General features: G+C 64.1%; 178 protein-coding genes, 4 tRNA genes and 2 pseudogenes. 129 read left to right on the top strand and 55 right to left on the bottom strand.

Going from position 1 to position 188,031, the window contains the following annotated elements; all coding sequences use genetic code 11:
* Nucleotides 1-39 precede the first annotated feature (39 nt).
* From E3U47_RS03320 to E3U47_RS03240, 17 genes are all read left to right on the top strand, one after another.
* On the top strand, nucleotides 40-1,146 hold the full coding sequence (locus E3U47_RS03320; RefSeq protein WP_134689583.1) for an NADH:flavin oxidoreductase/NADH oxidase: 1,107 nt from the start codon (nucleotides 40-42) through the stop codon (nucleotides 1,144-1,146).
* Between the two features lie 117 nt (nucleotides 1,147-1,263).
* Entirely contained in the window at nucleotides 1,264-1,947 is a 684-nt protein-coding gene (locus tag E3U47_RS03315; protein ID WP_134689582.1) for a tellurite resistance TerB family protein, read from the top strand.
* Nucleotides 1,948-2,075: 128 nt separating this feature from the next.
* Complete coding sequence (locus E3U47_RS03310) at nucleotides 2,076-3,698, top strand: methyl-accepting chemotaxis protein (protein ID WP_134689581.1); 1,623 nt, start codon at nucleotides 2,076-2,078, stop codon at nucleotides 3,696-3,698.
* 5 nt (nucleotides 3,699-3,703) lie between these two features.
* Nucleotides 3,704-4,225, top strand: a complete 522-nt coding sequence (locus E3U47_RS03305) for a chemotaxis protein CheW (protein WP_134689580.1) — start codon at nucleotides 3,704-3,706, stop codon at nucleotides 4,223-4,225.
* Nucleotides 4,222-5,469, top strand: coding sequence for a protein-glutamate O-methyltransferase CheR (locus E3U47_RS03300; protein ID WP_134689579.1), 1,248 nt, complete (start codon nucleotides 4,222-4,224; stop codon nucleotides 5,467-5,469). Before E3U47_RS03305 ends, E3U47_RS03300 begins: the two co-directional genes overlap by 4 nt.
* A complete protein-coding gene (locus tag E3U47_RS03295; RefSeq protein ID WP_256591220.1) occupies nucleotides 5,466-6,131 on the top strand; it encodes a chemotaxis protein CheW in 666 nt (221 codons plus the stop codon). The genes E3U47_RS03300 and E3U47_RS03295 overlap by 4 nt, the downstream gene beginning before the upstream one ends.
* Entirely contained in the window at nucleotides 6,128-8,428 is a 2,301-nt protein-coding gene (locus tag E3U47_RS03290) for a hybrid sensor histidine kinase/response regulator (RefSeq protein WP_134689578.1), read from the top strand. Before E3U47_RS03295 ends, E3U47_RS03290 begins: the two co-directional genes overlap by 4 nt.
* The gene (locus tag E3U47_RS03285) at nucleotides 8,425-9,438 is read left to right on the top strand and encodes a chemotaxis response regulator protein-glutamate methylesterase (RefSeq protein WP_134689577.1); all 1,014 of its coding nucleotides are present in this window, start codon (nucleotides 8,425-8,427) and stop codon (nucleotides 9,436-9,438) included. Before E3U47_RS03290 ends, E3U47_RS03285 begins: the two co-directional genes overlap by 4 nt.
* Before the next feature lie 51 nt (nucleotides 9,439-9,489).
* A complete protein-coding gene (locus E3U47_RS03280; RefSeq protein WP_134689576.1) occupies nucleotides 9,490-10,494 on the top strand; it encodes a PleD family two-component system response regulator in 1,005 nt (334 codons plus the stop codon).
* A gap of 319 nt (nucleotides 10,495-10,813) precedes the next feature.
* Complete coding sequence (locus E3U47_RS24865) at nucleotides 10,814-11,227, top strand: hypothetical protein (RefSeq protein ID WP_167659420.1); 414 nt, start codon at nucleotides 10,814-10,816, stop codon at nucleotides 11,225-11,227.
* A protein-coding gene (gene prfB, locus E3U47_RS03270; RefSeq protein WP_134689589.1) for a peptide chain release factor 2 occupies nucleotides 11,153-12,248 on the top strand; the annotation gives its coding sequence in 2 pieces (ribosomal slippage) (nucleotides 11,153-11,224 and nucleotides 11,226-12,248; 1,095 coding nt in all). The genes E3U47_RS24865 and prfB overlap by 75 nt, the downstream gene beginning before the upstream one ends.
* A gap of 92 nt (nucleotides 12,249-12,340) precedes the next feature.
* Complete coding sequence (lysS, locus tag E3U47_RS03265; RefSeq protein WP_134689574.1) at nucleotides 12,341-13,843, top strand: lysine--tRNA ligase; 1,503 nt, start codon at nucleotides 12,341-12,343, stop codon at nucleotides 13,841-13,843.
* 209 nt (nucleotides 13,844-14,052) lie between these two features.
* Nucleotides 14,053-14,757 (top strand): TetR/AcrR family transcriptional regulator, encoded by a 705-nt coding sequence (locus E3U47_RS03260; RefSeq protein WP_134689573.1) that lies wholly within the window; start codon nucleotides 14,053-14,055, stop codon nucleotides 14,755-14,757.
* Between the two features lie 29 nt (nucleotides 14,758-14,786).
* A complete protein-coding gene (locus E3U47_RS03255) occupies nucleotides 14,787-15,335 on the top strand; it encodes a hypothetical protein (RefSeq protein ID WP_134689572.1) in 549 nt (182 codons plus the stop codon).
* Between the two features lie 61 nt (nucleotides 15,336-15,396).
* On the top strand, nucleotides 15,397-16,674 hold the full coding sequence (locus E3U47_RS03250) for a flavohemoglobin expression-modulating QEGLA motif protein (protein ID WP_134689571.1): 1,278 nt from the start codon (nucleotides 15,397-15,399) through the stop codon (nucleotides 16,672-16,674).
* Entirely contained in the window at nucleotides 16,646-17,569 is a 924-nt protein-coding gene (locus E3U47_RS03245; protein WP_134689570.1) for an alpha/beta hydrolase, read from the top strand. Before E3U47_RS03250 ends, E3U47_RS03245 begins: the two co-directional genes overlap by 29 nt.
* Nucleotides 17,566-17,892 (top strand): hypothetical protein, encoded by a 327-nt coding sequence (locus E3U47_RS03240; RefSeq protein WP_134689569.1) that lies wholly within the window; start codon nucleotides 17,566-17,568, stop codon nucleotides 17,890-17,892. Before E3U47_RS03245 ends, E3U47_RS03240 begins: the two co-directional genes overlap by 4 nt.
* A 129-nt stretch (nucleotides 17,893-18,021) precedes the next feature.
* Here the strand turns inward: E3U47_RS03240 and E3U47_RS03235 are convergent, their stop codons facing one another.
* From E3U47_RS03235 to E3U47_RS03225, 3 genes are all read right to left on the bottom strand, one after another.
* Complete coding sequence (locus tag E3U47_RS03235; RefSeq protein WP_134689568.1) at nucleotides 18,022-18,810, bottom strand: OmpA family protein; 789 nt, start codon at nucleotides 18,808-18,810, stop codon at nucleotides 18,022-18,024.
* Nucleotides 18,811-18,858: 48 nt separating this feature from the next.
* Nucleotides 18,859-19,272 (bottom strand): DUF4398 domain-containing protein, encoded by a 414-nt coding sequence (locus E3U47_RS03230; protein WP_134689567.1) that lies wholly within the window; start codon nucleotides 19,270-19,272, stop codon nucleotides 18,859-18,861.
* Between the two features lie 255 nt (nucleotides 19,273-19,527).
* Complete coding sequence (locus tag E3U47_RS03225; RefSeq protein WP_134689566.1) at nucleotides 19,528-19,872, bottom strand: pilin assembly protein; 345 nt, start codon at nucleotides 19,870-19,872, stop codon at nucleotides 19,528-19,530.
* 144 nt (nucleotides 19,873-20,016) lie between these two features.
* Here E3U47_RS03225 and ppc point away from each other — a divergent pair, with 144 nt between their 5' ends.
* The 7 genes from ppc to E3U47_RS03190 all read left to right on the top strand — a co-directional run bounded on the left by ppc (nucleotide 20,017) and on the right by E3U47_RS03190 (nucleotide 27,161).
* Nucleotides 20,017-22,644 carry a phosphoenolpyruvate carboxylase gene (ppc, locus tag E3U47_RS03220; protein WP_134689565.1) on the top strand — a complete coding sequence of 876 codons (2,628 nt, stop codon included), beginning with the start codon at nucleotides 20,017-20,019 and terminating at the stop codon, nucleotides 22,642-22,644.
* Nucleotides 22,645-22,902: 258 nt separating this feature from the next.
* Nucleotides 22,903-23,553, top strand: a complete 651-nt coding sequence (gene adk / locus E3U47_RS03215) for an adenylate kinase (protein WP_134689564.1) — start codon at nucleotides 22,903-22,905, stop codon at nucleotides 23,551-23,553.
* Between the two features lie 88 nt (nucleotides 23,554-23,641).
* Nucleotides 23,642-24,316, top strand: coding sequence for a tRNA (adenosine(37)-N6)-threonylcarbamoyltransferase complex dimerization subunit type 1 TsaB (gene tsaB, locus E3U47_RS03210; RefSeq protein ID WP_134689563.1), 675 nt, complete (start codon nucleotides 23,642-23,644; stop codon nucleotides 24,314-24,316).
* Nucleotides 24,317-24,448: 132 nt separating this feature from the next.
* Entirely contained in the window at nucleotides 24,449-24,739 is a 291-nt protein-coding gene (locus E3U47_RS03205) for a hypothetical protein (protein WP_134689562.1), read from the top strand.
* Between the two features lie 3 nt (nucleotides 24,740-24,742).
* Nucleotides 24,743-25,612: a DUF72 domain-containing protein gene (locus tag E3U47_RS03200; protein WP_134689561.1), complete on the top strand. Its 870-nt coding sequence runs from the start codon at nucleotides 24,743-24,745 to the stop codon at nucleotides 25,610-25,612.
* Between the two features lie 22 nt (nucleotides 25,613-25,634).
* A complete protein-coding gene (locus E3U47_RS03195; protein WP_134689560.1) occupies nucleotides 25,635-26,465 on the top strand; it encodes an oxaloacetate decarboxylase in 831 nt (276 codons plus the stop codon).
* 6 nt (nucleotides 26,466-26,471) lie between these two features.
* Nucleotides 26,472-27,161, top strand: a complete 690-nt coding sequence (locus E3U47_RS03190) for an extensin family protein (protein ID WP_134689559.1) — start codon at nucleotides 26,472-26,474, stop codon at nucleotides 27,159-27,161.
* 2 nt (nucleotides 27,162-27,163) lie between these two features.
* On the opposite strand, the gene E3U47_RS03185 is transcribed toward E3U47_RS03190, so the two are convergent.
* Nucleotides 27,164-27,781, bottom strand: coding sequence for an energy transducer TonB (locus E3U47_RS03185; RefSeq protein ID WP_134689558.1), 618 nt, complete (start codon nucleotides 27,779-27,781; stop codon nucleotides 27,164-27,166).
* Between the two features lie 98 nt (nucleotides 27,782-27,879).
* Between E3U47_RS03185 and E3U47_RS03180 the strand changes: the two genes are divergently transcribed.
* Nucleotides 27,880-28,662: a class I SAM-dependent methyltransferase gene (locus tag E3U47_RS03180; protein ID WP_134689557.1), complete on the top strand. Its 783-nt coding sequence runs from the start codon at nucleotides 27,880-27,882 to the stop codon at nucleotides 28,660-28,662.
* Between the two features lie 12 nt (nucleotides 28,663-28,674).
* Here E3U47_RS03180 and E3U47_RS03175 read toward each other — a convergent pair whose 3' ends face one another.
* On the bottom strand, nucleotides 28,675-29,304 hold the full coding sequence (locus E3U47_RS03175; protein ID WP_167659424.1) for a TetR/AcrR family transcriptional regulator: 630 nt from the start codon (nucleotides 29,302-29,304) through the stop codon (nucleotides 28,675-28,677).
* A gap of 182 nt (nucleotides 29,305-29,486) precedes the next feature.
* On the opposite strand from E3U47_RS03175, the gene E3U47_RS03170 reads away from it, so the two are divergent.
* Together E3U47_RS03170 and E3U47_RS03165 are read left to right on the top strand one after the other, a co-directional pair.
* Nucleotides 29,487-30,584 carry an efflux RND transporter periplasmic adaptor subunit gene (locus tag E3U47_RS03170; RefSeq protein ID WP_134689555.1) on the top strand — a complete coding sequence of 366 codons (1,098 nt, stop codon included), beginning with the start codon at nucleotides 29,487-29,489 and terminating at the stop codon, nucleotides 30,582-30,584.
* 6 nt (nucleotides 30,585-30,590) lie between these two features.
* The gene (locus E3U47_RS03165; protein ID WP_134689554.1) at nucleotides 30,591-33,647 is read left to right on the top strand and encodes an efflux RND transporter permease subunit; all 3,057 of its coding nucleotides are present in this window, start codon (nucleotides 30,591-30,593) and stop codon (nucleotides 33,645-33,647) included.
* 89 nt (nucleotides 33,648-33,736) lie between these two features.
* Here the strand turns inward: E3U47_RS03165 and E3U47_RS03160 are convergent, their stop codons facing one another.
* From E3U47_RS03160 to plsB, 4 genes are all read right to left on the bottom strand, one after another.
* Nucleotides 33,737-34,423: a DUF4197 domain-containing protein gene (locus tag E3U47_RS03160; RefSeq protein ID WP_134689553.1), complete on the bottom strand. Its 687-nt coding sequence runs from the start codon at nucleotides 34,421-34,423 to the stop codon at nucleotides 33,737-33,739.
* Between the two features lie 38 nt (nucleotides 34,424-34,461).
* Nucleotides 34,462-34,860: a YbaY family lipoprotein gene (locus E3U47_RS03155; protein ID WP_134689552.1), complete on the bottom strand. Its 399-nt coding sequence runs from the start codon at nucleotides 34,858-34,860 to the stop codon at nucleotides 34,462-34,464.
* A gap of 89 nt (nucleotides 34,861-34,949) precedes the next feature.
* On the bottom strand, nucleotides 34,950-35,645 hold the full coding sequence (locus E3U47_RS03150; protein ID WP_134689551.1) for a hypothetical protein: 696 nt from the start codon (nucleotides 35,643-35,645) through the stop codon (nucleotides 34,950-34,952).
* A gap of 138 nt (nucleotides 35,646-35,783) precedes the next feature.
* The gene (plsB, locus tag E3U47_RS03145) at nucleotides 35,784-38,270 is read right to left on the bottom strand and encodes a glycerol-3-phosphate 1-O-acyltransferase PlsB (protein ID WP_134689550.1); all 2,487 of its coding nucleotides are present in this window, start codon (nucleotides 38,268-38,270) and stop codon (nucleotides 35,784-35,786) included.
* Nucleotides 38,271-38,498: 228 nt separating this feature from the next.
* Here plsB and E3U47_RS03140 point away from each other — a divergent pair, with 228 nt between their 5' ends.
* On the top strand, nucleotides 38,499-38,708 hold the full coding sequence (locus E3U47_RS03140; RefSeq protein ID WP_011535295.1) for a cold-shock protein: 210 nt from the start codon (nucleotides 38,499-38,501) through the stop codon (nucleotides 38,706-38,708).
* A gap of 64 nt (nucleotides 38,709-38,772) precedes the next feature.
* On the opposite strand, the gene E3U47_RS03135 is transcribed toward E3U47_RS03140, so the two are convergent.
* The 4 genes from E3U47_RS03135 to E3U47_RS03120 all read right to left on the bottom strand — a co-directional run bounded on the left by E3U47_RS03135 (nucleotide 38,773) and on the right by E3U47_RS03120 (nucleotide 43,897).
* The gene (locus E3U47_RS03135) at nucleotides 38,773-39,150 is read right to left on the bottom strand and encodes a hypothetical protein (RefSeq protein ID WP_134689549.1); all 378 of its coding nucleotides are present in this window, start codon (nucleotides 39,148-39,150) and stop codon (nucleotides 38,773-38,775) included.
* Between the two features lie 19 nt (nucleotides 39,151-39,169).
* Entirely contained in the window at nucleotides 39,170-39,982 is an 813-nt protein-coding gene (locus E3U47_RS03130; protein ID WP_134689548.1) for a putative RNA methyltransferase, read from the bottom strand.
* A complete protein-coding gene (dapE, locus tag E3U47_RS03125) occupies nucleotides 39,982-41,133 on the bottom strand; it encodes a succinyl-diaminopimelate desuccinylase (protein ID WP_134689547.1) in 1,152 nt (383 codons plus the stop codon). The genes E3U47_RS03130 and dapE overlap by 1 nt, the downstream gene beginning before the upstream one ends.
* A 172-nt stretch (nucleotides 41,134-41,305) precedes the next feature.
* Nucleotides 41,306-43,897, bottom strand: coding sequence for a glycosyltransferase (locus E3U47_RS03120; RefSeq protein ID WP_134689546.1), 2,592 nt, complete (start codon nucleotides 43,895-43,897; stop codon nucleotides 41,306-41,308).
* Nucleotides 43,898-44,138: 241 nt separating this feature from the next.
* On the opposite strand from E3U47_RS03120, the gene tcdA reads away from it, so the two are divergent.
* Complete coding sequence (tcdA, locus tag E3U47_RS03115; protein WP_134689545.1) at nucleotides 44,139-44,948, top strand: tRNA cyclic N6-threonylcarbamoyladenosine(37) synthase TcdA; 810 nt, start codon at nucleotides 44,139-44,141, stop codon at nucleotides 44,946-44,948.
* A 14-nt stretch (nucleotides 44,949-44,962) separates the two neighbouring features.
* On the opposite strand, the gene E3U47_RS03110 is transcribed toward tcdA, so the two are convergent.
* From E3U47_RS03110 to E3U47_RS03095, 4 genes are all read right to left on the bottom strand, one after another.
* Nucleotides 44,963-45,373, bottom strand: a complete 411-nt coding sequence (locus E3U47_RS03110; protein ID WP_134689544.1) for a SufE family protein — start codon at nucleotides 45,371-45,373, stop codon at nucleotides 44,963-44,965.
* Complete coding sequence (locus E3U47_RS03105; RefSeq protein WP_134689543.1) at nucleotides 45,370-46,575, bottom strand: cysteine desulfurase; 1,206 nt, start codon at nucleotides 46,573-46,575, stop codon at nucleotides 45,370-45,372. The genes E3U47_RS03110 and E3U47_RS03105 overlap by 4 nt, the downstream gene beginning before the upstream one ends.
* Before the next feature lie 77 nt (nucleotides 46,576-46,652).
* The gene (gene dapD, locus E3U47_RS03100; RefSeq protein ID WP_134689542.1) at nucleotides 46,653-47,687 is read right to left on the bottom strand and encodes a 2,3,4,5-tetrahydropyridine-2,6-dicarboxylate N-succinyltransferase; all 1,035 of its coding nucleotides are present in this window, start codon (nucleotides 47,685-47,687) and stop codon (nucleotides 46,653-46,655) included.
* Between the two features lie 42 nt (nucleotides 47,688-47,729).
* On the bottom strand, nucleotides 47,730-48,077 hold the full coding sequence (locus E3U47_RS03095) for an ArsC family reductase (protein WP_134689541.1): 348 nt from the start codon (nucleotides 48,075-48,077) through the stop codon (nucleotides 47,730-47,732).
* 272 nt (nucleotides 48,078-48,349) lie between these two features.
* Between E3U47_RS03095 and E3U47_RS03090 the strand changes: the two genes are divergently transcribed.
* A complete protein-coding gene (locus E3U47_RS03090; protein ID WP_134689540.1) occupies nucleotides 48,350-49,996 on the top strand; it encodes a Na+/H+ antiporter in 1,647 nt (548 codons plus the stop codon).
* 7 nt (nucleotides 49,997-50,003) lie between these two features.
* Here E3U47_RS03090 and E3U47_RS03085 read toward each other — a convergent pair whose 3' ends face one another.
* The 4 genes from E3U47_RS03085 to map form a co-directional block, all read right to left on the bottom strand.
* Nucleotides 50,004-50,726: a M12 family metallopeptidase gene (locus E3U47_RS03085; RefSeq protein WP_167659423.1), complete on the bottom strand. Its 723-nt coding sequence runs from the start codon at nucleotides 50,724-50,726 to the stop codon at nucleotides 50,004-50,006.
* Between the two features lie 166 nt (nucleotides 50,727-50,892).
* Complete coding sequence (gene dapC / locus E3U47_RS03080) at nucleotides 50,893-52,086, bottom strand: succinyldiaminopimelate transaminase (protein ID WP_134689538.1); 1,194 nt, start codon at nucleotides 52,084-52,086, stop codon at nucleotides 50,893-50,895.
* Between the two features lie 21 nt (nucleotides 52,087-52,107).
* Complete coding sequence (locus E3U47_RS03075; RefSeq protein WP_134689537.1) at nucleotides 52,108-54,807, bottom strand: [protein-PII] uridylyltransferase; 2,700 nt, start codon at nucleotides 54,805-54,807, stop codon at nucleotides 52,108-52,110.
* A gap of 25 nt (nucleotides 54,808-54,832) precedes the next feature.
* Nucleotides 54,833-55,615, bottom strand: a complete 783-nt coding sequence (map, locus tag E3U47_RS03070) for a type I methionyl aminopeptidase (protein WP_134689536.1) — start codon at nucleotides 55,613-55,615, stop codon at nucleotides 54,833-54,835.
* 356 nt (nucleotides 55,616-55,971) lie between these two features.
* Here map and rpsB point away from each other — a divergent pair, with 356 nt between their 5' ends.
* The 23 genes from rpsB to ispD all read left to right on the top strand — a co-directional run bounded on the left by rpsB (nucleotide 55,972) and on the right by ispD (nucleotide 82,017).
* Nucleotides 55,972-56,709 (top strand): 30S ribosomal protein S2, encoded by a 738-nt coding sequence (gene rpsB, locus E3U47_RS03065; RefSeq protein WP_028690678.1) that lies wholly within the window; start codon nucleotides 55,972-55,974, stop codon nucleotides 56,707-56,709.
* A gap of 185 nt (nucleotides 56,710-56,894) precedes the next feature.
* On the top strand, nucleotides 56,895-57,758 hold the full coding sequence (gene tsf, locus E3U47_RS03060) for a translation elongation factor Ts (protein WP_050704410.1): 864 nt from the start codon (nucleotides 56,895-56,897) through the stop codon (nucleotides 57,756-57,758).
* A 177-nt stretch (nucleotides 57,759-57,935) separates the two neighbouring features.
* Nucleotides 57,936-58,679 (top strand): UMP kinase, encoded by a 744-nt coding sequence (pyrH, locus tag E3U47_RS03055; RefSeq protein ID WP_134689535.1) that lies wholly within the window; start codon nucleotides 57,936-57,938, stop codon nucleotides 58,677-58,679.
* Nucleotides 58,676-59,233: a ribosome recycling factor gene (gene frr / locus E3U47_RS03050; protein ID WP_134689534.1), complete on the top strand. Its 558-nt coding sequence runs from the start codon at nucleotides 58,676-58,678 to the stop codon at nucleotides 59,231-59,233. The genes pyrH and frr overlap by 4 nt, the downstream gene beginning before the upstream one ends.
* An 18-nt stretch (nucleotides 59,234-59,251) precedes the next feature.
* Nucleotides 59,252-60,007 carry a polyprenyl diphosphate synthase gene (gene uppS, locus E3U47_RS03045; protein WP_134689533.1) on the top strand — a complete coding sequence of 252 codons (756 nt, stop codon included), beginning with the start codon at nucleotides 59,252-59,254 and terminating at the stop codon, nucleotides 60,005-60,007.
* Nucleotides 60,007-60,822: a phosphatidate cytidylyltransferase gene (locus E3U47_RS03040; RefSeq protein WP_134689532.1), complete on the top strand. Its 816-nt coding sequence runs from the start codon at nucleotides 60,007-60,009 to the stop codon at nucleotides 60,820-60,822. The genes uppS and E3U47_RS03040 overlap by 1 nt, the downstream gene beginning before the upstream one ends.
* Nucleotides 60,819-62,009, top strand: a complete 1,191-nt coding sequence (gene ispC, locus E3U47_RS03035; protein WP_134689531.1) for a 1-deoxy-D-xylulose-5-phosphate reductoisomerase — start codon at nucleotides 60,819-60,821, stop codon at nucleotides 62,007-62,009. The genes E3U47_RS03040 and ispC overlap by 4 nt, the downstream gene beginning before the upstream one ends.
* 42 nt (nucleotides 62,010-62,051) lie before the next feature.
* Nucleotides 62,052-63,404 (top strand): sigma E protease regulator RseP, encoded by a 1,353-nt coding sequence (gene rseP, locus E3U47_RS03030; RefSeq protein WP_134689530.1) that lies wholly within the window; start codon nucleotides 62,052-62,054, stop codon nucleotides 63,402-63,404.
* A gap of 77 nt (nucleotides 63,405-63,481) precedes the next feature.
* Entirely contained in the window at nucleotides 63,482-65,842 is a 2,361-nt protein-coding gene (gene bamA / locus E3U47_RS03025; RefSeq protein WP_134689529.1) for an outer membrane protein assembly factor BamA, read from the top strand.
* A 44-nt stretch (nucleotides 65,843-65,886) separates the two neighbouring features.
* Complete coding sequence (locus tag E3U47_RS03020) at nucleotides 65,887-66,390, top strand: OmpH family outer membrane protein (protein WP_023629834.1); 504 nt, start codon at nucleotides 65,887-65,889, stop codon at nucleotides 66,388-66,390.
* Nucleotide 66,391: 1 nt separating this feature from the next.
* Nucleotides 66,392-67,447, top strand: coding sequence for a UDP-3-O-(3-hydroxymyristoyl)glucosamine N-acyltransferase (gene lpxD / locus E3U47_RS03015; RefSeq protein WP_134689528.1), 1,056 nt, complete (start codon nucleotides 66,392-66,394; stop codon nucleotides 67,445-67,447).
* Nucleotides 67,448-67,561: 114 nt separating this feature from the next.
* The gene (gene fabZ, locus E3U47_RS03010; RefSeq protein ID WP_003252314.1) at nucleotides 67,562-68,002 is read left to right on the top strand and encodes a 3-hydroxyacyl-ACP dehydratase FabZ; all 441 of its coding nucleotides are present in this window, start codon (nucleotides 67,562-67,564) and stop codon (nucleotides 68,000-68,002) included.
* Nucleotides 67,999-68,775, top strand: a complete 777-nt coding sequence (gene lpxA / locus E3U47_RS03005; RefSeq protein ID WP_134689527.1) for an acyl-ACP--UDP-N-acetylglucosamine O-acyltransferase — start codon at nucleotides 67,999-68,001, stop codon at nucleotides 68,773-68,775. The genes fabZ and lpxA overlap by 4 nt, the downstream gene beginning before the upstream one ends.
* 1 nt (nucleotide 68,776) lies before the next feature.
* Nucleotides 68,777-69,904: a lipid-A-disaccharide synthase gene (gene lpxB / locus E3U47_RS03000; RefSeq protein WP_134689526.1), complete on the top strand. Its 1,128-nt coding sequence runs from the start codon at nucleotides 68,777-68,779 to the stop codon at nucleotides 69,902-69,904.
* A 1-nt stretch (nucleotide 69,905) separates the two neighbouring features.
* Nucleotides 69,906-70,529 carry a ribonuclease HII gene (rnhB, locus tag E3U47_RS02995; protein ID WP_134689525.1) on the top strand — a complete coding sequence of 208 codons (624 nt, stop codon included), beginning with the start codon at nucleotides 69,906-69,908 and terminating at the stop codon, nucleotides 70,527-70,529.
* 149 nt (nucleotides 70,530-70,678) lie between these two features.
* Nucleotides 70,679-74,203, top strand: coding sequence for a DNA polymerase III subunit alpha (gene dnaE / locus E3U47_RS02990; protein ID WP_134689524.1), 3,525 nt, complete (start codon nucleotides 70,679-70,681; stop codon nucleotides 74,201-74,203).
* A gap of 105 nt (nucleotides 74,204-74,308) precedes the next feature.
* Nucleotides 74,309-75,256 (top strand): acetyl-CoA carboxylase carboxyltransferase subunit alpha, encoded by a 948-nt coding sequence (locus tag E3U47_RS02985; protein WP_134689523.1) that lies wholly within the window; start codon nucleotides 74,309-74,311, stop codon nucleotides 75,254-75,256.
* Nucleotides 75,257-75,396: 140 nt separating this feature from the next.
* Nucleotides 75,397-76,680 (top strand): tRNA lysidine(34) synthetase TilS, encoded by a 1,284-nt coding sequence (gene tilS / locus E3U47_RS02980; RefSeq protein WP_134689522.1) that lies wholly within the window; start codon nucleotides 75,397-75,399, stop codon nucleotides 76,678-76,680.
* Between the two features lie 270 nt (nucleotides 76,681-76,950).
* On the top strand, nucleotides 76,951-78,579 hold the full coding sequence (locus E3U47_RS02975) for a CTP synthase (protein WP_023630712.1): 1,629 nt from the start codon (nucleotides 76,951-76,953) through the stop codon (nucleotides 78,577-78,579).
* Between the two features lie 3 nt (nucleotides 78,580-78,582).
* Complete coding sequence (gene kdsA, locus E3U47_RS02970) at nucleotides 78,583-79,428, top strand: 3-deoxy-8-phosphooctulonate synthase (protein ID WP_134689521.1); 846 nt, start codon at nucleotides 78,583-78,585, stop codon at nucleotides 79,426-79,428.
* Between the two features lie 155 nt (nucleotides 79,429-79,583).
* Entirely contained in the window at nucleotides 79,584-80,873 is a 1,290-nt protein-coding gene (gene eno, locus E3U47_RS02965; protein ID WP_134689520.1) for a phosphopyruvate hydratase, read from the top strand.
* A gap of 158 nt (nucleotides 80,874-81,031) precedes the next feature.
* On the top strand, nucleotides 81,032-81,313 hold the full coding sequence (gene ftsB / locus E3U47_RS02960; protein WP_011535259.1) for a cell division protein FtsB: 282 nt from the start codon (nucleotides 81,032-81,034) through the stop codon (nucleotides 81,311-81,313).
* Complete coding sequence (ispD, locus tag E3U47_RS02955; RefSeq protein ID WP_134689519.1) at nucleotides 81,310-82,017, top strand: 2-C-methyl-D-erythritol 4-phosphate cytidylyltransferase; 708 nt, start codon at nucleotides 81,310-81,312, stop codon at nucleotides 82,015-82,017. The genes ftsB and ispD overlap by 4 nt, the downstream gene beginning before the upstream one ends.
* Nucleotides 82,018-82,121: 104 nt before the next feature.
* Here the strand turns inward: ispD and E3U47_RS02950 are convergent, their stop codons facing one another.
* Nucleotides 82,122-83,024, bottom strand: a complete 903-nt coding sequence (locus E3U47_RS02950) for a LysR substrate-binding domain-containing protein (protein ID WP_134689518.1) — start codon at nucleotides 83,022-83,024, stop codon at nucleotides 82,122-82,124.
* A gap of 109 nt (nucleotides 83,025-83,133) precedes the next feature.
* On the opposite strand from E3U47_RS02950, the gene E3U47_RS02945 reads away from it, so the two are divergent.
* The 8 genes from E3U47_RS02945 to rpoS all read left to right on the top strand — a co-directional run bounded on the left by E3U47_RS02945 (nucleotide 83,134) and on the right by rpoS (nucleotide 90,353).
* Nucleotides 83,134-84,246, top strand: a complete 1,113-nt coding sequence (locus tag E3U47_RS02945) for an S-(hydroxymethyl)glutathione dehydrogenase/class III alcohol dehydrogenase (protein WP_134689517.1) — start codon at nucleotides 83,134-83,136, stop codon at nucleotides 84,244-84,246.
* 9 nt (nucleotides 84,247-84,255) lie between these two features.
* Entirely contained in the window at nucleotides 84,256-85,110 is an 855-nt protein-coding gene (gene fghA / locus E3U47_RS02940) for an S-formylglutathione hydrolase (RefSeq protein WP_134689516.1), read from the top strand.
* A 154-nt stretch (nucleotides 85,111-85,264) separates the two neighbouring features.
* Nucleotides 85,265-85,738 (top strand): 2-C-methyl-D-erythritol 2,4-cyclodiphosphate synthase, encoded by a 474-nt coding sequence (gene ispF / locus E3U47_RS02935; RefSeq protein ID WP_134689515.1) that lies wholly within the window; start codon nucleotides 85,265-85,267, stop codon nucleotides 85,736-85,738.
* Nucleotides 85,735-86,793 carry a tRNA pseudouridine(13) synthase TruD gene (gene truD / locus E3U47_RS02930; RefSeq protein ID WP_134689514.1) on the top strand — a complete coding sequence of 353 codons (1,059 nt, stop codon included), beginning with the start codon at nucleotides 85,735-85,737 and terminating at the stop codon, nucleotides 86,791-86,793. Before ispF ends, truD begins: the two co-directional genes overlap by 4 nt.
* Complete coding sequence (gene surE / locus E3U47_RS02925; RefSeq protein ID WP_134689513.1) at nucleotides 86,781-87,530, top strand: 5'/3'-nucleotidase SurE; 750 nt, start codon at nucleotides 86,781-86,783, stop codon at nucleotides 87,528-87,530. Before truD ends, surE begins: the two co-directional genes overlap by 13 nt.
* 38 nt (nucleotides 87,531-87,568) lie before the next feature.
* Nucleotides 87,569-88,207: a protein-L-isoaspartate(D-aspartate) O-methyltransferase gene (locus E3U47_RS02920; RefSeq protein WP_167659427.1), complete on the top strand. Its 639-nt coding sequence runs from the start codon at nucleotides 87,569-87,571 to the stop codon at nucleotides 88,205-88,207.
* 178 nt (nucleotides 88,208-88,385) lie between these two features.
* On the top strand, nucleotides 88,386-89,240 hold the full coding sequence (locus E3U47_RS02915) for a peptidoglycan DD-metalloendopeptidase family protein (protein WP_134689511.1): 855 nt from the start codon (nucleotides 88,386-88,388) through the stop codon (nucleotides 89,238-89,240).
* 105 nt (nucleotides 89,241-89,345) lie between these two features.
* On the top strand, nucleotides 89,346-90,353 hold the full coding sequence (gene rpoS, locus E3U47_RS02910) for an RNA polymerase sigma factor RpoS (protein ID WP_011535249.1): 1,008 nt from the start codon (nucleotides 89,346-89,348) through the stop codon (nucleotides 90,351-90,353).
* A 546-nt stretch (nucleotides 90,354-90,899) separates the two neighbouring features.
* On the opposite strand, the gene fdxA is transcribed toward rpoS, so the two are convergent.
* Both fdxA and mutS read right to left on the bottom strand, forming a co-directional pair.
* Entirely contained in the window at nucleotides 90,900-91,223 is a 324-nt protein-coding gene (fdxA, locus tag E3U47_RS02905; protein ID WP_134689510.1) for a ferredoxin FdxA, read from the bottom strand.
* A gap of 139 nt (nucleotides 91,224-91,362) precedes the next feature.
* Nucleotides 91,363-93,945, bottom strand: coding sequence for a DNA mismatch repair protein MutS (gene mutS / locus E3U47_RS02900; RefSeq protein ID WP_134689509.1), 2,583 nt, complete (start codon nucleotides 93,943-93,945; stop codon nucleotides 91,363-91,365).
* A gap of 204 nt (nucleotides 93,946-94,149) precedes the next feature.
* On the opposite strand from mutS, the gene E3U47_RS02895 reads away from it, so the two are divergent.
* The 27 genes from E3U47_RS02895 to recX all read left to right on the top strand — a co-directional run bounded on the left by E3U47_RS02895 (nucleotide 94,150) and on the right by recX (nucleotide 115,708).
* The gene (locus tag E3U47_RS02895; protein WP_134689508.1) at nucleotides 94,150-94,896 is read left to right on the top strand and encodes an XRE family transcriptional regulator; all 747 of its coding nucleotides are present in this window, start codon (nucleotides 94,150-94,152) and stop codon (nucleotides 94,894-94,896) included.
* Between the two features lie 465 nt (nucleotides 94,897-95,361).
* Nucleotides 95,362-95,718, top strand: a complete 357-nt coding sequence (locus E3U47_RS02890; RefSeq protein WP_134689507.1) for a phage holin family protein — start codon at nucleotides 95,362-95,364, stop codon at nucleotides 95,716-95,718.
* Nucleotides 95,719-95,734: 16 nt separating this feature from the next.
* Entirely contained in the window at nucleotides 95,735-95,923 is a 189-nt protein-coding gene (locus E3U47_RS02885; protein WP_134689506.1) for a Com family DNA-binding transcriptional regulator, read from the top strand.
* An 11-nt stretch (nucleotides 95,924-95,934) separates the two neighbouring features.
* Nucleotides 95,935-96,765, top strand: a complete 831-nt coding sequence (locus E3U47_RS02880; protein WP_134689505.1) for a putidacin L1 family lectin-like bacteriocin — start codon at nucleotides 95,935-95,937, stop codon at nucleotides 96,763-96,765.
* Nucleotides 96,766-96,827: 62 nt separating this feature from the next.
* Nucleotides 96,828-97,325 carry a hypothetical protein gene (locus tag E3U47_RS02875; protein WP_134689504.1) on the top strand — a complete coding sequence of 166 codons (498 nt, stop codon included), beginning with the start codon at nucleotides 96,828-96,830 and terminating at the stop codon, nucleotides 97,323-97,325.
* Entirely contained in the window at nucleotides 97,322-97,882 is a 561-nt protein-coding gene (locus E3U47_RS02870) for a phage baseplate assembly protein V (RefSeq protein WP_134689503.1), read from the top strand. The genes E3U47_RS02875 and E3U47_RS02870 overlap by 4 nt, the downstream gene beginning before the upstream one ends.
* A 106-nt stretch (nucleotides 97,883-97,988) precedes the next feature.
* Nucleotides 97,989-99,137, top strand: a complete 1,149-nt coding sequence (locus E3U47_RS02865; RefSeq protein WP_134689502.1) for a hypothetical protein — start codon at nucleotides 97,989-97,991, stop codon at nucleotides 99,135-99,137.
* A 127-nt stretch (nucleotides 99,138-99,264) separates the two neighbouring features.
* Entirely contained in the window at nucleotides 99,265-99,591 is a 327-nt protein-coding gene (locus E3U47_RS02860) for a GPW/gp25 family protein (protein ID WP_134689501.1), read from the top strand.
* Nucleotides 99,588-100,469 carry a baseplate J/gp47 family protein gene (locus tag E3U47_RS02855; RefSeq protein ID WP_134689500.1) on the top strand — a complete coding sequence of 294 codons (882 nt, stop codon included), beginning with the start codon at nucleotides 99,588-99,590 and terminating at the stop codon, nucleotides 100,467-100,469. The genes E3U47_RS02860 and E3U47_RS02855 overlap by 4 nt, the downstream gene beginning before the upstream one ends.
* Nucleotide 100,470: 1 nt before the next feature.
* The gene (locus tag E3U47_RS02850) at nucleotides 100,471-101,082 is read left to right on the top strand and encodes a phage tail protein I (protein ID WP_134689499.1); all 612 of its coding nucleotides are present in this window, start codon (nucleotides 100,471-100,473) and stop codon (nucleotides 101,080-101,082) included.
* A complete protein-coding gene (locus E3U47_RS25090) occupies nucleotides 101,075-103,453 on the top strand; it encodes a phage tail protein (protein WP_256660215.1) in 2,379 nt (792 codons plus the stop codon). Before E3U47_RS02850 ends, E3U47_RS25090 begins: the two co-directional genes overlap by 8 nt.
* Nucleotides 103,450-103,845: a phage tail assembly chaperone gene (locus E3U47_RS02840; protein WP_134689498.1), complete on the top strand. Its 396-nt coding sequence runs from the start codon at nucleotides 103,450-103,452 to the stop codon at nucleotides 103,843-103,845. The genes E3U47_RS25090 and E3U47_RS02840 overlap by 4 nt, the downstream gene beginning before the upstream one ends.
* Entirely contained in the window at nucleotides 103,842-104,726 is an 885-nt protein-coding gene (locus E3U47_RS02835) for a phage tail protein (protein ID WP_134689497.1), read from the top strand. Before E3U47_RS02840 ends, E3U47_RS02835 begins: the two co-directional genes overlap by 4 nt.
* A 120-nt stretch (nucleotides 104,727-104,846) precedes the next feature.
* A complete protein-coding gene (locus tag E3U47_RS02830; RefSeq protein ID WP_134689496.1) occupies nucleotides 104,847-106,013 on the top strand; it encodes a phage tail sheath family protein in 1,167 nt (388 codons plus the stop codon).
* A gap of 13 nt (nucleotides 106,014-106,026) precedes the next feature.
* Nucleotides 106,027-106,536 (top strand): phage major tail tube protein, encoded by a 510-nt coding sequence (locus E3U47_RS02825; RefSeq protein WP_134689495.1) that lies wholly within the window; start codon nucleotides 106,027-106,029, stop codon nucleotides 106,534-106,536.
* Nucleotides 106,537-106,548: 12 nt separating this feature from the next.
* Entirely contained in the window at nucleotides 106,549-106,851 is a 303-nt protein-coding gene (locus E3U47_RS02820; RefSeq protein WP_134689494.1) for a phage tail assembly protein, read from the top strand.
* Between the two features lie 125 nt (nucleotides 106,852-106,976).
* Nucleotides 106,977-109,235, top strand: coding sequence for a hypothetical protein (locus tag E3U47_RS02815; RefSeq protein WP_134689493.1), 2,259 nt, complete (start codon nucleotides 106,977-106,979; stop codon nucleotides 109,233-109,235).
* Nucleotides 109,236-109,244: 9 nt separating this feature from the next.
* The gene (locus E3U47_RS02810) at nucleotides 109,245-110,090 is read left to right on the top strand and encodes a phage tail protein (RefSeq protein WP_134689492.1); all 846 of its coding nucleotides are present in this window, start codon (nucleotides 109,245-109,247) and stop codon (nucleotides 110,088-110,090) included.
* Nucleotides 110,065-110,271: a tail protein X gene (locus E3U47_RS02805; RefSeq protein WP_134689491.1), complete on the top strand. Its 207-nt coding sequence runs from the start codon at nucleotides 110,065-110,067 to the stop codon at nucleotides 110,269-110,271. The genes E3U47_RS02810 and E3U47_RS02805 overlap by 26 nt, the downstream gene beginning before the upstream one ends.
* A 38-nt stretch (nucleotides 110,272-110,309) precedes the next feature.
* The gene (locus E3U47_RS02800) at nucleotides 110,310-111,344 is read left to right on the top strand and encodes a phage late control D family protein (protein WP_134689490.1); all 1,035 of its coding nucleotides are present in this window, start codon (nucleotides 110,310-110,312) and stop codon (nucleotides 111,342-111,344) included.
* Between the two features lie 320 nt (nucleotides 111,345-111,664).
* Complete coding sequence (locus E3U47_RS02795; protein WP_134689489.1) at nucleotides 111,665-112,213, top strand: hypothetical protein; 549 nt, start codon at nucleotides 111,665-111,667, stop codon at nucleotides 112,211-112,213.
* Between the two features lie 61 nt (nucleotides 112,214-112,274).
* Nucleotides 112,275-112,484 carry a Com family DNA-binding transcriptional regulator gene (locus tag E3U47_RS02790; protein ID WP_134689488.1) on the top strand — a complete coding sequence of 70 codons (210 nt, stop codon included), beginning with the start codon at nucleotides 112,275-112,277 and terminating at the stop codon, nucleotides 112,482-112,484.
* Nucleotides 112,471-113,022 carry a glycoside hydrolase family 19 protein gene (locus tag E3U47_RS02785; RefSeq protein WP_134689487.1) on the top strand — a complete coding sequence of 184 codons (552 nt, stop codon included), beginning with the start codon at nucleotides 112,471-112,473 and terminating at the stop codon, nucleotides 113,020-113,022. Before E3U47_RS02790 ends, E3U47_RS02785 begins: the two co-directional genes overlap by 14 nt.
* 32 nt (nucleotides 113,023-113,054) lie before the next feature.
* Nucleotides 113,055-113,516, top strand: a complete 462-nt coding sequence (locus tag E3U47_RS02780; RefSeq protein WP_177414187.1) for a lysis system i-spanin subunit Rz — start codon at nucleotides 113,055-113,057, stop codon at nucleotides 113,514-113,516.
* Between the two features lie 59 nt (nucleotides 113,517-113,575).
* The gene (locus E3U47_RS02775) at nucleotides 113,576-114,058 is read left to right on the top strand and encodes a CinA family protein (protein WP_134689485.1); all 483 of its coding nucleotides are present in this window, start codon (nucleotides 113,576-113,578) and stop codon (nucleotides 114,056-114,058) included.
* Nucleotides 114,059-114,161: 103 nt separating this feature from the next.
* A complete protein-coding gene (gene recA, locus E3U47_RS02770; protein WP_134689483.1) occupies nucleotides 114,162-115,229 on the top strand; it encodes a recombinase RecA in 1,068 nt (355 codons plus the stop codon).
* A gap of 8 nt (nucleotides 115,230-115,237) precedes the next feature.
* Entirely contained in the window at nucleotides 115,238-115,708 is a 471-nt protein-coding gene (recX, locus tag E3U47_RS02765) for a recombination regulator RecX (protein ID WP_134689481.1), read from the top strand.
* 50 nt (nucleotides 115,709-115,758) lie between these two features.
* On the opposite strand, the gene E3U47_RS02760 is transcribed toward recX, so the two are convergent.
* Complete coding sequence (locus E3U47_RS02760) at nucleotides 115,759-116,877, bottom strand: LOG family protein (RefSeq protein ID WP_134689479.1); 1,119 nt, start codon at nucleotides 116,875-116,877, stop codon at nucleotides 115,759-115,761.
* Between the two features lie 288 nt (nucleotides 116,878-117,165).
* Here E3U47_RS02760 and E3U47_RS02755 point away from each other — a divergent pair, with 288 nt between their 5' ends.
* Nucleotides 117,166-117,369, top strand: a complete 204-nt coding sequence (locus E3U47_RS02755) for a hypothetical protein (RefSeq protein ID WP_134689477.1) — start codon at nucleotides 117,166-117,168, stop codon at nucleotides 117,367-117,369.
* A gap of 2 nt (nucleotides 117,370-117,371) precedes the next feature.
* Here the strand turns inward: E3U47_RS02755 and E3U47_RS02750 are convergent, their stop codons facing one another.
* Nucleotides 117,372-117,791, bottom strand: a complete 420-nt coding sequence (locus E3U47_RS02750; RefSeq protein WP_134689476.1) for a quorum-sensing-regulated virulence factor family protein — start codon at nucleotides 117,789-117,791, stop codon at nucleotides 117,372-117,374.
* 213 nt (nucleotides 117,792-118,004) lie between these two features.
* Here E3U47_RS02750 and E3U47_RS02745 point away from each other — a divergent pair, with 213 nt between their 5' ends.
* The 3 genes from E3U47_RS02745 to E3U47_RS02735 all read left to right on the top strand — a co-directional run bounded on the left by E3U47_RS02745 (nucleotide 118,005) and on the right by E3U47_RS02735 (nucleotide 120,057).
* A complete protein-coding gene (locus E3U47_RS02745; RefSeq protein WP_134689474.1) occupies nucleotides 118,005-118,715 on the top strand; it encodes a tRNA-uridine aminocarboxypropyltransferase in 711 nt (236 codons plus the stop codon).
* 248 nt (nucleotides 118,716-118,963) lie between these two features.
* Nucleotides 118,964-119,614 carry a response regulator transcription factor ErdR gene (gene erdR / locus E3U47_RS02740; RefSeq protein WP_134689472.1) on the top strand — a complete coding sequence of 217 codons (651 nt, stop codon included), beginning with the start codon at nucleotides 118,964-118,966 and terminating at the stop codon, nucleotides 119,612-119,614.
* A 77-nt stretch (nucleotides 119,615-119,691) separates the two neighbouring features.
* Nucleotides 119,692-120,057 carry a diacylglycerol kinase gene (locus E3U47_RS02735; protein ID WP_134689470.1) on the top strand — a complete coding sequence of 122 codons (366 nt, stop codon included), beginning with the start codon at nucleotides 119,692-119,694 and terminating at the stop codon, nucleotides 120,055-120,057.
* Between the two features lie 3 nt (nucleotides 120,058-120,060).
* Here E3U47_RS02735 and E3U47_RS02730 read toward each other — a convergent pair whose 3' ends face one another.
* The gene (locus E3U47_RS02730) at nucleotides 120,061-120,987 is read right to left on the bottom strand and encodes a LysR family transcriptional regulator (RefSeq protein ID WP_134689468.1); all 927 of its coding nucleotides are present in this window, start codon (nucleotides 120,985-120,987) and stop codon (nucleotides 120,061-120,063) included.
* Between the two features lie 120 nt (nucleotides 120,988-121,107).
* On the opposite strand from E3U47_RS02730, the gene fpr reads away from it, so the two are divergent.
* The gene (fpr, locus tag E3U47_RS02725; RefSeq protein WP_011535180.1) at nucleotides 121,108-121,887 is read left to right on the top strand and encodes a ferredoxin-NADP reductase; all 780 of its coding nucleotides are present in this window, start codon (nucleotides 121,108-121,110) and stop codon (nucleotides 121,885-121,887) included.
* 107 nt (nucleotides 121,888-121,994) lie between these two features.
* Here fpr and tsaA read toward each other — a convergent pair whose 3' ends face one another.
* From tsaA to rimO, 5 genes are all read right to left on the bottom strand, one after another.
* Nucleotides 121,995-122,687, bottom strand: coding sequence for a tRNA (N6-threonylcarbamoyladenosine(37)-N6)-methyltransferase TrmO (gene tsaA, locus E3U47_RS02720; protein WP_134689466.1), 693 nt, complete (start codon nucleotides 122,685-122,687; stop codon nucleotides 121,995-121,997).
* Between the two features lie 7 nt (nucleotides 122,688-122,694).
* Entirely contained in the window at nucleotides 122,695-123,156 is a 462-nt protein-coding gene (locus E3U47_RS02715; protein WP_134689464.1) for a DUF1456 family protein, read from the bottom strand.
* Nucleotides 123,157-123,206: 50 nt separating this feature from the next.
* Nucleotides 123,207-123,917, bottom strand: coding sequence for an rRNA pseudouridine synthase (locus E3U47_RS02710; RefSeq protein WP_134689462.1), 711 nt, complete (start codon nucleotides 123,915-123,917; stop codon nucleotides 123,207-123,209).
* Nucleotides 123,918-123,990: 73 nt separating this feature from the next.
* Nucleotides 123,991-124,497, bottom strand: coding sequence for a GNAT family N-acetyltransferase (locus E3U47_RS02705; protein WP_134689460.1), 507 nt, complete (start codon nucleotides 124,495-124,497; stop codon nucleotides 123,991-123,993).
* Nucleotides 124,498-124,583: 86 nt separating this feature from the next.
* Nucleotides 124,584-125,915 (bottom strand): 30S ribosomal protein S12 methylthiotransferase RimO, encoded by a 1,332-nt coding sequence (gene rimO, locus E3U47_RS02700; RefSeq protein WP_134689458.1) that lies wholly within the window; start codon nucleotides 125,913-125,915, stop codon nucleotides 124,584-124,586.
* A 235-nt stretch (nucleotides 125,916-126,150) separates the two neighbouring features.
* Here rimO and E3U47_RS02695 point away from each other — a divergent pair, with 235 nt between their 5' ends.
* Nucleotides 126,151-128,049 carry a potassium transporter Kup gene (locus tag E3U47_RS02695; RefSeq protein WP_134689456.1) on the top strand — a complete coding sequence of 633 codons (1,899 nt, stop codon included), beginning with the start codon at nucleotides 126,151-126,153 and terminating at the stop codon, nucleotides 128,047-128,049.
* A gap of 541 nt (nucleotides 128,050-128,590) precedes the next feature.
* Here the strand turns inward: E3U47_RS02695 and E3U47_RS02680 are convergent.
* The 4 genes from E3U47_RS02680 to E3U47_RS02665 form a co-directional block, all read right to left on the bottom strand.
* Nucleotides 128,591-129,883: a virulence factor family protein gene (locus tag E3U47_RS02680; RefSeq protein ID WP_134689451.1), complete on the bottom strand. Its 1,293-nt coding sequence runs from the start codon at nucleotides 129,881-129,883 to the stop codon at nucleotides 128,591-128,593.
* Complete coding sequence (gene mprF, locus E3U47_RS02675; RefSeq protein WP_134689449.1) at nucleotides 129,883-132,525, bottom strand: bifunctional lysylphosphatidylglycerol flippase/synthetase MprF; 2,643 nt, start codon at nucleotides 132,523-132,525, stop codon at nucleotides 129,883-129,885. Before mprF ends, E3U47_RS02680 begins: the two co-directional genes overlap by 1 nt.
* 257 nt (nucleotides 132,526-132,782) lie before the next feature.
* A tRNA-Met gene (locus E3U47_RS02670) sits at nucleotides 132,783-132,859 on the bottom strand.
* A gap of 225 nt (nucleotides 132,860-133,084) precedes the next feature.
* Nucleotides 133,085-133,161, bottom strand: a tRNA-Met gene (locus tag E3U47_RS02665).
* Between the two features lie 210 nt (nucleotides 133,162-133,371).
* On the opposite strand from E3U47_RS02665, the gene dinB reads away from it, so the two are divergent.
* Complete coding sequence (dinB, locus tag E3U47_RS02660) at nucleotides 133,372-134,430, top strand: DNA polymerase IV (protein WP_167659426.1); 1,059 nt, start codon at nucleotides 133,372-133,374, stop codon at nucleotides 134,428-134,430.
* 31 nt (nucleotides 134,431-134,461) lie between these two features.
* On the opposite strand, the gene E3U47_RS02655 is transcribed toward dinB, so the two are convergent.
* From E3U47_RS02655 to E3U47_RS02645, 3 genes are all read right to left on the bottom strand, one after another.
* Entirely contained in the window at nucleotides 134,462-135,415 is a 954-nt protein-coding gene (locus E3U47_RS02655) for a hypothetical protein (RefSeq protein WP_134689445.1), read from the bottom strand.
* Nucleotides 135,416-135,435: 20 nt separating this feature from the next.
* On the bottom strand, nucleotides 135,436-137,151 hold the full coding sequence (locus tag E3U47_RS02650; RefSeq protein ID WP_134689443.1) for a proline--tRNA ligase: 1,716 nt from the start codon (nucleotides 137,149-137,151) through the stop codon (nucleotides 135,436-135,438).
* A 156-nt stretch (nucleotides 137,152-137,307) separates the two neighbouring features.
* Nucleotides 137,308-138,612, bottom strand: coding sequence for an OprD family porin (locus E3U47_RS02645; RefSeq protein WP_134689441.1), 1,305 nt, complete (start codon nucleotides 138,610-138,612; stop codon nucleotides 137,308-137,310).
* Between the two features lie 728 nt (nucleotides 138,613-139,340).
* Between E3U47_RS02645 and E3U47_RS02640 the strand changes: the two genes are divergently transcribed.
* Both E3U47_RS02640 and E3U47_RS02635 read left to right on the top strand, forming a co-directional pair.
* Nucleotides 139,341-139,760 carry an HIT domain-containing protein gene (locus E3U47_RS02640; RefSeq protein ID WP_134689439.1) on the top strand — a complete coding sequence of 140 codons (420 nt, stop codon included), beginning with the start codon at nucleotides 139,341-139,343 and terminating at the stop codon, nucleotides 139,758-139,760.
* A gap of 2 nt (nucleotides 139,761-139,762) precedes the next feature.
* Nucleotides 139,763-139,975: a SlyX family protein gene (locus E3U47_RS02635; RefSeq protein ID WP_225923052.1), complete on the top strand. Its 213-nt coding sequence runs from the start codon at nucleotides 139,763-139,765 to the stop codon at nucleotides 139,973-139,975.
* A 17-nt stretch (nucleotides 139,976-139,992) separates the two neighbouring features.
* Here E3U47_RS02635 and E3U47_RS25315 read toward each other — a convergent pair whose 3' ends face one another.
* Nucleotides 139,993-140,586, bottom strand: a complete 594-nt coding sequence (locus E3U47_RS25315; RefSeq protein ID WP_134689437.1) for a cold shock domain-containing protein — start codon at nucleotides 140,584-140,586, stop codon at nucleotides 139,993-139,995.
* 268 nt (nucleotides 140,587-140,854) lie between these two features.
* On the opposite strand from E3U47_RS25315, the gene E3U47_RS02625 reads away from it, so the two are divergent.
* The 18 genes from E3U47_RS02625 (at nucleotide 140,855) to E3U47_RS02540 (ending at nucleotide 154,436) form a co-directional block, all read left to right on the top strand.
* On the top strand, nucleotides 140,855-141,328 hold the full coding sequence (locus E3U47_RS02625) for a Dps family protein (RefSeq protein ID WP_003254783.1): 474 nt from the start codon (nucleotides 140,855-140,857) through the stop codon (nucleotides 141,326-141,328).
* 181 nt (nucleotides 141,329-141,509) lie between these two features.
* On the top strand, nucleotides 141,510-141,848 hold the full coding sequence (locus tag E3U47_RS02620) for a ribbon-helix-helix domain-containing protein (RefSeq protein ID WP_134689435.1): 339 nt from the start codon (nucleotides 141,510-141,512) through the stop codon (nucleotides 141,846-141,848).
* 92 nt (nucleotides 141,849-141,940) lie between these two features.
* Nucleotides 141,941-142,162, top strand: coding sequence for an FmdB family zinc ribbon protein (locus tag E3U47_RS02615; RefSeq protein WP_134689433.1), 222 nt, complete (start codon nucleotides 141,941-141,943; stop codon nucleotides 142,160-142,162).
* 94 nt (nucleotides 142,163-142,256) lie between these two features.
* Nucleotides 142,257-144,032, top strand: a complete 1,776-nt coding sequence (gene aspS, locus E3U47_RS02610) for an aspartate--tRNA ligase (RefSeq protein WP_134689431.1) — start codon at nucleotides 142,257-142,259, stop codon at nucleotides 144,030-144,032.
* A 109-nt stretch (nucleotides 144,033-144,141) separates the two neighbouring features.
* Nucleotides 144,142-144,894: a YebC/PmpR family DNA-binding transcriptional regulator gene (locus E3U47_RS02605; RefSeq protein ID WP_134689429.1), complete on the top strand. Its 753-nt coding sequence runs from the start codon at nucleotides 144,142-144,144 to the stop codon at nucleotides 144,892-144,894.
* 135 nt (nucleotides 144,895-145,029) lie between these two features.
* A complete protein-coding gene (gene ruvC / locus E3U47_RS02600; protein WP_134689427.1) occupies nucleotides 145,030-145,554 on the top strand; it encodes a crossover junction endodeoxyribonuclease RuvC in 525 nt (174 codons plus the stop codon).
* A gap of 108 nt (nucleotides 145,555-145,662) precedes the next feature.
* Nucleotides 145,663-146,280, top strand: coding sequence for a Holliday junction branch migration protein RuvA (gene ruvA, locus E3U47_RS02595; RefSeq protein ID WP_134689425.1), 618 nt, complete (start codon nucleotides 145,663-145,665; stop codon nucleotides 146,278-146,280).
* Nucleotides 146,277-147,323, top strand: a complete 1,047-nt coding sequence (gene ruvB / locus E3U47_RS02590; protein WP_134689423.1) for a Holliday junction branch migration DNA helicase RuvB — start codon at nucleotides 146,277-146,279, stop codon at nucleotides 147,321-147,323. Before ruvA ends, ruvB begins: the two co-directional genes overlap by 4 nt.
* Before the next feature lie 125 nt (nucleotides 147,324-147,448).
* Entirely contained in the window at nucleotides 147,449-147,901 is a 453-nt protein-coding gene (gene ybgC, locus E3U47_RS02585) for a tol-pal system-associated acyl-CoA thioesterase (RefSeq protein WP_134689421.1), read from the top strand.
* 2 nt (nucleotides 147,902-147,903) lie between these two features.
* The gene (gene tolQ / locus E3U47_RS02580) at nucleotides 147,904-148,599 is read left to right on the top strand and encodes a protein TolQ (protein ID WP_023628695.1); all 696 of its coding nucleotides are present in this window, start codon (nucleotides 147,904-147,906) and stop codon (nucleotides 148,597-148,599) included.
* Between the two features lie 14 nt (nucleotides 148,600-148,613).
* Nucleotides 148,614-149,066, top strand: coding sequence for a protein TolR (gene tolR, locus E3U47_RS02575; protein WP_011535155.1), 453 nt, complete (start codon nucleotides 148,614-148,616; stop codon nucleotides 149,064-149,066).
* Complete coding sequence (tolA, locus tag E3U47_RS02570) at nucleotides 149,066-150,142, top strand: cell envelope integrity protein TolA (protein WP_134689419.1); 1,077 nt, start codon at nucleotides 149,066-149,068, stop codon at nucleotides 150,140-150,142. Before tolR ends, tolA begins: the two co-directional genes overlap by 1 nt.
* Nucleotides 150,139-151,440, top strand: a complete 1,302-nt coding sequence (gene tolB, locus E3U47_RS02565; protein WP_134689417.1) for a Tol-Pal system beta propeller repeat protein TolB — start codon at nucleotides 150,139-150,141, stop codon at nucleotides 151,438-151,440. Before tolA ends, tolB begins: the two co-directional genes overlap by 4 nt.
* 53 nt (nucleotides 151,441-151,493) lie before the next feature.
* On the top strand, nucleotides 151,494-151,991 hold the full coding sequence (gene pal / locus E3U47_RS02560) for a peptidoglycan-associated lipoprotein Pal (RefSeq protein ID WP_008090230.1): 498 nt from the start codon (nucleotides 151,494-151,496) through the stop codon (nucleotides 151,989-151,991).
* A gap of 6 nt (nucleotides 151,992-151,997) precedes the next feature.
* Nucleotides 151,998-152,807, top strand: coding sequence for a tol-pal system protein YbgF (ybgF, locus tag E3U47_RS02555; RefSeq protein ID WP_134689416.1), 810 nt, complete (start codon nucleotides 151,998-152,000; stop codon nucleotides 152,805-152,807).
* Nucleotides 152,808-152,967: 160 nt separating this feature from the next.
* A complete protein-coding gene (gene queE / locus E3U47_RS02550; RefSeq protein WP_134689414.1) occupies nucleotides 152,968-153,615 on the top strand; it encodes a 7-carboxy-7-deazaguanine synthase QueE in 648 nt (215 codons plus the stop codon).
* A gap of 10 nt (nucleotides 153,616-153,625) precedes the next feature.
* Nucleotides 153,626-154,300, top strand: a complete 675-nt coding sequence (queC, locus tag E3U47_RS02545; protein ID WP_134689412.1) for a 7-cyano-7-deazaguanine synthase QueC — start codon at nucleotides 153,626-153,628, stop codon at nucleotides 154,298-154,300.
* A gap of 60 nt (nucleotides 154,301-154,360) precedes the next feature.
* Nucleotides 154,361-154,436: transfer RNA gene (locus E3U47_RS02540), tRNA-Lys, on the top strand.
* Nucleotides 154,437-154,557: 121 nt separating this feature from the next.
* On the opposite strand, the gene E3U47_RS02535 is transcribed toward E3U47_RS02540, so the two are convergent.
* The 4 genes from E3U47_RS02535 to E3U47_RS02520 form a co-directional block, all read right to left on the bottom strand.
* Nucleotides 154,558-155,544 carry a fimbrial protein gene (locus E3U47_RS02535; protein ID WP_134689410.1) on the bottom strand — a complete coding sequence of 329 codons (987 nt, stop codon included), beginning with the start codon at nucleotides 155,542-155,544 and terminating at the stop codon, nucleotides 154,558-154,560.
* Between the two features lie 18 nt (nucleotides 155,545-155,562).
* Nucleotides 155,563-156,255: a molecular chaperone gene (locus E3U47_RS02530; protein ID WP_256660214.1), complete on the bottom strand. Its 693-nt coding sequence runs from the start codon at nucleotides 156,253-156,255 to the stop codon at nucleotides 155,563-155,565.
* Between the two features lie 299 nt (nucleotides 156,256-156,554).
* Entirely contained in the window at nucleotides 156,555-158,087 is a 1,533-nt protein-coding gene (locus E3U47_RS02525; RefSeq protein ID WP_134689408.1) for a 4-hydroxyphenylacetate 3-hydroxylase family protein, read from the bottom strand.
* 260 nt (nucleotides 158,088-158,347) lie between these two features.
* Nucleotides 158,348-159,244, bottom strand: a complete 897-nt coding sequence (locus E3U47_RS02520) for a LysR family transcriptional regulator (protein WP_134689406.1) — start codon at nucleotides 159,242-159,244, stop codon at nucleotides 158,348-158,350.
* 110 nt (nucleotides 159,245-159,354) lie between these two features.
* Here E3U47_RS02520 and E3U47_RS02515 point away from each other — a divergent pair, with 110 nt between their 5' ends.
* From E3U47_RS02515 to E3U47_RS02500, 4 genes are read left to right on the top strand one after another with little or no spacing between them, the layout of a single operon-like run.
* Nucleotides 159,355-160,824 carry an efflux transporter outer membrane subunit gene (locus E3U47_RS02515; RefSeq protein ID WP_134689404.1) on the top strand — a complete coding sequence of 490 codons (1,470 nt, stop codon included), beginning with the start codon at nucleotides 159,355-159,357 and terminating at the stop codon, nucleotides 160,822-160,824.
* The gene (locus tag E3U47_RS02510) at nucleotides 160,817-161,998 is read left to right on the top strand and encodes an HlyD family efflux transporter periplasmic adaptor subunit (RefSeq protein ID WP_134689402.1); all 1,182 of its coding nucleotides are present in this window, start codon (nucleotides 160,817-160,819) and stop codon (nucleotides 161,996-161,998) included. The genes E3U47_RS02515 and E3U47_RS02510 overlap by 8 nt, the downstream gene beginning before the upstream one ends.
* The gene (locus E3U47_RS02505; protein ID WP_134689400.1) at nucleotides 161,995-163,524 is read left to right on the top strand and encodes a DHA2 family efflux MFS transporter permease subunit; all 1,530 of its coding nucleotides are present in this window, start codon (nucleotides 161,995-161,997) and stop codon (nucleotides 163,522-163,524) included. Before E3U47_RS02510 ends, E3U47_RS02505 begins: the two co-directional genes overlap by 4 nt.
* 13 nt (nucleotides 163,525-163,537) lie before the next feature.
* Entirely contained in the window at nucleotides 163,538-164,257 is a 720-nt protein-coding gene (locus E3U47_RS02500; protein ID WP_134689398.1) for a siderophore-interacting protein, read from the top strand.
* Nucleotides 164,258-164,303: 46 nt separating this feature from the next.
* On the opposite strand, the gene E3U47_RS02495 is transcribed toward E3U47_RS02500, so the two are convergent.
* The 8 genes and pseudogenes from E3U47_RS02495 to E3U47_RS02465 all read right to left on the bottom strand — a co-directional run bounded on the left by E3U47_RS02495 (nucleotide 164,304) and on the right by E3U47_RS02465 (nucleotide 175,311).
* Nucleotides 164,304-165,062, bottom strand: coding sequence for an FAD-binding oxidoreductase (locus E3U47_RS02495; RefSeq protein ID WP_134689396.1), 759 nt, complete (start codon nucleotides 165,060-165,062; stop codon nucleotides 164,304-164,306).
* A gap of 14 nt (nucleotides 165,063-165,076) precedes the next feature.
* Complete coding sequence (locus E3U47_RS02490; protein WP_134689394.1) at nucleotides 165,077-166,123, bottom strand: phenylacetate--CoA ligase; 1,047 nt, start codon at nucleotides 166,121-166,123, stop codon at nucleotides 165,077-165,079.
* Nucleotides 166,124-166,340: 217 nt separating this feature from the next.
* Nucleotides 166,341-167,633, bottom strand: a complete 1,293-nt coding sequence (locus tag E3U47_RS02485) for an FAD-binding oxidoreductase (protein ID WP_134689393.1) — start codon at nucleotides 167,631-167,633, stop codon at nucleotides 166,341-166,343.
* A gap of 51 nt (nucleotides 167,634-167,684) precedes the next feature.
* Nucleotides 167,685-169,211, bottom strand: a complete 1,527-nt coding sequence (locus E3U47_RS02480; protein WP_372239468.1) for an amino acid permease — start codon at nucleotides 169,209-169,211, stop codon at nucleotides 167,685-167,687.
* Between the two features lie 507 nt (nucleotides 169,212-169,718).
* Complete coding sequence (locus tag E3U47_RS02475) at nucleotides 169,719-171,479, bottom strand: phosphoethanolamine transferase CptA (RefSeq protein ID WP_134689389.1); 1,761 nt, start codon at nucleotides 171,477-171,479, stop codon at nucleotides 169,719-169,721.
* Nucleotides 171,480-171,776: 297 nt separating this feature from the next.
* A pseudogene (locus tag E3U47_RS25355) lies at nucleotides 171,777-172,292 on the bottom strand (methyl-accepting chemotaxis protein); the annotation flags it as partial.
* 342 nt (nucleotides 172,293-172,634) lie between these two features.
* A pseudogene (locus E3U47_RS25350) lies at nucleotides 172,635-173,684 on the bottom strand (HAMP domain-containing protein); the annotation flags it as partial.
* A 274-nt stretch (nucleotides 173,685-173,958) separates the two neighbouring features.
* Nucleotides 173,959-175,311: an APC family permease gene (locus E3U47_RS02465; RefSeq protein WP_134689385.1), complete on the bottom strand. Its 1,353-nt coding sequence runs from the start codon at nucleotides 175,309-175,311 to the stop codon at nucleotides 173,959-173,961.
* Nucleotides 175,312-175,728: 417 nt separating this feature from the next.
* On the opposite strand from E3U47_RS02465, the gene E3U47_RS02460 reads away from it, so the two are divergent.
* Both E3U47_RS02460 and nadA read left to right on the top strand, forming a co-directional pair.
* Complete coding sequence (locus E3U47_RS02460) at nucleotides 175,729-177,240, top strand: YdgA family protein (protein WP_134689383.1); 1,512 nt, start codon at nucleotides 175,729-175,731, stop codon at nucleotides 177,238-177,240.
* Between the two features lie 234 nt (nucleotides 177,241-177,474).
* A complete protein-coding gene (gene nadA / locus E3U47_RS02455; RefSeq protein WP_134689381.1) occupies nucleotides 177,475-178,533 on the top strand; it encodes a quinolinate synthase NadA in 1,059 nt (352 codons plus the stop codon).
* Nucleotides 178,534-178,698: 165 nt separating this feature from the next.
* Here nadA and E3U47_RS02450 read toward each other — a convergent pair whose 3' ends face one another.
* On the bottom strand, nucleotides 178,699-180,135 hold the full coding sequence (locus E3U47_RS02450) for a M48 family metalloprotease (RefSeq protein ID WP_134689379.1): 1,437 nt from the start codon (nucleotides 180,133-180,135) through the stop codon (nucleotides 178,699-178,701).
* Between the two features lie 106 nt (nucleotides 180,136-180,241).
* On the opposite strand from E3U47_RS02450, the gene E3U47_RS02445 reads away from it, so the two are divergent.
* Together E3U47_RS02445 and E3U47_RS02440 are read left to right on the top strand one after the other, a co-directional pair.
* Complete coding sequence (locus tag E3U47_RS02445) at nucleotides 180,242-180,481, top strand: sulfurtransferase TusA family protein (protein ID WP_023630920.1); 240 nt, start codon at nucleotides 180,242-180,244, stop codon at nucleotides 180,479-180,481.
* A gap of 20 nt (nucleotides 180,482-180,501) precedes the next feature.
* Nucleotides 180,502-181,572, top strand: coding sequence for an AI-2E family transporter (locus tag E3U47_RS02440; protein WP_134689377.1), 1,071 nt, complete (start codon nucleotides 180,502-180,504; stop codon nucleotides 181,570-181,572).
* Between the two features lie 33 nt (nucleotides 181,573-181,605).
* Here E3U47_RS02440 and E3U47_RS02435 read toward each other — a convergent pair whose 3' ends face one another.
* Both E3U47_RS02435 and E3U47_RS02430 read right to left on the bottom strand, forming a co-directional pair.
* The gene (locus E3U47_RS02435; protein ID WP_134689375.1) at nucleotides 181,606-182,079 is read right to left on the bottom strand and encodes a peroxiredoxin; all 474 of its coding nucleotides are present in this window, start codon (nucleotides 182,077-182,079) and stop codon (nucleotides 181,606-181,608) included.
* 10 nt (nucleotides 182,080-182,089) lie between these two features.
* Nucleotides 182,090-182,650: a glycine cleavage system protein R gene (locus tag E3U47_RS02430; protein ID WP_134689374.1), complete on the bottom strand. Its 561-nt coding sequence runs from the start codon at nucleotides 182,648-182,650 to the stop codon at nucleotides 182,090-182,092.
* A 259-nt stretch (nucleotides 182,651-182,909) separates the two neighbouring features.
* Between E3U47_RS02430 and dapA the strand changes: the two genes are divergently transcribed.
* The 6 genes from dapA to E3U47_RS02395 all read left to right on the top strand — a co-directional run bounded on the left by dapA (nucleotide 182,910) and on the right by E3U47_RS02395 (nucleotide 187,712).
* Nucleotides 182,910-183,797 (top strand): 4-hydroxy-tetrahydrodipicolinate synthase, encoded by an 888-nt coding sequence (gene dapA, locus E3U47_RS02425; RefSeq protein WP_134689372.1) that lies wholly within the window; start codon nucleotides 182,910-182,912, stop codon nucleotides 183,795-183,797.
* Nucleotides 183,798-183,814: 17 nt separating this feature from the next.
* Nucleotides 183,815-184,930, top strand: a complete 1,116-nt coding sequence (gene bamC / locus E3U47_RS02420) for an outer membrane protein assembly factor BamC (RefSeq protein ID WP_134689370.1) — start codon at nucleotides 183,815-183,817, stop codon at nucleotides 184,928-184,930.
* A complete protein-coding gene (locus tag E3U47_RS02415) occupies nucleotides 184,931-185,689 on the top strand; it encodes an MBL fold metallo-hydrolase (protein ID WP_134689368.1) in 759 nt (252 codons plus the stop codon).
* Between the two features lie 29 nt (nucleotides 185,690-185,718).
* Nucleotides 185,719-186,429: a phosphoribosylaminoimidazolesuccinocarboxamide synthase gene (gene purC / locus E3U47_RS02410; RefSeq protein WP_016392503.1), complete on the top strand. Its 711-nt coding sequence runs from the start codon at nucleotides 185,719-185,721 to the stop codon at nucleotides 186,427-186,429.
* Nucleotides 186,430-186,520: 91 nt separating this feature from the next.
* A tRNA-Ser gene (locus E3U47_RS02405) sits at nucleotides 186,521-186,610 on the top strand.
* 910 nt (nucleotides 186,611-187,520) lie between these two features.
* Nucleotides 187,521-187,712 (top strand): DUF4223 family protein, encoded by a 192-nt coding sequence (locus E3U47_RS02395; RefSeq protein WP_023630554.1) that lies wholly within the window; start codon nucleotides 187,521-187,523, stop codon nucleotides 187,710-187,712.
* The last annotated feature ends 319 nt before the right edge of the window (nucleotides 187,713-188,031 follow it).

The raw sequence follows: 188,031 nt of genomic DNA, 5'->3' as shown, positions 1-188,031 counted from the left end.
GGACCGGAAAAACCATTGGAGTCCCTGGGAGGTGCCCTCATGAGCCTGCTGCTTGAGCCCTACACCCTGCGTCAATTGACCCTGCCCAACCGTATCGCCGTATCCCCCATGTGCCAGTACTCCGCCATGGACGGCCTGGCCAACGACTGGCACCTGGTCCACCTGGGCAGCCGCGCCGTCGGCGGCGCTGGCCTGGTGATCACCGAAGCCGTCGCGGTAACCCCCGACGGTCGCATCACCGCCGAAGACCTCGGCTTGTGGCAAGACGAGCAGATCAAACCGCTGCAACGCATCACCCGCTTCATCACCGCCCAAGGCGCCGTCCCCGGCATCCAGCTGGCCCATGCGGGGCGCAAGGCCAGCACCCATCGCCCATGGCTGGGCCAGCACGGTAGCGTCAAGCCCGAAGACGGCGGCTGGCAACCGGTGGGGCCGTCGAAAATCGCCTTCGACCCCGAGCACACGCCACCGCAGGAGCTGAGCCAAGACGAGATCCAGGGGGTCGTCAACGCTTTCGTGGCCGCCACCGAACGCGCCTTGGAAGCAGGCTTCAAGGTGGTGGAAATCCATGCGGCCCATGGCTACCTGCTGCATCAGTTCCTCTCGCCACTGAGCAACCAGCGCCGCGACAGCTACGGCAGTTGTTTCGAGAACCGCATCCGCCTGACCCTGCAGGTTACCGAGGCGGTACGCAAGGCATGGCCCCAGGAGTTGCCGCTGTTCGTGCGGGTGTCGGCCACCGACTGGGTGGAAGATGGCTGGAACCCCGACGAAACCGTCGAACTGGCGCGCCGCCTGCGCGGCCTGGGCGTCGACCTGATCGACGTTTCCTCCGGCGGTACTTCGGTCAATGCCGAGATCCCCACCGGCCCTGGCTACCAGACCCGCTTTGCCGAGCGTGTACGCAAGGAGTCGGAAATCGCCACCGGCACTGTCGGCATGATTACCGAGCCCGCTCAGGCCGAGCATATCCTGCGTACCGGCCAGGCCGATGTGATCTTCCTCGCCCGGGAACTGTTGCGCGATCCATATTGGCCGCTGCACGCCGATGATGACCTCGGCGGCAACAAGGCCACCTGGCCGGCCCAGTACCAGCGGGCCACCAGCCGAGCCAACCCGATCCACGAGTCGGACCTTCGCGACTGATTCCGCGGCAGACCGGAGGACTGAAAGCGTAGGAGCAACATCCGGATGCAAATGCGTTAAGCGAGGATTCAGCGAGTGGGCCTACCCTGATTCCCTCACCCTCAGGAGATATGCCAGATGAACACTCGCGGTCTGCTCGATCAATTGCTCAGATCCGGTCAGTCGCTGTTGCAGGAGCATCAAGGCAAGCGCACCAGTGACAAGGGCACGGCAGGCCTGGGCAGCCTGCTTTCCGGTGCCGGTGGTGGCGCCCTGGCGGCCGGAGCCATGGGACTACTACTGGGCAGCAAGCAAGCGCGCAAGTACGGCGGCAAGGCCCTCGCCTATGGTGGCCTGGCCGCGCTTGGTGTGCTGGCCTACAAGGCCTATGGCAATTGGCAGGCACGCCAGGGCGAGGGCAATCGTGAACCTCAGACCCTCGACCGCCTGCCACCGGCCCAGGCCGAGCAGCATAGCCAGGCGGTATTGCGGGCGCTGGTGGCGGCGGCCAAGTCCGATGGCCATATCGATGAGCGTGAACGGGCGTTGATCGAAGGCGAGTTCACCCGCTTGGACAGCGATCGCGAGTTGCAGCACTGGCTGCATGCCGAGCTGAACAAACCACTGGACCCGGTCGAGGTGGCCCGCGCCGCGCAGACCCCAGAGATGGCCGCCGAGATGTACCTGGCCAGCGTGATGATGGTCGACCAGGAAAACTTCATGGAGCGCGCTTACCTCGATGAGTTGGCCCGTCAGTTGCGCCTCGATCCGGTTTTGCGCCAGGAGCTGGAGAACCAGGTCCGGCTTGCCGGGGGTCAATGAACCGGCTTTTGGCCATTCCAGCAGGCAGGGACGCCTGAATCCCGTAGCATTCAGCCGCGATTGCACAACAAGCCTGGGCTATACTTCGGCGATTTTTCCCGCTCGTATCGAATTCCTGAGGGCTGAATGTGAAGAACTGGACCTTGCGCCAACGGATCCTGGCAAGTTTCGCCGTGATCATCGCCATCATGCTGCTGATGATCGTGGCCGCCTACTCGCGGCTGGTGGCGATCGAGTCCAGCGAGGAGGCGGTCGGGTCCGACAGCATTCCTGGCCTCTACTACAGCTCGATGATCCGTAGCGCCTGGGTCGACAGCTATGTCACCAGCCAGCAGTTGGTGGGCCTGTCCAACCACCGCGAATTCACCACTGCCGACCAGCAGTTGTTCGACAGCTTCGACGATCGACTCAAGAAGCACATGGCCAGTTATCAGGCGACCATTCGCGAGGCCAGTGACCAGGCTGCCTTCGACGAATTCACCCGCTTGGAAGAGGCCTACGTCAAGCTCGTCGACCAGGTGCTGGCCACCTACCAGCAAAAAAACTATGCCGAGGCCCAGCGCCTGATCGCCGAGGTGCTCACCCCGGCCTGGAAGGAAGGGCGCCAGCACCTGAACGAGGTGATCGAGCGCAACCGTGAGTCCGCCGATGCCGCGACCAACGAAATCGTCGGTGCCGTGACCACGGCCAAGGGCAGCATGATCGTCTCGCTGCTGCTGGCGATCGTGGCGGCCGGCGTATGTGGCCTGCTGCTGATGCGCGCGATTACCGCGCCCATGCAGCGTATCGTGCATGCCTTGGACCGCCTGCGTTCGGGCGACCTGAGCATGCGCCTGAGCCTGGACCGCAAGGATGAGTTCGGCGCCATCGAGGGCGGTTTCAACGAGATGGCCGAGTCGTTGGCCAACCTGGTGTCCCAGGCCCAGCGTTCGTCGGTGCAGGTGACCACCTCGGTCACCGAGATCGCCGCCACCTCCAAGCAGCAACAGGCCACCGCCACCGAAACCGCCGCCACCACCACCGAAATTGGCGCCACTTCGCGGGAAATCGCCGCGACTTCCCGCGACCTGGTGCGTACCATGACCGAGGTCACCAGCGCCGCCGACCAGGCCTCGAGCCTCGCCGGTTCCGGCCAGCAGGGGCTGGCGCGTATGGAGGAGACCATGCACCAGGTGATGGGCGCCGCCGACCTGGTCAATGCCAAGCTGGCGATCCTCAACGAGAAGGCCAGCAACATCACCCAGATGGTGGTCACCATCGTCAAGGTGGCCGACCAGACCAACCTGCTGTCGCTCAATGCCGCCATTGAGGCGGAGAAAGCCGGCGAGTATGGCCGTGGTTTCGCCGTGGTCGCCACCGAGGTACGTCGCCTGGCCGACCAGACCGCGGTGGCCACCTACGACATCGAGCAGATGGTGCGCGAGATCCAGTCGGCGGTGTCGGCCGGGGTGATGGGCATGGACAAGTTCTCCGAGGAGGTGCGCCGAGGCATGTTCGAGGTGCAGCAGGTGGGTGAGCAACTGAGCCAGATCATTCACCAGGTCCAGGCGTTGGCGCCGCGGGTGCTGATGGTCAACGAAGGCATGCAGGCCCAGGCCACCGGCGCGGAGCAGATCAACCAGGCGCTGGCCCAGCTCAGCGACGCCAGCACCCAGACCGTGGAATCGCTGCGCCAAGCCAGTTTCGCCATCGACGAACTGAGCCAGGTAGCCGCCGGGCTGCGTGGCGGTGTTTCGCGGTTCAAAGTCTGACGACGATGAACGAACCGTCCCCTCGCGAGGATCGCGAATCAGCCGGCAAGGGCGTGCTGTACCTGCAATTTCGCATCGCCGACCAGCGCTTTGCCCTGGACGTGCGCGAAGTAATCGAAGTGCTGCCGTGCCGTACCCTCAAGCCCATCGCCCAGGCGCCGGCCTGGGTGGCCGGCGTGCTCGCCCATCGTGGCGCGTTGATACCGGTGATCGACCTGTCGGCGCTGAGCTTCGGTGTGCCAGCACAGTCGCGCAGCAGTACGCGGATGGTACTGGTGCACTACCGCGCTGACTCGCGGCGCCCTGACCTGCAACTGGGGCTTGTCCTGGAGCAGGCCACCGATACGCTGCGCTGTGCCCCCGAGGAATTCCAGCCATACGGCCTGGACAATGCCGACGCGCGCTACCTCGGGCCGGTGCGCCAGGACGCCCGCGGTTTGTTGCAGCGCATCCAGGTGAACGACCTGTTGTCGGATACGGTGCGTGAGCTGCTGTACCCCGTCGAGCCCGGGCAGGAGCCAGCATGAGCGAGCAACGTTTCTTCCGTTTCCTGCAGGAACGTATCGGGCTGGACGTGGAGTCGGTCGGCACAGCGATGGTCGAGCGCGCCCTGCGCCAGCGCTGCACGCTCGTGCAGGCTGCGGATCTCGATGACTACTGGCTGCGTTTGCAGCAGTCCAGCGATGAGCAGCAGGCCCTGATCGAGGCGGTCATCGTTCCGGAGACCTGGTTCTTCCGTTACCCCGAATCCTTCACCGCGCTGGCGGGGCTGGCGCACAAGCGTGCGGCAGAACTTGCCGGCGCACGGCCCCTGCGCATCCTCAGCCTGCCGTGCTCGACGGGCGAGGAACCCTACTCGATCGCCATGGCCTTGCTCGACGGTGGCCTGAGCCCGGGCGCTTTCCGCGTCGATGGCATTGATATCAGCCCCAGTTCGGTGGCCAAGGGCGAGCAGGCGCTGTACGGCCGCAACTCCTTCCGCGGCAGCGAGCTGGCCTTTCGCGAGCGGCACTTCAGCCCAAGCGGCGATACCCATCGCCTGGATGAGCGGGTGCGCCAGCAAGTCAGCCTGCAGGCGGGCAATGTGCTCGACCCAGCGCTCAAGGCGCGTGAAGGGTTGTACGATTTCGTGTTCTGCCGCAACTTGCTGATCTACTTCGATGTTCCGACCCAGCAGAGGGTGTTCGAGGTGCTCAAGCGCCTGATCCACGCCCAAGGCGTGCTGTTCATCGGCCCCGCCGAGGGCAGCCTGCTGGCGCGCCTGGGCATGCGCCCGCTGGGGATTGCCCAGTCATTCGCCTACGTGCGCCAGGATGATGCCCCTCCGCCTGCTGCCAAGCCGTTGCCGGTTGCGCGCCAGCCGGTCGCGCCGCCGCCGCCGCCACGTGTCGTGGCACTGCCGCCCCGAGTCACAAAGTCGAGCGCCGCGCCAGCGGCGCCGGTACCGGCACAAGACGAAGCGCAGTTGCTGGCCCTCATTGCCCGGCAGGCCAATGCCGGTGAAAACCAGCAGGCCAGGGCGGACTGCGAACGCTATCTGCGCCAGTTCGCCCCCAAGGCGCAGGTCTATTACTGGCTGGGGTTGCTCAGTGACACCGAAGGCGATGCCGCGCAGGCCATCACCCATTATCGCAAGGCGCTCTACCTCGAGCCGCAGCACCCCGAGGCACTGATGCACCTGGCCATGCTGCTGGCCGCGCAGGGGGACGAGGCCGGTGCCCGGCGCCTACAGGAGCGTGCCGCCCGGGCCGGCAGGGAGTCTGAACGATGAGCGGCGGATACCATATGCAACTGATCGCCAATGACGACCAGCCCATCGATGATTGCTGGAACCGCATCGGCGTGCATGGCGACAAGCAGTGCCCGTTGCTGGAGCGGCATGTGCACTGCCGCAATTGCGAGGTGTATGCCGACGCGGCCACGCGCCTGCTGGACCGCTATGCGCTGGTCCAGGACGAGCAGGTCGAAACGGCCATCGTGGAGGAATGCGCGGTCGGCCGCTCGATGCTGCTGTTCCGCCTGGGCGAGGAGTGGCTGGCCCTGGCCACCGCCTGCCTGGCCGAGATCGCCCCGGCGCAGCCGGTGCACTCGTTGCCGCACCAGCGTTCGCGGGTGCTGCAGGGCGTCGCCAATGTGCGCGGTGCGCTGGTGCCTTGCCTGTCGCTCGCCGACCTGCTGGGCGTGCCGACGCAGGCGGGCGCGGAGCGCACCGGGCGGAGCATGCCGCGCATGCTGATCCTGGCGGCCGAGGGCGGGCCGGTGGTGGTGCCGGTGGACGAGATCGACGGCATCCATCGTCTCGACCTTGCGGGCCAGGACAACGGCCGCGATGCGGCGCATTTCACCGCCGCCGTGTTGCAGTGGCGAGGGCGCAGCGTGCGAGTGCTGGATGAACAACACCTGATGTCAGCCGTGAAGCGGAGCCTGTCATGACCCCGGAGCAAATGCGCGATGCGTCGCTGCTCGAGCTGTTCAGCCTGGAGGCCGAGGCCCAGACCCAGGTGCTCAGCGCCGGCTTGATGGCGCTGGAGCGCAACCCTGCGCAACCCGATCAACTCGAGGCCTGCATGCGTGCGGCGCACTCGCTCAAGGGGGCGGCGCGGATTGTCGGTATCGATGCCGGGGTCAGCGTCGCCCACGTCATGGAAGACTGCCTGGTGGCCGCCCAGGAGGGGCGCCTGCTGCTGCGCCCGGAGCATATCGACGCCTTGTTGCAGGGCACTGACCTGTTGATGCGCATCGCGACCCCTGGAGATCAGGGTGGCGACGCCGCCGTGGCGGTGTTCCTGGCACAGATGACAGCACTGCTCGACCCTTCGGCGCCCGTGCCGGTGATCGCCCAGGCTGGCGTTCCAAGCGCGCCGCCCGCTGCCTTGCCGGCGCGGCCGGAACCCGAGCCAACGCTCCAGGCCCCGCCGGAGCCTGAACCCGAAGCTGAGCCCGTGCCTGCCCGCAAGGCCGGCAAGCGCGGTGGCGAGGGGGGAGAGCGGGTATTGCGGGTGACCGCCGACCGTTTGAACAGCCTGTTGGACCTGTCGAGCAAGTCGCTGGTCGAGACCCAGCGGCTGAAACCCTACCTGGCCACCCTGCAGCGCCTGAAGCGCATGCATGGCCAGGGCATGCGCGGCCTCGATGGCCTGAAGGCCCAGCTGGAAGAGAGCGGGCAGGGGCCGGAGGTGCTGGAAGCGCTGGCCCAGACCCAGCAGTTGCTGGCTGAAACCCAGCAGATCCTGTTGCAGCAGGCGGCCGATCTCGACGAATTCGGTTGGCAGGCCAGCCAGCGCGCGCAACTGCTGTACGACACGGCGCTGGCCTGTCGCATGCGTCCGTTCGCCGATGTGCTCACCGGCCAGAGCCGGATGGTCCGCGACCTCGGGCGCTCGCTGGACAAGCCGGTGCGCCTGTTGATCGAGGGCGAGAAGACCCAGGTCGACCGTGACGTGCTGGAAAAGCTCGAGGCACCGCTGACACACCTGCTGCGCAACGCGGTCGATCATGGCATCGAACTGCCCGAGCAGCGCTTGCTGGCCGGCAAACCGAGCGAGGGCACCGTGCGCCTGCGCGCCTCGCACCAGGCCGGGCTGCTGATCCTGGAACTGTCCGACGACGGTGCCGGCATCGATCTGCAGCGCTTGCGCGAGAGTATCGTCGAGCGCGCATTGTCGCCGGCCGAGACGGTGGCGCAGATGAGCGAGGCCGAGCTGCTGACATTCCTGTTCCTGCCGGGATTCAGCCTGCGCGACACGGTCACCGAAGTGTCCGGGCGCGGTGTCGGCCTGGACGCGGTACAGCACATGGTCCGTGAGCTGCGCGGCTCCATCGAGTTGACCCAGGTGGCCGGCCAGGGATGTTGCTTCCATGTGGAAGTGCCGTTGACCTTGTCGGTGGTTCGCAGCCTGGTCGTCGAGGTGGGCGGCGAGGCCTATGCCTTCCCGCTGGCGCATATCGAGCGCACCGTCGACGTGGCGGCCGAGGCCATCGTGCAGATCGAAGGGCGGCAGCACTTCTGGCACGAAGGGCGACACATCGGCCTGGTGGCCGCCAGCCAGCTTCTCAACCGGCCGGCGGCCCAGGGCGACGAACAGAGCCTGCGGGTGGTGGTGATTCGCGAGCGTGAGCAGCTCTATGGGGTGGCCGTCGAGCGGCTGATCGGCGAGCGGGTGCTGGTGGTGATGCCGCTGGATCCGCGCCTGGGCAAAGTCCAGGACATCTCTGCCGGGGCCTTGCTCGACGACGGTTCGGTGGTGCTCATCGTCGATGTCGAGGACTTGCTGCGCTCGGTGGACAAGCTGCTCAGCACCGGCCGCCTGGAGCGTATCGAGCGCGGTGGGCGGGGCGCCAAGGGTGCGGTGCGCAAGCGCATCCTGGTGGTCGATGACTCGCTCACCGTGCGCGAGCTGCAACGCAAGCTACTGGGCCACCGCGGCTACGAAGTGGCGGTGGCCGTGGACGGCATGGACGGCTGGAACGCGCTGCGCAGCGATGATTTCGACCTGTTGATCACCGACATCGACATGCCGCGCATGGACGGGATCGAGCTGGTCACCCTGGTGCGGCGCGACAACCGCTTGCAATCGTTGCCGGTGATGGTGGTGTCCTACAAGGATCGCGAAGAAGACCGGCGTCGTGGACTGGATGCCGGTGCCGACTATTATTTGGCCAAGGCCAGCTTCCATGACGATGCGTTGCTGGATGCGGTCGAGGAGCTGATCGGAGGTGCCCAGGGATGAGAATCGCCATTGTCAACGACATGCCCATGGCCGTCGAGGCCCTGCGCCGGGCGTTGGCATTCGAGCCCGCGCACCAGGTGATCTGGGTCGCCGGCAACGGCGCCGAGGCGGTGCGCCTGTGCGCCGAGCAGACGCCGGACCTGATCCTCATGGACCTGATCATGCCGGTCATGGACGGCGTGGAGGCGACCCGGCGCATCATGGCCGAAACCCCCTGCGCCATCGTCATCGTCACCGTGGATCGCAAGCAGAACGTGCACCGGGTGTTCGAGGCCATGGGCCATGGCGCCCTGGATGTGGTCGACACCCCGGCATTGGGCGCGGGCGATGCACGCGAGGCGGCCGCGCCACTGCTGCGCAAGATCCTCAACATCGGCTGGCTGATCGGCCAGCAGCGGCCCAGTGCGCCTCGAGCGGTTAGCGTGCCGCAGCGCGAGGCCTCGCAGCGCCGCGCACTGGTGGCTATCGGCTCGTCCGCGGGCGGGCCGGCCGCCCTGGAAGTACTGCTCAAGGGGCTGCCGCGCAGTTTTCCGGCGGCCATCGTGCTGGTCCAGCATGTTGACCAGGTTTTCGCCGCCGGCATGGCCGAGTGGCTCAGCAGCGCCTCCGGCCTGCCGGTGCGCCTGGCCCGCGAGGGTGAGCCGCCGCAGCCGGGGCAGGTGCTGCTGGCCGGCACCAACCACCATATCCGCCTCCTTAAGAATGGCGAGCTGGCCTACACTGCCGAGCCCGTCAACGAAATCTACCGGCCCTCGATCGATGTGTTCTTCGAGAGCGTGGCGCGCTGCTGGTCCGGCGATGCGGTGGGCGTGCTGCTCACCGGCATGGGGCGCGACGGCGCCCAAGGCCTGAAACTGATGCGCCAGCAGGGCTTCCTGACCATCGCCCAGGACCAGCAGAGCAGCGCGGTGTACGGCATGCCCAAAGCCGCCGCGGCGATCGACGCGGCGGTGGAAATACGTCCGCTGGAGCGAATCGCCGGACGACTGATGGAAATCTTTCCGAAATGACGATATGTATTGAGTCGCGCCGCGTGGCCGGCAGTGGACGGGTGATTACGCATGAATGATCTACCGATCGAAGGTTTCACGACCATCAACGAAAGTGCGGCGATGGTCCTGCTGGTCGACGATCAGGCCATGATCGGCGAAGCGGTGCGCCGTGGCCTCGCCCACGAAGAGAACATCGACTTCCACTTCTGCGCCGACCCGCACCAGGCGGTGGCCCAGGCCATGCGCATCAAGCCCACGGTGATCCTCCAGGACCTGATCATGCCTGGCCTTGATGGCCTGACCCTGGTACGCGAATACCGCAACAACCCGGCCACCCAGGACATTCCGATCATCGTCCTGTCGACCAAGGAGGATCCGCTGGTCAAGAGCGCGGCCTTCGCCGCCGGGGCCAACGACTACCTGGTCAAGTTGCCGGACACCATCGAACTGGTGGCGCGTATCCGCTACCACTCGCGCTCTTACCTGACCTTGCTGCAGCGCGACGAGGCGTACCGGGCTTTGCGTGTGAGCCAGCAGCAGTTGCTCGACACCAACCTGATGCTGCAGCGGTTGATGAACTCGGATGGGCTCACGGGGTTGTCCAATCGCCGTCACTTCGATGAGTACCTGGAGCTGGAATGGCGCCGGGCGATGCGTGAACAGCAGCAGTTGTCGTTGCTGATGGTCGATGTGGATTTTTTCAAGGCATTCAATGACAGTTTCGGCCATCTGGCCGGCGATGAGGCCTTGCGTCAGGTGGCCGAGGCAATCCGTGGCTGCTGTTCGCGGCCCACTGACCTGCCGGCGCGCTACGGCGGTGAGGAGTTCGCCCTGGTGCTGCCGAATACTTCGCCGGGCGGCGCGCGGTTGATTGCCGAGAAGCTGCGCCAGACCATCATGGGGTTGAACATTGCCCACACGGTGCCCGAGACGGCCTCGCACCTGACCGTGAGCATTGGCTTGGCGACCCTTACACCGAGTGTGGGCAGCCATTGCCGGCAACTTATCTCGGCGGCGGACAAAGGGCTGTACCTGGCCAAGAACAATGGGCGTAATCAGGTTGGGATTGCCTAAGTGTGTTCCCGCAGGGGCTTGAAGTTTTACAGCCTGTATTCATCCTGCGCGAGCCGGCTTACCGGTAAGAGGAAATGACGGGCCGAGACTAAGAGCCAAATTGCTTTGCTCTTTGCTCTTTGCTCTTTGCTCTTTGCTCTTTGCTCTTTGCTCTTTGCTCTTTGCTCTTTGCTCTTTGCTCTTGTTTTTGCTTTTGCTTCTAAGCGCGCGATAGTTCAGGCGACACAAATTGCGACTTCAGGAGGCCTCACTCCGGCCTTGCTCCCGGGAGGACCGCGCTGTAGGGCCCATCCTGGGCCCCAGCGCTTGACGGGCATCCATGCCCGTCACCTCCCTTCGCAAGGCCTGCGTTCGGCCTCCTGAAGTCGCGAAATTAGGGGTGGCGCCTGCACTGGCGCAGCTGTCGCTCGCTGGGGGTGGCGTTAGCCTCTTGATCGGCAACGGCAACGGCAACGGCAACGGCAACGGCAACGGCAACGGCAAGGGCAAGGGCAAGGGCAAGGGCAAGGGCAAGGGCAAGGGCAAGGGCAAGGGCAAGGGCAAGGGCAACACTGCGTTCATGGAATGCGTCCATGCCGCCCGGCGGGTCTGCCGCCAACCCCGAGACTCGGTTATACTCGCGGGCTTTTCACCGAATTCGTACGAGAGCTACCCGCCCATGGAAATCCAACCGATCCTGAACACCATCAAGGACCTCACCGAGCGTTCCCAGTCCATTCGGGGGTATCTTTGACTACGATCACAAACATGATCGTCTGGTCGAAGTAAACCGCGAGCTGGAAGACGCCGCTGTCTGGAACAAGCCCGAGTACGCCCAGGCCCTGGGCCGCGAGCGCGCCATGTTGGCACAGGTGGTCGAGACCCTCGATAAACTGTCCAACGGTCTCACCGACTGCAAGGACCTGCTCGACATGGCTGTCGAGGAGAACGATGAAGGCGCTGTCAGCGATGTCGAGACCGAGCTGCAAGGGCTTGAGGAATCCCTCGCCCAGCTCGAGTTCCGTCGCATGTTCAGCGGCGAGATGGACATGAACAACGCCTACCTGGACATCCAGGCCGGCTCCGGCGGCACCGAGGCCCAGGACTGGGCCAACATCCTGCTGCGCATGTACCTGCGCTGGGCCGACAAGCGTGGTTTCGACGCCACCATCATCGAACTGTCCGAAGGTGAAGTCGCCGGCATCAAGGGCGCCACCGTGCACATCAAGGGCGAGTACGCCTTCGGCTGGCTGCGCACCGAGATCGGCGTGCACCGCCTGGTACGCAAGAGCCCGTTCGACTCCGGTGCCCGTCGCCACACCTCGTTCTCGGCGGTATTCGTCTCGCCCGAGATCGACGACAAGGTCGAGATCGAGATCAACCCGTCCGACCTGCGCATCGATACCTACCGCTCCTCCGGTGCCGGCGGTCAGCACGTCAACACCACCGACTCCGCGGTACGTATCACCCACGTGCCGACCAACACCGTGGTGGCCTGCCAGAACGAACGCTCCCAGCACGCCAACAAAGACACCGCCATGAAAATGCTGCGGGCCAAGTTGTACGAACTGGAAATGCAAAAACGCAACGCCGCTTCCCAGGCGCTGGAGGACAGCAAGTCGGACATCGGCTGGGGCCACCAGATCCGTTCCTACGTGCTCGATGACTCGCGCATCAAGGACCTGCGTACCGGCGTCGAGCGCAGCGACTGCCAGAAGGTCCTGGACGGCGACCTCGACCAGTACCTGGAAGCGAGCCTCAAGCAGGGGCTGTAAGCATCACCGCCGTGGCGGGCCCGTGGGAGCGGGCTTGCCCCGCGATCCCTCACCCGCGAGGGCAACGAATACCTGATGGAAAGAATGACGACATGAGCGACCTCAAGACCGAAGCGCAAGACCTGCAACAGGAAGAAAACGCCCTGATCGCCCTGCGCAAGGAAAAACTTGCCGCAGAGCGCGCCAAGGGCAATGCCTTCCCCAACGACTTCCGCCGCGACAGCTACTGCAACGACCTGCAGAAACAGTACGCGGACAAGACCAAGGAAGAGCTGGAAGCAGCCGCGATTCCGGTCAAGGTTGCCGGTCGCATCATGCTCAACCGTGGCTCGTTCATGGTCATCCAGGACATGACCGGGCGCATTCAGGTCTACGTCAACCGCAAGACCCTGCCCGAAGAAACCCTGGCCGCGGTCAAGACCTGGGACTTGGGCGACATCATCAGCGCTGAAGGCACCCTGGCCCGTTCCGGCAAGGGCGACCTGTACGTCGAAATGACCAATGTGCGCCTGCTGACCAAGTCGCTGCGTCCGCTGCCGGACAAGCACCACGGCCTGACCGACACCGAACAGCGCTACCGCCAGCGCTATGTCGACCTGATGGTCAACGAGGAAACCCGCCACACCTTCCGTGTGCGTTCGCAGGTGATCTCGCACATCCGCAAGTTCCTCATCGAGCGCGACTTCCTCGAAGTGGAAACCCCGATGCTGCAGACCATCCCCGGCGGCGCCGCGGCCAAGCCGTTCGAAACCCACCACAACGCCCTGGACATGGCCATGTTCCTGCGTATCGCGCCGGAGCTGTACCTCAAGCGCCTGGTGGTCGGTGGTTTCGAGAAAGTCTTCGAGATCAACCGCAACTTCCGTAACGAAGGCGTTTCGACCCGGCACAACCCCGAGTTCACCATGCTCGAGTTCTACCAGGCCTACGCCGACTACCGCGACAACATGGACCTCACCGAGGAACTGTTCCGCGAGCTGGCGCAGCTGGTGCTGGGCAGCACCGACGTGCCGTATGGCGACAAGGTATTCCACTTCGGCGAGCCGTTCGTGCGCCTGTCGGTGTTCGACTCGATCCTCAAGTACAACCCCGAGCTGACCGCCGCCGACCTGCAAGACGTCGACCGTGCCCGCGACATCGCCAAGAAGGCCGGCGCCAAGGTGCTCGGCCATGAAGGCCTGGGCAAGCTGCAGGTGATGATTTTCGAGGAACTGGTCGAGCACAAGCTGGAGCAGCCGCACTTCATCACCGAGTACCCGTTCGAAGTCTCGCCGCTGGCCCGTCGCAACGACGACAACCCGGCCGTGACCGACCGTTTCGAGCTGTTCATCGGTGGCCGCGAGATCGCCAACGCCTACTCCGAGCTCAACGATGCCGAAGACCAGGCCGAGCGCTTCCTGGCTCAGGTAGCCGAGAAGGACGCCGGTGACGACGAAGCGATGCACTACGACGCCGACTTCGTTCGCGCCCTGGAGTACGGCATGCCACCGACCGCCGGTGAAGGCATCGGCATCGACCGCCTGGTGATGCTGTTGACCAACTCGCCGTCGATTCGTGATGTGATCCTGTTCCCGCACATGCGTCCACAGGCCTGAGTGATGTGAACAAGCCGCCTTTCGAGGCGGCTTTTTCTTGCCTGAAGCTTTATGTTGTCTGTACTGGCCTCTTCGCGGGGCAAGCCCGTTCCTACAGGTATAGCGCCGGCCAGGAATGCTGTGCTGTACTTGTAGGAGCGGGCTTGCCCCGCGAATGGGCCGGTACAGGCAACCCACTGTTCGTGAGGTAAACCAGAGTGACCCCCGCAATGCCCCACCAAGGCGCCGCCGGCATCGCCACCGCCGTCGCTGAGAGCGTGCAGTACCAGGGCCGCAAGACCGCCCGCCAGGGCAGCGAGCAGCGCCGCCAGCAGATTCTCGACGCGGCCATGCGCATCGTCGTGCGTGATGGCGTGCGTGGCGTGCGCCACCGCGCCGTGGCGGCTGAAGCCGGTGTGCCGCTGTCGGCCACCACCTATTACTTCAAGGACATCCAGGACCTGCTGGCCGACACCTTCGCCCAGTATGTCGAGCGCAGCGCCGCCTACATGGCCAAGCTGTGGACCAATACCGAAGGCGTGTTGCGCCAGTTGCTCGCCCAGGGCGATGGCACGGCTCAGGCCCGGGCGCAACTGGCCGATGAAGTGGCGCGCATGCTGGCTGACTACGTCCTGCGCCAGCTCAACAATCGCCGCGACTTCCTCATGGCCGAGCAGGCCTTCCGCCAGGAGGCGCTGCTGTGCCGTCGCCTGGCAGAGCTGGTACAGGCTCACGAGCAGATCTTGCTGCATGGCGCACGGCAGATATTGCAAGTGGTCGGCTCGCGCCACCCCGAGCAGGATGCCCAGATGTTGACGGCGATAATCGAGCAGATGGAATATCAGGGCCTGCTCGAGGACGCGAATGCACGGGCCGATGAGCAGATGCTCGCTATCCTTGTCCGATACTTGCAGATGGTGCTGGTTTCGGCCTGAGTGGCGAACGATTTTTCAAGGAGAAGCAGATGAAAGCCTGGCGTGTGGTGTTGTTGACCTTGTCATTCCTCCTGCTGGGCGGTTGTCTGGTGACCTTCGACGAACCGCTGCCGGCCAACCAGGCGGCGCCTAAAGCCTTGCTCGGCCAATGGAGCAGCAAGGACGCCTGGGGCCAGCCGTTGAGGTTGAGCATCAGCCGCGCCGGTGGCAATACCTACAAGGCCGTGACCCGCGCCCAGGGCAAGGCGCCCGAGGAATATGCCTTCACCGTGGCCCGGCATGGCAACCGCTGGTACCTGTCGGCTGGCGTGCCCAAGCGCCTGGGCGGCAATTTCCTGATTGGTGGTTTCGATATCGTCGATGGCAAGGAGCTGGTGATCTACAACCTCGATGTCGAACAGGTGCAGCAGGCTGTGGCCAAGAAGGAACTGAGCGGGCGCAGTACCGCAGTGCCGGACGACAACGGCGAGGGCGTGCTGATCGATAGCCCGGCGCAGCGGGTGCTGGCGTACCTGGACGACCCGGCCAACTCGGACCTGTTCGTCGAGGTGGCGCGCTTCCAGCGTGCCGCCAAGTAGCAGGGCGCGGTTCGCCGGCCTTGCCGGCGAACCAGGCTCATTCGAATGCAAGGAGTCCCCGGTGGACGAATACCAGCAAACCATCCGCAGCTTGTCCGACCGTATCGTCGCCGCGCAGACCCCGATCCGCGTGCTCGACGCGGTCAAGTGGGACGACGGCATCCGCCAGGGTTTTCTCAAGGCCAAGGGCAAGGAGCCGCCGGCAGTGGACCGGGCCTACTACCAGAGCCGCCCACTGTCGTTCGACTCCAATGCACTCAAGGCTGAATTCCAGGGCATCGAACGCGATATCACCCGTCAGCTTGGCCAGTTCAACCCGGTCGGGCAGATCATGCGGCGCATGTGCAAGGAATACCGCATGGTGGTGCGCATGCTCGAGGCGCGCGGTACCGAGGACTTTGGCCTGATCTCCCAAGAGCTCTACGGGGCAGCCTCGGACGCGTTCCACGCCGGTGACCCGACCCTGGCCGACCTGGGCCTGATGCTCTCGGACTACCTGAACAACATCGACGGCCGCGGCGACCTGAAGGACGAGCCGAAGAACCTCACGGCGAAAGAGGCGGTGGCGATCCTGCAGCGCCGCCTGAACAAGGTGTTCGGCGAGGCCGAGGAAACCATCCGCGTGTTCGAGTCCGACGGTATCGTCGCCGACGCCGCGGCGGGGGCCGACTACATCAAGGTGCGCGCCGACGCCATGTTCAACAGCCGCGACGTGCGGGCACTGGAGGTGCACGAGGGCCTGGTGCATGTCGGCACCACCCTCAACGGCCTCAACCAGCCGATCTGCACCTTCCTGGCCAAGGGCCCGCCCTCGTCCACGGTGACCCAGGAAGGCCTGGCCATCCTCATGGAGGTGATCGCCTTCGCCTCCTACCCCAGCCGTCTGCGCAAGCTCACCAACCGCACCCGCGCCATCCACATGGTCGAGGAGGGCGCGGACTTCCTGCAGGTCTTCGAGTTCTTCCGTGGCCAGGGCTTCGAGATGGGCCAGAGCTACAGCAACGCCAGCCGGGTGTTCCGCGGCTCGGTGCCCAATGGCCTGCCATTCACCAAGGACTTGTCCTACCTCAAGGGCTTCATCATGGTTTACAACTACATTCAGTTGGCCGTGAAGAAGGGCAAGCTGGAGCAGATCCCTTTGCTGTTCTGCGGCAAGACCACCCTGGAAGACATGCGCACGCTGCGCCAGTTGGTCGAGGAAGGCCTGGTGGAGCCGCCCAAGTACCTGCCCGAGCAGTTCCGCGACCTCAACGCGCTGTCGGCCTGGATGTGCTTTTCCAACTTCCTCAACCACCTGAGCCTGGACCGCATTGAAGCCGACTACGCGAACATTCTCTGACGCCTGGCGTCACCTCGCCCTCGGCCTGGGGTTGCTGCTGTTGGCCGGCTGCAGCAGCCTGCTGTTCTACCCCGAGCCAGGCCAGCCGTTTACCCCGGCGAAGGCCCGGCTCGCCTACCAGGACCTGACCCTGACCGCCACCGACGGCACCCGCCTGCACGGCTGGTGGTTGCCGGTGCCCGAAGGTGTCGCGATCAAGGGCACGGTGCTGCACTTGCATGGCAACGGTGGCAATCTGGCTTGGCACCTTGGCGGCAGCTACTGGTTGCCGAAGGAAGGCTACCAGGTACTGATGATCGACTACCGCGGTTACGGCCTGTCCCAGGGCAAGCCGACGCTGCCCGAGGTGTATGGCGACATCGCCGCGGCGTTGAGCTGGCTCGACCAGGCGCCCCAGGCGCAAGGCAAGCCGTTGGTGCTGCTGGGGCAGAGCCTTGGCGGAGCCATGGCCATCCACTACCTGGCGCAACACCCGCAACAGCGCCAGCGCTTCAGCGCCTTGGTGTTCGATGGCGTGCCGGCCAGCTACCGCGCGGTGGGGCGCTACGCGTTGAGCACGTCCTGGATGACCTGGCCCCTGCAGGTGCCGTTGTCGTGGCTGGTGCCGGACGGCGACAGCGCGATCCGTTCGATCGAGCGCCTGGACAGCCCACCGAAACTGTTCTTCCACAGCATCGACGACAACCTGGTGCCGCTGGCCAACGGCCTGCGCCTGTACCAGCACGCGCCACCGCCACGGGTGCTGCAACTGACCCGCGGCGACCATGTGCAGACCTTTGCCGACCCGACCTGGCGCCAGGTGATGCTGCGCTTCCTGGACGACCCCACGCACTTCAATGGCCTGCGCCGCTTGGCCGAAGTGCCCAACTACCCTGACGAGAAAAACGCGCAATGAGTGAAGAACGCAACGCCATCCCCCTGATCCTGACCGGTGTCGGCAGCATCATCGTGACGGTGGGGGTCCTCTGGTACTACGGCTACCTGCATTTCGCCAAGCCGCAGGATGCGCTGCTGTTGCAGGACTTCACCATGCTCAAGACCATTCCCGGCGAGGACTACAAGCTTTCCCTTACCCCGGCGCCACAGGTGGCGCAGTGCATCGATGGCGTGCTGGTGCTGTTCGATACCGAGCAGAAGGGCCTGACCGGCGTGTTGGTGGACAACCGCAAGCGTGCGGTGCGTTGCATGGGGCAGGAGACGCCGCAGCAGGTGCAGTGAGAGGGCGGGGGTTAGAGAGTGCAATTCTGTTGCCGTACCCCGTAGCACTTATGAATTTCGAGAGCTCGAAGACTGGCATGCATGAAAAACCCCGCCATCAGGCGGGGCTTTTCACTGCATCTGCGTGACTTACTGCACTTGGCTTACTGCGCGCGGCGCCACCGGCTGGTTGTCGTTGGAGATGGTCACCTCCACCCGACGGTTCTGCGCACGGCCCGAGTTGCTGCCGTTGTCGGCCACCGGATACTCCTTGCCGTAACCCTGGGCGACGATGCGCGCAGGGTCGACGCCGGCACGCACCAGCGCCATGCGTACCGAACCTGCGCGGCGCTCGGACAGGGTCTGGTTGTAGTTGGCCGAGCCGACACTGTCGGTATAGCCCTCGACGATCACCTTGCGCTCAGGGTTCTCCTGGAGGAACTGGGCCAGCTTGGTGATGTTCGGGTAGGCGCTGCTCTTGAGGTTGGCCTTGTTGAAGTCGAACAGCACGTCGCCGAAGGTCACCAGGGTGCCGCGATCGGTCTGCTTGGCGTTGAGGCTGTCCTGCAGCTTCTTGATCTGCGCGTCGCGGGCGTCCAGCTTGGCCTGGGCGCGCTGGGCCGCGGCATTCTTCAGGTCGGCCTCGGCGGTGCGCAGGGCGATGGTCTGCTTGGCTACTTCCACGCGCTGGTTGGTCAGGTAGGCGAGCTGGTCGACCTTCTTCTCGTTCTCACGGTCCATGTAGGCCTTGTCGGCTTTGTTCAGCCAGTCCTGGGCGTCCTTGGTCTCCAGCGCGGCCACCTTGCTCGACTGCGGATCGCTCTGCAGGGCCGAGAAGTTGGTGCGGGCCGATTCCAGGTTGGCGTTCGGGTCGTGGGAGCAGGCAGCCAGGCCTACGCTCAGGGCCAGCAGGGCGGGAATCATGATGTGTTTGCGCATAGTGTTCATCCTTTGATCTCTAACGAAGGCTCAAGTGGCGGGGCAGGCTCATTCGGCGCTGCGCAGGCCTTCCTCACGTACGTCGTTGACACCCTGGCGGGCATCCTGCACGGCTTTCTGGGCCTTGGCGGCCTGGGCCTTGCGCTCGGCGACGCGGGCGTCCCACTCGGCCTGTTCGGCGAGCAGCTTGGCCTCGTCGTACTGCTTGTCATGCATGGCGATCTCGGCCTTCTTGAACTTGTCCTGGGCGGCTTTCATTTCCACCGCGGCAAACTCGGTACCGCCTGCACTCACCGCCGAGTTGACCGCCGACTGGGTCACGGCGTACTGCTCGGTAGGCGGTTTGCCCGCGCAACCGGCCAGCACCAGGCTGCTGCCCAGGGCCAGCGCGGCCAGCTTGAGCCCGCGCAGGTGAGTGGAAGTAGGTTTTTCGATGCGGGTCTTCATGGTGGTCAACTCCATTGGGTCACTCCTGTTAAACGACGATGGCCGCTACGGGTTCATCGCTGTTCCCCTGTCGCCAGGCGAGCGCGGCAACGCCCGGGTCTTAAGGGTTTTGCCGTGATGGCTATTGGCTGTGACCGAGGCGTTTTTTGAATAGTTCAGAAAAATTTGCACGCTAAAGGTATTTTTTTCTGACTAATTGGTCAGCGGATTTGACCAGGAACTTACGCGGCCGATGGCGGTATGCCGGGCCTGGCCCGGCACCCGCGAAGCTCAGTGCGAGGGGTCTTCCTGCACTCGGCCAAGGGCCTGCAGGTGGCGGCGGGAGAGGGCCAGAAAGCGCGGGGTAGGGCCGATGTCCTCGTACAGTGGATCGCCTTCCTCGTCGGTGGCGATCACCTGTTGGCCCTTGATGTAGGGGAAGCTGGCTTCCAGCTCCTCGAGCGCGGCGGCCACCAGCTCACCGAGCAGTTCCTCGGGGCTGCGCTTGGGGTACATCTCGATCAGCGCGGCCAGGCGCGCTTCGGCTTCCATGTCCAGGTGCAGGACATGGCCGGTCGGGCTCAGGCGGCCGGAGGCATTCTGTTCCCAGTGCTGGGCGAGTTCGCGGATTTTCATGATGACCTCTGTCAAAGCCTCGAAAGTGGCATTGCTTCGGATGACCTGTGTTCACTTTAGTTGCTTTGCGCGTTCCCGGCTTGCCAGGCGCGCGGCTTGGTGGGCACTCTTGAGGCCTGCTGTTTCCCGGAATGGAGAGGCCCGATGAGCGATATCGATCTGCGCTTGCGTGAGGATGTGCATCTGTTGGGGGAGCTGCTGGGCGAGACCATTCGCCAGCAGCATGGCGAGGCGTTCCTGCAAAAGATCGAGGACATTCGCCACAGTGCCAAGGCCGACCGGCGCGATGCCGGCGAGCAGTTGAGTTCGACCCTGGGCGACCTTGCCGAGCAAGACCTGCTGCCGGTGGCGCGGGCGTTCAACCAGTTCCTCAACCTGGCCAATATCGCCGAGCAGTACCAGCTGATCCACCGCCGCGACGCCGACCAGCCCGCGCCGTTCGAGGCGCGGGTACTGCCCGAGCTGCTGGCGCGGTTGCAGGCCGCGGGGCACGCCAATGATGCCCTGGCCCGCCAACTGGCCAGGCTGGATATCGAGCTGGTGCTCACCGCCCATCCCACTGAAGTGGCCCGCCGCACGCTGATCCAGAAGTACGACGCCATCGCCGCGCAACTGGCGGCGCAGGACCACCGCGACCTGCTTCCCGTCGAACGCCAGCAAGTGCGCGAGCGCCTGCGCCGACTGATCGCCGAGGCCTGGCACACCGAGGAGATCCGCCGCACCCGGCCGACCCCGGTGGACGAGGCCAAATGGGGCTTCGCGGTGATCGAGCATTCGCTGTGGCAAGCGATCCCCAATCACCTGCGCAAGGTCGACGGCGCGCTGCACGATGCCACCGGCCTGCGCTTGCCGCTGGAGGCGGCACCGGTGCGTTTCGCCTCCTGGATGGGCGGTGACCGCGACGGCAACCCCAATGTCACCGCGGCGGTAACCCGTGAAGTGCTGCTGCTGGCGCGCTGGATGGCCGCCGACCTGTTCCTGCGCGATATCGACCAGCTGGCCGCCGAATTGTCCATGCAGCAGGCCAGCCCGGCACTGCGCGCCCAGGTCGGCGACAGTGCCGAGCCGTACCGCGCCTTGCTCAAACAGTTGCGTGATCGCCTGCGCGCCACCCGGGCCTGGGCCCATGCCTCGCTGGCGGCGACGCAGCCGGCCAGCGCCGCAGTGCTGGTCGACAACTGCGACCTGATCGCGCCATTGCAGCTGTGTTATCACTCGCTGCATGAGTGTGGCATGGGCGTTATCGCCGATGGGCCGTTGCTCGACTGCCTGCGCCGGGCGGTGACCTTCGGCCTGTTCCTGGTGCGCCTTGATGTGCGCCAGGACGCCGCCCGCCATCGTGATGCGCTGTCGGAAATTACCGATTACCTTGGGCTGGGGCGCTATGCCGATTGGGACGAGGAGGCGCGCATCGCTTTCCTCCAGGCCGAGCTGAAGAACCGTCGGCCATTGCTGGCGGCGCACTTCCAGCCCGAGGCCGACACTGCCGAAGTACTGGCCACCTGTCGCGAGATCGCGGCCGCGCCAGCGGCCTCGTTGGGCTCCTACGTGATCTCCATGGCCGGCGCCGCCTCGGATGTGCTGGCAGTGCAGCTGCTGCTCAAGGAGGCTGGCTTGACCCGGCCCATGCGGGTGGTGCCGCTGTTCGAGACCTTGGCCGACCTGGACAACGCCGGCCCGGTCATGCAACGCCTGCTGGGGCTACCCGGCTACCGCGCCGGACTGCACGGTCCGCAGGAGGTGATGATCGGCTACTCGGACTCGGCCAAGGACGCCGGCACCACCGCCGCCGCCTGGGCCCAGTACCGCGCCCAGGAGAACCTGGTGCGTATCTGTCGCGAGCATCAGGTCGAGCTGTTGTTGTTCCATGGCCGTGGCGGCACGGTTGGCCGCGGCGGCGGCCCGGCCCATGCGGCGATCCTGTCGCAGCCACCGGGCTCGGTGGACGGGCGCTTGCGCACCACCGAGCAGGGCGAAATGATCCGCTTCAAGTTCGGCCTGCCCGGCATTGCCGAGCAGAACCTCAACCTTTACCTGGCCGCGGTGCTGGAAGCGACCTTGCTGCCGCCACCGCCGCCGCAGCCAGCCTGGCGCGCGCTGATGGACCAGTTGGCGGCCGATGGGGTCAAGGCTTATCGCGGCGTGGTGCGCGACAACCCGGACTTCGTCGAGTATTTCCGCGAGTCGACGCCGGAGCAGGAGCTGGGTCGCCTGCCGCTGGGCAGTCGCCCGGCCAAGCGCCGCGCCGGCGGTATCGAGAGCCTGCGGGCCATTCCCTGGATCTTCGGCTGGACCCAGACGCGGCTGATGCTGCCCGCTTGGCTGGGCTGGGAAACCGCGCTGAACAATGCCCTGGCCCGCGGCCAGGGTGAACTGCTGGCGCAGATGCGCGAGCAATGGCCGTTCTTCCGTACCCGCATCGACATGCTGGAGATGGTCCTGGCCAAGGCCGACGCGCAGATTGCCGAGGCCTACGACCAACGTCTGGTGCAACCTGCGCTGCTGCCCCTGGGCGCGCACCTGCGCGACCTATTGTCGCAGTCTTGCCAGGTGGTACTGGGTTTGACCGGCCAGCCGGTGCTACTCGCGCACAGCCCGGAAACCCTGGAATTCATCCGCTTGCGCAACACCTACCTGGACCCGTTGCACCGCCTGCAGGCTGAGCTGCTGGCACGCTCGCGCAGCCGTGAAGCCGCTCTGGACAGCCCGTTGGAGCAGGCCTTGCTGGTGACCGTGGCGGGTATCGCGGCGGGCTTGCGCAATACCGGTTGAAGGGCCGGGGCGCCAGGTCACCCGGGTGTGCTGCCTGGGGCCCCGCGCGGGCATGATGCCTGGTTGCGCCGGGCGCAACCGCCCCCCTGGCGGGCCGCAAGTGGCGCATTCCTGCCACTTTGGGACGCTTGTCGGGGGGGCGGGCGCTGTGTATCTTGATCAGCCTTTTGACCGATTTTGCGGTCTCATCCGATTTTCCGGAGTTGGCCTTGTGCGCCGAATCCGTTGATTTGCATAGAAAAATATGAGGAGCACAAGATGCGCGTAATTCTGCTGGGAGCTCCCGGGGCCGGTAAAGGTACTCAGGCAAAGTTCATCACCGAAAAGTTCGGTATTCCCCAGATTTCCACCGGTGACATGCTGCGTGCCGCCGTCAAGGCCGGCACCCCGCTGGGCCTGGAACTCAAGAAAGTCATGGATGCCGGCCAGCTGGTCTCCGACGAGCTGATCATCAGCCTGGTCAAGGAGCGCATCGCCCAGCCGGACTGCGCCAACGGCTGCCTGTTCGACGGTTTCCCGCGCACCATCCCGCAGGCTGAAGCCATGGTCGCTGCCGGTGTCGACATCGACGCCGTGGTCGAGATCGCCGTGGACGACGAAGAGATCGTCGGGCGCATGGCCGGTCGCCGCGTGCACCTGGCCTCGGGTCGCACCTACCACATCCAGTACAACCCGCCGAAGGTTGCAGGCAAGGACGACGCCACTGGCGAAGACCTGATCCAGCGCGACGACGACAAGGAAGAGACCGTGCGTCATCGCCTGTCGGTCTACCACAGCCAGACCAAGCCGCTGGTGGACTTCTACCAGAAGCTGTCGGCCGCCAACGCCGGCAAGCCGAAGTACAGCCACATCGAAGGCGTTGGCTCGGTCGAGTCGATCACCGCCAAGGTGCTGGCAGCCCTGAGCTGATCCGCCACCGTGCGTCACGACGGCCCGCTTGCGGGCCGTTGTCGTTTATACTGCCGCTCTTTTTCCTATCGCCTGGATACCTTGCTCGATGACCACCTTGCTGGCCCTGGATACCGCCACCGAAGCCTGTTCCGTCGCCCTGCTGCATGATGGCAAGGTGACCAGCCATTACGAGGTGGCCCCGCGCCTGCACGCGAAGAAGCTGCTGCCGCTGATCAAGCAGCTGCTGGCCGACTCGGGCGTGGCTTTGAGCGCGGTGGATGCCATCGCCTTCGGTCGTGGCCCCGGTGCCTTCACCGGCGTGCGTATCGCCATTGGCGTGGTCCAGGGCCTGGCCTTCGCCCTCGAGCGCCCGGTGCTGCCGGTATCCAACCTGGCCGCGCTGGCCCAGGGCGCGCTGCGTGAGCGCGGTGCGCAGCAGGTGGCCGCGGCCATCGATGCGCGCATGGACGAGGTGTACTGGGGCTGCTACCAGGCGCAGCAGGGCGAAATGCGCCTGGTCGGCCACGAGGCGGTGCTGCCGCCGGAGCGCGTAGCCCTGCCATCCGGGCTGGGCGGTGAGTGGTTCGGCGCCGGCAGTGGCTGGGGCTATGCCGAGCGCCTGGCGGTGCAGGTCGCCGCCAGCGATGCCTGCGCGTTGCCCAGCGCCCAGGATATCCTGACCTTGGCCGGCTTTGCCTGGGCCCGGGGCGAGGCGGTCGCCGCCGAGCAGGCGCAACCGGTGTACCTGCGCGATAATGTGGCTACGCCCAAGGCGCGCTGAAGGCAGTTCGTCGGCTATCGCCGATCACGATAAAACCTTTTGCGCGATCTGTGGTCCAGTTATCAGTTCGGGCATTAGCGAAGGATTCCTGATGCTGCTAAATTGCCATCATTGATCCTGAGTGCCTTTTTCATGCGTATCGACGGTTTTTCCTCATCGAGCTACCCCATCAAGCGCGCGCCGCGCAAGGCGTTGGCCCGTGACGAAAACATCGACGAGGCCGATGCCGAGATCATCGACGATACCGACGCGCAGATCAGCCGCGCCAGCCGTCGCAGCGAGAACCTCCCAGCTCGTCAGCAGGACCTGATCTTCCCCCGCGCCCGTGACCGGCGCACGGCCTCGGCCCTGGCCAGCTACCTGACCACTGCCGGCTTCACCGACTGGGAGATGGAAGTGCTGGGGCTGGACCTGTACATTTGATGGATGACGCCATCAGCCCTGCCTTATTTTCTCGGTTGTCCGTCCTGGGCTGAAAATGCCTGGCGCGACTATCTCTATCCCACCGACGCGCGCTCCGGCGAGTACCTTGGGCTGTACAGTCAGGTGTTCAACGCCGTCGAGGGCAATACCACCTTCTATGCCCGTCCAGCCCCCACCACCGTCGAGCGCTGGGCGCAACTCATGCCGCCGGGGTTTCGCTTCACTGCCAAGTTCCCTGGTGATGTCAGCCATGCTGGCGACCTGCGCGAACAACTCGATTCGGCCCGCAACTTCACTCAGCTGATGGCGCCACTGGGCGCGCGGGTATCCCCGTACTGGCTGCAGTTACCTGCGATGTTCGGCCCGACGCGGTTGGGTGAATTGGCGTGTTTCCTCGATGAGATCGGCGTGCCGGTGGCGGTGGAGGTGCGCAACGATGCGTTCTTTGCTCGTGGCGAAGAGGAGCGCCTGCTCAACCGCCTGTTGCGTGAGCGGGGTGTCGAACGTATCTGCCTCGATCCACGCGCGCTGTTCAGTTGCGCGTCCCGCGAGCCCGCTGTGCTTCACGCCCAGTCCAAGAAGCCCAAGGTGCCGCCGCGCCCCGCTGCGTTCAGCCTGCATCCTCAGGTGCGCTTCATCGGCCATCCGGAGTTGGCGGCCAACGAGCCTTTCCTCACGCCCTGGGTCGACAAGGTGGCGGCCTGGATCGAAGAGGGGCGCAGCCCTTATGTATTCCTGCACACCTCGGACAACCGCCTCGCCGCAGCGCTTGCCCAGCGTTTTCACCAGCGTCTGATGGCCCGCCTGCCGGGGTTGGCGCCCTTGGCGGAATTGCCACGCGCCCCGGAGGTCGAACAACTGGGGCTACTTTGACCTTAACGCGAGAGGTTGATCCATGGATGTGCAAACCCTGCGAGCCGAAGCCTTCAAGGCGCTGCATGAACGTGATGGCGCGTTCGTCATCGCCAATCCGTGGGATGCCGGTTCTGCGCGGTTGCTGGCCAGCCTGGGTTTCGAGGCGCTGGCCAGCACCAGCGCGGGCCTGGCCTTCAGCCTGGGGCGACCGGACGCGGAAGGTGCGTTGACCCTGGATGAGACCCTGGACAACGCCAAGGCGATTGTCGATGCCACGCCGCTGCCGGTGGCGGCAGACCTGGAAAACGGCTTTGGCGACCTGCCGGAGGACTGCGCGCAGGCCATCCTGCGGGCGGCCGAGGTCGGCCTGGTGGGTGGCTCCATCGAGGATGCCAGTGGCCAGGGCGCGGCGCCGATCTACGACTTCGAGCTGGCGCTGGCGCGGGTGCGTGCCGCGGTCCTGGCTGCCCGCAGCCTGCCGTTTCCCTTCACCCTGTGCGCCCGCGCGGAGAACCTGCTGCATGGGCGCCTGGATCTGGACGACACCATCAAGCGGCTGCAGGCCTATGCCGAGGCGGGGGCCGATGTGCTCTACGCGCCGGGGTTGCGCAGTGTCGATGAGATCCGCGCGGTGGTGCAGGCCGTGGCGCCTAGGCCGGTCAACGTGTTGATGGGGTTGGCAGGTGTGCCGCTGAGCGTGAACCAGTTGCAGGACCTGGGGGTCAGGCGCATCAGTGTGGGTTCGTCACTGGCCCGTGCCGCGCTGGGGGGCCTGCAGCGGGCAGCGCTGGAGATCCAGGGGCAGGGAACTTTCACTTATGGCGAGCAGGCGTTGCCTTTTGCCCAGCTCAATGACCTGTTTCGCCGCTGAGGCCGCATGCGCCTGACCCTGGCGCTGCTGGGAGGCCTGCTGCTGGCAGGCCTGGCTTGGCAGTTGCTGGGCTGGCGCCCGCCGGATACCTGGAACCCCTGGGCCGTGCTGGATGTGCGGCAGGCGCCGAACCTGTTGACGCCCTACAAGCTGTCACGCCTGCGCGATGATCCTGAGCTGTGTCGCCGGGCGTTGGCAACCTCGTCCCTGCGCTATCGACGGCAGGCGGACAGCCCTGAGGCTGCCAGTTGCCCATTGCGTAATGTCTGGCGCATCGATGGCGGCGATGTGCGTTTGAGCAGCAGTTTTCTAGCCAGTTGCCCGCTGGCGGTGGCCTATGCGTTGTTCGAGGTGTACGGTCTGCAACCGGCAGCGCAGCGTGCGTTCGGCCAGCCGGTGGCCCAGATAGATCACCTGGGCAGCTTCGCCTGCCGCAATGTCTACCATCGCAAACAGGGACGTCCAAGCCAGCATGCCACCGCCAATGCGCTGGATATCAGTGGTTTTCGCCTGAAGGACGGCCAGCGCATCGTACTGGCGCGGGACTGGCAAGGGCAGGGGATAAAGGCGCAATTCCTGCGTGAGGTGCAGCAGGTGGCTTGCGGGAGTTTCAGCACGGTGCTGGGGCCTGACTATAACGCCGCCCATCACAATCACTTCCACCTGGACATGGGGTTCTGGCAGATCTGCCGATGAACTCAGGCCTGTACGCGCACATTGTTCAGCACCACCGGGCGTGCCCAGTGAATATCGAACTCCAGCTCGTTCTGTTGCTGGGCCAGGGTCGCTTCATCGAACGGCTCGGGCGCCGGGTCGAGCAGGTTCATCTCGAACTCGGCAATCGGCAGGAACAGTGGACGCGGCGAAGGACCGGGGCCTGGCTCGGCGATAGGTTGGCCCTGGCTCATCACCACCGGGCGCAGCCAGCTGTTGTTGATGTCCAGCTGGCGCTGCTGCTCGATCAACTCGGCAGTGCTGAACGGCTCGGGGGCAGGCGGCAACAAACGCGCCTCCAGCTCGGCCTTGGGCAGGAACAGCGGCTCGGGCGGCGCGACTTCGGTGTCGTGTACCGGCAGGCCACGCTGGGCATCGATCAGCGCCAGGGCGCGGGCGCCGCCGATGGGTTCGCCGCTTTCCTGGTCGTACTGCGCCAGGGCCTGGGCTGCGCCGTCGACCTCGCCTTGCTGCTCGGCCATCGCGCGGGCGAAGAAATCCTGCCATAGGTGGCTGACGCCACCCAGTGCCTGGGTATTCTGCCGACCGTAGTTGCCGACGGGCGACAGGTAGGTCAAGCCGATGGGAAGAGTATCTGACATGGCAGTCGCGCGCGTTGTGCTCTGGCAGAATAGCGGGAATATGGCCTGTATCGGCGTTGGCCGGGTTTTCATTAATTTATTTGCGAGTGCGGGATCGGATGGCAGAGCAACAGCAGGGCACAGGTATCAGGGTCGAGGCATTGGCCCCGCAATTCCAGGCGCAGGCCGTGGCATGGGCTGAGCGCCTGGGGTTGCCGCTGGTGGACCAGGCCGCGCAATTCGCTGTGCAGGTGGGCGACGAGGGTTTGCAGATCCAGCAACTGGGGCCGCAGGCGCCGGGCCCGGTGCGGGTTGATTTCGTCGAGGGCCAGGCTGCGCACAGGCGTTTGTTCGGTGGCGGCAGCGGGCAGATGATCGCCAAGGCCGTGGGCATCGCTCAGGGCGTGCGGCCGCAGGTGCTCGATGCCACGGCGGGTTTGGGCAAGGATGCATTCGTCCTGGCCAGCCTGGGCTGCCAGATGACCCTGATCGAGCGCCAGCCGTTGGTTGCCGCGCTGTTGGAGGACGGCCTGGCGCGGGCGCGGGGCAATGAAGAGGTGGGCGCGATCGTGGCGCGCATGCGCCTGCTGACTGGCAATGCCATCGAGCGCATGCGCGCCTGGGAAGGCGAGGCGCCGCAGGTGGTCTACCTGGACCCGATGTTCCCGCACCGCGACAAGAGCGCGCTGGTGAAGAAGGAAATGCGCGTGTTCCGGCCGCTAGTCGGGGATGACCTGGATGCGCCGGCGTTGCTCGAGGCAGCCTTGGCGTTGGCCTCGCACCGGGTGGTGGTCAAGCGCCCGCGCAAGGCGCCGATTATCGATGGGCCCAAGCCGAGCCATAGCCTGGAAGGCAAGTCGAGCCGCTATGACATCTATCCCAAGAAGGCGTTGAAAGGCTAAGGCCTTCACCGGCTACTGCCGGTAAGCCCTGGCAAATACCCCAACCGCCTCTCGCACATGCGCCTCGGCCGCGTCGCCCTGCAAAGGCGGCGCATAACCGATCAGCAGGCGGTAGTCCGGTGCGCCCTTGACCAGGCAGAAAAAGTGCTCGGCCGCCTGCAACGGATGCTCGATGCGCAACAACCCCCGCTGGTCGACGTCGCGTAGCAAGCCTTCCATGCCCGCCAGTACCCGCTTCGGGCCGGCCTCGTAGAAGTACTGGCCGAAGCCTGGGTCCTGGCTGCCCAAGGCGATGATCAATCGGCTCAGCTTGACCGCCTCGTCACTGCTGATCAGCGCCTGGAAACCACGGGCGATGTTCAGCAGCACCTCTTCCACCGCCACCCCTTCGGGATACTCGAACATCAGGTCGGGCAACTGGTTCTGGCAGGTAGCCATGACGGCCATGCCGAACAGCGTCTGCTTGTCGGTGAAGTGGCTGTAGACCGTGAGTTTTGAAACACCTGCCGCCGCAGCGACCGCATCCATGCTGGTGTTGGCATAGCCAAGGCTGAGGAACAGCGACTTGGCGGCTTCGAGGATGGCCTCGCGCTTGGCCAGGTCCTTGGGCCGGCCTGGGCCGATGGGTGCGTCGTTGGACATTGGAAACCGTATCTGCTGGGAAAGGTGAGCATCTTACCGGGTCGCGGGCTGTCCGGCTGTAGCGTACGTCGCATGGCGAATGCACGTTTTCTCCTGTTTACCCGCTTCCCCGCCCCGTTTCGCTGACTTAATATACCGGCCAGTATAAATATTCGATGCGTCCTCTGCCAAAGGTCCTGCCCATGTTGCGTCGTGCGTTGTCCCTCGCCCTGCCTGCTGCCATCGTGCTGCTCACCGCCTGCGGCCAGGAGGCCGCGCCTCCTGCGGCTCCGCGCCCGGCGCTGGTGATCCAGCCCCAGCCCGCCGGGGCGTCCGCAGACAGTTATCCGGGCGAGGTGCGCGCGCGCTTCGAGCCGGACCTGGCCTTCCGCATTGGCGGCAAGGTCAGCAAGCGCCTGGTGGAGGAGGGGCAGCGGGTCAAGGCCGAGCAACCGCTGGCCGAACTCGACCCCCAGGATGTGCGCCTGCAACTGGAGGCCAATCGCGCGCAACTGGCCGCCGCCGAGGCCAACCTGGCGCTGGTGCGCGCCGAGCGCGACCGCTACCAGAAACTGCTCGAACGGCAAATGGTCAGCCATTCCCAGTTCGACAACGCCGAGAACCTCTACCGTGCCGGCCAGGCGCGGCTCAAGCAAGCCAAGGCCGAGTTCGAAGTGGCTGGCAACCAGGCCGAATATGCCGTGTTGCGCGCGCCGCAGGCGGGGGTGATCGCCAAGCGCCAGGTCGAAGTGGGCCAGGTGGTCGCGGCCGGGCAGACCGTATTCACCCTGGCCGCCGATGGCGAGCGTGAGGTGGCCATTGGCTTGCCCGAGCAGCAGTTCGCCCGTTTTGCTGTCGGCCAGAAGGTCAGTGTCGAGCTGTGGTCGCACCCGGACCAACGCTTCGAGGGGCGCATTCGTGAATTGTCCCCGGCCGCTGATCCGCGCTCGCGCACCTTCGCCGCCCGTATCGCCTTCGCCTCCAGCAGCGCCCCGGCCGAACTGGGCCAGAGCGCGCGGGTGTTCATCGCCCACAGCGAGCGCGCGCCGTTGGCGGTGCCGTTGTCGGCGGTGACCGCCGAGGCGGGCCAGGCCTATGTCTGGCGAGTCGGCAAGGACAATCGCCTGGAGCGTGCCGCGGTACGCCTCGGCGCATACGGCGCCGACAGCGTGCCGGTGCTCGAAGGCCTGCAGGCCAGCGACTGGGTGGTGGCCGCCGGCGGCCATGTGCTGCGCGAAGGGCAGCAGGTCCGCCCGGTGGACCGCAGTAACCGTGAAGTGAACCTGACGGCCAAGGAGTAAGTCCCGATGGGTTTCAACCTTTCCGCCTGGGCGCTGCGCAATCGCCAGATCGTGTTGTTCCTGATGATCCTGCTGGCGGCGATCGGCGCCATGTCATACACCAAGCTCGGCCAGAGCGAGGATCCGCCGTTCACCTTCAAGGCCATGGTCATTCGCACTTTGTGGCCGGGGGCTACCGCCGAAGAGGTGTCGCGCCAGGTCACCGAGCGCATCGAGAAAAAACTGATGGAGACCGGCGAGTACGAGCGGATCGTCTCGTTCTCGCGCCCAGGCGAGTCGCAGGTCACCTTCATGGCCCGCGATTCGATGCATTCCAAGGACATTCCCGAACTCTGGTACCAGATCCGCAAGAAGGTCGCGGATATCAAGCACACCTTGCCGCCGGAGGCTCAGGGGCCATTCTTCAACGACGAGTTCGGCACCACCTTCGGCAATATCTACGCCCTGACTGGCGCCGGTTTCGACTATGCGGTGCTCAAGGACTACGCCGACCGTATCCAGATCCAGTTGCAGCGGGTCAAGGACGTGGGCAAGGTCGAGCTGGTCGGCTTGCAGGACGAAAAGGTCTGGATCGAGCTGTCCAACGTCAAGCTGGCCACCCTCGGCGTGCCGTTGAGCGCGGTGCAGCAGGCGTTGCGCGAGCAGAACGCGGTAAGCACCGCGGGCTTCTTCGAGACCCCCAGCGAGCGCCTGCAACTACGGGTGAGTGGCCGCTTCGACAGTGTCGAGCAGATTCGCCAGTTCCCCATTCGTGTCGGTGACCGTACCTTCCGTATCGGCGATGTCGCCGAGGTGCAGCGCGGTTTCAACGACCCGCCCGCGCCGCGCATGCGCTTCATGGGCGAAGACGCCATCGGCCTGGCCGTGTCGATGAAGGACGGCGGCGACATCCTGGTGCTGGGCAAGGCCCTGGAGGGCGAGTTCGCGCGTCTGGCGCAGAGCCTGCCGGCGGGCATGGAGCTGCGCAAGGTATCCGACCAGCCGGCGGCGGTGAAGGCCGGTGTCGGCGAGTTCGTCCAGGTGCTGATCGAGGCCCTGGCCATTGTCCTGCTGGTGAGTTTCTTCTCCCTGGGGCTGCGCACGGGCCTGGTGGTGGCGCTGGCGATTCCGCTGGTGCTGGCCATGACCTTCGCCGCGATGCACTACTTCGGCATCGGCCTGCACAAGATTTCCCTGGGCGCGCTGGTGCTGGCGCTGGGGTTGCTGGTGGACGACGCGATCATCGCGGTGGAGATGATGGCGATCAAGATGGAGCAGGGCTATGACAGGCTCAAGGCGGCCAGCTACGCCTGGACCAGCACCGCCTTTCCGATGCTCACCGGCACCCTGATCACTGCCGCTGGCTTCCTGCCGATCGCCACGGCAGCCTCGAGCACAGGTGAATACACCCGCTCGATCTTCCAGGTGGTGACCATCGCCCTGCTGACCTCGTGGGTCGCGGCCGTGGTGTTCGTGCCCTATCTGGGCGAGCGCCTGCTGCCGGACCTGGCCAAGCTGCACGCTGCCCGTGGACATGCCCCCGACCCTTACGGCACGCCGTTCTACCAGCGGGTGCGACGGGTGGTGGAGTGGTGCGTGCGTCGGCGCAAGACGGTGATCGTGCTGACCATTGCCGCTTTCGTCGGCAGCATCCTGTTGTTCCGTTTCGTGCCGCAGCAGTTCTTCCCGGCCTCCGGGCGGCCCGAGCTGATGGTCGACCTCAAGCTGGCCGAAGGCGCCTCGCTGAACAACACGGCCGAGCGGGTCAAGCAACTGGAGGTGATGCTCAAGCAGCAGGACGGCATCGACAACTATGTCGCTTATGTCGGCACCGGCTCGCCGCGCTTCTACCTGCCGCTGGACCAGCAACTGCCGGCGGCGAGCTTCGCCCAGTTCGTGGTGCTGGCCAAGTCGTTGGAAGACCGCGAGCGCCTGCGCAGCTGGTTGATCGCCACCCTGGATGAGCAATTCCCCGACCTGCGCTCGCGGGTGACGCGCCTGGAGAACGGCCCTCCGGTGGGCTACCCGGTGCAGTTCCGCGTGACCGGCGAGCACATCGAGAAGGTCCGCGCCCTGGCCCGGGAAGTGGCGGCCAAGGTGCGCGAGAACCCGCACGTGGTCAATGTGCACCTGGATTGGGAGGAGCCGAGCAAGGCGGTGTACCTGGACATCGACCAGGACCGCGCCCGCGCGCTGGGGGTGAGCACCGCGCACCTGTCGAGCTTCCTGCAAAGCTCGCTGACCGGCAGCAGCGTCAGCCAGTACCGCGAAGACAACGAGCTGATCGAGATCCTCTTGCGTGGCACGCCTGAAGAACGCCGTGAGCTGGGCAACCTGGGCAGCCTGGCGCTGCCCACCGACAACGGCCAGAGCGTGGCGTTGTCGCAGGTGGCCACGCTGGAGTACGGCTTCGAGGAGGGCATCATCTGGCACCGCAACCGCTTGCCGACCGTCACCGTGCGGGCCGATATCTACGACAAGGAGCAGCCGGTAACCCTGGTCAGGCAGATCCTGCCGACCCTGCAACAGGTCAAGGACAAGCTGCCGGACGGCTACTTGCTGGAGGTTGGCGGCACGGTCGAGGACTCCGAGCGCGGCCAGCGTTCGGTCAACGCCGGTATGCCGCTGTTCATCGTGGTGGTGTTGAGCCTGCTGATGATTCAGCTGCGCAGCTTCTCGCGGATGTTCATGGTGTTCCTCACCGCGCCCTTGGGGCTGATCGGCGTGACCCTGTTCCTGCTGGTGTTCCGCCAGCCGTTTGGTTTCGTCGCCATGCTCGGGACCATCGCCCTGGCGGGCATGATCATGCGCAACTCGGTGATTCTGGTAGATCAGATCGAGCAGGATATCGCGGCGGGGCTGGATCGCTGGCAGGCGATCATCGAGGCCACAGTGCGGCGCTTCCGGCCGATCGTGCTGACCGCGCTGGCGGCGGTGCTGGCGATGATCCCGTTGTCGCGCAGCGTGTTCTATGGGCCGATGGCGGTGGCGATCATGGGCGGGTTGATCGTGGCCACGGTGTTGACCCTGTTGTTCCTGCCGGCGTTGTATGCGGCGTGGTTCAGGGTCAAGAAAAGCGACTAGCTACAAGCCGCAAGCTGCAAGAAGAGCGGGGCTACATTGGCCCCGCTTTTTTCTTGTGGCTTGCAGCTTGAAGCTTGCCGCTGCGCGCTTCAAAGTGCGCCAAAGACTTTCTTGGCCAGGCTGGTGGCGGCACCGGCTGGATTCTGGCGGATGTTCTCTTCCTGCTTGCCGATCATTTCGAACAGGCCATCCAGCGCCTTCTCGGTCACATAGTTCTCGATGTTGGCGTCATCCTTGATCAGGCCCAGGCCTTTGGCCTGCCCGGCGAAGCTGTTGTATTGCTGGGCCAGGCCGACTTTGTCGGTGGCCTGCTTGACGATCGGCAGGAACTTGGCGCGGATCTGCTCGCGGCTGCTCTTGTTCAGGTACTGGGTGGCCGAGTCCTGACCGCCGCTGAGGATGCCTTTGGCATCGGTCACGGTCATCTTCTTCACGGCATCCACGAGGATCGCCTGGGCTTGGGGCACAGCGGCCTCGGCGGCCTTGTTCATGCTGGTTTCCAGGGCTTCGACCTGATCACCCTTGCCGAACATTTTCATCGCCTTGGCAGCCTTGCCCAGGTTGCCTGGCAGTTCGATGCGCACGTCTGGGTTGTTGCTGAAACCACCCGGGGTGCTCAGCTGCTTGACGGCGATCTGCGCGCCTTGGGTGAGGGCGTCCTTCAGGCCGCCGGAGGCGTCGCTCTGGGACAGGTCACCAAGGGACAGGGCCAAGGCGCTGGCCGACAGCAGCAGGCCGGCGCACAGGGTGGTGAAGCGCAGGGGAGTGCGGATCATGGGGATTTCCTTATGGGCAGAATATGAAACGAACGGGTTTAGCGGACCGGATCGACCTTGACCCGCACCGGCTGTGGGGCGCCGCCGTCGAGCTGGACGCCGTGGTGCTCGGTGTTGATGAACAGCAACTTGCCGTCCAGTTCGATACGCGCGCTCACTGCATAGCGGTGGCCAGGCTTGATCTGGGCAGGGTCGTAATCGAGGTGGAACGGCAGCGGCACGTTACCTTTGACTGGGCCGGCCTGACGGGCCAGGATCACGGCCGGAGCATCCATCAACGATACGTCCTGCAGCTCGACGCTGAGGGTGGCGGCTGGCGGCAGGGCCATGCGCTGTAGATAGAAGACTTCGCCATCTAGGCTGGCCTGGTTTGACGCGGGGTGATGGGAACAGGCTGCGAGCAGGGATGCGCAACACAGCATGACAAGCTTTTTCATGGAATCTCCAAGGTCCTTGGGCCGGCTTTTGGCCAACCCAAGGACTTTAGCGGAAATTCACCGGCAGGGGTGACCTTGCCGTGGATCGATTACGCTTTGGGCTTGCCCAGCTCGATCTGCTGGCCGGACTCCCAGGTATTCAGGTCGATGTCGCGACCGGCAACGATGCTGCCCGACGGCGCGCGCAGCATGAAACTCAGGTCGTGGCTGGCGCCGTCGTTCACCAGTACCTGCTTGTCGTAGTGCAGCGAGAAGGGAGCGTTGAGATCACGCATCTGGTAGACGTTCTCGGAGATCGAGTTGAAGACCTTCTGTCCCTCGTCGTTCAGGCTAACTTCATACAGGTTGACGAACAGCTGGTGCGCGGACAGGTCCTCGATGTCTGAAGCCAGTACCGTGCCAGTGATTTGTTTGAAGTCGGGGGCAGTCAGCGGCGCCTGGTCCTGGCCTTGAACGGTGATGTCCTGCTCGACACGTGGAGTGTCGTGACCCAGCGACAGCTCGAGTTTGACGCGTGCCTTTTCGGAACCCTCACCCCAGCCTGCCAGCAGAATGGCTTCCAGTTCCAGTGTTTCATTGGCTTGGAAGGTACGCTTATCGACATGCAGCTGGTAGGGGATCGGCGCGCCGCTGTACTGCTGGGTGCAGGATGCCAGCCATTCGGCGCGAGGCACGATGCCTGGATGGGTCAGCGCCACCAGAACGCGCACCGGAGTGGCCTCGAATTGGGGAATGTTGTCGAGCTTGATCGAACCGCGCAGTTCGATGATGTTGTCAGCAGTCATAAAAATTCCTGTTTCAATCATTAGGTATGTACGGTGCTGGTAGCCAGCATCGGAACTGATTGTGGGAAACAGGAGGGGGGCTGATCAGATGGAAGTTTTGCGCACGTGGGGTTGAGTTCCCCCCCCACGTACGTTGTCTCAGATGTTCATGCTGTCCTGTGGCTCGTCGCGATGCAACGCCACCTGGCGGATCGACAGGCGCAGCTCGGCCGACAGCACCCGCTTGGCCACACCTTCGGCCAGTTCGGCGAGCTTGTCGTGGTAACCCAGCTTGCCATCGCCATCGGGTTGCAACACCCCTTCGCGGACCAAGGTCTGGATGAAGTGGCGGAACAGGGTCTTGTCGAAGAACTCCGGGGCGTTGAGACCGTGCAGGATCGACAGGCGCTGGGCCATCATCACGCACAATTCTTCCAGCTCCTCGGCGTTCAGCGTGTGCTGGCCGCTGTTGAGCAGCAACGAGGTGGCCATGTAGAAGCGCTGCAGGGTCTGGGTGATGGTCCGCGCCAGCAGGGTCAGCAGCACGAACTGCCGCGAGCTCGGCGCCGGGCGCATGTACACCTCGCCCTCCTGGCGCAGCAGGCCCTGCTCGACCAGCGCCGCCAACCACTGGTCGATCACCTCGTCCAGTTGCTCGGGTGTCCAGCGCAGGAACAGCTCGGCTTGCAGGTACGGGTACAACGCTCGTACGTACTGGCCCAGCAGCTCGCGGCTCATGCGCGAGCTGCTGAGGAAGAAGCTCGCCAGCAGCCCCGGCAGGGCGAAGATGTGCAGCACGTTGTTGCGGTAGTAGGTCATCAGCACCGCGTTGGCTTCGTCCAGGTAGAGGATGCGACCCAGCGCGTCCTTCTGCTCGGCCAGCAGGTCCATGCCCAGTACATGCTCGATAAGTGCCTTGCCGTCACCCTCGGGCAGGGTGGTGTGCGGCGAGTAGGGCACCTGGCGCAGCAGGGCCAGGTACAGGTCGAGCACGCGGGTCAGGGCACGTTCGTCCAGGGCCAGGCGGCTGGTCGACAACAGGGCCAGGGCCACCAGGTTGACCGGGTTGATCGCCGCGGCCTCGTTGAGGTGGCGGGCAACGGTCTCGCCCAGGCGGGTGGTGGTCTCGTTGAGCCAGTCCGGGCGGAACTGCGGGGCCAGCGCCTGTTCGCGCCAGCCGGGTTGCTGCTGGTCGAGGAAGCTGTTCAGGCGGATTGGCTCGCCGAAGTTGACGTACACCTGGCCGAAGCGCTGCTTGAGCGCGCCGATAACCTTGAAGATGTCGAAGATCGATTCCTTCTTCTTGCTGGCGCCGCGCAGCTCGCCCAGGTAGGTGCGGCCTTCGAGCACCCGCTCGTAGCCGATGTACACCGGGACGAAGACGATTGGCGTGCGCGATGAGCGCAGGAAGCTGCGCAGGGTGATCGCCAGCATGCCGGTGCGCGGCTGCAGCATGCGCCCGGTACGCGAGCGCCCGCCCTCGACGAAGTACTCCACCGGGAAGCCCTTGGTGAACAGGGTGTGCAGGTATTCGTTGAACACCGCGGTGTACAACGGGTTGCCCTTGAACGTGCGGCGCATGAAGAACGCCCCGCCGCGGCGCAGCAGGCCGCCGATCACCGGCATGTTGAGGTTGATGCCGGCAGCGATGTGCGGCGGCGTCAGGCCGTTGCGGAACAGCAGGTAGGACAGCAGCAGGTAATCGATGTGGCTGCGGTGGCAGGGCACGTAGATCACTTCGTGGCCCGGGGCGATGCCCTGCACCTGCTCGATATGGTTGACCTTGATGCCGTCGTAGATCTTGTTCCAGAACCAGCTGAGCACCACTTCGAGGAAGCGGATGGCGGTGTAGGTGTAGTCCGAGGCGATCTCGTTGCCGTAGTGCAGCGCCTTGGCCTCGGCCTTGGCGTAAGGGATTTTCTCGCGGTCGGCCTCGTCGCTGATCGCCTGGCGCACCAGCGGGTCGTGGACCAGGCCCTTTACCAGGTTGCGTCGGTGCGAGATATCCGGGCCGATCACCGCCGTCTTGAGGTTGCGAAAATGCACGCGCATGACCCGCTGGGCCATGCGCACGGTGCGTTCATGGCCCTTGTTGTGGGCGACCAGTTCGCGCAGGTGGATCGGGGCGGAAAACTGCACGCGGGTCTTGCGCCCGAGGATCAGCACGCTGAGCAGGCGCCGCAGGCGGCCGGTGACCGCCCAGCTGTCGGCGAACAGCAGTTTCCACGGGCTCGACTCGCTGGCCGGGGTCTGGCCCCAGAACACGCTGACCGGGATGATCTGCGCGTCTTCCTCGGCGTGCTGGCTGATCGCCGCGACCAGGCGCTCGAGGGTGGGCGGCGCGCCGCGTTTGTCCTGGCGCCCGAGCCAGTCGGGGTCGGGGGTCAGGTAGAAGAACGCCGCGGGCTCCTGCAGCGGGCCGACGGCCACCGGCAGTACCGGGCGCGGCAGCCCTGCTTTGGTGCACTCGTGGTCGACCACGGCCAAGTCGGTGAGCGACGGCGAGGAGAGGGCATAGAACACCGGTCGGCTGCGGTCGAGCTTGAGCGTCAGCGAGGACTGGTTGATGGTTTCGGAGCGCACCCACAGGTAGAGAACGCGACGCAGGGCGCCGAAGATGAGGCGGCGCAGGGGAGAACGGGTCATGGGGTGGGCCCTGGGTGGAAGTAACGGTGTTTTTTCAGCGCGTTAGTCTGCCGTATCTGCGTAAGTTCAGCAAAATTCCGCCATAAATGCCCCTGTCATGAATTTTTTTTGTTCCCTGTCATATACTCGGCCTGCCGCTTGCAGGATATTCGTGCAAGCTGCGTCGGCGCGGGCGGTGAGCCCATGCCAGCAAGGCGATCTTCAAAATAAAAATCCGGAGTAGTTCAGATGTCGTCTCGTGAGACTGGGAATGTGAAGTGGTTCAACGATGCCAAGGGTTATGGCTTCATTCAGCGCGAAGGTGGTGCGGACGTGTTCGTCCACTATCGGGCTATCCGCGGTGAGGGGCATCGCACCCTGGTCGAGGGGCAGCAGGTGGAGTACGCACTCGTGCAGGGCCAGAAAGGCCTGCAGGCAGAGGATGTAGTCGGGCTCTGAGCCTTCTGGCTGCACGCTCAAGCTGCAAGTTGTCCGTGGAACTTGCAGCCTGATGCGAACGGTCTCAGCTGGTACGCCAGGTGATTTCCTCTTCACCGTCGGCGCTGATGCGGATCCAGCGATCAGCATCTTCTTCCCCGTCTTCTTCCGCCCAGCTACCTGGCGCGCAACGCACTTCGACGTTAAGCGCGGCGAACGCCGCGCGGGCGCAGGCGATGTCGTCGTCCCAGGGGGTCTGGTCGCTTTCCAGGTACAGGCTGTTCCATTTCCCCACAGCCTTGGGTAACCAGGTGACCGGAATGTTACCGGCCGTGCACTTGAAGGTCTGGCCTTTTTGCTTCCATTCGCTGCACGGGCCCAGGGCCTGGGCCAGCCAGTCGGCGATCTGCTTGTGATCGACCTCGTCGTCCTTGAGGTAGATCTCGATATCGGGTTGACGCATGGGGGGCTCCGGTGTGTGCTCAGTCTTGGCGCACGAAATAGTCATAACGCATGGAAACCGTGACCTCGAACGGCTCGGGCTGGTCGATGACCTGCGCGCGTTTCTCGGCGCTGGCGCGCCAGCCGTGCGGGGTCATGGCCAGCAGGTCGGCGCGGGCCTTGGCCTCGACCAGGCTCAGGCGAAACTCCAGGGTTTCGCTGTGGGCGTGGTGCATGCCTGGCGGCACCAGCGCCAGGTGCTTGTCGTCGGCGTAGGGGCGTACTTCATCGTAGAGCACCTCGCGCAGTTCCAGCAGGTGGCCGCTGGTCGGGCCCACCCGCATCAGGCCGCCACCGGGGGCGAGCAGGCGCTTGGCTTCGGCCCAGTCCAGCGGGCTGAACACGCTGGCGATGAAGCCGCAGCAGGCGTCGGCCAGGGGCACGCGGGCCATGCTGGCGACCATCCAGGTGAGCTGCGGGGCACGGCGGCAGGCGCGCTTGACCGCCTCGCGGGAGATGTCCAGGGCATAGCCGTCGGCTGCCGGCAGGGCCTGGGCGATCTGTGCGGTGTAATAGCCCTCGCCGCAACCGATGTCCAGCCAGGCGCCTGGCTGGCGCTCGGCGGCCAGTTGCGCCAGGCGCCCGGCCACCGGCGCATAGTGGCCGGCGTCGAGGAAATCGCGACGGGCTTCGACCATGGCTTGGTTATCGCCTGGATCGCGGCTGTTCTTGTGCTGCACCGGCAGCAGGTTCAGGTAGCCCTGGCGGGCGCGGTCGAAGCGGTGGCCGGCTGGGCAGGCCACGCCGTTGTCGAGACGCGCCAGGGGCGCCTGGCAAAGAGGGCAGGCGAGCATCAGGCGAGCAACCGTACCATTGTCTGGTAGTAGATCTCGGTCAGCAGGTCGAGATCGCTGGCCAGGATGCGCTCGTCCACCTGGTGGATAGTGGCGTTGACCGGGCCGAGTTCGACCACCTGGGTGCCCATGGTGGCGATGAAGCGGCCATCGGAGGTGCCACCGCTGGTCGACGGTCGGGTCTCGCGGCCGGTGACGGCCTTGATGCTCGAGGACACCGCATCGAGCAGGTCGCCCGGCTCGGTGAGGAACGGCAGGCCCGACAGCGCCCAGTCGATGTGCCACTGCAACTGATGCTTGTCGAGGATCGCCGCGACCCGCTGTTGCAGGCTTTCGACGGTCGACTCGGTGGAGAAGCGGAAGTTGAACAGCGCGGTCAGCTCGCCCGGGACCACGTTGGTGGCGCCGGTGCCAGAATTGAGGTTGGAGATCTGGAAGCTGGTCGGCGGGAAGAACGCATTGCCTTCGTCCCAGTGCTCGGCGGCAAGCTCCGCCAGGGCCGGCGCGGCCAGGTGGATCGGGTTGCGTGCCAGGTGTGGGTAGGCCACGTGGCCCTGCTTGCCGCGCACGGTCAGGGTGGCGCCGAGCGAGCCACGGCGGCCGTTCTTGACCACGTCGCCGAGCAGGCTGGTGCTCGACGGCTCGCCGACGATGCACCAGTCCAGGCGTTCGTTGCGCGCTTTCAGGCGCTCGACCACGGCCTTGGTGCCGTGGTGGGCCGGGCCTTCCTCGTCGCTGGTGATCAGAAAGGCGACCTTGCCGCGGTGGTTCGGGTAGTCGTGCACGAAGCGTTCGCAGGCCACCACCATCGAGGCCAGGCTGCCTTTCATGTCGGCGGCGCCGCGGCCGCAGAGCATGCCGTCGGCGTCGATCAGTGCCTCGAACGGTTCATGCTGCCACTGCTGCACGGGGCCGGTGGGCACCACGTCGGTGTGGCCGGCGAAGCACAGCACCGGGCCGGCCTGGTTGCCATGGGTGGCCCAGAAATTGTCGACGTCCTCGAAGCGCATCGGCTCGAGCTGGAAGCCGACAGCGCCCAGGCGGTTCATCATCTGGGTCTGGCAGTCGGCGTCGACCGGGGTGACCGACGGGCGGCGGATCAGCTCGCAGGCCAGTTGCAGGGTAGGCGAAAGCTCGGCTGGGGCCGTCATTGCAGGACTCCGGGGCAAGGCAGGGCGGGAAATCTGAGGGGCGTTATCTTATATCAAACGGCGGGCCGCTGTGCGGCCCTTTCGCGACACAAGGCCGCTCCTACGGCAGTGTGCGATCCCCTGTAGGAGCGGCCTTGTGTCGCGAAAGGGGCGCGTAGCGCCCCCGGTATTCTCAAGCCTGTTGTGTTTCGGCGGCCTTTGCGGCGGGCTTGGGCAGCGACGACAGCAATGCCATCACCAGCGCCGCCAGGTAAGGCAGCGACTGCACCAGCAGCATCGCCACCCAGAAACGCATGTCCGAACTCGGCAGCCCCTGCACCAGGTAGATCCCCAGCGCCGCGCCCCACAGCAGCAGCATGATGAACAGCTCTTCGCGGGCTTCGGCAAGCGCCACCAACAGGCCATGGCTGTCGGCATTCTTCGGCGTGCGGAAGAACGGCATGCTGTTGGTGAAGAAACCGTACAGCACCGCCTTGGCGATGGTATGCGACAGCGCCAGCCCTGCCAAAGCGGCGGCGAAGGCATCCTTCAGGTCGACCCCCACCGCGCGGCGGTAGAGGAACAGGATCTTGCCGACCTTGAAGAAGAACAGCGCCAGCGGCGGGATGGCGAACATCATCAACGGCGGGTCGACCCGATGCGGCACGATGATCATCGCCGCCGACCACAGCAGCGCGCCGACGGTGAAGAAGATGTTCATGCCATCGGCGATCCACGGCAGCCAGCCGGCCAGGAAGTGGTAGCGCTGGCCACGGGTCAGTTCGCTGTCCTTGCCGCGCAGCAACGCGCTGGCGTGGTGCTTGATGATCTGGATGGCGCCGTAGGCCCAGCGGAAGCGCTGCTTCTTGAAGTCGATGAAGGTGTCGGGCATCAGGCCCTTGCCGTAGCTGTTGTGGGCATAGGCGGCCGACAGGCCCTTTTCGAACACGCGCAGGCCCAGCTCGGCGTCCTCGCAGATGCACCATTCGGCCCAACCCAGTTCTTCGAGCACGCTGCGCCGGGTCATGGTCATGGTGCCGTGCTGGATGATCGCGTCACGGTCGTTGCGGGTGACCATGCCGATATGAAAGAACCCCTTGTACTCGCTGTAGCACAGCTTCTTGAAGGTGCTTTCGTGCTGGTCGCGATAGTCTTGCGGCGACTGCACCACGGCGATCTTCGGGTCGGCGAAATGCGGCACCATGTGCTTGAGCCAGTTGCGGTCGACGCAGTAGTCCGAGTCGATCACCGCGATCACCTCGGCGTCCTTGGCCGTGTGCGGGATCAGATAGTTCAGCGCGCCGCCCTTGAAGCCGGCCAGCGGTGCGACGTGGAAGAACTTGAAACGCTCGCCCAACTTCTCGCAATGGGCCCTCAACGGCTCCCACACGGCTGGGTCCTTGGTGTTGTTGTCGATCACCAGCACTTCGTAGTCGGGGTAGTCCAATGCGGCGAGGGCGTCGAGGGTCTGTTTCACCATCTCGGGTGGCTCGTTGTAGCACGGCACATGCACCGAGACCTTCGGGCGGTAAGCGCTGTCGGCCTGCACTGGCAGGAACTCCCGTCGGCGCTTGTGAATCCACACCGCCTCGGCCAGCTCATGGGCCTCGGTCAGCAGCACGATGAACACGCCCAGGGCACCGAGCGCCAGCAGCACGCCCACGGTCAGGCTGAACCAGGTGCTGTACTGCTGACTGTAGTCATAGGCGATCCACACCAGCACCGAGCCGCACAGGAAGGTGATGAAGGTGAGGAAGGTACGCCCGCGCTGGCGCAGGGCCGAGCCGTCGATCAGCAATATGGCCAGGGCGATCATCGCCAGCACCACCGAGGCCACGGCCAGGGCACGCCACTGCGGGATCGCCACGATCGGCCCCTCGAAGTTGAATTTCTGCTGGCGCTCGGCGTTGTACACGCCCCAGTAGGCGCCTACCGAACCTTCGTCGCTGGCCTTCCATGGTTGGTCGTAGGCCTCGATGACGAAGTAGTTGTAGCCGCGACGGTTGAGGGTGTTGACCAGGGTGCGCAGGTAGATGGCCTGATCGGCCTGGGTGGCGTCGGCGCCGCCGCGCATGCGGCCATTGCTCGGCCAGCCGACCTCCGAGAGCAGCAGCGGCTTGCGCGGGAACTGCTTGCGCAGTTCGCGGGCGCGGTCGAGGACGAACTGCACCGAGTCCTTCATCGGCACGAACTCCCAGTACGGCAGGATGTGCGCGGCGATCAGGTCGACATGCTTGGCAAGTTCCGGATGTTCCTTCCAGATATGCCACTGTTCACTGGTGGTCACCGGGACCTTGACCGCGGCGCGCACCCGGTCCAGGTAGCCAATCAGTTGCTCGGCGCTGACCTCCTCGCGGAACAGCGCCTCGTTGCCGACCACCACCCGCACCACGCTACGCGAAGTATTGGCCAGGCCAATGGCCTTCTCGATCTCGCGTTCGTTGCGTTCCTGGTCATTGCTGATCCAGATACCCAGGGTAACGCGCAGGCCAAGCTCCTCGGCCAGGTGCGGCACTTCGGCCTGGGTGCCCTCGACGGTGTAGATGCGGATGTTGTCGGTCAGCTTGTTGAGTTGCTCGAGGTCCTGGCGGATTTCCTCCTCGCTGGGGTACTGGCCCTTCTGCGGGCTCTGGCCCAGGCGGAACGGCGAGTAGGAAAAGCCGGAGACCTGCTCCGGCCAGGCAGGGGCGGATACCGGGCGGTTGATCAGGGCCCAGAACCCGGTGAACAGCGCGGCGATGGCCAGCACCACCACCAGGTTGAGACCGAATTTGCGTGATGACATAGGTGTTCGTGGTTCCGAAGAGAGGCGCGGGGCGTGGTGTCTGGCTGTAAGTCCTACACTGCCAGGGCAGGCAATGCGTTGGATTTTCGACAAGGGATGAAGTTCTTGGCCCGCTCGCTTGTCGTTCAGATCGTCTTACGTAATAGGACATTAAAGCAGGCTTGGCAGGACTCTTGCCAACGCCGTCCCGGAATCACGCTGCTTGGCCTATAATGCGCGCCGGATTTTTCGAGGTAGCAGCATGAGCACAGAAGACCCACGCTTCGCCGGCGTTGCCCGGCTCTACGGCGACGACGGCCTGCAGCGCCTGCGCCAGGCCCATGTGGCCATCGTCGGTATCGGCGGGGTGGGCTCGTGGGCGGCCGAAGCCCTGGCTCGCAGTGGCGTGGGCGAGATCAGCCTGTTCGACCTGGACGACGTGTGCGTCAGCAACACTAACCGTCAGGCCCATGCCCTCGAGGGTCAGGTCGGGCGCGCCAAGGTCGAGGTGATGGCCGAGCGCCTACGCGCCATCAACCCAGCCTGCACGGTGCACGCGGTGGCCGACTTCGTCACCCGCGAGACCATGGTCGAGTACATCACCGAGCAGTTGGATTGCGTGATCGATTGCATCGACAGCGTGATGGCCAAGGCCGCGCTGATCGCCTGGTGCCGGCGGCGCAAGATTGCCGTGGTCACCACCGGTGGCGCCGGCGGGCAGATCGATCCGACGCAGATCCAGATCGGCGACCTGAACAAGACCTTCAACGACCCGCTGGCCTCGCGGGTGCGCTCGACCCTGCGCCGGGACTACAACTTCTCGCGCAACACCAGCCGCAACTATGGCGTGCCGTGCGTGTTCTCCAGCGAGCAACTGCGCTATCCCAAGGGGGATGGCAGCGTGTGCCTGCAGAAGAGCTTCGTTGGCGAAGGTGTGCGGCTGGACTGTGCTGGTGGGTTTGGCGCGGTGATGATGGTGACGGCCACCTTTGGTATGGTGGCGGCGAGCAAGGCGGTGGAGAAGCTGGTGGCCGGAGCGCGGCGCCCGTCGGAGCGGGCCAAGCCCCTGTAGGAGCGGCCTTGACGTCAGTGAGTGGTCGCCAGGTCGGCCATTCTCAGCAACACCGCATGCAGCCCATTGCTGCGCGACGGTGACAGCTGGCGCTCCAACCCCAATTGGGTAAACCAGGCGCCCAGGTCCAGCACCGCTAGCTCGTCGCTGGCCAAGCCCTGCACCCGTACCAGCAGCAGTGCCAGCAAGCCGCGCAACAGGCGTGCATCACTAGCGGTTTTGAAATGCCACTGACCATTTTCCTGATGTGCCACCAGCCACACCAGGCTTTCGCAGCCGTGCACCCGGTTGGCCTCGGTCTTCTCGCTGTCACCCAGTGGCTCCAGCCGATCGCCCCACTGCATCAGCAGTCGCGCCCGCTGCTCCCACCCTCGCGCCTGTTGGAAACTCTCCAGCGCCTGGCTGGCCTCGGCCGACAGGCTCATCGCAGCAGCTCCAGGCCCTGATCGAGCGCGTCGAATAAACGTTGCAGGTCATCGCTGTCGGTATAGAGCCCGAGAGAAACACGGATCGCGCCCTCCAGCCCCAGCCCCTTGAGCAAGGGCATGGCGCAGTGATGCCCGGCGCGTACGGCAATGCCTTGTTCCGTCAGCAGGTGGGCGATATCGGCGTTGTGCACCCCTTCAATGACGAAACTGGCGAGCGCCGCTTGCGGTGAGCCAAGCAGACGAACCCCTTCCCGATCAGCCAGGCCGCGTACCAGGTGTTGGTGCAAGGTGGCCTCATGGGTGGCCACCGCGTTGGCGTCTAGGCTGGCCAGGTAGTCCAGGGTTGCACCCAGGCCGATCACCCCGGCGATTGGTGGGGTGCCTGCCTCGAAGCCCAGCGGTGTAGGGCGGAAACTGGCGGTCTGGTACTCGGCGAGCTGGACCATTTCGCCGCCAAATTGCCAGTGGCGCAGCAGCCCCAGCGCCTGGGGGCGGCCATAGAGCACACCGACGCCTTCCGGGCCGTAGAGCTTGTGGCTGGAGAATACGTAGAAGTCACAGGCCAGCTGTTGCACATCGTGACGGCCATGGACCACGCCCTGGGCGCCATCGACCACCGTCAGGGCACCCTGGGCCTGGGCATGGGCCAGCAGAGGCGCCAGCGGTTGCCAGGTGCCCAGCACGTTGGACAGCTGGCTGATGGCGAGCAGGCGGGTGCGCGGGCCGATCAGTTGCAGGGCCTGATCCAGGTCGACATGGCCCTGCTCGTTTACCGGCAGTACCACCAGGCGCAGTTGGCGACGTTGCGCCATTTGCTGCCAAGGCAACAGGTTGGCGTGGTGTTCCAAGGCACTGATGGCGATTTCGTCGCCGGCCTCGAAGCGGTGTTCCAGGCCATAGGCCAGCAGGTTCAGCGCCGAGGTGGCGCCGTGGGTGAAGATGATCTGCCGCGAGTCGGCGGCATTGAGCCAGGCGGCGACCTTGTCGCGGGAGCCCTCGAAGGCCTGGGTGGCCAGGGCGCCGGGCAGGTGCTGGGCACGGTGCACGTTGGCCGCGCCATGGCCGTAATAGTGGCTCAGGGCATCGAGCAGGGCCTGGGGTTTCTGCGTGGTGGCGGCGCTATCCAGATAGGTCTGGTGCTGGCGTTGCAGGGTGGCGATGGCGGGAAAGTCGGCACGCCAGGGGGAGGGTTGGAACATGGTCGCGGGGCCTGGAATGAAAATCGGGTCTGCCTTCAAGAGCAAACCCGATCTTATCACTTCACGCCTGAGGGGAATCAGTTGTGGGCGTGCAACGCCTCGTTCAGCTCGATGGCCGACTTGTGGGTCTTGCACTCCACGGCGCCATTGAGCGAGTTGCGGCGGAACAGCAAGTCGGTCTGGCCGGCCAGATCGCGTGCCTTGACCACCTTGACCAGCTGGTTGTTCTCGTCCAGCAGGTTCACCTTGGTGCCGGCGGTGATGTACAGGCCGGCCTCGACGGTGTTGCGGTCGCCCAGCGGAATGCCGATACCGGCGTTGGCGCCGATCAGGCAACCTTCGCCGACCTTGATGACGATGTTGCCGCCACCGGACAGGGTGCCCATGGTCGAGCAGCCGCCGCCCAGGTCCGAGCCCTTGCCGACGAATACGCCGGCCGACACGCGGCCTTCGATCATGCCCGGGCCTTCGGTGCCGGCGTTAAAGTTGACGAAGCCTTCGTGCATGATGGTGGTGCCTTCGCCGATGTAGGCGCCCAGGCGCACACGGGCGGTGTCGGCGATGCGCACGCCGGCCGGGACCACGTAGTCGGTCATCTTCGGGAACTTGTCCACCGAGAACACTTCCAGCAGTTCGCCCTTGAGGCGCGCTTCCAGTTGCTGCTCGGCCAGCTCGGCCAGGTCGATGGCGCCCTGGCTGGTCCAGGCCACGTTTGGCAGCAGCGGGAAGATGCCGGCCAGCGACACGCCGTGCGGCTTGACCAGGCGGTGCGACAGCAGGTGCAGCTTGAGGTAGGCCTCTGGCGTGGAGGCTAGAGCAGCGTCTTCGGCCAGCACGGTGGCGACCAGCGGCTTGTGGCTTTCGGCCAGGCGGGTCAGCAGGGCGGCTTGTGCGGCGTCCACACCCTTGAGTGCTTCAGCCAGTTGCGCGGCCTGGGCGGTGGTAAAGGCGATGGCCTGGTTGCCGCCCTCATAGCCGAGGATCGGCGCGACGGCGGCTACCAGCTCGGCCGACGGCTTGAGCACAGGCTGCGCGTAGAAGACTTCCAGCCAGGCACCCTGGCGGTTCTGGGTGCCGACACCGAAGGCCAGGCTGAACAGCGATTGAGACATGCGATTACCTCATGCGAAAAGGGGATGGAGCGTAATGCGGGATCAGGTCAGCGCAGCGGCGTACAGGTCGGGCTTGAAGCCAACCAGGGTACGCTCGCCAAGGTCGAGTACCGGACGCTTGATCATCGACGGTTGGGCGAGCATCAGTTCGACGGCCTTGGCCTGGTCGAGGTCGGCCTTGCTGGCGTCGTCGAGCTTGCGGAAGGTGGTCCCGGCGCGGTTCAGCACGATTTCCCAGCCATGCTCGTCGCACCAGCGGTTGAGGCTGTCGCGGTCGATGCCCTGGGTCTTGTAGTCGTGGAACTCGAAGCCGATGGCCTGTTCTTCAAGCCAGGTGCGGGCCTTTTTCATGGTGTCGCAGGCTTTGATGCCGTAGAGAGTGTAAGCCATTGAATGCCTGGGGCAGCCTGGGCGTGCCCGATACTCCTTGAAGAGGGGGTAGGGCCGATTATGCGGTATCGACAGGGTTGGCGCCACGGCTGCGGGCTTATCGGTACGGGGCGATGTGTGTCACGGCGTCACTAGTAGCATTGTGTTACATATTCGTTGAGCGGCTGCGACTATCGTGCAGCGGTCCAAGATAGACGTAGGCCGCTAACATATTGTTTCAATGGCGATGTTGCCCCCGCTATCGTTTCTCGAATCACACAGGAAGCTTGCCGATGCAGTCAGCTTATACCGTTCTTATCCTGCTGATGCTGGTGAGCGTTTCCAAACTGGTGGGGCGCCTGTTGCCGCTGCCGCTGCCGTTGGTGCAGATCGGCGCCGGTGCCTTGCTGGCGTGGCCGACCCTGGGCCTGCATGTGGCGCTGGACCCGGAGCTGTTCCTGTTCCTGTTCCTGCCTCCGCTGCTGTTCGCCGACGGCTGGCGCATGCCCAAGCGCGAGCTGTGGCGCATACGCGGGCCGGTGGTGGCACTGGCGGTGGGGCTGGTGCTGTTCACCGTGGTCGGCGCCGGGTACTTCATCCACTGGCTGCTGCCGAGCATTCCCCTGCCGGTGGCCTTTGCCCTGGCGGCGGTGCTGTCGCCCACCGATGCGGTGGCGGTCTCGGCCATCACCCAGGACCGCCTGCCCACGCCGCTGATGCACATGCTCCAAGGCGAGGCGTTGATGAACGACGCCTCGGGCCTGGTGACCTTCAAATTCGCCCTGGCCGCCGCCATCACCGGCGTGTTCTCGCTGACCGAGGCCAGCTTGACGTTCGTCCTGGTCGCCCTGGGCGGCCTGGCGGTGGGGGTGGCGCTGAGCTGGTTGGTTGGGCGCCTGCGCATGTGGATGATCACCCGCGGCTGGGACGATCCGGCCACCCACGTGGTGTTCATGCTGCTGCTGCCGTTCGCCGCCTATGTGCTGGCCGAGCGCCTGGGCGTGTCGGGCATCCTGTCAGCAGTGGCCGCCGGCATGATGCAGAGCTGGCTCGACCTGCTACCACGCCAGACCAGCACACGCCTGCTCAATCGCAGTGTCTGGTCGTTGCTCGAGTTCGCTTTCAACGGCCTGATTTTCCTGCTGCTGGGCCTGCAATTGCCGGACATCATCAAAGCGGTGATCAGTGACGAAGCGGCGGTATGGCCGACCCTGGCCTGGCGCTGCCTGGATGTCGTGGCGATCTTCGCCGCGCTGGTATTGCTGCGCTTCGTCTGGGTCCAGAGCATCTGGCGCGCCATTGGCGTGGTGCGGCGTTGGCGTGGCAAGCCGGCGTTGGTGCTGATGCCGACCGCGCGTTCCTGCTGGCTGCTGACCCTGGGAGGGGTGCGTGGAGCGGTGACCCTGGCCGGCGTGATGTCGATTCCGCTGCTGATCGGAGCGGGCCAAGCCTTCCCAGAACGTGACCTGCTGATTTTCATCGCTGCCGGGGTGATCCTGTTGTCGCTGGTCAGTGCCGTGATTGCCCTGCCAATCCTGCTGCGCGGCGTCACCAAGAGCCCGGATGAGCGCCTGCAGCAGGAGGTTCAGGAGGCTTGGCGACGCACGGCGGAGGCCGCGATCCATGCCTTGGAGGCGGAAGAAGTGACCGACGCCAACACGCCGCAGGATGCCGCCCAGGCGGCCCTGGCGGTCGAGCTAAAGGCGCGGTTGATGGCCGAATACCGAGACGAGCTCGAGAGCTACAACGACAGCGTCGAGGCCCGTGCCCTGGCCGAGCAGATGGACCTGCTGGAGCGCCGCCTGCGCGTGCGGGCACTGCGCGCCCAGCGCCTGGAGTTGTACAACTTGCATCGCCAGCATCGAGTAGGAGATGAGGTGGTGCGCCAGGTGCTGGGCGAACTGGACTTGAGCGAGGCCAAGCTAGGGCAGCTCAGATAGCCGCAGGCTATTCAGGGATCGGATAGATCATGCTGATGAACTGCTTGTCCTTGTCGCTGAGCTGGAAATTCCAGTCCGATGACCAGTCCGTCAAGGTCAGCGATTGGTCGATGGCGTAGTGCATGATTGACTCCTTGTCATAGCGCAAGGTGATGATGGTCTCATAGGTGATCGGCAGGTAATTCTGCCTGATCAACCGCTCCAAGGTTTCCGCGAAGGCTGGGTCCTCGCGTTCCTCTTGCGTGAACTTCGCTGCGACGTACTCCCGCACGGCGTCCAGATCCCAGGGAATATTGGCCTCGGGATGCTGGTGCTCGTGGTAGAGGCCCAATGCATGTCCAAACTCATGCAGCACAGTAAGTTCGAAGCGCGGATGACCCGGCTTGATACCCAGGGTCATGGTCTCATCGTCCGGATCCGGCCGGTACTTGCCGTAGTTGCTTTGGTTCAGGGTTTCAGGGGCGTCGGTCTCGATGTATATCTCGGCCGAGCTATCATTGTCTTCGCGCAGTTCGAATGTCAGGTTAGCGTGATCGAGCCATTGGGTGGCGGCGCTCATTATTGCTTGCTTGAGGGATTCCTCTGGCGCGCCGCGGAACGAGACGCCCAGTGTCTGGCCGGGGGCCCAGAAGGTCTCTGGCAAACCGATCGAGCGGGTGGAGAGGGTGTGCTTGCGGCGCAATGTCTTGCGTACTTGATGAACGGTTTTTTCGAGTAGGATGTGTTTCATGTCATGTACCTTTTTGTGTAGGAAATCCCACTTTAAAAAGGTCATGGGTGCGCAATGCGGTACATATTGCTACGGGTGGCGCCCGATAAGTTTTTGAACCAAGGGGCGCCAGCTCCTGTTGATTGCTGCCCAGCCCTGCGGATGAGGGGCCGGCAGCGCTGCATTGTCAGCGAGTCAGGAATGCCCTGATTCGCTCCGCCGCCTCGATGCACTCGGCCAGCGGCGCGACCAGCGCCATGCGCACACGCCCGGCCCCCGGGTTGACGCCATCCACTTCCCGCGACAGATACGACCCCGGCACCACCGTCACATGCTCGGCTTCGTACAGGTCGCGGGTGAAATCGGCATCGCTGCCCGGCACCTTGGCCCACAGATAGAAGCTGCCATCCGGGCGCTGCACGTCCAGCACCGGTTGCAGGATCTCGAGCACGGCGTCGTACTTGGCCCGGTACAGGTCGCGGTTCTCGCGCACATGGGCTTCGTCCTGCCAGGCAGCGACGCTGGCCAGTTGGGTTTGCACCGGCATCGCGCAGCCGTGGTAGGTGCGGTACAGCAGGAATGGTTTGATGATCTCGGCGTCGCCAGCCACGAAGCCCGAACGCAGGCCTGGCAGGTTGGAGCGCTTGGATAGGCTGTGGAACACCACGCAGCGCTTGAAGTTACTGCGACCAAGGGCAGCGCAGGCACTCAGCAGACCCGCTGGCGGCGCGTCCTCGTCGAAGTACAGCTCGCTGTAGCACTCATCGGCGGCGATCACGAAGTCGTGCTTGTCGGCGAGGGCGATCAGCTTCTTCAAGGTGTCCATCGGTACCAGGGCGCCGGTGGGGTTGCCTGGGGAGCACAGGAACAGGATCTGGCAGCGTTCCCAGATCTCGGCCGGCACAGCATCGAAGTCGGGGTTGAAGCCGTTGCTTTCCAGGCATGGCAGGTAGTGCGGGGTGGCGCCGGCCAGCAGCGCCGCGCCTTCGTAGATCTGGTAGAACGGGTTGGGGCTGACCACCAGGGCGTCGTCGCTGCGGTTGACCACGGCTTGAGTGAAGGCGAACAGCGCCTCGCGGGTGCCGTTGACCGGCAGGATGTGGCGGTCGGCATCGAGCCAGCCGGCCGGGACGTCGAACCGCCGCTCGCACCACTGGCCGATGGCCTGGCGCAGGGCAGGCAGGCCGATTGTGCTTGGATACACCGCCAGCTTGTCGAGGTTGTCGGCCATGGCCTGAGCGACGAACGCCGGCGATGCATGCTTCGGCTCACCGATAGACAGGGCGATGGCGCGCTTGTCGGCTGCCGGCTTCACGGTGCCCAGCAGGGCGCGCAGTTTCTCGAACGGGTAGGGCTGGAGCTGGGTCAAGGCGTGGTTCATCGGCGCAAGGTCTCGTTATCGTCAAAAGGTCATGCGGGTAGGGCTGGCATCGCTGGCCTGGCCGGCCTGCAACTGCTGGACGATGGCTTCCTGCAGGCGGCTGCACAGTTGCGGATCGGATAGCGGCTGGTTGTCGGCGTCGGTGATGAAGAACACGTCTTCCACGCGCTCGCCGAGGGTGGCGATCTTGGCGTTCTGCAGCGAGATGTCGAACTCCAGGAAGATCCGCCCGATCCGCGCCAGCAAGCCGGGGCGGTCGGGGGCGGTGATCTCCAGCACGGTCACCGGGCGCTGGGCATCGTTGAGGATGGTCACCTGCGGCGGGAAGTTGAAGTGCTTGAGCTGGCGCGGCACCCGACGCTGGATGATGGTCGGGTAATCCTCCGGGTTGCGCAGCGCCTCGGTCAGGCCGTCGCGGATCTGCCTGACCCGTTGCGGGTTGTCGCCGATAGAGCCGCCGTCGTTGTCGAGCACGATGTAGGTGTCGAGGGTGAACTGGCTGCTCGAGGTGATGATCCGCGCATCGTGAATGTTCAGGTTGAGTTGGGCCATGGCGGCCACGGTCACGGCGAAGAAGTCATGCTGGTCGGGGGCATAGATGAAGATCTGCGTGCCGCCCTCGAACTCGCGCTGGGTGGTTTCCTTGATCAGCACCAGTGGGCCGCCGTCGGCCGGCTGCTGGAGGATCGCGTCGCTGTGCCAGGCCACGTCGGCGGCGTTGTGCTTGAGGAAGTAGTCATCGCCCAGCTGTGACCACAACTGCTCGACGTCGTCCGGGTCGGTGCCTTCGCGCACGAGAATATCCAGGGCCGCGGATTGGGTCTGGCGGATCTGCTCCTCGCGGTCCAGCGGGTTCTCCAGGCCCCGGCGCAGGGCGCGCTTGGTCTCGGTGTAGAGCTGGCGCAGCAGGCTTGCCCGCCAGGAGTTCCACAGGCTGGGGTTGGTGGCGTTGATGTCGGCCACGGTCAGCACATAGAGGTAGTCCAGGCGTGTCTCATCGCCGACATGCAGGGCGAAATCGTTGATCACCTGCGGGTCGGAGAGGTCCTTGCGCTGGGCGGTGGTGGACATCACCAGGTGGTTCTGCACCAGCCAGACGATCAGCCGGCTGTCCCAGGCGGGTAGCTGGTGCCGCGCGCAGAAGGCTTGCGCGTCTACCGCGCCAAGCTCGGAATGGTCGCCCTGGCGGCCCTTGCCGATGTCATGGTACAGCCCGGCCAGGTAGATCAGCTCGGGCTTGGGCAGACGGCCCATGAGCTTGCTGGCCAGCGGGAATTTCTCCGACACCGGGGTGTACTGCAGCTTGCGCAGGTGCTTGATCAGGTTGAGGGTGTGGGCGTCGACCGTATAGATGTGGAACAGGTCGTGCTGCATCTGCCCGACGATCAGGCCGAATTCCGGCAGGTAGCGGCCGAGGATGCCGTAGCGGTTCATCCGCCGCAGGTTGCGGTGGATACCGATTTCGCACTTGAACAGTTCGATGAACAGGCTGGTGTTGCGGATATCGTGGCGGAACTTGTCGTCGATCAGATGACGATGCTCGCGCAGCAGGCGCACGGTGTCGGCGCGCACACCCTTGATTTCCGGGTGCTGGGCCATCAGCACGAAGATTTCCAGCATGGCGAACGGTGTGCGGCGGAACACGTTGGGGTTGGCTGCCTCGATATAGCCGTCGTGTAGGCGGAACCGGGCGTTGAGCGGCTGCGTGCTGCCGCTGTCATCGGCGAGGATCACCTCCTCGAAGTGCTGGATGATCAGGTCGCACAACTGGCTGATGCTCATCACCACCCGGTAGTACTGCTGCATGAACTGCTCGATGGCGCGCTTGGGGTTGTCGTCGCTGTAGCCCAGCAGCGCGGCGATGCTGCGCTGGTGGTCGAACAGCAAGCGGTCTTCGGCGCGCCCGGCGAGCATGTGCAGGGCGTAGCGCACACGCCAGAGGAAGGCCTGGGACGAGGCCAGCAGCTCGTTCTCGCTTTCCAGCAGGAAGTCCTCGCCGGCCAAGGCGTGCAGGTTGAGGGTGCCGTACTGGCGCCGAGCTACCCACAACACCGTCTGGATGTCGCGCAGGCCGCCGGGGCCGCCCTTGACGTTGGGCTCCAGGTTGTACTCGGTGTCGTTGTACTTGTGGTGGCGGGCCTTGAGTTCGGCGCGTTTGGCCAGGAAGAACTCCTTGCTCGGCCACATGTGCGCCGTGCTGGTGGCATCGAGCATGCGCTGGCGCAGTGGCTCGGGGCCGGCGATGGTGCGGCTTTCCATCAGGTTGGTGATGACCGTGAGGTCGGCGCGCGCCTGCTCGGCGCATTCGTCGACAGTGCGCACGCTCTGACCGACTTCCAGGCCGATGTCCCACAGCAAGGTCAGAAAACGTTCGATGGCGTCGCGGTACTGCTCGTGCTCGGCGGCCTCGAGCAGGATCAGCAGGTCGATGTCGGAGTACGGGTGCAGCTCGCCGCGACCATAGCCGCCGACGGCGACCAGGGCGATGCCGTCGGGATTGCCCCAGTCGAACTGGCGCCAGGCCTGTTGCAGGATGTTATCGACGAACCAGGCACGGTCCTCGATCAGGCGGCGGATCTCCCGGCCCTCGCGAAAACGCTTGTCGAGCACCTCGCCGGCCATGCGGATGGCCTTCTTGAACGCGGCGATGGGGCTAGCCTTGAGGGCCAGTTCCGCCTGGAACTGGCCGCGGTCGAACAGCTCGGGATCCACCTGGGGCATCGAGTCGCGTTCCTTTGGATAAGAGTCAGGCCGAGGTGCGCGGGATAGTGTCGTCCTTGCGCAGGGTAAAGATCTCGTAGCCGTCTGCGGTCACCACCAGGGTATGTTCCCACTGGGCCGAGAGCTTGCGGTCCTTGGTAATGGCGGTCCAGCCATCGCCCAGCACCTTGGTGTCGGCCTTGCCCTGGTTGATCATCGGCTCGATGGTGAAGGTCATGCCTTCCTTGAGCTCCATGCCGGTGCCGGCGCGGCCGTAGTGGAGAATCTGCGGCTCTTCATGGAACACCTTGCCGATGCCGTGGCCACAGAACTCGCGGACCACCGAGAAACCATTCTTTTCGGCGTGCTTCTGGATCACTTCGCCGATGTCGCCCAGGCGGCAGCCCGGCTTGACCAGCTCGATGGCCTTGTACAGGCATTCCTGGGTGACTTTCGACAGGCGCTCGGCCCACGGGGCGACGGTCCCGACGTGGTACATGCGGCTGGTGTCGCCGTGATAGCCGTCCTTGATCACGGTGACATCGATGTTGATGGTGTCGCCGTCCTTCAGGGGTTTGTCGTTGGGTATGCCATGGCAGACCACGTGGTTGATCGAGGTGCAGATCGACTTGGGGAAGCCCTTGTAGTTGAGCGGTGCCGGGATCGCCTGCTGGACGTTGACGATGTAGTCGTGGCACAGGCGGTCGAGCTCTTCGGTGGTGACACCGGGCTTGACGTGCTGCTCGATCATTTCCAGCACTTCGGCGGCCAGGCGGCCGGCGATGCGCATCTTTTCGATGTCTTCTGCGGTCTTGATGGTGACGGTCATTACAGGCTCTCTACGGCGCCACGGGCGGCGCGAACAAACGGGAAAGACCGGATTCTACCAGAGCGCGGCGGCGATCTGGCGGGCTCTCGCGGGAGAAGCCCGGCGATCCGGTGGTCTATTGAAGGCATTCTGGCCCCAAAGCCGGGTCGCTGCAAAAGCCGCTGACGGACGCTGCATCATCCGGGTTCCGTTCGCGCGCAGTCTGTGGTATAAAATGCGCCGCTTTCGGGGGAGACCTCCGTTAGCTCAAACCCACACACGTGTCGACACGATGGCCTGGGTGCCCCGCTTGTTCGCAAGCGCGGGTTGGTCATTGGGATACGTGGAGGCCCAACCCGACTTATCAAGGAACTATCATGTCCCAAGTCAACATGCGCGATATGCTGAAGGCCGGTGTGCACTTCGGCCACCAGACCCGTTACTGGAACCCGAAAATGGGCAAGTACATTTTCGGCGCGCGTAACAAGATCCACATCATCAACCTGGAAAAAACCCTGCCGATGTTCAACGAGGCTCTGTCCTTCGTCGAGCGCCTGGCCCAGGGCAAGAACAAGATCATGTTCGTCGGCACCAAGCGTTCCGCCGGCAAGATCGTCGCCGAGCAAGCTGCTCGTTGCGGTTCGCCATACGTTGACCACCGTTGGTTGGGCGGCATGCTGACCAACTACAAGACCATCCGCGCCTCGATCAAGCGTCTGCGCGACCTGGAAACCCAGGCCGAAGACGGCACCTTTGCCAAGCTGACCAAGAAAGAAGCCCTGATGCGTTCGCGCGATCTGGAAAAGCTGGACCGCAGCCTGGGTGGTATCAAGGACATGGGCGGCCTGCCTGATGCCCTGTTCGTGATCGACGTCGACCACGAGCGCATTGCCATCACTGAAGCCAACAAGCTGGGCATCCCGGTTATCGGCGTTGTCGATACCAACAGCAGCCCAGAAGGTGTTGACTACATCATCCCAGGTAACGATGACGCCATCCGCGCTATCGAGCTGTACATGACTTCGATGGCTGACGCCGTCATCCGCGGCCGCAACAATGTTGCCGGCGGCACTGAAGTCTACGCTGAAGAAGCGGCTGCACCTGCTGCTGAGTAATTGACGCCTGGCGTCTACTTGGCACGCAAAAAGGGGGCTTGGCCCCCTTTTTGCCACCTTGAAATCCTGCTGTCAGCAACGGCCCCGCATCATGGGCGAGCTGATATAAAGGCAGCGATTTGCAGAATTTAACGCCCGTGACGAGCGGGTGGAATGGTTGAAAAACTTTCCAAGAGGATTTTGAAATGGCAGCAATTACTGCGGCGCTGGTCAAAGAACTGCGCGAGCGTACCGGCGAAGGCATGATGGATTGCAAGAAGGCCCTGGAAAAGGCCGGCGGCGACATCGAGAAAGCCATTGACGACATGCGTGCCTCGGGCGCCATCAAGGCCGCCAAGAAGGCTGGCAACGTCGCTGCTGAAGGTGCTATCGCCGTCAAGACCGACGGTAAATCCGCCGTCCTGCTGGAAGTGAACTCGCAGACCGACTTCCTGGCCCTGCAAGACGACTTCAAGAACTTCGTTGCCGAAAGCATCGAAGAAGCCTTCGCCCAGAAGCTGACCGACGCCGCTCCGCTGATCGCCTCGCGTGAAGCTGCTCGTGAAGCCCTGGTCGCCAAGTGCGGCGAGAACGTCAACATCCGTCGCCTGGTGCGCGTTGAGGGTGACGTTGTCGGTGCCTACCTGCATGGCAACAAGATCGGTGCCGTCGTTGTCCTGAAAGGCGGTGACGTCGATCTGGCCAAGAACATCGCCATGCACGTTGCAGCCTCGAACCCAGAGTTCCTGGATGCGTCGGAAATCTCCGCCGAGGCCATCGAGCGCGAGAAGAACGTCTTCCTGCAGCTGAACGCCGACAAGATCGCCGGCAAGCCGGAAAACATCGTTGAGAACATGATCAACGGTCGTATTTCCAAGTTCAAAGCCGAAGCCTCGCTGAAAGAGCAAGCCTTCGTGATGGATCCGGAAGTCAAGGTCGGCGCACTGGCCAAGAAAGCCGGCGCTGAAATCGTTTCCTTCACCTACTTCAAGGTCGGCGAAGGCATCGAGAAGCCGGTTGATGACTTCGCTGCCGAAGTTGCCGCCCAGGTAGCTGCCGCCAAGCAGTAAGACGGACTCGTCTGTCGCCCCAAAGAGGCTGCCCGCTCACGCGCGCAGCCTCTTTGTCAAAGCGGGAGCGGTTTGTCAGGCCGTTGCTCGCTGACGCAGTCGCTGCGTCATGTCAGTGTTACATGCAGGCTCAAGCAGCCCGCCAGAATTTTACAAACGCCGCAGGAGAGATTCGCAATGGCTCAGCAGGGCAGTGGTTATCAGGCTCGCTATAAACGCATTCTACTCAAACTTAGCGGCGAGGCCCTGATGGGCTCGGAAGAGTTCGGGATCGACCCCAAGGTCCTGGATCGCATGGCGCTGGAAGTCGGCCAACTGGTCGGTATCGGCGTTCAGGTCGGCCTGGTGATTGGTGGTGGCAACCTGTTCCGTGGCGCGGCGCTCAGTGCAGCCGGCATGGATCGTGTCACCGGCGACCACATGGGCATGCTGGCGACCGTGATGAATGCCCTGGCGATGCGCGACGCGCTGGAGCGGGCGAACATCACCGCAATCGTCATGTCGGCCATCTCCATGGTCGGTGTGACCGATCACTACGATCGTCGCAAGGCCATGCGCCACCTGAACTCCAAGGAAGTCGTGATCTTCGCCGCCGGTACCGGTAACCCGTTCTTCACCACCGACTCCGCCGCTTGCCTGCGCGCCATCGAAATCGATGCCGACGTGGTTTTGAAGGCAACCAAGGTCGATGGTGTATACACTGCAGATCCATTCAAGGACCCGCATGCCGAGAAGTTCGATCATCTGACCTACGATGAAGTGCTGGATCGCAAGCTGGGCGTGATGGATCTGACGGCAATTTGCCTGTGTCGCGACCACCAGATGCCGCTGCGCGTCTTCAATATGAACAAGCCCGGCGCCCTGCTGAACATCGTGCATGGCGGCGCGGAAGGAACTCTGATCGAGGAAGTTCAAAAATGATCAACGAAATCAAGAAAGACGCCCAGGAGCGCATGGGCAAGTCCATCGAGGCGCTGGCCCGCAACCTGGCGGCGATCCGTACCGGTCGCGCCCATCCGAGCATCCTGGACAGCGTCAAGGTCCCTGCCTGGGGTAGCGACATGCCGCTGAACCAGGTGGCCGCGATCACCGTCGAGGACGCCCGTACCCTGAAGATCGTCGCTCACGACAAGAACCTCAGCGCGGCCATCGAGAAGGCCATCCTGACGTCCGACCTGGGCCTGAACCCGTCTAGCGCCGGCACCACCATTCGCGTGCCGATGCCGGCCCTGACCGAGGAAACCCGCAAGGGCTACACCAAGCAGGCCAGCGCTGTGTCCGAAGACGCCAAGGTCGCCGTGCGCAACGTGCGTCGCGATGCCCTGGCCGACCTGAAGAAGCTGACCAAGGACAAGGAAATCAGCGAAGACGAAGAGCGTCGCGCCGCGGACGAGATCCAGAAGCTGACCGACAAGTTCGTCGCTGAAGTCGACGCCGCGTTCAAGGCCAAGGAAAAGGACCTGATGGCCGTTTGAGGCCAGGGTTGCTCTTTAATGGAAAAGACCAAGCCAGCGGCGCCGTCCTCGGTGCCGCGTCATGTCGCTATCATCATGGATGGCAACAACCGCTGGGCGAAGAAGCGCCTGCTGCCTGGCGTCGCCGGGCACAAGGCGGGTGTCGATGCCGTCCGCGCGGTGATCGAAGTGTGCGCCGAGGCGAAGGTCGAGGTGCTCACGCTCTTCGCTTTCTCCAGCGAAAACTGGCAGCGCCCGGCCGAAGAGGTCGGTGCGCTGATGGAGCTGTTCTTCTCGGCGCTGCGTCGCGAGGCCAAGCGCCTGAACGACAACAACATCAGCCTGCGCATCATCGGTGACCGTTCGCGGTTCCATCCGGAGTTGCAAGCGGCCATGCGCGAGGCGGAGGCTGCCACCGCTGGCAGCAACCGCTTCATCCTGCAGATCGCCGCCAACTATGGTGGCCAGTGGGATATCGCCCAGGCCGCGCAGCGCCTGGCGCGGGAAGTTCAGGCCGGGCACCTGCGTCCGGAGGACATCACCCCCGAGCTGTTGCAGACGTGCCTGGCCACCGGGGACCTGCCGCTGCCCGACCTGTGCATCCGCACCGGTGGCGAACACCGCATCAGCAACTTCCTGCTGTGGCAGCTGGCCTACGCCGAGCTGTACTTCTCCGACCTGTACTGGCCGGACTTCAAACACGAGGCCATGCGCAACGCGCTGGCCGATTTCGCTTCGCGCCAGCGCCGCTTCGGTAAGACCAGCGAGCAGGTCGAAGCCGGAGCCCGTGCTTAATGCTTAAACAACGCATCATTACCGCGCTGATCCTGCTGCCGATCGCGCTGGGTGGTTTCTTCCTGCTCAATGGTGGGGATTTCGCCCTGTTCATCGGTTTCGTGGTCACGCTCGGCGCCTGGGAGTGGGCGCGCCTGGCCGGCCTGGTGGCGCAGCCGCTGCGCATCGCCTATGCCGCGGTGGTGGCCGGTGGGCTGATGCTGCTCTACTTGATGCCGGACCTCGCTCCCTGGGTGCTGGGCGCCTCGGTGATCTGGTGGGCGCTGGCCACCTGGCTGGTGCTGACCTATCCACGCAGCAACGAGCTGTGGAGCAGCGCCGCCTGCCGCCTGCTGATCGGCTTGTTGGTGCTGCTGCCGGCCTGGCAGGGCCTGGTGCTGCTCAAGCACTGGCCGCTGGGCAACTGGTTGATCCTGGCGGTGATGGTGCTGGTCTGGGCCGCCGACATTGGTGCCTATTTCTCCGGGCGTGCCTTCGGCAAGCGCAAGCTGGCGCCGCAGGTGAGCCCAGGCAAGAGCTGGGAGGGTGTCTATGGCGGCCTGGTGGTCAGCCTGCTGATCACTCTGGGCGTGGGCCTGGCCCGCGACTGGGGCATTGGCCAGATCCTGCTGGGCCTGCTGGGCGCAGTGGTGGTGGTCATGTCCTCGGTGGTCGGTGACCTGACCGAGAGCATGTTCAAGCGCCGCGAAGGCATCAAGGACAGCAGCAACCTGCTGCCGGGGCACGGCGGCGTGCTCGATCGCATCGACAGCCTGACCGCGGCGATTCCGATGTTTGCCGTACTTTTGTGGGCTGCCGAATGGGGTGTGATGTGAATCGTGCGCAACGTATTACCGTGCTCGGGGCCACCGGCTCGATCGGTCTGAGCACCCTGGATGTCATCGCGCGCCACCCTGAGCGTTACCAGGTGTTCGCCCTGAGTGGCTATTCACGCATCGACGAGTTGCTGGCCCTGTGCGTGCGTCACCGTCCGGCATTCGCCGTGGTGCCGAGCGCCGAGGCCGCCGCGCGCTTGCGTGACGGGCTGGCCGCGGCGGGCTGCGCCACCGAGGTGCTGGAAGGCGAGGCCGGCCTCTGCCAGGTGGCGTCGGCGTCGGAAGTGGACGCGGTGATGGCGGCCATCGTCGGCGCCGCGGGCCTGCGTTCTACCCTGGCGGCGGTCGAGGCGGGCAAGAAGGTGCTGCTGGCCAACAAAGAGGCCCTGGTGATGTCCGGGGCCTTGTTCATGGACGCGGTGCGTCGCAGCGGTTCGGTGTTGCTGCCGATCGACAGCGAGCACAACGCGATCTTCCAGTGCATGCCCGGCGACTTCGCCCGTGGCCTGGGCAACGTGGGGGTACGACGGATCCTGCTGACCGCCTCCGGTGGCCCGTTCCGTGATACCCCGGCCGCGGAGCTGCTCAACGTCACGCCCGAGCAGGCCTGCGCCCACCCCAACTGGTCCATGGGCCGCAAGATCTCGGTCGACTCGGCGAGCATGCTCAACAAGGGCCTGGAGCTGATCGAGGCCTGCTGGCTGTTCGATGCCAAGCCGTCCCAGGTGGAAGTGGTGGTGCACCCGCAGAGCGTCATTCACTCGCTGGTCGACTACATCGACGGCTCCGTGCTGGCCCAGCTGGGCAACCCGGACATGCGCACGCCGATCTCCAATGCCCTGGCCTGGCCGGAGCGTATCGACTCGGGTGTCGCGCCGCTGGACCTGTTCGCCATCGCCCGTCTGGATTTCCAGGCCCCCGACGAACAGCGCTTCCCATGCCTGCGCCTGGCGCGTCAGGCTGCCGAGGCCGGCAACAGTGCGCCGGCGGTGCTCAACGCCGCCAACGAGGTGGCGGTGGAGGCGTTCCTGCAGCGTCGTATTCGCTTCCCGGAGATCGCGAGTATGATCGAGCAGGTACTCGATCAGGAGCCGGTGGTCTCGCTGCCTACGCTCGAGGCGGTGTTCGCCGCCGATCAACGTGCCCGGGAACTGTCCCGGGAGTGGTTGCGGCGCCACGGCCGCTGACGCCAGCGGCATGCCGCGCCGACTGTCATCCGGAGATTGGACATGACTGCGCTCTACATGATCATCGGTACCCTGATTGCGCTGGGTGTGCTGGTCACCTTCCACGAGTTCGGCCACTTCTGGGTGGCGCGCCGCTGCGGGGTCAAGGTGCTGCGCTTCTCGGTCGGCTTCGGCACGCCGCTGCTGCGCTGGCATGACCGCCAAGGCACCGAGTTCGTAATCGCGGCGATTCCGCTGGGCGGCTACGTCAAGATGCTCGATGAGCGTGAGGGCGAAGTGCCGCCAGCGCTGGTCGAGCAGTCGTTCAACCGCAAGTCGGTGCGCCAGCGCATTGCGATTGTCGCCGCCGGTCCGATCGCCAACTTCCTGCTCGCCATCCTGTTCTTCTGGGTGGTCGCCATGCTCGGCTCGCAGCAGGTGCGGCCGGTCATTGGCGCGGTGGAACCGGGTAGCCTGGCGGCAACCGCCGGTCTGAATGTCGGTCAGGAAATTGTTTCCATTGATGGCGAGCCGACCACGGGCTGGTCGGCAGTCAATTTGCAGCTGGTGCGGCGCCTTGGCGAGAGCGGCACCCTGCGGGTGGGCGTGGTCGACGAAGGCGCGACTACCGAGCGTCAGCACCAAATCACCTTGAGCCACTGGCTCAAGGGCGTCGACGAGCCGGACCCGATCCAGTCTCTCGGCCTGCGTCCGTGGCGCCCGGCGGTAGCGCCGGTGCTGGCTGAGATCGACCCCAAGGGGCCGGCGGCGGCCGCCGGGCTCAAGACCGGCGACAAGCTGCTGGCCCTGGACGGCGTGGTCCTCGCCGACTGGCAGCAAGTGGTCGACGCCGTGCGCGCGCGCCCGCAGCAGCAGGTGAGCCTGCGGATCGAGCGTGACGGCGCGTCGCTCGAGGTGCCGGTGACCCTGGCGCGCAAGGGCGAAGGCAAGGCCGCCGGCGGTTATCTGGGGGCGGGCGTCAAGGCCACGCAATGGCCGGCGCAGATGCTCCGCGAGGTCAGCTATGGCCCGCTGGAAGCGGTGGGCGAGGGCCTTTCGCGCACCTGGAACATGAGTGTTCTGACCCTCGAATCGCTGAAGAAAATGCTGTTCGGGGAGCTCTCGGTAAAAAACTTGAGCGGACCGATAACCATTGCTAAAGTGGCGGGCGCTTCAGCCCAGTCGGGCGTCGGGGATTTCCTGAATTTCCTGGCCTATCTGAGCATAAGCCTGGGGGTTCTGAACCTGCTGCCCATCCCGGTACTGGATGGGGGGCATTTGCTGTTCTACCTGATCGAGTGGGCGCGCGGTCGTCCGCTCTCGGATCGGGTGCAAGGTTGGGGGGTCCAGATCGGTATCAGTTTGGTCGTCGGGGTGATGTTGCTCGCCCTGATCAATGATCTGGGTCGACTATAAAAAGCTTCGCTCAATCGCGAAAACCTGCCGCCCTGTCGCGGCGGGTTGTTTATTGCCAGTTGGAATAAAAGGACTTCATGAAACGTCTGCTGCTAACTGCGGTGCTCTCCGCACTGATGATCGCTGAAGTTCACGCCGAGTCCTTCACCATCTCCGATATCCGTGTCAACGGCTTGCAGCGGGTCTCCGCCGGCAGCGTGTTCGGCGCCTTGCCGCTGAACGTCGGTGACCAGGTCGACGACCGCCGTCTGGTCGATTCGACCCGCTCGCTGTTCAAGACCGGCTTCTTCCAGGACATTCAGCTGAACCGCGACGGCAATGTCCTGATCATCAACGTGGTCGAGCGCCCATCGGTGTCGAGCATCGAGATCGAAGGCAACAAGGCGATCAGCACCGAAGACCTGATGAAGGGCCTGAAACAGTCGGGCCTGGCCGAAGGCGAAATTTTCCAGCGCGCGACCCTCGAAGGCGTGCGTAACGAGCTGCAGCGCCAGTACGTGGCCCAGGGCCGCTACTCGGCCGAGGTCGACGCCGAGGTCGTGCCGCAGCCGCGCAACCGCGTTGGCCTGAAGATCAAGATCAACGAAGGCACCGTGGCCGCGATCCAGCACATCAACGTGGTGGGCAACACGGTCTTCGACGACGAGACCCTTGGCCAGCTGTTCGAGCTCAAGACCACCAATTGGCTGTCGTTCTTCAAGAACGACGACAAGTACGCCCGCGAAAAACTCTCCGGTGACCTCGAGCGCCTGCGTTCCTACTACCTGGACCGCGGCTACATCAACATGGACATCGCCTCTACCCAGGTGTCGATCACCCCGGACAAGAAGCACGTCTACATCACCGTCAACATCAACGAAGGCGAGAAGTACACCGTCCGCGACGTGAAGCTCTCCGGTGACCTCAAGGTACCGGAAGACCAGGTCAAGTCGTTGCTGCTGGTGCAGCCGGGGCAGGTGTTCTCGCGCAAGGTGATGACCACCACGTCCGACCTGATCACCCGCCGGCTGGGTAACGAAGGTTACACCTTCGCCAACGTCAACGGCGTGCCACAGCCGAACGACGAAGATCACACTGTCGACATCATGTTCGTCGTCGATCCGGGCAAGCGTGCCTACGTCAACCGCATCAACTACCGCGGCAACACCAAGACCGAAGACCAGGTGCTGCGTCGCGAGATGCGCCAGATGGAAGGCGGCTGGGCCTCGACCTACCTGATCGACCAGTCCAAGACCCGCCTCGAGCGCCTGGGCTTCTTCAAGGAAGTCAACGTCGAGACCCCGCCGGTGCCAGGCACCGACGACCAGGTCGACGTCAACTACAGCGTCGAGGAGCAGGCCTCCGGCTCGATCACCGCCAGCGTCGGTTTCGCCCAGAGCGCCGGCTTGATCCTCGGCGGCTCGATCAGCCAGAGCAACTTCCTGGGTTCCGGTAACAAGGTCTCCATCGGCCTGACCCGTTCCGAATACCAGACCCGCTACAACTTCGGCTTCGTCGATCCCTACTTCACCGCCGACGGTGTGAGCCTGGGCTACAACGCCTTCTACCGCAGCACCGACTACGACGACCTCGATGTCGACGTGGCCAGCTACGCGGTGGACAGCCTCGGTGCCGGTGTCAGCCTCGGTTACCCGATCAGCGAGACTTCGCGCCTGACCTACGGCCTGACCGTGCAGCAGGACAAACTGAAAACCGGTCGCTACACCGTGGATGAGATCTTCAAGTTCATCCAGGACGAAGGCGACAGCTTCCTCAACTTCAAGGCGTCGATCGGCTGGTCCGAATCCACCCTGAACAAGGGCGTGCTGGCCACCCGTGGTCACTCGCAGAGCCTGACCCTGGAAACCACCGTGCCGGGCAGCGACCTGTCGTTCTACAAGCTCGACTACCGCGGCCAGCTGTTCAAGCCAATCAACAACGACTACACCCTGCGCCTGCACACCGAACTGGGCTATGGTGATGGTTTCGGTTCGACCTCGGGCCTGCCGTTCTACGAGAACTACTACGCCGGTGGCTTCAACTCCGTGCGCGGCTTCAAGGACAGCACCCTGGGCCCACGCAGTACGCCAAGCCGTGGCGCTGCGGTGACCGGCAACCAGGGCACCATCGCCGACCCGGATCAGGATCCACTGCCGTTCGGTGGTAACGTCCTCGTCCAGGGTGGTGTCGAGTTGCTGTTCCCACTGCCGTTCGTCAAGGATCAGCGCTCGCTGCGTACCTCGGTATTCTGGGACGTGGGTAATGTGTTCGATACCAACTGCGGCTCGAAGCCCGATTGCACCAAGGTCGGTTTCTCGGACATGGCCAGCTCCGTCGGTCTGGGCGTGACCTGGATCACCGCGCTGGGCCCGCTGAGCTTCAGCCTGGCGATGCCGATCAAGAAGCCGGACGACGCCGACACGCAAGTGTTCCAATTCTCTCTGGGCCAGACCTTCTGAGGTCGGCCCTTGCATAACGACAACGGATTATCCAGGAGTGCATCGTGCGTAAGTTGACCCAACTGGCCCTCGTGGCCGCGGCGCTGGTCGCCACCCCGGCTTTCGCCGAAATGAAGGTTGCCGTGCTGAACTATCAGATGGCGCTGCTGGAATCCGACGCGGCCAAGAAGTATGCCGTGGATGCCGAGAAGAAGTTCGGCCCGCAACTGACCAAGCTCAAGGGCCTGGAAAGCAGCGCCAAGGGCATCCAGGATCGTCTGATCAAGGGCGGCGACAAGATGCCTCAGCCAGAGCGCGAGCGTCTGGAACTCGAATTCAAGCAGAAGGCCCGTGACTTCCAGTTCCAGTCCAAGGAGCTGAACGAAGCCAAGGCCGTGGCCGACCGCGACATGCTCAAGCAGCTCAAGCCGAAACTGGATGGCGCCGTGGAAGAAGTCATCAAGAAGGGTGGCTTCGACCTGGTGCTCGAGCGTGGCGCGGTCATCGACGTCAAACCGCAGTACGACATCACCCGTCAGGTGATCGAGCGTATGAACCAAGCGCGTTGATATGACCGTGACAATGACACTCGGCCAATTGGCCGAGGCCCTTGGGGCCAGCCTCAACGGCCCCGAGGCGCTGGAAATCACCGGGCTGGCCACCTTGCAGGAGGCTGGCCAGGGTCAGTTGAGTTTCCTGGCCAACAAGCAGTACCGCAAGTTCCTGGACGAGAGCCAGGCCAGCGCGGTGCTGCTCAAGGCCGAGGATGCCGAAGGCTTTGCCGGCAACGCCCTGATCGTGCCCGATCCTTACCTGGCGTATGCGCGCATTTCGCACCTGTTCGATCCAAAGCCCAAGGCTGTGGCGGGAGTTCATCCCAGCGCCGTGGTAGCGGATGACGCACAGGTCGACGCCAGTGCCAGTATCGGTCCGTTCGCGGTCATCGAGAGCGGCGCGCGTATCGGCGCCAACGTGACGGTCGGTGCCCACTGCTTCATCGGTGCTCGTTGCGTGATCGGTGAAGGCGGCTGGCTCGCCCCGCGAGTGACGCTTTACCATGACGTGAGCATCGGCAAGCGCGTGGTGATTCAGTCGGGCGCGGTGATCGGCGGCGAGGGCTTCGGCTTCGCCAACGAGAAAGGCATCTGGCGCAAGATCGCCCAGATCGGCGGCGTCACCCTGGGCGACGACGTCGAAATCGGCGTGAACACCGCGGTGGACCGCGGCGCCCTGTCGGATACGCGCATCGGTGATGGCGTCAAGCTCGACAATCAGATTCAGATCGCCCACAACGTCCAGGTCGGCGACCATACGGCGATGGCCGCCTGTGTCGGTATCTCTGGTAGCACCAAGATCGGCAAGCACTGCATGATCGCCGGTGGCGTCGGAATGGTCGGTCACATCGACGTTTGCGATAACGTATTCGTCTCCGGAATGACCATGGTGACCCGCTCGATTACCGAGCCGGGTGGCTACTCGTCCGGTACGGCCATGCAACCGCTGGCTGATTGGCGCAAGAGCGCCGCGCGTATTCGCCAATTGGACGAGATGGCCAAGCGTCTCGGACAGTTGGAAAAACGTGTCGACACCGTGACCTCGGATGGCCAGCCGACATCAGAAGGCTGATACCTTTTTCCGAGCGAGCGTGAGCAGTCGCTGGCCGGTGTCTCTGTGGATCTGCACGAGACGCCCGTGGCCAGCACCTGCGCTCCCTATTCTTATTACAGGCTTCCCCCCGAAATGATGGACATCAACGAGATTCGCGAATACCTGCCTCACCGTTACCCGTTCCTGCTGGTGGACCGGGTCACGGATCTGGACTTCGAGGCTCAAAGCATTCGTGCCTACAAGAATGTCAGCATCAACGAGCCGTTCTTCAATGGCCACTTCCCGGCGCATCCGATCATGCCGGGCGTGTTGATCATCGAGGCGATGGCTCAGGCGGCCGGGATTCTCGGATTCAAGATGCTCGACGCCAAACCGGCCGACGGCACCCTCTACTACTTCGTCGGCTCCGACAAGCTGCGCTTCCGTCAGCCGGTGCTGCCGGGCGACCAGCTGGTGCTGGAGGCCAAGTTCCTCAGCCGCAAGAGCATGATCTGGAAGTTCGAGTGCCGCGCCCTGGTGGACGGCAAGCCGGTCTGCTCGGCAGAAATCACCTGCGCGGAACGTTCCCTATGAGTTCGATTGACCCTCGGGCGATCATCGACCCCTCGGCCAAGCTGGCCGCGGGTGTCGAGGTCGGTCCCTGGTCGATCGTAGGCCCCGATGTAGAAATCGGGGAAGGCACCGTCATCGGTCCGCACGTGGTGCTCAAGGGGCCGACCCGCATCGGCAAGCACAACCGTATCTACCAGTTCTCGTCGATTGGCGAAGACACCCCTGACCTGAAGTACAAGGGGGAGCCGACGCGCTTGGTGATCGGTGACCACAACGTGATCCGCGAGGGTGTCACCATCCACCGGGGCACTATCCAGGATCGTGCGGAGACCACCCTGGGCGATCACAACCTGATCATGGCCTATGCCCACATCGGCCACGACAGCGTGATCGGCAATCACTGCATCCTGGTCAACAACACGGCCCTGGCCGGCCATGTACATGTCGGCGATTGGGCTATCCTGTCCGGCTACACCCTGGTGCACCAGTATTGCCACATCGGCGCCCACGCCTTCTCGGGCATGGGCACGGCGATCGGCAAGGACGTACCGGCCTACGTCACCGTGTTCGGCAGCCCCGCCGAAGCGCGTAGCATGAACTTCGAAGGCCTGCGTCGCCGCGGTTTCAGCGATGAAGTGCTGCATGCGCTGCGCCGCGCCTACAAGATCGTCTACCGTCAGGGGCTGACCGTCGAAGAGGCATTGAAGGAGCTGGACGAGTTGGTCAGCCAGTTCCCTGAAGTCGACGTATTCCGCCAGTCGATTGCCAACTCCGCCCGCGGCATCACCCGCTGACATGGGCCAGCTTTGTGTTGCGTTGGTCGCGGGCGAGGCCAGCGGCGACATACTCGGCTCCGGCCTGATGCGTGCCATCAAGGCCCGCCACCCTGATGTGCGCTTCATCGGTGTTGGTGGCCCCTTGATGGAAGCCGAGGGCATGACCTCTTACTTCCCCATGGAGCGCCTGGCGGTCATGGGCCTGGTGGAAGTGCTCGGTCGTCTGCGCGAACTGCTCAAGCGCCGCAAGTTGCTGATCCAGACGCTGATCGACGAACGGCCCGATGTGTTCATCGGCATCGACGCTCCCGACTTCACCCTCAATATCGAACTCAAACTGCGCCAGGCCGGGATCAAGACCGTGCACTACGTCAGCCCTTCGGTCTGGGCCTGGCGGCAGAAGCGTGTGTTGAAGATTCGCGAGGGTTGCGACCTGATGCTGACCCTGCTGCCATTCGAGGCGCGCTTCTATGAAGAGCAGGGCGTGCCGGTGCGATTCGTCGGCCACCCGCTGGCCGATACCATTCCCCTCGAGGCTGACCGTGGCGCGGCGCGTGCCGGGTTGGGCCTGGGCGATGGCCCGGTCATCGCGCTGATGCCTGGTAGCCGGGGCGGCGAAGTAGGGCGCCTGGGGGCCCTGTTCCTCGATGCTGCCCAGCGCCTGTGTGAGTTGGTGCCGGGTGTGCGATTCGTGTTGCCCTGTGCCAACGCTGCACGCCGTGCCCAGGTCGAGCAGATGCTCGCAGGGCGCGACTTGCCGCTGAGCCTGCTCGACGGTCAATCGCACAAGGCCCTGGCGGCCTGTGACGCGGTGTTGATCGCCTCGGGGACCGCCACCTTGGAAGCGATGCTGTACAAGCGGCCGATGGTGGTGGCCTACCGCCTGGCACCGTTGACGTACTGGGTCCTCAAGCGCATGGTCAAGAGCCCCTACGTTTCGCTGCCCAACCTGCTGGCCCAGCGCTTGCTGGTGCCCGAGCTATTGCAGGAGGCCGCCACCAGCGAAGCGCTGGCGCAAACCTTGGCACCGTTGCTCAGGGACGGCGCGCAGCAGACCGACAGCTTCGATCAGATTCACCGCACCCTGCGCCGCGACGCCTCCAACCAGGCGGCTGACGCGGTGCTCGCCCTGCTGAAGGACCGCTGACATGCAGATGGGACTGGATTTCAACCTGGTCGAGGACCTGGTCGCCGGTGTCGACGAGGTCGGCCGTGGCCCGCTGTGCGGCGCGGTGGTCACCGCCGCGGTGATTCTCGACCCGACCCGGCCGATCCTTGGCCTGAACGACTCGAAGAAACTCACCGAGGCCAGGCGCGAGGCGCTGTTCGACGAAATCTGCGAAAAGGCCCTGAGTTTCTGCATTGCCCGCGCCGAGGTCGAGGAAATCGACCGGCTGAATATCCTGCAGGCCACCATGCTGGCCATGCAGCGCGCGGTCGAGGGGCTGCATGTCACGCCGAAGCTGGCGTTGATCGATGGTAACCGCTGCCCGAAGCTGGCAGTGCCGGCGGCCCCGGTGGTCAAGGGCGACTCCCAGGTGCCGGCCATCGCCGCGGCCTCGATCCTGGCCAAGGTCACCCGTGACCGCGAGATGAGCGCCTTCGAGCTGATCTACCCCGGCTACGGGATCGGTGGGCACAAGGGTTATCCGACGCCGGTGCATCTCGAGGCCTTGGCCCGGCTTGGGCCTACGCCCATCCATCGGCGCTCGTTCGCGCCGGTGCGAGCGGCATGGGAGGCCCGTGAGGGCGTCTCCAGCTCGTTGATTTGATTGGTTTGCCGCCCATCGCGGGGCAAGGCCGCTCCCACGCTTGATCATCCGGCGTTGGGGGCGGGCTTGCCCCGCGATGCTTTCGATCCCCCTGCGCCATTTACGCTACAATCGCGCCCTTGTCGTTCAGCTCTGCTACAGGATCCTCCATGTCGGTCTCCTTCGTTCACCTTCGCGTGCATTCCGAATTCTCCCTGGTCGACGGCCTGGTGCGGATCAAGCCGCTGGCCAAGGCTCTGGCGGGGATGAACATGCCGGCGGTGGCGATCACCGACCAGAGCAACATGTGTTCGCTGGTGAAGTTCTACAAGACCGCCATGGGCGCCGGCATCAAGCCGATCTGTGGCGCCGACCTGTGGCTTGCCGGGGCCGACCCCGAGGCGCCGCTGTCGCGCATCTGCTTCCTGGCGATGAACCCCAAGGGCTACCGCAACCTCACCGAACTGATTTCGCGCGGCTGGACCGATGGCCAGCGCAACGGCCTGGTGATCATTCAGCGTGACTGGATCGCCCCGGCCAACGAGGGGTTGATCGCCCTGTCGGCAGGCAAGGAAGGCGATATCGGCATGGCCTTGATGTCCGGTCGCCAAGGTGAGGCCGAAGTCCTGCTCGCCGATTGGATGGGCATGTTCCCCGAGCGCTTCTACGTCGAGCTGCAGCGCACCAACCGCGCAGGTGACGAGGAGTACGTGCATGCCGCCGTGGCCCTGGCCGACAAACTCGGCGCACCGCTGGTGGCGACCAACGACGTGCGGTTCGTCAAGCAATCGGACTTCGATGCCCACGAGACCCGCGTGTGCATCGGCGAGGGCTGGACCCTCGACGACCCACGCCGCCCGCGCGGCTACAGCGACCAGCAGTACCTCAAGTCCGCCGAGGAAATGGCCGAGCTGTTCAGCGACCTGCCGGACGCTATCGCCAACACCGTGGAAATCGCCAAGCGCTGCAACATTACCGTGCAGTTGGGCAAGTACTTCCTGCCTGACTTCCCGACGCCCAACGGCATGGGCATCGATGACTACCTGCGCCACGTTTCCCACGAAGGCCTGGAGGAGCGCCTGGCGGTGCTGTGGCCGAAGGAGACCACGCCCAACTACGAAGAAAAGCGCCAGGTCTACCTGGACCGCCTGAAGTTCGAGCTGGACATCATCATCCAGATGGGCTTCCCCGGTTACTTCCTGATCGTTATGGACTTCATCAAGTGGGCCAAGAACAACGACGTCCCGGTTGGCCCTGGTCGGGGCTCGGGCGCCGGCTCGCTGGTGGCCTACGTGCTGAAGATCACCGACCTCGACCCGTTGGCCTACGACCTGCTGTTCGAACGTTTCCTCAACCCTGAACGTATTTCCATGCCAGACTTCGACGTCGACTTCTGCATGGATGGCCGCGACCGGGTGATCGACTACGTGGCCGAGGCCTACGGGCGCAACGCGGTAAGCCAGATCATCACCTTCGGCACCATGGCCGCCAAGGCGGTGGTGCGCGACGTGGCGCGGGTGCAGGGCAAGTCCTACGGCCTGGCAGACCGCCTGTCGAAGATGATCCCGTTCGAAGTGGGCATGACCCTGGAGAAGGCCTACGAGCAGGAAGAGATCCTGCGCGACTTCCTCAAGGGCGATGAGGATGCCCGCGAGATCTGGGACATGGCCCTGAAGCTCGAAGGTGTCACCCGTGGTACCGGCAAGCACGCCGGTGGCGTGGTGATCGCGCCGACCAAACTCACCGATTTCTCGCCGATTGCCTGTGACGAAGAGGGCGGCGGCCTGGTGACCCAGTTCGACAAGGACGATGTCGAGGCCGCGGGCCTGGTGAAGTTCGACTTCCTCGGCCTGCGTACCCTGACCATCATCAAGTGGGCGATGGAGATCATCAACCGCGAGCAGGCCAAGAAGAACCTGCCCGACGTCAACATCGACTTCATCCCGCTGGACGATCGCAAGACCTACGAGCTGCTGCAAAAAGCCGAGACCACGGCGGTGTTCCAGCTCGAATCGCGCGGCATGAAAGAGCTGATCAAGAAGCTCAAGCCCGACTGCCTGGAAGACCTCATCGCACTGGTGGCGCTGTTCCGCCCCGGCCCGTTGCAGTCGGGCATGGTGGACGACTTCATCAACCGCAAGCACGGTCGCGCGGAGCTGGCCTACCCGCACTCGGACTACCAGTACGAAGGCCTCAAGCCGGTACTGGCGCCCACCTACGGCATCATCCTGTACCAGGAACAGGTAATGCAGATCGCCCAGGTAATGGCCGGCTACACCCTCGGCGGCGCCGACATGCTGCGCCGGGCCATGGGTAAGAAAAAGCCCGAGGAAATGGCCAAGCAGCGCGGCGGTTTCATCGAAGGCTGCGTCGCCAACAATATCGATGCCGATCTTGCCGGTAACATCTTCGACCTGGTAGAAAAATTCGCCGGCTACGGCTTCAACAAATCCCACTCCGCCGCCTACGGCCTGGTGTCGTACCAGACCGCCTGGCTGAAGACCCATCACCCGGCGCCATTCATGGCCGCGGTGCTGTCTGCGGATATGCACAACACCGACAAGGTCGTGGTGCTGGTCGAGGAAGTGCGCAGCATGAAGCTGCGCCTGGACGCGCCGGACGTGAACTTCTCCGACTTCAAGTTCACCGTCAACAACGACGGCCGTATCGTCTATGGCCTGGGGGCGATCAAGGGCGTGGGCGAAGGCCCGGTGGAGGCGATCGTCGAGGCGCGCGCCGAAGGCGGTCCGTTCAAGGACCTGTTCAATTTCTGCGAGCGTATCGACCTCAAGCGGGTCAACAAGCGTACCCTGGACGCGCTGATCCGCAGCGGCGCACTGGACCGCCTGGGCCCGCATTTCCATGACGAGATCAAGGCCTACCAGGCCAACATCGACATCAACCGCGCAACCTTGCTGTCGGCGCTGGGCGAGGCGGTGAAGGCCGCCGAGCAGGCCGCGCACACCGCCGACAGCGGCCACGTCGACCTGTTCGGCGGCATGTTCGACGCCGCCGACGTGGACGTCTATGCCAACCACCGCAAGGTGCGCGAACTGACCCTCAAAGAGCGCCTGAAAGGCGAAAAGGACACCCTTGGCCTCTACCTCACCGGTCACCCGATCGACGAGTACGAGACCGAGATTCGCCGCTTCGCCCGCCAGCGCATTGTCGACCTGAAGCCCGCGCGGGATACCCAGACCATCGCCGGGATGATCATTGCCCTTCGGGTGATGAAGAACAAGAAGGGCGACAAGATGGGCTTCGTCACCCTCGATGACCGCTCAGGGCGCATCGAGGCCTCGCTGTTCGCCGACGCCTTCATGGCCGCCCAGGCCCTGCTGCAGACCGACGCCATGGTGGTGGTGGAAGGGGAGGTGAGCAACGATGACTTCTCCGGCGGCCTGCGCCTGCGGGTCAAGACCGTGATGACCATGGAGGACGCGCGGACCAAGCTGGCCGAGAGCCTGCGCCTGAAGATCAGCCATGACGCGCTCAAGGGCGACCGCCTGAGCTGGCTGGGCGAACTGATCACCCGCCATCGCGGTGGCTGCCCGATCACCCTGGAGTACACCGGCAGCGACGCCAAGGCCATGCTGCAATTCGGCGACCAGTGGTGCATCGACCCCGCCGATGGGCTGATTCAGGCACTGCGTGACCAGTTCGGACGTGAGAACGTCTTCCTGCAATACCGTTGAAACGACGCATTTTAATCTCGACCTTTATGCGCCTGATCCCTTAAGGTAGGGCGCCAAACGGATCCACCGGCCGGCCGCCTGGCCGTAGACCCAAGACGGAAGCCTATGAACCCGAATTTCCTCGATTTCGAACAGCCGATTGCCGACCTGCAAGCCAAGATCGAAGAGCTGCGCCTGGTGGGCAACGACAACTCGCTGAACATCAGCGATGAAATTGCCCGTCTGCAAGACAAGAGCAGCACCCTGACCGAGAGCATCTTCGGCAACCTGACCAGCTGGCAGATCGCCCGCCTGGCCCGTCACCCGCGCCGTCCGTACACGCTCGACTACATCGACCACATCTTCACCGAGTTCGAAGAGCTGCACGGCGACCGTCACTTCTCCGACGACGCCGCGATCGTCGGCGGTACCGCGCGCCTGAACGACAAGCCGGTCATGGTCATCGGCCACCAGAAGGGCCGCGAAGTGCGCGAGAAGGTCCGCCGTAACTTCGGCATGCCGCGCCCGGAAGGCTACCGCAAGGCCTGCCGCCTGATGGAAATGGCCGAGCGCTTCAAGATGCCGATCCTGACCTTCATCGACACCCCGGGTGCCTACCCGGGCATCGACGCCGAAGAGCGCAACCAGAGCGAGGCCATTGCCTGGAACCTGCGCGTGATGGCGCGCCTGAAGACCCCGATCATCGCCACCGTGATCGGTGAGGGTGGTTCCGGCGGCGCGCTGGCCATTGGCGTGTGCGACCAGCTGAACATGCTGCAGTATTCCACCTACTCGGTGATCTCGCCGGAAGGCTGCGCCTCGATCCTGTGGAAGACCGCCGACAAGGCTGCCGACGCCGCCGAGGCCATGGGTATCACCGCCGAGCGCCTGAAGAGCCTGAACATCGTCGACAAGGTCATCGGCGAGCCCCTGGGTGGCGCCCACCGCGACCCGGCCGCGATGGCCGCGAGCATCCGTGGCGACCTGGTCGAACAGCTGGACATGCTCGGCAAGCTCGACAACGACGCGCTGCTCAAGCGCCGTTACGATCGCCTGATGAGCTACGGCCTCTGATGCATTGCGGGGGTCGCTTCGCGGCCCTTTCGCGACACAAGGCCGCTCCTACAGGCGACCGCGATCCCTTGTAGGAGCGGCCTTGTGTCGCGAAAGGGGCGCAAAGCGACCCCGGCGATCTCAAGCCCTGTGAGGCCCTGATGTTCAACCTCACCCCTTGGCTCAATGCTCCCGCCTGGTACGTCGCCTTCTCTGGCGGCCTGGACTCCACTGTCCTCCTGCACCAGCTCGCTGATTACTCTCGCAACCATTCAACGCCGCCCCTGCGCGCCATCCATATCCATCACGGCCTGCAAGCCGCCGCCGACGCCTGGCCCGATCACTGCCGAGCGGTGTGTGCCACCCTGGGTGTCGAGCTTGAGGTAATCCCTGTCCGGGTCGCCCCCGGCGCCAGCCTCGAGCAGGCGGCCCGCAATGCCCGCTATGAAGCCTTTGTAAAGCGACTGGGCGCTGGCGCGGTGTTGTTCACGGGGCAGCACCGTGACGATCAGGCTGAGACCCTGCTTTTTCGCCTGCTGCGCGGTGCCGGCCTGCGCGGATTGTCCGCCATGCCGGAGCATCGGGTTCTGGGGCAGGGTAGCCTGGTGCGGCCGATGCTGGGGCTGTCGCGCCAGCAGTTGCAGGCCTACGCCGACACTCACGGGCTGGTATGGGTCGATGACCCGTCCAATGACGACACGGCCTTTGCCCGCAACTTCCTCCGTGGCGAGGCCCTGCCGCTGTTGCGCGGTCGCTGGCCGCAAGTGGACGCCAATCTGGCGCGCAGTGCCGAGCACCTGGGCGAGGCGCTGGGCTTGCTCGACGAGCTGGCCGCCAGCGACCTGGCCCCGGCCTGCGACAATGCGCCGCTGCCCTGGCTCGGCCTGGCCTCTCTTGACCTCGCCGTGCTCAAGGCCCTGTCGCCGGCGCGCCAGCGCAATGCCCTGCAATCCTGGCTCAGCCACCGTACCCGCCTGCCGGACAGTCGCCACTGGGCTGGCTGGAACGACCTGCGTGACGCCGCCGGCGATGCCTGTCCGCTCTGGCGTCTGACCGACGGTCAAGTGCAGCGCGGCCATGGGCGCATCTGGTGGCTGGACGGACAATGGCTGGTAGCGCCGATTGGCGAGCAGGCCTGGCCGAATCCATCGCAGCCGCTGGTGCTGCCGGGTAACGGCCAGGTCTGGCTTGCAGCTCGCGCCGAGGGCGCCGGCCTGCGCATCGCCTATCGCCAAGGTGGCGAAGTGCTGGATATTCCAGGGCGCGGCCGGCGCGATCTCAAGCGCTTGCTCAACGAGGCGCAGATCCCGCACTTCGTGCGCTCGCGCCTGCCGTTGCTATATCGCGGCGAGCAGTTGCTGGCGGTGGCCAACCTGCCCGAGCTGGCATTGGCAGATTGCCAACTGCACTGGCAGCCACCGACGAACGTGCAAGGTTTGAGCTGAAGGGTACATTCAGGTAGACTACCCTCCCTTCTTGATACAGCTTCTGTGGGTTCCGCGAAAACACAGAGGTTGCCGATTACCAAGCAGTTTTTTGCTGGGCTGATTTCTTAAAATGACGAGCGAGCTCCATGCCGGGGATACCCCTGGTCTGTACAGACGCGGCAGTTTTTCGAGATGCACTGTGATTGACGCAGGTGATCGGGGGCTTCGGCCTTCCTTCGCTTTCTCCGGCGGCGCTGACCGCCTTAACGCAGACTTCTAGGGTTTTTCATGACGCGCTACATATTCGTCACGGGCGGTGTTGTTTCTTCATTGGGGAAAGGCATTGCCTCGGCTTCCCTGGCGGCCATCCTGGAAGCGCGGGGCCTGAAGGTCACCATGCTCAAGCTGGACCCGTACATCAACGTCGACCCGGGCACCATGAGCCCGTTCCAGCACGGCGAAGTGTTCGTCACCCATGACGGCGCCGAAACCGACCTCGACCTGGGCCACTACGAGCGGTTCATCCGCACCACGATGACCCAGAACAACAACTTCACCACCGGCCGCATCTACGAGCACGTGCTGCGTAAAGAGCGCCGTGGCGACTACCTGGGCGCGACCATCCAGGTCATCCCGCACATCACCGACGAAATCAAGCGCCGCATCATCAAGGGCGCCGGCGATGCCGACGTCGCGCTGGTCGAGATCGGCGGCACCGTGGGCGACATCGAGTCGCAGCCGTTCCTCGAGGCCATCCGCCAGCTGCGCGTCGAAGTGGGCTCCAAGCGCGCCATGCTGATGCACCTGACCCTGGTCCCGTACATCGCCACCGCCGGCGAGACCAAGACCAAGCCAACCCAGCACTCGGTCAAGGAGTTGCGCTCCATCGGTCTGCAGCCTGACGTGCTGATCTGCCGCTCCGACCACCCGGTCGACGCCTCGTCGCGCCGCAAGATCGCGCTGTTCACCAACGTCGAAGAGCGTGCGGTGATTTCGCTGGAAGACGTCGACACCATCTACAAGATCCCAGGCGTGCTGCATGCCCAGGGCCTGGACGACTTCGTCGTCGAGCGCTTCGGCCTGCAGTGCAACAGCGCCGACCTGTCCGAGTGGGACAAGGTGGTCGATGCCAAGCTCAACCCTGAGCAGGAAGTGACCATCGCCATGGTCGGCAAGTACATGGAGCTGCTGGACGCGTACAAGTCGCTGATCGAAGCGATGAGCCACGCCGGCATCACCAACCGCACCAAGGTCAACCTGCGCTACATCGACTCCGAAGACATCGAGAACCAGGGCACCAGCCTGCTCGAAGGCGCCGATGCCATCCTGGTGCCGGGTGGTTTCGGCCTGCGCGGCGTCGAAGGCAAGATCACCGCGGTGCAGTACGCCCGTGAGAACAAGGTCCCGTACCTGGGCATCTGCCTGGGCATGCAGGTTGCCGTGATCGAATTCGCCCGTAACGTGATGGGCTGGAAAGACGCCAACTCCACCGAGTTCGACCGCAACAGCGGCCACCCGGTAGTCGGCCTGATCACCGAGTGGGCCGATGCCACCGGCGCGGTCGAAACCCGTACCGAAGCGTCCGACCTGGGTGGCACCATGCGCCTGGGCGCGCAGGATTGCCAGCTGGCGGCCGGCTCCAAGGTCCATGACTGCTACGGCAAGGACATCATCACCGAGCGTCACCGTCACCGCTACGAAGTCAACAACGTGCTGCTGCCGCAGCTGGTCGAGGCTGGCCTGCAGGTATCCGGCCGCTCCGAAGACGGCGCGCTGGTCGAAGTGGTCGAGTCGAAGGACCACCCATGGTTCGTCGCCTGCCAGTTCCACCCGGAGTTCACCTCCACCCCGCGTGACGGTCACCCGCTGTTCAGCGGCTTCGTCAAGGCGGCCCTGGCACAGAAGAACAAGGCCTGATCCATGACTCAGAAGATCATTCGCGTCGGTAACATCGAGATCGCCAACGACAAGCCGTTCGTCCTGTTCGGCGGCATGAACGTCCTGGAGTCCCGTGACCTGGCCCTGAAGGTCTGCGAGGAATACGTGCGGGTCACCGAAAAACTCGGCATCCCGTACGTGTTCAAGGCCAGCTTCGACAAGGCCAACCGCTCGTCGGTCAATTCGTACCGCGGCCCGGGCATGGAAGAAGGCCTGAAAATCTTCGAGGAGATCAAACGCACCTTCAATGTGCCGGTGATCACCGACGTGCACGAGCCCTACCAATGCGAACCGGTGGCCAAGGTGTGCGACATCATCCAGCTGCCGGCCTTCCTGTCGCGCCAGACCGACCTGGTCGTGGCGATGGCCAAGACCGGCGCTGTGATCAACATCAAGAAGGCGCAGTTCCTCGCGCCCCACGAGATGAAGCATATCCTCGCCAAGTGCGTCGAGGCCGGCAACGACCAGCTGATCCTCTGCGAGCGTGGTTCGAGCTTCGGCTACAACAACCTCGTTGTGGACATGCTCGGCTTCGGCATCATGAAGGAGTTCGAGTACCCGGTGTTCTTCGACGTGACCCACTCGCTGCAGACCCCGGGTGGTCGCGCCGACTCCGCCGGTGGCCGCCGCGCCCAGGTCACCGACCTGGCCAAGGCCGGCATGAGCCAGGGCCTGGCCGGGTTGTTCCTCGAGGCCCACCCGGACCCGGACAACGCCAAGTGCGACGGCCCGTGCGCCTTGCGCCTGGACAAGCTGGAGCCGTTCCTGGCCCAGCTCAAGCAACTGGACGACCTGGTGAAAAGTTTTCCGACGGTAGAAACCGCGTAAAGCTCATTTCTCGGGTAAAGTACCGCCCGTTCCACCCCCTGACCTATCGGTCAGGGGGCTCCCTTCCCCAGGCCTGCCCGTGCCATGTCGCCTGGTGAACGGCAAGAATTCCCAAAAGCTGCGTTGTTTTCGTCAATTCTGGAGTGCTTACAACAATGGCAAAGATCGTCGACATCAAAGGTCGTGAAGTTCTCGATTCGCGTGGCAACCCCACCGTGGAAGCCGATGTCCTGCTCGACAACGGCATCATCGGCAGCGCTTGCGCGCCGTCGGGTGCTTCCACTGGCTCGCGCGAAGCGCTGGAGCTGCGTGATGGCGACAAGAGCCGTTACCTGGGCAAGGGCGTGCTGAAGGCTGTCGCCAACATCAACGGCCCGATCCGTGACCTGCTGCTGGGCAAGGACCCATCGGACCAGAAAGCCCTGGACCGCGCCATGATCGAGCTGGACGGCACCGAGAACAAAGCCAAGCTGGGCGCCAACGCCATCCTCGCCGTCTCGCTGGCCGCCGCCAAGGCCGCCGCCCAGGACCAGGACCTGCCGCTGTACGCGCACATCGCCAACCTCAACGGTACCCCGGGCCAGTACTCCATGCCGGTGCCGATGATGAACATCATCAACGGCGGCGAGCACGCCGACAACAACGTCGATATCCAGGAGTTCATGGTCCAGCCGGTTGGCGCCAAGACCTTCTCCGACGGCCTGCGCATGGGCACCGAAATCTTCCACCACCTCAAAGCCGTGCTCAAGGCCCGTGGCCTGAACACCGCCGTGGGTGACGAAGGTGGTTTCGCGCCGAATCTGGCTTCCAACGAAGACGCCCTGGGCGCCATCGCCGAAGCCGTGGAAAAAGCCGGCTACAAGCTGGGCACCGATGTGACCCTGGCGCTGGACTGCGCGGCTTCCGAGTTCTACGAAGACGGCAAGTACAACCTGTCCGGCGAAGGCAAGTCGTTCGACGCCGAAGGCTTCGCCGACTACCTGAAGGGCCTGACCGAGCGCTTCCCGATCATCTCGATCGAAGACGGCCTGGACGAGTCGGACTGGGCTGGCTGGAAGATCCTCACCGACAAGGTCGGCGAGAAGGTGCAACTGGTCGGCGATGACCTGTTCGTCACCAACACCAAGATCCTCAAGGAAGGCATCGAGAAGGGCATCGGTAACTCGATCCTGATCAAGTTCAACCAGATCGGCTCGCTGACCGAAACCCTGGAAGCCATCCAGATGGCCAAGGCCGCTGGTTACACCGCGGTGATCTCGCACCGTTCCGGTGAAACCGAAGACTCGACCATCGCCGACCTGGCCGTGGGTACCGCCGCAGGCCAGATCAAGACCGGCTCGCTGTGCCGCTCCGACCGCGTCAGCAAGTACAACCAGCTGCTGCGCATCGAAGAGCAACTGGGTGCCAAGGCCGTCTATCGCGGTCGCGCCGAGTTTCGCGGCTGAGCAAGAGATGGTAAAAAGGCAGCAGCCGGGGCAGCCTGAAAGTTCATACTGAATTTTCAGGCGTTTCCCACGGGTTTCTGTCGACGAAGCCTGGCCTTGGCCAGGCTTCGTGCTATCGGAAGCTCGCTGCGGCGGCCTTTTTTACCCTGGATATCTTCATGCGCAGTCCCTATTGGTTGTTCCTCGTCCTGCTCCTGTTGCTCGGTGGCCTGCAATATCGCCTTTGGGTCGGTAATGGCAGCCTGGCGCAAGTGACCGAGCTCAAGCAGCAGATTGCCGACCAGCATGCGGAAAACGAACGTTTGCTGGAGCGCAACCGCGTGCTCGACGCCGAGGTACTGGAGTTGAAGAAAGGTATGGAGACCGTGGAAGAACGGGCTCGTCATGAGTTGGGGATGGTCAAGGAGGGCGAAACCCTCTACCAGTTGCCGCAGAAATGACCCACGTATTGCCGGCCTTCTGGGCCGTGATTCCCGCCGCGGGCGTAGGTGCCCGCATGGCTGCCGACCGCCCCAAGCAGTACCTGCAGTTAGGCGGGCAGACCATTCTCGAGCATAGCCTCGACTGTTTCCTCGACCATCCCATGCTCAAGGGCGTGGTGGTCAGCATTGCCGAAGATGACCCTTACTGGCCCGGCCTGCGTAGCGCCAGCGATTCGCGTATCCAGCGCGCGCCGGGCGGTCACGAGCGTGCAGATTCGGTGCTCAATGCGCTATTGCTGCTGCATGCCCAGGGCGCGTCGGATGACGACTGGGTGCTGGTGCACGACGCCGCGCGGCCGAATCTGGCGCGTGGCGATCTGGACAAGTTGCTGTCAGCCCTGGCTGAAGATCCCGTCGGTGGATTGCTCGCCGTACCCGCTCGGGACACGCTCAAGCGTGCCGACTGCGAGGGTAGGGTGGCTGCCACGGTCGATCGCAGCACCGTCTGGCAGGCCTACACCCCGCAGATGTTTCGCCTCGGCATGTTGCATCGGGCGTTGGCCGAGTGCCTGGTGTCCGATGTGGCGGTCACCGACGAGTCGTCCGCTATCGAGTGGGCCGGTCATGCGCCGCGCCTGGTCGAAGGGCGCAGCGACAATATCAAGGTGACCCGTCCGGAAGACCTGGAGTGGTTGCGCCAGCGCTGGGCCGGGCGCCGCTGAGCGCCCGACCTGGCACCGCCTCTGTAGGAGCGGGCTTGCCCCGCGAACACCGGCAATGCCGGTGCCATGCCACGCGCTGGCTGCTTCGCGGGCCAAGCCCGCTCCTACAGGGGAGTGCTGCGATACTCCGGCAACTGCGCCAACCCTTCCTTGAGATAGTCCACCAACCGCCGCACCTTCGGCGACAGATGCCGCTGCTGCGGATACAACGCCCACACCGCTGTATTCGGCGGTTGGTGCCCCTCCAGCAGTGACACCAGCGCCCCGCTGTGCAAGTGCTCGAGCACGTAGTAGTCCGGCAGCTGGCACAACCCCATCCCCTGCAATGCCGCATCCAGCACCGCCTGCCCGCTGTTGCAGCGCCAGTTGCCCTGCACCCGCTGGCTGAACTCACGCCCGTCCTGCTGCAGCGCCCATAGATCGGAGCTACCGACCAGGCAATTGTGCCGCGCCAGCTCCGAAAGGCTGTGAGGCCGCCCATAGCGCTCCAGGTAAGCGGGCGATGCGCACAGGTACATGCGTCGCGGCGCCAGTCGCGTGGCCACCAGCCGGGAGTCCTGCAAGCGGCCCAGGCGGATGGCCAGGTCCATGCCCTCATGCAGCAGGTCGAGGGTGCGGTTGCTCAACTCCACTTCGACCCGCAGTTGTGGATACTGGCCCATGAACCGAGTCACCAGCGGCACGATGAAGCGTTCGCCGTAGGCCACGGCGCAGGTCATGCGTAGCAAGCCCTTGGGTTCGCTGGCCAGGTCGCCCATGGCGCGCAGGGCCTCTTCGCGACCATCCTGCAGGCGCTGGCAATGCTGCAGGAAGGTCTGGCCTGCCTCGCTCAGCGTGACCCGCCGGGTGCTGCGGTACAGCAGTCGGGTCTGCAAGCGCTCTTCGAGGCGAGCGATCTGGCGGCTGATATGCGACGAGGACACCCCCAGGCGCTCGGCAGCCGCGGTGAACTGGCCTGACTCGGCAACGGCGACGAACTCGTCGATGCCTTCCCAGCGACTGCTCATTGATTATCCCTGTATGGCAATAATGTTTTGTGATCTGCTGGATTATTCATAAAAAAGCGGTGAATTACACTGCAAGACTGAAATTCCACACCCTGTCTGGAGACCTTTGATGATCAAGTCCCGTGCTGCCGTAGCCTTCGAGGCCAAGAAACCCCTGGAAATCGTCGAAGTCGACGTGGCCATGCCCAAGGCCGGCGAAGTGCTTCTGCGGGTGGTCGCTTCGGGGGTTTGCCATACCGACGCCTACACCCTGTCTGGCGCCGACCCGGAAGGCATCTTCCCATCGATCCTCGGCCATGAAGGCGGGGCGATCGTCGAAGCGGTGGGCGAGGGCGTCACCTCGGTTGCCGTGGGCGACCATGTGATCCCGCTGTATACCCCCGAGTGTGGCAAGTGCAAGTTCTGCCTGTCTGGCAAGACCAACCTGTGCCAGGCCATTCGCGCCACCCAGGGCAAGGGCCTGATGCCTGACGGTAGCACCCGCTTCAGCTACAAGGGCCAGCAGCTGTTCCACTACATGGGCACCTCGACCTTCTCCGAGTACACCGTGCTGCCGGAAATTTCCGTGGCCAAGATCCAGAAGGAAGCACCACTGGAGAAGGTCTGCCTGCTCGGTTGTGGCGTGACCACCGGGATCGGCGCGGTGCTTAACACTGCCAAGGTCAAGCCCGGCGATACCGTGGCCATCTTCGGCCTGGGCGGCATCGGCTTGTCGGCGGTGATTGGCGCGGTAAAAGCCAAGGCGTCGCGCATCATTGCCATCGACATCAACCCGGCCAAGTTCGAGATCGCCCGCCAGCTGGGCGCTACCGATTGCATCAACCCCAAGGACTACGACCGCCCGATCCAGGAAGTGATCGTCGACCTCACCGACGGTGGCGTGGACTTCTCCTTCGAGTGCATCGGTAATGTGCAATTGATGCGCGCGGCGCTGGAATGCTGCCACAAGGGCTGGGGCGAGTCGGTGATCATCGGCGTGGCTGGTGCCGGCCAGGAAATCGCCACCCGTCCGTTCCAACTGGTCACCGGTCGTGTCTGGCGCGGTTCGGCGTTCGGCGGCGTGCGTGGTCGCAGCGAGCTGCCCAGCTATGTCGAGATGTCCGAGAAGGGCGAGATCCCGCTGGACACTTTCATCACCCACACCATGGGGCTGGAGGATATCAACAAGGCCTTCGACCTGATGCACGAAGGCAAGAGCATCCGCAGCGTGATCCACTTCTGAGGCCCTGCCATGACGCTGGAAAACATCTCTTGCCAAAAAAGCTTCGGCGGCTGGCACAAGCGTTACCGGCACAGCTCCAAGGTGCTTGGCTGCGACATGGTGTTCGCCGTATACCTGCCGCCCCAGGCCGAGCAGGGCGAGAAGCTGCCGGTGCTGTACTGGCTCAGCGGCCTGACCTGCACCGACGAGAACTTCATGCACAAGGCCGGCGCCCAGCGCCTGGCCGCCGAGCTTGGGCTGATCATCGTCGCCCCGGACACCAGCCCGCGCGGCGAGCAGGTGCCGGGGGATCCGGACGGCGCCTGGGACTTCGGCCAGGGCGCCGGCTTCTACGTCAACGCTACCCAGCAGCCCTGGGCGCAGCACTACCGCATGCATGACTACGTGGTACATGAGTTGCCGGCGTTGATCGAAGCGTACTTCCCGGCGTCCGAACAGCGCAGTATCAGTGGTCACTCGATGGGCGGGCATGGCGCGCTGGTCTGTGCCTTGCGCAACCCGGGCCGCTACCGTTCGGTGTCGGCGTTTTCGCCGATCAGCAACCCGATGGATTGCCCGTGGGGCGAGAAGGCGTTTTCGCGCTACCTCGGTGAAGACCGTTCACGCTGGCGCGAGTGGGATGCCAGCGTGCTGCTGGCCGAAACCCCTTCCGGTGAGTGTCCGCCATTGCTGGTGGACCAGGGCGACCGTGACGACTTCCTCGAGAAGCAGCTCAAGCCTGAAACACTGGAGCAGGCGGCACGCAAAGGTGGTCATGCGCTGACCCTGCGCCTGCAGCCGGGGTATGACCACAGCTACTACTTCATCGCCAGCTTCATCGATGAACACCTGCGCCATCACGCGGTGGCGTTGGGCAGGGGGTAGCCCAGCAGGCCCTGTTCGCCGGCAAGCCGGCTCCTACCGGGTTTCGTAGGAGCCGGCTTGCCGGCGAACGAGGCCCGTACAGCCCCAAACACATCCGCCCAAGCCCCTGCAAAGCAGGTAGAATCACGCCCTGACTCAATCAGGGCGTTCTTCTATGCGTATTGGCCACGGCTACGATGTCCATCGTTTCTGCGACGGTGATTTCATTACCCTGGGCGGGGTGCGTATCCCCCATAAATACGGCCTGCTGGCCCATTCCGACGGCGACGTGCTGCTGCATGCGGTGAGCGATGCCCTGCTGGGCGCCGCGGCGCTGGGCGATATCGGCAAGCATTTCCCCGACACCGACGCGCGCTTCAAGGGCATCGACAGCCGCGAGCTGCTGCGCCATGTGGTGCGCATCGTCGGTGAAAAGGGCTGGAGGGTCGGCAATATCGACGCCACCATCATCGCCCAGGCCCCACGCATGGCGCCGCATATCGAAACCATGCGCCAGTACCTCGCCGGCGACCTGCAGGTCGAACTCGACCAGGTCAACGTCAAGGCCACCACTGAGGAAAAGCTGGGCTTCACCGGCCGTGAGGAGGGCATTGCCGTGCACGCGGTCGCCCTGCTGCTGCGCGCATGAACGACCTGCAACTGCTGGGGCCACGGGCCTCGGGCGAAGCATTGGGCACTGCGGTGCTCAAGGCCGTGGCCGATGATTTCCAGGTCGACGAAGTGCTCGACATCCCGCTGTCCGGCCAGGGCGAGCACCTGTGGCTGTGGGTCGAGAAGCGCGACCTCAACACCGAGGAAGCGGCCCGACGCCTGGCCCGCGCTGCTGGCGTGCCGGTGCGTGCCATCAGCTACGCCGGGCTCAAGGACCGCCAGGCCCTGACCCGCCAGTGGTTCAGCCTGCACCTGCCGGGCAAGGCCGACCCGGACTTGTCCCGGGCCGAGGACGATACCCTGCGCGTGCTCAAGCAGGTGCGCCACCAGCGCAAGCTGCAACGCGGCGCCCATTCGGCCAACGGCTTCACCCTGCGCCTGACTGCGCTGCAAGCCGATCATGCGGCCATCGACGCCCGTCTTGAGCACCTTAAACAGCACGGTGTGCCGAACTACTTCGGCGCCCAGCGCTTCGGCCATGCCGGCGGCAACGTGCACGACGCCCAGAGCTGGGCCGCGCGCCAGGCATTGCCCGAGCAGCGCAACCTCCGTTCGCGGCTGCTGTCCGCCGGGCGCAGCTACCTGTTCAACCAGGTGCTGGCCGAGCGTGTCGCCGACGGTAGTTGGCAGCGCGCCCAGGTCGGCGACCTGTTGGCCTTCACCGACAAGCGCAGCTTCTTCGTGGCCGGTGAGGCCGAATGCAACGATCCACGCCTGGCCATTCTCGACCTGCACCCGACCGGGCCGCTGTGGGGCGTGGGCGCGGCACCTAGCCAGGGCGCGGCCCTGGCGCTCGAATCCGCGGTCGCCGCGCGCCATCCAGCGCTGTGCGATTGGCTGGCGCGAGCGGGCATGGATCACGAACGGCGCATCCTGCGGCTCCCTATTGGGCGGCTGACGTGGCATTATCCCGAGCCTGATATCCTGCAACTGGAATTCGTCCTTCCGGCCGGATGCTTCGCCACCGTGGTGGTGCGCGAACTCGTCGATCTGGTGCCGGCAGGGCAGACGGACAGCCCATGCGTATTCTGATTTCGAATGACGACGGTGTTACCGCGCCCGGCCTCGCCGCGCTGCATGCTGCGCTGGCGGACTACGCCGAGTGCGTGGTGATTGCCCCGGATCAAGACAAGAGCGGCGCCAGCAGTTCGCTGACGCTGGACCGGCCGCTGCACCCGCAGACCCTGGCCAACGGCTTCATCAGCCTCAATGGCACGCCGACCGACTGCGTGCATCTGGGACTCAACGGCCTGCTGCCGGAAACCCCCGACATGGTGGTGTCCGGCATCAACCTGGGAGCCAACCTGGGGGACGACGTGCTGTATTCGGGCACGGTGGCTGCGGCGTTAGAGGGGCGCTTCCTCGGTGGCACCTCGCTGGCCTTCTCGCTGCTGTCGCGCCTGCCCGACAACCTGCCGACCGCCGCCTACATCGCCCGGCGCCTGGTCGAGGCGCAGTCGCGCCTGGAGTTGCCGCCGCGCACCGTGCTCAACGTCAATATTCCCAACCTGCCGCTGGAGCATATCCGTGGCATCCAGCTTACCCGTCTGGGGCACCGCGCCCGGGCTGCGGCCCCAACCAAGGTGGTCAACCCGCGGGGCAAGGAAGGCTACTGGATCGCCGTGGCCGGCGATGCCGAGGACGGCGGCCCGGGCACCGACTTCCATGCGGTGATGCAAGGCTACGTGTCGATCACACCATTGCAGCTGGACCGCACCTTCAACGACGCCTTCGAGCGTTTCGAGGGCTGGCTGGAGGGCGTGCTCTGATGCGCGAGCAGGACGATCTGATGCGGCGCGGGATCGGCATGACCTCCCAGCGCACCCGTGAGCGGTTGATCCAGCGCTTGTACGAGGAGGGCGTGTCCAACGCTAAAGTGCTCGAGGTCATTCGCCGCACCCCGCGCCACCTGTTCGTCGACGAGGCCCTGGCTCATCGCGCCTACGAAGACACCGCGCTGCCGATCGGCCACAACCAGACCATCTCCCAGCCGTTCATGGTCGCGCACATGAGCGAACTGCTGCTGGAGGCCGGGCCCCTGGACAAGGTGCTGGAGATCGGCACCGGCTCGGGCTACCAGACGGCGATCCTCGCCCAGCTGGTGGAACGGGTGTTCTCGGTGGAACGGATCAAGGTCCTGCAGGACCGGGCCAAGGAACGCCTGGTCGAGCTCAACCTGCGCAACGTGGTGTTCCGCTGGGGCGATGGTTGTGAAGGCTGGCCGGCGCTGGCGCCTTATAACGGCATCATCGTCACCGCCGTGGCGCCGGAAGTCCCCCAGGCCCTGCTCGACCAGCTGGCCCCCGGTGGGCGCATGGTGATCCCGGTGGGCCCGGCGGGGGAGGCCCAGCAGTTGATGCTGATCGTGCGCGAGGAGCATGGTTTCTCGCGCCGTGTGCTCGGGGCGGTACGCTTCGTGCCGCTGCTCAACGGCCCGCTGGCCTGAGCGACCTCGGAATATTTGCACGCGCGACGAATTACTGCGCGCCGGCCCTGTCTATCTGGCGTGGCCACCGCCGAGCGTCGGTCCAACTGCGAGCCACCCCTGGGGCGCCGGCTCGGTTATAATTGAAACAATATTGCATTTCGTATCGTCGTATTCAGGCACCATGAGGGGAGCGCGGGTGGGTCACACAGTCATGCGGCAGCGCAAGGATCGGTCGGGGTTGAAGCTTCTGGTGCTGGCGCTGGCCATGGGGACCTTGCTGGCCGGCTGTTCCAGCACCGGCTCGAACGGCGCGCGCGTGGTCGACCGCAACAACGCGGCGCCCAAGCGCCCGACCGTCACCTCGGGGCAGTACATCGTCAAGCCGGGCGACACCTTGTTCTCCATCGCCTTCCGCTATGGCTGGGACTACAAGGAGCTGGCGGCGCGCAACAACATCGCCGCGCCCTACACCATCCGCCCCGGCCAGCCGATTCGTTTCAGCAGCGGCGCGGGGGGCAGCACCACGGTCGTCAGCAGCCCTTCGTCGTCGAGCAAGACCACGGTCATCCGCCGTCCTGTCGGTACTCCACCGCCGTCCGCAGGTAAGGGCAAAAGTGCCACGCCTGCCTCTTCCAGCGCCTCGCAAACGGTTGCTCAGGTGCCCGCCGCAGAGCGTGCCGTCGGCGGTTGGACATGGCCGGCGAACGGCGTGTTGATTGGAAAATTCGCTTCAAACGGTAGTTTGAATAAAGGCATTGATATCGCCGGTGATTTGGGACAGCCTGTTTTTGCTGCGTCTGATGGAGCGGTGGTCTACGCCGGCAGTGGCTTGAGGGGCTATGGCGAGCTCATCATCATCAAACACAGCGATACCTACGTCAGTGCCTACGGCCACAACCGCAGGCTTTTGGTTCGGGAGGGGCAGCAGGTCAAGGCAGGGCAGACGATCGCAGAAATGGGGTCCACGGGCACTGATCGGGTGAAGCTGCATTTCGAGATTCGCCGCCAGGGCAAACCCGTCGACCCACTCCAGTTCCTGCCACGCCGTTGATCAATGTCCCGGCCTGTTCCTTGGATGTAGAGGGGACAGGCTCCAGCGCTGCCATGGAAGGGTGACGCTCGAGTCTGAGTTCGAACTCAGCAAAGGACTATAACAATGGCTCTCAGTAAAGAAGTGCCGGAGTTTGACATCGACGATGACCTCCTACTGATGGAGACGGGCATCGTTTTGGAAACGGATGTGGTGTCAGACGAACCTGCTGTACCTTCGGTTCGGACCAAGTCGAAACAGGGCGCATCGCTCAAGCAGCACAAGTACATCGATTACAGCCGGGCGCTCGACGCCACGCAGCTGTATCTCAACGAAATCGGCTTTTCGCCTCTGCTCTCGCCAGAGGAAGAAGTGCATTTCGCGCGTCTCTCGCAAAAAGGCGACCCTGCCGGTCGCAAGCGCATGATCGAAAGCAACCTGCGCCTGGTGGTCAAGATCGCCCGCCGCTACGTCAACCGTGGTCTGTCGTTGCTCGACCTGATCGAGGAAGGCAACCTGGGCCTGATTCGCGCGGTGGAGAAGTTCGACCCTGAGCGTGGCTTCCGCTTCTCGACCTATGCGACCTGGTGGATCCGCCAGACCATCGAGCGGGCGATCATGAACCAGACCCGCACCATCCGCCTGCCCATCCATGTGGTCAAGGAGCTCAACGTCTACCTGCGTGCCGCGCGGGAGCTGACGCAAAAGCTCGACCACGAGCCGTCGCCGGAAGAAATCGCCAGCCTGCTGGAAAAACCGGTGGCCGAGGTCAAGCGCATGCTCGGCCTTAACGAACGGGTGTCGTCGGTGGATGTCTCGCTCGGCCCGGACTCGGACAAGACCCTGCTCGACACCCTGACCGATGACCGCCCCACCGACCCGTGCGAGCTGCTGCAGGACGACGACCTGTCGCAGAGCATCGATCAGTGGCTGGGCGAGCTGACCGACAAGCAACGCGAGGTGGTGGTGCGCCGCTTTGGCCTGCGTGGGCATGAGAGCAGCACTCTGGAAGATGTGGGGCTGGAGATCGGCCTGACCCGTGAGCGGGTGCGGCAGATCCAGGTCGAAGGCCTCAAGCGCTTGCGCGAGATCCTCGAGAAGAATGGGCTGTCCAGCGAGTCGTTGTTTCAGTAGCCGCTGAGCCAGGTACGCAAACGCCCCGACTTGTTCGGGGCGTTTGCGTTCTGGCCGCGGTACGTTGCCTGGTTTGCCAGCAATAAGGTGTTGCAGGCGCCAGCCTCGCTGGCGAACACTACGGCCAACCCGCCTAAATATTCATTTAGCCACCCTGGCAACAACGTGTGTAAGTATTTGCTTACCAGGTGCGTAAGCCATTGCTGTAGGGATCAGTAAATCAATGTCGTTTTCAATGGTTAATTTTTCATAACTAATTGAAAATTAATGATTTTGTTGATGTTTGAAAATGTATCTCCGGAATCATCCTGACAAACTCGACGCTTGTTCCCTGCCGAGGAATCGCTAGTATCTGAACTGTGTCTACGGACTGACACAGGCTTTCAAGGATGACGGCCAAGGACATCGCGGGACGCGATTCATCAGGACGATGTTTGGGACAAACAGGGACTACGGAAAAAATGTGGGCGGGTCAAACCGCCCCTTTTTTTTGCCTGCAGAAAATGAAAAAAGGCCCTTGCGGGCCTTTTTTGTATCCGGGCGTGCTCAGCGCTGCAGATCGGCGATCTTGCCAGTTTTGCCATCCCACTCTTCGGCGTCCGGCAGGGCGTCTTTCTTCTCGGTGATGTTCGGCCAGATTTCCGCGAGCTCGGCGTTCAGCTCGATGAACTCCTGCATGTCAGCCGGCACTTCGTCTTCCGAGAAAATGGCCTGGGCTGGGCATTCCGGCTCGCACAGTGCACAGTCGATGCACTCATCCGGGTGGATCACCAGGAAGTTCGGGCCTTCGTAGAAGCAGTCCACCGGACAGACTTCCACGCAGTCGGTGTACTTGCATTTGATGCAGTTGTCGGTGACGACGAAGGTCATTTCTAATTCTCTCCTCAGGCGACGGCAGCTTGCCCTTCCTTCCAGGGCAGCGCGGTTCACGGTGGTGGCTGCAGGCCAGGCTAATAACCCGCAGCACTCGCAAACCGCGCCGGATTCTACCAGCTTGCGCGGTGGACCGTTATAACAGGTTTTTCAGTTGATATAGCGTTTCGATAGCTTGGCGCGGCGTCATGTCGTCCAGGTCCAGCTTGCCCAGCTTCTCGATGGCTGGATGCGGCAGGCTGGCGAACAGGTCGCTTTGGTGCGGCACGTGAGGCGCGTTCTTGCTGGCGCTGTCGTTGCGGACGACGGGCGCCTCGTGGGGCAGGCTGGCGGTTTCCAGCCGGCCCAGGTGTTCGCGGGCACGCTGGATCACCACCGCGGGTACCCCCGCCAGTTGCGCCACCGCCAGGCCGTAGCTCTGGCTGGCTGGCCCTGGCAGCACATGGTGGAGGAACACGATGCGTTCGTTGTGCTCGGTGGCGTTCAGGTGCACGTTGGCCACCAGCGGCTCACTTTCGGGCAGCACGGTCAGCTCGAAGTAGTGGGTGGCGAACAGCGTGTAGGCGCGCAGCTGGGCCAGGCGCTCGGCGGCGGCCCAGGCCAGCGACAGGCCGTCGAAGGTACTGGTGCCGCGGCCCACTTCGTCCATCAGCACCAGGCTGCGGTCGGTGGCGTTGTGCAGGATATTGGCGGTTTCGCTCATCTCGACCATGAAGGTCGAGCGCCCGCCGGCCAGGTCATCGCTGGAGCCGATACGGGTGAAAATGCGGTCGACCGGCGACAGCTCGCAGCGCGCGGCAGGCACGTAGCTGCCGATATGCGCCATCAGCACGATCAGGGCGGTTTGGCGCATGTAGGTGGATTTACCGCCCATGTTCGGGCCGGTGATGATCAGCATCCGGGTGCTGTCGTCCAGGCCCAGGTCGTTGGCCACGAACGGCGTGGTCAGGACCTGCTCGACCACCGGATGGCGGCCCTGCTCGATACGCATGCAGGGTTCGTCGACGAAGCTTGGGCAGTTCAGGTCCAGGTTCAGCGCGCGTTCGGCCAGGTTGCTCAGCACGTCCAGCTCGGCCAGGGCCGCGGCGCTATCCTGAAGCGGCGCCAGGTGGCCGATGAGGGTCTCGAGCAGCGCCTCGTAGAGCATCTTCTCGCGGCTCAGCGCGCGGCTCTTGGCCGACAGCGCCTTGTCCTCGAAGGCCTTGAGCTCGGGGGTGATGAAGCGCTCGGCGCCCTTGAGCGTCTGCCGGCGGATGTAGTCGGCCGGTGCCTGCTCGGCTTGCTTGGTGGGCAGCTCGATGAAGTAGCCGTGCACGCGGTTGTAGCCGACCTTGAGGTTGGCCAGGCCGGTGCGGGCTTTTTCGCGGGCTTCCAGGTCAATCAGGAACTGCCCGGCGTTCTCGCTCATGGCCAGTAGCTCGTCCAGCTCGCTGTCGTAGCCGGTCTTGAGCACGCCGCCGTCGCGGATCACCGCTGGCGGGTTGTCGATGATCGCCCGCTCGAGCAGGCCGGCCAGCTCCGGGTAGGTGCCGGTAATGGCGGCCAGGCGCGCCAGGTGCGGGGCTTCCAGCTCGGCCATGGCGTTCTGCAGCTCGGGCAGGGCGCCCAGGGCGTCGCGCAGGCGTGCCAGGTCGCGCGGACGGGCGTTGCGCAGGCCAATGCGCGCCAGGATCCGCTCGATATCGCCGATTTCCTTGAGCTGGGGCTGCAGCTTCTCGAAGCGGTAGCCGTCCAGCAGGCAGCGGATCGAGTCCTGGCGTGCCTTGAGCACCTTGAGGTCGCGCAGTGGGCGGTTCAACCAGCGGGTCAGCAGGCGGCTGGCCATGGCGGTCTGGCAGCGGTCGATCACCGATTGCAGGGTGTTGTCGCGACCACCGGCCAGGTTGATGTCCAACTCCAGGTTGCGGCGGCTGGCGGCATCGAGGATGACCGTGTCGTCCATGCGCTCGTGACGCAGGCTGCGCAGATGGGGCAGGGCGGTCCGCTGGGTTTCCTTGGCGTAGGTCAGCAGGCAGCCGGCCGCGCCGATGGCCAGGGTCAGCTTGTCGCAGCCGAAGCCCTTGAGGTCCTGGGTGGCGAATTGCTGGCAGAGGCTCTTGCGCGCCGAATCACGATCGAAATCCCAGGGCGCGCGACGCCGGGCGCCGGCGCGCTTCTCCGCGGGCAGCCCCTGCGGCCAGTCGTCGGGGATCAGCAGTTCCACCGGGTTGATGCGCTCGAGCTCGGCCAGCAGGTTCTCCCAACCCTTGATCTCCTGCACGGTGAAGTTGCCGCTGGTGATGTCCAGCACGGCCAAGCCGAACAGGCGCTCGTCACCGAGCAGGGCGGCGATCAGGTTGTCGCGGCGTTCATCGAGCAACGCCTCGTCGCTGACCGTGCCCGGGGTGATGATACGCACCACCTGGCGCTCCACCGGGCCCTTGCTGGTGGCCGGGTCGCCGATCTGTTCGCAGATCACCACCGATTCGCCGAGCTTGACCAGCTTGGCCAGGTAACCCTCCAGCGAATGGAATGGAATCCCGCACATGGGGATCGACTGGCCCGCCGACTGCCCACGGGCGGTCAGGGTGATATCCAGCAGTTTCGCGGCCTTCTTCGCATCTTCGTAGAAGATCTCGTAGAAGTCGCCCATGCGGTAGAACATCAGCTGGTCCGGGTGCTGGTTCTTCAGCTTCCAGTACTGCTGCATCATCGGGGTGTGTGCGGAGAGATCAGACATTCAGGGCCTTACAGCGGGTGATCTGGTGGCGAAATTCGAAACCGCTCATGGTACAGGCTTTTTCCCCCCGACGCAGGTCGAATGGGCAGGGCAAATCCACGCAGGTATTTGGCGGCAGAGCGGCGGCGTGCTGGCCTGCAACCAGCCAGGTCGTTCACGCGGGGACCATGCAAGGCATTGCATTTAGTCTGTCGGGGTTGCATTATGCACGCTATGCAAAAACGCAACGTAGCCTCCGTACTCAGAGCACTGCTCGACCGCCACGGCCTGTCCCCGACAGAGCTGCACCGGCGCACGGGCGTCCCCCAATCCACCCTGTCGCGCATCCTCAGCGAGAAGATCGTCGACCCTTCCGACAAGCATGTGTCGAAGATCGCCGAGTATTTCGGCGTGAGCACCGACCAGCTGCGCGGGCGTGCCGAGCTTGGCGAGTCGCGTGAAGCGGCTGCCGCCAACCAGGGCCACGCCGCGCTGAGCGATATCAGTTTGTGGGACGATGAAACACCCGTCGAGGACGACGAGGTGTCCGTTCCTTTTCTCCGTGAGGTCGAGTTGGCAGCAGGATCAGGAAGATTCGTCATCGAAGAAAGCGAAAACGCGCGCCTGCGGTTTGGCAAGCGCAGCCTGCGCCACAACGGGGTGCAGTTCGACCACGCCAAGTGCGTGACGGTGCGTGGCAACAGCATGCTGCCGGTATTGCGCGATGGCGCCACGGTTGGCGTCAACACCGGCAAATGCACAATCGGTGACATCATCGATGGCGACCTCTATGCCATCAATCACAATGGCCAACTGCGGGTGAAACAGGTGTATCGCCTGCCTACCGGTATCCGTCTGCGCAGCTTCAATCGTGACGAGCACCCCGACGAGGACTACAGCTTCCAGCAGATGCAGGAAGAGCAAATCAGCCTGTTGGGCCACGTCTTCTGGTGGGGCATGTACGCCCGCTGACCTTCCCTCGAACCCGAGAAACCCGCCCAGGCGGGTTTTTTTTCGGCCTCAGAAAAGCCCTACAACCCACATCCGAAAAGGCCCTCATGCATTTCGGCAAACGCCTGCGCATAAATATTTCCATCAATGCATTGACTGCATATGCATGAATGCATACTCTGTGCCTCAAGCCGGTCAGCAACCGGTTGTTACACAGGCAGCGATGAACAGGCCTCGACTGTTCAGAGGGTTGGCAACTGGCCCGGGTGTGCAGCGTAAAGCACCACGATCAGTTATCCGGCGGGCAGGCGGCCGCGGTCGGAGTCACCAATTTGCAGCGCAACCGCACGGCGTCACCAGTCGTGGCCGGCGGTACCCACGCGCATTACTGAAAAGCCTGCGCGGCGGGCTTTTTGGAATGCCGAAATCCCCCAAGACAGGCCTGCTGGCATTTCGCCGGGCGGGCATCACACAGGAGACACGACAGTGACGAACGAGCAACAGACGTTGCTGGAGATGCCGCTTTGGCTGGTGATTGTCCTGGCTTTGCTGGGCGGTCTGAGCGGCGAGATGTGGCGGGCCGACAAGGCCGGCGCCCGTGGCTGGTCGCTGCTCAGGCGGTTGGCGTTGCGTTCGGGGGCCTGCATGGTCTGCGGCGTCTCCACGGTCATGCTGCTGTACGCCAGCGGCATGTCGATCTGGAGCGCCAGCGCCTTTGGCTGCCTTACCGCCATGGCCGGCGCCGATGTCGCCATCGGCCTCTACGAGCGCTGGGCGGCGCGGCGCCTGGGCCTGGGCGAGGCATGCGCGCCGACGCCCCAGGATGAAGAGTCAACGCGCTAACAAGGAAGAGAAGCGGATGTTCAACGAATTCCGTTGCGGTAAATGCAACCGCCTGCTGGCCCGCACTGGCGGGCCGGCGCTGCTGCAAATCAAGTGTCCGCGCTGCGCGACCCTCAACCACATGAAGGCCACGAGCCTCGATGGCCCGCCTGCGAGCGACCAAGACGCGGCCCAGAGCCCGCACACCCTTCAATCGATTCAATAAGGAGACGGACCATGGCCGGTCGTTCGCGTATTCCCTTCAACGGTGTCGGTACTTCGGTGCTGCCCGCCTACCAGACACTCCGCGCAGGCCAATACCTGCTTTCTCCCAACCAGCGCTTCAAGCTGCTACTACAGGGGGATGGCAACCTGGTGATCCAGGACAACGGTGCCACCGTGTGGGTGGCCAATGACAAGCAGCCGTTCAGCTCGACCATTCCCCTGCGCAACAAGAAAGCGCCGCTGGCTTTCTACGTGCAATACGGCGCGTTCCTGGATGATTACTCGCGGCGCCGCGTGTGGCTGACCAACAACACCACCTTCACCAGTAACGACCAATGGAACCGCACCCACCTGGTGCTGCAGGACGACGGCAATATCGTGCTGGTCGATTCGCTGCCGTTGTGGAACGGCACCGGCGCGATCCCGCTGGTGCCGGGCGCGGTGGACTCGCTGCTGCTGGCCGCCGGTACCGAGCTGGCCCAGGGCGTGGTGTATGCCGCAGGCGCCAGCAAGCTGGCCTTCCAGGGCGACGGCAATGTCGTGGCCTATGGTCCGAACGGCGCCGCGACCTGGAACAGTGGCACCCAGGGCAAGGGCGCGATTCGCGCGGTGTTCCAGGGTGACGGCAACCTGGTGGTGTACGGCGCGGGCAACACGGTGCTGTGGCAGTCGGGTAGCGCAGGGCATCCCACTGCGGTGTTGCGTCTGCAGGCCAATGGCAGCCTCGCCATCCTCGAGGAAAAACCGGTGTGGGCCCGCTTCGGTTTCCAGCCGACCTACCGCCACATCCGCAAGATCAACCCGGACCAGAAGCCGATTGATATCTGGACCTGGCACTTCTGAGCCGCCTGCCGGGCCCTGGGTGGCCCGGCCTTGACCCCAACGACTGTTGAAGGAGCATCCTCATGAGCGAACTGGCCCAGTTGCAGGCGGCCGTCACCTCCACCTTGAAGACGGCGCTGCCAGCGCTGGCCACGGTCATTGCCGAGGGTGACGACAGTGGCCAGCCAGCCTTGCCGGCCCTGGTGCATGGCGTGCTGCGCATGCGTGGCGACGAGGCGCTGCGGGACGGGCGCTCACTCATGGTCGCGACCCTGCAGGCGCGCATCACGGCCCAGGGCACTGCCGCCCAGGCGCGGATGCACGCTGGCGAACTGGCGGCGCAAGTGATCGACCTGCTGCGCCACCAAGGGTGGGGGCTGGATTGCGTCGAAGGCGCCCGCAACATCCTCGCCGAAGCCGACGGTGCATCCTGGTGGGTGCAATGGGAGCAGCCGGTACTGCTGGGGCCAAGCCAATGGCACTGGCCGGACCAGCCACCGGGCAGCCTGATGCTTGGCTTTGCCCCGGATACCGGCCTTGGCAACCAGGACCATTACCGTGCACCGGAGGACCTGGCATGAGCTATGCCAGCGCCATGCACGACCGCATGCTGGCCTGCCTGGTGATTCCCTGCCGGGTGGTGGCCGTGGACCTGGTCGCCGCTCGCGTGCGGGTCGCCGACGGTGGCGGCTGGACCAGCGCCTGGTTGCGCTGGCATGCCCTGGCCGCCGGTAAGGCGCGCCACTGGCGAGCCCCGAGCCTGGACGAGCAGGGCGTGCTGGTCAGCCCCAGTGGCGAGCCGGCCCAGGGCACCTTCGTGCCGGGCCTGTACGGCAATGCTGGGCCCGCGCCGGACAACCGCGAGCATGTGGAGGTCTGGCGTTTCGAAGACGGCGGCTCGTTGGTCTACGACTGGCAAGCCAAGCGCTACGACATCCAACTGCCCAGCGGTAGCGCGACGGTCAAGGTCGGTGGCAGCACCCTGGTGGTCAGCGACAACGCCATCACCCTGGACGCCGCGTCGATCACCCTTACTGGCCAGGTAGCCATCAACGGCCCATTGACGGTCAGTGGCGACATCAACGGCGGTGGCCGGATCATCGATACCGCCGGCAACACCGCCAATCACAAGCACTGATACAAGCCAACGGCAACGACATCGGCCTCGAGCCGAATCCTGATCGCCTTCGAGCGGCTTTGTCGCACGCGCCTGCGTGCGTTCATTTCGTTCTGAGGGACATGCCATGCAATTGATTGCCAAACCCGTGCGCAGCACTGACGAGAATATCTGTGGAGCTGCGTTTTCCTACACCGGTACGCCTTCGGGCGTACAGGTTGAACAAGCGAGTCAACAACTGACGTTCGCTGCCTTCGAGGGGGCGGATTATCCGAGCAGCATCAGCGGCGTATTCGCGCTGGGGCCACGGGTTGCGAGCGCGATGATTCAAATCGACGCTCGTGTGTCTGTCAGCTTCAATGCCTATGCGTTAGCCGGCTCCAGCGGGGTCGATAGCGATAATGCGCAGGTCTCGATGGTGATGCTTGCAGGTGCCCAGCCGATTTTCACCAAAAGCTATTTCCTGCGTGAGCAGGACGCCTCGGGTGCCTTGATCGATACCCGTGAGAGTGGACGCTACAGCGTGGCGGGGTTCGCCATTACGATGCCAACCCGGATGGGCGCCACCTACAGCGCAACGCTCAGCAAGCCTGGCACGCAGGGCCAGCATATCGACCTGTCGCTGAACGTACCGATTACCGGTGCTGGCTCGGCCAAGGCCATGGCGCGGATCGATTTCCCGTTGGAGGACAAGGCGGCGGGCTTCACCACGGGTGAGTTGCAGGCTCTGTTGCCTGAGCTCAAGCAGCATGAGGGCGAGAAGGACTTCATGTACGTGGACTCCCAAGGGCATGTGACCACGGGCGTCGGCTTCCTTTTGCCGAACGAGGACGCCGCCGTCGCTTATCCGTTCGTCGACCTGGACGATGTACCGGCGACCGAGCAGCAGAAGCGCGAAGAGTGGCGACTTATCGCGTCAAAATATGACCCTGCCCACAAACACGGTGCCGACTGGTATGAGGATTACACCAACCTCTATCTGCAGCCCGAATTCATCGACCAGAAGCTTCGCGAGCTGGTGGACGCAGATTTCCACGGCCTGAGCCAGGACTTCCCAGGGTTCGCCGGTTTCCCTTCGGCGGCGCGAATGGCGCTGCAGGACATGCGTTTCAATCTGGGCGCAAGTGGGCTGGTTAACAAGTTCCCGCGCCTGATGGCCGCGATCGAGCGTCGCGACTGGCGCGCGGCCGCCGCCGAATCCCATCGCAGCAGCATCAGCGAACTGCGCAACAACTACGTGCGCGACCTCTTTCTCCGCGCGGCCGAATCGCAATAGCAGGGTCATCGGGTTCAGGCCGTCATGGCGCCGTCGTCTGCAACCTCAGGCCGCGACGGCTCAATCTCATCAAGGAAAACACTATGCCGACCTCTCCTCGGGAGCTCTGCGTGTCTGGCGGTGCCCCATGATTGGCATGGACCGCCGCACAGGCCTGCCCTTGTCGGGCGTGGCCCATCTACGTCAATCCATCGAAGACATCCTCACCACCCCGCTGGGCAGCCGGCGCATGCGCCCGGAGTACGGCAGCCAGTTGCGCCGCTACGTCGACCTGCCGGTCAACGAAGGCTGGAAGAGCGCGGTGCAGGCCGAAGTGGCCCGTGCCCTCGGGCGCTGGGAACCGCGCCTGCAACTGGAGCGGGTCAAGGTGCTGGCCGTGCTCGACGGCCAGGTCAGCCTGGCCCTGAGTGGCCGCTACCTGGGCGACGACGCCCTGGTGGAGGTGACCGTATGAGCCAGGTCGATCTGTCGAAACTGCCCGCCCCGCAACTGCTCGAAGACCTCGATTTCGAGGTGCTGTACCAGGAGGACCTGGCCAGCTTCCGCGCCCAGCTGGGCGAAGGCTGGAGCGCCAACCTGGAAAGCGACCCGGTCACCAAGCTGCTCGAGGTCGGTGCCTACCGCAAGCTGCTCAACCGGGCGCGCATCAACGACGCGGCCAAGGCGTTGCTGTTGGCCTACGCCCAAGGCAGCGACCTCGATCAACTGGCGGCCAACGTCAGCCTGCAACGCCTGGTGATCCAGGCGCAGGACCCGACCACGCTGCCGCCCACCGCGGCGATCCTCGAGTCGGACGATGCGCTGCGCGAGCGCGTGCAACTGGTCTACGAAGGCCTGACCACCGCCGGCCCGCGCAACAGCTACATCCTCCACGCCCGCAACGCCTCGGGGCGTGTCGCCGACGCGACGGCCGAAAGCCCTTCGCCGGCGGTAGTGGACGTCACTGTCCTGAGCCTGGACAACGACGGCGTGGCCAGCCCGGAACTGCTGGCGCAGGTGAAGGACTACCTCAACGATGACGATATTCGCCCGGTCGCCGACCGGGTCAATGTGCGCAGCGCCGAGGTGTTGCCGTACCGCGTCGAGGCGGTGCTGTACATGGCCGACAACGGCCCGGAGTACGAGACGGTGCTCAGCGAATGCCGGCGTCGTCTGCAGGCCTGGGTCAACCCGCGCCGACGCCTGGGTGTCGAGGTCGCTCGTTCGGGCATCGACGCGCAACTGCATATCGATGGCGTCGGCCGGGTCGAACTGCTCGGCTGGCAGGACATTCGCCCGAGCAAGGCCCAGGCCGCCTGGTGCACCGGCATCGACCTGCAGCGGGGTGAGTGACATGCACAGCCTGTTGCCGCTCAACCGCACGCCGCTGGAGCGGGCCATCGAAGTGGCCGCCGACGAGGACCTCAAGGTCGCCCTGCGCACCCTCTACAACCCTGAAACCTGCCCGGCGCACCTGCTCTACCAGTTGGCCTGGGCCTGGTCGGTGGATCGCTGGGACGACAGTTGGAGCGAGGCGATCAAGCGCTCGGTGATCCGCTCGGCGTTCTTCGTCCATGCCCACAAAGGCACCCTCGGCGCCTTGCGCCGGGTGGTCGAGCCGTTCGGCTACCTGATCGAGGTGCAGGAATGGTGGCAGGCCGAGCCTGCCGGGGTGCCGGGGACCTTTGCCTTGAAGGTAGGGGTGGTGGACAGCGGCATTGACGAGCAGACCTACCAGGAGCTGACCCGTCTGATCGAGGATGCCAAGCCAATCAGCCGGCATCTGGTCGGGCTCGATATCAGCCTTGAAAGCCATATCCCCGCCTATCAGGCCATCGCGCTCTACGACGGTGAACTGCTGGAGGTACATCCCTGGCAGGCCTCGGACATCGACGTGCACCTGGCTGCTTACAACCTGGTGAACGATCACACCACGGACATACTGGATATTTACCTAAATGGCTAACTTAACCACCCAATTCGGTGGGTTCCTGACCAATGTGGGCATTGCCCAGCAGGCCAACACGGCTGTGCTGGGGCTGCCTTGGAACATCACCCACATGCTTATCGGTGATGCCGGTGGCGAGCCTTCGCAAACGCCGGATCCCACCCCCAAACCCACCCAGACCGCGTTGCTGCGCCAGGTTTATCGAGCGCAATTGAACGCGCTCTATCAATCACCCGCCGATCCCGGCGTGCTGGTCGCCGAGCTGGTGCTGCCGCCGGAAACCGGTGGCTGGTGGATTCGCGAACTGGCGCTGGAGGATGCCAACGGCAACTTCATCGCCGTGGCCAAGCCTGCGCCCAGCTACAAGCCTCTGTTGGCGCAGGGGTCCGGACGTACCCAGACCATCCGCATGCATGTGGTGTTCGGCAATCTCGCCAACGTCACGCTGAAGGTCGACCCCAGCATTGTGCTGGCCACCCGCGACTACGTCGACAAGGCCCGCGAGGCCGCCGAGCTGTACGCTCGCAACCAGATCAAGGCGCATGTCGAGGAGCCGGACCCGCACCCGCAGTACCTGCGCCGCGCGGACGTGGCCAAGGACGCCGGGCCGCTGGCCTGGCTCGGCGCGGCCGGTGGTACCGCTGATGCCTTGGTGCTGTCGCTCAAGAGCAACGAGGCGGCGCTCGGGGCCTACGCGGCCGGACAGCGCTTTCAGTTCCAGGCGACCGCCACCAACACTGGCGCCGCCACTGCGAAAATTGGCGGTTTGGCGGCCGTGGCCGTGAAGAAAACCGGTGCCGCCGGCCTGGTCGACCTGGTGGGCGGCGATATCCGCGCCGGGGCGCTGTATGACCTTAACTACGACGGCGCCTATTTCCAGTTGGGTGGCGGCGTCGGCGCCGGTAAAGCCTTCGAGCGGTTCTCGTTCGAAGCCTCGGCCGGGCAGCTGGTGTTCAACGTGCCGCATGTAGTGGGTAGCACGCTCGTTATGCGTAACGGCCGGGAAGTCACCGGCTATCTGTCGGACGGCCAGAAAATCACGCTCAAGGCACCTTGTAACCTGGGGGAGTCGGTCGAGGTATTGGCATTCAGCTCGTTCTCTACGGCCAACACCTACACCAAAGCCGAAGTCCAGGCGCTGCTGACTACCGCCTCGGCACTACCGGTGGGCAGCATGTTGCCGTTTCCCAAGGGCACGGTGCCGCATGGGTTTCTGGAGGTTGACGGCAGCGTGCAGACCGCAGCGGTTTACCCTGACTTGGCTGCTTACCTGGCCGGTTCGTTCAATAAGGGGGATGAGCCGGCGGGCTACTTCCGGTTGCCGGAATCACGGGGCGAGTTTCTGCGTGGTTGGGATCATGGCCGGGGTGTTGACGATGGGCGGGTTATCGGCAGCTGGCAGGCTGACGAACTCAAGTCGCACGCTCACTTGTTAGGTGTTCCAGTATCAGCCTCTATTGCTTCCGGTGCCAACGTTGTCGGCACTGCCGCACAAAACACCTTGCCCTCGACCTTGACTGGGGGGGGCGAGACACGCCCGCGCAACTTAGCGGTGATGTGGTGCATCAAGGCCTGGAATGCACCGGTCAATCAGGGGAGCATCGACATCGCCGCATTGGCTGCACAAGTTCAAGAAATCTCGGATAAAGGCACCATTGTTGGAAGCACTCGCAATGGGAAAGTTTTTATCGGCGTGCCATCTTTATCGGCTACGTATGTAGCAGACGAGTTGGTTTTGGTTAGTGCGCTGGGCGGAAAGTCATATCGAGTATCGAACTTCAATAAATCCCTAAATCTTGCAATGGTGGGTGTGGGAGGCATGGATGCCGGTGCTGCTCCAGCTAATGGTTTTGTGGCGATTTACGCAATTTATAACCCGACAACCGCTGCGTCTGCACTCCTGGGTGTAAATGCTACATCGGCAAGGGCCCCGGAAGTATACGGCGGGGTCAACATGCCGGTTGGCTATACGGCATCTTGCTTGCTGACCGTGGTCCCCATCGTATCTTCAAAATTTAGCCCTTGCGCGGTGCGTGGGAGAGAAGTGCATGTAGGTAGTTTCTACGTCTACATAACAAACACTATCGTGACGAACATTCTCGTATCTGCCGCCACGTTGGTCCCATTCAACGCAGTCTCGATGCTCGGCACCATGGAGGCGACATGTACAGCGGCAGCGCAGCTAGCGATATTGCTTACGGATGGGTACTTGCCAGGCTTGGCCGGGTTGAAAATTATGACTGCGGGGGTCGTTGCGGCAGGCACCGTTACTTGCCCTTTTGGAGGCCTACTGCTGACCGATAGCAGAGAGTTTGCAATATCAACTTCTTTCTCGGGTACTGGCGGAACTCCAACGTACAAGATCGCAGTATCGGGGTATGTGATATGAAGTATCTTCAAGTTGTCGATGGCGTGATTATTTCGGCGTTCGCTGGCCCTCAAGACCCAGAGCGCTTTCCGGGCCTCGTTGAGGTGGAAGACGATGATCCGCGTTACTTGGGCCTCATTGCTTCAGTTACACCGGAAAAGCTCGTGCTGGAGCCAAGCGCCTTAGAGCGCCAGTGGCGCGATGCCCAGTTGCTCGAATTGGTCTGGCTGCGTGATCGTCACCGCGATCAGCTGGAGATTGGCGCCACCACCACGCTGACCGCTGAGCAGTTCGCAGAGTTGCTGGTATTCATGCAGGCGCTGCGCGACTGGCCCCAGTCCGAGGCGTTTCCTGACGAGTCAGCGCGGCCGGTGCCTCCGGTTTTCCTTGAACAATTAGGGGGTGATCAATGAGTCGCGCCGATGATCTGGCCGCGATTGAGCGCGGCTTGTTGGCGGTGCGGGGCCTGAACAACGCCCCGATCACTGCCAACAAAGTGTTGACCGAGCAGGATACCGGCGTGGTACTGGTCGATGCTTCGGCCGGCGCGGTGCTGATCGTGCTGCCGGCGGCGAACAAGCCGATGGATATCCGTGTGCAGCGGGTCGACAACAGCGGCAATAGCCTGACCGTGCGGGCAGCTGGCGGCGAGTCGGTCAAGTTTCATACCCATTTGCGCCCGGCCGGCTATGGCCACTTTGTGCTGATGGGCGCCGGTGACTTTTGGCATTTACGCAGTGATGGCGCTGGGAGCTGGCTGCTGCTCGCCCGGTTCGATAACACGCCGCTGGGACGCATCGCCTTTGAAACCACGACAGCCACCAACCCAGGCGGCTGGGGACGGCCTGACGCGCGGTTGCTGGGGCGTGGCGACTGGCCCTGGTTATGGGACCACGCTCAGCAGTCCGGAATGCTGGTAAATGATGCTCAGAGGGCCGGGATGGAAGGTGGATGGACCCGTGGTGACGGGACCAGCACTTTCCGTATTCCAGAGCTGCGCGGTGAGTTCATGCGCTCGCTTGACGAGGGACGCGCAGTGGATCCGACACGAACGCCTGGTTCATACCAGTCCGCTTCGCTGGTACATGGGGAGATCGTAGATGCAGTTTCGTCATTCCGGCGAATGCAAAATATGAAACCCAAGTTCTTCGATGTCGCTGACACAAACGAAACCGTGGCTGTGTCGACGACGACGGCGTCCGTCACTACACAAACAATTGCGGCGAACAGTATCTACTTTGGTGCTGTAAGACCTCGCAACATAGCCTATCCAAGCCGTATCAAACTGATCTGAATCGGCTTCGCATGAATCAATAGACACCTACCTACACAGGGCTGCTCTCTACCTGAGTCAAGCCCGTCCAGGCCCCGCACCCGCGGGGCCTTTTCATACCTGAACCTGGAGCAAACCTACATGAGTGGATTCTTCCACGGCGTCACCGTGACCAACGTCGACACCGGCGCGCGCAGCATCGCGCTGCCGTCGTCCTCGATCATCGGCCTGGTCGACACCTTCACCGAAGGCCCGGGCGCCAGCGCCAAGGCCAACGACCTGGTGCTGATCACCAGCGAGCGCGAAGCGGTCGCGGCGTTCGGCCAGGACGCGGCGATCACCAAGGCCTGCCGCGCCATCTACAGCCGTGCCAAGGCGGTCATCGTCGCCTGCGGCGTGGCCAAGCTCGAAGACGCCGCCGAGCAGACCTCGGCGATCATCGGCAATGTGCTGGCCGACGGCAAGCGCACCGGCCTGCAGGCGCTGCTCGACGGCAAGAGCCGTTTCAACGCCCAGCCACGCCTGCTGGTCACCCCCAAGCACAGCGCCACCCAAGCCGTCGGCAGCGCCCTGGTGGCCCTGGCCGACAAGCTGCGCGCCATCGCCATCATCGATGGCCCCAACAGCACCGATGAAGCGGCCATCGCCTACGCCAAGAACTTCGGCGCCAAGCGCGCGTTCCTGGTCGATCCGGGCGTGCGCTACTGGGACAACGCCGAACAGGCCACCGTCGATGCGCCAGGCTCGGCCTGGGTCGCCGGCCTGTTCGCCTTCACCGACCGCGAGTACGGCTTCTGGGCCTCGCCGTCGAACAAGGAGTTCGTCGGCATCACCGGCACCAGCCGCGCGGTGGAGTTCCTCGATGGCGACGACACTTGCCGCGCCAACCTGCTGAACAACGCCAACATCGCCACCATCATCCGTGACGACGGCTTCCGCCTGTGGGGTAACCGCACCCTGTCGAGCGACCCGAAATGGGCCTTCGTCACCCGCGTGCGGACCATGGACATCGTCATGGACGCGATTCTCTACGGCCACAAGTGGGCGGTCGACCGTTCCATCACCGCCACCTACGTCAAGGACGTCACCGAAGGCTTGCAGGCCTTCATGCGCGACCTGAAGAACCAGGGCGCGATCATCAACTTCGAGGTGTTCGCCGACCCGGAGCTGAATACCGCCAGCCAACTGGAGCAGGGCAAGGTGTACTGGAACATCCGTTTCACCGATGTGCCGCCTGCCGAAAACCCCAATTTCCGCGTCGAAGTCACCAACCAGTGGCTGACCGAAGTCCTCGATTCCGCCGCTTAAGGAGCGCACCTACATGGCAATGATTCCCGAAACCCTGGCCAACCTGAACCTGTTCGTCGATGGCGTCAGCTTCCAGGGCGATGTGCCCAGCCTGACCCTGCCCAAGCTCACCCTGAAGACCGAGGAGTACCGCCCCGGCGGCATGGACATGCCGGTCGAACTGGACCAGGGCATGGAAAAACAGGAGGCCGCCTTCACCACCACCGGCGTGCGCCGCGAGTCGCTGAAATTCTTCGGCCTGGCCGACGGCACTGGCTTCAACGGCACCTTCCGCGGCGCCTTCAAGGGCCTCAAGGGCAAGATCAACCCGGTTATCGTCACCCTGCGCGGCGCGCTGAAGGAAGTCGACATGGGCGACTGGAAGTCCGGCGACAAGGCCGAGATCAAGCACAGCGTCGCCGTCACCTACTACAAGCTCGAGGTCGATGGCCGCCTGGTCTACGAAATCGATGCCCTGGGCATGAAGCGGGTGATCGACGGTGTCGACCAACTGGCCAGCCAGCGCGCGGCACTGGGTCTTTAAGGAGAACGAACAATGGCTCAAGTGAAAAAACAGCCGCAATGGCTGGCGGTCGATGCCGAGCGAGTCACTGTGCGCTTGTCGCGCCCCAGCGAGGCCAACGGCGTGCAGGTCGATAGCCTGTCGTTGCGCGCGCCGACCGTGCGCGACATCCGCCAGGCCCAGGCCGGTGGCGCCGGCGACGATGAGCAGCGCGAACTGAACCTGTTCGCCTCGCTGGCCGAGGTGGGCGTCAAGGACCTCGAAGGCCTGGCCCTGAAGGACTACAGCCGCCTGCAGGCTGGCTATTTTCGCCTGGTGCAGGACGACGAACTTTGATCCTGCCCGGCAGCAGGCCGCCGCCCGGCGGCTGGCCAGGGAGCTGAACTTTTCCGCCAGCGAACTCATGAGCATGTCGTTCAGCGACATGCTCTGGTGGCTGGCGGAATGACAAGGAGGAACGCATGGCGAACACACAGGTGTTCACCCTCGGGCTCGGCATCAGTGCCGACCAGCCGCTGGGCGCCGCGTTCGATACGCTCCGCCAGCGCATCGGGCGCCTGCGCAAGGAAGCGGACGGCACTCGCCTGGGGCGGCTCATCGGTGAGGTGATCCGCCTGGGCCTGGAGCTGGACAAGGCGGGGCAGGCCGGCAGGAGGCTGGCTGACGAGCAGGCAGGGGGGCACGAGGCGCAGGTCGAGCGCTTGCGCGGCGAAGGCGCGCGTGTCGCTCGGTTGCAGCAGGCTTATGTGCAGCTGGGCCGGGCAATCGCCGGCTTGCCGCGGCTCAGGCCCGCCGATGTGCGGCCGGCCTGGCACCCGCCCTTGCTGTTGCCGGCAGCGAATGGCAAGGCAACGGCTGTGGCACCGGCCAAGCCCTCGACACCGGCCAAGCCCATGGCCACGCCGCGTAGCGCTGGCGAAAAAACCAGAATCGTCATGGCCGGGCTGGGTGGGCTTACCGCAGGTGGGATCGCGGCGTACAAGGCCAGTCGGCGCCTGAGCCCTGAACAGCGGCAGCGGGCGGTCAAGGCGGTCAGCGTCAAGGCCGAGATGGGCGCGGCCACGGCGGCGCTCAAAAGTGCCGAGGCCTTGGTGACTGGCGAGGATGGTCGAGCAAAGGCCAAAGGCGTTGGTGCCGCCGTCGGTGAACTGGCCGGCAACCTGCTCGGCGCGGCCCTTGGCGCGGCGAAGGGAGGGGCTCGCGGTGGCCAGCGCGGGGAAGACTACGCCAGCCTGTTTGGCGGCTATCTGGGTGAGAAGCTCGGGGGGCGCGCTGGCGAGGGGCTGTACGACTTCTTCACCGATAGCAGCGACGACAAGGACAGGATGCCCGAGGCGTCGCCGGCGAGTGCCCAGGCTGGAGCGGCCGCGCCTGCATCGTCGCTCCAGTTGGCAGGCCCCCAGGTCGACCTGTTCGAGGCACAGGTCGACAGTGGGGCGCTACCGGCCCTTGGCAGTGCCTTGGGCGAACTCGAGCTCGGTGCCACGCGTGTGGGGCAACATCTGCTGGCGCTGGGCGCGCCGGCCCCAGCCGCCACAGCGCCAGCGCAGACGCCGGCCAGCGTGGTGTTGCAGGCCTTGGCGGATAAACCCAAGTCTGCCCCGCCTTCCGCGCCAGGCATCGCCCCCGTGGCGAGTGCCGATGCGCCCAAGGGGGTATTCGCCAAGATCGGCGGCGCGGTCAAGTCCCTCGGTAAACCAGCTGTGCTGGGAGCCGTGGGCAAAGGCCTGGAGACCTTCACCAGCGACAAGTCCGACAGCGACAAGGCCGAGGGCTACGGCAGCGCCGTGGGTGGCCTGGTCGGTACGCTGGTTGGCGGTGCGCTGGGCTCGGTGGTACCAGGCCTGGGCACGGTGGTTGGCTCCACGGTCGGTGGCATGCTGGGCGAGGCGGTGGGTGGCTGGGTCGGCAAGACCTGGTTCGGCGGTGACCAGCAGGCTGCCCCGACGGCCAGCAGCGAAGCGGTATCCGCCCAAACGCCCGCCTCCGAGGGCAACGCAGCGGCCACCAAGCCTGCGAGCGCCAGCAAGCTTGATAGCGCGAGCGGGCCCGCCAAGCAGGGCGCGCAACCTTCGCCAGCTGCGCAAGCCCCAGCCGCTGCGACACCTGCGGTGGAACCCAGGGGCGTTGGCGCGGCGATGAAGGTACTGGCCAAGCCAGCGCTCCTGAAAGCGACCCAGCAAGGGTTGACCACCTTCACCAGCGACAAGCCCGCAGGCGAAAAGGCCGAAGGCTACGGCAGTGCCGTCGGTGGGCTGGTCGGCACACTGGTTGGCGGGGCGATTGGTTCGGTGGTGCCGGTGCTCGGCACCACCTTCGGCGCCGCGCTTGGCGGGATGGTCGGCGACCAGCTCGGCGGTTGGCTCGGCAAAACCTGGTTTGCCGGCAAGGAGCAGCCCAGCCAAGTGGGCACGGCAGCCAAGGCCGGTGCGGCCACGCCTGCGCAGGCACAGGCCGAGCCCGGCGATGTGCTGCGCTCGATCAGCAGCCCGGCGCCAGCCGCGCCTGCCGGCACATCGACCCCACCGGCCACGCCACCTGCACCGGTCTACAACCAGCAATTCACCTTCACCTCGAACATGCCCGTCACCGTCAGCAACAGCCTCGACGACCCAGGCACGCTCGCGCAACTGGAGGCCATCGCCCGGCGCCAGTTGGAGGAGTTGATGCGCCAGGCCCGTTCGGTGCAGTTGGCCGACACCCCACATATTGCACTTTAAGGAGCAAGCATGACCTATCTGGAGCAGCTGCAAGCCACGCTGCACGCCCTGGTCAAGGCGGGCGAAGCAGGGCGTCGGCGTGCCGACGCCATGCTCGAGCCGATGAACGAGGCGATCGGCCACGTGCAGGGCGCGGTAGCCGAGCTGGAGGGCCTGCCCGTGGTCGGCCCAATCATTGGCGCCAAACTGCAACGCACGATGCGGGCGATCACCACGGCCCAGGCGCGGGTTGCCAAGGTAGTCGCCAAGTACGACCAGGCGCTCGGCGTGGCGCGCCAGGTGCGTGAGCGCATCGACGCTTTTGCCGGGCACGTGGTCAAGGCCAGCGCGGCGATCCGCCGGGTGGCGGGGGAGGTGCGCTCGACCGTCAATGGCGTACTGTCGACCCTGGGCTTCGCACCCGAGGCGACCCCCGCGCCCGAAGCGGTCAAGCCGTTTCCCCACCTACTGGTGTTGCAACCGCTCAAGGCCGGTACTTCGCCTTACTACTTCAACCTCGACACCGCCGCCTTCGACCAGTTACGTCGGCAGACGCGTTTTCGTTGGGCCGGGCAGGAACGCCTGAGCCGTGAGAGCGCCCAGCAGGCGGTCAGCCTGGGCGAGGAAAGCATCACCCTGCGGGGTGCGATCTTCCCCGGTTTCAAGGGCGGGATCGGTCAGTTGCAGACCCTGCGCAGCATCGGCCGGCAGTTGTTGCCGTTGTCCTTGACCACCGGTTACGGCGAGGTGCTTGGCACCTGGTGCCTGACCAGCATCGAGGAAGAGCAAAGCATGCTGCTGGCCGGCGGCATCCCTCGCAAACAAGGTTTCTCACTGGAGTTCGTCAGCTATGGCCAGGATTTGCACAACGTCTGAGGGCGATCTGCTCGACACCCTCTGCCAGCACTACTACGGGCATCTCGTTGGCACGCTCGAAGCAGTGCTGGATGCCAACCAGGGTCTGGCGGACGAGGCCCAGCCGTTTCGCGCCGGAGTGAGGATCCTGCTGCCGGAGCTGCCCGTGGCGGCGAGCAGCAGCCTGCAGTTGTGGGATTGATGACGCCCTCCCTTCACATCAACACCTGAGGCCTGACCATGCAGCCCCAATTTCGCATCACCGCGGACGGCCACGACATCACCACGTTGATCAACGACCGTCTGTTGCTGCTGCGCACCACCGACAAGCCCGGCCTGGAGTCGGACGAATTCGAACTACGCCTCGATGCCCGCGACGGTGCCTTGGCGCTGCCCGCCCGCGGCGCATCGCTCGAGGTGCACCTGGGATATGCGGGCCAACCCTTGAGCCGTCTAGGCCGCTATACGGTGGACGAGGTGGAGCTTTCCGGCCCGCCAGACACCTTGCTGATCCGCGGCAAGGCCAGCGACCTGCGCGGCACTGGCAAGACCATCCGTAGCGGTAGCTGGGAGCAGGCGACGTTACAACGCATCGTCACCGAGATCGCCGCCCGCAACGGCTGGCAGGCGGTGTGCCCGGTGACCGTGCAGATCCCGCGGGTCGACCAGTACAGCGAATCGGACTTCAACTTCGTCACCCGCCTGGCGCGCCTGCACGATTGCACCGCCAAGCTTGCCAACGGCCAATTGCTGGTGCTGCCGCGCCAGGGTGGACAGAGCGCCAGTGGCAAGCCCCTTGGCGTGGTGACCATTGCTCGTAGCGACGTTAGCCAGTGGCAGTTCCGCCTGGCCGACAAGAGCACCCACAAGGCGGTCAGGACTCGCCACCAAGACAGCGCCAGCGGGCGCCTGCAAACGCTGGAACTGGAAAACGGCGAGGCCCCGGACGGCCTGCAGCCGGTGTACACCGACCGCCACCTGTACCCCAATCGAGCCGCCGCCGAGCAGGCCGCCAAAGCGCGCCTGGCCAGCTTCAACCGCGATACCGCCAGCGTGCGCCTGGACCTGCCCGGGCGTACCGACCTGTTCGCCGAGCGCAGCATCGAGGCGAGTGGCTTTCTTCCAGGGCTCGATGGCACCTACCTGGTCGAGTCGGTGGAGCAGGTGTTCACCAGCAGTGGCTGGCGCACCACCTTGCAGTGCAACGGTGGTCGCCAGGGCAAGGCCAGGGCCAAGGGTTGCGCTGCGCGCCGTACCGGGCTGTGCAAGGCCTGAGGCTGTCCGGGAGAACGTTTCCCGGTGCCTGTCGGTGAAGGCCGTTTCTATAGTCGTTGCTCAATCGACGCGCCTGACTATGGAGGGCAGCAAGGATGTCTGCAGTACTCGCTTACCGTGATATTTGCGTGATCGACAATGCGGCCCAGGGGACGCATGGAACTGCTTGCGCGAAGCCCTTGCTGATCACTGCAATTTCCTACCCCCAGGTGGATATTGGCCCGAGTGAGTGGGTGAACCCACGACAGACATATTTTGGCAGGGATCGTTATCACTGATGGCGATTACCCCTTGTCTTGTCTGAAGAGGAGAAACGACCTGTGACGCTCAACATCTCATGTCGCGATGAGCGACCTGCAAGTACACCCAGGCGGCGCCGGCTGGAGCTGTTGGTGTTTACCTTCTCTGGTCTGGCCGTGGCGTTGTTGTATTCCAACGATCGCATGGTCTACGTGCCTACCGATGTCGAACATTTGCGCGAAATCGAGGGTTGGGTCAGTGGTTACTCGGACACCTGGAAAGTAGGTGGAAGGTCAGTCGTGCTGTTCGCAGTGTCCTACCGCTTGCAAGACGGCGTTCACCATCAGGGCGTTTTCAGCTATCGCGAGGGGTATGAGGCCGCAGGCTTGCGCGTCGCCAAGAAGGTCTTGCTGACAGTCGAAGCAGGGGCTGAGCACAGCATCGTGCGCGAGGTGGCCACGGTGGATGGAGAAGTCCTTTTCGACGACCGGCTCTATTGGAAGGTCGTCAACTGGCACAACCGGCACGCGGATTTCATGATCGGGTTCGGCGCCTTTCTAGGCCTGGTGGGCGCGTGTCTGATGCTGTGGTCCGCCTGGGGCGATCGTCATGTGCTGTTCCAGCGCTGAATCGCGTTCATTTATCCGCATGCCGGGCGTTCCTGGCCGCTTTACCACCAGGACTACCCCCATGTTCATCGACTTCCGCTGTGGCCAATGCCACAAGCTTCTGGCCCGTATCACCCCGGTTTCCGAGCTCCAGATCAAGTGCGGTCGTTGCCGCACCTTGAACCATGTGAAAGCCACGCGCTTCGAGCCATCGCCTGTGAGCGAACCACCGGCGGCCTGCGCCGCCCTTCGATCAGACAGCCATGGAGAATGTATCGATGCCGCTCACTGAACAGCAGCTTCGCCAGATCTACCCACTCGCCGGCCAGCGCGCCGCGACTTTTCTGCCAGCCCTCAACACGGCAATGGCCAACTGGGAAATCGACCATCCCAAACGCATCGCCGCCTTCCTCGCCCAGGTCGGCCATGAGTCCGGTCAGCTGCGCTACGTCAAGGAACTGGGCAGCGACCAGTACCTGGCGCGCTACGACACCGGCAGCCTGGCCCTGCGCCTGGGCAACACGGCGCAGGCCGATGGTGACGGTCAGCTGTATTGTGGCCGTGGCCTGATCCAGGTGACCGGGCGCAATAACTACCAGGCCTGCAGCCGCGCGCTGTTCGGTGACGAGCGCCTGCTGGCGCAGCCGCAGATGCTCGAGCAACCCCGCTGGGCCTGCGAGTCGGCGGCCTGGTTCTGGCACTCGCGCGGGCTCAATGCCTTGGCCGACCAGGGGGAGTTCAACCGCATCACCCGTCATATCAACGGCGGTCTCAACGGCCTGAGCGAACGCACGGCACTGTGGGCTCGGGCCCGCGAGGTGCTGTGTTGAGCCGCTGGCGGGCGGTGCTGTGCTTGCTGCTGATGGCAATGAGCGCCGCTGCGGCCTGGCAGGCCCAGGGCTGGCGCCATGGGCGCCAGCTGGCGGTGCAGGAGCAGGCGCTGGTGCAGCAGCGGTTGGACCAGGCCAAGGCCTTGTACGAGCTGCTGCTGGTCGAACGCGAGCAACGCCAGGGCCTCGAACAACGCCTGCGCGACAGTGAATCGAAACATCATCAGGAGCTCTCCAATGCCCAACACGCTCAAGCACGCCTGCGTGATCGCCTTGCTACTGCCGATCTGCGCCTGTCGGTCCTGGTCGAGCGCGACGCCAGTTGCGCCGCAGTGCCTGCCGCCGCCGGCACCGGCGGCGTGGATCATGGCGCCGTACGCGCCCGACTTGACCCGGCGCATGCTCGACGAATTATCAGCATCACCGACGACGGCGACCGCGGATTGATCGCCTTGCGGGCCTGTCAGGACTACGTGCGAAGCCTGGCCCATTGAACCCTTGCCAGCGCACCGGGGAATGGTAGGGTAGGGCGCTGTCTTGTCAGGAGCTCGCCATGGACCCGATTACCGAACTTTCCACGCGCCTGGGCGAACACCTGCGGCGCGTCAACGCCCAGGTGAGCACCGCCGAATCCTGCACCGGTGGCGGCATTGCCGAGGCCATCACCCGTATTCCCGGTAGCTCGGCCTGGTTCGAGGCTGGCTATGTCACCTACTCCAATGCCCAGAAGACCCGCCAGCTCGGCGTACCCGAGCCCTTGTTCGCCCAGGTTGGCGCGGTCAGCCAGGAGGTGGTCGAGGCGATGGTCCGTGGTGCCCAGGCCGCCAGCGGGGCGCGCTTTGCCGTGGCGGTGAGTGGCGTGGCCGGGCCAGACGGCGGCTCGCCCGCCAAGCCGGTGGGCACGGTGTGGCTGGCCTGGGCCGACGGCAACCACGTGAGCAGCGAGCGGCGCCACTTCGACGGCGACCGCGAAGCGGTGCGCCGACAGACGGTGATCGCCGCGTTAGACGGCTTGTTACAGCTTGGCGCGGAGTAATTCACTCGACGGGGGTTTGCGGAAACGAATCCCTGTGGAATAATACTGGCTACTTATACAGTTGTTCCGGCCCCAGGGCCAAGTCGATCACGTGAGGATTTCAATGGACGACAACAAGAAGCGCGCCTTGGCTGCGGCCCTGGGTCAAATCGAACGCCAATTCGGCAAGGGCGCGGTCATGCGCATGGGCGACCACGAGCGCCAGGCGATCCCGGCCATCTCCACCGGTTCCCTGGGCCTGGACATCGCTCTGGGCATTGGCGGCCTGCCGAAGGGCCGTATCGTCGAGATCTATGGCCCGGAATCCTCGGGTAAGACCACGCTGACCCTCTCGGTCATCGCCGAGGCCCAGAAAAACGGCGCCACCTGTGCCTTCGTCGACGCCGAACACGCCCTCGACCCCGAGTACGCCGGCAAGCTGGGCGTCAACGTCGACGACCTGCTGGTCTCGCAGCCGGACACCGGCGAACAAGCCCTGGAAATCACCGACATGCTGGTGCGTTCCAACGCGGTAGACGTGATCATCGTCGACTCCGTGGCAGCCCTGGTACCCAAGGCCGAGATCGAAGGCGAGATGGGTGACATGCACGTTGGCCTGCAGGCCCGCCTGATGTCCCAGGCGCTGCGCAAGATCACTGGTAACATCAAGAACGCCAACTGCCTGGTCATCTTCATCAACCAGATCCGTATGAAGATCGGCGTGATGTTCGGCAGCCCGGAAACCACCACCGGTGGTAACGCCCTGAAGTTCTACGCCTCGGTGCGCCTGGACATCCGCCGTACCGGCGCGGTCAAGGAAGGCGACGAGGTGGTCGGTAGCGAAACCCGCGTCAAGATCGTCAAGAACAAGGTCTCGCCGCCGTTCCGTCAGGCTGAGTTCCAGATCCTCTACGGCAAGGGTATCTACCGCAACGGCGAGATCATCGACCTGGGTGTTTCCCAGGGGCTGGTGGAAAAATCCGGTGCCTGGTACAGCTACCAGGGCAACAAGATCGGCCAGGGCAAGGCCAACGCTGCCAAGTATCTGCAAGAGAACCCAGCCATCGGCGCCGAAATCGAGAAGCAGATCCGCGAGAAACTGCTGACCTCGGGTGCTGTTGCAGCTGCTGCCAAGGCTGCTGCCGCCGAGGCCGATGCCGACGACCTGGCCGACGCCGACGCCGGTTACTGATTGACCCCATGTCCGTCGTACTCGACACCCCCGTCGCCGTTCGGCGGACAGCCATGGACCTGCTCGCGCGCCGCGAGCATGGTCGCGTCGAGCTGACACGCAAGCTGCGTCAGCGCGGCGCGCCGGATGAGCTGATCGAGCCTGCGCTCGATCGGCTTGCCGAAGAAGGGCTGCTCAGTGAGGCCCGTTACCTCGAAAGTTTCATCCGTTACCGCTCCAACGCCGGTTACGGCCCCGCGCGTATTCGCGAGGAGCTTGGCCAGCGTGGCTTGAACCGTGGCGATATCGACCAGGCCATGCGCGACAGCGAGGTGGACTGGGCTGCGCAGTTACGGGATGTCTGGCAGCGCAAGTTCGCTGGGCAGCGGCCTCAAGACCCGCGTAGCCGGGCACAGCAAACGCGATTTCTCGCCTACCGTGGGTTTGCCATGGACATGATCGGCCGGCTGCTCAGCGGTCGCGATCTTGACGATTACTGAAGGCCTGTGGGCTGGCTCGAGCACGAGCCAGCCCACAGGCCTTTTTGCGTTCAGTTCACGCGCAAGGCATCTCGGGCGCGTTGGGTGGTATGCATGGGCTGGGGCTTGGCCCAGTTTTCCGATAGGTTGATGAAGTCCACCAATTCTCGCAGGCGCCCTTGGTCGCGGCCGTTGAAGGCGAACGTCAAGCGTGTCAGGTGGCTGAAGTCGCCTTGCTCGTGCTCGGCGCCGCTGTCGGGCTGCTGGTGGTACCTGCCACTCAGGCGCAGGTCGGCAAAGCCTTCCTCCACGTCATGCAAGGCTGCTTCGCTGAGTGGGTGATGCATGCGGATCACGAACTGGTTCTTCAGCCAGCGGCTGGAGTGGTAGTTGCTGTAGAACTGGTTGATTTCCTCTACCGCTTCGTCAGCACTGTGCACCAGGCGCACCAGCTTCAGGTCACTGGGCAGGATGTAGCGGTTTTCCTCGAGCTGGCGGCTGATGAAGTCCAGCGCGTCGCGCCAGAAGCTGCCGCCGGGCGAGTCGAGCAGCACCACGGGCACCAGCGGGCTCTTGCCGGTCTGGATCAGGGTCAGCACTTCCAGGGCCTCGTCGAGGGTGCCGAAACCCCCTGGGCACAGTACCAGCGCGTCGGCCTCCTTGACGAAGAACAGCTTGCGAATGAAGAAGAAGTGGAACGGCAGCAGCTTGTCGGTGCCATCCACCGTGGCGTTGGCATGCTGCTCAAAAGGCAGGGTGATGTTGAAACCCAGGCTATGGTCGCTGCCTGCGCCCTCATGGGCCGCGGCCATGATGCCGCCGCCGGCGCCGGTGATGACCATCAGCTCAGAGCGGGCCAGGGTGGCCCCCAGCTCCCGGGCCAGGGCATACATCGGGTGCTCCAGCGGAGTGCGCGCCGAGCCGAACACGGTGACCTTGCGCCGCCCTTTATAGCGCTCCAGGGTGCGGAACGCATGGTCCAGTTCACGCAGTGCCTGCAAGGTGATCTTGGCGTTCCAGCGGTCACGGTCGTCGTGCGCCATGCGCAGGACGGTCAGCATCATGTCGCGGTACAAGGGCAAGTTGGGGCTGTTCGGTGCGACCAGTTGCAGTTGCTGGTCGATATGCGCCAAGTCGATGCCATGGTCACGGAAGTGGTTGAACAACAGCTCGTTCGGTTGGTAAGGCATTCAACGTCTCCTTCTGCAGCAAAACCTCTGACCGGGTCGATGGCAGGTCCCGGCCGCGACACTGCGTGTGTCGCTGGCTGCTGTGGCTCGAGCGTGCGCCCCGAGCGTTGCAGTAGGCCTTCAAGGCCATGTTGCAGTGGCAGTTCCATCGCGTTGTCGTTGTTATGGACACTCGTTATCAATCTAGACGCTGGCGCGGCTTCGTGCCGCCTGTCAGATCGGAGCGAGACTCTGCTCGGCTTTGGTTTACTGGAGGCGACCAGACGCGCGGTGCAGGGAGGTGGTGGTATGCATCTGGTGCTGGAGGTGGACGGGCAGCTGTTGCAGCTGCTCGAACGAGAGGCGCAGGCTCATTGCCTGAGCCTGGAGGCTGAGTGCCTGCGCCGCCTGCAAGGCCACGAGCGGCATTCGCGCTATCTACAGGCCTTGTTGGCCGAGCTACGCGCCGAAGATGAGCAACGGCGCGCCAGTGACGGCAACCAGGTGGCCTGAAATCACTTCTTCTTGTTGCCGGCCGTGCAGCTGGCGGCATCGAAGGCCTGGTCCATGACCGGCTGGTTGGTCTTGTAGACGCTGAAGCGGTAGACCATCACCGCGCCCTTGGACATCAACTGGCGATAACCGTTGTTGCGGCAAACACTGTCGCCCAGCTGGCTGCGCACCTGCGCGGGGTTGGCTTGCATGCGCGCGGCATGCTCCTGACGCACGCTCAGGTGATTGACCAGTGCCTTGCCTTCGGCGGTATAGCCCTGGTCAAGGATGTCTTCGTTGATGGCCCGTGGGGTGCCGACGCTGCTTTCCTTGGCGACCTTCTGCAGCATCTGGGTCAGCTCGTATTCCTGCTTGGACGCGGCCTGGGCCGCCAGGGGCAGGGCGAGCAGCAGGCTCAGGGTCGGGGCGATAAGACGCAGCATGAATCTCTCCTGGTTCGATGACTGGCGCTTTGACCGGCGCCGGCGGGCGGCGTTCCATGAAACCGCTGGGTTTCCAGGCCGCCAGAACCTGGGATTATAAAGGAGCCATCGGCCAGGCTGCACGGCAAATGACGCATGCTCTGGTAGACTGCGCCTTTGTTTTTACCGAGTTATCGCCGTGCCCCGCCCATCTTCCCTCCAAGGCCTGCTGCCATGAGTCACGCGGTAGCGCGCTTGCGCGCCGAGCGCCTGGCCCGCAGCAACAAGCCGTTCATTGCCCGTGGCTCGCGCGCCGAGCGTTGCCCGGATTGCCGAGTGATCGCCAGCCACTGCCTGTGCGCCTGGAAACCCAAGGTCCAGGCCGAGGCCGGCGTGTGCCTGCTGATGCATGACACCGAGCCGTTGAAGCCGACCAACACCGGCTGGCTGATTGCCGACCTGATCGAGGACACCTCGGCCTTCGGCTGGCTGCGCACCGCGGTGGACGAGCGTCTGCTGGCGCTGCTCGACGACCCACGGTGGCAACCTTTCATCGTCTTCCCCGGCGAGTTCGTCGCCCAGGAGCGGGTGGTCAGCGAGGTGCTGCGCGAGCCGGGCAAGCGCCCGCTGTTCATCTTGCTCGACGCCACCTGGACCGAGGCGCGCAAGATGTTCCGCAAGAGCCCGTACCTGGACCGTTTCCCGGTGCTGAGCCTGCAGGCCGAGCAGATGTCGCGCTATCGCCTGCGCCGCTCCAAGCGCGATGACCACTTCTGTACCGCCGAGGTGGCCGCCATGTGCCTGGAGCTGGCCGGCGACAGCCAGGCCTCCCAGGCCCTGGACGCCTACCTGGATGTGTTCAGCCTGCACTACCTCAGCGGCAAGCGTCGCCTGGCGCTGGATGCGCAGGATGAGGTGCATCAGCGTTTGCATACCTTCCTATAGTCCAAGGGGCAGGCCCGACGGTTTGGTTCATACTGTCGGGGCTGGCAGCCAGGGTGGGCGGAGTCGACCGGCTTGACCACCCGGTTCGTGCTCGGCATCCTTGGCGCCGCTTCAGGCACGACGAAGCTGCTGTTACCCCGGACTTCGCCGTGCCATCCCGGCCGGCGGCCCTGCCGTTCGCGCCATGAGTTGCCTGCCAGGCGCGCCCGTACCCCAAGCGCCCGGCACAGAACAGGATCCATAGATCGATGGCCACATACGAAATCCTGATTGCCGATGACCACCCGTTGTTTCGCAGTGCCCTGCGCCAGGCCGTTACCCTCGGCCTGGGCCCGGACGTGCGCCTGGTGGAAGTGGCGAGCATCGCCGAACTGGAGGCCAGCCTCGCGGAAAAGTCCGACTGGGACCTGGTCCTGCTGGACCTGAACATGCCAGGCGCTTACGGCTTCTCCGGGCTGGTCCTGTTGCGCGGCCAGTATCCGCAGATCCCGGTGGTGATGGTGTCGGCGCAGGAAGAAGCGTCGGTGGTGGTGAAGTCCCGCGAATTCGGTGCCAGCGGCTTCATTCCCAAGTCCAGCGAGCTGAGCAAGATTCAGGAAGCGGTGCGCAACGTGCTCGACGGCGACGTCTGGTGGCCGCCCCAGGCGTTCGAGAAAGTCGACGTGTCGGCGGAGGCCAAGGCCGCCAGCGAAGGGCTGGCCAGCCTGACCCCGCAACAATTCCGCGTGCTGACCATGGTCTGCGAAGGCTTGTTGAACAAGCAGATCGCCTATGAGCTGAGCGTTTCGGAAGCGACCATCAAGGCCCATGTGACAGCGATCTTCCGCAAGCTGGGCGTGCGCACCCGCACCCAGGCGGCGCTGCTGTTGCAACAACTCGAATCGGTTTCGGCTACTTGAGGGGCGCAGCTTCACGCTTTTTTGACCCCGACTGGTCTAGTCTGCTGGCCTTTTTCTCGGTGAAGTGACACACACGCATGTCGCCATTCAAAGGCCAGACCGGCCTCAAACGTATCGTCAATGCCGCGGGCTACTCGTTCGACGGCCTGCGCACCGCCTTCAAGGGCGAGGCGGCTTTTCGCCAGTTGGTGCTGCTCAATGTGCTGCTGATTCCCATCGCCTTCTGGTTGCCGGTCAGCCGCGGTGAGCGGGCGATCCTGATTGCCGTGTGCCTGCTGGGGCTGATCGTCGAACTGCTCAACTCGGCGGTGGAGGCGGCCATCGACCGTATCTCCCTGGACCGCCACCCGCTGTCGAAGAATGCCAAGGACATGGGCAGCGCCGCGCAATTGGTAGCAATGACCATGGTCGCGCTGGTCTGGGGCGTGATCCTGCTCGGCTGAGCCTCAGGCGATCGGCGGCAGGACGATTTCGTCACTGCGGCGCACGCCCGCGGTGAAGCGGCGGCACAGTTCGAGAAACTCGCGCATGGCCGAGGTCTGGTACTTCTGTTTGTGCCAGATGAAGTAGAACTGCCGCGACAGGTCCAGCGCCGGGGTTTCCACCGGCACCAGGCTACCGCGACGAAATGCGTCGCGAAGCGCCAGGCGCGAGATGCAGCCAATGCCCAGGCCTGATTCCACGGCGCGCTTGATCGCTTCGGTGTGCTCCAGCTCCAGGCGAATGTTCAAATTGGCGCGGTGATGACGCATGGCCTGGTCGAAGGTCAGGCGCGTGCCCGAACCTTGCTCGCGCAGAATCCATGCTTCATGGGCCAATTGCTCGATATCGGCATGGCCGACCTTGGCCAGCGCATGTTGTGGCGCGCAGAACACCACCAGTTCGTCCTCCACCCAGGGCTGAACTTCCAGGTCGGGGTGGTTGCAGTCGCCTTCGATTAGACCCAGGTCAATTTCGTAGTGGGCGACTTGTTGCACGATATGCGCGGTATTTTGTACATGCAGTTTCACCTGGCTTTCCGGGTGTATCTGCATGAAGCTGCCGATCAGCAGGGTGGCCAGGTAGTTGCCGATGGTCAGGGTGGCGCCGACGGTCAGCGAGCCGAAACCGGACTTGCCGTTGAGCAGATCCTCGATTTCCTTGGCCTGATCGAGCAGGGCGACGGCTTGCGGCAGCAGTTGGTGCCCCAGGGCATTGAGGCTCAAGCGCTTGCCGGCGCGGTCGAACAGCTGGCAGCTGGACTGGCGCTCCAGTTCGGTGATCGAGGTGCTGGCGGCCGATTGCGACAAGGCCAGCACGCCAGCGGCCCTGGACACACTCTGGTGCTGAGCGACGGCGACGAAGACCTGGAGCTGACGAAGTGTAAATCGCATATCTATATAACCGATAACACATATCTTGATAATTCAGTTAACAGATATTGTCGCTGCCCCTAAACTATCGCGCAACTGCGCGTCTTGTGCGCGCCGCGTTTTCCTTCAGGAGCCCCATCGATGAGCAACATGAACCACGAACGTGTCCTCAGTGTGCACCACTGGAACGACACCCTGTTCAGCTTCAAGTGCACCCGTGACCCGGGCCTGCGCTTCGAGAACGGTCAGTTCGTGATGATCGGCCTGCAGCAGGATAGCGGCCGTCCGCTCATGCGCGCCTATTCCATCGCTTCGCCAAACTGGGAAGAGCACCTGGAGTTCTTCAGCATCAAGGTGCCGGACGGCCCGCTGACCTCACAGTTGCAGCACCTTAAGGAAGGCGATGAGATCATCATCAGCAAGAAGCCTACCGGCACGCTGGTACTCGACGACCTCAATCCGGGCAAGCACCTGTACCTGCTGAGCACCGGCACCGGCCTGGCGCCGTTCATGAGCGTGATCCAGGACCCAGAAACCTACGAGCGTTTCGAGAAGGTGATCCTGGTCCACGGCGTGCGTTACGTCAACGAAGTGGCCTACCGCGAGTTCATCACCGAGCACCTGCCGCAGAACGAGTTCTTCGGCGAGTCCGTGCGTGACAAGCTGATCTACTACCCGACCGTGACCCGCGAGCCGTTCGAGAACCAGGGCCGTCTGACCGACCTGATGCGCAGCGGCAAGCTGTTCAGCGACATCGGCCTGCCACCGATCAACCCGCAGGACGACCGCGCTATGATCTGCGGCAGCCCGAGCATGCTCGACGAGACCAGCGAAGTGCTGGACAGCTTCGGCCTGAAGATTTCGCCGCGCATGCGCGAACCGGGTGACTACCTGATCGAGCGTGCGTTCGTCGAGAAGTAAGGCGAGCGGCAGAAATGAAAAACGCAGGCCTGGCCTGCGTTTTTTTATGCACGCGGAACAGCTTCGCCGTGTGTGCTATCGCGGGGCAAGCCCGTGTCGACACCGGATCACTCCGGCGCCACCTCCAGCACCCGGATCACATCCGGTTGCGGATAATGCCAGCGCACCTGCACATCCCAGAACTTCACCCCATATACCCGCTCGGGCGGTGGTACCTGGTAGGCAGGGCGTGGGTCCTGGGCCAGACACTGCTCGATCAGCTCGACCAGCGGTTCGCCCAGGCGCAGCGCATGTTCGTGTGCCTGGGGCAGGGCGCTGTCGCTCCAATCGACGGCAATCGCCGCAGGTGCGTCACTGGCCATCCGGTTGACTGCCCCGCTGACGCTATCGGCATAGGGCACATAGGGCTTGATATCCAGCACCGGCGTGCCATCGAGCAGATCGATACCCGACAGCAGCAGGCGCCCGGGCTCCACGCCTTCCAGGCGTACCACTGACTGGCCGATGCCGTTGGGCCGATGGGTGGAGCGGGTGGCGAACACCCCCATGCTCTTGTTGCCGCCCAGGCGCGGCGGGCGTACCTTGAGCCGTGGCTTGTCTTCCAGGGCCTGGTGGAACAGGAACAGCAGCCAGACGTGGCTGACCTGCTCCAGCCCTTCGACGGCATCGCCCTGGTCAAAGGGCGGCAGCAGTTCCAGCACGCCTCGGGCGGCGGGCGCCAGCTGCGGTTGGCGTGGAATGGCGAACTTCTCCTTGAAGCAGGAGCGCAGGATGCCGACTGGCGAGACCGTGTGTCGCATCACTGCCTCAGCCGCGCACGCGCAGGGTGAGGCCCTTGAGGAAGTTGCGCAGCAACTGGTCGCCGCAAGGGCGGTAGTTGTCGTGGCCGACCTTGCGGAACAGCGCGCTCAGTTCTGGCTTGGAGACCGGGAAGTTGACGGCCTTGAGCACCGCGTGCAGGTCGTCTTCCTTGAGCTCGAAGGCAACTCGCAGCTTCTTGAGGATGGTGTTGTTGGTCACCGGTAGCTCGATCGGTTGCGGCGGGCGGCTGTCGTCGCGGCCACGGCGGTGGATCACCAGGCCGTCGAGGAAGTGTGCCATGACCTTCTCCGGGCAGCGTACGAAGCCGGGTTCCTCTTCTTTCTTCACATAGGTGGCGATGGCCTCGACGGGAACCTCGAGACCCGAGAGCTTGATGATCTCGGCCATTTTCTGGTCGTTGGCCTTGAGCATGTAGCGCAGGCTGCGCAGTACGTCGTTGTGGTTCATTGCAGCGAATCCTGTTCTGTTGCCGCGTCAGTCATTGCGCGGCGGTAATGCTAGAAGCGTTCTGTAGCGGCCACGTAGCGCCACTGGCCCAGCGGCAGCTTGCCCATCGATACCCCGCCAAGGCGGATGCGACGCATCGCCAGTACCTTGAGGCCAGCGGTTTCGCAAAGCTGTTCGATCAAGCCCGGTTGCGGGTTCTTCAGCACAATGCGCAGGTGTTGCTCGTTCTGCCAGCTGGCCTTGGCCTTCGGCAGTTCGACGCCCTTGCGCTCCACGCCGCGGGCCAGGCGCTCGAGGGCGCCTGGCTTGGCTTCACCACTGACCTGGACGATATATTCCTGCTCCATGCGGCGCAGGTCGGCCTCGAGCTTGCGGGTTACCCGCCAGTCCTGGGTGAACAGCTGCAGGCCACTGGCGCCGGGCAGCAGCGGGACGATGCAGGCCTGGCGGGCGAAATGCCCATGCAACGGGCGCACGCCGTCGCGGTGTGCTTCACTGAGGCTGGCCATGCTGATGCTGGCCAGGGCGCTTGCGCTGTTTTGGCCGGCCTGCTGGTTGAGCAGCAAGGTGACCGGTTCGAGTGAGTCGGCACGAGCGCCCGGGAGCAGCTCGACCTGCTGTTCGGTAATCTTGAACTGGGGTTGTTCGACCACCACGCCATCGACCGTGACCCAGCCACCTTCGATGTACAGTTCGGCCTCACGGCGGGAGCAGCCAAGCTGTTCGATGAGGCGTTTGGAGAGACGAATGGGTTCGGACATGGACAGGGGCATCACGCGGTAAGGAAAGCCTTCATTGTACCTGCCTGCGCAAGGTAGCGGCTGCAAATCGATGTCATTTGCGCCATTTCGGAGCGCGGTGGTGGTTTCCTGAGCTTGAGTGCCAGGACGTTGTACGAACAAGCCTCATATGTAGTAGGGGATAGGGCTGGCCTAGGCCGTCGGTTTCCGAGCGGCCGTAGATCTCGAAGCCTTCATGCAGGTAGAAACCCAAGGCTTGCGGGTTCTGTTCGTTGACGTCCAGGCGTTCGGCGTTCAACTCGTTCACCGCGTGGCGCAGCAGGCGCCGTCCGATGCCCTGGCCACGGTGCTCGGGCGCGACGAAGAGCATGTCGACCCGGCCGTTGGCCACCCCGGCAAAGCCGCGGATGCGCCGTCTGGCATCCTTGCAGCAGACCAGCATCACGGCATCCAGATACTTGCGCAGCACGTGCTCGCGCAGCAGCAGGATGTAGCCCTCGGGCAGGAAATCGTGAGTGGCCCGCACCGACGCCTCCCACACCCGGACCAGCTCGGGATAATCGCTCTGATGAGGTGTGTGCAGCGTGACGGTGGGCGACATCCTGTGATCCTCGGGGGCCATTGAGGAAAACATAGATGCAAAAAAATACCCCGCCAGCTGGCGGGGTATTTTCAGGCGGGTTTCGCTCAGATGGGCTCGGCCCACATGTCGTACTCGTCGGCGTCGACGATCCGGCAGCGGACCTTGTCGCCTGGCTTGAAGCCATGGTCGCCGTCGATGAACACGCTGCCGTCGATCTCCGGTGCGTCGAAGAAGCTGCGGCCGACCGAGCCTTGCTCCTCGACTTCGTCGATCAGCACTTCGATCTCCTTGCCGATGCGCTGTTGCAGGCGCGCGGCGCTGATCGCCTGCTGGTGGGCCATGAAGCGGTCCCAGCGGTCCTGCTTGACGTCATCTGGCACTTCTTCAAGGCCCAGGTCGTTGGCCGGGGCGCCTTCGACCGGCGAGTACTGGAAGCAGCCGACGCGGTCGAGCTGGGCCTCGGTCAGCCAGTCGAGCAGGTATTGGAAGTCTTCTTCGGTCTCGCCGGGGAAGCCGACGATGAAGGTCGAGCGGATCACCAGCTCTGGGCACTGCTCGCGCCAGCTCTTGATGCGCGCCAGGGTACGGTCCTCGAAGGCCGGGCGCTTCATCGACTTGAGTACCTTGGGGCTGGCGTGCTGGAAGGGGATGTCCAGATAAGGCAGGATCTTGCCGGCGGCCATCAGCGGGATCACGTCGTCGACGTTCGGGTACGGGTACACATAGTGCAGGCGCACCCAGGCACCCAGGCTGCTCAGGGCTTCGCACAGCTCGAGCATGCGGGTCTTGACCGGGCGGCCGTTCCAGAAGTCGGTCTTGTACTTGACGTCGACGCCGTAGGCGCTGGTGTCCTGGGAGATCACCAGGATCTCCTTGACGCCGGCCTTGACCAGGCGCTCTGCCTCGCTCAGCACCTCGCCGACCGGCCGGCTGACCAGCTTGCCGCGCATCGACGGGATGATACAGAAGCTGCAGCTGTGGTTGCAGCCTTCGGAAATCTTCAGGTAGGCGTAGTGGCGCGGGGTCAGCTTGACGCCCTGCGGCGGCACCAGGTCGATCAGCGGGTTGTGGTCCTGGCGCGGCGGCACTACTTCGTGCACGGCGTTGACCACCTGCTCGTACTGCTGCGGGCCGCTGACCGACAGCACGCTGGGGTGCACGTCGCGGATATTGCCTTCCTCGACACCCATGCAGCCGGTGACGATGACCTTGCCGTTTTCCTTGATGGCTTCGCCGATCACTTCCAGCGACTCGGCCTTGGCGCTGTCGATGAAGCCGCAGGTGTTGACCACCACCACGTCGGCGTCCTCGTAGGTGGGCACGACTTCATAGCCTTCCATGCGCAGCTGGGTGAGGATGCGCTCGGAATCGACCAGGGCCTTGGGGCAACCCAGGGAAACGAAGCCGACCTTCGGAGTGGCGGGAGTGGTGGACATGGCTAACCTCGGTATTGAATACAGGTCGCCCGGCCGCTGACGGGGGCGCTCCTGGTGGGCGCTTTTCGCGCCTCTGATCAAAAAGTGCGCAATTCTAGCGAGCGCAAGGTCGCTTTACCAGCAGAAATACGACGAACGCTGCGCTATGCTTCGCGCCGTTGCGCGGGGGCATCCGGGATGCCCTGGCGCGGGTGGCAATTCAACCGGTCTAGAAGGCCTTCTGCGGGAGTGGTCGATGGTTCAGGCAAGCAGTCACGCCGAAGGCGGGCAGGGCGCAACGCGGTCGTTGGGCCTGTTGGTGGCAGCTGTCGGGGTGGTCTATGGCGATATCGGCACCAGCCCGTTGTATACCCTCAAGGAAGTCTTCACCGGTGGTTACGGGGTGCCGGTCAACCACGATGGCGTACTGGGCATCCTGTCGCTGATCCTCTGGTCGCTGTTGTGGGTGGTGTCGTTCAAGTACGTGATGTTCATTCTGCGCGCCGACAACCAGGGCGAAGGCGGCACCATGGCGCTGACCGCGTTGGCGCGGCGGGCCACGGCCAGTCATCCGAAGCTGCGCGCGTTGATGGTCGGCTGCGGCTTGATCGGCGCCTCGTTGTTCTACGGCGACAGCATGATCACCCCGGCAGTGTCGGTGCTGTCGGCAGTGGAGGGCATGGGCCTGGCGTTCGACGGTATCGATCACTGGGTGGTGCCGATCTCGCTGGTGGTGCTGGTGGCGCTGTTCCTGGTGCAAAAACACGGCACCGAGAAGATCGGCAAGCTGTTCGGCCCGATCATGGTCACCTGGTTCGTGGTGCTGGGTGCGCTGGGGGTGCACGGCATCGCCCAGAGCCCCGAGGTGCTCAAGGCCTTCAACCCGGGCTGGGCGTTGAATTTCTTCATCGTGCACCCGGGCATGGGCGTGGCGATCCTTGGCGCGGTGGTGCTGGCGCTGACCGGTGCCGAGGCGCTGTACGCCGACATGGGCCACTTCGGCCGCAAGCCGATCGCCCGCGCCTGGTTCGCCCTGGTGTTGCCGGCGCTGGTGCTCAACTACTTTGGCCAGGGCGCGATGCTGCTGCAGAACCCGGAGGCCGCGCGCAACCCGTTCTACCTGCTGGCGCCGGGCTGGGCCCTGCTGCCGCTGGTAGGGCTGGCGACCATGGCCACGGTGATCGCTTCCCAGGCGGTGATCTCGGGAGCCTTCTCCCTGACCCGCCAGGCCATCCAGCTGGGCTATGTGCCGCGCATGCAGATCCAGCACACCTCCAGCGACGAGCAGGGGCAGATCTATATCGGCGCGGTGAACTGGACGCTGATGGTCGGCGTGGTGCTGCTGGTGATCGGCTTCGAGTCGTCCGGGGCACTGGCGGCGGCCTATGGCGTGGCGGTGACCGGCACCATGTTGATGACCACCATCCTGGTGGCTTCGGTGATGCTGCTGTTGTGGAAATGGCCGCCGCTGCTGGCGGTGCCGATCCTGGTGGGGTTCCTGCTGGTGGATGGGCTGTTCTTCGCCGCCAACGTGCCGAAGATCGTCCAGGGTGGCGCGTTCCCGGTACTGGCGGGCGGGGTGCTGTTCCTGCTGATGAGCACCTGGAAGCGTGGCAAGCAGATCCTCGTCGAGCGCATCGACGAAGGCGCGCTGCCGCTGCCGGTGTTCATCGGCAGTATTCGCGTGCAGCCGCCGCACCGGGTCGAGGGCACCGCGGTGTTCCTCACCGCGCGGCCCGACGCGGTACCCCATGCGCTGTTGCACAACATGCTGCACAACCAGGTGCTGCACAACCAGGTAGTGCTGCTGACGGTGGTCAGCGAGGACCGGCCGCGGGTGCCGGAGCATGAGCGCTTCGAGGTGGAAGCCTATGGCGATGGGTTCTTCCGGGTGTTGCTGCACTTTGGCTTCATGGACGAGCCGGACGTGCCGGCGGCATTGAAGCTGTGCCACCTGGACGAGCTGGATTTCAGCCCGATGCGCACCACCTATTTCCTCAGCCGGGAGACGGTGATCGCCTCGCGCCTGGAGGGGATGTCGCGCTGGCGGGGCAACCTGTTCGCGTTCCTGCTGAAGAACGCCAACGGCAACCTGCGCTTCTTCAATCTGCCGCTGAACCGGGTGATCGAGCTGGGGACCCAGGTCGAGATCTGACCCAGCGCCTGCTTTGCCGCCGTTCGCTCCTACGGGTTTTGCCGGTCGTCTCGGTCCTGTAGGAGCCAGCTTGCTGGCGAACCAGGCGCCGCGGAGGCTGGCACCGGCGATGCCGGTGTTCGCCGGCAAGCCGGTTCCTACGGGGTTTGCTGGCCGTCTCGGTCCTGTAGGAGCCAGCTTGCTGGCGAACCAGGCGCCGCGGAGGCTGGCACCGGCGATGCCGGTGTTCGCCGGCATCGCCGGCTCCTACGGGTTTTGCCGGTCGTCTCGGTCCTGTAGGAGCCAGCTTGCTGGCGAACCAGGCGCCGCGGAGGCTGGCACCGGCGATGCCGGTGTTCGCCGGCAAGCCGGCTCCTACGGGGTTTGCTGGCCGTCTCGGTCCTGTAGGAGCCAGCTTGCTGGCGAACCAGGCGCCGCGGAGGCTGGCACCGGCGATGCCGGTGTTCGCCGGCAAGCCGGCTCCTACGGGGTTTGCTGGTCGTCTCGGTCCTGTAGGCGCCTGGCTTGCTGGCGATGGACCGCGCAGCGGTCCGCTTTCACATCATTTTTCAGCGACGCTGGACTTCCCCTGGCGCGTCTCGATCTCATCGATCAGGCGCTTGGCCAGTGCCGGGTAGTTCTCGTCGAAGTGGTGGCCACCGGGCAGCTTCATGCGCTCGCCCACCGCCGTCTTGTCGGTGCAGCCGCTTTCGTCGGTCTCTTCCACGCCATAGATGCACACCACCTTGGCCGCTGGCAGCTTGGCCATCTCCGGCCCGGTCGGGGCCTCCTGGCCTTCCTTGCCCAGCCAGCCTTCGACCTCGATCTCGAAGCTGCCGCTGCGGGCGAAGGCCAGCAGTATCACCGCGTCGATACGCTTCTGGTCCTCGGCGGACAGGCGATTGTAGATGGCCGGCAGCACATCGGCGCCGAACGAATAGCCGGTCAGCACGAACCGCTTGGTGCCCCATTTCTGCCGGTAGTGCTGCATCAGTTCGGACAGGTCGGCGGCGCTCTGCTCCGGGGTCTTGTGCTGCCAGTAGTAACGCAGGGTGTCGATACCCACCACCGGGAAGCCGAGTTTGGCCATTTCACCGGCCACATCGCGGTCCAGGTCACGCCAGCCGCCGTCGCCGGAAAGGAACAGGGTGACGGTGTCGGTGCTCTGTCCGGCGGGCACCTCGACCACCGGGATGGCCAGGGCATTGCCGTCCTGGCCGACCAGGGCCTGGGTCAGCTGGGCCTTGAGCACCTGCGGCAGGTGGATGTCGTAGTCGGCGATGCTGGTCTCGGCGTTGGCCTGGTCGCGCACGAAGGCGGCGCTGGCGTCGTCGGGGTTGTCGTTCCAGGCCACATTCCAGTGGCCGTGGGGCGCGGCCTTGGGCAGCGCGGCCGGGCAGCCGGGTTGCTCGAGGGTGAAGTCCACCGAGATGGCCCGCGCCTTGTCGTCGGTCTGGGTGGCCAGCCAACGCCAGGCCTGGGCAGCGCCCGGGCCAATGCCGGCGACCAGGGTTGGCTTGTCGGCCAGTTGGGTCAGGGCCTGGTCCATCGCCGCTTGTTGTTTGGCGCAGTCGGCAGGTGGCAGGATCACCTGCACCAGCTGGGCTTCGCCGGCCTGGCTGAGGTCGAGCAGTTGTTTATCGCTCAGGGCTTGCTCCTGGGGCACGCCGATGGCCACCCGGGCTTTGGCGTGCACACCCGGGGTGGCGCGGATCAGGTGGCTGCCATCGTTCAGCGTCAGGTGCTCCAGGCGCGCCTGGGGTGCCGGTCGGGTCCACAGCCAGAAGGCCGTGGCCCCGGCCATGGCGGCCAGCAGCAGGGGAATCAGTACATACAGCCAATAGCGTCGGATCATCAACGTTTCACCAATCCAGTCAGGCCGCCAGCGATCAGGGCGGCGGTATCGGCCAATGCCACCAGCGGGTCGAGCCCGGCTGGCACGGCCATGTAGCGAGGTTCCCAGTCCGGCTGGAACTTGTCCTTGAAGCGCCGCAGGCCCTGGAAGTTGTAGAGCTGTTCGCCGCGCTGGAACACCATCGAGCCCAGGCGCTGGGTCAAGGGCGCGCCACGGCGCGGCTGCAAGCCGGAAAGGGGCACCATGCCCAGGCTGAAGCGCCCATAGTCGTGGCTCTTGTAGTGCAGGATCAGGCCAACCATCATGAATTCCATGGTCAGCTTCGGTGCTTCGGGGTGGGCGCGCATCAGGTCGAGGCTGGCCAGTTCGTTGCTGTGGGTTTCCAGCAGGTTGGCGAAGGCCACCGGGCGGCCCTGGAAGCGAATCAGGGCGATGCGAAAGTGCTGCAGGTATTGCGCACTGAAGCGGCCCAGGGAAAAGCCTTTCTCACGGACGTTCTTGCCGCTCAACCAGGCGTCGGAAATTTCCTTGAGTTCGGCCAGCGGTGCATGGCCAGGCTCGTGGATCTCCAGGGTTAGGCCGTCGCGGCCACCACGGTTCCAGGTGTAGCGCAGGTCTTTCATCTCCTTGCCCTTGGCGTCGATGTCGAAGCGGCGCAGGTCGACCCGCGCTTCCTCGCCAAGCTTGATCGCGGTCAGGCCGATGTCCATGTAGAACGGCAGGTTCTCGGCGCGCACCTGATAGAACACCGGGCGGGCATGGTGCAGGTCGCACAGGTCGCGGAACTGCCAGATCATCTCGGCGCGCTCCTGGGCCGGGCCGATCGGGTCGTACAGCGCCACCAGGCTGCGGCCACGGCGGGCGTACATGAGGAAGGCGTTGTCGCTGGGGTGGAATAGCAGGGCCTTGTCGCCGGTCAGGGCCAGGCCGCCGTCAGGCTGGTCGGAGGCCAGCAGGATGCGGTTGGCGCGTTGCAGTTCCTCGTCACTCGGCAGGTGGATCACCGGGCGCGCGGTGCGCAGCAGCCAGGTCAGCGCGACGACTACCAGCAGCACCGCGCTGCCAAGCGCTGCGCGCAAAGCTCGTGGCGCATCGGCATCGAGGGTGAACTGCCACCACAGCTTGTGGGTGTAGGGGACGTCCTGGTAAGCGAACAGCAACAGCCACACCGAGGCACCAACCACGCAGGCACTGGCCACCAGGTACACCGGCGAGAACGGCAGTTCCAGCAGGCGGCTGGGGCGATAGAACGAGCGGCGGAACAGGGCCAGCAGGGCGGCGGTGAAGCTCAGCAGGCTGGCCTCTTCCCAGTCGAAGCCCTTGAGCAGCGACAGCAGCGCGCCGACCAGCAGCAGCACGGTGGTCAGCAACCAGGCGGCCGACAGGCGCCGGCGCAGGCCTTGGGCCAGCAGCAGGCAGAGCACGCCGACCAGGCTGGCGCCGAAGTGCGAGGCATCGATCAACCGGTGCGGAATCAGGAAACCCATGTGCTCCAGGCGGCTGTCGATCTCAGGGGTGGCCCCGGAGAACAGCAGCACCACGCCAGAGAGGAACACCAGGATCGCCAGCACCGGCGCGGCCAGCCCCGAGGCCGCACGGATCGCCTGTTGGGTGACCATCAAGCGGCGGGCTTCGTTGGCCAGCAGCAGAACGCAAGCCACCAACAGCGGCAGGACCACGTAGATCAGCCGGTACAGCAGCAGCGCGGCCGCCAATGGCGCGGCGCCCAGCTGGTTGGCGAACGCCGCCAGCAGGATCGCCTCGAACACCCCGACGCCGCCGGGCACATGGCTGAGCACCCCGGCGGCCAGGGCCAGCAGGTATACCAGCACGAATGCGCCGAAGGGCGGCGCCTCCGGCAGCAGCAGGTAGAGCACGGTGGCGGCGGCGGCGACGTCCAGCGCGGTAATCAGCAATTGCAGGGCGCTCAGGCGGGCGCCCGGCAAGCGCAGGGTGCGGCGGCCGAACTGCACCAGCAGGCTGTCGGCCAGTGGCTGTTCGGGCAGGCGGCGGCGATACAGGCCAATCACCAACGCCACGGTCACCAGCAGCACGGCGGCGGCGATGCTGCCCAGCAGTATGGGTGGCAGGCGCAATGCGCTGGCGGCGGCCGGCAGGTCGCTGAGGGTGGCCAGCGCCGCCAGCGGTGGCAGTGCGCAGCCCAGCGACAAGCTGGCGAACACCGTCATGCGCGCCACTTCCGCGGCGCCCAGGCCCTGGCGGGCATACAGGCGATAGCGCACCGAGCCGCCAGAGAGCATCGACAGGCCGATCGCGTTGCCGATGGCGAACGCACTGAATCCACCGAGCAGCAGGGTGCGCGGCGGCAATCGCACGGCGGCATAGCGGCTGGCCGACCACTCATAGCCGAGCAGGATCACGAAGCCGAGTAGCGTGGCGAGGAAGGCACCGAGCAGCGACTGGCTCGGCACGCTGAGCATCGCATCGTGCAGGGCATAGATGTCCAGCTCGCTCAGCAGGTGGCGACAGGCGACCAGGCCCAGGGCGAACAGCAGCAGGGTCAGGGCCAGCCCCAGCGGTTGACGGTACCTGCTCAGGCGTTCCAGCCAGGGCAGGTGTTGCGCGGCCGCAGGCAAGGCCGCGGTCAGCGGAGCCTGGGTGTCGGGTGTGGGAGCGGTCATGAAATGCCTCGTGCGGTGGGCGCGAGGCGCGGGCGAGGTACGGCCAAGTGAAAGTCCCTTTGGAAAAACGTATCCGAATATTACTCCGGGCCGGCGGCTTAATCTGTTTCAGGATAGTTAAAGATAGTTCATGCAGCCACGCGGCCAGGGCGCGGTAACCAAGGGCTGGCGGTGGGGGGAGAGGGGAGATTTTGCGGGGGCTAAATGCAACAAACCCCGCGTTATCTTTCGATAAGCGGGGTTTGTTCTGACGAATATGGTTGCGGGAGCCGGATTTGAACCGACGACCTTCGGGTTATGAGCCCGACGAGCTACCAGGCTGCTCCATCCCGCGTCAGTGGTGTGCATTCTACGGATCTATGCTCGGGTGTCAAGCGTTAATCTTTGATTTTCCGTAATTTTTTCGGTGTCGCGGTACTGGGAGCGGTCTTGCCTGCGAACAGCGGCATAGTGGGTGCCATGCACGGCGCTGTTTGCTGCGCCAGCAAGCTTGGCGTCTACGGGTAAACACCAGGCAATAAAAAAGGCCACTGTCGAAACAGTGGCCTTTTCTTGAATCTGGTTGCGGGAGCCGGATTTGAACCGACGACCTTCGGGTTATGAGCCCGACGAGCTACCAGGCTGCTCCATCCCGCGCCTGTGGAATCGAATTCTACGGATTTCCCTGGGGGTGTCAAGCACTAATTCAAAAAAATCCTTTTTCGTTCAATCCCTTAGCGCCCCTGATCATGGCGCAGGTCAGTCGCGACGGGGCTTTCAGCCCGATTGTCGCCGTCAGGCTGTCTCGTCTGACGGCCTTACGGTAGTATCTGTATGAATTTACAGTAGTGGCTGTCGTCCATGTCCCTGCGCAAGATCATCCACATTGATTGTGACTGCTTCTACGCCGCCATCGAGATGCGCGATGACCCGCGCCTGGTCGGTCGGCCAATGGCGGTGGGGGGGCAGCCGGGCCAGCGTGGGGTGATCGCCACCTGCAACTATGAGGCGCGTGCCTATGGCGTGCGCTCGGCGATGGCCTCGGGGCATGCATTGAAGTTGTGCCCGGACCTGGAGATCGTCAAGCCGCGTTTCGAGGCCTATCGCGAGGCGTCGCGGGAAATCCACGCGATCTTTCGCGACTACACCGAGCTGATCGAGCCATTGTCGCTGGACGAGGCCTATCTGGATGTCAGTGGCAGCCAGTGGTTTGCCGGCAGCGCCACACGGATTGCCGAGGACATTCGCCGGCGGGTGGCCCAGCAACTGCATATCACGGTTTCCGCCGGGGTGGCGCCGAACAAGTTCCTGGCCAAGATCGCCAGTGATTGGCGCAAGCCCAACGGCCTGTTCGTCATTACTCCCGATCAGGTGGAAGAGTTCGTTGCTCATCTGCCGGTGGCGCGCTTGCACGGAGTCGGCAAGGTGACGGCGGACAAGCTCTCGCGGCTGGGGATCGACACCTGTCTGTCGCTGCGCGACTGGTCGCGGCTGGCACTGGTTCGCGAGTTTGGCAGTTTCGGTGAGCGGCTGTGGGGGCTGGCGCGGGGTATAGATGAGCGGGCGGTGCAGAACGACAGTCGACGGCAGTCAGTCAGCGTCGAGAACACCTACGACCATGACCTGCCTGACCTGGACAGTTGTCTGGAAAAACTGCCGGAGCTGCTGGCCAGCCTGAACGAGCGGATTACGCGGATGGACAGCAGCTATCGGCCCGACAAGCCCTTCGTAAAGGTCAAGTTCCATGATTTCAGCCAGACCACCCTGGAGCAGGCGGGGGCGGGTAGGGGGCTGGAAAGTTATCGGCAGTTGCTCAGCCAGGCGTTTGCCCGGGGCGGCAAACCGGTGCGGTTGCTGGGCGTTGGGGTAAGGCTGCGCGATCTGCGCGGGGCGCATGAGCAGTTGGAGTTGTTCGAAGATAAATAGAAGAGGGGCTGCCAAGCAGCCCCTCTTCTATTTACTGCACGCCCGGGTCGGCCACCAGGCGCCCGGTGGCCTTGGTCAGGCTCTGCACGAATTCCTGTTGCAGCTCCGGGTCGTTGCGGGTCAGTTCGATCAGGCTCTGCTCCAGTTCGCTGGCTTCTTCTTCCAGGCCCAGCTCCGACAGGCGCTTGACCCGATGTACCCACTGGCCGACATCGTCGTCCTCCAGGTCATCGAAGATCAGCTCATGGGCCTCGAGCAGCTTGCTGCGCAGGTTGCCGCTGACCAACAGGCTGGCATCGCCGCGCACGCCTTTGTCCTCATCGACCACTTGCAGGTGCAGGGTGCCGATGTGGTTGAGGTTCTGCTCGGAGAATGGGCTGTCCAACAGGTTCAGGCGCAGCACACCGTTCTTGTCGGTGGTCAGCTCGTGGGTTTTCTTGCCGGCCTTGACCTCGACCAGGCGTTCGTTCCACGGCAGGCTGGTGAACTCCTCGCGCTTGCCTTTCTCGACTTCGTTGATTCCGGCCAGGTTCTGCTGGGCGCGGCCGTTGGACGGCACGTTCATGAACGGGTTGATCCCGTCCACGCCGTAGCTGAGCCAGTCATGGGTGACGCTGTCCGGCAGGTTGCCCAGGGCGAACACATTGACCACGTTGGCGCCGATGCCGGCCACCACTGCCACCGCGCCCAGCGGGATCTCGTAGATCTCCCGCCAGGGCTGGTAGGGGGTGTAGCGGTCGTAGTGGCGGGTCACCTCGAATTCGGTGACCTCGAACCGTTGCTGTTCGTGAATGCGCACGCGCCGTTGCGGAAGCTCCATGACCTTGGGCTCGCCGACATCGATCTGCAGACTATGCTCGAGCAGTTTGCGCTCGACGCGCTCCTCGTGGTCGCTGCGCTGGGACATCTGGTTGGCACAGCCGCCGAGGAACAGGGCGCCGCACAGTGCGGCGCCCCCCAGGGTGTAGGTACTTCGCTTGGACATGATCACTCGCGCAACAGTTATCAGCGGCGGATACGAGCCTGCAGGAAGGCCAGCACTTCATTGAGCGGCAGCGCCTGGGCGTCGGACTCGGTGCGGTGCTTGTACTCCAGGTTGCCTTCGGCCAGGCCGCGGTCGCTGACGACGATACGGTGCGGGATGCCGATCAGCTCCATGTCGGCAAACTTGATGCCGGGGCTGGTCTTCTTGTCGCGGTCGTCCAGCAGCACTTCGTAGCCGGCGGCTGTCAGTTCGGCGTACAGCTTGTCGGTCGCCTCGCGCACCACCTCGGTTTCGTAGCGTAGCGGGACCAGGGCAATCTGGAACGGTGCCAGGGCGTCGTTCCAAATGATGCCCTTGTCGTCGTGGTTCTGCTCGATGGCGGCGGCGACCACGCGGGACACACCGATGCCGTAGCAGCCCATGGACAGCATCACCGGCTTGCCGTTCTCGCCCAGAACCTGGCATTTGAGCGCTTCGCTGTACTTGGTGCCGAGCTGGAAGATGTGGCCCACTTCGATGCCGCGCTTGATCACCAGGGTGCCTTGGCCGTCCGGGCTCGGATCGCCCGCGACGACGTTGCGCAAGTCGGCGACTTGCGGCACCGGCAGGTCGCGCTCCCAGTTCACGCCGAAGTAGTGCTTGTCGTCGATGTTGGCGCCGATGCCGAAGTCGCTCATCAACGCGACCGAGCGGTCGATCACGCATTCCAGTGGCAGGTTCAGCGGGCCGAGCGAGCCAGCGCCAGCGCCGATGGCGGCGTGCAGCTCGGCGTCCGACGCCATGACCAGCGGGTCGGCGACCTGTTCCAGCTTGGCAGCCTTGATTTCGTTCAGCTCGTGATCGCCACGGACCACCAGGGCGACCAGCTTGCCTTCCTCGGCACCGTGCACGATCAGGGTCTTGACGGTTTTCTCGATCGGCAGGCCGAACTGCTCGACCAGTTGTGCGATGGTCTTGGCATTCGGGGTGTCGACCAGGCGCAGCTCTTCGGTCGGCGCCGGGCGCACCGTTTCGCGCGGAATGGCTTCAGCCTTCTCGATGTTGGCGGCGTAGTCGGAGGTATCGCTGAAGATCACATCGTCTTCGCCGGAAGAGGCGAGTACGTGGAACTCGTGGGAATAGTTGCCACCGATCGAGCCGGTGTCGGCCTGCACAGGGCGGAAGTCCAGGCCCAGGCGGGTGAAGATGTTGGAGTACGCCAGGTGCATGCGGTCGTAGGTTTCCTGCAGGGAAGCCTGGTCGGCATGGAAGGAATAGGAGTCCTTCATGATGAACTCGCGGCCACGCATCAGGCCGAAGCGCGGACGGATCTCGTCACGGAACTTGGTCTGGATCTGGTACATGTTCAGTGGCAGTTGCTTGTAGCTGGACAGCTCGTTGCGCGCCAGGTCGGTGATGACCTCTTCGTGGGTCGGGCCGACGCAGAAATCACGCTGGTGGCGGTCTTTCAGGCGCAGCAATTCGGGGCCGTATTGCTCCCAGCGCCCGGATTCCTGCCACAGCTCGGCGGGCTGGATGCTCGGCATCAGCACTTCGAGGGCACCGGCGGCGTTCATTTCCTCGCGGACCACCGCTTCGACCTTGCGCATCACTCGCAGGCCCATCGGCAGCCAGGTGTACAGGCCGGAAGCCAGTTTGCGGATCATGCCGGCGCGCAGCATGAGCTGGTGGCTGATGACCACTGCATCTGCCGGGGTTTCTTTCTGGGTGGCGAGCAAATATTGACTGGTGCGCATGGTGAGCCGTGTCGATTGCCTGAATGTTGAATGACCCCGCATTGTACGGGGGCGAAACGAAAGCGTACAGGATGCCCCAGGGCGGTGCGCTTGTCAGCCATGAAAAAGCCCGGCGCTTGGCCGGGCTTCTATTCGCGAAGCGCTGCAAGCGGGGGCTTACAGGATGCTCAGCGGGTACTCGACGATCAGGCGCAGTTCGTCCAGCGAGTTGGAGTAGACCGCGTCGGAGGAGCGATAGGTGGCCTGGCGCACGCGGAAGCTGAGGTCCTTGGCCGGGCCTTCCTGGAGCACGTACTTGACGTCGATGTCGCGTTCCCATTCCTTGCCGTCGTTGGTGGCACCGGTGTGCGCGCCGGTACCGCGTACATAACGGGTCATGAAAGTCAGGCCAGGCACGCCGAACTCGGCGAAGTTCAGGTCGTAGCGGGCTTGCCAGGATTTTTCGCCTTCGGCGTTGAAGTCCGAGCGAGCCACCGAGTTGGCCAGGAAGATACTGCCGCCGCCGTCGATGCCGTAGGCGTATTCGCCGTCACCGGTCACTTTCTGGTAGGCCAGGGTGAAGGTGTGGGCGCCGATATTGTAGGCGCCGGAGAAGCTGTAGGCGCGGTTGTCGAGCTTGTCGCCGTCGGCGGTGGCGCGGTACAGGTTGTCGCCTTCGCCCTTGGTGTCATAGATGTTGAAGTCGAACACCAGGCCCTGCTTGTCAGAGATCGGCAGCGCCCAGTTGACGTTGGCGTAGTACTTGCGCCAGTAGTCTTCGACCTTGGAGTAGTAGAGGCTGGTCGAAAGGCTGTCGGTGAAGGCGTAGGAGCCACCGAACACGTCCGCTTCCTTCAGGCCGCGGCGACCGAGGCCGTCACTGATACTATCGCGGTCGGTCTCGGACTGGGCGGTCATGCTGGTGAAGCGGCCGGCATGCAGGGTCAGGCCCTTGATCTCATTGCTGGTGAGCAATGCGCCTTGTGCGGTTTCAGGCAACAGGCGGCTATCGTCGGTGGCGAATACCGGCAGGGCGGTGAACTGGTCGCCCACTTTCAATACGGTGTCGGAAATACGGAATTTGACCGCGACGCCACCCTTGGAGTAGTCATCCTGGGAGCGCTGGTCGGAACCGGTGGGGAACAGGCCGGTGCCCGAGTAACCGCGGCCGCTGTCTAGCTTGAGGCCCAGCAGGCCGATGGCGTCGACGCCGACACCCACGGTGCCTTGGGTGAAGCCCGACTCGAAGGTGCCGATGAAGCCTTGACCCCATTCGCGCTGGTCGTGGCGCAGGCCGGCGAGTTTGTTGCCGGCCGACTCGGTGTTGCGATAGTCACGGCTGAAGTACAGGTTACGCATCTTGACGTTCAACTTGCTGTCTTCGACGAAACCCTTGGCTTCGTCCTGGGAAGAGGCGACAGCCATCTGCGAAGTCCCTGCCGCTACGGCCAGGGCGATCATGCTCCACTTCATCACGCGCATCGTGATTTGCTCCTTTGGTTTTTAGGAAGAGTACCGCTGCGCCCAGTGTTTTAATTATATGGGGCAGCTCTTTCTTGTTATGTCGGCGAAAATGTATATCACGCGGACTATTCTTGGCGATATGGGGTAAAACAACCTTTCGGTAACTTTACGGCTATGTCGCTGTTGGCTGTTTCCATGTCGCAAATCACGCCTTGTTAATAGGCGTACAACGCCAGCGCTGTCTCAAAACCGTCATGAATGTATAAACACAAAGTTCGGCTTGTGAAACTCCCTGGTTTATCCGATGCCGCTGTTGTTATTTGTCGCGTCCATCCTGCCTGGCAGGAGGCGTGCCGACGTGCCGTGAAGCGAATGCAACAAGCGTGCTCAAAATCACGAACGTTTGATGAAATTTTCACAAAACCTGCGGCGGGCCCTCGGAAACCTCCGGAAATATGGGGTGCGGCCAGTCCAGGTATACGCAGTGACAAGATGTGGCAGCAGGATCGACAAGCTGCCTTCCAAGTCAAGGTGTTACCTACAACTGTTGATCCTGGCTGTTTTATGTGACGGATGTGTGGTGGTGGTTTGCAAAGTGGCTCTTTTTTGGTGCGAAAAGTAGCGCTGTGTTACCGAAGTGGGTCGCCACTGGCGTGCTACGGGTGTCGATGGGAGCGAAGCGGAGTATCCTTGCGCCCTTGTGCCCGCCTGTGCAGGTGGGCTGTTCGTTTGTAAGGAGGTTTGCCGTGTTCACCCTCGATTCGCGTCTGCAACAGGACTCCGTGGTTCTGGGCAATCTGCCGCTGTGCCAGTTGCTGCTGAGCAAGGATGCCAACTATCCGTGGTTCATCCTGGTGCCGCGCCGCGCCGATGTCAGCGAGCTGTTCGAGCTCGACGAGGCTGACCAGCGCCAGTTGTGGGAAGAAACCACCGCCCTGGCCGAGGCTTTGAAGGATGCGTTCGCCGCCGACAAGATGAACGTCGCGACCCTCGGCAACGTGGTCAGCCAACTGCACATGCATGTGATCGTGCGGCGCCATGGCGATGCCGCCTGGCCGGCGCCGGTCTGGGGCAAGGTGGCGGCCGTGGCTTACACTCCGGCGCAGCTCGACACCATTGGCCAGCAGGTGCGTGCGCTGCTGGGCGAAAGCTTCACGGAGGCTTGAGGATGTCCCAGGAACTGGAAATGCGCATGATCGAGCTGGAAACCCGCCAGGCTTTCCAGGATGACAGCCTGCAAGCGCTCAATGACGTAGTGGTCGAGCAGAGCCGAGTGATCGACCGCCTGCAGTTGCAGATGGCCGAGCTGATCAAGCGTTACGAAGAGATGGCCGGCCAGCAGGGCGGCGGGGGAGAGGAAGCGCCGCCGCCTCATTATTGAGGGCGGCGGCAGGGTGGTCAGCGGCGCGAAACCGCGACCACGTCCTCGGCCTGCAGGCCTTTGTCGCGGTGCATCACCGAGAACTCCACGCGCTGGCCTTCGACCAGGACGCGATGGCCCTCGCCACGGATGGCGCGAAAGTGCACGAAGATATCGTCACCGGAATCGCGGGAAATGAAGCCGAATCCCTTGGAGGTGTTGAACCACTTCACCGTGCCGGTATCGCGCAGGCCGGCGTCCTGGGCGCTGCCCAAGCTTGAGCGGGCCTTTCGCGTGCCGCGGACGAAGCCTGCGAGCAGGTGCAGGGCGGTCGCCAGTGCGGCGCAGGCCAGCGCCGGCAGGTTGCCCAGCTCCGGACGGGCCAGCAGGGTGAGGGTCTGCAGCACAACTGCCAGCACCAGCAGGATGCTGCTGGCGCGTTGCAGTTGCTGGCGCATGGCCTTGTAGTACTGCGGCAGTGCTGGGGCCAGCACCAGGTTGAGCAGCCCGAGCAGTGCCAGGTAGACGGCTTCGGGTTGTTGCAGGAAGGGTGTAGCGTCAGTTTTCAGAGTGGGTATGAGTGATAGCAGCAAAGCCGCCACGCCCGTCACCAGATGGACGATCTTGAACATTAGGTTTGGCTCACGTTGATAAGGCCGATCACAGGATGAGCTGGTCGCACGGTGCGCGTGTGGTGTAGGCGCTAAAACGTGACGGTCCAGCCTATGCACCCGGCACTGACAATCCGCACGGGTGGCACGCTGCCTATTTAACAGCAAAGGCGGGGGGTTCTCAAACTGAGCTGTCGCTGCAGCCCCGTGTCGCATGCGCGGCGGCGCAACTCTTGTTACAGTGGCCGCTGCCCGCTTGCTCGCCAAGCCTTATGGAAAGGGGAACTTCATGGCAATCGATATCGGTATCAGTGAAGAAGATCGCAAGTCCATCGTCGACGGGCTGTCCCGCCTGTTGTCGGACACCTACGTGCTGTATCTGAAAACCCACAACTTCCACTGGAACGTCACCGGTCCGTCGTTTCGTACCCTGCACCTGATGTTCGAGGAGCAGTACAACGAATTGGCCCTGGCCGTCGACTCCATCGCCGAGCGCATTCGCGCCCTGGGCTTCCCGGCGCCAGGCTCGTATGCCTTCTACGCCCGTCATTCTTCCATCAAGGAGGAAGAAGGCGTGCCACCAGCCGACGAGATGATCCGGCAGTTGGTGCAGGGGCAGGAGGCGGTGGTGCGCACCGCGCGCAGTATTTTCCCGGTGGTCGACAAGGTCAGTGACGAACCGACCGCCGACCTGCTGACCCAGCGCATGCAGGTGCACGAGAAAACCGCCTGGATGCTGCGCGTTTTGCTCGACGGGAAATGATTGCCGCTTGAATACCCTGCGTCGCCTTTGAGCCGGGCCCGGCACCCTTTTGGGTGTCGGGCCTGTTCGTTTATGGGGAATATTTTGCTGCTGATATCCATTCGCATGTCGGCGCTTCATTGAGGCCATGGATTCCGCTCGTTTCGGCGAGGGGGTGATCGGGTCACGATGGAGCGATGTGATGGAGTGTGCGGCAGGTGGGATCAATGGCAATGCAAGGCTGGGGGCGGGAGTGGCGAAGCCGCGTATCGACCCGTTCAAGCGCGATTTCGACATGGGGCAGGCCGGCCCGGTGTCCCGTTCGGTGCGGCTCAATGGCTTCGCCACGTGTTTACGGCTCGAGGCGGTGTACTGGCGGATCCTCGAGCGGATTGCCGGGGCCAATCGCTGTTCGGTGAGTGCGTTGCTGTCGTACATCGACCGCGAGGTGCACCTGCGCCATGGCGGGGTGAGAAATTTCAGCGGCTTGGTACGGGTGATCTGCGTGGCCTGGCTGCAGGAGGCGCCGGACGCGCATTGACTGCCGGGCGGGCTGCACAGCACTCCTTAACCATATATAATCCCGCTCTTTGCTGCCGTGGGCAGCTTGCGATGTGGTTGACGAGACACGCCATGCCCCTTTACGACTATCAATGTGCCGCCTGCGAACACCGGATTGAGGTGTTGCAGAAGATCAGCGCCGCGCCTTTGACCGATTGCCCGGCGTGCCAGGCGCCGGCGCTGAAGAAACTGCTGTCGGTCCCCGGCTTTCGCCTCAGTGGCAATGGCTGGTACGAGACCGATTTCAAGACCGGGGCAAAAAAGAATCTGGCAGGCGGCGAAAAGGCCGACTGAGTTGAATTGCACCGCCCGGGTCTTGCAGTATTAGCCCCCAGGGCGGCCAAGACCTCCACCGAATACACGAATCACGAGAAGCGAAACCACCATCATGATGCGCAGCCATTATTGCGGCCAACTGAACGAGTCCCTGGACGGCCAGGAAGTCACCCTCTGCGGCTGGGTCCATCGTCGCCGCGACCACGGCGGGGTGATCTTCCTCGACATCCGTGACCGCGAAGGCATGGCCCAGGTCGTGTTCGACCCGGATCGCGCCGAGACATTCGCCAATGCCGACCGCGTGCGCAGCGAATACGTCGTGCAGGTCACCGGCAAGGTGCGCAAGCGCCCTGAAGGCGCGGTCAACCCGAACATGGCCTCCGGCGGCATCGAGGTGCTGGGCTACGAGCTGAAGGTGCTCAACGAAGCCGAGACTCCGCCCTTCCCGTTGAACGAATTCTCCGACGTTGGCGAAGAAACCCGCCTGCGCTACCGCTTTATCGACCTGCGCCGCCCGGAAATGGCCGACAAGCTGCGTCTGCGTTCGCGCATCACCAGCAGCATCCGCCGCTTCCTCGACGAAAACGGCTTCCTCGACGTCGAAACCCCGATCCTGACCCGCGCCACGCCTGAAGGTGCCCGCGACTACCTGGTGCCGAGCCGCACCCACGCTGGCAGCTTCTTCGCCCTGCCGCAGTCGCCGCAGTTGTTCAAGCAACTGCTGATGGTCGCCGGCTTCGACCGCTACTACCAGATCGCCAAGTGCTTCCGCGACGAAGACCTGCGTGCCGACCGCCAGCCGGAATTCACCCAGATCGATATCGAGACCAGCTTCCTCGACGAAAGCGAGATCATGGGCCTCACCGAGAGCATGATCCGCAAGCTGTTCAAGGAAGTGCTGGACCTGGAGTTCGGCGAGTTCCCGCACATGACCTTCGAAGAAGCCATGCGCCGCTACGGTTCCGACAAGCCTGACCTGCGCATTCCGCTGGAACTGGTCGACGTTGCCGACCAGCTCAAGGATGTCGACTTCAAGGTCTTCGCCGGCCCCGCCAACGACCCTAAATGCCGCGTTACCGCCCTGCGCCTGCCTGGTGGCGCCAGCATGCCGCGCAGCAAGATCGACGAGTACACCAAGTTCGTCGGCATCTATGGTGCCAAGGGCCTGGCCTACATCAAGGTCAACGAGCGCGCCAAGGGTGTCGAGGGTCTGCAGTCGCCGATCGTCAAGAACATTCCCGAGGCCAACCTCAACAACATCCTCGACCGCGTTGGCGCCGTGGATGGCGACATCGTGTTCTTCGGCGCCGACAAGTTCAAGGTCGTCAGCGAAGCCCTGGGCGCGCTGCGTATCCGCCTGGGCCACGACTTCGAGCTGCTGACCTGCCAGTGGGCGCCGATGTGGGTCGTCGACTTCCCTATGTTCGAAGAGAACGAAGACGGCAGCTTCACCGCGCTGCACCACCCGTTCACCGCGCCCAAGTGCACCCCCGAAGAGCTGGAGGCCAACCCGGCCACCGCCCTGTCGCGCGCCTACGACATGGTCCTGAACGGCACCGAGCTGGGTGGCGGTTCGATCCGTATCCACCGCAAGGAGATGCAGCAAGCGGTGTTCCGCCTGCTGGGCATCGACGCTGCAGAACAGGAAGAGAAATTCGGCTTCCTGCTCGACGCCCTCAAGTTCGGCGCACCGCCGCACGGTGGCCTGGCCTTCGGCCTGGACCGCCTGGTCATGCTGATGACCGGCGCGCAGTCGATCCGTGAAGTGATCGCCTTCCCGAAAACCCAGAGCGCCGCGTGCGTCATGACCCAGGCCCCAGGCATGGTCGACGCCAAGGCCCTGCGCGAGCTGCACATCCGTCTGCGCGAGCAGACCAAGGTCGAGTAATCGGCACCGGGCGCGTCCCGGCGGATGCGCCCAGGCGCTTCGGCGCACTGTTCCCACGTTCCGCCCTTCGGGGCGGAACCTGTTTCTGTTTCAAGGATTTGGAGTCGTTATGGCCGGTCATTCCAAGTGGGCGAACATCAAGCACCGCAAAGAACGCCAGGATGCCAAGAGAGGCAAGGTCTTCACCAAGTGGATTCGCGAACTGACCGTCGCTGCCAAGCAGGGTGGTGGTGATCCGGCGTCCAACCCGCGCCTGCGCCTGGCGCTGGACAAGGCCCTGGGCGCCAACATGAGCCGCGACATCATCGACCGCGCCGTGGCCCGGGGGGCTGGCACCAACGAAAGCGACAACGTCGAGGAGCTTAGCTACGAGGGCTACGGCCCGGGTGGCGTGGCGATCATGGTCGAGGCCATGACCGACAACCGCAACCGTACCGCCGCTGCCGTGCGCCATGCCTTCACCAAGTGTGGCGGCAACCTCGGTACCGACGGTTCGGTGGCCTACCTGTTCGAGCGCAAGGGCCAGATCAGCTTCGCCGCGGAACTGAAGGTTGACGAGGATGCGCTGATGGAAGCCGCCATGGAGGCCGATGCCGATGACGTGGTGGTCAACGACGACGGCTCCTTTGACGTGTTTACCTCGTTCAACAGCTTCTATGCCGTGCGCAATGCCCTGGAAGAGGCCGGCTTCAAGGCGTCCGACGCCGAGATCGTGATGCAGCCGACCACCAGCGCCGAGTTGGACCAGGAGGGCGCGGAGAAGGTGCTCAAGCTGATCGACATGCTCGAGGACCTGGACGACGTGCAGAACGTCTACTCCAATGCGCAGATTTCCGATGAGATCATGGAAATGCTCGGCTGATCGTTTCGGTAATCGGCCTTGTCGCGGGACAAGCCCGCTCCCACAAGGGCTGCGCCAATTTGCGGTGTAGCCTTTGTGGGAGCGGGCTTGTCCCGCGATAAGGCCGGCAAAAATTCGTACACATTCGTAGGCGCTATGACCCTGATTCTTGGTATCGACCCCGGCTCGCGCATCACCGGCTTCGGCGTGGTCCGCCAGACCGCACGCGGCTGCGAGTACGTCACCTCCGGCTGCATCCGTACCGGCGATGGCGAGCTGCATGACCGCCTGCTGGTGGTGTTTCGCGGCGTCAGCGAGATCATCCGCCAGCACGGCCCGGTGACCATGGGCATCGAGCGGGTGTTCATGGCGCGTAACGCCGACTCCGCGCTCAAGTTGGGCCAAGCCCGTGGCGCGGCCATCGTCGCCGCCGCCGAGGCAGGCCTGGAGATCGCCGAGTACAGCGCCAGCCAGGTCAAGCAGGCCGTGGCTGGCACCGGTGGCGCCAACAAGGAGCAGGTGATGCTGATGGTGATGCACCTGCTCAAGCTGACCCAAAAGCCCCAGGTCGATGCCTCGGACGCCCTGGCCATCGCCCTGTGCCATGCCCATACCCGCTCCAGCCTGATTCCCCATGGCTTGACGACGGCGCGACGGCGCGGCGGGCGCTTGCGTCTGTAGCTGCTTCATGCGCTGATACACATTTTGTCCGGGTGACGCGCTCACCTGGCGCATTTGCTGATAGGGTGGACCGGTTTTCGACCGGCGCCCGAGAGGAAGGATCGGAACGTGATTGGACGTTTGCGTGGCACCTTGGCGGAGAAACAACCGCCACACCTGATTATCGACGTCAACGGCGTGGGCTATGAGCTGGAAGTGCCGATGACCACCTTGTATCGCCTGCCCAAGGTCGGCGAGCCAGTGACCGTGCACACCCACCTGGTGGTACGCGAAGACGCCCACCTGCTCTATGGCTTCGCCGAAAAGCGCGAGCGCGAACTGTTCCGCGAGCTGATCCGCCTGAACGGCGTGGGGCCGAAGCTGGCGCTGGCGCTGATGTCTGGCCTGGAAGTGGACGAACTGGTGCGCTGCGTGCAGGCCCAGGACGCCTCGGTCCTGGTGCGCGTGCCGGGTGTCGGTAAAAAAACCGCCGAACGCTTGCTGGTCGAGCTCAAGGACCGCTTCAAGGCTTGGGAAACCTCCCCGGCGATGTTCACCCTGGTTTCCGACGGCCCACTGCCGGCGGCCAGTGAGTCCTCGGCCGAGGCCGACGCGGTCAGTGCCCTGGTCTCCCTGGGCTACAAGCCGCAGGAAGCAAGCAAGGCGATTGCCGCGATCAAGGACAAGGCCGGCCTGAGCAGCGAGGAGCTGATCCGTCGCAGCCTTAAAGGGATGATTGCCAAGTGATCGAAACCGACCGCCTGATCGCCGCCAGTGGCCGCGACCGCGAAGAGGTCCAGGACCGCGCGATCCGCCCGCTGCGCCTGGAGGAGTACATCGGCCAGCCGGTGGTGCGCGAGCAGATGGCGCTGTTCATCCAGGCCGCGCGCGGGCGCAACGAATCCCTCGACCACACCCTGATTTTCGGCCCGCCAGGCCTGGGCAAGACCACCCTGGCCAACATCATCGCCCAGGAAATGGGCGTGTCGGTCAAGAGCACCTCGGGCCCGATCCTCGAGCGCCCGGGCGACCTGGCGGCGATGCTGACCAACCTCGAACCCCACGACGTGCTGTTCATCGACGAGATCCACCGCTTGTCGCCGGTGGTCGAAGAGGTGCTTTATCCGGCGATGGAAGACTTCCAGCTGGACATCATGATCGGCGAAGGCCCGGCCGCGCGCTCGATCAAGCTCGACCTGCCACCGTTCACCCTGGTCGGCGCCACCACCCGTGCCGGCATGCTGACCAACCCGTTGCGCGACCGCTTCGGCATAGTCCAGCGCCTGGAGTTCTACAGCAACAAGGATCTGGCCACCATCGTCAGCCGTTCGGCCGGTATTCTCGGGCTACCAATGGACGACAAGGGCGCATTCGAGATCGCCCGCCGGGCGCGGGGCACGCCGCGGATCGCCAATCGCCTGCTGCGACGGGTACGCGACTTTGCCGAAGTGCGCGGCAAGGGCGAGATCACCAAGGCGGTCGCGGACATGGCGCTGAACCTGCTGGATGTCGACGAACGTGGCTTCGATCATTCCGACCGGCGCCTGCTGCTGACCATGATCGAGAAGTTCGACGGCGGCCCGGTAGGCCTGGACAACATTGCCGCGGCGATCGGCGAAGAACGTCACACCATCGAGGACGTGCTCGAACCCTATCTGATCCAGCAGGGCTACATCATGCGCACCCCGCGTGGCCGCGTGGTCACCCGGCATGCCTACCTGCATTTCGGCCTGAACATCCCCGGGCGCTTCTGCGAAGGCGGGGAATATGCCGCGCAGGACGATGAATGACAGATCGAATCGGTAATTTCGTGGTCCTACCGCTGACATGCCCTACGCTCGCTGGCAATACGACATTATCGATGCAAAAACAGTTGCCGAGGCGGATTGGCAAGTACAGGAGTAAGCACTAGAGTATGCGCGCGCAAAATCGGCTGGAACCGTTCGCACACCGTTGTCGCGTCTATTACGAGGATACCGACGCCGGTGGCGTGGTGTACTACGTCAACTACCTCAAATTCATGGAGCGCGCACGTACCGAGCGGTTGCGACACCTGGGCTTCTCCCAGGCCCAGCTGGCGCAGGACAACCTGCTGTTCGTGGTCCATTCCAGCGAGGCGCGCTACCACGCGCCGGCCCGCCTGGACGACGAATTGCGGGTGACCGCGCAAGTGCTTGAATTGAATCGCGCCAGCCTGCGCTTCGTGCAGCAGGTATGGCGAGCAAAGGATGAAGTGCTGCTCTGCGAGGGGCAGTTCCTTGTGGCCGCGGTGCGCGCCGACACTTTCAAACCCCGGGCCATTCCCCCAGAGCTGCGCGACGCCTTTTTGGCGGACGGCACGGGTACTCAATCGAACGCAGGAGAATAAGCGTGGAAGCAAACGTCGTCGACCATACCTCCATGTGGAGCCTGGTCGCCAATGCCAGTGTCGTGGTTCAGCTGGTAATGCTGACCCTCGTGGCAGCCTCGGTGACCTCTTGGATCATGATCTTCCAGCGCAGCACCATGCTGCGCGCCGGTCGTCGTGCACTGGACGCTTTCGAAGAGCGCTTCTGGTCGGGCATCGACCTGTCCAAGCTGTACCGCCAGGCCGGCAGCAACCCAGACCCGGATTCGGGTGTCGAGCAGGTCTTCCGTGCCGGCTTCAAGGAGTTTTCGCGCCTGCGCCAGCAGCCGGGTGTCGATCCGGACGCGGTCATGGAAGGCGTCGGTCGTGCCATGCGCGTCGCCATCTCCCGCGAGGAAGAAAAGCTCGAGCAGAGTCTGCCGTTCCTGGCCACAGTCGGTTCCACCAGTCCGTACATCGGCCTGTTCGGTACCGTGTGGGGCATCATGAACTCGTTCCGCGGCCTGGCCAGCGCCCAACAGGCGACCCTGGCCACCGTGGCTCCGGGTATCGCCGAGGCCCTGATCGCCACCGCGATCGGCCTGTTCGCCGCGATCCCGGCCGTTATCGCCTACAACCGTTTTGCCGCGCGCAGTGAAGTGCTGATTGGTCGCTACTACACCTTCGCCGACGAGTTCCAGGCGATCCTGCACCGCAAAGTACACACCAGCGAAGAGTGATCAGGTAGAAACCCATGGCCCGAGTTCGCCACAAACGCAAGCCGGTCGCCGAGATGAACGTGGTGCCCTACATCGACGTGATGCTGGTGCTGCTGGTCATTTTCATGGTGACCGCCCCCATGCTCAACCAGGGCGTGAAGGTGGACCTGCCCAAGGTTTCCAGCGAAGCCCTGCCGCAGGACAACAACGTCCAGGTCCTGACCATCTCGATCAAGGCCGACAAGACCTACTACTGGAACCTTGGCAGCGAAGTCGACACCGACAAGCAGATGGACAAGGCCATGACCTTGCCGGAAATGACCGGTGCGGTGACCAAGATCATCGCTGCCGGCCGCGACCAGGGCAAGCAGACCCAGGTGTTCATCCGTGGTGACAAGGCCGTCGACTACGGCGCGGTCATGGGCGCCATGGGCGGGTTGCAGAAGGCCGGTGTCGGAAACGTTGGCCTGATTACCGAGGCGCCCTGATGCAACAGCGAGAGCCATCCGCCTCGGAAAGCTATTTCTGGCCCAGTGTCTGGGCCATTGCGCTGCACGTGCTGGTGTTCGGCATGCTGTTCGTCAGCTTCGCCATGACCCCGGAGCTGCCGCCGTCCAAGCCGATCGTCCAGGCCACGCTCTACCAGCTCAAGTCCAAGAGCCAGGCGACCACCCAGACCAATCAGAAGATTGCCGGGGAAGCCAAGAAAACGGCTTCGCGCCAGACCGAGGTCGAGCAGCTGGAGCAGAAGAAGGTCGAGCAGGAGGCCGTGAAGGCCGCGGAACAAAAGAAAGCCGACGCCGCTCAAAAGGCCGAGGAGGCCCGCGAGGCCGCCGAGTCGAAAAAAGCGGAAGAGGCCGCCAAGGCCGCCGAGCAGAAGAAGGCCGCCGAGGCCAAGAAAGCTGAAGAAGCGAAGAAGGCCGCTGAAAAGCAACAGGCCGACATCGCCAAGAAGAAGGCTGAGGAAGAGGCCAAGAAGAAGGCCGACGAGGAAGCCAAGAAGCAAGCCGCGGAAGAGGCGAAGAAGAAAGCCGCCGAAGACGCGAAGAAAAAAGCAGCCGAGGACGCCAAGAAGAAAGCGGCGGCCGAGGACGCGAAGAAGAAGGCAGCTGAAGAGGCCAAGAAAAAGGCCGCGGCAGACGCCCAGAAGAAAAAGGCACAGGAAGCGGCCCGCAAGGCGGCGGAAGACAAGAAGGCGCAGGCACTGGCCGAGCTGTTGTCCGACACCACCGAGCGGCAGCAGGCGCTGGCCGACGAGCAGGGTGACCAGGTGGCCGGCGACTTCGACGACCTGATTCGCATGCGCGCGGCCGAGGGCTGGGCACGTCCGCCATCTGCGCGCAAGGGCATGACGGTAGTTCTGCAGATCAACATGTTGCCAGACGGCACCATCACCAACGTGAGCGTGGCCAAATCCAGTGGCGACGGTCCGTTCGACAGCTCGGCCGTGGCCGCGGTGAAGAACATTGGTCGGTTGACCGAGATGCAGGGCTTGAAGCCGAACGAATTCAATCCGTATCGTTCATTCAAGATGACATTTACACCTGAGGATCTAGCGTTGTGATTAAACGTCTGAGAGGACTCCTGGTCTTGCTCTGCTGCGTGGCAGGCCTGGCTGTGGCAGAGGAAAAGAACATCCTGGTCACCAGCGGTAGCGACCGGGCCACCCCCATCGCGGTAGTGCCGTTCGGCCTGCAGGGTGGCAGCGTGCTGCCCGAGGACATGGCCGATATCATCGGCAATGACCTGCGCAACTCCGGCTATTACTCGCCGATCCCGCGGCAGAACATGATCAGCCTGCCGACCCAGGCCAGCGAAGTGATCTTCCGTGACTGGAAAGCACTGGGCGCGCAGTACGTCATGGTTGGCAGCATCGTGCCGTCCGGTGGCCGCCTGCAGGTGCAGTACGCCCTGTTCAACGTCGCCACCGAGCAGCAGGTGCTGACCGGCAGCGTGGCCGGCGGCGTCGACCAGTTGCGCGACATGGCGCACTACATCGCCGACCAGTCGTTCGAGAAACTCACCGGCATCAAGGGGGCGTTCTCTACCCGCATGCTGTACGTGACCGCCGAGCGTTTCTCCACCAACAACACCCGCTACACCCTGCAGCGTTCGGACTACGACGGTGCCCGCGCGGTGACCCTGCTGCAATCCCGTGAGCCGATCCTGTCGCCGCGCTTCGCGCCGGATGGCAAGCGCATCGCCTATGTGTCGTTCGAACAGAAGCGCCCGCGCATCTTCGTCCAGCACATCGACACCGGTCGCCGCGAGCAGATCACCAACTTCGAAGGCCTGAACGGCGCGCCGGCCTGGTCGCCGGACGGTACCCGCCTGGCGTTCGTGCTGTCCAAGGATGGCAACCCGGACATCTACGTGATGAACGTGGCCTCGCGCCAGATCACCCGTGTCACCGCTGGCCCGGGCATCAACACCGAGCCATTCTGGGGCAAGGATGGCAACACCCTGTACTTCACCTCCGACCGTGGCGGCAAGCCGCAGATCTATAAACAGTCGATTGGTGGCGGTGGTGCCGAGCGCGTGACCTTCGTCGGTAACTACAACGCCAACCCGAAACTGTCGGCGGACGAGAAGACCCTGGTGATGATCCATCGCCAGCAGGGTTTCACCAACTTCAAGGTGGCTGCCCAGGACCTGCAACGTGGAAGTGTAAAGATTCTCTCCGAGACCAGTCTTGATGAGTCTCCCACTGTTGCGCCAAACGGCACCATGCTAATCTACGCCACCCGCCAGCAGGGCCGGGGAGTCTTGATGCTCGTGTCGCTTAACGGCCGTGTGAGGCTCCCACTTCCTACCGCTCAAGGCGAAGTCAGAGAACCGTCCTGGTCCCCTTACCTGAACTGATTGCGGCGTAATATTTTTGCTTAACACACTGGGGTTTCATTAGGAGTTTCACGATGGAAATGCTGAAGTTTGGTAAATTCGCTGCGCTGGCTCTGGCCATGGCTGTAGCTGTAGGTTGCTCCTCGAAAGGCGGTGACAACGCTGGTGAAGGCGCTGTTGACCCGAACGCTGGCTACGGTGCCAACACTGGCGCTGTCGACGGCTCCCTGAGCGAAGAAGCCGCCCTGCGCGCAATCACCACCTTCTACTTCGAATACGACAGCTCGGATCTGAAGCCAGAAGCCATGCGCGCCCTGGACGTTCACGCCAAGGACCTGAAGTCCAACGGCAACCGTGTTGTCCTGGAAGGCAACACCGACGAGCGCGGCACCCGCGAGTACAACATGGCTCTGGGTGAGCGTCGTGCCAAGGCCGTTCAACGCTACCTGGTCCTGCAGGGCGTTTCCCCAGCTCAGCTGGAACTGGTCTCCTACGGCGAAGAGCGTCCAGTTGCCACCGGCAACGACGAGCAGTCCTGGGCTCAGAACCGTCGCGTAGAACTGCGTAAGTAAGTTCCTATGCGTATGTGCCGCCGTGCTGTAACCGTCCTCGCACTCAGCCTGCCCCTTTCGGCGTGGGCTGCGGTTCCCGTAGTAGATGACAACGCGGGTGGCTATCCACCTGCGGGTTATGGCACGAGCGGCGCCTATGCCGGAGCAGGGGCTTCGGCCCCTGCTTCTGCAAATGGCCAGCTGTTCATGCAGCTGCAGCAGATGCAGGACCAGATTTCCCGCCAGCAAGGCATCATCGAAGAGCTGCAGAACGATGTGTCGCGCATGAAGCAGGAAAACCTCGAGCGCTACCAGGATCTCGACCGCCGCATTGGCAGCGGTGCCGCGCCTGCCGCGACTCCAGACAATTCTTCCACCGGTGGCGCGAGCAACGCAGCCACGGGTGCCGCTGCCGGCGCCAGCGCCGCGCAGCCTCCGGCCGCGAGCAGCGAGCCGGGTGATCCGGCGAAAGAGAAGCTGTATTACGACGCCGCTTTCGACCTGATCAAGCAGAAGGACTTCGACAAGGCCAGTCAGGCGTTCAACGCCTTCCTGCGCAAGTACCCCAACAGCCAGTATGCCGGCAACGCCCAGTACTGGCTGGGCGAGGTCAACCTGGCCAAGGGCGACCTGGCAGGCGCCGGCCAGGCCTTTGCCAAGGTCAGCCAGCTGTATCCGCAGCACAGCAAGGTGCCGGACTCGTTGTACAAGCTGGCCGACGTCGAGCGCCGCCAAGGCCACACCGACAAGGTCAAGGGCATCCTGCAACAGGTCATCACCCAGTACCCCGGCACCTCCGCCGCGCAGCTGGCGCAACGCGACCTGCAGAAGCTCTGAAGCTTGCCATTCGAAAGAAACCCGCGCTTGTCGCGGGTTTTTTCGTTAGAATCACCGACCTTTTTTCGTAAACACGCTGCCGCGGATAACGCCATGTCGAGTCCGCGACAGTGCCTGACGGAGGCGGACAGCCTGTTTAGCTGTCACGCCCGTGGCGATCATGCAAGACACATTACGCATCACCGAAGTGTTTTACTCCTTGCAGGGTGAAACGCGAACGGCCGGGCTGCCCACGGTTTTCGTGCGCCTGACCGGTTGCCCCCTGCGCTGCCAATACTGCGACAGTGCCTACGCGTTCAGCGGCGGTACCCTGCGCACCCTCGACTCGCTGCTCGAGCAGGTGGCCGGCTTCAAGCCGCGCTACGTCTGCGTCACGGGTGGCGAACCGCTGGCCCAACCCAATGCCCTGCCATTGCTGCGCAGCCTGTGCGACGCCGGGTACGAAGTGTCGCTGGAAACCAGCGGCGCCCTGGATATCAGCGGCACCGACATTCGGGTGAGCCGGGTGGTCGACCTCAAGACCCCAGGCTCCGAGGAGTCGCATCGCAACCGCTACGAGAATATCGAGCTGCTGACCCGTAACGACCAGGTCAAGTTCGTCATCTGTTCCCGCGAAGACTACGATTGGGCGGTTTCCAAACTGATCCAGTACAACCTGGCCGAGCGCGCCGGCGAGGTGTTGTTCTCGCCCAGCCATCACCAGATCAAGGCCAGTGACCTGGCCGACTGGATCGTTGCCGACAACCTGCCCGTGCGCTTCCAGTTGCAGCTGCACAAGCTGCTGTGGAACGACGAACCTGGGCGCTGAGGAGAAAGACATGACTGACAAACGTGCGGTAATCCTGCTGTCCGGTGGCCTCGATTCGGCCACCGTGGTGGCCATGGCCAAGGCCGAAGGCTACCAGTGCTACACCATGAGCTTCGACTACGGTCAGCGCCACCGCGCCGAGCTCAACGCCGCGGCGCGGGTTGCCCGCGACCTGGGCGTGGTCGAGCACAAGGTGATTGGTTTGAACCTGGACGGCATTGGCGGCTCGGCCCTGACCGATAGCAGCATTGATGTGCCGCAAGCGCCAAGCGAAGGGATCCCGGTGACCTATGTACCGGCGCGTAACACGGTATTCCTGTCGCTGGCCCTGGGTTGGGCAGAAGTGCTCGAGGCCCGTGACATCTTCATCGGCGTCAACGCCGTGGACTACTCCGGCTACCCGGATTGCCGCCCCGAGTTCGTCGAGGCCTTCGAGCGCATGGCCAACCTGGCCACCAAGGCCGGTGTCGAAGGGCAGGGCTTCCGCATCCAGGCGCCGCTGCAGAACCTGAGCAAGGCGCAGATCGTCCAGGCCGGCATGGCCCATGGCGTGGATTACAGCCTGACCGTTTCCTGCTACCAGGCCGATGATAATGGCCGTGCCTGCGGCAAGTGCGACAGCTGCCGCCTGCGCGCCGACGGCTTCAAGGCCGCCGGGGTAGCGGACCCGACCCGGTATTTTTGAAAAAAATGCGATGGGGTGTTGATTTCCTCTGAGAAATCAGTAATATACGCGCCATCCAACGGGTCGTTAGCTCAGTTGGTAGAGCAGTTGGCTTTTAACCAATTGGTCGTAGGTTCGAATCCTACACGACCCACCATATGCAGTAAGAAAAAGCCCGCTTCCGGCAACGGAAGCGGGCTTTTTCGTTGCCCTGAATGCCAAGGTTCAGGGGCGGTTCCCTGCTCATCCGAGCGCTGTCACCATCCGGGGCGCACCGCTCATTTATAGAAGATATCCAGGGTCGCGCCAGCGTTGAACTCGCCGACCGTCGGCGTCGCGGTCAGCCATTTCAGCCGCGCCTGGAAGCTGTGCGAGTTGGTGGTCGAGGTGGTCTTGGGCGTCAGCACGAACTCTTTCTTGAATGCCAGCGCGCGTTGACCATCATCGTTGATCAGGCTGATGCCCACCGATTTGTTGTCGTTGGGGATCAGGGTGTCCTGGGCGCTGTTCAAGCTCGCTGTCAGTGGTTCCAGGTAGCCGCCCAAGCCATAAGCGGCTTGGCAGGTGCGCTGTTCGATGATGGTGAACGGTACCTCCTTGATGGTCGCGCCTACCACAGCCCCGGACGGGCGGATCGCGCCGAAATTGATGACGTTCGGCTGGATGCTGATCGAGGACTCGCAAGGTAGATAGCGGAACTTGTCCAAGCCCTTGGCGGTGACGTTGTAACTCTCCCCTACGCGTACACCTCCCACCCCGTCGAATTGAAATGCCCGGTAGTTGGCGAGCGTTGTCATGGGGCCCTCCTTGTTGTCGCCGGCGGGTGACTTTTTGACGAAGAACAACGAGTAGGTCATGGATTTGCTTTCTTTCTGCCAGCCGCAATTCTCGGTACAACCGTTGACGAACCAACCGATGTCCAGCTTGCCGCCGGGCAACGAGGAATACAGGTAGTCCTTGCCCTGATAGGTGACGCCGATTTCGATCTCATTGCCCAGGTTGACTTTACCGGGGTTCATGTAGAAATAGATTTTTTCACCGGGCATGTTGGGAATGTCGACCCAGCATTCGACATTGATGCGTTGCGTCGGCTGCCGCCACAACAGCGTGCCGGCGGGCAACGAGTTGGGCACGGCGGTGGTATCGGTAATGGTGGTTGTGTCATTGATCAGTGACGAACCCGCCTTCTGGCATTTCAGCGCGTAGCTGTTGGGGATGCTCAGGAAGAATAGAAAACCGATGAAAAGTAACTGTCTGCTGAACATGGCGAGGCCTTCCGGTGATCAGAACTTAAAGGTGCTTTGACGTGGATGGGGCAGCCCGGCGTCGCTGATATAGGCGTAGGCCACCTGGCCCGCGGGTTTTTCGCAGCCGCTCGCGGACAACGGATAGGTTGAGAACGGGGCGATCATCAGGTGATCGATGACCTGGCCGCAGGTGGCCCCCGAGCGATCGCGCACACTGACCTCGGTCAGCGTCAGGTAATAGGGCGAATCGTTGCGTGCTTCATAGCCACCGCCAGGGCTGTTCGACCATTGCAACTGGTTGACGGCATCCCCGATCGAACCGGGCAACGCAGGGCGGTAGAACAGCTTGAGGTTGTGCTGCAGGGCGAGTGCCATGGCATTGCTGTCGGTGGTTCTCTTCGGCACTTGCAGCACCTTGAGCATCAGGAACGACTCGCGGTCATCCGGCAGGCCCAGCCCTTGGTAAAGGATGCCGGTTGATGCCTTGCCGTTGGCGGGGATCAGCAACAGTGGCTTGGTCACCGCCATGGGCAGGGCTGCGATGGGGGGCTTGTCGCCCCAGTCGAGCTTGACTTGCACCAGCGCCGGCTCATCGCTCTGGTTGACGATGATCACCGGCAACTGCTTTTGTGAGCCCTCGAAGATGAATCGGCTGAAGCCATCGAAGGTGATATCGGCCTGTGCCGGTGAGCAGATGATCATCGCCAGGATGAGGGCGCCCCAGGCCATGAGCCGCCGAGCAACAGGGTGGATGAGGGGAGAGGTTGTCATTCTTCGATGATGGCAGGGCCTGGGTAGGCCCTGAATCAGACGATTCTTACATTGCGTCGACGGCAAGCAGCGGCGCAATCAATCATTGCAAACAACGCAGCCGACAAGCCGGGATTGTTCTTCTAAGGTGTATCGATCAGCAGCGCTGAAAGGATTCACACATGGACGTGTGTCTTGCTTTACAAGGGCATTACCTGCGCAAGAGGGCTGCGCGCCCAGGCCCAGCGGGCCGTCGGGCGCCAGCCTTGCGCCCGGCCTCAACGCGCCGCGTAGGCCGCCTTGAAGTCCGGCGCGGTCCAGCCGTGGAGGTCGTACTCGGCCATGCATTGCTCGGCCAGGGCTCGCATTTGCTCGGTGCGTCCCGAATGGCTGGCGATGTGCAGGGTGTCGAGACGGCTCTTCTCGTAGCTGCCGGAGTAGTTGACCTCGTACAGTTCATGGCGCGAACCGAATTCGGTGCCGATCGCATCCCACAGCAGCTTGAGGGTCTTGGCCCGCTCCTCGGCGTCGATGCCGTTGGAGCCACGGGCATACTGGTCGAGGAACGGGCGTACCTCGGGGTTGAGGAAATCCTTGGCGTGGGACGGCAGGTAAATCAGGCCGCTGGCCACGGTCTTGCGGATCAGGTTGATCACTCGGCTGTAGGCGTCGCCGGCGGTGGCGCGATAGGCCAGGGCCGACTCAAGGTTGGGCAGGAGGAATTCCTCGTTCCAGCTTTCCGTGCGGTAGGCCATCGAGTCGGACAGGCCCCAGAGCATGTGGCGCAAGGCAATCGCTTCGCCCACCGCGCCCTGCACGCCCTGGAAGTCACGGGTGCCGCAGATCTCCACGGCCTTGAGGAACAGGCCGCAGATGAAGTCCATCTTCACCGCCAGGCGGGTGCAGCCGTGCATCAGGGTGCGGCCGAAGAAGCCGGACTTCTGGATGAAGCTGTTGGACATCTCCACGCCATACATGAACACGTCCTGCCACGGCACGAAGGCGCGGTCGAACACCAGGATGCAGTCGTTCTCGTCCATGCGGCTGGACAGTGGGTAATCGAACGGGCTGCCGTTCTTGCTCGCGGCCTGCTCGTAGGAGGTGCGGCAGATCAGCTTCACGCCCTTGGCACCGGTGGGGATCATGAAGATCGGCGAGTATTTCTTGTCCTGGTACATCACGTTGTAGTGGGCAACGAAGGTGTACTGGGTCAGCGCCGCGCCGGTGGCCACCACCTTGGCGCCGCTGATGTAGAGACCGTCGGCGGTTTCCTCGACGACCCGCACGAACACGTTGGAGGTGTTCGGGTCCTGGTTGCGGTCCACGGGCGGGTTGACCACTGCATGGTTGATGAAGGGCAGGCGTTCGCGGCTGAAGTTGTACCAGCGCGTGGCGTTTTCGGCGTACTCGCCGTACAGGTCGCGGTTGGGGCCGAAGGTGCCGATCCAGGCGCCCTTGAAGTCCGGGGTACGGCCCATCCAGCCATAGCTCAGGCGCGCTGTCTCGGCGATTGCGTCGCGGGCGGCAACCTGTTCCTCGACCGTGCGTGGCGCCTGGAAGAAGCGGTGGCAGCGCAGCCCCGGGGCGCCGTCGATCTCGATGGTGAGCTTGTCGCGCAGTGCGGGGTCATGCAGGGCGTCGTAGAACCGCGCATTCATCAATGCCGCATTGCGAAACGCCGGGTGTTCGGTGACATCCTCGACCCGCTCGCCGTTGATCCATACCTCACGCCCGTCCCTCAGGCTTTCCAGGTACTCCTGGGAGGTTTGCAGGCCCCTGCGTTCTTGAGAAAAACCTTTGTGATCCATCATCAGTCTGCTCCGTGTCCGTTTGATCGCGCACCTTGAGTGCCCAGAGGGGCGGCGCGCTGTTGTTGTGGGGTAAATGCTGGCTTGCACGGACCACAACTTAGGGAGGAGTGTGACTAATTGTAAATTTCGAAACGTGCAATCTACGATTGCTTGCAGGAGGGGTTGTGAGCGCGTTTTAACGCTGGCTACTGTGGGCAGTTTTTGCGCTTTTCAGCTGTGGCGCCCGAGGCTCGCATTTGCTCCGCGGCGCGCTAACCGATTCAGCTACCGGCGCATTCCTGCACCAATTGGCGCAGCCAGCGATGCACCTGGTCGTTGTTCACCCGTGGGTGCCAGGCCTGGCAAAACTCGCCGCCGGGCGTCTCCACCGGCAGGGTGAAGATATGCAGCGGCAGCAGTGGCAGTGACCATTCGACGAAGCGCCGGGGGATCACCGCGATCATCTCCGAGGAGCTGGCCAGTTGCATGGCGGCCTGGAAGCCCGGCACCACCAGCGGCACCTTGCGTTGCAGGCCGAGTTTTTCCAGTTCCAGGTCCAGCGGCCCGCGGGTACGGCCGCGGCGCGATACCGACAGGTGTGGGAAGGCCACAAGGTCCTCGGCGCTGACCCTGTCCTGGCGGGCGAGGGGGTGCTGGTTGTTGACTACGCCAACGAAGGTGTCGATGTACAGGCGCTGTTTATAGACCTCCGGCCCCAGCGGTCCGGCGATGCCGATGTCGAGATCGATCAGGCCGTCGCGCAGGGCGGCGACATCCTCGTTGCCCTGGGCCATGAAACTCAGGGTCACGTGAGGGGCCTGTTGCGCGACGCGTTGGCTCAGGCGCAGGGCCCAGGCGCCGGTAAAACCATCCTCGGTGCGCAGGGTGAATACTCGCTTTACCGTGCCCAGTTCGAGCTTCTGTTTGGTGCCCAGCACGTGGCGCGCTTCTTCGAGCAAATTATGCACCTGGGGCGCCAGCTCCAAGGCCAGCGGCGTGGGCACCAGGCGCCGGCCGGCCAGCACGAACAGCGGGTCGCCCATGGCCTCGCGCAGGTTCGACAGGCGCCGGCTCATGGCCGGGATGCTCAGGTTCATGCGCTCGGCGGCGCCAGTGACACTGCCTTCGCGCAGCATCGAATCGAAGGTCAGCAGCAGGTTCAGGTCGGGCAGGTTCATTTCGCAGTCCTTTGCAAAAAATGCAAGTCTATTCTCTGGTTATTGCAATTTTCAATATGCATGACGCTACCTAACATCCCATTGCAACCCAACCCGCCAAGGATGTTGTGATGGAACCCTCTCATTCGCTTCAGCAGGGGCTGGCGATCTGCCTGCTGCTGGCGCTGCCAGGCTGCGTCAGCCCCGGGCACAGCCCCGAACCGCCCAAACCCTTGTCACCGGAGCAGCTCGAGGCTGGCCGGGACATCGACCGTGTCGCGACCCAACCCTCGTCGCCTTTGGACGACCGCTGGTGGCAGCGGTTCAATGACAGTGACCTCGACCGCTTGCTGGCCACCGCCCTGGACACGGCGCCGAGCCTTGCGATCGCCAGCGCGCGGATCGACCGGGCGCAAGCCGAGGCCGGCATTACCCTGGCCAACACCCGACCTAACCTGTCGGCCATGACCCAGATCCTGCGTAGCCAGGATTCGCAGCATTACAAGACCGGCGCCGACGAGGCCGGGGTCTGGCACACCGATGGCCAGGCGTTGCTGCAGGGGCGCTACAACCTCGACCTGTGGGGCCTGAACCGCGCCTTGAACGAGGCGGCGGTAGGTAGCCTGCGCGCGGCCCAGGCCGACCAGGCGGTGGCGCGCCTGGCGCTCAGTGGCAGCCTGGTGGAAACCTGGTTCGCCCTTGGTGGTGTGCTCGAGCAGCAGGCCATTGTCGAGCAGACCCTGGAACAACGGCGCAGCATCCTGCGCCTGAGCGAGGACCGGCTGAAGTCCGGCCTGGGTACCCAGGTCGACGTCGTCCGCGCCCGTGGGCCGATCCCACTGCTCGAGGCCGAGCAGGCACGCCTGCAAGGCGCCGCCCGTGGCTACCAGTTGCGCCTGGCCGCCTTGGCTGGCAAAGGCCCGGGCTGGGGCGAGCAATGGCGGCCACGCATCAGCGATCCGCGGCGCAGCGTGACCCTGCCCAGCCACTTGCCGGCCGAGCTTATCGGCAGCCGGCCCGATGTGGTCGCCCAGCGCTGGCGCGTCGAGGCCCAGGGCAAGCGCATCGGCGCGGCCCGCGCGGCGTTCTATCCGAACATCGATTTGCTCGCATTCGCCGGCTTCCAAAGTTTCAGTTTCCAGAACCTGTTCCACCACGATAGCCGCACCTATGGCGTGGGGCCGGCGGTGACCTTGCCGATCTTCGATGCCGGGCGCCTGCGCAGCCAGTACCAGGCGCAGCAGGCCGGTTATGCCGAGGCCGTGGCCGGCTACAACCAAACCCTGGTCAACGCCCTGGGCGAGGTGGCCGGGCATGTCTCGCAGCTGCGCGCCATCGAAGGCCAGCGCATGAAGACCGTGCAAGGGCTGGATGAAGCAGAGCAGGTCTACGACCTGGAAAGCCTGCGCTACCGGCAAAGCCTCACCGACTTCCTGCATGTGCTGGATGCCCAGACCCGAGTGCTCGATACGCGCATGCAACTGGTGCAGTTGAAAACTGCGGCACTGCAGAACCATGCCGGCCTGCTGCGCGCCCTTGGCGGTGGCTGGAAAGAAACCGATCAGAACCCTACTACGCTCGCAGGAGTCTCCCATGAGTGACGCCACCCAAACCCCAGCCCCGGCGCCGGCCAAGTCGCGCCGTGGCCTGATTTTCCTGCTCATCGCCCTGGTCGCCGTGGCCGCTGCCGTCGTCGTCGGCCTGTGGTACTGGCTGTATGGGCGCCTCTACGAAAGCACCGACAACGCCTATGTGCGCGGCGATGTGGTGCTGATCTCGGCCCAGGTGCGCGGTACTGCCACCGCGGTGAACATCCAGAACACCGACACGGTCAAGGCCGGTGACGCCCTGGTCGAGATCGACCCGGCCGACGCGCGCCTGAGCCTGGATGCGGCCACCCATCAACTGGCCCTGACCGTGCGCACGGTCAACAGCCTGTACGCCGAGGAAAACGACCTGGCCGCCCAGGTCAAACTGCGCCAGGCCGAAGCCAATCGGGCCAACCAGGATTTGCAACGGCGTCGTTCGGTGATCGCCCAGGGCGGTGTATCCGGCGAGGACCTGCACCATGCCGAGGAAGCCGCGCAGATCGCCCAGTCCGGCCTGCGTGCGGCCGAGGCCAAGCTGGTGGCGCTGCAGGCGCGGATCCAGGGCACCACGGTGGAGAACCACCCACAAGTCGCCGCCGCCGCCGAGCGGGTGCGCGAAGCTTACCTGGCGCTGGCGCGGACCAAGGTGCCGGCGCCGGTCGATGGCCTGATCACCAAGCGTGCCGTGCAAGTGGGCCAGCACATCGAGCCAGGCACCGTGCTGATGGGCCTGGTGCCGCTGGACAAGGTCTGGGTCGAAGCCAACTTCAAGGAGTCGCAGCTGGGCCAGATCAAGGTCGGCCAGCGGGTCGAGCTGTTTGCCGACCTGTATGGCGAAAGCGTGGTCTATCACGGCCGTATCCAGGGGATCGAGGCGGGTAGCGGCGCGGCGTTCGCCACTATTCCTGCGCAGAACGCCACTGGTAACTGGATCAAGGTGGTGCAACGGGTGCCGGTGCGCATCGCCCTGGACCGTGACGAGGTGCTGCGCCACCCGCTGCGCATCGGTTTGTCGATGACCGCCAAGGCAACCCTGGGTGAGCCGGACGCACCGGCGCCCAGCAGCGTCCAGGACAACACCGAAGTCTATGGCAGTGTCGGCAGCGGCAGCGATGCCTTGGTGAACCGGATCATCGCCGAGAACCTGCAGGCCTCGAAGCTGAGTGTGTCGAGGAATGACCGATGAGCAGCGCCAAGCGTCCCATCGAGCCGCTCAGTGGCGGCACGCTGGTGCTCGGCGCGCTGGCGATCGGCATGGCCAACTTCATGATGGTGCTCGACACCACCATCGCCAACGTCGCGGTGCCGACCATTTCCGGCAACCTCGGCGTGGCCCCCGACCAAGGCACCTGGGTGCTGACCTCGTTCAGCATCTCCCTGGCCATCGGCCTGCCGCTCACCGGCTGGCTGGCCCAGCGCTTCGGCCAGGTCAAACTGTTCCTAAGCGCGGTGGTGCTGTTCGTGTTGGCGTCGGTGTGCTGCGGCCTGGCGCCGAACCTGACCTCGTTGCTGGTCTTCCGGGTGTTCCAGGGCGCGGTCTGCGGCCCCCTGGCGCCGCTGTCCCAGGCGCTGCTGGTGGCGATCTTCCCTCCGGCGCGGCGTACCACGGCGCTGGTGGTGTGGTCGATGACCACCTTCCTCGGGCCGGTCTGTGGCCCGATCCTCGGTGGCTACCTGACGGACAACATCAGTTGGCCGTGGATCTTCTATATAAATGTGCCGGTCGGCATCTTCATCCTGCTGGCCCTCGGCCAGGTGCTGAACGGTCGCGACAACCCTACCCGCAAGTTGCCGGTGGACGTGGTCGGCCTGCTGCTGCTGATGGTCGCGGTCGGCTCGCTGCAGATCCTGCTCGACAAGGGCCAGGACCTGGACTGGTTCGCGTCCACGCCGATTCGTACGCTGGGGGTGATCACCGTGCTGGGCTTCGCCTCGCTGATCACCTGGGAGCTGACCGCGCAGCACCCGATTCTCGACCTGCGCCTGTTCAAGGAGCGCAACTACGCCATCGGCACGCTGTGCGTGAGCCTGGGCTTTGCCCTGTACTTCGCCTCGTTGGTGCTGGTGCCGCTGTGGTTGCAGACCGAAATGGGCTACACCGCGACCTGGGCCGGCATCGCCACCGCGCCGCTGGGTATTGCCGGGGTGGCGCTGGCGCCTTTCATCGGCCGCATGATGCAGCACACCGATGCGCGCGTGCTGGCGAGCATGGCCTTTATCTGCTGGATCGGCGCGTCGCTGTGGCGCATGCATTTCGAGACCAACCTGGACATCGCCTTCATCGGTTGGAACTCGGTGCTGATGGGCGCCGGCACGGCGTTCTTGTTCACCCCGCTGGTGGCGATTTCGTTGTCGCGCTTGCCGCCGGAGAAGATCCCGGCGGCCCTGGGCCTGCAGAACGCCCTGCGCATGACCGGCGCCAGCTTCGCGGTGTCCCTCGGCCCGGCCTTCTGGGACCACCGCGCGCGTCAGCACCAGGTGGAGCTGGCCGAGCGGATGACCCCGTTCGACCACTGGAGCGCACAGGCCCAGGACAACCTCGGCCAGCTCGGGCTGTCGGCCCAGGGCGCCCTGGAGTCGCTGGGCCGGACCATCGACCGGCAGGCACACATGTTGGCCCTGAACGATTTCTCCCTGGCCAGCGCCTGGCTGTTCTGCGCGGTGCTGGCGATTGTCTGGATGGCCCGTTCACCCAAGGCGAAAGCCAAATAAACCTGGAGTTTTCATGCTCGAATTTCGCAAAAAAATGAAATACAACCTCGAAGTCACCGATATCCGCGATGTCACGCCGCTGGTGCGGCGTGTCACCTTGAAGGGCGACCTGTTCGCCGAGGTGCCACCCTGCCAGGCGGGGCAGTGGCTGAAGCTGTTCCTGCCCAGCGCGGGCAGCCAGGTCACCCGCGCCTACACCATCCGCCGGCATTTTCCGCAATCGGCCCGGGTCGAGGTCGACTTCGTGCGCCATGACCATGGTCCTGCGGGGCGTTGGGTGGAGCGGGCCTGGGTCGGTGAGCAGATTGGCTGTTCGGCCTTGCGCGGCGGCTTCCAGCCCCAGGACGATGCCGAGTGGATGCTGCTGGCCGCCGATGAGACCGGCACCCCGGCGGTGATGAGTATTCTCGAGAGCCTGTCGCCGCGCGACCGCGCCCTGGTGGTGCTGGAGGCGGCGAGCCTGAGTGAACTGCAGGCGGTGGATTCGCTGGCCACGGTCAATTGCGAGTGGTATTTCCGCGATGAGCACCCGGCCGGCAGCAACTTGTTGCTCGAAGGTATCAAGCGTTTGCAACTGCCCTCGGGGATCGGCCAGTTCTGGATTGCCAGCGAGGCGCAGGCGGTCAACGAGGTGCGTGACTACCTCACCGAAACCTGTTCGATCCAGCGCCGCCTGGTGCGCGGCAAGGGCTACTGGATGCGCGGCGTCGCCGACCATCGCGACCGCGATTGAGCGCACGTTCGCCTTGCGCTGCCAGGCAGCGCAAGGCCCTCGGGCCCTAGCAGGGCTGCAGCCTGGGCTCGGCCAGGCGTTCGAAATGCAGGCGCTCGGCGGCCAGGCCGTAATCCTTCAGCGCCCCTCCCACCGTCTCGACCATGGCCTGCGGCCCACACAGGAACGCCGCGTCGAGCCGGCTGACGTCGATCCATTCACGGAACAGGGTGTCGCACATGGCCAGGTCCAGGCGCCCGGACGGCAGACCGTTGTCGTTGCTTTCCCGGCTGAACAGCAGGATCAGTTCCAGGCGTTGCCCATACAGGGCCTGCAGCGCGGCCAGGCGTTCGCCGAACAGCAGGCTGGCGCGGTCGCGGTTGCCATAGACCAAGGTAAAGCGGCTGTCGTCGTCGCTTTCCAGGGTAGCCTTGATGATTGGCAGCAACGCGGTGATGCCGCTGCCCGAGGCCATGCCCAGGCAATGGTGGACCGGGGCTTGCGGCTCGGGGCGATAGGACGAACCTGCCGGCGGCATGACCAGCAAAGTATCGCCCACGCTCAATTGGGTATTGGCATAGCTGGAGAAACGGCCCTGCGGCACATGCCGGATCGCTACCCGCAACTCGCCGTCGTCGGGTGCGCTGAAAATCGAATACGAACGCCTTACCGGCTCACCTTGCAACTGGGCTTCCAGTTGCAGGTACTGCCCTTGCTGGAAGCGGTAGGTCGCGCTCAGGTGCGCGGGTACGGTAAAGGCGATCGACACGGTGTCGGCGCTTTCGCGGCGGATATCGGCGACTTGCAGCGGGTGCATGACAGTCATGGCGCGGGTCCTGTTCAGGCGCTCTGGCGCAGGGGCTTGGCCTCGGGGCCGGCGAGGCGTTCGAGGCGGCGCATGCTGTGGCTGGTGCCTGGCAGCAAGCGGCCGATCTCGCCGGTGCGGTAGCGGATCATCGGCAGCGCCTCGCGGCTCAAGGTGGTCAGCACCACCTCGCCGAACTGGCCATCGGGCAGCGGCGTGCCGCTGTCGGGGTCGATGATCTCGGGGTAGAAGTGGTCTTCCCACAGCGTGACGCCATCACGTGACTCCAGGCACTCCATGCCGATGCCTGGGTCCATCAGCGCCGACACGCCGTACAAGGCCAGGGTCTGGACGCCCAGGCGGCGCTCGAGCTCCTGGCGCAGGCTGTTGCTGCACGGTTGCGGGCCGAGCAGCACGGTGCGCAACGACAGGCCCGGCAAGCTGACGCCCTGGCGCTCCAGCTCAGGGGCCAGGGCCAGTAGCTGCGCCGGGCTTGCCACCAGCATTTGCGGCTGGAAGTCGCACAGCAGGCGTACCTGTTCATAGGTTTCGCGCGCGGCCAGGGGGATCAATGCGCAGTGCAAGCGCTCGGCGCCCAGTTGCAGGCCGGCACTGGCGCCGTCCAGGCTGCCGAGCGCGTACAGGCGATCACCGGCATGGGCACCGGCAACGCGCAGCGAGCGCGCGACCAACGTCGCCCAGACCTCCTGGTCGTTGCGCGTATAGCCAATGAGTGGTGAGCGGGCGCTGCCGTCGTGGCAGGCTTGCAGGCGTACCACTTGCCGCGGGGAGACGGCGAACAGCGAGAACGGATAGTGGTGGTGCAGCTCGGCGTTGCCGATGAAAGGAAAGCGGGCGAGGTCCTCCAGCTCCTGGAGCTGCTCGGGGTGCAGGCCCATGGCTTCGAACTGCTGGCGGTACCAGGGCACGTTGCGCCAGGCGTGTTTCAGCGACCAGCGCAGGCGCCGCAACTGCACGTCGCGCAGTTGTTCGAGGCTGCAGGTTTCCAGGGTGTCGCGCTGGGGCTGGGTGAGCGGGCGTTGTTCAAAGGCAATGACATCGAGGCGTGTGTTGGCGTTCATCTTCCAAGTCCGTTTGGTAGGCCGACCATCAGGCTTGCATGCTATGCCGGGGTAGGGGGTATGGCTACTCGCATTGCCCGGCCTGCGCTTGACCGGTCGCGCTGCGGTTCCCGGCTTGTCGACTCGCGTCCGCGGCGTCTGCTTGGCCAGCAAGGCCGGCGCCTGAACGGGTGTGCCGGGTAGGCGCCGGCTTGCCGGCGAACCCGGGCAACGCCATTCAGCGATTCAGCCGTCGCGCATCGAACGCGTCGCGGGCCTGGTAGGCGCTGTAGGTGGCTTGCGCGGCGAGCATCCCGGCCAGTCCATAGGTGCGCTGCAGGCCGAACCGGGCAAAACCCTGGGGCACCGGCAGCCGCCGGGCAATGGCATCGGCCAGCACTTCGCCGGCCACGGTGGTGGGCGCCATGCCATGCCCGCCAAAGCCGACGGCGTGCCAGATGCCCTGTTCGTCCTGGCCGATCTGGGCCATCTGGTGCCGGCCGTAGCTCATCAACCCACCCCACGAGTACTCCAGTTGCACATCCGCAAGCTGCGGGTAGACGCTTGCCAGGTCGGCCTTGAGCAATTTGGCGATCGCCTGCGGCCCGCGGTCGAGGATGGAAATGCGCCCGCCCCAGAGGATTCGCGTGTCCTGCAGTGGGCGGTAGTAATCGAAGGCGAAGCGTGTGTCGTAGATCGCCGACTGGCAGGTAATGGCGTCCCGCAGGCGTTCACCCAGCGGCGGGGTGGTCACCACGTAGGTGGCGATCGGCAGCACCGCGCGTTCGACCGGCGCATGCACGCCGCGCGCATAGCCGCCGCCGGAGAACACCACTTCCTCGGCATGGACCTCGCCTTGCACGGTGCGCACGATGTAGCCACCGCCGGTCTTTTTTTCGATCCGGGTGACCGGTGAGTGCTCGCACAGGGTCACGCCAGCGTCGCTGGCGGCGCGGGCCACGCCACAGACGTATTTGAGCGGATGGAAGTGGAACGCGTTGCGCTCGAGCAGGCCGCCGTAATAGCGCTCGCTCTTGAGCTGTTCCTTCAATTGGCCCGGAGAAAGATAGGCCCAGTCCACGCCATAGGCTTCTTTCATCAATTGGCGGGGTTTGTCCAGGCGCGACGGGTCGTTGAACCAGTTGGCGAGGATCACGCCTTGGTCGATCAGGTCGCAGTCGATGGCGTACTGACGGGTGCGTTGGCGGATCAGGTCGACGGCATCGAGGGTCAACTGGTAAAGGCGACGGGCCTCGCTGGCGCCCAGGGTCGCCAGCAGTTCGGCGTTGCCCAGGCTGTAGCCGCCGAACACGAATCCGCCATTGCGCCCCGAGGCGCCATGGCCGATGCGCTCGGCTTCGAGCAGGGTGACGTCGGTCACGCCGCGCTCGGCCAGGCCCAGGGCGGTAGACAGACCGGCCAGGCCGCCGCCGAGAATGCACACGCGGGTCGTGGTGCGACCGGCCTGGGCGGGGTAGTCGCTGCGGCGCACGGTCGCTTCATAGTAGGAGTCGAGGAAATGGCTGGTCATCATGATCCCGGGCAGTCAGGGCGGGCCGTTGCCGGCCCGCGACGGTGGTTCTCAGGCCGGCAGCTGTTTGGCCGTGCCGGGCTGGGCATGGGCGGCAGCGGCTGGGGCGCTGGCCTTGCGCGTCTCGATGCTGGAGAAGTCCATCTCCTTGTAGCGCACGGTGCGCGAGCCGGTGAGCAGCTTGTGGCCCCACCACATCACCACGAACAGCACCAGGCCAACGTAGGTGGCGAGGGCGCCGATCCAGTCGATCTGCCCGCCGAGGAACGCCTGGTAGTTCTGCCCGAGCATCACCACCAGGCACAGGCCGAAGGCGAACAGTGGCCCAATCGGGAAGAACTTCGACACGTAGGGCAGCCTGGCCAGGTCGTGGCCCTGATACAGATAGCCACGGCGGAAGCGGTAATGGCTGACGGCGATGCCCAGCCAGGCGATGAAACCCAGCATGCCGGAGGTGTTGAGCAGCCACAGGTAGAGCTTGCCGGGGCTGAACAGGAAGCTCAGCAGGCACAGGCCGGCCACTGCCGCGGTGGCCAGCAGCGCCCACACTGGCGTGCCGCTGCGGGTGAGTCGGGCGAAGATCGCCGGTGCCTTGCGTTCCAGGGCCAGGCTGTAGAGCATGCGCGAGGAGGCATACATGCCCGAGTTGCCGGCCGACAGCACCGAGGTGAGGATCACCGCGTTCATCACGGCGGCGGCGGCGAGCATGTCGGCCTTGGAGAAAATCAGGGTGAACGGGCTGATGGTGATGTCGGACAGGCCGTCCTTGAGCAGGCGCGGATCGGTGTAGGGGATCAGCAGGCCGATGACGATGATGGTGCACACGTAGAACAGCAGGATGCGCCAGAAAATCTGGCGCACGGCCTTGGGAATATTGCGCCCGGGGTTTTCCGTCTCGCCGGCGGCGATGCCGACGAACTCGGTGCCCTGGAACGAAAAGCCGACGATCATCGCCACGCCGATCAGTGCTGGCAGGCCGCCGGCGATGGGCGCCTCGCCGAGTTGCCAGAGCTGGGCGCCGCCATCCTGGCCGCCTTCGAGAATGCCCAGCAGCATCAGCACGCCGACGATGATGAAGACGATGATGGTCACCACCTTGATCAAGGCGAACCAGAACTCGGCCTCGCCGAAGAAGCGTACCGAGGCGACGTTGAGGGCGAACAACAAGGCCAGGAACGCCGCGCTCCAGATCACCCCGGGGGTGTCGGGGAACCAGTAGGTCATGATGATCTGCACCGCCACCAGGTCCACGGCAATGGTTACCGCCCAGGCGTACCAGTAGTTCCAGCCAAGGGCGAAGCCGAAGCTTTCTTCCACGTAGCGCGAGGCGTAGGTGGAGAACGAGCCGCTGACCGGCATGCACGCCGCCAGTTCGCCGAGGCTGGTCATCAGGAAGTACACCATCAGGCCGATCACTGCGAACGACAGCAGGGCGCCGCCTGGGCCGGACTGGGCGATGGTGGCGCCGGAGGAGACGAACAATCCGGTGCCGATCGAACCGCCAATGGCGATCATGTTCAGGTGGCGGCTGGTCAGGGTGCGCTTGAGTTGTCCTGATGAGGGCGGTGCGGCAGTCAAACTTGCTGTGTTGTTCGAATGGGTCATGGGCAACCTATTTGATCTGCATTCAAGTGAGTTGTTGTTCTTGTTGTGTTCTGGCCACTTGCAGTTACTGCGGCGAAAAAGCCTTTGCACGGACGCACTCTGGCCGATGGCGGCTCCACGGCCATGGCGGTCACGATTGCATTGATGGAAGTCAGTATCGACCTCGAAAGACGCGGGGAACAAACGACCATTAGTTGCTATATCATTCCTTTTGGGAATGTTTTGTTTCGTCGTTTTGATAAGTCTGACAATCGATAAAAGTGCCTTTTGATAAGGTGATTATTTAAAGTTGTCGAATTTTAAGGAGTTTGGGCTTGTCACTTCGACGACAGATGTCGTCTATTTGTATTTTGGACAAGGCGCCTCATCTGGGTGGGTGGAAAAAATTTCATCACCCGTAGCCATACGAAAAAGCCGGTACCTGGATGACCAGGTACCGGCTTGAAGGCTTGCGCAGGGAGAGCGGGCTTGCGCCCTTGGTCACTTGCTCTGAGGGCTGGCGATATCGCTGCTGGCGGTACGCTGCTCCTTGTCATCGTTGACGCCGGGTAGCTTGTCGAACTCATGCAGGCCGTTTTTCGCGTAGGGGTCGCCGATCCAACGCGGGATGGCGCTGAACTGTGGGTTCACCAGGCTCTTGGCTGGCTCGAAATGGTCATAGCTCAGGCCGGCCAGGTCGGACAGGGTGTGGATCAGGTGCGCACTGCTGTAGGGGCGGTTGACCATGGCCCGCAGGTCGCGGGGGTGGGCCGCCTGCCAACTGGGCGAGGTCCACAGCAGGAAGGGGATGGTGTACATCGGTCGGGTCGGATCTGCCTCATTGCGCCCCAGTCGATCATGCTTGCCGGAGCTGTAGACATCCTCGCCGTGGTCGGAGAGGTACAGCAGGAAGCCGTTGGGCGTGGTGGCCGAGTAGCGCTTGATCAGGTCCGAGACGACGAAGTCGTTGTAGCGCACCGCGTTGTCATAGAAGTTGTAGGTTTGCACCTGCTCGGGCGACAGGGCCGCCGGCGCGCCGAGGTTGTCCTTGAAATATTCGAAGTCAGCCGGGTAGCGGTAGCGGTAGTCCATGTGGGTGCCGAGCAGATGGACGATGATCAGTTTCTTCTGCGCCGGGTCGCGCAGGGCCTGGTCGAAGGGGTCGAGCACCACGCTGTCGAACTGGCTGGCGTTCTGGGTGCGCTGGTTGTTCAGGTACACCGGCACATCCGTCTGCTGCGAGAAGGTGGTGAGCATGGTGTTGCGCTTGGTCATGGTTTGCTGGTTGGTGATCCAGAACGTCTTGTAGCCGGCCTGTTTCATCAGGTTGATCAGCGACGGGTCGGTGAGGAAGCGGTCTGGATGTTCCTCGTTGCCAAAGGTGAGGATCTGCTGCATCACCTCGATGGTGTACGGGCGTGGCGAGACCACGTTGCGAAACACCGTGAGGCTGTTGTCGCGGGCAGCCAGGGCATCGAGGTTCGGTGTGGTTTCGCGGCCATAGCCGTACAGGTGCATGTGTTCGCGGGTGGTGGACTCGCCGAGTACCAGCACCAGGGTACGGGGTGCATCGCCGCTGCTGTCCTTGAGGTTTTGCAGGGGGGGCAGGGCGGCGTTCTGGTCCAGCAGTGCCTGCATGTTGTCCAGTTGCTGGCGATACTGCCGGTAGCCGACCAGCAATTGCCAAGGTACTGCCACGGCCATGCGCTGCTCGACCCTTTCCTGGGCATCGGCAAAGCTGCGTTGCTGGGAGACCATCTGTTTGTAGAAGGGGTAGACGAGGATGGCCGCCAACAGCAGGAACGCCACCGGAAGGCGACTGTACAGGGGCAGGTTGACGGGGCGGATGCGTTTCCACAACAGGACAGCTACCAGGCTGTAGAGTAGCAATGCGAGGCCTAGCCACACGCTGAAGTACTGGCTGAAGTATTCCCCGGCCTCGGCGGTATTGGACTCGAACATCACGAAGATGACGCTCTGTGAGAACTCCTGGCCGTAGATGCCGAAATAGCTTAGGCCTACCAACGAACTGGCCCACAGCACCACGCCGATCAGTGCGGCGAGAGGTCGGGTCAGGCGGGGTAGCAGCAGGACTGGGGCGAGCCACAGGCTGCTGAGGATGAGCGAGTCACGGAAGCCGGAAAAACCGGTGGTGCCGCTAAAGAGCAGCAGGCCTTGGGTGACGCCGGAGAAATACCAGAAGAACAGCACAAGCCAGCCGAGGCCGGCCCAGTCGGTGCGGGTGGGGGATATGCGTGACACGAGAGCCTCATAACGCCGGATGTCAGCCAGATTGGCTGGGAGGCGACGCTAAAGGGGGCGGCGTGAAAACTTCGTGAACAATTCATGAAACTCCCGAGGACACCGCGGTTGCTCTTGCTCTGCTTTTGATTTTGCTTCTAAGCGCGCGGTAGTTCAGTCGACATAAATTGCCACTTCAGGAGACCGCACTCCGGCCTCCTGAAGTTGTGACGTTGATCTTTCGACCTTGGATGAAGATCAAGATCAGGTATGGCTCAGATCATGGGTGGGCGAGGAGGGAGGTGTCCCTCCACATGATCACACCCGAAATTGCGCCATCAATACCTGCTGTTCGTTGGCCAACCGATTCAACGCCTGGCTGATCCGCGCCGACTCGTCCGCCTGCCCTGACAGCGACTCGGTCACGTCACGAATCCCCGCCACGTTGCGGTTCACCTCCTCGGCCACCGCACTCTGCTCCTCGGCAGCCGAGGCGATCTGCAGGTTCATGTCGGTGATTACCGCCACCGCCTCGCCGATCCGCTGCAACGCAGGCAAGGTCTGCTCCATCTGCGCGGCGCTGTCCTGGGCCTGGCGCTGGCCCGCATGCATCGCCCCCACCACATCCTGCGTGCCCTGCTGCAAACCCTCGATCACCTGGCGGATCTCCTCCACCGACACCTGGGTGCGCTGGGCCAGGTTGCGCACCTCATCGGCCACTACAGCGAAACCACGCCCAGCCTCGCCGGCCCGAGCCGCCTCGATCGCCGCGTTGAGCGCCAGCAAATTGGTCTGCTCGGCAATCGCGCGGATCACCTCCAGCACCGAGCCGATCTGCTCGCCTCGGCTCTCCAGCGCCCGGGCCTCGTCCATCGCCGCGTTCATGCCATCGGCGAGCTGGTCGATCGCCGTGCGCGTCGCCGCTACCCGCGCCAGGCCATCGCGGGTCGCCTGGTCGGCGCCGCGGGCGGCTTGCGCGGCCTGGGCGGCATTGTGTGCGACATCGTGGGCCGTGGCGCTCATTTCGTTTGCCGCGGTGGCCACCTGCTCGATCTCGCGGTGCTGCAGCTGCATGCCATCGCTGGTCTGACTGGCGATCAACGCCGACTGGTCGGCGGTGCCGCGGGCCTCCTGCACCGAGCCCTTGAGCTGGGCGATCACCGGTTGCAGCTTGTCGAGGAAGCGGTTGAACCAGCCGGTCAGTTGGCCCAGTTCGTCGTCGCGGGCATAGTCCAGGCGCCGGGTCAGGTCACCCTCGCCACTGGCGATGTCTTCCAGGCGCGCCGCCACGGCAAGGATCGGCCGGGTCACGCCGCGGGCGGTCAGCCACACCAGCAACAGGCCGAGCACCGCCGCGCCGAGGCCGATAAGCAGGCTGACCAGGTTGGCTTGCTGGTTCTGGTTGTCCAGGCGCTGGTTGAGGTTGACGGCGGGGGCCTGCAGCACCTGCTCGGGCAGCTCCAGAAGGACCTGCCAGGGCGCGGCACCCGGGATCGGCGCAAACGGCCGGGAAATGCGCATGGTGCCGCCGTCCAGGCGCTCCACTGCCTGGCCCGCGCGCAAGGGTCCGGTGAGGGCGCTGGCGTTGGCGCCGAAGGCTTGCTCGATGGTCTTGCTCAGTTGCGCGGCATCCTGGCTGTGCCCGGCGAGCAGGCCCGCGGGGCTGACGATGCTGACCTGGCCCTGGCCGTCGAACAGCTCCTGGCGCCCGGCCAGGCTCAACTGCTGGAGGTTGTCCAGGCCGATGTCCAGGCCGACCACGCCGATCACCTTGCCATTGTCCAACAGCGGCAGGGCGATGCTGGTCATCAGCACCTGGTGGCCGTTGACCTCATCGAAATAAGGGTCGAGCACGCAGGCCTTGGCAGTTTCCTGCGGGCAGGTCAGCCAGCGGTTGTAGGGCGAACCGTTGGCGCCAACGCTGGTGTCGGCCAGCATCGCCTCGGGCATGGCCTCCTGCTCCAGGGCGCCCACGCTGGGTTGCGACCAGTACAGCGAGAAGCGCCCGCTGTCGTTGCTGCCGTTGGCCGCCTGGCCGACGAAGTGGTCATCCGCCTGGTCCAGGGCATTGGGTTGGAACACCAGGTACAGGCCGATCAGGTCGCTGTTGCCGGCCAGCGCGGCACGGGCCTGGCGGTTCAGTTCTTCGCGCAGGTCGGCGCCGCCGCGGGCCTTGAGCGCTTGCACCAGGCGCGCGAAGCCGTTGCCATACTGGTAGGCATCCATGAAATAACGCTGGATGCGCAGCGCCTGGGTTTCGCCGTGGGCTTGCAGGCGCAGGCGCGCGCTGCGGTCGAGCAGCTCGCTGTTGGCCTGGAACACCTGCTCGGCGCTACGCCGAGCCTGGGTCAGCGACGTCGCCACCAGCAAGGCGACGATGGCCAGCAGGCACAGGCCGGCAAGCAGGGTGATCTTCCACTGGATGGAGAGGCGGCGCGACAGCATGGGCGTTTCCTTCTCTGGCAAAAGGACGCCCGCGGTGAGGCGGGCGTCGGGTGGTTCAGTCGGCGATGCAGTTAGGTGGCGCGACCCTGAAGGCCTTGGTCAGCCAGCCCAGGTAGAACACGCCGAGCAGGGCCCAGACCCCGCCGAACAGCAAGGAGTGTTGGTTCAGGTCCAGCCACAGCGAAACGATGATGCAAAAGCCTATCGTCGGCATGACCAGATACTTGAGGTTGTTCGTCAGGCCCTTGTTCTGCCGTTCGCGGATATAGCAGTGGTTGATCACCGACAGGTTGACGAAACTGAAGGCCACCAGCGCGCCGAAGTTGATCACCGAGGTGGCGGTGACCAGGTCGAAGAAGATCGCCGACAGCGAGATCAGGCCGACCACGGCGATGTTCAGCACCGGGGTTTTGTAGCGCGGGTGCAGGCGGGCGAAGACGCTGGCCGGTATCACCTGATCGCGGCCCATCACGTAGAGCAGGCGCGAGACGCTGGTCTGCGAGGCCAGGCCCGAGGCGATGGTGTTGATCACGGTGCAGGCGATGAATACTGACTGGAACAGCTTGCCGCCGACATACAGGGCGATTTCCGGCAGCGCCGCTTCCTGGTCGTGGAAACGGGCCATGGTCGGGAAGTACGCCTGGATGAAGTAGGACACGCCGATGAACACCACGCCGCCGATCAGCGCGGTGAGGAAGATCGCCCGGGGAATGGTCTTGCCCGGGTCGCGGGTTTCTTCCGACAGGCAGGTCACCGCGTCGAAGCCCAGGAACGAGAAACACAGGATGGTCGCGCCCGCCGCCAGGGCGGCGAACTGGGTCTGCTCGTCGGCGAACGGCACCAGGCTCCAGGCCGTGCCCAGGCCTTCGCCGTGGCCCAGGCCGCGCCAGCAGAGGTAGATGAACACGGCGATGATCGCCACCTGCACGGCGACGAACAACAGGTTGAAATGCGCCACCAGGTTGACGCTGCGCATGTTGATCAGGCTGATCAGGGTGACGAAGCCAACCACCCAGACCCACGCCGGCACCTCGGGGAACATTGCCGACAGGTACAGCTTGGCCAGCAGCGCATTGACCATCGGCAACAGCAGGTAGTCCAGCAGCGATGACCAGCCGACCAGGAAGCCCACGTGCGGATTGATCGCCCGTTGGGTGTAGGTGTAGGCCGAGCCGGACTGCGGGAAGCGTCGTACCAGGGTGCCATAGCTCACGGCGGTGAACAGGATGCCGGCCAGTGCCAGGATATACGCGCTGGGTACATGTCCGGCAGTAATGCCGGAGACGATGCCGAAGGTGTCGAACACGGTCATCGGGGTGAGGTAGGCCAGGCCGATGATCACCACGTGCCAGAGGCGCAGGGTCTTGCGGAACTGGGCATTGCCGGGAGCGCTGTGGTCAGGCTGCATGCGGGCGCTGCTCCTGTGTCGAAACAACGGGCACGGCGGGTGACGGGCACGACGAGGTCGAGCGGGTGGGCTCCATGTTGTTCACCTTTTATGTCGGAGCTGCGGGGTGGCGAAATAAAAGACGATGGCCGTTTGGGTGTCAAGTTAAACATGACAGGTTGTCAAATGGGTGGGGCATGAATCGATTTATTTGGCTGTTATGCACTCTGTTTGGCCGAGTTGGCGGGCTGTAAATCGATTTTTATGTTCGTAAAAATTTACGGTCTTTCGCAATCCATGCCGTCGTCGGCAGATACAGAAAATCCACCACGCATCACCGCGCCGACCGGGCGCCGGTGGTATTCTTGCCAATCCGCGCGCCCACCTTTGCGTGGCTCGCTCAATCGCCCTCCCTATGGACAGCAATCGGTTCTATTCATGAAGAAATCAGTTGGCATCCTTTCCGGTCTGGCCGTCGCCATCGCCGTCGCAACCACCGCTGGCGCCTGGTACACCGGCAAGCAACTGCCCGCCGAGCTCGAGCGCTCCGTTGCCCGTGGCAACGAAGAGTTGAAAAAAGCCCTGGTCGGTAACGGCGGCAGCATGACCCTCGAGCTGGTGTCGCTCGATCAACATTTCTTCACCAGCACCGCACACTACCGGCTGAAGGTCGAGAACGTGCAAGTGGGCGAGGCCGACGCGGTCAACTTCGAGGTCGGCGTGACCGATCAGATCGAGCATGGCCCGTTCCCCTGGTCGCGGGTCAAGGCGTTCAAGCTGATGCCGGTGCTGGCCACCAGCAACAGCGTGCTGGACAAGGACGACTTCACCTCGGGTTGGTACACCGCCGCTGGCGACAAGGCGCCGCTCACCGCGCAGTTCAGCCTGGGCTACGACGGCAGCGTCGACAGTGACATTCGCCTGGCGCCGGTCACCCTCAAGCAGGACGGCGACGATGTCCTGGAATTCTCCGGCATGCAGGTGCTGTTGAGCGGTGATCGCGATGGCAAGGCAGTGGCCATTCATGCCGATGCCGGGCACCTGGAACTGAACTTCGTCGACGAGCAACAGGCCCCGGTAAAGATCCTGCTCAATGGCTTCAAGGCCGGTGGCAAGCTCACCGAGACTGGCCACGACATGGTGTATGTCGGCAACTTCGACCTGGCCCTGGCCGACACCCAGGTGACCTTCGGGCCGAAGCAGGAAGTGCTGGTGCTCAAGGGGCTGCAACAGAACAACCTGTACAACGCCGAGGGCCAGGCCAAGGACAAGCTGGCCGGGCGCCTGGAATATAAAGTCGACGACATCAGCTATGCCGGGCGCAAGGTGGGCAGCGCGGAAATGGTCCTGACCATGAAGTCCATCGATATTCCGGCCATGCAGGCACTGATGGCGTGGTACCAGAGCCAGTTGCCACAGATGCAGCAGGCCGCCGCCGAAGGCGAGGCGCCTGAGCTGGAGATGACGCCTGAGGAGCAGGCCAAGGTCCAGGCCGACCTGCAGAAGCTGCTGGTCGCCAAACCGCAGGTAGCGGTGGAGAAGCTGGCGTTCAAGACCGCCAATGGCGAGAGCCACTTCAACCTGGCGATGGATTTCGCCAACCCCAGCTCTTTCGATCTGCCGCCTGATCAGTTGGGCAAGCAGTTGCTGACGCAACTCAAAGCCAAGCTCAGCGTGTCCAAGCCGATGGTCGCCGACCTGGCCACGCTGCAGGCGCTGCTCGAAGGCGAGACCGATGCCCAGGCCATTGCCCAGCAGTCCAGCCAGGCCGGTGAAATGCTCGGCATGATGGCGCTGCAGAGCGGCATGGCGACGGTGCAGGGCAGCGATGTGGTGGCAAGCCTGCAGTACGCCGATGGCATGGTCGACTTCAATGGCAAGAAGATGACAGTGGAAGAGTTCGCCCTGCTCGTCAGCGGCCACCTGGCTGCACTCCAGCCGCAGGGCTGATCCCTCAGCAGGCCCGCTCCCGTCGACTTCGTGGGAGCGGGCTTGCCCCGCGATGGGCCCTCCCCGCAAAAACCCCTTTTGCATCCCCCCGATTGCCTGTAGCCTTCGCGTCCGATAAGAATCCGTGCCCGCAGAGGCGCCGAGACGCTGGCCGTCCGGCACCGCTAGCCGATCTGCCAGGGCCGGGTGATACACTCGACTGACGCGCTCGCGCGCCCCGCAGGTCCAGCGATCATGACCCAGATTTCCGAACGCCTGTTGGTACAGGCCCACCTAGACGCCAAGCAGCCCAACCCGCTGACGCCCGCGCAGGAGGCCGATTACCGTGCGGCCATCGCTGCCGAGCTGAAAAAGCAGAATGCCGTGCTCGTTGCCCACTATTATTGCGATCCGGTGATCCAGGCATTGGCCGAGGAAACTGGCGGCTGCGTGTCCGATTCACTGGAAATGGCGCGTTTCGGCAAGAACCACGCGGCCGAGACCGTGGTGGTGGCGGGCGTGCGTTTCATGGGGGAGACCGCGAAGATCCTCACCCCGGAAAAACGCGTGCTGATGCCGACTCTGGAGGCGACCTGCTCGCTGGACCTGGGCTGTCCGGTAGAGGCGTTCTCGGCCTTCTGCGACCAGCACCCCGAGCGCACCGTGGTGGTCTATGCCAACACCTCCGCCGCGGTGAAGGCGCGGGCCGACTGGGTGGTGACATCCAGTTGCGCGCTGGAGATTGTCGAAAGCCTGATGGACAACGGCGAGACCATCATCTGGGGTCCGGACCAGCACCTGGGGCGCTATATCCAGAAGCAGACCGGCGCCGACATGCTGTTGTGGGACGGCGCCTGCATCGTTCACGAGGAGTTCAAGTCGCGCCAGTTGGCCGACATGAAGGCGCTGTACCCGGACGCCGCGATCCTGGTGCATCCGGAGTCGCCGGAAGCGGTGATCGAGCTGGCCGACGCGGTAGGCTCCACCAGCCAGCTGATCAAGGCGGCGCAGACCTTGCCGAACAAGACCTTCATCGTCGCCACCGACCGCGGCATCTTCTACAAGATGCAGCAGCTGTGCCCGGACAAGGAATTCGTCGAGGCGCCGACCGCTGGCAACGGCGCGGCCTGCCGCAGTTGCGCGCACTGCCCGTGGATGGCCATGAACACCCTGGAGCGGGTGCTGGACTGCCTGCGCAATGGCAGCGACGAGATCTTCGTCGAGCCGGCGCTGATCCCCAAGGCGATCAAGCCGCTGAACCGTATGCTCGACTTCACCCAGGCGGCGCGGTTGAAACTGTCGGGCAACGCCTGAAGCTGCTTGCACGACCCCTGTAGGAGCGGCCTTGTGCCGCGAAAGGGCCGCATAGCGGCCCCGGGATGTACAGGCTCACACATAAAGAAGGGGTTGCTACGCAGCCCTTTCCGACCGGTCCGACGCCTCGGTAAGGCCGCTCCTACAGCGCGATCAGGACCAGGCTTAGCGCCCCATCATCTCCTTGACCATGCGCTGCTGCTCCATGATCTCGCGCTGGCGCTGGTCGATCTGCGAGGCCAGCGGGAAGTTGCTGCCCGCGCGGCGCTTGGCGTAGTCGAGCTGCTGGATCGCCTGGTCGAAGTCGCCCACCAGGGTGAAATACTCGGCGCGGGCGCGGTGCAGGCCGATGGTGTTGCCCGACAGTCCGCGCACTTCGGCGACGTCGTACCAGACGTCCGGATCGTCCGGGCGGTTCTTCACCAGGTCATCCAGCACCTTTTCCGCCTCAGCCGGCTTGCCCAGCTTGATCAGCAGGTCGGCACGTACCTGCTTGAGCGGGTAGTTGCTCGGATACTGGCCCTGCATGCGCGTGGCGCGCTGCTGGGCGTCGGCCAGGCGGTTGTTGGTGATGTCCAGGTCGATCTGCGCCAGGTTGTAGGTGATGTCGTTGGGTGCCTTGGCCAGCAACGGCTTGAGGTTCTCCCGCGCCTCGTTGAGCTGGCCGCCTTTGATCTGTGCCAGGGCCAGGCCATAGCGCGCGGCATCCATGCTCGGGTTGTCGTCGAGCTGGGCGCGGAAGCGCTTGGCGGCCAGGCCCGGGGTGCCTTCGTAGGTGAGGGCGACGCGGGCGCGGATCAATTGATAGCGCAGGCTGTCCTCGACCCCGCCCTTGGGCGCCTGTTCGGCACGGTTGCGGGTGTCGGCGATACGCGACTCGGTGACCGGGTGGGTCAGCAGGAATTCCGGTGGTTTGGCGTCATAGCGGTACTGGCGCGCCAGGCGCTCGAACATGCTGGGCATGTTGCGCGGATCGTAGCCGGCCTTTTCCAGGTTGAGGATGCCGAAGCGGTCGGCCTCCTGTTCGTTCTGTCGGGAAAAGCGCCGCTGCTCCTGGATGGCCGCAGCCTGGGTGCCGGCGATCACGCCAATGCCGGCATCACCGCCGCCGCCCGCCGCCAGCACGATACCGGCCAGCAAGGCCGCCATCATCGGCAGTTGCATGCGCTGCTGGGCTTCGACGCCGCGGGCGAAGTGGCGCTGCGACAAGTGCGCCAGTTCGTGGGCCAGTACCGAGGCGTACTCGCCTTCGGTTTGGGCGTTGAGGAACAGGCCGCCGTTGACCCCGACAATGCCGCCGGGCGCGGCGAAGGCGTTGAGCTCCTTGCTGTCGATCAGAATGAATTCCAGGCGCCGGTCCTGCAGCTGGCTGGTTTCGGCCAGCTTGTACACGCTGGTTTCGACGAAGTCCTTGAGCTGTGGGTCGTTGAGCTGGTTGACCTGGCCACGCAGCAGGCTCAGCCAGGCGCGGCCAAGCTGGTGTTCCTGTTGCGGCGAGACGATCGCGGAGCTGGCGTCGCCCAGTGACGGCAGGTCGTCGGCGTGGCCGGGCAGGGCCAGCAGGCAGGCCAGCGTCAACAGGGTGGGGCGCAGTAGATTCATGCAGAAGCTCGCGTCGGTCAAAAGCCTTACTGTAGCCGGGTCGCGCGATGCCGACCAGTGGCGGTATCCTAGCGGCCTTCCCCATGCGGTCCTGGAGCGCTGCCCGATGAGTGACACCCCGACTTGTGACGCCGAGCTCGATGCCAGCGGTCTCAACTGTCCATTGCCGCTGCTCAAGGCGAAGATGGAGCTCAATCGCCTGGCCAGCGGCGCGGTGCTCAAGGTGCTCGCCACCGACGCCGGTTCCCAGCGCGACTTTCGCACGTTCGCCCAATTGGCCGGTCATACGCTGCTGCATGAAACGGCCGAGGCCGGCGTGTACACCTATTGGCTGCGCAAGGCCTGAGTCTTTCCCAAGGATCGTCAATGTTCAAAGTGCTTCGCGACTGGATGCAGCGCTACTTCTCCGACGAGGAGGCGGTAGTGCTGGCGGTCCTGCTGTTCCTGGCCTTCACCGTGGTGCTGACCCTGGGCGGCATGCTCGCGCCGGTGCTGGCGGGCATGGTCCTGGCGTTTCTGATGCAGGGGCTGGTCAACGCCCTGGAGCGTCTGAAAGTACCGACCCGGCTGGCGGTCTGGCTGGTGTTCGCCCTGTTCATGGGCGCGCTGGCGGTGTTCCTGCTGGTACTGGTGCCGTTGCTCTGGCATCAGCTGATCACCCTTTTCAACGAACTACCGGGGATGCTCGGCAAGTGGCAGTCACTGTTGCTGCTGCTGCCCGAGCGCTATCCGCACCTGGTATCGGACGAGCAGGTGCTGCGCGCCATCGAGTCGGTGCGCGGCGAGATCGGCAAGTTCGGCCAATGGGCGCTGACCTTCTCGCTGTCGAGCCTGCCGTTGCTGGTCAACGCGATGATCTACCTGGTGCTGGTGCCGATCCTGGTGTTCTTCTTCCTCAAGGACCGCGAGCTGATCGGGCGCTGGGTCAGTGGCTACCTGCCCCGTGAGCGTACGCTGCTCAACCGGGTGGGCGACGAGATGAACCGGCAGATCGCCAACTATATCCGCGGCAAGGGCATCGAGATTCTGATCTGTGGCATTGCCACGTATATCGCCTTCATCACCCTGGGCCTCAACTATGCCGCGCTGCTGGCGCTGCTGGTGGGCCTGTCGGTGGTGGTGCCGTATGTCGGCGCGGTGGTGGTGACGGTGCCGGTGACGCTGATCGCGCTGTTCCAGTGGGGCTGGGGCGACCAGTTCATCTACCTGATGGCGGTGTACGCGATCATCCAGGCGCTGGACGGCAACGTGTTGGTGCCGCTGCTGTTTTCCGAGGCGGTGAGCTTGCACCCGGTAGCGATCATCTGCGCGGTGCTGCTGTTCGGCGGGCTGTGGGGCTTCTGGGGGATCTTCTTCGCGATCCCGCTGGCGACGCTGTTCAAGGCGGTGCTGGATGCCTGGCCGCGGCAGGACGCATCGGTCGCGCCGATGCTGTAATCGCGATAGGGGCGCAAGGCGCCCCCAACGATCTCAAGCCTTGTTCAGGGCCTGCGCCGCCGCCAGCACGGCATCCACATGCCCCGGCACCTTCACCCCACGCCACTCCTGGCGCAGCACGCCGTCGCGGTCGATCAGGAAAGTGCTGCGGTCGACGCCCATATATTCCTTGCCGTACAGCTTCTTCAGCTTGATCACGTCGAACAGCTGGCACAGGGCTTCGTCCTTGTCGCTGATCAGCTCGAAGGGAAACGCCTGCTTGGCCTTGAAGTTCTCGTGGGACTTGATGCCGTCACGCGATACGCCGAACACCAGGGTGTTGGCGGCCTGGAACGCCGCGTGCTGGTCGCGGAAACCCTGGCCTTCGGTGGTGCAGCCCGGGGTGCTGTCCTTGGGGTAGAAGTACAGCACCACTTGCTGGCCTTTCAGCTCGGTGAGGCTGACGGTCTGGCCGCTGGTGGCCTGAACCTGGAAATCGCTGACGGGTTGGTCGATGGCTACGGCCATGGGAGTTTCCTTACACGGGGTTCTGTGGGCGCCACGGTTCGATCAGCGCATCCAGGTTCAGGGCATCGGCGAAGTCCAGGAACTGGTCGCGCAGCCAGCTGATCTGCGTGCCGGCCGGCAGGATCACGGTGAATTGGGCGTTGAGCATGCTGCTGCCGGTCTGCGGTGCCAGGTAGGTATCGCAGGTCATGGCTTCCAGTTCGACGCGGTGGTCGAGGAAGAACTGGCACAGCTCGTTGATGATGTCCGGGCGGTAGGCGGCACTGACATAGGCCACGTAGGGCAGGGCCTGCGGGCGTACTTCCTGGTCGGCGCTGCGCACCACGTCCAGGGTCAGGCCGTGCTTCTTGCCCAGGCCAGGCAGGGTCGCCTCCAGGCGCGCCAGGGCGTCCCAGCTGCCTCCGACCTGCAGCACCAGGGCGCTGGTTTCGCCGTGGCGGGTCAGGCGCGAGGTGACCACCGCGCAACGATTGTCGAAGGCCGCGCGGCTCAGGACATTGGCCAGCTCCATGGGGTTGGGGCCCAGGGCGCTGATGACGAGGAATTGTTCGCGAACGGTGGGGGAGGACATGCAGCATTCCTAAAGCGATGAGCGGTCGGTACTGGACCGGGGCAGGCCTCGTTTTCGGCGGGGCCGCGGCCGGTTCGGGCGGCGGTGGACGCAGGCGAGGAGCACTGTCGACGGCCCGGCGGGCCGCGCTGTACCAATCAAAGGATCAAGGGTAGCGAAAAGCGGCGCGAAGGGGAATGCTCCACCCGCCTGCTTCGCTTGTGCAAGGCCGATGCCCCCAGTACCATTACCGCTCTCTTTTTCCGGCAGGAGCAATTACATGATTGCGGGCAGTATGGTGGCGTTGGTCACACCCATGGATGCACAAGGGCGTCTGGACTGGGACAGCCTCGACAAACTTGTAGACTTCCACCTGGAAAATGGCACTCACGCGATCGTAGCTGTCGGTACCACCGGCGAATCCGCCACGCTGGATGTCGAGGAGCACATCCTGGTCATCAAGCATGTGGTCGAGCGGGTCAAGCACAGCAAGAAGCGGATCCCGGTGATTGCCGGCACCGGTGCCAACTCCACTGCCGAAGCCGTGCACCTGACCAAGAATGCCAAGAATGCCGGCGCCGACGCCTGCCTGCTCGTCGTGCCGTACTACAACAAGCCGACCCAGGAAGGCCTGTACCAGCACTTCAAGCACATTGCCGAAGCCGTCGACATCCCGCAGATCCTGTACAACGTGCCCGGCCGCACCTCCTGCGACATGCAGGCCGAGACCGTGATCCGCCTGTCGAAGGTCAAGAACATCATCGGCATCAAGGAAGCCACTGGCGACCTGGTCCGTGCCAAGGCCATCCTGGACGGCGTCGACAAGGACTTCATCGTCCTGTCCGGCGACGATCCGACCGCCGTCGAGCTGATCCTGATGGGTGGCAAGGGCAACATCTCCGTCACGGCCAACGTCGCCCCGCGCGAAATGGCCGACCTGTGCGAGGCCGCCCTTGCGGGCAATGCCGAGAAGGCCCGCGCAATCAACGAAAAACTCATGCCGCTGCACAAGGACCTGTTCTGCGAGGCCAACCCGATCCCGGTAAAATGGGCGCTGGTGGAAATGGGCCTGATGCACAAAGGTATCCGCCTGCCGCTGACCTGGCTGAGCGAAGGCTGTCACGAAAAAGTCCGTACTGCCTTGCGCCAGTCCGGCGTACTGGTTTAAACGAGGAAGTACACCGCATGAAGCGACTGGCTGGTCTTTCCGCTCTCGCCCTGATCATCTCCAGCACCAGCGGGTGCGGCTGGCTTTGGGGGGAGGATGGCTATTTCCGCGACCGCGGCAGCGATTACCTGCAGGCGCACCCCACCGCGCCGATGCAGCTGCCGCCGGACGCCAGCAACGTCAAGCGCCTGGACCCGCTGCTGCCGATCCCGCGCAACGTCGCCGACGATCGCGCCACCGGCGAGTTCGAGGTGCCGCGCCCGCAACCGCTGTCGGCCACCGCCAGCATCAGCGATTTCAGCCTGCAGCGCAGCGGCAGCAGCCGCTGGGTGCTGGCCCAGCGCTCGCCGGCCGAAGTCTGGCCGGTGACCCGCCAGTTCTTCGAGGACAACGGTTTCCGCATCGCCGAAGAGCGTCCGCAAACAGGCGAATTCAACACCACCTGGCAGCGTTTCGACGAGCTGTCGGCGTCCCTCGGCCAGCGCCTGGCCAGTGCTTCCAGCAGCCCGAACAGCGAAGTTCGCGTGCGGGTGCGCATGGAGCCTGGCGTGCAGCGCAACACCTCCGAGGTGTACATCGTCAGCGTCGAGCGCCCGGCCGGCAGCACTGCCGAGCCTGAGTTCCCGTCGACCTCCAGCAACACCGGCGCCGACGCGCTGCTGGTCGACGAAATGCTCGCCAGCATGAACCGCAGCGCTGAGAAGGGCGGTTCGGTCTCGCTGCTCGCCGCCCGCGACTTCGATGCGCCGAGCCAGGTCAGCCTGAGCGAGGATGGCAGCGGCAACCCGGTGCTGTACCTCGGTTCCGACCTGGACCGCGCCTGGTCTGGCGTGGGCCGCGCCCTGGAACAGGGCGAATGGCGCGTCGAGGACATCAACCGCAGCCTGGGTCTGTACTACATCAACCTGTCCGAGAAGCCCGACGACAAGCAGAAGGAGCCTGGCTTCTTCAGTCGCCTGTTCGGCAGCGAGCCGAGCAAGGAAGAGCGTGAAGCCCGTGCCGAGCGCTACCAGGTTCGCCTGAGCAAGGTGGGTGAGAACGTCCAGGTGACCGTCGAGAAGAACATCAACACCGTGGCCCCGGCCGATGTCGCCCGCCGCGTGCTGAGCGCCATCCAGGACCGTCTGGGCTAAGTGCGCTTCGCGGTTCTTGGAAGCGGTAGCCAGGGAAACGGCACGCTGATTGCCAGTGGTGACACCTTCATCCTGGTCGACTGCGGCTTCTCGCTACGGGAAACCGAGCGGCGCCTGGCGCTGCTCGGGGTGTCGGCCTCGCAACTGAGCGCGGTGCTGGTGACCCACGAACATGCCGACCACGTGCATGGGGTAGGGTTGCTGTCGCGCCGCTACAATGTACCGGTCTACATGAGCCAAGGCACATTGCGCGGCCTGCGCAAGCCGGTGGAGGTGGCCGGTTTCCTCGGTTGCGGCGATGTGCTGCCGGTCGCTGACCTGCAGGTCAGCGCCACACGGGTCGAGCACGACGCCTACGAACCGTTGCAGTACGTGATCAGCGATGGCCGCCGGCGTTTCGGCATGCTCACCGACCTGGGCAGCTACGACTACCACCTGTTGTCGCGCTATCAAGGGCTGGACGCACTGCTGATCGAGGCCAACCATTGCCGGGATCTGCTGGCCCGCGGTCATTATCCGAACTTTCTCAAGTTGCGGGTCGGCGGTAGCCAGGGACATTTGAACAACCACCAGGCCGCCAGCCTGGTGGCCGAGCTGGGCTGGCAGCACCTGCAGCACCTGGTGCTGGCCCATCTCAGCAGCAAGAACAACCTGCCACATCTGGCCCGCCAGTGCTTTGTCGACACCCTCGGGTGCGACCCGGACTGGCTCCAGGTGGCCAACCAGGACCATGGGCTCGACTGGCGCCAGATCGCCTAGCCCACCTACTCAAGCAAGCGGAGCCCATCATGGAAAAACGCGACGAACTCTACCGCGGCAAGGCCAAATCGGTTTACCAGACCGACGACGCCGACCGCTTGATCCTGCTGTTCCGTAACGACACCTCGGCGTTCGACGGCAAGCGCATCGAGCAGCTGGACCGCAAGGGCATGGTGAACAACAAGTTCAACGCCTTCATCATGCAGAAGCTCGAAGAAGCCGGCGTGCCGACCCAGTTCGACAAGCTGCTGGGCGACAACGAGTGCCTGGTGAAGAAGCTCGACATGATTCCGGTCGAGTGCGTGGTGCGCAACTACGCCGCCGGCAGCCTGGTCAAGCGCCTGGGCGTCGAGGAAGGCATCAAGCTGGAGCCCTCGACCTTCGAGCTGTTCCTGAAGAACGACGAGAAGGGTGACCCCTTCATCAACGAATCCCACGTTGTCGCTTTCGGCTGGGGCACCGCCGAGCAACTGGTCGAGATGAAGAAGCTGTCGCTGAAGGTCAACGAAGTGCTGAGCAAGCTGTTCGATGACGCCGGCCTGCTGCTGGTCGACTTCAAGCTGGAGTTCGGCGTATTCCACGGCCAGATCGTCCTGGGCGACGAGTTCAGCCCGGACGGCTGCCGCCTGTGGGACAAGGAAACCCGCAAGAAGATGGACAAGGACCGCTTCCGCCAGGGCCTGGGTGACGTGATCGAAGCCTACGAAGAAGTTGCCAAGCGCCTGGGCGTGCCGCTGTAAGCGGTGCGTTCACGCAAGCGCCTGATACCACGCGAATTTTTTTCAAAAAAGGTTTGCCAGAAACGAAAACGCTGGTATGATGCGCGCCATTGGAGAGATGCCGGAGTGGTCGAACGGGACGGATTCGAAATCCGTTGTACTGGCAACAGTACCTAGGGTTCAAATCCCTATCTCTCCGCCATACGCGAAGTAGTCGAAGCCCCCGAAAATGTTGAGTTTTCGGGGGCTTCGTCGTTTCAGGGTATTGTCCTAGGGCAAATTTAGGGCAGATATCCAGTCTCATAGGCCGCATTGAGGCGGATCAGTCCGCCCCAAACCCCATCATTCTGCAGACGATATCCGCCATGCTTTGGTGTCCTTCGGGATCCACTGGCCGTAGTGCTTGCGAACTGTTGTCGTGTCTTCGTGGCCTAGTTGGCGGGCGACCCATTCAATGGGTAGGCCTGCAGAAAATCGGTTTGAACAAATACGTTTAAAAGGCAAGCGGTGCTGTTCGTCTTGTCGTTGTTGCCGCCACGTTCTGGATGAGCGATGGCAATACGGCGAGTTACAATTCTGTTGCCCGTCTGAGTGTTTTTCGTTCGACTGATTTTTGGAAGGTTATGTTTTATCGTACGTTCTTTCTGGTCTTGAGCCTGGTACCGACCCTGGTCGGGGCGGCGAGTTTGCAAGAGCATCTCGGGGATCTGCAGGCGACATTGCGGCCCGCGTTGGACACTGCCCCGCGGGAGCAGCCAGTGGCGCCTGCCGCCGCGAGCCATTTCAGCGTTGCTCCGTTGGCTGGCGTGCTCACGCCGGGCCATTGCACGACCGTCACCCTTGAGCCTGAGCAATCATCCTGCGTGCGCATCGAAATTTGCCCCGAGTGCGCACAATAGTGCTCCGTTAGTGCATTGCCGTGCGCTCGTCGCCAACTTCTCATCCTGTAACGTTTAAGCAATGGCTGTGCGGGCTTAGTTGCAGCCTGGCAACTTATTAGTGCGCGCGAGCCCGGCCTCGATGTCGCACTAACGGCTTTCACTGCATGGTACTTTTCCCGTATGATCCGCGCGCCATCAGTGTGATGGTGGATCATGGACTAAAGGATTTTTATGAAAAAGCTGATCAAAGCTACTGTTGCTGTTGCCGTCGTTTCGGGCGTTGCCCTGCTGTCCGGCTGCACCGGCCAGGTCTACAACCAGCCTAAGAACTGCTCGTACGACTACCTGTTCCACCCATCGGTTTCCATTTCCAAGATCATCGGCGGCTGCGGCCCGATCGACAAACTGCCTCAGCAGCAGTAATCCTGGAAATACCCGATCGGGCCACGCGTGGCCTGATCCAAGACCCCCAGCCATGGACATGGCCGGGGGTTTTTGTTTTTCGGGGCGTGGTGGCTTGTCGCGTGGCAACCTGTCGTCTTGACGCCCCGAGCCGCGTTTGTTTGTGCTGGCAATTCGGTTACAATCCGTCAATCGTTTCAGCCTTGTCGGTCAATCCGACCAAAGGCTGGTACGTCCTTGTCTCTCTGGCTGCTGAACAATGATCACAACAAGCCTGCGCTGAAGAACATGGAACCTCTGGGCCAGCCACAGGCCCACCCTGCGTTCTACTGACTGGAAT

The sequence above is a fragment of the Pseudomonas sp. RIT623 genome, from assembly GCF_004519305.1.
Lineage (GTDB): Bacteria > Pseudomonadota > Gammaproteobacteria > Pseudomonadales > Pseudomonadaceae > Aquipseudomonas.
Note: the sequence above shows the minus strand (reverse complement) of the source record. Positions and strands in the feature narration are given on the sequence as shown.

What these genes read in the sequence shown, in the direction of transcription:
- E3U47_RS03190 (WP_134689559.1), top strand. Translation starts at nt 26,472, where the DNA reads ATGCGCCTGACCCTGGCGCTGCTGGGAGGCCTGCTGCTGGCAGGCCTG.
- eno (WP_134689520.1), top strand. Translation starts at nt 79,584, where the DNA reads ATGGCAAAGATCGTCGACATCAAAGGTCGTGAAGTTCTCGATTCGCGT.
- E3U47_RS03105 (WP_134689543.1), bottom strand. Translation starts at nt 46,575, where the DNA reads ATGTTCCAACCCTCCCCCTGGCGTGCCGACTTTCCCGCCATCGCCACC.
- E3U47_RS02920 (WP_167659427.1), top strand. Translation starts at nt 87,569, where the DNA reads ATGACCTCCCAGCGCACCCGTGAGCGGTTGATCCAGCGCTTGTACGAG.
- E3U47_RS02615 (WP_134689433.1), top strand. Translation starts at nt 141,941, where the DNA reads ATGCCCCTTTACGACTATCAATGTGCCGCCTGCGAACACCGGATTGAG.
- E3U47_RS02880 (WP_134689505.1), top strand. Translation starts at nt 95,935, where the DNA reads ATGGCCGGTCGTTCGCGTATTCCCTTCAACGGTGTCGGTACTTCGGTG.
- E3U47_RS02815 (WP_134689493.1), top strand. Translation starts at nt 106,977, where the DNA reads ATGGCGAACACACAGGTGTTCACCCTCGGGCTCGGCATCAGTGCCGAC.
- pyrH (WP_134689535.1), top strand. Translation starts at nt 57,936, where the DNA reads ATGGCTCAGCAGGGCAGTGGTTATCAGGCTCGCTATAAACGCATTCTA.
- E3U47_RS02805 (WP_134689491.1), top strand. Translation starts at nt 110,065, where the DNA reads ATGGCCAGGATTTGCACAACGTCTGAGGGCGATCTGCTCGACACCCTC.
- E3U47_RS02850 (WP_134689499.1), top strand. Translation starts at nt 100,471, where the DNA reads ATGCACAGCCTGTTGCCGCTCAACCGCACGCCGCTGGAGCGGGCCATC.
- purC (WP_016392503.1), top strand. Translation starts at nt 185,719, where the DNA reads ATGGAAAAACGCGACGAACTCTACCGCGGCAAGGCCAAATCGGTTTAC.
- E3U47_RS02460 (WP_134689383.1), top strand. Translation starts at nt 175,729, where the DNA reads ATGAAGAAATCAGTTGGCATCCTTTCCGGTCTGGCCGTCGCCATCGCC.
- E3U47_RS02445 (WP_023630920.1), top strand. Translation starts at nt 180,242, where the DNA reads ATGAGTGACACCCCGACTTGTGACGCCGAGCTCGATGCCAGCGGTCTC.
- E3U47_RS02625 (WP_003254783.1), top strand. Translation starts at nt 140,855, where the DNA reads ATGGCAATCGATATCGGTATCAGTGAAGAAGATCGCAAGTCCATCGTC.
- E3U47_RS02755 (WP_134689477.1), top strand. Translation starts at nt 117,166, where the DNA reads ATGCATCTGGTGCTGGAGGTGGACGGGCAGCTGTTGCAGCTGCTCGAA.
- dapA (WP_134689372.1), top strand. Translation starts at nt 182,910, where the DNA reads ATGATTGCGGGCAGTATGGTGGCGTTGGTCACACCCATGGATGCACAA.
- dapE (WP_134689547.1), bottom strand. Translation starts at nt 41,133, where the DNA reads ATGACGGCCCCAGCCGAGCTTTCGCCTACCCTGCAACTGGCCTGCGAG.
- dapC (WP_134689538.1), bottom strand. Translation starts at nt 52,086, where the DNA reads ATGAACCACGCCTTGACCCAGCTCCAGCCCTACCCGTTCGAGAAACTG.
- E3U47_RS03240 (WP_134689569.1), top strand. Translation starts at nt 17,566, where the DNA reads ATGAGTGAAGAACGCAACGCCATCCCCCTGATCCTGACCGGTGTCGGC.
- E3U47_RS03300 (WP_134689579.1), top strand. Translation starts at nt 4,222, where the DNA reads ATGAGCGAGCAACGTTTCTTCCGTTTCCTGCAGGAACGTATCGGGCTG.
- bamC (WP_134689370.1), top strand. Translation starts at nt 183,815, where the DNA reads ATGAAGCGACTGGCTGGTCTTTCCGCTCTCGCCCTGATCATCTCCAGC.
- E3U47_RS02495 (WP_134689396.1), bottom strand. Translation starts at nt 165,062, where the DNA reads ATGACTGTCATGCACCCGCTGCAAGTCGCCGATATCCGCCGCGAAAGC.
- tsaB (WP_134689563.1), top strand. Translation starts at nt 23,642, where the DNA reads ATGACCACCTTGCTGGCCCTGGATACCGCCACCGAAGCCTGTTCCGTC.
- E3U47_RS02695 (WP_134689456.1), top strand. Translation starts at nt 126,151, where the DNA reads ATGGTTCAGGCAAGCAGTCACGCCGAAGGCGGGCAGGGCGCAACGCGG.
- E3U47_RS02710 (WP_134689462.1), bottom strand. Translation starts at nt 123,917, where the DNA reads ATGTCCGAACCCATTCGTCTCTCCAAACGCCTCATCGAACAGCTTGGC.
- queE (WP_134689414.1), top strand. Translation starts at nt 152,968, where the DNA reads ATGCAAGACACATTACGCATCACCGAAGTGTTTTACTCCTTGCAGGGT.
- nadA (WP_134689381.1), top strand. Translation starts at nt 177,475, where the DNA reads ATGACCCAGATTTCCGAACGCCTGTTGGTACAGGCCCACCTAGACGCC.
- E3U47_RS03180 (WP_134689557.1), top strand. Translation starts at nt 27,880, where the DNA reads ATGGCAGAGCAACAGCAGGGCACAGGTATCAGGGTCGAGGCATTGGCC.
- E3U47_RS02895 (WP_134689508.1), top strand. Translation starts at nt 94,150, where the DNA reads ATGCACGCTATGCAAAAACGCAACGTAGCCTCCGTACTCAGAGCACTG.
- E3U47_RS02860 (WP_134689501.1), top strand. Translation starts at nt 99,265, where the DNA reads ATGATTGGCATGGACCGCCGCACAGGCCTGCCCTTGTCGGGCGTGGCC.
- E3U47_RS02505 (WP_134689400.1), top strand. Translation starts at nt 161,995, where the DNA reads ATGAGCAGCGCCAAGCGTCCCATCGAGCCGCTCAGTGGCGGCACGCTG.
- ybgF (WP_134689416.1), top strand. Translation starts at nt 151,998, where the DNA reads ATGCGTATGTGCCGCCGTGCTGTAACCGTCCTCGCACTCAGCCTGCCC.
- E3U47_RS02500 (WP_134689398.1), top strand. Translation starts at nt 163,538, where the DNA reads ATGCTCGAATTTCGCAAAAAAATGAAATACAACCTCGAAGTCACCGAT.
- tcdA (WP_134689545.1), top strand. Translation starts at nt 44,139, where the DNA reads ATGAGCACAGAAGACCCACGCTTCGCCGGCGTTGCCCGGCTCTACGGC.
- E3U47_RS02605 (WP_134689429.1), top strand. Translation starts at nt 144,142, where the DNA reads ATGGCCGGTCATTCCAAGTGGGCGAACATCAAGCACCGCAAAGAACGC.
- tsf (WP_050704410.1), top strand. Translation starts at nt 56,895, where the DNA reads ATGGCAGCAATTACTGCGGCGCTGGTCAAAGAACTGCGCGAGCGTACC.
- E3U47_RS03120 (WP_134689546.1), bottom strand. Translation starts at nt 43,897, where the DNA reads ATGTCATCACGCAAATTCGGTCTCAACCTGGTGGTGGTGCTGGCCATC.
- E3U47_RS03230 (WP_134689567.1), bottom strand. Translation starts at nt 19,272, where the DNA reads ATGGAGTTGACCACCATGAAGACCCGCATCGAAAAACCTACTTCCACT.
- rnhB (WP_134689525.1), top strand. Translation starts at nt 69,906, where the DNA reads ATGCAGATGGGACTGGATTTCAACCTGGTCGAGGACCTGGTCGCCGGT.
- E3U47_RS02945 (WP_134689517.1), top strand. Translation starts at nt 83,134, where the DNA reads ATGATCAAGTCCCGTGCTGCCGTAGCCTTCGAGGCCAAGAAACCCCTG.
- ispD (WP_134689519.1), top strand. Translation starts at nt 81,310, where the DNA reads ATGACCCACGTATTGCCGGCCTTCTGGGCCGTGATTCCCGCCGCGGGC.
- E3U47_RS03095 (WP_134689541.1), bottom strand. Translation starts at nt 48,077, where the DNA reads ATGGCTTACACTCTCTACGGCATCAAAGCCTGCGACACCATGAAAAAG.
- E3U47_RS03285 (WP_134689577.1), top strand. Translation starts at nt 8,425, where the DNA reads ATGAGAATCGCCATTGTCAACGACATGCCCATGGCCGTCGAGGCCCTG.
- tolR (WP_011535155.1), top strand. Translation starts at nt 148,614, where the DNA reads ATGGCCCGAGTTCGCCACAAACGCAAGCCGGTCGCCGAGATGAACGTG.
- E3U47_RS03260 (WP_134689573.1), top strand. Translation starts at nt 14,053, where the DNA reads ATGCCCCACCAAGGCGCCGCCGGCATCGCCACCGCCGTCGCTGAGAGC.
- E3U47_RS03110 (WP_134689544.1), bottom strand. Translation starts at nt 45,373, where the DNA reads ATGAGCCTGTCGGCCGAGGCCAGCCAGGCGCTGGAGAGTTTCCAACAG.
- E3U47_RS03160 (WP_134689553.1), bottom strand. Translation starts at nt 34,423, where the DNA reads ATGATCCGCACTCCCCTGCGCTTCACCACCCTGTGCGCCGGCCTGCTG.
- recA (WP_134689483.1), top strand. Translation starts at nt 114,162, where the DNA reads ATGGACGACAACAAGAAGCGCGCCTTGGCTGCGGCCCTGGGTCAAATC.
- E3U47_RS02520 (WP_134689406.1), bottom strand. Translation starts at nt 159,244, where the DNA reads ATGAACCTGCCCGACCTGAACCTGCTGCTGACCTTCGATTCGATGCTG.
- E3U47_RS03200 (WP_134689561.1), top strand. Translation starts at nt 24,743, where the DNA reads ATGACGCCATCAGCCCTGCCTTATTTTCTCGGTTGTCCGTCCTGGGCT.
- E3U47_RS03165 (WP_134689554.1), top strand. Translation starts at nt 30,591, where the DNA reads ATGGGTTTCAACCTTTCCGCCTGGGCGCTGCGCAATCGCCAGATCGTG.
- E3U47_RS02985 (WP_134689523.1), top strand. Translation starts at nt 74,309, where the DNA reads ATGAACCCGAATTTCCTCGATTTCGAACAGCCGATTGCCGACCTGCAA.
- E3U47_RS02825 (WP_134689495.1), top strand. Translation starts at nt 106,027, where the DNA reads ATGGCAATGATTCCCGAAACCCTGGCCAACCTGAACCTGTTCGTCGAT.
- E3U47_RS03205 (WP_134689562.1), top strand. Translation starts at nt 24,449, where the DNA reads ATGCGTATCGACGGTTTTTCCTCATCGAGCTACCCCATCAAGCGCGCG.
- E3U47_RS02440 (WP_134689377.1), top strand. Translation starts at nt 180,502, where the DNA reads ATGTTCAAAGTGCTTCGCGACTGGATGCAGCGCTACTTCTCCGACGAG.
- E3U47_RS02835 (WP_134689497.1), top strand. Translation starts at nt 103,842, where the DNA reads ATGAGTCGCGCCGATGATCTGGCCGCGATTGAGCGCGGCTTGTTGGCG.
- E3U47_RS02485 (WP_134689393.1), bottom strand. Translation starts at nt 167,633, where the DNA reads ATGACCAGCCATTTCCTCGACTCCTACTATGAAGCGACCGTGCGCCGC.
- dapD (WP_134689542.1), bottom strand. Translation starts at nt 47,687, where the DNA reads ATGTCTCAATCGCTGTTCAGCCTGGCCTTCGGTGTCGGCACCCAGAAC.
- E3U47_RS02790 (WP_134689488.1), top strand. Translation starts at nt 112,275, where the DNA reads ATGTTCATCGACTTCCGCTGTGGCCAATGCCACAAGCTTCTGGCCCGT.
- E3U47_RS03185 (WP_134689558.1), bottom strand. Translation starts at nt 27,781, where the DNA reads ATGTCAGATACTCTTCCCATCGGCTTGACCTACCTGTCGCCCGTCGGC.
- fdxA (WP_134689510.1), bottom strand. Translation starts at nt 91,223, where the DNA reads ATGACCTTCGTCGTCACCGACAACTGCATCAAATGCAAGTACACCGAC.
- ispF (WP_134689515.1), top strand. Translation starts at nt 85,265, where the DNA reads ATGCGTATTGGCCACGGCTACGATGTCCATCGTTTCTGCGACGGTGAT.
- E3U47_RS02450 (WP_134689379.1), bottom strand. Translation starts at nt 180,135, where the DNA reads ATGAATCTACTGCGCCCCACCCTGTTGACGCTGGCCTGCCTGCTGGCC.
- lpxA (WP_134689527.1), top strand. Translation starts at nt 67,999, where the DNA reads ATGAGTTCGATTGACCCTCGGGCGATCATCGACCCCTCGGCCAAGCTG.
- E3U47_RS03225 (WP_134689566.1), bottom strand. Translation starts at nt 19,872, where the DNA reads ATGAAAATCCGCGAACTCGCCCAGCACTGGGAACAGAATGCCTCCGGC.
- E3U47_RS03305 (WP_134689580.1), top strand. Translation starts at nt 3,704, where the DNA reads ATGAACGAACCGTCCCCTCGCGAGGATCGCGAATCAGCCGGCAAGGGC.
- E3U47_RS02715 (WP_134689464.1), bottom strand. Translation starts at nt 123,156, where the DNA reads ATGAACCACAACGACGTACTGCGCAGCCTGCGCTACATGCTCAAGGCC.
- E3U47_RS02840 (WP_134689498.1), top strand. Translation starts at nt 103,450, where the DNA reads ATGAAGTATCTTCAAGTTGTCGATGGCGTGATTATTTCGGCGTTCGCT.
- lysS (WP_134689574.1), top strand. Translation starts at nt 12,341, where the DNA reads ATGAGCGACCTCAAGACCGAAGCGCAAGACCTGCAACAGGAAGAAAAC.
- E3U47_RS02655 (WP_134689445.1), bottom strand. Translation starts at nt 135,415, where the DNA reads ATGTCCAAGCGAAGTACCTACACCCTGGGGGGCGCCGCACTGTGCGGC.
- ruvC (WP_134689427.1), top strand. Translation starts at nt 145,030, where the DNA reads ATGACCCTGATTCTTGGTATCGACCCCGGCTCGCGCATCACCGGCTTC.
- E3U47_RS02950 (WP_134689518.1), bottom strand. Translation starts at nt 83,024, where the DNA reads ATGAGCAGTCGCTGGGAAGGCATCGACGAGTTCGTCGCCGTTGCCGAG.
- E3U47_RS02870 (WP_134689503.1), top strand. Translation starts at nt 97,322, where the DNA reads ATGAGCTATGCCAGCGCCATGCACGACCGCATGCTGGCCTGCCTGGTG.
- E3U47_RS03085 (WP_167659423.1), bottom strand. Translation starts at nt 50,726, where the DNA reads ATGAAACACATCCTACTCGAAAAAACCGTTCATCAAGTACGCAAGACA.
- E3U47_RS03235 (WP_134689568.1), bottom strand. Translation starts at nt 18,810, where the DNA reads ATGCGCAAACACATCATGATTCCCGCCCTGCTGGCCCTGAGCGTAGGC.
- E3U47_RS02875 (WP_134689504.1), top strand. Translation starts at nt 96,828, where the DNA reads ATGAGCGAACTGGCCCAGTTGCAGGCGGCCGTCACCTCCACCTTGAAG.
- uppS (WP_134689533.1), top strand. Translation starts at nt 59,252, where the DNA reads ATGGAAAAGACCAAGCCAGCGGCGCCGTCCTCGGTGCCGCGTCATGTC.
- kdsA (WP_134689521.1), top strand. Translation starts at nt 78,583, where the DNA reads ATGACTCAGAAGATCATTCGCGTCGGTAACATCGAGATCGCCAACGAC.
- rpoS (WP_011535249.1), top strand. Translation starts at nt 89,346, where the DNA reads ATGGCTCTCAGTAAAGAAGTGCCGGAGTTTGACATCGACGATGACCTC.
- E3U47_RS03140 (WP_011535295.1), top strand. Translation starts at nt 38,499, where the DNA reads ATGTCGTCTCGTGAGACTGGGAATGTGAAGTGGTTCAACGATGCCAAG.
- E3U47_RS02620 (WP_134689435.1), top strand. Translation starts at nt 141,510, where the DNA reads ATGGAGTGTGCGGCAGGTGGGATCAATGGCAATGCAAGGCTGGGGGCG.
- E3U47_RS03290 (WP_134689578.1), top strand. Translation starts at nt 6,128, where the DNA reads ATGACCCCGGAGCAAATGCGCGATGCGTCGCTGCTCGAGCTGTTCAGC.
- E3U47_RS02810 (WP_134689492.1), top strand. Translation starts at nt 109,245, where the DNA reads ATGACCTATCTGGAGCAGCTGCAAGCCACGCTGCACGCCCTGGTCAAG.
- E3U47_RS03150 (WP_134689551.1), bottom strand. Translation starts at nt 35,645, where the DNA reads ATGACTGCTGACAACATCATCGAACTGCGCGGTTCGATCAAGCTCGAC.
- E3U47_RS24865 (WP_167659420.1), top strand. Translation starts at nt 10,814, where the DNA reads ATGCCCGTCACCTCCCTTCGCAAGGCCTGCGTTCGGCCTCCTGAAGTC.
- lpxD (WP_134689528.1), top strand. Translation starts at nt 66,392, where the DNA reads ATGACCGTGACAATGACACTCGGCCAATTGGCCGAGGCCCTTGGGGCC.
- E3U47_RS02775 (WP_134689485.1), top strand. Translation starts at nt 113,576, where the DNA reads ATGGACCCGATTACCGAACTTTCCACGCGCCTGGGCGAACACCTGCGG.
- E3U47_RS02645 (WP_134689441.1), bottom strand. Translation starts at nt 138,612, where the DNA reads ATGCGCGTGATGAAGTGGAGCATGATCGCCCTGGCCGTAGCGGCAGGG.
- ftsB (WP_011535259.1), top strand. Translation starts at nt 81,032, where the DNA reads ATGCGCAGTCCCTATTGGTTGTTCCTCGTCCTGCTCCTGTTGCTCGGT.
- E3U47_RS02830 (WP_134689496.1), top strand. Translation starts at nt 104,847, where the DNA reads ATGAGTGGATTCTTCCACGGCGTCACCGTGACCAACGTCGACACCGGC.
- aspS (WP_134689431.1), top strand. Translation starts at nt 142,257, where the DNA reads ATGATGCGCAGCCATTATTGCGGCCAACTGAACGAGTCCCTGGACGGC.
- mutS (WP_134689509.1), bottom strand. Translation starts at nt 93,945, where the DNA reads ATGTCTGATCTCTCCGCACACACCCCGATGATGCAGCAGTACTGGAAG.
- E3U47_RS02490 (WP_134689394.1), bottom strand. Translation starts at nt 166,123, where the DNA reads ATGAACGCCAACACACGCCTCGATGTCATTGCCTTTGAACAACGCCCG.
- E3U47_RS03135 (WP_134689549.1), bottom strand. Translation starts at nt 39,150, where the DNA reads ATGCGTCAACCCGATATCGAGATCTACCTCAAGGACGACGAGGTCGAT.
- adk (WP_134689564.1), top strand. Translation starts at nt 22,903, where the DNA reads ATGCGCGTAATTCTGCTGGGAGCTCCCGGGGCCGGTAAAGGTACTCAG.
- E3U47_RS02680 (WP_134689451.1), bottom strand. Translation starts at nt 129,883, where the DNA reads ATGATCCGACGCTATTGGCTGTATGTACTGATTCCCCTGCTGCTGGCC.
- E3U47_RS02885 (WP_134689506.1), top strand. Translation starts at nt 95,735, where the DNA reads ATGTTCAACGAATTCCGTTGCGGTAAATGCAACCGCCTGCTGGCCCGC.
- E3U47_RS02515 (WP_134689404.1), top strand. Translation starts at nt 159,355, where the DNA reads ATGGAACCCTCTCATTCGCTTCAGCAGGGGCTGGCGATCTGCCTGCTG.
- E3U47_RS03320 (WP_134689583.1), top strand. Translation starts at nt 40, where the DNA reads ATGAGCCTGCTGCTTGAGCCCTACACCCTGCGTCAATTGACCCTGCCC.
- rimO (WP_134689458.1), bottom strand. Translation starts at nt 125,915, where the DNA reads ATGTCCACCACTCCCGCCACTCCGAAGGTCGGCTTCGTTTCCCTGGGT.
- lpxB (WP_134689526.1), top strand. Translation starts at nt 68,777, where the DNA reads ATGGGCCAGCTTTGTGTTGCGTTGGTCGCGGGCGAGGCCAGCGGCGAC.
- fpr (WP_011535180.1), top strand. Translation starts at nt 121,108, where the DNA reads ATGAGCAACATGAACCACGAACGTGTCCTCAGTGTGCACCACTGGAAC.
- E3U47_RS02855 (WP_134689500.1), top strand. Translation starts at nt 99,588, where the DNA reads ATGAGCCAGGTCGATCTGTCGAAACTGCCCGCCCCGCAACTGCTCGAA.
- E3U47_RS02780 (WP_177414187.1), top strand. Translation starts at nt 113,055, where the DNA reads ATGGCAATGAGCGCCGCTGCGGCCTGGCAGGCCCAGGGCTGGCGCCAT.
- E3U47_RS03195 (WP_134689560.1), top strand. Translation starts at nt 25,635, where the DNA reads ATGGATGTGCAAACCCTGCGAGCCGAAGCCTTCAAGGCGCTGCATGAA.
- E3U47_RS02535 (WP_134689410.1), bottom strand. Translation starts at nt 155,544, where the DNA reads ATGTTCAGCAGACAGTTACTTTTCATCGGTTTTCTATTCTTCCTGAGC.
- E3U47_RS02865 (WP_134689502.1), top strand. Translation starts at nt 97,989, where the DNA reads ATGCAATTGATTGCCAAACCCGTGCGCAGCACTGACGAGAATATCTGT.
- ppc (WP_134689565.1), top strand. Translation starts at nt 20,017, where the DNA reads ATGAGCGATATCGATCTGCGCTTGCGTGAGGATGTGCATCTGTTGGGG.
- mprF (WP_134689449.1), bottom strand. Translation starts at nt 132,525, where the DNA reads ATGACCGCTCCCACACCCGACACCCAGGCTCCGCTGACCGCGGCCTTG.
- E3U47_RS02785 (WP_134689487.1), top strand. Translation starts at nt 112,471, where the DNA reads ATGCCGCTCACTGAACAGCAGCTTCGCCAGATCTACCCACTCGCCGGC.
- E3U47_RS03155 (WP_134689552.1), bottom strand. Translation starts at nt 34,860, where the DNA reads ATGAAAAAGCTTGTCATGCTGTGTTGCGCATCCCTGCTCGCAGCCTGT.
- E3U47_RS03315 (WP_134689582.1), top strand. Translation starts at nt 1,264, where the DNA reads ATGAACACTCGCGGTCTGCTCGATCAATTGCTCAGATCCGGTCAGTCG.
- frr (WP_134689534.1), top strand. Translation starts at nt 58,676, where the DNA reads ATGATCAACGAAATCAAGAAAGACGCCCAGGAGCGCATGGGCAAGTCC.
- rpsB (WP_028690678.1), top strand. Translation starts at nt 55,972, where the DNA reads ATGTCCCAAGTCAACATGCGCGATATGCTGAAGGCCGGTGTGCACTTC.
- surE (WP_134689513.1), top strand. Translation starts at nt 86,781, where the DNA reads ATGCGTATTCTGATTTCGAATGACGACGGTGTTACCGCGCCCGGCCTC.
- E3U47_RS02735 (WP_134689470.1), top strand. Translation starts at nt 119,692, where the DNA reads ATGTCGCCATTCAAAGGCCAGACCGGCCTCAAACGTATCGTCAATGCC.
- E3U47_RS02530 (WP_256660214.1), bottom strand. Translation starts at nt 156,255, where the DNA reads ATGGCCTGGGGCGCCCTCATCCTGGCGATGATCATCTGCTCACCGGCA.
- tsaA (WP_134689466.1), bottom strand. Translation starts at nt 122,687, where the DNA reads ATGCGACACACGGTCTCGCCAGTCGGCATCCTGCGCTCCTGCTTCAAG.
- E3U47_RS03295 (WP_256591220.1), top strand. Translation starts at nt 5,466, where the DNA reads ATGAGCGGCGGATACCATATGCAACTGATCGCCAATGACGACCAGCCC.
- E3U47_RS02435 (WP_134689375.1), bottom strand. Translation starts at nt 182,079, where the DNA reads ATGGCCGTAGCCATCGACCAACCCGTCAGCGATTTCCAGGTTCAGGCC.
- E3U47_RS02525 (WP_134689408.1), bottom strand. Translation starts at nt 158,087, where the DNA reads ATGATGGATCACAAAGGTTTTTCTCAAGAACGCAGGGGCCTGCAAACC.
- E3U47_RS02430 (WP_134689374.1), bottom strand. Translation starts at nt 182,650, where the DNA reads ATGTCCTCCCCCACCGTTCGCGAACAATTCCTCGTCATCAGCGCCCTG.
- rseP (WP_134689530.1), top strand. Translation starts at nt 62,052, where the DNA reads ATGACTGCGCTCTACATGATCATCGGTACCCTGATTGCGCTGGGTGTG.
- E3U47_RS03170 (WP_134689555.1), top strand. Translation starts at nt 29,487, where the DNA reads ATGTTGCGTCGTGCGTTGTCCCTCGCCCTGCCTGCTGCCATCGTGCTG.
- E3U47_RS03255 (WP_134689572.1), top strand. Translation starts at nt 14,787, where the DNA reads ATGAAAGCCTGGCGTGTGGTGTTGTTGACCTTGTCATTCCTCCTGCTG.
- erdR (WP_134689472.1), top strand. Translation starts at nt 118,964, where the DNA reads ATGGCCACATACGAAATCCTGATTGCCGATGACCACCCGTTGTTTCGC.
- E3U47_RS02730 (WP_134689468.1), bottom strand. Translation starts at nt 120,987, where the DNA reads ATGCGATTTACACTTCGTCAGCTCCAGGTCTTCGTCGCCGTCGCTCAG.
- recX (WP_134689481.1), top strand. Translation starts at nt 115,238, where the DNA reads ATGTCCGTCGTACTCGACACCCCCGTCGCCGTTCGGCGGACAGCCATG.
- plsB (WP_134689550.1), bottom strand. Translation starts at nt 38,270, where the DNA reads ATGACCCGTTCTCCCCTGCGCCGCCTCATCTTCGGCGCCCTGCGTCGC.
- E3U47_RS02635 (WP_225923052.1), top strand. Translation starts at nt 139,763, where the DNA reads ATGTCCCAGGAACTGGAAATGCGCATGATCGAGCTGGAAACCCGCCAG.
- E3U47_RS25315 (WP_134689437.1), bottom strand. Translation starts at nt 140,586, where the DNA reads ATGTTCAAGATCGTCCATCTGGTGACGGGCGTGGCGGCTTTGCTGCTA.
- fghA (WP_134689516.1), top strand. Translation starts at nt 84,256, where the DNA reads ATGACGCTGGAAAACATCTCTTGCCAAAAAAGCTTCGGCGGCTGGCAC.
- fabZ (WP_003252314.1), top strand. Translation starts at nt 67,562, where the DNA reads ATGATGGACATCAACGAGATTCGCGAATACCTGCCTCACCGTTACCCG.
- E3U47_RS02975 (WP_023630712.1), top strand. Translation starts at nt 76,951, where the DNA reads ATGACGCGCTACATATTCGTCACGGGCGGTGTTGTTTCTTCATTGGGG.
- truD (WP_134689514.1), top strand. Translation starts at nt 85,735, where the DNA reads ATGAACGACCTGCAACTGCTGGGGCCACGGGCCTCGGGCGAAGCATTG.
- E3U47_RS03090 (WP_134689540.1), top strand. Translation starts at nt 48,350, where the DNA reads ATGCAGTCAGCTTATACCGTTCTTATCCTGCTGATGCTGGTGAGCGTT.
- E3U47_RS02465 (WP_134689385.1), bottom strand. Translation starts at nt 175,311, where the DNA reads ATGCAGCCTGACCACAGCGCTCCCGGCAATGCCCAGTTCCGCAAGACC.
- E3U47_RS25090 (WP_256660215.1), top strand. Translation starts at nt 101,075, where the DNA reads ATGGCTAACTTAACCACCCAATTCGGTGGGTTCCTGACCAATGTGGGC.
- E3U47_RS03280 (WP_134689576.1), top strand. Translation starts at nt 9,490, where the DNA reads ATGAATGATCTACCGATCGAAGGTTTCACGACCATCAACGAAAGTGCG.
- E3U47_RS03040 (WP_134689532.1), top strand. Translation starts at nt 60,007, where the DNA reads ATGCTTAAACAACGCATCATTACCGCGCTGATCCTGCTGCCGATCGCG.
- E3U47_RS02650 (WP_134689443.1), bottom strand. Translation starts at nt 137,151, where the DNA reads ATGCGCACCAGTCAATATTTGCTCGCCACCCAGAAAGAAACCCCGGCA.
- E3U47_RS02395 (WP_023630554.1), top strand. Translation starts at nt 187,521, where the DNA reads ATGAAAAAGCTGATCAAAGCTACTGTTGCTGTTGCCGTCGTTTCGGGC.
- pal (WP_008090230.1), top strand. Translation starts at nt 151,494, where the DNA reads ATGGAAATGCTGAAGTTTGGTAAATTCGCTGCGCTGGCTCTGGCCATG.
- E3U47_RS03130 (WP_134689548.1), bottom strand. Translation starts at nt 39,982, where the DNA reads ATGCTCGCCTGCCCTCTTTGCCAGGCGCCCCTGGCGCGTCTCGACAAC.
- E3U47_RS03075 (WP_134689537.1), bottom strand. Translation starts at nt 54,807, where the DNA reads ATGCCCCAGGTGGATCCCGAGCTGTTCGACCGCGGCCAGTTCCAGGCG.
- E3U47_RS02705 (WP_134689460.1), bottom strand. Translation starts at nt 124,497, where the DNA reads ATGTCGCCCACCGTCACGCTGCACACACCTCATCAGAGCGATTATCCC.
- bamA (WP_134689529.1), top strand. Translation starts at nt 63,482, where the DNA reads ATGAAACGTCTGCTGCTAACTGCGGTGCTCTCCGCACTGATGATCGCT.
- E3U47_RS02750 (WP_134689476.1), bottom strand. Translation starts at nt 117,791, where the DNA reads ATGCTGCGTCTTATCGCCCCGACCCTGAGCCTGCTGCTCGCCCTGCCC.
- dnaE (WP_134689524.1), top strand. Translation starts at nt 70,679, where the DNA reads ATGTCGGTCTCCTTCGTTCACCTTCGCGTGCATTCCGAATTCTCCCTG.
- queC (WP_134689412.1), top strand. Translation starts at nt 153,626, where the DNA reads ATGACTGACAAACGTGCGGTAATCCTGCTGTCCGGTGGCCTCGATTCG.
- E3U47_RS02745 (WP_134689474.1), top strand. Translation starts at nt 118,005, where the DNA reads ATGAGTCACGCGGTAGCGCGCTTGCGCGCCGAGCGCCTGGCCCGCAGC.
- E3U47_RS02510 (WP_134689402.1), top strand. Translation starts at nt 160,817, where the DNA reads ATGAGTGACGCCACCCAAACCCCAGCCCCGGCGCCGGCCAAGTCGCGC.
- tolA (WP_134689419.1), top strand. Translation starts at nt 149,066, where the DNA reads ATGCAACAGCGAGAGCCATCCGCCTCGGAAAGCTATTTCTGGCCCAGT.
- E3U47_RS02800 (WP_134689490.1), top strand. Translation starts at nt 110,310, where the DNA reads ATGCAGCCCCAATTTCGCATCACCGCGGACGGCCACGACATCACCACG.
- map (WP_134689536.1), bottom strand. Translation starts at nt 55,615, where the DNA reads ATGACCGTCACCATCAAGACCGCAGAAGACATCGAAAAGATGCGCATC.
- E3U47_RS02820 (WP_134689494.1), top strand. Translation starts at nt 106,549, where the DNA reads ATGGCTCAAGTGAAAAAACAGCCGCAATGGCTGGCGGTCGATGCCGAG.
- E3U47_RS02760 (WP_134689479.1), bottom strand. Translation starts at nt 116,877, where the DNA reads ATGCCTTACCAACCGAACGAGCTGTTGTTCAACCACTTCCGTGACCAT.
- E3U47_RS03175 (WP_167659424.1), bottom strand. Translation starts at nt 29,304, where the DNA reads ATGTCCAACGACGCACCCATCGGCCCAGGCCGGCCCAAGGACCTGGCC.
- ybgC (WP_134689421.1), top strand. Translation starts at nt 147,449, where the DNA reads ATGCGCGCGCAAAATCGGCTGGAACCGTTCGCACACCGTTGTCGCGTC.
- tilS (WP_134689522.1), top strand. Translation starts at nt 75,397, where the DNA reads ATGTTCAACCTCACCCCTTGGCTCAATGCTCCCGCCTGGTACGTCGCC.